The organism is Aurantibacter sp. UH7, from assembly GCF_056839165.1.
This window is the reverse complement of record NZ_CM166388.1, coordinates 115343-346028: the sequence shown is the minus strand read 5'-3', so window position 1 is coordinate 346028 and position 230686 is coordinate 115343. Positions and strand designations below refer to the sequence as shown.

Here is a 230686-nt window from a genome sequence, read left to right as displayed (position 1 = left end):
ATGGGCTGCGTCTAAAATAATACCAGAAAAATCATCTACACTTACCGCAGAATCTTGACCAATTTTAAATAATTCAAATTTATTGTTATCTTTTTTTCTGGACGATATAAATAACAACCCATCTTTACATAATGCAGCTCCGAAATCAGATGCAGCACTATTAAAAGGTAAATTGGTAATAGTATATTTTTCACTTTTTCTTCTCTGACTGTTTAAATGTTTTTTCTGAGTAAGTATTGAATTTAATTCTTCTTTATTCTCGTAAAAATTAATTAATATTTCGTCTGCTTTTCTTATTTGTCTATTTGATTTTAAACATTCAACTAATTTAATAATGTAATTTTCTTTAAGATTACCTTGTTGTAAATCGTATAATTTTAAGTACCAAATTCCTGCTTCAGAATAATTGCTAATATTAAAATAACTATCTGCTAAATTCTGTATTACATGTATTGAAGGTTCACTATTAGTCTGTAGTAATTCTGCGTACAGTTCAATAGCTTTTTCAAAATGAAAATTATTGAATTCTAAATCAGCTTCATTTAATAAGTCTTTAACAGATGTTGAATAAATGTCTGTATATATTTCGTTTTCAAGGTTCGAATTAGTTGAAATGCTGTTATTTGCATATATAGCGCTTACCGTAAGCAGGTTAAAAAAAAGCAGAATACGAAAATCAAAAAAAATGGGAAACTTCATTATTTCGGTATTACAAGATTGAGTTTTACATTAACAAATATAGTCTGGTTTTTATTTGAAAGGACGGTTTATGTATTCGATGAAATGCTCTTTTAGCTCGTTGTATTACAAATCGTTTTTTTATATGCCGATGAACTGCAACTTTTGAACTTGATATTTTGATACTTGATTCTTAAATTTTGATTCATGTTGAGTTGTATGTGAATGTAAAACTATAATTTTATGAAGAACAAGAGATATGAAAAACATATTATATATTATTAGTGTCTTAATCCTAATTTCCTGTAAAGAATCAAAAAAGGAATCAGTTGCAATTAAGCAAGAACAGAAACAGCCTAATGTTATTTATATTCTTGCAGATGATTTGGGGTATGGAGATTTGGGTTGTTATGGTCAGCAAATGATTAAGACACCAAATATTGATAGGATGGCTGCAGAAGGCATGTTATTTACGAATCATTATGCAGGGAATACAGTTTGCTCCCCATCTAGGGTTTCTCTATTAACTGGTTTACATCAGGGTCATGCTTCTGTAAGGGGGAATTATAAAAATGAATTGACCGCGTCGGATTTCACTATTGCTGAAATGTTTAAGAATGCTGGTTATGAAACTAATTTAATTGGAAAATGGGGTTTAGGAATGGTTGGGACAGCTGGTGAGCCCGATAAACAAGGCATTGATAGCTATTTTGGGTATTTGAATCAAACTAGAGCGCACAATTATTATCCGGATTACCTTATATATAATGGTGAAAAACTTCAGTTAACGAATGAAGTTATTTATCTGGATAACGAAAAATCAAAAGGTATTAAAAGCTCAGCAACAAAGAAGAATGATTATTCCCATTCCATTTTTATTGACTCAGCGCTTACTTATTTAAGTAAACCAAAAACAAAACCATTCTTTTTATTTCTTCCTTTAACCATACCACATGCAAATAATGAGGGTAAATTAACGGCCGAACATGGTATGGAAGTTCCTAATTTGGGAATATATGCTGCTGAAGATTGGCCGGAGGCCGAAAAAGCTAAAGCGGCTATGATTAGTTTGCTTGATGCTGATGTTGGCCGAATACTTGCCAAATTAAAGGCTATTGGAATTGAAGAAAATACATTAGTCATATTTACGAGTGATAATGGTCCGCATCAAGAGGGTGGGGTAGATGCTGATTTTTTCGATAGTAACGGACCGCTTCGAGGTAAAAAGCGCGATTTATATGAAGGTGGTATTCGTGTACCTTTTATAGCTAGATGGCCCGGAAAAATAAAAATGAATACTAAATCTGATTTGCCTTCAGTTTTTTACGATATGATGCCAACTTTTGCTGAAATTTCGAATGATACAACTTCTATTGCATCAGATGGTCTTTCTTTTGTACCAACTCTTTTGGGTGATTCTGAAAATCAGAAAACTCATGATTATTTATATTGGGAGTTCTCAGAAGGTAAACATGATGCTCAAGCAGTTATAGCAGGTGATTGGAAATTAATTCATAAATATCACTCCAATACGTGGGAACTATATAATCTTTCTACTGATATAGGCGAACAATCAAACTTAGTTGCTGAACATCCAGAAACTGTTGAAAAACTGCAATTATATATCAATGAGGCCCATGTGTATGATGAAGACTATATATTAGAAGGTGAAGAAGCACCTTTCAATTAATTAAATCTATTGTTTTTCATAAATCAACGGGAAAAATTTTCCTTCCATTTTCTTGCCTTTAGCAATTTTCGGCACTTTTTGTAAAAGTTCATCATCGGTATTGCTAATAGTTCCGTCTGCAAAAACGTTTAATACAAAGGCTCTGCGACTCATTTTGGATGTATTCTCGTAAGAACCATGTACCATTAATGGGTGATGAAAAGTTCCGTATCCTTTTTTCATTTCAATAGCTACAGGTTTAAATTCAGCTTTTTGTTCAGCGGTTAAATAGTTCATTAATCCATTCATATCGCCTGCTAAAGAAGGGGCATCTAATAATCCCCATTTATGACTTTTAGGAATATAGTGTAAACATCCATTCTTAGTAGATGCATCATCAAGACCTGTCCAGCATGTTAAATGCTGCATTGCTATAGTACGTGTCCAATACGAGTAATCTTGGTGCCAAGCCACGACACCACCATGTTTGGCAGGTTTGCAGAATAATTGGTCGTGCCAAAAACGAACTGATTTATCTTCAAGTAATTGATGTGCGGCCATTGCAAAAGCAGGATTCCAAATTACATCATGAAACCCTGGAGTTATACGCCAATGTCCTAATGAATGAAATAAAACGGTATTTGGGTCTTCTGACTCATTACTATGAAATTCATAAAATAAATGATGTCCAGGATGTTTTGGGTCATTTATTTCGTCTAGTTCTTTGCGCAAAATATCAACCTGCGCATCATTTAATAATTTGATACCAGAAACATATCCCATTTCATGAAAATGTGAAATTTGTTCTTCAGTCAAACGATATTGATCCCATTCTGCTTTGGATTTAGGCCAATTAAACATCTTTGAAATTAAGGTATGCTTATCGGCTAAATCTGTTACAGTTTTCATTGTTCTTATTTTTAATGAGTTCTCTACTCAAAAATATACTTCAAAATCGTATTTTTAGCTACTTAATTCAAAATAATTACAACCTTAAAAAAAAATGGTGTGATTTACTTGGATTATAATTTATATAAAATGATAATTTTTTAAGAAGTATGGCAACGAAATTTATACAGATTCACCCTAAAGACAATGTTTTAGCGGCGCTCACTGATTTATCAGCAGGAACAAATATTGAACATGAGGGAAGTGCGTTAACGTTAACGACTGATACTCAGGCGAAACATAAATTTACTATTAATGACCTTAAGGTTGGTGATGATATTACTATGTATGGTACTTTGGTTGGCAAAGCCACTAAGCCAATTGCTAAAGGTGAAACAATTACTACTGATAATGTTGTACATGCTTCATTAGAATACGGAGTAGGAGGAGTAAAAGAAGATTGGCTAGCCCCTGATGTTTCACGATGGAAGGATAAAACATTTAACGGCTACCATAGAGCAGATGGAAAAGTTGGTACAGCCAACTACTGGCTCGTAATACCTATGGTTTTTTGTGAGAATAGAAATGTTGAGGTGATGAAATCTGCTTTGTTGAAATCTTTGGGTTACCATATGACAACGGATTTTATTGTTGATACAGAAACGCTTGTTGAAAACTATAAAAATGGAGCATCAGCAGATGAACTGGTCAATGTAGATATTATCAAAACTCCAGAAGATATAAAGCAAAACCGTACATTTCCTAATGTTGATGGAATTAAATTTTTAACGCATGAAGGCGGTTGCGGTGGTTTTCGTTTAGATTCAGAAACACTTTGTAATTTATTTGCTGGCTATATTACGAATCCGAATGTTGCTGGAGCAACGATCTTAAGTTTAGGGTGCCAAAATGCTGAGGTTAGGATAGTTGAAGAAAGAATTAAAAAACTTGATCCTAATTTCTCGAAACCACTATATATATTAGAACAACAGAAAAGTATAAGTGAACGACACTTTATTGAAGATGCCGTTAAAAAAACATTTTTGGGCCTTATTGAAGCTAATAAAACAGAACGCAAACCAGCTCCTTTAAGTAAATTGGTTTTAGGTCTTGAATGCGGTGGATCCGATGGGTTCTCTGGTATTTCTGCAAATCCAGCTTTGGGTCATGCGTCAGATTTGTTAGTTGCACTTGGTGCAACAACTGTATTATCTGAATTTCCTGAATTAAACGGTGTTGAGCAAGAATTAATAAATAGATGTGAAACAGAAGCTGGTGCTAAAAAGTTTACGGCTTTAATGGATACCTATTCTGCTAGGGCGGTCGCATTAGGCTCCGCATTTGCTGATAACCCTTCTCCTGGGAATATTAAAGACGGACTTATTACCGATGCAATTAAATCTGCTGGTGCTGCTAAAAAAGGTGGAACTTCACCTGTTACTGATGTATTGGATTATACAGAGCCCGTGAATAAAAAGGGACTGAATTTACTATGTACTCCTGGTAACGATGTTGAAAGTACGACAGGTCTTGCAGGATCGGGTTGTAATGTTATTGCTTTTACAACTGGTTTAGGTACCCCTACAGGTAACCCAATTACACCAGTGATAAAAATGTCTAGTAACGATGCACTTGCAAAACGTATGAAAGATATTATAGATTTTAATACCGGAGGGGTAATTACAGGAGAAGCTACGATAGAATCAAAAGGGGAAGAGCTTTTGGATTATATTATTGAAGTGGCTAGTGGAGAAAAAGCTCCGGCAGCTGTTAGATTAGGACAAGAAGATTTTATTCCTTGGAAAAGAGGTTTATCATTATAGAAAAACTTTCTTTTAGAAGGTGATATTTAAAATATAACATGCAAAAATTAAATAGAAATACAGTTCAAGGGCTAAGTCCATTACCCATAAAAATAATGCAATTTGGCGGGGGTAATTTTTTACGTGCCTTTGTCGACTGGATGGTACAAGTCTTAAATAAGGAAACTGAATTTAATGCAGGGGTTGTTGTTGTAAAACCTACTGAAAGAGGTGATTACAGCGAATTAAAATCTCAAGACGGATTGTTCACAGTGGTGTTAGACGGAATTAAGAATGGTGAATTAGTTGCTGAAAAAACAATTGTTGATTGTGTGCAGAATGTGGTACATTCCTATAACGAATGGGATGCTTATTTAGCCTTGGCTGAAAATTCCGATTTGCGTTTTGTAGTATCGAATACTACCGAAGCGGGAATTAAATTTAATAGTGATGATCAGTTTGATGCTAATCCGCCACAAGAATTTCCAGCAAAATTAACCCGTTGGTTGTACCATCGATTTCAATATTTTAAAGGAGACTCTTCAAAAGGATGTATTTTATTACCCTGTGAATTGATCGAAAATAATGGTGTAGAATTAAGAAGAGTTGTGCTACAATATGCTGATCATTGGAATTTAGATTCAGATTTTAAAGCATGGATCAATACTTCAAATTATTTCTGTAGTACATTGGTAGACAGAATAGTATCTGGTTTTCCTAAAGAACGCGCTGATGAAATTTTGGCTGAAACAAATTATGAAGATGAACTTTTAGTCGCTGGCGAATATTATCATAGTTGGGTAATAGCTGGGGATCAGATTGTTCAGGATGAAATGCCGTTCGCTCAGACAGATTTGAATGTTGAATTTGTAGATGACCTTGGTCCTTATCGTGAAATGAAAGTGCGTATACTTAATGGTGCACATACTTCAATGGTCCCTGTTGGGTATTTGGCAGGAATACGTTTTGTGAAAGAGGCAATGGATGATGATATCGTTTCCAATTTTGTGGAATCCCTGTTAAAGGAGGAGTCTGCAAAGACCTTAGACTTTCCACTGGAAGTAAAGCAAAAGTTTATTGCCGCAGTTTTAGATCGATTTAGAAACCCATTATTAAAACATCAGTTAATCAGTATTTCTTTAAATAGTACTTCGAAATTCGTAGCACGTTTGTTGCCGACATTAAAAGATTACTATGCTAGTGAAGGTGTGCTTCCCAAAAGAATTGTATTTGGACTTTCAGCTTTAATTCGTTTTTATAAAGGTGAATTCGATGGCGAGCAAATTGATTTAAACGATGACCAAATAGCTTTAGATTTTTTTAACTCCGTTTATTCTAAATTGGATACTGATGAAATTTCATTGTCTAATGCAGTTGATACTATTTTGAGTAATTCAAGTATTTGGGGTGAAGATTTAACCTTGCTAAATGGATTAGCAGAAGCAGTATTACATAATATTCGAAATATTGAAAGTAAAGGAGTAAGAGATTCAATTCAACTTTTATAAATAATAAACATGGTAGTAGATTCACATCAGCATTTTTGGAAGTATGAACCCACAAAACATTCGTGGATTGATGATGATATGGCGAATATTCGACGTGACTTTTTACCTGAAGATTTAAAGGGAGTATTTGCGAAAAATGGTGTTGATGCATGTGTTGCAGTACAGGCAGATCAGACCTTAGCAGAAACAGATTTTTTATTAGAATTAGCAAATGCTAATGGTTTTATTAAAGGTGTAGTAGGGTGGGTAGACCTTCGTTCTGAGAAAATAGATGTTGATTTAGAAAAGTATCATTCCGAAAAAAAGATTAAAGGATGGCGACATATTGTACAAGGTGAAACAGATCATAACTTTTTAATTCGTAAAGATTTTTTAAGAGGAATTTCGTTTTTAGAGAAGTACGATTACGTTTATGATATTTTAATTTTTCCGCATCAGTTAGGAGCTACCTTAGAATTTGTAAAACAATTTCCGCATCAAAAATTTATTATTGACCATATTGCTAAGCCGTATATAAAAGATGGATTTTACGATGGTTGGGCTGCACTTATGAAAGAAGTCGCAAAGCATGAAAATGTACATTGTAAATTATCGGGAATGATTACAGAAGCAGATTACAAATCATGGACACCTTCTCAAATTGAACCATATATGAATTTGGTGTTAGAAGCTTTTGGACCTGAAAGAATCATGTTTGGTTCTGATTGGCCAGTATGTTTAGTTGCCGGTGAATACAGTGATGCTAAAGGTTTGGTTACAAACTTTATTTCAAATTTAACCGATTCTGAACAGCACGCTATTATGGGGGGTAATGCTATGAAGTTTTATAGTTTATAAAAACTTAAGTCAATAAATCTTTTACCACATGCCCATGTACATCCGTCAATCGATACCTACGACCTTGATGTTTAAAAGTTAAACGTTCATGATCCACGCCAAATAAGTGCATTAGTGTCGCATGAAAATCGTGCACGTGTACTGGGTCTTTTACCACGTTGTAACTAAAATCATCCGTTTCTCCATGAGTGTACCCCGATTTTACCCCTGCGCCGGCCATCCACATTGTAAATGCTTTTGGATGATGGTCACGACCATAATTTTCTGGAGTTAACTGACCTTGCGAATAAACTGTTCTTCCGAATTCTCCGCCCCATACGACTAAGGTGTCTTCTAACATTCCTCGTTGTTTTAAATCTTTAATTAGCGCAGCATTTGCTTGATCAGTTCGTTTACATTGTGCTTTTACGCCTCCCGGACAACCAATATGTTGGTCCCAACCTTGGTGATATAATTGAACAAATTTCACATCTTTTTCTAATAACTTTCTAGCCATTAAACAGTTTGCTGCATAAGTGCCGGGATCTCTACTGTCTTCGCCATACATTTCAAAAATGTAATCAGGCTCATCAGACATGTCGGTAACCTCGGGCACCGAAGTCTGCATCCGAAATGCCATTTCATATTGCGCCATACGCGCTTTTATTTCTGGATCACCATAGGCATCATTTTGCACGTCATTTAGTTTTCCTAAATAATCTAACATTTGTCTGCGATCTTGACCATCATAATTTTCAGGATTACTTAAATATAAAACTGGGTCTTTACCAGATCTAAATTGTACGCCTTGATGTTCAGTAGGTAAAAACCCATTTCCCCAAAGTCTTGAGTACAGCGGTTGTCCACCCATATTTTTTGTAATCAAAGTAATAAATGTGGGTAGGTTTTCATTGTCTGAACCTAGTCCATAACTTAACCAGGAACCGATTGAAGGCCTTCCTGCAAGTTGATTTCCAGTTTGCATAAAAGTAATGGCAGGATCATGATTTATTTGATCGGTCTGCATCGATTTAATAAAACATAATTCATCTACAACTTCCGAGGTGTAGGGTAGCAGTTCACTTGCCCAAGCTCTTGAATTACCATGCTGTTTAAAATCGAAAATGGAGGGTGCCATCGGAAAGGTGGTTTGTTCAGCACTCATAGCAGTAAGTCGTTGTCCTTGTCGAACAGAATCAGGCAAGTCTTGGCCATACATGTTTTTTAATTTTGGCTTGTAATCCCACATATCTAATTGTGAAGGTCCGCCACTTTGAAAAAGATATACGATGCGTTTTGCCTTAGGTAAATGATGCGGTAAGCCAAGCCTATTTTTATTATAAGACTTTAGCAGTGCATCGGCGCTGGTTGCATCTAAATTACTTCCCTTAACGGAAGCCCAAGCTTTATCTGCATTTAAAAGAGATCCTAATGCAATAGCTCCCAAACCCATTGAAGTCTTTGTTAAAAAGTTTCTTCTATTTAATTGATCTTCAACTTTTTGAAGGTCTTTGTTGTTTGATCTTACAATATCATGATTATTACACATAAGCTTGCTTGTATTTTATCTTTTTGTTATTGCTGCATCAGAATTCATAATGGTACTTGCTACTACTGCATTCGCTGCTACCATTGCCTCATCGTTTTTATTAGAAATACGAAACGCTCCAGTATTTAACCAACCATTGGTTTTTGACTTTTCTGATTTAAACTTTTCATATTCCACCTGTTGTAAATCGGCTAATAATTTTAGTTCGTTTTCGGTAGCACTTCTACCAGTAAGTTTTTTGTAAACATCACTTAGTCCTTCTTTAATATTTGAATAGGAAAGCATGCTATATCCTAAAACTCTAGAAGCTTCAACGTATGTTGGGTCATTCATTAAGACCAAAGCTTGCAAAGGAGTATTTGTTTCTTGACGTCTAACGGTACAGAAAGCTCTTTCGGGTGCATCAAAAGTTGCAATAGTAGGATTAGGTACCGATCTTTTCCAAATGGTGTACATACTTCTGCGGTATAATTTTTCACCAGTATCTTCTTCATATGCTGCTCCATTTATTTTCCACAATCCTTTTGGTTGATATGGATTTACACTTGGTCCGCCAACTGCATAGTTTAATAATCCAGAAGCAACCAATGCATTGTTTCTCATCATTTCGCCAGTTAGTCTTATTGATGGACCTCGGGCTAGTAATCGATTTGGTTTGTCTACCGCAAGTACTTCTGCACTTGCTTTTGAAGACTGACGGTAAGTATTTGACATTACTATTAACTTGTGTAAGTTCTTAACATCCCAACCAGATTCCATAAATTCAATTGCTAACCAATCGAGTAGGGCAGGGTGACTAGGTAATTCTCCTTGATTGCCAAAATCTTCAACTGTTCTTACTATGCCAGTGCCGAAGATATTTTTCCAATACCGATTTACGGCAACCCTGGCAGTTAAAGGATTTTTCTTACTCGTAACCCATTTTGCTAATCCTAGTCTGTTTTTTTCTAAACTGTCTGGAAAGGCAAATATTTTTTCAGGTGTGTTTGGGAAAACTTGGTCTCCATACACGTCATATTGACCACGCTCTAAAACAAAAGTTTCTCGAGGTGTTTCCATTTCCTTCATTACCATTATTTCTTGAACACGTTCTGCACTGTCATTTTGAATCTTTCGTGTAGAAGCTAAATCGTTAATTGATTGTTTATACGATTTGGAATTGTTGTTTAGATAATAAGTTTTTAGGTTCTTTTTGTTGGCATCTGTTAATTCAGCATATGATTTTGATAGAATTATTTGTAGCGCGTCATTATTGCTAATTTGATTAACTTCTAAAGCGTTCAATTCTTTTGAAAAAACTAAAATATTATCTACAGCAGCCCCACCTATTCCTTTTCCGCGCCAACGAGCACCAATTTGTAAGCCAGGCTCTATTGGGTGTTTGTAAATGAAATCTTCATAGGCGTTGAAAATAATATCCTTATATAAATTGTCAACACTAATTTCTGTCTTAAGCTCTTCGCCATTCATAAATATTTTAAGACCATTTGCCTTGCTGGATCCGTCATACGTCATCGTTAATTGAATCCATTCATTTTTAGGAATTTCTTTTGTACTGAGCTCAACAATTGCATTATCTGGCCATACATGAGCTAACATTATTTCTAACTTATTTTCTTTCAATGCTAAATGATAACCGCGATAACTATGAAGTCGCGTACCGTAGTTCTTATGAAATATTACACCATTATTTAAGCTCTCCGGTACTTTAATGTTGATGCCTATACTAAATGGTTCGCTTCTTCGAAAAACACCAATTTTTCCAAGATCTAACCATGCATCCCCGTCTAGTTCTAAACCTTGATTAGTAAAACCTTCAACTATTTTAGCTGTTTGTTTTGGTGAATATTGTCGATTCATTTTTCCTTTTTGAGAAGGATTTAATGTGTTGTTAAGATTTCCGTTTTTGAAATCTACTTTGGCAATAAGATTAGTGGGTGAACTATTTTTATTAATTTTTTTATAGCCCTCAGATGCAATCCATTGTTCAGCTTTGCTTTCTTCAGAGGTAACAATTTGTTCAATGTTTTTTTCTTTTTCAACCAACAGATTATCTATATAAGCTAGAAATTTTTCTTGCTCATCCGTGGGAAGTAAAATATTCGGAACAGGCATAGACCAATCCCATGGTATTTGACCAGATTCATTTACATTATTAAAAAAACTATACATTTCGTAATAGTTTTTTTGAGAAATAGGGTCATACTTGTGATCATGGCATTTTGCGCATGCCATTGTTAGGCCTAAGAACCCTTCACTAACTACATTGGTTCTGTCGGAAACATACTCAGATCGAAATTCCTCATCAACTATACCACCTTCTAAATTTTGCGGATGTAAGCGATTAAATGTAGTTGCCAAAAGTTGTTCTTTGGTAGGATTCTTCATCATATCACCTGCCAGTTGCCAACTTAGAAACTTGTCATATGGCATATTCTCATCAAAAGACTTTATTACCCAATCACGATATGGAGAAACGTCTCTATACCGGTCAACAGTATAACCATGTGTATCTGCATAACGGGCTAAATCCATCCAATCTAAAGTCAATTGTTCCGCAAATTGTTTGGAAGCGAGTAACCGATCTACTTGTTTTTCATAAGCATTTGTAGCGGTATCACTGATAAAATTATTTATTTCTTCAAGGGTAGGCGGTAAGCCTGTTAAATCAAAACTTAACCTTCTAAGAATAGTTTCTTTGTCCGCTAATTCATTGGGTTGCAATTTTTCTCTTTCTAATTTGGCTAATACAAAATTGTCAATTGGATTTATGACATTTTTTTTTAGCTTTACATTAGGAGGATTCTGTTTTGTGGGAGAAATAAATGCCCAATGATCTTTATACTCCGCCCCATCTTCTATCCAACGAACCAATACAGCCTTTTCATAATCGGTTAGTGTTAAATATGATTCTGGAACAGGCATTATTAATTCTGGATCACTTGATAAAATTCGCTTTACAAGGTCGCTCTTACTCGCATTTCCTGGAACGATTGCATGGTTGCCAGGATTGTTCTTTGATTCTTTATAAGCTAAATCTGGAAGGTGTAATTGTAACCCAGCCGATATTTTAGCTTCATCAGGACCATGACATAAATAGCATTTATCTGAAAGTATTGGTTTTACATGTTGATTAAAATCAATTTGATTAGGGAGTTTGTCATATGCAAGAGCAACTTTTTCAGGTAATTCAGGTCCACCACATGATGCGAATAATACGATGATGAATATTGGTAGAATTATGCTGATTTTTGACATGGAATTGTATTCTATTGATCTAATCCAAATCTAGTGTATTTTAATGCTAAAATTCTTGTATAAATCAGGCTATGAATTGTACATTTCCGATGTTTTAATGCAGTAGTGTAAAGCCAAAGTTATTTTATTTTTTATAAATTACTCGTATCACTGTTGTTTTATGAATGTTAATTTTAGTTTCAACTTTTATTAGTATGGTATTAATCCGATAAGATTTTTTGAATAATGAATAAGATTCTACAGTCGTTAAAACTTGATTTACTGCACACGGGACATGTGCAGTTGGACAGTACATGGGACTATGATAATGTAATAAGTCCATTTTCAAGAATGTATTTAATCACAGATGGTAACGCTAAAATTTTTCATAGTTATGAAGAAGTAAACTTAAAAGCGGGCTTTATTTATTTAGTACCAAGCTTTACATATAGTCGTTATAAGTGCAATTCATTTTTGGATCAATATTACATTCATTTTTTAGAAGAAATAGGAGATGGTTTATCCGTTTACGACATTAAGGATTTTATTTATGAATTGAAGGCTACTGATTTTGATGTACAATGCTTTAAGCGGCTTTTGGAATTACAACCAAGTAGAAGCCTTAAGATTATTGACGTTAAAAAGTATGACAATCAAGATGCCATAGAATTCATAAAAAAGAATAATAAAATGCAACCTGCGTCCAAATTACTGGAAACCCAAGGTTTGTTAAGATTACTTTGTTCTCGTTTTATTAAAAATGAAAAAGTTAATAAGACACTTGTAAAACCTGGATTTTCTGATGTGTTAAATTATATTAAGGAACATTTACATGAAGAATTGTCAATAGCAGAATTAGCAAAAAACTATAATTTGAGTTCAGATCATTTTTCTCGTGTTTTTCAACAAAAATTTGGAATTCGACCAAGTAAATATATACAATCGGTACGAATAGAACGTTCGGAAACATTGTTGATTACAACGAATAAGACCTTGGTTGAAATAGCGGAGTTAACAGGTTGGAATACAGTTTCTTATTATACCCGGATGTTCAAAAAAGTTAATGGTAAAACACCCGGGCAATTTCGAAGAGAAAGATTAAGTAATTAAAACTTTCTGTATTTTCTTTTCTTCATTTTATTAGCTTCTTTATCACCAATAAATTTCTCTTTCTTAGTATCCCAATCTAAAGGTCTACCTAATTGATATGCTATATTACATATATTACCTACTGTAGCAGAACGGTGTCCAATTTCTACATCACATAAGGGTTGACTTCTATTTTTTATGGCATCAATCCAATTTTGAAAATGATTACCTCTAGAACCATCTAGGACTGTCTTAGAAGTTTCTAGTTCTGCAGTTAAAATTGTTGGTGGATCAGTTTCTAAATAGCTTCTGCTAATATCTAAATTTCCTTCGCTCCCAATAAACCGAACGCCCCAACCACGACCAAAATCTTCATGATACATTTCAATACCGTTTTCATAAATCATTTTCATTCCACGTACAGCATTTTTATCGGTAGGAGGCTCGAATCGAACAGGACCAGAACGGTCCATACCTAGTGCCCATTGAGCAATATCAAACATATGTGCCCCCCAATCGGTTAGAATGCCACCACCCGTTTCTCTAAATTTTCGCCAATCAGGAAAGAATGCATCACTAGTTGGTGGTGAAAGTCGATAATTATAAGGTAAAAGTGGAGCAGGGCCACACCAAGCATTCCAGTCTACTTCTTTTGGAGTTGGTTCGGATTTCATATTAAAAGGAATTGCAGGGTCACCAACATTAACCAAAACTTTAGAGACTTCGCCAATATATCCTTTACTAACTAATTCAACCGCTTTTTGAAATTTCTGCCATGATCGTTGCATGCTGCCAACTTGTAAAATGGCACCCGTTTTTTTTGTTGTAGAAACCATGTCAATTCCTTCTTTAATGGTCAAAGTCATGGGTTTTTCGCAATACACATCTTTGCCAGCTTTCATAGCGGCTATCGCCTGTATTGCATGCCAATGATCAGGTGTTGCTATAATTACCGCATCAACATCTGGGCGAGCTAATAGCGCTTTATAATCACCTGTTGTCGATACACCTTTATAGTTACTCTGATTTCTTTTTTCGGCATATAATTTTTCTACATGACCTTTAAACCATTCATTTTTTGTTGTCCAGACATCGGATCCAGCTACAATTTGCACATTTGTTTTTTCAGCAAAATCTTTAGCTAGACTACCTCCTTTTTTACCTAATCCAATAATTCCCAAATTTATTTTATCGCTTGGTGGTACAAAACCTTTACCAAGAACAAACCGAGGTACTATTGTAATCGCACTAGCTGTAAGTGCCGTTCTTTTAATAAATTTTCTTCGAGTTAAATCACTTTTTGTTTTTTTTGAATGTTTCATGTTCTTAGGTTTTGGTCGCGTGGATTACTATTAAATTTTGGTTAGAACTGAAGAAATATCTAGGGGGTCATTCATATCTTTTTGTAATACTAAAAGCTCATTGAACATACATGTCACCCTTTCTTTGTTTTCGGGGAGCCCTGCCAAATCATTAATTTCTTCCGGATCGTTTTTCATGTCGAATAAAAGAACTTTATCAATTTTAGGGTAAACGATTAGCTTATATCCATCTTTTCTAATCATGCGTTGGTAGTTCATATAACCATTATAAATGGCATCATAATGGCTCGTAGTTCTACTGCCATCAACAAGATCAAGAATACTATTAAAAAATACGTAATCAGGTTTTTTAATTCTTGCTAGTTCTAAACTAGTTGCCATGGCGTCTTGTAAATAAATATCAGCATCTATTTTTTTATCAGCAGGTACATCGGGTCCAACTATAATAAATGGTGCACGAATACTATGATCAAATAATGTTTGTTTCCCTAATAAACCATGGCGCCCCATAGATATACCATGATCCGCGGTGAAAATAATATAGGTGTTATCCATTTTTCCTGTGGCTTTTAGCCCCGCTATAATTCCACCAATTTGTTCATCTAAGTGCGTAATTAACGCATAGTATTCTTTCGTATGCGTTTTAACTGCAAATTCTGTTCTTGGAAACGGTGCGAGTGCTTCGTCTCGTAATCCTGGGTCGTTTCCAATACTATCTTTATAAGGGTACATCGGTAAAAAACTTTCAGGTACGCTAATATCATCAATACTGTACATGTCTACAAACTCTTGTGGTGCTTGTCGCGGATCATGTGGTGCATTAAATGCGAGGTACATAAAAAAAGGATTGTCACTTTTCTTTGTTTGTTCAATAAAACCTAATGCATCGTCTTTTACAACTTCACTCCAATGTTTTCCACCTTCCCAGAAACCACCAAAATCTTTATTTGTTGGATTCCATAGGGTATCATTTTCATGTAGAGGACGGTTATATCCAAATGCTCTAATATCTTCTTTAGATTTTCCATCTGCTATCATTTTATTAATGTGCGGAATAGTTCCTTGATCACTCCATGAATCGCGAGGCATGCCCGGTCTAATATGAACAACATTTTGAAAAACGGAATCGGCCGGCGCATCCACATGCCATTTCCCAGTCATATAGGTTTCATAACCGGCACCTTCCATAAGCTTACCCCATGTTTTATCAAAGTTTTTATTCTCTTTCCAGTCCTGTCTAAAATTATTAACATCCCAAACGCTACGACCAGAAATAATCATAGCTCTAGATGCTGCACATACGGCACCATTCCATGCGCCCATATTATATGTATGTGTAAATGTAGTTCCTTGGTTTACTAGCTTATCTAAATTTGGAGTTTTTACTTCAGCATTTCCTAATGCATGAATTCCAGTGTATGTAAGGTCATCTGCAAATACAAATACAATATTGGGTTTTTGAGTAGTTTCTTTAGATTCTTCCTTACAAGAAAAAAATATTAGACTCGTAAAAAGTAGTGCACTCAGTTTAAAAAATGAATAATTCATTGCTGTTATGTAGTTATTAGTTGGTTGTCTTCTTCAAATATAAAAAAGGGAAAGGAGAAAAGGGTGGACTTTAACAACTTCCACATAAAATCTAAAAGCTGTGTATTTAATTAACAATTATGGTAGTTTTGAAATCATGAAGAAAAATGTTTTTCTCTTGCTTTTTGTCTTTCATATGTGCTCGTGTGTGAGAGTTAAGAAATACAATGCTGAAATTTCTTCGGTACATTCAGTTTCGGAGTTATCTAAGGATATAGATTTAGCATATTCCCAATTAAAAAAATTTCATCCTAAGCTTTATCAATACATTTCAAAAAAGGAACTCGATTCATTATTTGTTTCACTTAAAAATGAATTAGATGGTCCAATGAAAAGTAATGAGTTTTATGAGCAATTGGCACTAGTTATTAAAGAAATAAGACAGGGCCATTTAATGATTCGACCACCTAGTCAAAAATTTACAAAAACTCAACTTAAAGAATTGCGAAAGTTAAAGTTTGAGTTTAACGAAATAGATTTTGAATTACTTGATGATAGGCTTTGGGTTAAGGGAACAAGAGGAGCAGACTCAACTATTGTTGGTGATGAAGTAATCGCGGTTGAAAGAGATGTTGCACTAAAACTTGTTCATAAATATAAATCATTAATAACTTCTGATGGTTTTAATTCAACTTATTACAATCGATTTGTAGCTCGTAATTTTTCAAATTTTTATTATTCTGATAAGGGGTATAGAGATAGTTTAAATATAATACTAAAGAAAGGAGATTCTATTTATTTTAAAACCTTCAAATGGATTAAGAAAGGGCAAATTATTGCCAAACCTTCAGACTCTTTGGTTGCGCCTAGAAAGTTAACTAAAGATGAAAAGTTAGCTATTAAAGAAAAGCAAAAGGCGAAGAGAAAAAAAGGAAGAGCACGTGGCTATGTACCACAACGAGACTACTTTTTACGAAATTTTGAACTCATAGGAAAGGAAAACTCGGTGGCTTACCTTAAGATTAGAAGCTTTGGAAAAGGTAATCAAAGAAAATTTTACAGAGAAACTTTTGCTGAAATAGAACGACGTAAAATCGATAATCTAATAATTGATTTACGTGATAATGGTGGCGGAAGTATTGCGGAGATTAAGAACCTTTATTCTTATTTGGCATTAAAGCCATTTAAACTGGTTAATAAGGCTGCGATAAAAACAAAAATACCTGCAACGAAATCTGTAATTTCTTCAAGTTACAATGGTTTTTTTGATGGTACCCTACGATTGTTGGCAGTTCCGGGTTTAATAATTTATGATTTATTTCATATTAAAACCATTGAAGGAAATCACTTCTATAATTTAAGTGAATCGAAATTAAAAAAACCAAAAAAGAATAATTTTAAAGGGAATATATATGTGCTTATCAACGGTTATTCTTTTTCTGCTTCTTCAATTTTAGCTACTAATTTACAGGCTACGCAGAGAGCAATTTTTGTGGGTGAAGAAACCGGTGGTGCTTATAATGGAACCGTAGCAGGACAGTATAAATATGTGACATTGTCCAATTCTTTGGTGCGTATGAAAATTGGACTTATGCAAATAGAATCGCCTTTTAAAGCAGAACCAATTGGGTATGGTATTAAACCTGATATTGAAATCATACCAACTCAAAATGATCGTATAGCTGGCAAAGACCCAGAATTAGAATGGGTGCTAAAAACTATAAAAACAAACTAAATTTATTCGATTACTTTCAAAATAAGTTTGCCTAATTTTTCACCGGAAAAAAGCCGTAAAAAAGTTTCGTGAAAATTTTCAATGCCCTCGTAGATATCTTCTTTGCTTTTTAATTTTCCATCTTGTAGCCAGATAGAAAATTGTTTAATCGCCTCTGAGTATTCCGTTACATAATCAAAAACCATTAGCCCTTTCATAGTACCTCGGTTTACTAAAAGTGACATGTAGTTACTGGGACCATAAATTTTTCCTGTAGAATTATATTGTGAAATAGCACCACAAATAACTACTCTAGCATACATAGCTAAATTCGCTAAAGCAGCATCTAATATTTCACCACCTACATTATCGAAATAAACATCAATACCTTCTGGACATCTTTCTGCAATGGCTTCGTAAATATTTTCACTTTTATAATCGATAGCGCCATCAAAATTAAGTTCATTAAGTAAATAATCACATTTGGCTTTTCCACCGGCGATACCAATTACCTTGCAGTTTTTTATCTTTGCTATTTGCCCTGCAACACTACCAACAGCACCTGCGGCACCAGAAATTAGAACTGTTTCACCTTCCTTTAATTCACCTATTTTGAATAATCCAAAATAGGCTGTCATTCCGGGCATTCCCATAAGACTGATATATTTAGGTAATTCGGCTAATGTTGGATCTACTTTAAAATAATTATCACCATTAGAAATGGAGTATTGTTGTACGCCACCCCAGCCAGAAACATAATCACCAACCTTGAATTTGGTGCTACTACTTTTTATTACCTCTCCAACCGTACCAGCACGCATAACATCACCTAAACCAACGGGTTCTATATAAGATTTGCGATCTTTTAGCCAACCTCGCATTGCAGGATCTAAAGAAATATAATGTTGTTGAATAAGAATTTCGCCTTCTTTAGGTTCAGGTATTTCAGTGGAAACTATTTTCCAAGTCGATGAATCTGGTAAACCCTCCGGACGTTTTGCTAAAAGTATTTGCTTGTTCATATCGTATTTTTGTTAAAAGGGAAGTTTTTTTAAATCTACATTTCCTCCAGAGATAATAATACCAATTTTTTGATTGTGTATTTTATCTTGGGATTTGATTACTGCAGCCAAAGCAACAGCACTAGAAGGTTCAATAACTATCTTCATGCGTTCCCAAATTAATCGCATTGCCATAATTATTTCTTGTTCAGACACTTTAATTATTAGATTAATATGCTTTTGAATAATAGGAAAATTAATAGAGCCTAAAGTAGTTCGTAATCCATCGGCAATTGTATTAGCATTTTTATTTAGTTCTATTTTACCACTTAATAATGATCGATATGCATCATCAGCTTCAGAAGGTTCGGCTCCAATTACATGACAGTTTTTACTAAAATGATAGTTGGCAAGAGCAGTACCAGCTATTAAGCCACCCCCACCAATTGGCGCAAAAATATAATCTAAATCGGGTTGTTCTTCTAATAATTCTATAGTGGCAGTAGCATTCCCAAGTATAATATCCATATCATTTGAAGGGTGAATAAATGTGGCACCTTTTTCATCTACTATCTTATTAGCTGCATTTTCACGTGCTTCTAATGTAGGTTCGCAAAATGTTATAGTACCACTATAACCTCTTACTGCATTTTGTTTTACTTCGGGTGCATTGGTCGGCATAACAATATCAGCAGAAATACCTATACTTTTTGCTGCTAAAGAAACTGCTTGTGCAAAATTGCCTGAAGAATGTGTAACCACACCCTTTTGTTTTTGAGCTTCACTCAATTGTAAAATTGCATTGGTTGCTCCGCGCATTTTAAAAGCACCCATGCGTTGAAAATTTTCACATTTGAAATATAATTGTGCACCTACTAATGTATTAAGAGCTTGTGATTTTAAAACGGGTGTTTTATGTATATATGGAGCTATACGTTTATGGCATTCTAAAAGACTTATTTTTTCGGGCATGTTTAAATTGAATCTGGATGGGGATGTACCCAAGGTCCGCGATAATTTCGTGCTAATAATTTTGTTGCTTCAGGATCATCTTTTACGAGCATGTTTTTAGGGTCATAGACTAGAGGACGCCCTAGTTTCATTGACATATTAGCAAGTATACAACTGGCCGCTGAAATATGTCCTTGTTCAATATCTGCAACTGGTGTCGTACTATTTTCTATAGCCTCTAAAAAATTAATCATGTGAGCTCTAGTTGCTGGTGCAACATGAAGTTCCATGCCTTTTTCAGTTAAATCTTCAGGGAACTCTTCACGTTCATAAACAACATCTTTATGTATTTTTTCACCTTCTCCTTGTGGTATAAAATCAAACTTCTGAACACTTCCTAATAAAGTTCCCTTATCTCCATAAATTTTAAAGGCCCAAGGATATTCTGGGTCAGCTGGAGAACCCCAAGAGCGGTGCTCCCAAATACAATTGAGTTCTTCATATTCAAAAATTGCAGTTTGCGTGTCTGAAATATTTGCTTTGGCTTCTTTCTGTACATAAATGCCTCCGTATGAACTAACTTTTTTTGGCCAACCTAAATCTAACATCCAACGAACTGTGTCAAACATATGCACGCACATATCGCCAACAATACCATTGCCATATTCCATAAAGGCGCGCCACCTTCTATGGGGTATGCCATCAAACTCTCTTAAAGGTGCTGGGCCGGTCCATAAATCATAATCGAAATTTTCAGGTACTTCTATAATTGGTCGATTTCCTTTGTCGCGCATATGGTAATAACAACATATTTCTATGTGAGAAATTTTACCTAAAAGTCCGGCATCAACAATGTTCTTTTTGGCGTCAATTAAATGTGGTGTGCTTCGGCGTTGCATGCCTACCTGAATTACTTTATTGTATTTCTTCGCGGCGGCAACTAAAGCTTCGCCTTCAATTACATCAACACTTATAGGTTTTTGTAAATATACATGAGCACCCGATTTCATGGCTTCAATTCCTTGCAATGCGTGCCAATGATCGGGTGAGCCAATTAAAACAATATCTAAGTTGTTCTTAGCTAACATATCGCGATAATCTTTAAAAGTTTTAGGCTTTTTCTTTGTTCGCTGCCTTTGCTTTACTAAATCAGCTGCTTCACTCAACATATCTTTATCGGGATCGCAAAGCGAAATCACATCTACATTGGCTACTTGAATTAACCGAAATAAATCGCTTTTGCCATACCAACCACAACCAATTAAACCAACTCGCCAGGGTTTGTCTTTGGGGCCATACTCAAAAGCGTAAGTGCTAAATGAGCTTAATGCTAACGCAGCTGTAGTGCCTTTTATAAAGTTTCGTCGATTATTATTGCTTTTCATAATACTAGAGGTATTTCGGTAATGTTTTACAGTTTAACAAATTACAATTTTTCATTATAATTATAAATTTTATAATTATAATCGAGTCTTAAATTTTTAATCCATTGCTGTGTTACGTGTACAAAGTGCTATTTTAGTGATTCCATATAATTAATGTTTTGATTTTGATAAAGAAAGTAGGTTTAGTATTTCCTTGTTTATTTTTATTTCTTTTTGCCACTTGTCAAGAAAAGGCATCAAATAATAATGCAAATGAATCGCATAAGTTTACCAATGCCTTGGTTAATGAAACTAGTCCGTATTTATTGCAACACGCTCATAATCCTGTTAATTGGAGGTCGTGGAGTCCTGAAGCTTTAAAAGAAGCTGAAGAGAAAAATAAACTAGTATTGGTAAGTATTGGTTATTCCAGTTGCCATTGGTGTCATGTAATGGAAGAAGAAACTTTTGAAGACGAAGAAGTTGCTAAGGTGATGAATGAAAATTTCATCAATATTAAAGTGGATCGTGAGGAACGACCAGATGTAGATCAGGTATACATGACCGCAGTACAATTAATTAATGGTAATGGTGGCTGGCCATTAAATGTCATTACTTTGCCTAATGGTAAACCATTGTATGGCGGTACTTATCACACAAAAGAGCAATGGACTCAAGTACTCACTGAAATTAGTGATATGTACAATAAAGACCCTAAAAAGGCTGCTGAGTATTCGGATATGGTAGCTGAAGGAATTGCCGAAGTAAATTTAATTAAGCCTTCTAATGATTTTGAATCGCTAACAACTGACGTGGTTAAATCTAGTGTTGCTAAATGGAAATTAGAATGGGATTCTGAATTTGGTGGTGACTTAGGTAGGCAAAAATTTATGTTGCCTTCCAATCTTAATTTTCTTTTGGATTATGCAGAGTTAACTGGTGATCAAGAAGCTAAAACACATGTAGAGAATACATTAGATAAGATTTTACTCGGAGGTATATACGATCATATTGCAGGTGGCTTTTTTAGATATAGTACAGACAATAAATGGAAGGTACCTCATTTTGAAAAAATGCTTTATGATAATGCGCAGGCAATTGAGCTATATTCAAAAGCTTATAAGGTTTTTAAAAAACCAGCCTATAAGAATGCTGTTATGCAAACAATTTCTTTTTTACAACGAGAAATGAAAGATGCTAATGGAGGTTATCATGCTGCAATAGATGCTGATAGTGAAGGTGAAGAAGGTAAATTTTATGTTTGGAAGGTGGATGAATTAAAAGCGATTTTAAAAAAAGAATTTGAGCTTTTTGCTAATTATTATAATATAAATGCAACTGCAGAATGGGAAGAAGGTAATTATGTGTTACATAAATCAGAAGTTGACCTAGAATTTATTAAGACGAATAATTTATCTGTAAAGAAATTAGATAATTTAAAAAATAGCTGGAATGAACTATTATTAGCAGCTCGAGAAGAGCGAGTTAGACCCAGAAGCGATGATAAAATTATTACTTCATGGAATGCTCTTTTAATAAATGGACTTATAAATGCTTATGAAGCATTTGGCGAGAAAGAACATTTAATAATGGCTTCTTCAATATTAGAATTTATTAAAAAAAATAGTTTTGCTGATGGTGATTTGGTACACACTTTTAAAAAAGGTAGTCAGCGTAAAGAAGGATTTTTAGAAGATTATGCTTTTTTGGTGGACGCAACTTTAAGTTTGTATAGGGCAACCATGAATACAGAATATTTAGAACTGGCACAAAAATTAAATACCACTGCTGTTGAAAAATATGCTGATGAAACAACTGGATTGTTTAAGTATAACGAAGGCGAAGAATTAATAGCAAAAATCATAAAAACAGATGATGGGGTTATGCCTTCACCGAATGCAGAAATGGCACATAATTTCTTTAAACTTGGACATTTAGTCTATGATACCGAAATGATGAAAAAGTCGAAAAGTATGCTTTCATCAATGTTACCATCAATTACAGAAAGTGCTCCTAGTTATTCTAAATGGAATTCATTATTGTTAAATAACGCATATTCATTTTACGAGATAGCTGTGGTGGGTGAAGATGCTGAAGTGTTATTACAAAAATTACAAGCTAAAAATATTCCTAATATTCTACTTGTTGGGAGTACAGTAAAAAGTAATCTTCCACTTTTTGAAGGTAGATTCTCGAAAGAGGACACCTCAATTTACGTCTGTCAAAATACTACTTGTAAACTCCCAGTTGCTACGGTAGATGAAGCTTTAGAGCAATTGGCAAATTTTTAAGGCAGCCAATATCAAATATAATATGTATTACTCGTTATTAAATAGAATGATATTTTGCTTTTGTTTTTTAATAGAAAAAAGTAACTTATCCCATTAAACAAACTACCAAAAAGAAATCAAATATTAAATTATGCAAATAAAAGAATCCGCAGAGGTTTATGATGTAATTATTGTAGGCTCAGGAGCAGGAGGTGGTATGGCCACCAAGCAATTGGCAGATGCCGGTTTGAATATTGCAATAGTAGAAGCAGGACCATTTTTTGACCCTGCAGATCCAGTAACACAAACGCAATTAAAATGGGCCTATGAGTCGCCAAGAAGATTCGCAGGTACAGACCGTGCTTTTGGTGGACATGATATGTCTTGGGGAGATTGGGAAGTAGAAGGTGAGCCATATACCCATGCAGAAGGTACTGAATTTAAATGGTGGCGATCTAGAATGTTAGGTGGTCGAACAAACCATTGGGGACGAATTTCTTTACGTTTCGGACCTAAAGATTTTAAAGGTAAAACTCGCGATGGCCATGGTGACGATTGGCCAATTGGCTATGATGATGTAAAACCATATTATGATAAACTAGACAAATTAGTTGGTGTCTTTGGTACTAATGAAGGACGTGAAAATGATCCAGATGGTTTTTTTCTACCTCCTCCAAAACCGAGATTACACGAACTTTTTTACATAGATGGTGCTAAAAAATCGGGTATTCCTGTAATTCCAGGAAGACTTTCAATGTTAACCAAGAAAATTAACGAAGACCGTGGTGTTTGTTTTTATTGTGGACAATGTGGACGTTCTTGTTCTGTTTATGCTGATTTTTCAGCAGGTAGCTGTCTAATTTTTCCAGCACAAAAAAGTGGAGGGAAAGTAAAAATTTTCGTGAACTCTATGGTACGTGAAGTTACAACTAATGCGGAAGGAAAAGCCACTGGTGTATCGTACATAAGTAAGGACGATAGAAAAGAATATAAATTGAAAGCTAAAGTTGTTGTTTTGGCCGCTTCAGCCTGTAGTACAGCGCGTATTCTTTTAAATTCAAAAAGTAAGCAACATCCTAACGGTTTGGGGAATAGTAGTAATGTTATTGGTAAATATTTGCATGATTCTACAGGTGCTAGTGCGTCTGGATTAGTACCTGGATTAATGAATAGAAAAACCTCATATAACGAAGATGGTGTAGGAGGTATGCACGTATATTCTCCATGGTGGGGCGACAATTCCAAATTGAACTTCCCGCGTGGTTACCATATTGAGGTTTGGGGTGGTATGAGTCAACCGACCTATGGATTTAGTTATGATACTAATGGTTTAAATAAATATCTAGGATTAAAGCCTGGTGGTTATGGTGATAGTTTAAGAGACGATGTTAAGAAATATTATGGTTCAGTAGTCGGTTTCGGTGGTAGAGGTGAAGGTTTGGCAGATATAAATAACTATTGCGAAATTGATCCAACAACTGTAGATCAATTTGGTATTCCAGTTTTGAAATTTAATTATCATTGGTCTGATTATGAAAGAGCGCAAGCAAAACATATGCATGAGACTTTTGAAGAAATTATTCATAATATGGGTGGAGTTCCATTAAGTGAAAAACCAGGTAAGGATCAAGATTATGGTCTTCATAAACCAGGTGAGATTATTCACGAAGTCGGTACTACAAGAATGGGTGATGATCCAAAAACTTCGGTTACAAATAAGTTTAATCAATTGCACGATGTAGATAATGTTTTCATAGTAGATGCGGGAGTATTTGTTTCACAAGCTGATAAGAACTGTACGTGGACAATTATGGCACTTTCTTGGAGAGCATCAGATTATATTATTGAACAATTAAAAGCACAAAACATATAAGTTATGGATAGAAGAAAAAGTATACAGACTTTAATTTTAGGTGCTGGAGCTGCCACTTCTGGCATCGCATTAAGCAGTTGTAAAAATGAAAGTGAAGTTGCTGTTGATGAGGCTATTTCTGCAAGTAGTGAAAAATACTTTGGAAGAACGCCAGCAGAACTTAAGCGAATTGAATTGCTGAATGCACAGCAATTGTTTAATGAACACGAGATGGAAACGATCGCTGCTTTAAGTGTAGTGATATTACCTCCTAAAGAACCGCATGGAGGACCTATTGAAGCTGGCGTACCAGAGCTTGTTGAATTTATGGGTAAAGATATTCCATCCATGGGACCAACATTACTCGGGGGACTAATGTGGTTGGATCATAAAAGTAATACGGATTATGGAGTAGAATTTAAATCAGCCAGTCTTGAACAGAAAAAAGAAATCTGTGATCAAATCTGCTGGCACGATACTGAAAAATCACTCGATGACCAGGCATTGGAAATTCAATTTTTCTATATGATGCGTGGTTTAACAGTAACGGGTTATTATACGTCTAAAGTTGGTATTGCAGATTTGGGCTATAAAGGTAATTCACCTAATGTTTGGGATGGTGTGCCGCAAGATGTTTTAGATCAGCACGGAGTTGCATATGATCCAGAATGGATTGCAAAATGTATAGACCAAAGTACACGTGGTACAATTGCTACTTGGGATGATGAAGGTAATTTGCTTACCTAAATTATTTAATGAAAATTTAAACACCCCTCAAGGACTGAATTCTTTTCAGAAATGGAGGGGTGTTTTTTAGTTTTACGATTTAGCGTATAAACTATATATTTAAGAACACTAATTAAAATACACACAATGAAAAAAACTACAACGCTTGTACTACTTATTGCTTTCTCAGTTTCTTTGAGTGCACAAGAAATTGGATTGCAATTGTACAGCTTACGAAATCAATTTAAAAAAGACTTGCCAAGTACCTTACAACAAATTCAAGATTGGGGTATTAACAAAATTGAAGGTGGTGGAACATATGGTCTAGAAATGGATGCCTACAAGCAAATGCTTGAAGACTATAATCTGCATATGGTTAGTATTGGGGCGGGTTTTGAAGATTTAGAAAATAATCCAGAAAAAGTTATTGCAGAAGCAAAGGCTTTTGGTGCGAAGTATGTTATGTGTGCTTGGGTGCCTCATAAAGGAAATGAGTGGGCATTAAAAGAAACAAAGCATGCTACAAAAGTTTTTAACACAGCTGGAAAATTGTTGAAAGAGAATGGAATTACCTTAGCCTACCATCCACATGGGTATGAATTTAGACCTTATAAAAAGGGTACTTTATTTGATTATATGGCGCAAAATGCTACTGATTTTACATTCGAATTGGATGTGTTCTGGGCGCATCATGGTGGTGCAGATCCTTTGGCTTTGATGAAAAAATACCCAACAAAATTTACTTTAATGCACCTAAAAGATATGGAACATGGTATTGAAGGAAATAATACGGGCAGTGAAGATGATGATTCTAATGTAGTACTAGGAACTGGTCAGGTAGATATTGCAGGAACTGTAGCTGAAGCCAAAGCATTGGGTATTGAGTATCTTTTTATAGAAGATGAGTCTACAGATGTCGTAAATCAAATACCACAAAGTCTTACCTATTTAAACGGATTAAAAGAACCACAGTTGGGTTTGCAATTGTATAGTTTGCGAAATGAATTTCCAAAAGATGTTCCGGGCACTTTTGCTAAAATTAAAGAATGGGGTATTCATAATTTAGAAGATGGAAATGATGGCACCTATAATTATTCCATGGAGGAATATAAAGCAATGCTAGCTGAAAATGATCTTAATATGGTAAGTGTTAGTGGCTCTTTTGATGATTTTAGAGATGCACCTGAAACTATTTTAGCTAGGGCTAAGGAATACGGTGCAAAGTATGCAGTGTGTTTTTGGATACCACATAATGGGAATGAATTTACCCTTGCAGATACAGAAAATGCAATTGCAGTATTTAATAAGGCGGGTAAAATGTTTGCAAAAGAAGGAGTTACTTTAGCCTACCATCCACACGGATATGAATTTAGACCTTACAAAAATGAGTTTTTGATAGACCATATGATAAAAAATTCAACTTATTTTGATTTTGAGATGGACGTGTATTGGTTTGCTCATCCCGGTCAAGATCCTATAGAATGGTTGCGAAAATATCCAAAAGAATTTAAATTGATGCACCTTAAAGATTGTAAAAAAGGTACGCCTGGAAATCAAAATGGAAGTGGTGATGTAGAAACAAATGTAGTTTTAGGTACAGGACAAATAGATATAGCTGCCATTGTAGCAGAGGCTAAAAAAATGAATATTGATTATCTATTTATTGAAGATGAATCCTCTCGCGTTAAAGAACAAGCTCCAAAAAGTGTTGAGTTTGTTAAAGGATTAGAGTAACGGATTGTGATATTTTCACCGTTTTAACATTATAATTTTATCAAATATTTTTGCATTAAAGGGCTTCAAAAATTTATTTTAGAAGCCCTTACTGCTTGCTATCTAATTTTGTATTTTAGGGGTATTACCAAACCACTTTTTATGAGATTAAGTATTCTATTTATTATCATACTATTAGTAAGCTGTGCAGAGCCAAAAAATAATGAGGTCGAAGAAATACATAAACCGCCAAATATTGTTTGGTTGGTAGCAGAAGATCAATCTCCCGATTGGTTTCCAATGTATGGCGATACTACTATTTCATTGCCAAATTTGGAATCATTGGCAAATGATGGCGTAAAATTCACAAATGCTGTAGCGCCAGTTCCTGTATGCGCGCCAGCGCGTAGTTCTTTAATCACAGGCATGTATCCTTCAACATTGGGGACGCATAATATGCGTACGCATGCTCCTTGGAGAGGAGTTGGTGAACGACCCTATCCTAATCTCGATATCCCAAGTTATTCCCCAGTTGTTCCTGAAGGAGTAAAAATGTTTACGGAGCACTTACGTAAGAAAGGATACTATACAGCCAACGGACCAAAAGAAGATTATAATTTCGAAAAGACAGATGCAGCTTGGGACGAAAGTAGTGATAACACCCATTGGAGAAAACGAAAAGGGAATCAACCTTTTTTTACTGTATTTAATTATAGTGTTTGTCATGAATCTCAAATTTGGAAACGTGGAAAAGATTCATTGTTTGTTAATCCAAAAGATGTTCCTGTACCACCATATTTTCCTGATACTGATAGTGTACGTCATGATCTAGCTGTTAACTATAGTAACCTCAAAAGACTAGATGATCAAATAGGGGAAGTAATAGCAGATTTAAAGGAAGATGGACTCTATGAAAATACAATTATCTTTTTTTATGGAGATCACGGTGGGCCATTTCCAAGACATAAGCGCGCCCTTTATGATTCAGGAGTTCTGGTGCCATTGGTAATAAAGTTTCCTAAAAATAAAAATGCAGGTACTTCAGATGATAGACTAATTAGCTTTATAGATTATGCGTCTACGGTACTTTCTTTGGCGGGAATTGAACCGCCCAAGGTGATGCAAGGTAAAGCTCAATTTGGTGAATTTATAGCAAAAGAAAAACCAAAATATACATTCCATACTTCGGATCGTTTTGATGGTATTTATGATCGTTTACGAGCGGTAAGATCTAAACGGTATAAATATATTAAAAGTTATAATGTTAAATTATCACATGCATTACCAGTTGCCTATCGCGAACAAATGCCTATGATGCGAGAATTGCGAAAAATGTATAAAGAGAAAACATTGAATAAGCAACAGGCATTGTGGTTAAGAAGTCCAAAGCCAGCAGAAGAATTATATGATTTAAAAAGCGACCCTTTTGAATTACATAATCTTGCCGAATTACCGGAGCTAAAAGATACTTTAGTTCTTTTTAGAAATGTTTTGGATAAATGGATCATTGATTCACATGATCTTGGTGAGTATCCTGAAAAACAGTTGATTGACAAGTGGCTTCCCAAAGGGAAACAACCGGTATTGAAACACTTGCAAATTGAAAAAACGAGTGAGGGAATAGCTATTATTCCACCTAAAAAAGATGCAACAATTGTTTGGAAACAACCAAATGATTCAATTTGGAAAGTTTATGATAAACCACTATCAAAAGATATTCCTTTTGTTGCAAAGGCTGAACGCATTGGATACACGGATAGTGACCTTTTAGAATATTCGGTTGAGTAATTTACTCTAATCTTTTGAACATTAATAGGCGAACATCTATTCCGCCATCTCCTTTTATTTTGTTGGCTTTTAGCGTAAGCATGTTTCTACCTTTTTTAAGGTCGATGGAACCAAGAATTTGAGGTTTAAAATCTTTTATATAGGATTCCATTCTAGGGTCACGATCATGTTCCATTCCAGTTAATGGTGGGTCATGTGATTCTGTAATTTTTGATATCAATTTACTTTCACCTTGGGATAGATTTAATTCAATTCCTGAATTTTCAGGTTTCATGGTATAATAAAGTTCGACATCAAATGTACCATTGGCTAATACTTCAACATCCCAGGATATAGAATCATTTACGCTTTTCCAATTTGTAAAAAAAGTATTATTGGGGTACTTGTTGCTACGCTCTATATTCCCATAAGCATTTCCATCTCTTGCGGGAATTTGCGTGTATTTAAAGTTGGGGTGGCCTAATGTAATTGCTCTATCATCTGATTGGTCTGTTAATTGATTTGTACTTGCTAGCCAATCGGATTTTATTCGGATTAGCGAGTCTACAAGTTTTTTATTCTCTTCTGAGATATCTCTAGATTGGCCATGATCATTTACCATATTATATAAATGGTTTTCGTAATCTAAGCGATAATTTTGCGTTCTGATGCTCGTTTTGCCACTCCAATTATTTATAAGAAATCGCTCTTTCCAGTTTCGATTTTCTTCAAAGAGTAAAGGTGATAAATCTTTCCCGTCTAACGCTTTTTTACTTACAAACTCCGTGTTGGTTAAGTTTACTAATGTAGGTAGTAAATCTATGGCCCCAGCAATCTCATTTATTTTTTTACCAGCAGGAATTGAATTAGTCCATTGCATAAAAAATGGAGTACGCACTCCACCTTCATCAGTGGATCCTTTTTTACCTTTCATTCCACCATTCCAACGATATCCGTTTGGTCCATTGTCTGAAAGGTAAATTATAATCGTATTTTCTACTAAGTTTAGTTCTTTCAATTTATGAGAAACTCTACCTACATTGTAATCTATGTTCTCTACCATTGCTAATGCTGCTCGTGTGAAATTCTCACTCTCTTTCTCATCATCATGGTATTTCTTGCTCAGGATTTTATTTTTAAAAGAATCCCAGTATTTGTCCGGTACTTGCATAGGGCTATGAGGAGTATTATAAGGCAAGTATAAAAAGAAAGGCTTTTCTCTATTTTTTTCAATAAAATCTAAGCCATGGTTGGTTAAGTCATCCACTAAAAAACCTTCTCCTTTTACTATTTTACCATTATGTTCTAACATAGGACTGAAGTAATTACCCCAATGCCCTGAAGTAAAACCATAATAATCATCAAAACCCCTAGCATTCGGATGGTATGGTGGTTGCATTCCATTATGCCATTTACCATAGGCAGCGGTTTCATAACCTGCTTGTTTTAAGATTTCGGCTATTGTAGTCTCATCAAGATTCATTCGTTCACCACCTGCGGAAGTACGATGTACTCCTAAACGTGCAGCATATCTACCAGTTAATAATTCTGCTCGTGTTGGAGAACATACGGGTTGTACAAAAAAGTTCTCAAACGATACTCCATTTATTGCTAAAGCATCAATGTTTGGTGTTTCTAAATTGCTATTACCGCTAATACTTAAATCACCCCAACCTTGATCGTCACTCATTATTAAAATGATATTTGGTTTTTTAGGCACTGTGCTTTTTATGGATTGTAACTTTTCTTTACAAGAAGAAACAAGAATTAATAATGCGAAGGCGAAAGAAAATATTTTCATCAATGGATGGTTATTTTTAAGTGTATTGAAAATAAACGTTTTCGATATTAAATCATAATACATTTACAATTTCTAATCAAAATCTATATTTATTGAGATAAAAAATATAGCTATCTTCATGGGCTGTAGGAAAAATATATAATGATAATTGGAGAATGAAAAAGTTGATTTTTGTAAGTATTATACTTGTGTTTTTTAGTTCTTGTAAAGATAATTCAGAAAAGAAAACAGAAAATAGTCCAGATTCTAAAACTAATGAAATACAAGAAGAAAAGACTGAGATAAAAAAGGTGGTGAAAAAATCTTTTCGAACTTTTGAAAACCTTGCGGATACCACTTTTGTTCGCTTAGCAGATTTTAGTGATGGTTTCGCTTTTGATATGCGCTATGCAACGGATAATAATTTTTTAAAAGAAAAGGTTTATGATTGCGCGGAATGCTATACCCGAGTAAAAACCGTAAAGGCCTTATTAAAAGCAAATGCAGCGTTTAAAGATTCTGGTGTTAAAATAAAGTTTTATGATTGTTATAGACCTAATTCTGTGCAATATAAAATGTGGGCAATAGTACCCAATCCTCAGTATGTGGCGAATCCAAAGAAAGGTTCTATCCATAATAAAGGTGGGGCGGTAGACATAACTCTTGTTACGTTAGATGGTGAAGAATTAGATATGGGTACCGATTTTGATTACTTCGGTAAAAGGGCTTACCTCGATAATTTTGACCTTCCAAAGGAAATTTTAGACAATAGAAAATTATTGAAAGAAACTATGGAAAAACATGGTTTTTGGTCTACACGAACCGAATGGTGGCACTATAATCTACAAGGGTCTCATAAAGATAAAATTGCTAATTTTAAGTGGAATTGTAATTAATAAAAACCAACAAAAAATGAAATATGTATTACCAGTTTTATGTGCCTTTATGATGATGACAATAACGGTAAATTCGCAAGACACAATTATGCCATTATGGCCAAAAGATAAAACTCCAAACCGAATAGCATCTGATGAAAAAGAAGAACATGTATATAAAGATATTCTTAGAATCGCTAAAGTTCAAGAACCAACGATAGAAGTTTATTTACCTTCAAAGAAAACTGCAACCGGACAAGCTATGTTGATTTTTCCAGGAGGGGGTTATCGTATTTTGGCCTACGATTGGGAAGGTACTGATATTGCTAAATTTTTGAATAGTAAGGGCATTGCCGGTATCGTTGTTAAAAATCGATTACCATCTTCAAAATCACAAAAAGAAAAACACAATGTGCCTTTAATTGATGCACAAAGAGCAATTAGAATGGTACGGAGTAATGCAGCTAAATATAATATTAACCCCAACAAAATTGGAATAATGGGTTTTTCAGCTGGCGGACATTTGGCATCAACTCTAGGTACACATTATAATGAAAAAGTATACAAGCCAATTGATGCAATTGATCAGCAAGATGCACGACCAGATTTTATGGCTTTAATTTATCCAGTTATTACCTTCACTCAAACAACAAAACATTCAGGGTCTGAGAAAAACTTATTGGGGGATAACATTGATCCAGAGTTAGAAAAACATTTTTCTAATGAGTTACAAGTTACCGAAGATACGCCTACAACTTTATTGATTCATGCAGCAGATGATACTTCGGTGCCTGTAGCAAACAGTATTTTGTTTTTTAATGCTGCTCAAGAAAATGGTGTTGAAACAACAATGCATATTTATCCTAAAGGTGGTCATGGATTTGGCTTGGCGCGAAGTGATGTTTATTTAAGAGGATGGACCGAACGACTTTTTGATTGGATGGAGAATTTAGAATAAACTTAATTATTGATTTCATTAATAATGCAGATTACCTATTAAATTACAACTAGCAAAAATGAAAAGCATTTACCCAATACTGTTTGCAATTTTCATGATAACTTTAAAGGCGACTTCGCAAAGTACTATTATCCCTTTATGGCCAAAGGACAATATGCCAAATCACATTGTATCTAATGAAAAGGAAGTTCGCACAAAGAGGGATGTATTAAGGATAGAAACTATTCAAAAACCTACAATTGAAGTTTATTTACCTTCAAAAAAAATTGCTACGGGACAAGCCATGTTGATTTTTCCAGGTGGTGGATATCATCATTTGTCCTATGAATCGGAGGGTACTGATATTGCCAAATTCTTAAACAGCATGGGTATTGCAGGTATTGTAGTTAAGCATCGATTACCATCTTCAAAATCACAAAAAGAAAAATACAATGTGCCTTTAATTGATGCACAAAGAGCAATTAGAGTGTTACGGAGTAATGCAGCTAAATATAATATTAACCCAAACAAAATTGGAATAATGGGTTTTTCAGCTGGCGGACATTTGGCATCAACTCTAGGTACACATTATAATGAAAAAGTATACAAGCCAATTGATGCAATTGATCAGCAAGATGCACGACCAGATTTTATGGCTTTAATTTATCCAGTTATTACCTTCACTCAAACAACAAAACATTCAGGGTCTGAGAAAAACTTATTGGGGGATAACATTGATCCAGAGTTAGAAAAACATTTTTCTAATGAGTTACAAGTTACCGAAGATACGCCTACAACTTTATTGATTCATGCAGCAGATGATACTTCGGTGCCTGTAGCAAACAGTATTTTGTTTTTTAATGCTGCTCAAGAAAATGGTGTTGAAACAACAATGCATATTTATCCTAAAGGTGGTCATGGATTTGGCTTGGCGCGAAGAGATGTTTATTTAAGAGGATGGACCGAACGACTTTTTGATTGGATGGAGAATTTAGATAAATAACATATTATTTATATCAAGCCTAAAGCGTTTTAAAAATACATCTGTCAAATTGTTGGTAGCTGTATTTTGCTATGAAATATAAAGATGATAACTTGTTAGGCTTTGTTTTCTGAAAAGAAATCACATAATTTAATATTGACCAACTAAACAACCAACTACCATGATTTCAATTTTACTGCTTATTTTAAGCGTTTTAATAATTATTGTACTTACTGCAAAGTATAATGTACACCCATTTTTAGCCTTACTTGGGGCTGCAATATTTTTTGCGCTATTTTCTGAAATGTCATTGGCAACATTGGTAGAATCTATTAATGATGGTTTTGGAGTTACTTTAGGAAAAATTGGAATCGTAATTATTCTTGGAGTAATCATAGGGGCATTTCTTGAACAAACAGGTGGCGCTTTTAAATTAGCAGAAGTTGTTTTAAAAATCATCGGAAAAAAGCGTGTTCATGAAGCAATGGGAATTGTTGGATTTATAGTATCTATTCCAGTGTTTGCTGATAGTGGATTTATTATTCTTAACCCACTTAATAAAAGTTTGACAAAAAAAGCTGGCCTGTCAATTGTAGGTACTGCAACTGCTCTGTTACTGGGATTAATGATTACCCATGTGCTAGTGCCGCCTACACCTGGCCCGATAGCAGCTGCAGGAATAATAGGCGCTGATATTGGATTGGTGATGTTAATTGGCCTAATAATCGGTTTACTCTCTTTAGTGGTGGCAATTATCTATTGTAAAAAAATGGGTCAAAAAAAATACATTGATCCAAACCCTGCTTTGTCAGATGAGGAAATAGAAGAGAAAGTAAAACAAGCACCAAGTGCTTTCAAATCATTCTTACCCATATTAATTCCTATTTTATTAATTGTTGGTAAGTCACTAATGGATTTTAATATTACTGAAGCTGACCAAGAATTAGGTTGGGTGAAATTTATTTCATTCATTGGTTCTCCCATTGTTGCTTTAATTATAGGAATGTTTTTCGCTTTTTTATTGCCTAAAAAGTTTGATAAAGAAATGTTATCTACTACCGGATGGGTAGGTAAAGCACTCATGGATGCCTCCAATATTATTTTAATTACCGGTGCAGGGGGTATTTTTGGAACGATACTTCAAAAAAGTGGTATAGCCACTGTTATGGCTGATGCATTATCTGGTGCTAATTTGGGTATTTGGTTGCCTTTCTTATTATGTGCAGCAATCAAAACTGCCCAAGGTTCTTCAACAGTTGCTTTAATTACTACTGCATCTATCGTCGCTCCTATTTTGGGCACACTAGGTTTTGTAACCGAAATTGATAAAGCTTTAGTGGTTGCTGCTATTGGGGCAGGGGCAATGGTTGTTTCGCATGCCAACGATAGTGGTTTTTGGCTACTAACACAGTTCTCTGGTATCGATGTTAAGACAGGTTATCGTGTGTATACACTTGGTACTTTGGTTGTCGGCTGCTCAGCTGCATTAATGATTTTTGCCGCAAGTTTTATTTTCTAAGTGGGTAGAAAACTGAGTATAGTTTCTTTAAGAAAGTACTAATGTGCATCAATTGTTTAATAAACACTATTGTTATTGGTGTTCACTGTTTTGTCTAGTTTGTGTCTAGGTTTAAATATCCTAGGAACAATGAACATTAATTATATTTAAGGAGACTCTAGAAAGTACGCGCTACCTAATAAATATAATAGTACCGAAAATGAAGAACAGAAGAGATTTCCTAAGTCAAACAATTTTGCCTGGAGCTGCATTGATAGCTTCGCCTTCATTTGTAATTATAATAAACTTAAACCAAACCTATGAAGTCAAATTTTAATATAATCAATCTAATATTTATTAGTTTGATTTTATTTTCATGTAAAGAAGAAGATAAATCCGAAGTGAAAAAACCTAATATCATCTACATTATGGCAGATGATCACACTACCCAAGGTTTCGGAATTTATGGGAGTCGGTTAGCAGCATTAAATCCCACGCCAAATTTGGATAAGTTAGCGGGCGAAGGAATAATTTTCGACAATGCATTTGTTAATAATGCAATTTGTGTTCCGAGTAGAGCGGCAATTATTACTGGACAAAGAGCTCAGATGAATGGTGTAATTGATTTAGAAGGGTCAATAGCTCCTGAAAAACAATTCCTTCCAAAGGAAATGAAAAAATTAGGGTATCAAACTGCTATTGTTGGTAAATGGCATTTACATCGCGAACCTGCCGCCTTTGATTATTATCAGGTATTGCCAGGACAAGGGAAATATTACGATCCCGAGTTCAGAGTACAAGGAGAAAAACCTTGGCCTGAAAATATTGTTCGCACCAAAGGACATTCATCAGATATGATTACTGATGCTACATTAGATTACTTAAAGAATAAGCGAGATCCTAACAAACCATTTTTCTTAATGCATCATTTTAAGGCACCACATGATGATTTTGAATATGCACCACGTTATGAAGATTATCTAGCCGACACTTTTATCCCAGAACCCGAAAGTTTGTATGAAATAGGGAACCATGGTTCGGAAGCGATACGAGGAAAAAATGATTCACTAACAAGAATAATTGGATCTTCTGTATCTCATCGTAATGTGATTAGAAATCAAGCGATGAATATTTATTGGAATGATACTACTATTTATAAGCAATATAGAAATGCGAGCGAAATTGGACAGGAAGAAATGGTACAATGGAAAATGGACCCTTCAGAAAAAGAATATACAAGTAAAGTGTATCAAGATTATTTAAAAAAATATTTAAGGTGTGTTAAAGGAGTTGATGATAATATTAAACGATTATTAGACTACTTAGAAGAAGAAAAGTTATTGGATAACACTATCATTGTATATACTGGTGATCAAGGTTTTATGCTAGGTGAGCATGATTATATTGATAAACGTTGGATGTATGATGAGTCTATGCGAATGCCCTTTTTTGTAAGATATCCTGAAAAAATAAAAGCAGGAATTAGAACAGATGCGATTATAAATAATACTGATTTCGCGCCTACAATAATTGAATTGGCCGGAGGTACTTCTCCTGATTATATGCAAGGAAAAAGTTTTAAAACAATTTTAGAAACAGGAAAAGAACCTGAGGATTGGCAAAAAGCAACGTACTATAGATATTGGATGCATTTAGCGCATAGACATCAAAATCCTGCGCATTTTGGAATACGGACAAAAGATTATAAACTAATTTTTTACTATGGAAAATATTGGGTTGATACTAATGACCCAAAGGCCGAATGGAACAAAGCTAGTTGGGGTAATGATTTCACACAGCACACACCACCAGCATGGGAGTTTTATGATTTAAAAGAAGACCCTAAAGAAATGAATAATGTTTATACAGATGATAAATACAAAGAAACTATAGCAGATTTAAAAAATCAACTTATAACGATGCGGGAAGACTTAAATGAAACGGATGCAAATTATCCGCATATTCAAAAAGTAATTGATGAACATTGGAATGATTAAAAACAGATGAAGAAATTATATACTTTAGTAGTTCTATTTTTTGTGGTTGTTTTTCAAACAGTAATTGCACAGGAAATATTAATAGAAGCAGAAAGTTTTGATAACCCAGGTGGTTGGGTGATTGATCCACAGTTTGAACAACAAATGGGTTCTCCATATTTATTGGCTCATGGTATTGGAAAACCTGTAAAAAATGCCGCTACCAAAGTGAATTTTGAGTCAAATGGTGAATATCATGTTTGGGTCAGAACAAAAAATTGGGTGCCAGGCGAATGGGATGCTCCTGGTCGATTTAAATTAAAAGTTAATAATCAACTTTTGGATAAAACATTGGGCTTGCGTTCCGGTTGGGGTTGGGAATATGTCGATAAAATTACAGTAACTAATACTGAAATAAACTTAGAGCTCGTTGACTTAACTGGTTTTGATGGTCGAGTAGATGCTGTATATTTCTCTACTAGAAATGAAGCACCTCCTTCTTCTCTTAAAAAGTTAGCCGAATGGCGAAAAAAAGTAAAATCAGAATCAAATGCGCCGCCAATTACAAAAACATATGACCTTGTAGTCGTTGGTGGAGGGCTAGCCGGTTGTGCCGCTTCTATAGCAGCTGCAGAACAAGGACTTAAAGTTGCATTAATACACGATCGACCTGTTCTTGGTGGAAATGCAAGTGAAGAAATTCGAGTACACACATTGGGTATCTATGGAAACTTTGAACGTATTCTTAAAAAAATTGATACAGAACATTATCCAAACGGCAGTATCGATGCTAAACAAGATCAAAAAAAACGTGATGATAATGTTAAGAGTTATGAGAACATTGATTTGTTTTTAAATCATAGAGCCTATGATGCAAATGCAGTAAATAACATAATTGATTATGTTGATGCTAGGCAAACTGCAACAGGTAAACGGATTCGTTTTAAAGCCCCTCGTTTTGTTGATTCTACGGGAGACGGATGGATTGGATTTTGGGCAGGAGCTGAGTTTTCATATGGTCGTGAAAGTGTTGATACTTATGGTGAAAAATGGGATGAACATGGAGAATTATGGACCCCTCAACAACCTGATGATGCTGTTATGGGATCTTCAGTTTTATGGGGCTCAAAAGAAGAAGAATCAAAACAATACTTTCCAGAAGTACCTTGGGCAATGCCAGTTGCAAGAGATTATGCGCGAGTTGCTGGTGAATGGCAATGGGAATTTAGCAATCCTGATTATAATCAAATTGATGATGCGGAGGAAATTCGTGATCACATGCTAAGGGCAATTTATGGTTCATTTTCTAATGCTAAAAAAGATACTGTAAATGCAAAAGTAAAACTGGAATGGGTTTCTTCTTTAGTTGGTAAACGTGAATCTAGAAGGTTAGTAGGTGATCATATTTTTACATTTAATGATGCAAAAGAAGGACGAAAATTTCCTGATGGTGTTGTTATGGAAACGCGCGATGTAGACATTCATTATCAAACGGTTTTAGAGGATGAAAAAAATCCTGATTTTATTTCAGAAGCGCTGTTTTATAAAACACCCCAATATTATATTCCATACAGAAGCTTGTATTCTAAAAATATTTCAAACCTATTTATGGCCGGCCGAAATTTCAGTTGCTCGCATGCAGGGCTAGGAGGACCGAGAGTTATGCGAACCACCGGACAAATGGGTGCAGCCGTTGGAATTGCAGCTGCCCTTTGTGAAAAATACGATGTTAATCCAAGAGAAATTTATACTGGTTATCTAGAAGAGTATCTCGCGCTTATTGAAGGGCAGAAATTTGAGAAAATACCTGAAACCAAGAAATGAGAATTGTTTTCACATTATTTATCATCGTGCTCCTTTTTTTTAAAAAGGGTAGTATAGATACTGAGTATTCTGCAGGAAGTAACACTTCAATTGAAGTATTAGATAGTCCCCCTGAATTTTATATTTTAGATTGGAAAGAGGGGACTGAACTTTTCCCGCACAAAACAGATTTTTATATTGAGATAGATTCGATTGGGAGACAAGAAGTTTTGGTGCTGGTAAATGAAAATAGGACTCCTGTTTTATATACTTCTGAAATAGCGACACCAGTATGTGCAGATGGTGAATGTAAATTGATGCATATAAAATTCTATTGGACTTTGTTGGGAGAATATGCAGGTTTCGATCGAAACATAGAATTACCCTTAACAAAATATGATCACGACGAATTTCAGCAATCGGATTATCAGAAATTGCATGAGTTGTTATTAGATGACAAAAGTGTTATTGGTAGAAGAACCATTGACCAATTAGTGGATAAGCCTAAAATGCGCAATGTTAATGGTGTGGATGCTATTTCTGGAGCAACTGTTGCTAGAGTAAAAGAGGCAGTAGTACCCGGTGCATTATATTCATGCTATACGGCTTGGCATATTGTATATGGTGATATACAAGAAAAAATAAAAGCCAAAACATTAGCTGCACTAAATGAGAGCATGACTATTGAAATGCTCTATAGTCACAATCAAGAATATCAAATTTTTGCACTACAAAAAATCAATGAAAATGATTATCAAAATCACTCTGAACAGATTGCTGAAATATTTAAAACAAGTACACCTTTAGTTCGGAGTATTGTTGCTAAAAACTTTATTCAACGATTGAATAAAACACCAGAATTGCAAAAACCTTTTTGGAATGCTTTTGATGATATAGATAACGGTAGTAGAAGTATTTTGATTAATTATTTAGATGAAGGTCCAGATTATGTAGCCGTATTGCTTTCGACCAAATTGAAAAAGATGAGTAAAAATCAATTAAATCATTATTTAGAATTTTTATCTGAGAAGGAGAAATTAAATTCCAAAATACTTGAAAGCCTTAATGAATTTATCAAATCAGGAAATTATACATATTCCTATTTAGTTGTAAACTTTCTGGAAGAAAATAAGTGGGAACACTAAAAAGAACCAATCATGATTAACAACCTTAAAATATCAATATTTATTCTTATGAGTATAGTATCTACAAGTATTTTTAGTCAAAGTTCTAAGAACGATTTTGGCGATGACCTTAAGTTTTTGGAAAAACATCAAGAAGTAGTTTTATTAAAATCAAATGATGACAAAAGCCAGTTAATTGTACTACCCAAATTACAAGGTAGGGTGATGACGAGTACTTCAAATGGCCTAAAAGGAAATAGTTATGGTTGGATGAATTATGAATTATTGGCATCAGGGAAATTTGAAAAACATATTAATCCTTTTGGAGGAGAAGATCGTTTTTGGATGGGACCGGAGGGAGGTCAATATTCTATTTTTTTTAAAAAGAATACTGAGTTTGTTTTTGATAATTGGTTTACTCCTAAAGAACTAGATACCGAAATTTTTGAAATAGTTAATCAAACTGCTACATCCGTCTCTTTTCGAAAAGAAATTCAGATAAATAATTATTCTGGTTACCAGTTTAATTTGGATGTAAATCGTACAATTAACATTTTTAATCAGGACGAAATTATAGAAGAATTAGGCGTTGACCTTGCTAATGTTAAATCTGTAGGTTTTGAATCTACCAATCAAATTGTAAATACAGGAGTAACAAAATGGTCTAAAGAAACTGGGTTGCTTTCCATATGGATTTTAGGAATGTTTAATCCTTCAGAAAATACAACGGTAATACTTCCTTATAAAGATTCTCTTGCCCTGAATACTTCTTACTTCGGAGCTATTCCTCCAGAAAGATTAACTATAACAGATAACCATGTTTTATTTAAAGGTAATGGTACAAAGCGATTTAAAATGGGACTTCCTCCACAAAATGTAATGCCCTATATAGGTAGTTACGATTCTGACAAACAAGTGTTAACCGTGGTGAGTTATACATTCGAAAATGATGCAGATTACGTTAATTCAGAATGGAAAATACAAGATAAACCTTATGCCGGTGATGTAATCAATTCGTATAACGATGGCCCACTTGAAAATGGTGACCAGTTGGGACCATTTTACGAATTAGAATCATCGTCTGGGGCTCGAGAACTAAGTCCAAATGAAAGTATTAAACACATTCATAAAACCTTTCATTTTGAAGGTGATAAAGTAGATTTAAACACGGTTTCGAAAAAATTATTGCACCTTGATTTAGATGATTTGAGTAAATAAAATGACAACTAAAATTCAATGGATTAATTAGTACCTCATTAATGAAAACAATTTTGAAAGTATATATATTAACAGCACTTTTAATGTTCCAATATCAGCTTGTGGCTCAAGATCAAGTATTGATTCCGAAACAAGCGAATGAATATGTTCGAATCTATGAAGCTGATGGAGATTATTTTTGTGGACCAGATACACCTGAATTGAAAGAAGGTAAATGGTATCATGAATGGGTGCCCAACGACCACACCTTTGTAAAAGACGAAGCAGGTAAATGGCATATTTTCGGAATTACGCATCCTTTAGTTGAAACTAATCCTTTGAAAAAAGGGATTCATGAAGGCGAGTATGCCTCTTTCCATGCAGTTTCTTATGCTACAACTTTTAATGAGACCCTAAAAGAAAATCATTATAACGACCTTTCTAAAATTCTAACACCAAAAGACCGCCCCGGTGAAATTTTGGCAAATCATGCTCCATATATTGTGAAAAAAGATGGGCTATATCAGATGGTTTATGGTCATAGTCCAATGCGATTTGCTGTGTCCTCAAATCTATATGATTGGATTCCTAAAGGAGAACTCTTTTCGGATAAAGATGGTGCACGCGATCCGAATTTATTACTTCACGAAGGTACTTACTACCTTACATATTGTTCTATCAAAAGTGTTCGTATGGTAAGTTCTACCGATTTAATTAATTGGAGTGAACCTAAAACAATTCTACAGACAAATAAATTTGACCCCGAATCACCCACATTACTTTTTTATAATAATACCTTTTACTTGTTTGTATGTGCTTGGGAAGATGATTGGGATCAGAAAGATATTCAAGGTGCATATACAAATAAAGCCTATGTGTATAACTCTGATGATCTTACTGATTTTGGCATTGATGCGGAAAAGGAAATTACAGTATTAAATTCTCATGCTCCAGAAATTTTTCAAGGAGAAAATGGTCAATGGTATATATCAAGTGTTGAATGGCCGAAAAGAGGTGTTAACATCGACAGGCTTTTTTGGGATAAAAAACATTAGTAAATAGGATTTAGTTATATAAAACTGAAATTTATTATGAACTATAAAAAGTACGATAATCGAATAAAAGTGATTCTTAATTTATTCGTTTTATTCTCATTATTACCAATATGGGCACAAGTTGACTATAAGCCCAACGTACTTGTTATTTATACCGATGACCATAGATATAGTGGTGTTCATACATTGGGAGATCAAGCTGTAAAAACACCAAACATTGATAACCTAGCAAAAACTGGAATTGCATTTACGAATGCTTATTTACAAGGGTCTTTTACTGGAGCTACTTGTGTGCCCAGCAGAGCTATGTTGCTTACCGGTAGAAATCTGTTTCAATTAAAAGGAAGAGGTTTTGATATTCCAAATGACCACATGACAATGGGTGAGGTCTTTATGTCCGCTGGTTACCATTCGCATCATGTTGGTAAATGGCATCAAGAATTTGATGACTTGGCCAGATCATTCCATAATGGGGACAAGGTTTGCGGTAAACCAACCTATTTAACAGATCAATTTAGAATGCCATACAGTGATTGGGATGCTACTGGAGAATATAAAATGGAAGATGTGTATTTATTGGAGTATGATGCAAATGGAAAAGTAAAACGTAGACCAATAACAAAAGACGATAAGCGCGGGCCGACAGCTACTGAAAAAGTAGGACCTCATGTATCGGAAGTTTTGGCCGATGCAAGTGTCAAGTTTATTTCTGAATATGACAAGAAAAAACCATTTTTCCATTATTTGGCGTTTCCAACACCACACGATCCGCGTCAAGCGCCAAAGAAATATAAAGACATGTATCCCGAAGATAAAATAGCATTGTTACCTTCCTACATGCCACAGCACCCATTTGATAATGGCCACATTGTTTTGCGCGATGAGTTATTGGCCGAATGGCCACGAAGCAAGAATATCGCAAAAAAGCATTTGTCAGACTACTATGCCATTATAACTCATTTAGATGCTCAAATCGGTCGTGTGATTACTGCTTTGAAGGAAAAAGGATTGTATGAAAATACCATTATAATTATGGCAGGCGATAGCGGTTTAGCCGTTGGAAATCATGGTTTACTAGGCAAACAAAACATTTATGATGAAGACGGGGTCCATATTCCACTTATAATTTCTGGAGGATTAATAGAAGAAACTAATCGAGGAAGACGTGAATACGCTTTCTGTTATAACTACGATATTCTGCCGACAGTTTGTGATATGACTGGAATTAAAATACCTGCGACGGTAACAGGTAAGAGCTTAGTGCCTATCATTAAAAATGAGAAAGATGGCGTAAGAGATTATACGTATCACGCTTACCGACAACATCAAAGAGCTTATAGAAAAGGAGATTATAAATTGATAGAATATGTTAGAGCACCTGATAAGGATAGAAATAAAGGAGATATAGTTACAGGTTCTCGGGTAACACAACTATTTAATTTTTCGAAAGATCCTTGGGAAACATTTAATCTTGCAGACTTCCCAGAATATGCGGAAATTATCTCAACAATGCGAGAAGAAATGAAGAAGAAAGCTATCGAATTAGGGGATAAGTCACATGATGAACTTGTTAATGTAGAATTTTGGGATTATTGGAAATTGAATTAAAGATGAAAACAATGCGAATCATTTTAATTTTGACTTTGGTTATGGGTTTTTTCAATGCCCATTCTCAAGTCGAAAAGAAAAGTCCAACTCGACCAAATGTAATCCTTGTTTTAACCGATGATCAAGGAATTGGTGAAATCGGTGCTCACGGAAACCCATGGATTCAAACACCGAATATCGATAAATTTTATAAGCAATCCGTTCGGCTGACCGATTTTCATGTGAATCCAGTTTGTACGCCTACCCGAGCCGCAATAATGACTGGTCGTTACCCCATAAATAATGGTGCTTGGGCAACGTATAAGGGGCGAGATGCATTGTCTGATGGAGCTTTTACAATGGCGCAATTGTTTCAACAAAACGGTTATAAAACAGGGATTTTTGGTAAGTGGCATTTGGGTGATAATTACCCTGTACGGCCAACAGATTTGGGCTTTGATGTTGCCATTCATCATAAAGCAGGTGGAGTGGGTGAGTTATCAGATTACTGGGGCAATAATTATTTCAACGATACCTACTATGTAAATAACGTACCGAAACAATTTGAAGGCTATTGTACTGATGTTTGGTTTGAAGAAGCAATGAAGTTTATCGCCGCTAATCAAGAAAAACCTTTCTTTATTTATTTACCAACCAATGCGCCTCACAGTCCGTTTTACGTAGACGAAAAATATGCAGAACCCTACCAACATTTAAAAGGGAAAGAAGTGTTTAATCCTGAGTTTTACGGGATGATTACAAATATTGATGAGAATTTTGGCAAGCTAGAAAAGTTTCTTAAAAAGAATAAACTCGCGGATAACACCATACTTATTTTTATGACTGATAATGGAACTTCTGATGGTATTAGTCCAGATGGCAGAATTGGTTATAATATGGGCTTTCGCGGTAAGAAAAATGACAGAACTGATGGTGGACATCGCGTACCTTTTTTTATTCGATGGAAAGATGGAAAAATAAATGGCGGTTTGGATATTAATGCGGTAACCGCCCATGTTGATTTGCTTCCTACATTGGCAAGTTTGTGCAATTTGAATATTCCTGAAAAGACTAGATTAGATGGTCTTGACGTATCTCCTTTACTTCTAAAAGAATCTGTAAGCCAAATTGATCGGGCTGTTTTTGTGCATAGTAGGCAAGATTGGCGAACTCCATTTGATGTTGAGAATACGGCTATTGTAAAAGAACATTGGCGACTCGTAAATGGTAATGAGTTGTACGATATCGAAAAAGATAGAATGCAACTGAATAATGTTGCAGAGCAGCACGCGGCGATTGTAAAACTACTTTTAAATAGTAATCGAGAATTCCTGAAAAAGACAAAAATAAATCTAGAGTACAATGAATTTCCGACAACAATCATTGGTAACCCTAATCAAGAAGAAATTAAATTGACCATTCAACACGCAATCGGTGATGACTTACCCATATGGAAAAGTGAACAAGTTGCCGAAGGTAAAATCAATAAAAACAATACACATGCAGTTCAAGTTGAGAAAGATGGTTTATATAAAATAGTATGCCGACGTTGGCCTAAAGAAAACTCGGGACCAATTCTAGGCATTCCCGATAAAAACCCTAAAAATTGGTTTACATATAAAGCAATCTCCCCTTCAAAAGTACGTATTCAAATAGCGAATCAGATACAAGAAAAAGAAATTTCACCTAACGATGAAGAAGTCACATTTGAAGTTTTCTTAAATAGAGGCAAGACTTTTTTGGTCAACGATTTCATCCAAGAAGAGACCTCATATGGAGTGTATTATACTTATATATCTGCTCTAAATAAGTAACTACACTAGCTGTAATATTGCTTTAAAAATGAATTATTCTAGCTTTTGGGTTAAAATATAGCTAGTACACGATAAATTTTGCAGATGAACACGAATCTGTTCAACCTAATTTTGAAAACATAGAAACAAAAATGAAGAATCTAATATTTTTAGTGTTTACTTTTTATTTGCCATTGGGGTGCGTTGCGCAACAACAATCTACATCAACAGACCTAAAACAGCCTAATATCATTTTGCTATTTGCTGATGACGCGGGTTATGCAGATTTTGGTTTTCAAGGAAGTAAAGAAATGATTACTCCCAATTTAGATAAATTGGCAAGTGAGGGAGTTCGATTTACGCAGGCGTATGTTACACACCCAACATGTGGACCATCGCGTGCTGGACTAATAACTGGAAAATCACAATACCGTTTTGGTTATGAAGAAAACAATGTGCCAACATATATGAGTGAAGTTTCTGCTGCTGATGGAACCGAAATGGGTTTGCCAGTAGACGAAGTTACAATGGCTGATTATCTGAAGCAACAAGGCTATGCAACGGCGATATATGGTAAATGGCATTTAGGAGGAGCAGATAGGTTTCACCCGACAAAAAGAGGTTTTGATGAGTTCTACGGCTTTCGAGGTGGAGCAAGAAGTTATTTTGAGTATACCAAAGAGCCCAATGAACCAATGAATAAAATGGAACGCGGTTTTGGTCAATTTGAAGAACACGAAGGATACCTTACTGATGCCTTAGCTGATGAATCACTTGTTTTTATTGAAAAGAATGTAAAAGCAAATAAACCGTTTTTTGCTTTCGTATCGTTCAATGCTGTGCACACACCAATGGATGCGAACCCAGATGACCTCGCGAAATTTCCAAATTTAACTGGTATGCGGAAAATCGTTGCAGCGATGGGGTTAGCTTTAGATAGAGCAGCAGGTAAAGTGTTAGACAAGCTAAAAGAATTAGGTGTTGATGATAATACAATCGTAGTTTTTACCAACGATAATGGCGGACCAACAGATGCTAATGCATCGAGTAACCTTCCTTTAAGCGGTATTAAAGCTACACATTTAGAAGGTGGAATTCGCGTTCCTTTTGTAATGAAATGGCCGGGAAAATTAAGACCGAATACGGTATTTAAAAATCCGATAAGCACTTTTGATTTGTTACCCACTTTTTTCTCGGCTGCGGGTGGTGATGTTCAAAACCTCAAAGATGTTGATGGGGTTGATTTGGTTCCGCATATCAATGGGCAAATTAAAGAGCGCCCACATGAGACCCTTTTTTGGAAACGTGATGCGCGAGCAACCATCCGTAAAGGAGATTGGAAATTAATGCGTTTTCCTGACCGGCCTGCTGAGCTCTTTTACCTTCCTGATGATGAAAAAGAATTGAACAATTTGGCAACTTCTGAACAAGAACGATATCTCGAAATGTATAAAGAACTTTTTGCATGGGAAGCTACTTTAGAGCGCCCCCGATGGTTACTCAAAAAAGAATATGAATGGCGTGATGTCATTCGTATGGACAAGTATTGGCCAAAAAACTAGGTTATTAATTCCTATTAAGAACAAGCAAAAATGAAAAAAAGTAGTACACTTTTACGGAGTTATATCATTATAGTAGCCCTTTTAATGACTCAAACCTTTTATGGTTTTAATACCATTGATATTTCAATTGAAAAGGAACCGGAGCCAAAGATGCTTAAGATTGAAAACGATGCAGTAAAAGTTTCTGTCAATGATATAACAGGATGTTTTACGGTTCTTGAAAAAAAATCTGGTCACGTTTGGGGTTCTGATCCTTGGGAGAATGCTGCAGGGTTATTAACACTTAAAACCGACAAAGGAACGGAAACGGTTAACCTTTCAAAAAGTAAATCTGTCAGCATTGTTAAAAAGGATGGAAACACCATTTCAATATCGTTTTCAGAACCAGTTCTTGAAGATGGTTCTGTTGCTTCCGGAGTGCGTATTTCAACCGAACTACGCTTAGATAAAACTGCGCCTAAATTAGAAGTCCAAATTCTGAAACAAGAATCAGGAAACTTTAAACTTTCAGATTTACGATATCCAGCAAGACAGTTTGGCTTAAAAACTGATGAAGATAAAGGAGCAGGGGTAATACCGCAGAAGCAGGGCATTATTTGTCCTTCATATATTTTTCCAATGAACGGAGGTCGTTTTTGTAAATGGGATGATGCAACGTATAACAGTAAATCAATTGGAACTTTGCAGTTGTTTAATAATGGAACTGGTTTAACGATGCCATGGTGGGGTACTCATAATGAAAAGTCTGCAGTTATGGGAATTGTTGATGAAGCTTCAAGACCTGAACTATTTTACAACATCAATAACAATGGTCAATATTTATTTAATGCGGAAGGCAAAATGTCTACATATCAAAGAGTATTGTTTTTAGACCCTGTTTGGAAATTAGACACTGAAGAAAGTAAACGTCAAATTACTTATCATTTTATTCCTGAAGGAAATTATGTCGACATGGCAAAGGAATACAAAAAGGAAGCTATTAAACGAGGTCATTTTGTGACTTTAAAAGAGAAGCTTGCTCGAAACCCGAATGTCAATAAACTGCCAGGGGCTATTTATTTTGGCGTATATGGTGGTTATCCACATTATGTAAATATGCCAGGAATGGCTTTTACTTTTGACGACTTGAAAAACATAATTCAGACCGTTCATGATGACTTAAAAGTTGATAATGCATTCATTCACGCTTGGGGAACGTTTTCGAATTTCGTACCTCATAATTTTCCGATTAGTGAAGAATTAGGCGGACCAGAAAAATTAAAGACTGCGGTAGATTTAGCAAAGTCGTTCGGATATTTATATTCTTCATACCACGCCTATTCGCCTATGCTTGAAAATGATCCTGATTTTACCGAAGACCTAATGGGGCGTGATGCAGCTGGTAAATTGAAGGCAACCGGTAGCCGTTGGGCGCGTGTTAATCCAAAGTTTCAAAAGGGCTTGGCTAAGAAAAATTTAGAAAACGAAATTTCATATCTCGGTCTAGAAGCTGATATCTCTGACATCACTTTTGCCGCCTACCGTGAAGATGGCAAAGCAGGCAGAATTGAGCTTGCTAAATATATTGATAGTTTAAATCTAGTTAATGGAACCGAGCATGGTCAAGAACAATGGATTCCATATTTCGATATGTTTGAAGGAATGACTTATTTAGAAAATCGACCTTTAGGGCAGCTTTCACACCATGCGCCATTATTCAATTTAGTGTATCACGAAGCCATTGCTAATTTCGGAAAGATTCAAGACCCTGATAATGAGGTTACCGAAAATGGCGATTTTCGAATCAAAGCGCTTCGAAGTATGCTTTTCGGTAGAGGTACTACCATTTTTTTTGCTCCTTATGAATTTGAAGGTATGGCGCCTATGATTCAAATGGCAAGAGATTTAGTGAGTCCTGTTCATAAAGAAACATTCTATTCTGAGTTGTTGAGTCATGAATACCTAAGTGCAGATTTTAAAGTGCAAAGAAGTCGATTTTCAACAGGAACTGAGGTTGTTGCAAATCTGGGACCGGTAACACAAAAAATTGAAGGAGGTATTTCGATTCCCGGATATGGTTATCGCATTACAGACAAAAATGGAAAACTAAAAACCGGACATTTTACAGTCGGACTTCAACAAGATTAAAAACAAAGCACAGCAGTATCAAATGATTAAAGAAAACGCTAGAGGAATTATAAATAATACCCAAAGTCCGCATGTAAAGCTGAAAAGTATTGACATAGGCGATTGCCAATGGACCGATGGTTTTTGGGGTGATAAATGGCGACAGGCTGAAAGAGTAATGGTGCCTTACATGGGCAGTTTACTCAAGGGTGATACTGGCCATGGATTAAATAACTTTAAAATTGCGGCGGGTTTAAAAGAAGGAAAGCACCAAGGAGAATGGTGGCACGATGGTGATTTCTACAAATGGATGGAAGCCAGCGTATACATTTATGCTGTCAATAAAGATGAAACAATTCTAAGCGATTTAGATGAGATTATTGCCATTATTTCCAAGGCGCAACGTGATAATGGGTATTTATCTACTCCGGCTATTATTGATGAAAGCATCAAACCATTTTCCAATAGAAGGTATCATGAATTATACAATAGCGGACATTTATTAACGAGCGCATGTATTCATCATAGAGTAACGGGTAAAACCAATTTTTTAGACATTGCTGTTAAACATGCCGATTATCTACACGAACTTTTCATACCAATTACCGATAAGCTAAAACGTTTTGGATTCAATCAAACTCAAATTATGGGCTTGGTAGAATTGTATAGAACCGTTGGAGATAGACGATACTTAGTACTAGCCGAGCAATTTATCAATTTACGGGGTTCGTATGATATTGTAGAAGATGAGACTACTGAAGGTTATCCTATCGGAGATATGGTGCAAGAACGCATTCCACTTCGTGAAGAAACTGAAGCGGTTGGCCACGCTGTTTTAGCATTGTATTATTATGCGGGTGCGGCTGACGTCTATGCTGAAACAGGCGAAAAAGCTTTAATCGATGCACTTGATATTCTTTGCGCAAATGTGACCGAAAAGAAAATGTATGTGACTGGAGCAGTAGGTCAAACTCATTACGGAAGATCATCCCGTTTAGATAAAATCGAAGAGGGTTTTATCGATATATATATGATGCCAAATATGACTGCATACAATGAAACTTGTGCGAATATTTGTAATGCCATGTTCAATTATAGAATGTTGACCTTGACAGGAGAATCGCATCATGGCGATATTATGGAATTGGTAATGCATAATAGCGGACTTTCAGGTATTGGTATCGATGGAAAAGATTACTACTATTCAAATCCACTACGGAAAATTGATGGGGCTTTGGATTATGACAAAATGAATGTCGAATTCCCAGAAAGACAACCGTATTTACATTGTTTCTGTTGTCCGCCAAATTTGGTGCGAACCGTTGCTAAATCTCCAGCGTGGGCGTATAGTAAATCTGAAAACGGAATTGCGGTTAATCTCTACGGAGGAAATACATTAGAAACCACTTTGTTAGACGGTTCTGCAATCAAGTTATCGCAAAACACGAATTACCCTTGGGATGGTGTCGTGGAAATTACTATTGAAGAATGTAAATCGGAATCCTTTGAATTCTTATTACGAATTCCGGCTTGGGCAAAAGGAAGCAGCATTAAAGTTAATAGCGAAAATATCGATAATGTTACCCCAGGAAGTTTTGCCAAAATCGATAGAAAATGGTCAGCAGGAGATGTGATTTCTTTAAATATTCCTATGGATACCAAATTTATTGAGGGGCATCCTAGAATTGAAGAAGTTAGAAATCAAGTTGCTGTCAAAAGAGGCCCGGTAGTTTATACAATTGAAACAGCTGACCTTCCTGAAGGAACAGCAATTACTGATGCGTATATTTCAAGTAGCAAAGCTTTGAAACCTGTACATAAACCAGACTTATTCGGGGGAGTAACGACCATAGAAACCGATTTACTAATTCGTAAAGATGAATTAAAAGGAATGTACAATGAGGTAACAAAACCAAAAATGGAAAGCTATTCCACCCAATTGATTCCCTATTACACATGGAGTAATCGTGGACAAGGAGAAATGACCGTTTTCATGCCCATTATTTGGGATTAATTTAAAACCAACCAAACAATACACTTATGGCCAACTTCAGAAAAAATGCTTATACCTACGCAACAATTGTTGCCATGGGTGGTTTCGTCTTTGGCTTAGATGCCGCATTGATTTCAGGAACAATCAATTACCTTGTTGAAGAATTTTCCTTAAGTGAATTAGAGTTAGGTATAGCAGTTGGCGGACCCGCCTGGGGCGTTTTACTAGCATTGTTATTCGTTGGTTATGCTGTTGATAAAATCGGGAGAAAAAGAGCTTTACAAATATCAGCCGCAATTTATTTGATTTCAGCTATTGGTTCAGCCTTAGCACCAAATTACTGGACCTTTGTGACTGCGAGATTTTTAGGTGGATTAGCATTTAGTTCTATTTCGATGGCTTCGATGTACATCGGTGAAATCGCTCCACCTAAATGGCGCGGAAAACTGGTTTCGATGATTCAAGTTAATATAGTTGTTGGATTATCGGCCGCTTATTTTATAAACTATTTGATTCAAGGTGTAGCTAATTCAGATGCGGAATGGGTTAGGTCAATTGGTCTTGATACGAATACATGGCGATGGATGATAGGTTCCGAGATGATATTTGCTTTAATATGGTTTGCACTTTTAAGTTTTGTTCCTAGAAGCCCTGCTTGGTTAATGCTTAAAGGGCGTGTTGAAGAAGCAAAAGATACGTTACGCAAAGTGATTCCGGAGAATGAAGTAATCGCGCAGATCACGCAAACGGAAGAAATTATGAATGCGGGAAAATCAGACCATTCTATAGTGTCACAATTGAAAGAGATTTTTAGTAAGCCCATGCGTATTACATTTATTATTGCAATAACCTTGGCTATTGTACAACAATCGACAGGTATTAATGCAATATTATTTTATGCACCTACGGTTTTTGAGCAGCTTGGTATGGGTGCCGACGCTGCATTCGCCCAGGCCATATGGATTGGATTAATTAGTGTCGTTTTTACCATTCTAGGTTTAATGGTAATCGATAGAATTGGTCGACGGCCAATGATAATTGGGGGAATGATTTGGATAATTATTAGTCTGAGTATTTGTTTTTATGGATTCAAAACAGCGACTTATTCGTTAAGTCAAGAACAGGTAACTGAGCTGACCGAATTACCAAATAAGGATAGATTAAATGTTTTGGTTGGTAACTCGTACGAAAGTGATATTGATTTTAAAAAAGCTATTGCTGAAACTTTAGGGGAAGAAGATTCAAAAGTACATGTCGACTCCTTATTGAAAAAAGCTGTAAGCATTAATGGACTCTTGATTCTTATCGGAATTTTGAGTTTTGTAGCCGCCTTTCAATCTACGCTGGGTCCTGTAATGTGGGTGTTGTTTTCTGAAATATTTCCAATATCAAATAGAGGAATAGCCATTCCTTTTTTTACGTTTATAACCAGTATCACCAGTTCTTTTGTGCAAACGTTTTTCCCCTGGCAATTAGAGAATTTGGGCATAAGTTCAACACTTTTATTCTATGCCAGTACCGTAACGATTGGGCTTGTTATACTTTTTATCTATTTAAAGGAAACAAAAAATATGACTATAGAAGAAGTGCAATTGGCTTTAGCACCTAAAAAGAAATAATATGAAACAGCTGATTTTTACATTCTTATGTATACTATTGGCCATAAATTTATATGGACAGTCAAATGATTTTTACCCTGCTTCTGACCCTAATAACGAAGGGGGTTGGGTTTTGAATGAAGAAATTAGTGATGAGTTTGAAGGTAAAGAATTAGACCGTAATAAATGGTTTATTGAAGGTGAAAACGGAGATTATTATATTTGGAAAGGGCGTGCTCCTTCTCAATTTGTTCCACATAATGTGCGTGTACATAAAGGAAAATTGAAACTTCGAACCGCTTGGGAACCAAAGTATGATTTCATTCAAGAATCATACACTGATGGGGCTATGGGTGCAGCGAAATATGGGGAGTATAAAGACAAACCTATGCCTGTTACTACGGCAGGAGTCATAACCAAAAAACGTTTTTTGAATGGGTATATGGAAGTCAAATCAAAAACAGGTAATGCAGCCATTACAGCTGCTTTTTGGGGAATAGGATACGAACAAGAGTTGGATGTTTTTGAACAAATGGGAAACCCTAAAAAGGGAGAGAAAATTACAGCTACAAGTTCTTTAGCAACAGCTCATGATTGGAGTCCGCCAGCCCAAAGACCTACAAATGTTTTTCAACATATAGAGCGTTTGCCATATCGCACAGCGGATGAATTTCATGTTTACGGGGCTGATTGGGGCGAAGATTATTTGAGTTTATACATCGATGGGAAATTAGTGCATCATTTTACGCAAGACGATGTAGGTTTAGATTGGGTATTGAACAACCCTATGGAAGTCTGGCTCGATTCAGAAATTTTCTTTTGGTTGGGAATGCCAGATAAAAAAGAATTGCCTGTTGATTTTGAAATTGAATATTTGCGTGTTTGGCAAAAACCTACGAAAAATCTTTTAGCACGTCAATTTTATGGTTTTGAAGGACCTATTTTGTTTGAGGATGTTCCAAGACCTTTGAAAATGGTTCCTGAAAGTTCGGTTCCGAATGAGTATCAGAAGTTTTGGGAAATTGATAGCTTGTCAGCGAAGTACTTTAAAATTAATGAGGGCGATTATTATTCAGGAGTAAACAGTCTTGAATTCTCAGGTTTTGGGAAGAATGAAAAATTGGAAACTGAAAATGTGGTTGCCCTATCTCCTGAGGGAGCTGTAAATATTCCCGAAGGTGAATATAATTTATCCTTAAAAGTCTGGCTAGACCAAGGTCGAGCTGTGGAGAAATTATATCTGTCATTTGAAAATCCTAAAATGGAAATCCCCATTGATTTAACAGAATTAGAACGACGTCAATGGGTAAGCATTGAAAAGAAAATTTCGAAAACGGAAGCTTCAAGTATAAGTGACCAGTTTAAAATTGAAGTCCGAAAAGAAGATGTTCCTGAGAAAAAAGCTTCACGTTTTTTTATTGATGAAATTGAGATTACTCCCTTTAATTAAATACGAAAAGCATGAGGTTTCATTTGGTTGCATTTATTCTATTTGTTTTAATCACTGGGTGTAAGGGAGAAAAAGAAAAAACTTCCGAAGTAGTAACCAAGAAAAAACCCAACATTCTTTTTATAGCCATCGATGACCTTCGTCCTGAACTCGGCGCCTATGGTTCTGAAATCGCAATCACACCAAATTTAGATAAACTGGCAAGCCAAGGCTTATTATTTAATAAGGCCTATTGTCAAGAGGCTATTTGTAGTCCATCTAGAGCGAGTTTAATGACAGGTGCTCGACCAGAAACTATTAATGTCATAGAGAATTTCACGTATTTCAGAGAAGCAAATCCTGATATTGTAACCCTTCCGCAACACTTTAAGAATAATGGATACGAAACCGTACATACGGGTAAAATTTATCACAAACCTGCCTTTGCTGATTTAGGTATATCGTGGAGTAGAACTCCGGCAGTAGATAAAATGACAATTGAGAAAAGTAACACTCCGGGTGGTTTTGCGAAGGTTGAAAGTCAGGAAATGTTCAAAAAGAATAGAGCAGAAATGATTGCTAAATACGGCCCTGATGCACCAAGAAATGGTTTAGGTAAAGGTCCAGCATACGAAAATGCCGATGTTGCCGACACATTTTATGAAGACGGCTACAATGCCGAGTTAGCAGTTGTGACGCTTAAAGATATGCTTGAGAAGAATCCTGATAAATCTTTCTTCTTAGGGATGGGAATGAAAAAACCACATCTTGATTGGTTGGCACCAAAGAAGTATTGGGATTTGTATAATCCTGACGAAATTCAATTAGCAACACAAACTACGGGGCCTGAAAATGGAGCGACAATGGGTTTACATCCATCTTTTGAATTACGTGCGCGATATGGAATTCCAAAAAAAGGACCCATAGATGTTGAATTGGCCAAAACTTTAAAGCATGCCTATTTAGCTTGTGTGAGTTATGTCGACACACAGATTGGGAAAATGATTTCTGCCTTGGATGAAGCAGGAGTAAGAGATAACACCATAATTATCGTATGGAGTGACCATGGATGGCATTTAGGTGAAATGGGTATATGGGGAAAAGCCACCAACTATGAAATTGGTACACGTGTACCGTTGATGATTTGGACTCCTGATATGCCAAAAGGAAGTCGTGGAAAAACAACAGATGCTTTGGTAGAATTAGTGGATATGTACCCAACTCTTTGTGATTTGGCAGGTATTCAGCTGCCTAAACATTTAGAAGGGCAAAGTTTCAAACCCCTGATTTCAAACCCGGAAACAGAATGGAAAACGGCTGCTTTTAGTCAATTCCCTTCTCCTGCTTTACGAGAATGGGCTGCGAATCCTCTTTCACAGGGTATGCGTGAAACCTATTTCGGACCACTTATTCTGGAAGTTGAAGAACGAATTAAAAAGCAACAAAAAGAGAAATGGAATAGAGATTTGTTTGAGAATCGCCTGATGGGTTATTCGATGCGAACAGAAACATACCGATTTATAGTTTGGAAAGACTATACTAAATCCGAAGCTGAACCCCTATTTTTTGAACTCTATGACCACCATAAAGACCCAATGGAAACAGTAAATATTGCTGAGAAAAACCCAGAGTTGGTCAAAGAATTATTCGCTCAATTCAATAAAGGTTGGAAAGGTAATTTGGCAAAAAAAACTTTATAACAAAGAATTTACTACTATGAGAATAAATTCTAAGTACACTAGGTTATACATATCTGCAGTCTTGATAATACTATCAAATATCAGTTATGCACAAGAAAAACGTCCCAATATTCTAGTTATTCTCTGTGATGACCTTGGGTATGCTGATGTAGGTTTTAATGGTTCTACAGATATTCTGACTCCGGAATTAGATGCACTTGCTAATGAGTCTATTATTTGCACATCGGCTTATGTTGCACATCCTTTTTGTGGTCCTAGTAGGGCAGCCTTGTTGACAGGTAGGTATCCTCATAAATTAGGAACACCTTTTAATTTACCACATAATAGTAGTGAGCTTGATGCTGATGAAATGGGAGTCCCTGTAAACGCTACTTACATGAGTAAGGTTTTACAGGAAGCTGGTTATTATACAGGAATTGTTGGTAAATGGCATCTTGGTTCAGCACCCAAGTTCCATCCAAATAAAAGAGGTTTTGATGATTTTTATGGATTTTTAGGCGGAGGACATGATTATTTTCCAGAAAAATATAGTGCTATGTATCAAAAACAACTTAAGGAGGGGAAAAAGGACATCCGTGATTATATTTTTCCGTTAGAACATAATGGAAAAGAAGTAAAAGAAACGGAATACTTAACAGATGCTTTTTCGAGAGAAGCCACTCGGTTTTTTGAAGATGCCAAGGCGAAGAATAAACCATTCTTTATGTACTTATCATATAACGCACCTCATGTTCCGTTGCAAGCAAAAGCAGAAGACCTTACTAAATTCAACACTATTGAAGATAAGGATAGAAAAACCTATGCGGCAATGGTATATGCCGTAGACCGTGGTGTGGGCGAAATCGTAAAATCTCTAAAAGCTAATGGACAATATGAAAACACAGTCATTGTGTTTTTAAGTGATAATGGTGGAAATACAGATCATGGTGCTAACAACTTTCCCTTGAAAGGAAGAAAAGGCGATACTTGGGAAGGTGGTTATCGAGTACCCATGTTTGTACATTGGCCGAAGAATATATCAGCTGGCAAAAGTTATGATTACCCAGTATCATCACTTGATTTGTACCCTACGTTTTTAGGTCTAGCAAAAAGCGATGCTGCAATTGGAAAGAATTTGGATGGAAGAGATATTATGGAAAACATACTCGCTGGAACCGATGTTGACAAAGAACGACTGATTTATACCTTACGTCATCGACATGGGTATAATGATGTTGGTGTTCGCCAAGGTGATTGGAAAATTACCAGAATGGGCAACGAACCTTGGCGACTACATAATATCAAAACAGATTTCGAAGAAAAGAAAAATTTGGGTGGTAGGTATCCTAAACGTCTTCAAAAAATGGTGACAGAAACTCAAGAATGGACCAATGGTTTTGTTCGTCCATTATGGTTTTATTCATTGAAAGACCAAGAATTATGGAACAGTCATAAAATGCCCGCATACAATGAAACTTTTGAAATTTCAAAATTGGTGCAATCGCCTAAAATATATTAGTAGATTTTATAAACTAATCTCTAAAACATGTGCAAATTCACCAGATTTATCACCCAAATCAGAAACAGTTAATCCGTTAGCTAAATGATTAAAATTTACTTTGGCATCACTACCCAATAATCGAATAGCCTTCACATTTAAGTCCTTACCGAATTCTGAGTTTTTACCAAGTGATTTGATAGAAACTTTTCCGTCTTCAGGCCATGCCATCATAATTGCGTAAAGCTTGTCACCTTTATGTGTAAAGCGAATATCTTGGCCTGTAAAACCTTTGTTTTGACCTTCTGAATGATGTCCTTTTTTAACTTCCGTTGGTCCTTCTCCAAAAGTCTTCCAGTATTTGGTATCATAAATGGCTTCTCCATTAGTGCTTAGCCAATCTCCCATTTGCATGAGTATTTTTTGCTGGTCTTCAGGAATTGTGCCATCTGCTTTAGGTCCAACATTTAGTAATAAGTTTCCGTTTTTTGAAACGATATCTACTAAGTCATCTATCAAACTATTTGCAGTTTTAGATTCCCAATTGGTTACATAGCACCACGAGTTCTTACCAATTGAAGTATCTGTTTGCCAAGGTAATTTTCGTATACCAGGTAACTTTCCGCGCTCTAAATCATAGATTACTGTACCCTCTGGAAAGGCCTCATGACTAAAGTTCTTATCTTGTAAAACAACCTCTTTGTTCCACTCAATTCCTTTATTGTAATAGTATGCAGCAAGTTTGGGTCTATAATCAGCATAATCTGGAATATCTAAATAGAAATCAAACCAAAGAATATCTGGCTGATAATTATCAATTAAATCTTTCGTTCTTGCCCACCATTTTTCTTTAAATTCTTCTGATACCGGTTCGTTTAAATCTTGACCTTTAGGCGAATATAAATCGGCATATTGCGGATCTGAAGTATCAAAATGATCTTTCTTATTGTAGAAGGACCAGTTAAATGCATAATGCGAAGAGGCCCCCATTATCATTCCTTGTTTTCTTCCTTCCTTAAATAACTCTCCTAATACATCTCGTTTTGGTCCCATGTCAACAGCATTCCACCTTGTGGTATTTGATTTATACATGGCAAATCCATCGTGATGATCTGCAACTGGCACTACATATTTTGCACCTGATTTTTTGAATAGTGTAATCCATTCTTCGGGGTTAAATTTCTCGGCTTTAAACATGGGGATAAAATCTTTGTAACCAAACTCCTTTTGATTACCATAAGTTTTCTTATGATACAGAAAAGTTTCGTTAGGACCATCATGTTGATGTTTCAGTTGGGCGGTAAAAGTAGCAGTGTCCATATACATTCTTCTGGGGTACCATTCGGATCCATGTGCAGGAACAGCATAAGCACCCCAATGTATAAATACGCCAAACTTCTTTTGATTAAACCATTCAGGATCTTTGTAGTTCTTTTTAATGGATTCCCAGTTGGCTTCATAGTGCACTATAGAATCATTTGTTTCCCTATTTTTTGTTTTTTCTTCATTTTTAGAACCACAGGAGGTAATTACTAAAGTAAACAATATTAAAATCAGGCTTTTTTTGAAGTACGACATTTTGAAACTGTGTTTTTAAAATGATTGAAATATGAATGTTTCACTTAGTTTTAGTTTGCAACGGTAAAATATAGTTGCTAATAGTGTGAGATGTAATTTAAAGTTAATAGTAGAAAGGCCAAATTTAAATCACTAGACAAATACTGAACAATGATAAAAGTAGGCTTAAATATTTATCAGCAAATTTATTTTTTAAATTTTTTCTGGTAGCTTAATGGTGTACTACCTATAAATTTATTAAACTGTTTATGATAAAAAGTTAGGGACTCATATCCACAGGCATAACCAATTTGAGATACGGACATTTGAGTATCTAATAACATACGTACGGAAACATTAATTCGATATTCATTTAGGAACGTAAAAAATGAACGCCCCATCATTTTTGTAAAGAATCGAGAGAAAGATTGCTCAGACATTTTAACGGCATCTGCAATTTCTTTTAGATAAATTTTTCTGTTATAGTGCTTCGAAACAAAATCATGTACAATTAACATGCGGCTTCCATATTCTGTAGGTAAATCATCTAAAAATTGTGTTTTAGATAATGTTTGATATGGGCAGCTTGCAAGCTTTGTTAATAATTGTAACAACTGAATATATAATTCATGGTCCTCAAGATTTGGTAAGTTTTGTATTAAAGGGAATAATAATTTTGTTTTGTGTTTATCAAAAAGTATACCTCTCGAAGCAGTACGTAACAAGTTGAAAACAATTTCTAATTCTGGAACTTTTGGAAAAACCCCTTTGTTCCATTGTACTACAATAGACTTAGATAGTGTGTTTTTTTGAGCAACATTTTTCCAACAATGTGGAAGCTTAGATCGAAGTAATACTAATTCACCCGGTTCGTATGGTCCAACAAAATCTCCAATTAATTTTGTACCCGTACTTTCTACAATATAAGTTAACTCATGCTGAGGATGAAAATGCCATGGAGTTTCGAAATTGGGTGCTTCATACGAAAACCCTTGTATGGTATTCTTTTCACCTAAAACAATTGGTTCTAATACTGCTTTCATATTCTATTATATTGAAATAAATGTAAACTATTATATCAATACGACATAATAGTTTACTTAATTGATATAATACATTACTTCGGGAGGTTTTATTTTTATAATTTTTGCATGTATATCAATTCAAAGACAACTAAATATAAGATTGTAATGCAAAAAAGTGAATTACCAGATCCATTTGAGAAGGCCCGATTAGAAAAAGGTATTGGAAAGATGGATGATCAGAATGACCCTGTAACGATGTTGTTACGTCATAAAGATGTTAGAAAAACGGCACACAATTATAAAACATTTCAGTCAGCAGCAAAACCTGGCAGAATAGTAATTCCGTCTGAAGTAAATATTCGAGAGACTCGACAAATACCTTTTGAATTAGACCCTCCAATTCACGGGCTTTATCGCAAAATAGTTGAACCTTGGTTTAAGCGTCCAATGCAAGAAGAATATTCTGCAAAATTGGAAGCCCAAATTGGTTCGTTGGTTGATGAAGTAATTGCTACAGGAACAATAAATATTATTGAAGAATTTGCATTGGTTTTGCAATCAAGAGCATTAACTCTTTTGTTAAATACACCGTATGACGAGGCGGATACATGGATTTCATGGGGAACACATGTTTTCCGAAGTGAAGATTCTGATTTAGATGCAGACAAGGCAAACATTCTTTATGATTACATTGACGAGCAAATTGAAAAATCAATTCAGAACCCTAAAGATGACTTGTATTCTGTTTTATTAGCATCTGAAGTTGATGGAAAAAAATTAACTAAAGAAGAAGTGAAAGGAGTAATGGTCTTAACCTTTGCAGGTGGCAGGGATACTGTAATTAATGCTATAACAAATGCAATTTCATATTTGTCAGAACATCAAGAATCATTAGAACGTTTTAGAACCGAGCCAGAGATTATTAATAATGCGGTTGAAGAAATGATTCGTTATTTCTCGCCATTAACACAAATGGGACGTGTTATGACAGAAAATACTCATGTTTGCGAGCATGCGGTAAAAGCAGATACACGAGTTTCGCTTTGTTGGGCATCTGCAAATAGAGATGCTACAGTTTTCGAAAATGCAAACGAGATTGTTATAGATAGAAAAATTAATCCGCATGTTGGTTTTGGGTTTAGTCATCATAACTGTTTAGGGGCAACTCATGCACGACAAATAATGCGGGTACTCTTAAAAACATTAGCAGAAAAAGTAGCAAGTATAGAAGTATATGATTATAAAGAAAATATTGAGGAGCTCGGTGAATTTAAAAGAAAAGTGGGCTATGATTATTTAAATGCAAAATTTAACTCATTAACTAAATAAATAACATGGCAAAAATTACATTTATTACAAGTGATAACGAAACAATTGTATTGGAAGGAACTTCAGGCTCAGTAATGGCATTGGCTGTAGAACATAATGTAAAAGGTATCGATGGGGATTGTGGAGGTGTATGCTCTTGTGCTACCTGTCATGTTCACGTAAAACCGGAAGATATGGTTAAAACAGGACAAGCTAGTGAAATCGAAACAGACATGTTAGAATTAGATGATAATGCAGATGAATACAGTCGCCTATGTTGCCAACTTGAAATAAGCGATGATTTAGATGGTGTGGAGCTAACTGTAGCAAAATAATAGATGGATACTTTTAAGCAAAATAAAAAAGTATGCATTATTGTTGGTGCCAGTCATGCAGGTGTGAATTGCGGATTTGCTTTACGGAAAGAAGGTTGGGATGGTGAAATTATTCTTTTTGATGCGGATCCAGAATTACCGTATCATCGTCCTCCGCTGTCGAAAACGTATTTGACAAATGAGGCAGGTTTGGCAACAGCTCCATTGAAATCTGCAGAAAGCTATGCGCGTGATGATATCCAATTGAATTTGGGTGTTAAAATTGCTTCGATAAGCGCAGAGGAAAAAAAGGTGGTTTTAGATAATGGCTCAGTTCAAAGTTATAATAAATTGGTACTAGCTACGGGAGCCCGTCCATTAATACCTCTAATTCCAGGACTTAATGCTGCTAATAATGTATTTCCCTTAAGAACAACTGCTGATGTAGAAGGTATACGAAGCGCATTAGGTGATAAACCGAATCAAAAAGTCGTGGTAATTGGTGGTGGATATATTGGTTTAGAAATAGCAGCTTCTTTAAAAAAAGCAGGTGCTGGAGTAACTGTATTAGAAAGAGAAGAACGAATTTTAGCGCGAGTAACGACTTCTGAAATGTCAGACTTTTTTCATAAACTTCATCAAGAAAATGGGGTGGAGGTAATGACTGGTAAAAACGTAACAGTAATAGAAAATGAGCGTGATAGTTCAATTGTTCTTTGTTCAGACGGCTCAACTTACCTAGCTGATATCATAATAGTTGGCGTAGGAATTCGTGTGAATATTGAATTGGCGCAACAAGCCGGGCTCACCATTGAAAATGGAATAAAGGTAGATGCCTCGGCACGAACAAGTAATGAGCATATATATGCAATTGGCGATTGTACTTTTCATTACAATCCGCATTATGATACATTCGTCCGATTAGAATCGGTTCAAAATGCAGTTGACCAAGCTAAAGTTGCAGCAGCTTCAATTAGTGGAAAAGACGTGGTTTATAATTCTATTCCTTGGTTCTGGTCTAATCAGTATGACGTGAAATTACAAATTGTTGGACTTTCTAACGGATATGATAATATTGTTATTCGAAAGGAGGAAAAAGAACAACCTTGTTTTTCTATTTGGTATTTTAGAGGAAACACTTTACTGGCTGTTGATGCCATTAATAATGCGAAGGCCTATGTGGTAGGAACGAAGTTTATTAAGTCGAATCAACTTGTTAATAAAGAAAAATTGGCAGATTCAACTGTTGAATTTAAGCCAGTAAATTTTATAGAACCTGAATCAAAAAAAAGTGAAACTCGAATTGTATGAAAAGAATTTCTAAAAGTGCAATAGCAAAAGGTGATGGTACATTTATTATTGATACCGTTAGTGTTGCCGAACCAAAAGCAGATGAGGTTTTAGTAAAGATAAAAGCTGCTGGTTTATGTCATACAGACCATGATTCACTTACTTGGGGTAAACCAATTGTGATGGGACATGAAGGTTCTGGTGTTGTAGAAGCTATTGGTTCAAATGTGAAAAATGTTGTAATAGGAGATTCTATAATCTTAAATTGGGCCACACCTTGCAGGAATTGTTTTCAATGTAAGTTAGGAAACGAACATATTTGTGAAAATAATTCTCCTGTTGTTGCTGGTGCAAATGGGTATACCGACGGCCATGCCCATTTAGAAGGTACTACCTATAATGGACAGCCTATTGAGCGATCTTTTAATATTGGCACTTTATCAGAATACACTTTGGTTAAAGCTTCGGCAGTGGTAAAAAACCCGAATGAGAATATGTCGTTTCCGGCAGCTAGTATTATTAGTTGTGGGGTGATGACGGGTTTTGGTTCTGTAGTAAATTCGGCTAAAGTAACAGAAGGTAGTTCCGTGGTCGTTTTAGGAACAGGTGGCGTAGGACTTAGTGTTATTCAAGGCGCTAAAGTGAGTAAGGCAGCAAAAATTATCGCTATAGATATTAATGCTGGCCGTTTGGAAATGGCTAAAAATTTTGGAGCTACCCAAACGGTATTAGCAGATAAAAATGATAAAGGCTTGCTTCAGGCAGCGGAGCAGGTTAAAGAATTGACGGATAATCGTGGAGCTGATTATGCTTTTGAGTGTACCGCCGTGCCTGAGTTGGGTATGGCACCTTTGGCAATGGTTCGAAACGCGGGTACAGCGGTTCAGGTTAGTGGAATTGAACAAGAAATTCCCGTGGATATGAATTTATTTGAATGGGATAAAGTGTATATTAATCCATTATACGGAGGATGTAACCCTGATAAAGACTTTCCTAAAATCGTAGAACATTATAATTCAGGCTCCATTAAATTGGAAGAAATGATAACGCAAACCTATGGATTAGATGATTTAGAAAAAGCCTTTGAAGATATGCTTTCAGGAAAAAATGCTAAAGGCGTAATTGTATTTGATTAATGGAAGAACTTTTTAGAACTACAGAGATATCAGACCCGAAATTTGAAAGTGATAACCTTCGATTTATTACAGTCAAAACCAAAAATTTAAAGGGTAGGGGCGATATATGTGTTTTTGTGCCACCAGTTGAAAATGCTGAAAACCTACCTTTAATAATTTTACTACACGGGGTTTATGGCAGTGCTTGGGTCTGGTCAGGAAAAGCTGGAGTACATCGAACTGCTTTGCAAATGATACAGGATAAGGAAATTTCACCGATGGTAATCGCTATGCCTTCTGATGGATTGTGGGGTGACGGATCAGGTTATTTAAGGCACAACCAAAGAGACTTTGAAAAATGGGTTGTTGAAGATGTACCAAATGCTGTAAGAGAGAATATTTCGTCGGTAAGTAGCAAAAGTAATTTATTTATTTCAGGATTATCTATGGGTGGATTTGGAGCACTTAGATTAGGAATAAAATATGGAAATAAATTTAAAGCTATTTCTGCACATTCTTCAATAACAGATATTGCTCAAATGAAAGACTTTGTGGAAGAAGATTTAGAAAATTACCAGCAAGAAGACAAGTCTGAGAATTCAGTTATAGGAGTAGTCAAAAAATATGGTAATACTATTCCAAAAATTCGTTTTGATTGCGGAACAGAAGATGATTTAATTGACTATAATCGTGACTTACATTCCTCATTAATGGCGGCTAATATTGAACATGTATATGAGGAGTTTTCAGGTGCTCATGAATGGATCTATTGGGAGAAGTATGTGAAAAAAACATTATTGTTTTTTGATAAAGTAGTATAGTATGAATTTGCTTAAGTTCAATTTTTTCTTTAACTTTTATTTATGAAATTGCATTTCAAATCTTCCGAACAAGACTCTTTGAGTTCTATTTATGCCAAAAGATTGCATCGCCCTCACATGGGGGGTGATTGGCATTTTCATAAAGAATTTGAGCTTATTTATTTTTTAAAAGGTCAAGGAATGCGAATAGTGGGAGACCATATTTCAAATTTTCAAAAAGGTGAATTAGTATTGGTTGGTCAATGGTTACCACACTTATGGCGTAATGATGAAGATAATATTACAGGGGAAAACACCGATTTTATAGTAATTAAGTTTACAAGAATGTTTGGTGAAGTAAATCTCTTTTTAATGCCAGAGCTTTTACATATAAAGGCACTTTTAAAAGAGGCTAGTAGCGGGATATTATTTTCTAAAAAAGTTCGTAAATCTGTTCATGATGAATTATTACAATTAACCCAAGCCGAGGCTTCAGAAAAACTTATACTGTTATTAAGTATACTACGTAAATTGGTTAGAAGTAAAAATCACCAAAAATTATCGGGTCCTAATTTTACAATACCTAAAGAACTTTCTGGTGAAAATCGATTGCAGAAAGTTATAAATTATATATCAACTAATTACTCAAGTAGTATTGGCTTAGATGATATTTCAAAAATTGCAGCGATGACACCTCCTGCTTTCTGTAGGTTTTTTAAAACACGAACGAACAAAACTTTTTCTTTGTTTTTAAATGAAGTCCGTATTAGTAAAGCATGTCAATTATTAATAAATGGTGAGGCACCAATAAAGCAGATTTGTTATGATGTTGGCTTCTCCTCATTAACCAATTTTAATAGAACTTTTAAAAGTTTTAAAGAAGTATCACCCAGTATTTATCGTGATAGTTACAGTAATTTTAGACAACATAATCTTCAAGAGGTTTCTTAAAACCTGTTTGTCTTACTATACAATAACCTAAAAATTAATTAATTTAATAATTTGGGTTAAAATAGGGTTAGTCCTAGATAAATACCACCATAAACATTTCTTCAGTCTTTATTAATTTTATCTTTCAAAATACCGACCGTTAATGTAATAGTTATGAAGATTACCAAAGTAGAGACTTTTGTACTGTCGAATAAATTGAAAGAAACTTTTTTCTTTTCGCAATGGGCGTATAGTGAACGCAGAATATGCATTGTAAAAATCACTACTGATCAAGGAATATGTGGTTGGGGAGAGGGTTATGGTCCCGCAGATGTTATTAAATCTGGAATCAATTTAGTTACTCCTATTTTAATTGGTGAAAACCCTTTGGAAAATGAAACGCTTTGGTTTAAAATGTATCGGAAGACTTTAGATTTTGCTAGGCGTGGTGTCTTAGTAGCATCAATAAGTGCTATTGATGTTGCTTTATGGGATTTAAAAGGAAAAATTTTAAATCAACCTGTTAGTGTTCTTATGGGGGGGCAACATCGTAAAAAAGTAGTTCCGTATGCAACAGGTTTATATTTTTCTGAAAGTGATAATCTTGTTTCAAAATTGGTTGCTGAAGCTAAAACTTATGTGAATCAGGGCTTTAAGGCAATAAAGATGAAAGTTGGGCTTTCAGTTGCTAAAGATATTACTTTGGTTAAATCGGTAAGGGAAGCAATAGGAAATGAAATTAATTTAATGATAGATGCCAACCATGCATACTCATTAAGGGAAGCGACTAAATTATCAAGAGCATTAGAGCAATATAATATTGATTGGTTTGAAGAGCCAGTTTCACCAGAATATTATCACCATTATAAAGAATTGAGATCAAAAACAACTATCCCAATTGCAGGTGGTGAATGTGAATATTTACGTTATGGGTTTCAAACATTATTAGATAATGAAAGTATTGATATTCTTCAAGTAGATATATGTGGAGCAGGCGGTTTAAGTGAAGCAAAAAGAATTTCAACATTAGCAAATACAAAAGGCATTGAAATAATTCCACATGTTTGGGGAACTGGAATTGCTTTTCATGCAGCATTACACTTTATTGCAAATCTCGAACCAATTCCTGGACGATTATACACTCCTGAAATGTTTATTGAATATGACCGTACTGAGAATGATATTCGAGAATCACTTACTACACCATCATTAAAGATGAAAAATGGATATCTAGATATTCCTCAATTACCAGGTTTAGGTATTGAAGTGGATGAAAAAATGGTCCGTCATTTTTCATCTGAAATTCTTATTTAATTTAACGATTAGCATTATGACTTTTGGATACCATAAATTATACATTGGAGGTGAATTAGTAGATTCTGTTTCTAATAAAAAACATACAGTTATTTGTCCCGCTGACGATGAGTCCATTGGTGAAATTGCATGGGCGGGAGCAGAAGATGCGGAATTGGCATTAAAGGCCGCGGAAAAAGGATTTCAATTTTGGTCCAAGCTGTCATTAGCAGAACGTACAGTTTGGATGACAAAATTGCGTTCGGCTGTATTAGAAAATGAGCATGAATTGCGTGCGGCGATGGTGTATGAAATGGGTAAAACATATGCCGGAGCTTGGGAGGATATAGAGGCTGTAATTAATGGTTTAGAATGGTACCCTGCTGCTATGAAGAATATGCGCGATGAACAAATTCCGGATTACGAAAATACACATACCCATAAAATGGTTCATCAACCAGCAGGGGTAGCTGTAGCTTATTTAGCTTGGAATTTTCCATTATTAAACGTCGGTTTTAAATTGGGGCCTGCACTTGCTAGTGGCTGTTCTATAATTATTAAACCTTCGGCAGCATCCCCATTATCTGCGTATTTAATTGGAAAAATTTTAAAAGAAATTAATTTCCCTGCGGGTGTCGTAAATATACTTTGTGGACCAAGTAGTGAAGTTGCGCATACGTTAACTACAAGTAAAATTCCAGCTGTTTTAACAATGATAGGTTCAACAGAGACAGGTCAAAAAGTAATTGCTGATAGTACTACATCAATAAAAAAATTAGGAATGGAATTGGGTGGGAATGCTCCTTTTATAGTATTCGAAGATGCTGATTTTGAAAAAGCATTGGACTTAGCAATTGGATTAAAATTTGGTAACACAGGTCAGATATGTGTAGCTGCCAATCGAATTTTTGTACATAAGAGTATTTATGATAAGTTCTTGAAAGCTTACATCAAAAGAGCCTCTGAATTAAAGTTAGGTCATGGAGTAGATTCTGATGTAGATATGGGACCAATGGTCTCAAGACGAGATAGAGACCGTATGTTTGAATTAATAAAAGACGCGACCAGTAAAGGTGCAATATTAGAATACGGTGGAAACATTCCTAAAGGAAAAGAGAAAGGAAATTGGTTAGAACCAACTGTTCTTTCAGGAATGACCACTGATATGGATGTCTTTAAAAAAGAGACTTTTGGTCCAATAGGTTCATTAATGCGTTTTGAAACTGATGATGAAGTCTTGGCTTTAGCAAACGATACTGAATACGGATTAGCTTCTTATATTTTCTCGAATAACCACAAAAGAATTGAAAGATTTTCTAGAGACCTTGAATTTGGAGAAATTCAAATCAATGGAGTAAAATATTCTATTTATCTTCCGCACGGCGGAATTAAGAATAGTGGTATTGGTCATGATTGTTCACATTTAGCTTTAGATGATTATCTTGTAAAAAAGCGAATATCAATGGCTATTTAATTACTAACTTTAATCTCCATTTTTAAACTTTATTATTAGGGAATATAAGGCAATTGTAATGTCTTAGTATTATTTTAGGTTATGAGAAATAAGATTGTTGGTTATGGTGAATTGCTTTTGCGCCTTACACCTCAGGATCATGGAAGACTCTTAGAACAAACAGATATTTTGCAAATGGCCTTTGCAGGAGCAGAAGCTAATATAATTGCAGACTTAGCAGTGTTAGGTCACCCAACTGAGTTTGTATCAGCTTTGCCGAAGAACCCTTTAGGACAATCTGCAAATCGTTTTTTAAATCAATTCGGTATAGCTACAGACGCAATTGTTTGGGATGATGGTCGGCTTGGTACGTATTATATTGAACATGGAACTTCGCTTCGTGGTTCAAAAGTAACCTACGACCGACAGCATGCATCAGTAACAAAAACAAAGTTCTCGCAAAAACATTGGGAATCCATTTTTGAAAACGCCAATTATTTTGTTTTAACGGGAATAACACCTGCACTATCGGAGACTTGTCGTGACAATATCACTTTAGCATTAAAAGTTGCTAAGAATAATAAAGTAAACGTAATTTTTGATTTAAATTATAGAAGAACCCTTTGGGAAAAAGAAGAGGCTAAACGTTCATTTTCATCTATTCTGCCTTATGTGGATATTCTTATCGGTAATATTGGTTCGGCCCTAGATGTTTTCGATATTCGAACTGAGGAGATAAGCGATTTTGAAAGTTTGATTTCTGCTACTAGGACAGCAACACAGGGTTTGGAAAATTTAGGTGATTTTGATGTTATTGCCATGACGCTGCGCTTACAACAAAATGCGAATGAAAATATACTTGGAGGAATGGTCAAGAAGGACGATGAATATTATTTTGGTAATAGACTGACTACGGAAATTACCGATCGCCTAGGTGGTGGAGATGCATTTACTGCTGCTTTACTTCACGGAATAATAAAAGACTGGGAACCTGATACAATTGTTAATTTTTCAACTGCAGCTTTTGCAATTACGCAAACTTTAAAAGGTGATATTAACTATAGCTCAGAACAAGAATTGATGGAGATAGCCTCTGGAAATATTAAAGGGCATGTTAGAAGATGATAAATTCTAAAATCTTGATATTCATAAAGTGACTAATATATAAGTGAGGGTGCTAAAGCCACTGAAAATTACTAGATGACCAAAGAAGATATTTTAATTGAACTGAAGAAAACCGTAGTAGTAGCTATTATACGCTTGGATAAGGCAGAAGATGTGTATCCAACAGCCATGGCCTTATTTGAAGGAGGAATTACGGCTATTGAAGTAACCGTCGGAACACCTAATGCCCTTGCTGAAATAAATAAAATAGCACAGCATGAGGGGATTTTAGCAGGTGTTGGATCTGTAGTAGATGCTCAAACTGCAAAGTTAGCCATTGAAGCAGGTGCGGAATTTATTGTGACGCCCGCAAGTAAGAAAGAGGTTATAGATATGGCCCATAAGTATGGAAAACCTGTATTATCTGGCGCATTCTCACCAACTGAAGTTTTACAGGCTTATGATTGGGGTGCAGATATAATTAAGTTATTTCCAGCTGGTGCTTTAGGTATAAACTATTATAAAGCTATAAAAGCACCAATGCCTTATATACCAATAATGCCTACTGGAGGAGTTACTGAACTAAATGCTATAGAATGGTTAGAACAAGGTGCTCCTTGTTTGGGCGTAGGAAGTGAATTAACGAATGCAAACCTAATTCGAAATAGAGATTTTAAAGGTATAACTGAGCTGGCAAAGAGGTTTAGAAAGACAGTGAATAATTTTAGATAATCGCTAACTTATTTACAACGTAATGATGATTGCTAGTGATGAAATTAACGATAGATGTCTACTAATTTCTCAACGCAGACACATTTTGTATGCACAAGTACATAATTTATCTGATTACTACTACATTTAAAATCACGTTAAAAATTGAGAATATTTCTATGATAAATCGGAATAAATTGAATGTAGTTTACAGTTTGACTATTTGTTTTATATTACTTTTCTCAGCTTGTAAACAAGAAACAAAAGAAATACAATTAGAAGAAAGGCCTCCAAATATTATCTGGCTCATGGCAGAAGATATTAGTCTTGATTTGGCATGTTACGGAATGAAAGCAGTAAAAACTCCGAACTTAGATCAAATGGCATTGGATGGCATAAAGTATAACAATGCTTATGTGACAAATCCAATTTGTTCACCAAGTCGTTCTGCAATGATGGTCGGTGTTCATCAAATTAAAACTAATACACATAACCATCGAAGTAACCGAGATGTCCCTTTATCAAAACCTTATCTACCGTTTACTAAACTTTTGAGAGATGCAGGGTATACTACAATTTTGGGGCATCATAATGTACGTGGTAAAGGTAGAAAGACAGATGTGAATTTTAAGCATCAACCTATTGGGGAATGGAATGGAAAAGATAAATTCGGACTTTTTGATAAGTTCGATACTATTAATCCAGCTGACACTCCTTTTTTCGCCCAAATTCAATTGAATGTAACACATAGGGGCGATTGGTGGAATGAAATTCGTTCACAATCCAAACACCCAGTTAATCCTGATGATGTTGAATTACCACCATATTACGCTGAGCACCCTACTGTTCGATTAGACTGGGCCAAGTATTTAGATACTATGGAATACATGGATGATGAGGTGGGCATGTTATTTCAAGAGTTAGAAGAAAAAGGCTTGTCTGAAAATACGGTAGTAATTTTTATTGGTGATAATGGTAGATGTAATATTAAAGGCAAAGGATATTTACATGACCCAGGATTACGTATTCCCTTTTTAATGAAATGGCCAAAAGGAATTAAGCCTAATCAAGTTAAGAATCAAGTGGTAAGTTCTACTGACATTACCGCAACTATTTTAGACTTAGCAGGTGTTGAGATTCCAGAGTACATGACAGGAATGTCCATTTTAAATGATAATTTTAACAGAGAAGAAGTTTATGCGGCACGTGATTTATGGGATGAGATAGAAGAAAAATCTAGGGCAATTACCAATGGTAAATGGAAGTATATTCGAAATGATAAGCCTGAAATTCCTTGGGAAGCAGGTCAAGCATATTTAGAATTTTATCGTCCTGCTATTCATATAATGCGCACTTTAAAGAAAGAAGGTAAACTGAATGCTGAGCAAAAACAATTTTTCTCAGATTCAAAGCCAAAAGAAGAATTATATAATATTCAAGAGGATCCTTTTGAATTAGAAAACCTAGCTGAAAATATTGAACACCTTGCTGTTTTAGAAGCAATGAGAAGTAAAACTTTAAGTTATGACTCAGAAATGAAACCAGTAAGTGATACTTATAATCCGGTGCACGCTAGTGCTGTTGATTTGTTGGAGTGGGTAAAAATTGAAAAGCCCGATTTGTATCAAGAGATGCTGAATGGAGTGGAAATAGGTTTTCAAACCTTAACTAAAGAACAAAAACAACGAAATAAAACCAATTAAATATGAGAAGTAGTATTCACCATTTTGCAATTTGTTGCCTACTTATTTTAGCATCTTGTAAAGAAGAGAAAAAGGCTATTGAAAAAGTTGAAGAAAGTACTAAACCGAATATCGTAATTATCTATGCCGATGATTTAGGATATGGTGAAATGGGAGCTTATGGTGCTACCGAAATAAATACACCAAATCTTGACAAACTTGCCAATGGTGGAATGCGTTTTACAAATGGTTATGCGTCTTCGGCAACTTGTACACCAAGTAGATATGCATTGTTGACAGGGGTTTACCCATGGCGTAATGAAAGTGCTAAAATTCTGCCAGGAACGGCGCCGCTTATTATTGATGTAGCGCAACCTACTATTCCAAAAATGCTTCAAAAGCAGGGTTATCATACAGGTATAGTTGGAAAATGGCACTTAGGTTTAGGTAGTGGTAATGTAAATTGGAATGAGAAAATTGCTCCTGGTCCAAATGAAGTGGGTTTTGATTATAGTCATATTTTGGCGGCTACTCAAGATCGCGTTCCTACGGTATATATTGAAAATGGCAATGTTGTAAACCTTGATCCTAATGATCCAATTGAAGTAAATTATAAAGAAAATTTTGAAGGAGAACCAACAGGTTTAGATAACCCAGAATTGTTAAAAATGAAATGGCATCATGGGCACAATAATAGTATCGTAAATGGAATTCCCCGTATTGGTTTCATGAAAGGTGGTGAAGCTGCAAAATGGGTTGATGAAGATATGGCAGATTATTTTTTAGCCGATGCGCAAGAATATGTTAAGAAACATAAATCAGAACCATTTTTCCTATACTATGCCTTACAACAGCCGCATGTTCCAAGAACTCCAAATGCTCGATTTGTTGGCTCATCAGGTATGGGACCAAGAGGTGATGTAATCGTAGAAGCGGATTGGATGGTTGGTGAATTCATAAAAACTTTAGAGACTGAAGAATTATTAGAGAATACACTTATTGTTTTCTCTAGTGATAATGGACCAGTTGTAAATGACGGTTATTATGATGATTCAGAAGAAAAATTAGGTAATCATAAACCTGCTGGTGCTTTGCGTGGTGGAAAATATAGTCTTTTTGAGGCAGGAACGCGCGTACCATTTTTCACCTATTGGAAAGGTGAAATTAGGCCAGGTGTGTCAGATGCAATGGTTTCTCAAATAGATTTGTTTGCTTCTCTTGCAGCATTGACAGGTAGTGATGAGAGCACAAATGACAGTGAAGAGCTTTTAGATTTATTTTTAGGTAAAAGTTCAAAAGGTCGTGAAGAAATGGTTATCGAAGCTACTTCAAGAACAGCGTTTAGAAAAGGTGATTGGGCTATGATTCCTCCTTATAAAGGGCCAGCTATTAATAAACAAGTAAATATAGAATTAGCAAATGCTTCGGACTACCAATTGTATAATTTGAAAGAGGATATTGAGCAACAACATAATTTAGCGAATAGTAACCCAGAAAAACTTCAAAAATTAATTGGGGCATATGAGGCGATTCGTGGAACTGAAAATAAAGAAATTCAACAGCTTGAGTTAAAATAGAATCCGAATGACAGGACTCATTGTTTTAATCGGATGTATTGTATTGCTGATTGTTGCAATTACAGTTTTGAAAGTTCATCCGATTCCAGCATTATTGATTGCCGGTTTAATTTTAGGTTTGGCATCTGGAAGTTCAGTAGAAGTTGTAACAGAAAGCCTTTTAAGCGGATTTGGGAATACTCTAAAATGGATTGGTCTTGTCATTCTCTTTGGAACCTTACTCGGAGAGATACTTGCGGTTACTGGTGGCGCAGATGTCATAGCTGATAGTGTCATTAAAGTCTTTGGAATTAAACGACTACCCTTAGCATTGGCAGTAATAGGGTTTTTAGTAGGGATACCAGTTTTTGTAGATGTTGCTTATCTAACATTACTGCCGACAATAATTGCATTATCTAAAAAATCTGGACATTCAGTGTTGGTATTAGGACTTTCGCTTGCAAGTAGTTTGACGGTGGCGCACGCATTAATTCCTCCCACTCCTGGGCCCTTAGCAGTTGCAGCTATTTTGGAAACTGATATTGGCGGAATGATTCCCATAAATGTGACGGTAGGTTTATTTGCGGTTATTGGCGGCTTAATTTGGATAAAATTCAATAAAAAGAACTTGCAAATTCCGTTACCGAAAGAAGTTATAATTGTTGGGGGAGAGAAAAATTCTATTAAAGGTTTAAAACGAGTTTTACCTTTTGTAGCCTTGTTGATTCCATTGTTTTTAATGGGAATTGGAAATATTATTTCTGATGATAATCCGATAATAGCCTTTATTAAAAATCCAATCTGGGCATTATTAATTGGGGTGGTTTTCGCTTTGCCATTATTGGAACGTAAAGACTTTTCGAAAAAACTAAACGATTATTTTCAAACTTCTGGGGAGAAATCGGCCACTGTAATTTTAAAAACAGGTACCGGGGGTGCTTTTGGTCAAGTTATCAAAGACACGGAAATTGTAAATTCATTATTACCAGATGCTGGCGGTCTCGTTGCATTCAGCATAATAATCCCTTTTCTATTGGCATTTATGTTCACTACCGTTACAGGTTCAATTACTGTTTCACTAATCACGACAGCATCAATAATGGCACCTTTGGTTACCAACGGAAGTCTTCCTCCCGAATTGACAGCAGCTGCTATTGGTGCTGGTTCTTTGGGAATTATTCATGTTAACAGTAGTTTCTTTTGGCTTTTCAAAGAAGTACATGAAATAGAAACTTCTAAACTATTAAAAACTTTTAGTTTGCTTTCGGCAATTGTTGCAATCTCAGGATGCGTTGTCGTAATTTTTCTCTATAGTTTCAACTGAATATTTGTGCTTATAATATGAAAAAGCATTCTATTCTTAAATAGTAATTCTTCTAAAAATTCATTTCTTAATGTTTAAAAGTTAGTTTTCCATAAACTCATATTCAAATTGTTTGATAGCATTTGAAAAATACTATCAACTTAAAATTTATGGTTTGAAATGAAAAATGGTAAAGTAATACACTGTGAAATAATTAAAGTGCTCTCCTTCAAATTGTTATTTGTTCTCTGTCTAGTATAAACTGAAAAAAATCCCTGACAACTATCAATTGATTAAATAACGACCTTTTTCTAACTATTAAGTCAATATAGTGCCAGTTATTGATAAATGGCGATAATTGAAAGGCACTTTCTCCATGTAATTTTATGATTGACTTAAATTATCAACTTATAAAATAACTATCCCAATATTTTTCTTGTCTAGTTTATGTCTAGTGCCCAGTTTAGGTCTGATAATGCGATTTATGTATTTTTCGAATGAAATTATTGTATAATTCATATTTATTTTAAAATTAATTATAAATATGATTTTTCGTGAAAAGGTGTATTAGTGAAGATTTGTGTCATTTCTATTATACATTTTTTCGTTTATCGAACAACAAATGCTCAATGTTGAATTTAAATAACTAATCAATCTAGTAGGTAAAAATTAAACTTAATTAACTCAATAAACCAATGATTATGAAAAAACGATTTTTCGAATTTTTAAAAAAAGGTTTCCTAACGGGGCTGTTCCTTGCATTAATGGGCATGCAATATGCTCATGCTCAGCAAACCATTTCAGGAAACGTAGTAGATGAAAATGGGGATCCCGTTCCCGGAGCTAATATTGTAGTAAAAGGGACAACTAATGGTACGCAATCAGATTTTGATGGAAATTATACTATTGATGCCTCACCTGAAGATGTAATTGCCATATCATATATAGGATATACTACTCAGAATATTACAATTGGAACGCAAACTACAATTAATACGCAATTAGTACTTGATCAGCAACAATTAGATGAGGTTGTAGTTATTGGTTATGGTACAGTAAAAAAATCTGATGTTACTGGCTCGGTAACAAGGGTAGACGCGAAGTCTTTTGAAAGCCAACCATTGACTAGAGTAGAGGAAGCCTTACAAGGTAGAGCTGCGGGCGTAACTGTTGCAAAAGCCAACGGTGCGCCAGGCGCTAATATAAAAGTGCGTATTAGAGGTGTTAATTCTATTACAGGAAATAATGATCCGTTGGTGGTAATTGATGGTATTTTAGGTGGAGATTTGAGTACTGTTAATCCAAATGATATTGCAGCAATGGATGTGTTGAAAGATGCTTCAGCAACTGCAATTTATGGTGTACGTGGATCTAATGGTGTAATTATTATTACAACTAAAAAAGGTTCGGGTAAAGGAAAGATTAATTTAGACTTTTTTACAACATTTTCTAAAGTCCCTGAACTTCTACCAACTTTAGCCGATTCTCCTGGTGATTTTGCCAGGATTGAAAATGGAAGAAGAGTTAATACTGGTGGTAGTCCAGTATTTACAGATAGTGAAATTGCCGATTTAGAGGCCAACGGTGGCACTAATTATCAAGACGAGATACTTAGAAGTGGTATAAGTAAAAACCTTCAGTTATCAGCAAGTGGATCTGAGGGAAGTCTGAGATACTTTATTTCTGGTAATTATAGAGATGAAGAGGGTATTGTAATTAATACAGGTTATCAACAACTATCATTGCGTTCGAATTTAGAAGCGAAAATATCGGATAGGTTTACAACAAGCCTTAATATATATGGTAGTCGTGGTGAAATTGGCAACAATTTTCAAACTTTTGGAAGCGGTCAAGGTAGTTTAATGTATAAGGCAAATACTTGGGACCCATCAACACCTGTTTTTGATGCTGATGGAAATTATAATAAACGCTCAATAAAAGGTATAGGTTCATTGAATCAAAATCCTGTTCTTACATTAAATGAAAGTGATTTTAGTGATGTTGAAGAAAAATTAAATTCAGCACTTAATTTACGATATAGTATAACTGATAATCTTAGTTTTTCTACGGTTATTGGAACGCAATTAAGTAATTATAATGTTCAGAGATACGCTATCGAAGGGAATAATGAAATCCCGGATGCCTCATTCAGTAATAACAAAATCACTTCTTATCAAGTAAGTAATATTTTAACTTGGCAAAAAGAGTTCGGCAAACATGATATCAAATTAACAGGGGTTCAAGAATATCAGAATACTAAAAATGTTTTTAATCAATATACTGCAAACGATTTGGCATTGCCAAACGGTTTTTATTTTGCAGAATTAGCTCCTAATGCTGGTCAAACGGTTGGTAACAACTTTGGAGAAAGAGAATTATCTTCATGGATGTTAAGAGCTGAATACATTTTAAACGATAATTTGTTCTTAACGGCTACTGGTCGTTATGATGGTACATCTGTGTTTCGACCTGGAAAAAAATGGGGTTTTTTCCCATCTGTTGCATTGGCATATAACTTTAATAGTATAGTAGAAAATTCTGAATTTCTTAGTGCTTTAAAATTTAGAGCCGGTTGGGGGCAAGTAGGTAATCAAGGTATTGCTACTTATGGTACTTTTGCGAGTCTAGGTGTTAACAGTTATGCACCTAACGGTAGTGCGGCAGGACCAGGAACTTTTATAAATAGTTTCGCAAATGAAGAACTTACATGGGAGACTACCACACAAACCAATGTAGGAATTGATTTTGGTTTTTCTAATGGTCGCGGTAATCTTAGTATAGACGGATATACAAAATTAACTACAGACCTATTACTTGAAGTACCAGTGCCAACAACTAATGGTGGTGGGGTAACCATTGAAAATGTTGGAGAAGTTAAAAACTACGGATATGACATTACTTTAGGCTATGATATAGTTTCTACAGAAGATTTTAATTGGTCTTCAAATGTATCATTGTCTTATACTAGAAATGAAGTTACAAGTTTATTCGATGGTCTCGAGGAAATAGAAGGCCAATTTGCAGTGCCAGGAGGTCAGGCTAGAAGAGCTAACTTAATTCAATTAGGAGAACCTTTAGGGCAATTTAATGGTGCTAAGTTTTTGGGTACATGGAAAACCGCAGAGGCAGCTCAAGCAGCAGCTTTCGATAAAGCTCCAGGAGATCCAAAATATTTAAGGGATGAAAATGGTGAAATATGGTTTGGGGCTATTGGTAATGGTACTCCAACTACTTTTTATGGCTGGAATAATACACTTACTTATAAGAACTTAGATTTGAACTTTTTCGTTCAAGGCGCAGGGGGCTTCGAAGTATATAATTTAATGCAAGCAGGAATTACCGGTGGTGCCGGAGATTCAAGAAGTTTTATGGCTGCAGATCAAATTAATCAATGGACGCCTACAAATGAAACTGACATTCCTTCAACTGTTCAACTATTTAATTCTTCTCGTTATGTTGAAAAGGGTGATTTTATTCGATTAGCAAACCTAACATTGGGTTATACTATTAAAGATGTTATCGGACTTGATTCTATCAAGTTGTACGCAGGTGGTCAGAATTTATTTTTGATAACAGATTATTCAGGTTATGATCCAGAATCAACTTCTAGAAGAACGAATCAAGGGAACGAAGATGTTGCAGCTGGTGTTCAAGTAGGCTCATATCCTAATCCGAGAACATATACTTTAGGAGTTAAAGTAGGGTTTTAAAAAAAAATGTTAATAGAAATAAACTAAAAATATGAAAACAATAAAAATTTTTAAATCAGTAAAAGCAGTTTATGCAATCATTTGCATGATAGCTTTTGCTTCAATTTTTAATAGCTGCGAGCAATTAGATTTGGATGAAAATCCTGCTGCATCTCAATTAGCTGTGGTTCCATTTACAACTACGGAACAAATGGCATTGGGTGTAGAAGGTATCTATGGAAAATTAAATAAAGCTGCCTGGATGACCACATTTTATGTAAATGGTTGGTCTGGTGATGATATGACTACTCATAGAGCAAGTAATAAAGCAGATTTCAGAGAATATGATCAAAGGGCGATTACTTCAGATAATTCTAGAACAGCTACAAACTGGGCAGGAGTTTATGAGATGATTCGAGCTGCGAATACAGTGATAGAAAGTATAGAAGGTCAAACCTTACCGGATGCCACAGCACAGGATAGATTGTTAGGAGAGACTTTTTTCTTAAGAGGTTTAATGTTTTATCATTTAGCAAGAATACATGGTAAAATTCCATTGCCATTAGAAGTTGATCCCTACGCGAGACCTTCATTGTCATCTGAGGTAGATGTTTATACGCAAATTGAAAGTGATATGTTAATGGCAGAATCATTATTGCCTCAAACTTCGGCAGTCGGAGCTGTAAAGCCAAATAAAGGATCTGCCAGAGGCATACTCGCCAGATTATATCTAGACTGGGCGGGTTATCCTGTAAAAGATCAATCTAAATATGCCCAAGCAGCTGCCAGCGCTAAACAAGTTATAGAAGGTGGTCATGGTTTTTCTTTAGTACCTAATATGGGAGATCTTTATACGCTTGAAGGTAGGTTTAGTCCTGAATCGATGTTCACAATTGCATATTGCGCGGACTGCGGACTTCCAAATCGTAAGACAGGAAAGCTTGGTTTGCCGGGTACCGCTCCAACCAATGGTTGGCAAGAAACATTTGCTGAAATTAGATTTTACGAAGACATGCCAGAAGGGGTAAGAAAAGATGCAACATATCATCATGTAATGCCTTTAGGTGAAGATGGTAATATAATTAGTGATGATGCAACACCAATTGTAGATGAATTGCCTTGGACCGAATTTGCCGATCAACAAAATCCAGTTTTCAGAAAAGTTGTTGGCCCTTTTGAAGATGGAATTTGGACCGGTTTCCAAAGTGATCGTAATGATATGTTTATGAGGTATGCAGAATTACTATTAATTTATGCCGAAGCCTCTGGTGAAGCTGGTACCGATGGTGCTGATGCTTGGGAAGCCTTAAATATGGTACGACGACGAGCTGCTGGTTTACCTGTCGATCAGCCAGTACTTACAGAGGTTGATTTGGTAGATGAGGATGACGTGCCAAATGGCTTAACTTATGTAGATGCTACTACTGCCGATGGAGCAATACAGGATTTGGCTTATGAAGAGCGTAAATGGGAATTGGCAGGTGAATATTTAAGATGGAGCGATCTGGTACGAAAAGAACAAGTACAAGCTGCATTAGGTGGTACCGCACGTGACCCGCGTGTTTCTATAGGTACGTTGTATGATGGTGATGGAAATGGGACGCCAATTCCATTAACCTCTCCTTCTAATCCAATTTTGGGATCTACAGGAACAGATAACTATTTTGCACCCATTCCGGCTGCAGAAATTGAAAAAAACCCTAATCTCGGGGGATAATATGTTGAGTTAGTTTATTTTAAGCAAGGCGGCGAAATTTGAAAATAATTTTGCTGCTTTGCTTTTTGACAATATTTTTTTCTCATGCTAAAGACTCCAAAAAACTTCGTAAATTATAGAATGAAATTAAAAATTATGAAATACAAATGGTTAGATATCCTTATTCGGCCAACTATATTTCTTTTGTTTGGCTTTTTAACCGTATTAGCTTGTGAAGATGCTAAAGAAAAAGACTCAAATAAAACTGAATTGAATTCTATTAGATTATTTACATCTGTAAATTCTGATGAGACTGGAATCAATTTTGTAAATGAATTAGAAGAAACATTAGAATCCAATTATTATCAATATATGTACACTTATATAGGAGGAGGAGTCGCTGTTGGTGATATTAATGACGATGGCTATTTAGATTTGTATTTTACTTCTAATTCTTCAAAAGACAAACTTTATCTAAATCAAGGTGGATTAAATTTTATAGACATAACAGAAAAAGCTGGTATTAATATAAATGATGGTTTTAATACAGGAGTAACCATGGTAGATATTAATAACGATGGTTTACAAGATATCTATGTTTCACGAGGAGGTTGGAAAGATGATAATAACAAGTTTGCAAACCTACTATATGTAAATAATGGTGACTTAACCTTTACAGAACAAGCTGAAGTTTATGGCCTTGCTGATAAAAACCGAACGATTCAAGCTGTTTTTTTTGATTATGATCGCGATAATGATGTAGATGTTTATATATCAAATACTCCTGATATTACAAGTAGGGCAGAAGTGTTAGATTTAGATAAAATTCAAAAAGACCCGAATACCTTAAAGCTGAAGGGCAGTGATCGACTTTATAATAATGATGGTAATGGGCATTTTACCGATGTTTCAAAAAAAGCTGGATTACAGTATGATATCGGATTCGGACTTAACCCACAGGTAGGCGATTTAAATAATGATGGGTGGCTTGATATCTATGTGTCAAATGATTTTAATGTTCCTGACCTAGCATATATTAATAATGGAAATGGAACTTTTACGGAGTCACGCGATAAAATGTTTAAGCACATGTCATTTAATAGCATGGGGAGCGATATGGCAGATGTAAATAATGATGGCCTAATGGACCTTATGACTTTAGATATGAACCCTGAAGATTATGTTCGTTCTAAAACTACTATGGCCATGACTTCAATATCAAAATTTGAATTGATGGTCGAAAAAGGGTATCATCATCAATACATGCACAATATGTTACAGATGAATAATGGTAATGGTACTTTTAGTGAAATTGGTAAAATGGCAGGTATGGCTAATACTGATTGGAGTTGGTCATTATTATCTGCGGATTTTGATTTGGATGGATTGAATGATATGTTTATTACAAATGGTGTTTATCGTGATGTAATCGACCAAGATAAAAACAATGAAATTTTAGGAATATTAAAAGAGAATTCTAGAAAACCCACCGCTGAGGATTTTCTGAAATTCACTAAAATGTTACCACAACAGAAGTTGAATAATTTTTTCTTCAAGAATAATGGTGATCATACATTTACTGATTTATCGGGAAGTTGGTCTGAAAATAAACCGACATTTTCAAATGGGGCATTATATGCCGATTTAGATAATGATGGCGACTTAGATATTGTAGTAAATAATATAAATGACAAGGCTACCGTATTAAAAAATAATTCTGAAATACTAGGTAGAAAGTATCAGTTAAAAGTCCAATTTATTGGCCCAAAAAAGAATTTATCAGGAATAGGTACCACTGTTAAATTACATTTGGCTGATGGGTCATTACAGGTTAGACAACTAATCAATACAAGAGGATTTTTATCTGCGGTATCTAATGTATTGTACTTTGGTATGGGTGAGAATCTATCAGCTACAAAGATGGAGGTAATTTGGCCCGATGGTAAAGTTCAAATTCTAGATGATGTTCATGCAAATCAGCATCTTCATATTGATTATGATTACGCCGTTGACCCTGAAATGAAATCGGAAAAGCAAGAGTCAAATTTATTTAGTAAAATGGCGAGTAAATATGAACATTTAGACCCTTATTTTAATGATTTCGATTTGCAAATTTTACTCCCACATAAATTGTCGCAAACTGGGCCTGGTATAGCCAAAGCAGATATTAATAATGACGGTATTGATGATCTTTACCTTGGTGGTGGTAGGGGGCAAGCTGGTCAATTACTTTTGGGTGCACCTGATAAAAAATTCACTATAAAACCAGTCTCAGCTTTTGGAATAGACAAAGCCTCTGAAGATGTTGGAGCTACTTTTTTTGATGCTGATAATGACGGTGACCAAGATTTATATGTAGTAAGTGGAAGTTACGAGTTTAGAGAAAACCCAAGACTGCTTGTAGATAGATTATATAAAAACGATGGTTCCGGTAATTACAAAAAAGCTGAAGATGCCTTGCCTTTAGTAGGTATTGCAGGTTCAATTGTAATTCCTAGTGATTACGACAACGATGGTGATATAGATTTGTTTGTTGGAGGCAGATTAATAACTGGTAGATATCCTTATCCGGCGAGTAGTGCCTTGCTTATAAATGATAATGGTCAATTTACAATGGGAGCAGATAAATTTGCCCCTGATTTGGGTGGCTTAGGAATGGTGACCGATGCGGTCTGGACCGATTTTAATAGTGATGGAAAAACCGATTTAATCGTTACTGGAGAATGGATGGGTATTCAAGTATTTCTTAATGAGAATAATAGACTTGTGAAAAGCGGAAATTATAAGAACCTGTCAGAAGCTGTAGGATGGTGGAATAGAATTTTAATTGATGATATAGATAATGATGGCGATAAAGATATTGTAGCTGGAAATCTAGGATTGAATTATAAATTTCATGCTTCAAAAGAAAGACCATTTGAAATTTATACGTCCGACTTCGATTTAAATGGAACTGAAGATGTAATTCTTGCGAAGGAATATGGTGGAAAACAAGTTCCGGTACGAGGTAAAACATGTATGACACAACAGTTGCCACAATTAGCGCAGAAAATACCGTCGTATAATGATTTCGCTAGCAAAGATTTAAAAAGTATCGTTGGCAATGGATTAGAAACTGCATTGCATTATAAGGCAACTGAATTTAGGTCGGGAGTTTTTATTAATAATGGTACTAAAGGATTTGCTTTTGAGGCTTTTGAAAATAGCGTACAGCAGTCACCAATAAATAGTATACTTTTTGTAGATTTCGATACGGATGGAAAAAAAGACTTGCTTTTGGCAGGCAATAATTATCAATCGGAAGTAGAAACTACTAGGGCAGATGCAGGAATCGGTTGTTTTTTAAAAGGAAATGGTAATGGTAGTTTTGAGTTAATTAATAATTTAAAAACTGGTTTTTTTGTTGATAAAGATGTACGAAATATGTTGTTGTTAAATCCTGGCAGTGATGAATTAGTTGTAATTGCAAATAACAATAGTTTTTATGAATTTTTTGATGTTAAAAAATAATGGCAATACTTAATGAGCTATACACTTAAAAAATTAACTACAATACTTTTATTCTTCTGCATTATTTGCTCAGTTGATAATGTTGTAGCACAAGATTCTCCCAATAATTACGAGAACCTAAACTCGGAAGCGTTATTTGAAAAAGGTTTAGAGCTTAGGTTTCAACAACCCAATCAATCAATCACTTTATTGGAGCGTGCACACAAAAACTTTTTAAAGGAAGGTGATACTTTAAAAGCGATTAAGACGCTATTAGAAATGCCCTATCAATATGGACAAAAAGTAGATTATGCCAAAACGTATGACGGGCTATGGCTCGCACTTTTTTTGGCAGATGATATAGATGATCAAGCAATTAAAGCAGCTATTTATACGCGTTTAGGTAGGCTTTACAGTTTTTATAAAAAGGAGGAAAAATCTCTTGAGTATTTAAATACAGCGCTGAAAATAAATAAAGAATTAATATCAAAAAAGGAGGTTGATAAATCTGTTTTAGTACAGAACTATTATTTGTTCTGCGCTACTTATAGAGAACTTGATAAACCCAAACTGGCAAAGAAATATTTAGATAGTTGTTTTTTAAATTATGAAGATTCGAATAAAATAATATTTAAACCGTATTTGAAGTTTGAAAAATCTTTCATTTTATCTAAAGAGAAAAAATTTAATGAGGCGCTTCAAATAATGAATGAGATAGAGCCTTGGTTTTTGGAAAATCGACCTTCTTATTTAGTCTTGGTATATACGTATTGGGGTGACATTTATCAAAATGAAAATAATTTAAAACAAAGTGAATTTTATTATCAGAAAGCAATAGAAACATCGGCTAAATATAATAGCCATTTAGATTTTTCTATTTTGGTTCATGAGAGATTGACTAATTTATATGTAGCCAAAGGCAATTATGAACAGGCTTTTGCCAGCCAAACGAGAGCAAAAGAATTGGATGCCCGGTTTTTTGATAGTAGGAGTGCTGTGAATAGACCTTTATTAGAAATTAAAGATGAGTTTAGATTAGAAAAGGAAAGACAAGAAAAGTTAATTCAAAAGCAACGTGTAGAACAATTGGAACAAGAAGATAAAATTTCGTTCCTACAACGAATTATTTTACTCGGGGCATTGGTTTTTACTTTAATTATTGCATTTGTTTATGTGTCGCATATTCGTGCGAAGCATAAAATTGAAAAAGCACTTATAAGACGAAACAAAGAATTGGAAATTCAAAAATCCAAAGAACTTTTGGAACTTAAAAATAAAGAACTGGCTGCCTCTGCACTTCAACTCGTAGAAAAAGATGAATTTCTTAAAGATATTAAAAGCAAGCTAAAAGGTGAAAACGGTAACATTCAAACTGCTGAAATAAATAGAGTATTAAAATCTATATCACATAGTAACCAAAATAATTGGGACGAATTTAAATTGCGATTTACGCAAGTGAATGAAGATTTTTATAATCAAGTAACTACTAAATATCCAAAACTGAGTCAAGCTGATCAAAAAATATGTGCATTAATTAAACTTAATTTCTCTAGTAAGGAGATGGCTAGGCTTCTTGGAATTTCAGTGGAATCTGTTCATACTACACGATATAGATTACGAAAAAAAATGGGATTGGATAGAAGCGTTAATCTTGAGGATTTTATTGCTAATATTTAACAAACTTAGTTATTACTAACGGGCTTAAAAATTCGTATCCAATCTATTTTAAAAGTGTGATTATCTGTATTTGTTAATTCAGTATCTGTAGGGGTATAGGTATCTTGCTGCTCTCCTGATTCTGGACTTGAACGCCAGGTTTGATCTTCTGTGTTAATAATAATATCCATCTCTTTATTAAGGCCCGTTCGAGTATCTTCTAATGTATTTCCTGGATTAATTGAATTTGTATAATAAAGTGGGTCTATAACGTCTTTGCCAGAAACTGTACGCACCAATATACCATCAATATAGTATTCCAAATGCCAAGGGTCTTTCCAGTAGACTCCAAACCTATGGAAATCTTTATTCCAAATTGTACCGTTATGATACCATGAACCATCGTCTTTAGGTTGATAATCACTAAATGGGTCGCGAATAAATACATGGTGACTTAGATGTATACGTTCAGCAAACCAGATATGATTTCTATTTGCACTTTCGGAAAATTCAGCGCCGTATGCCTCAACAATATCAATTTCTTGGGTGTCATCAGGACTAAGTAGCCAAACATCAGAGGCAAGTGTTGAATTCATTATTTTTGCTTTAGCTTCTATATAAACTGGATAGATAAGTGTATTTTTTGAGGTAATACATCCCATATTTATTCTGTTAGTACCTGCTTTTCGAGAAGATGTTAGCTGCAAGTTTCCATTTGAAACTTTCGAATGATTTCTTTGCCATTCAGTTCGTCCGGGGCCAGTCCATGGGTTATGATAAAAATCATCCCATTTTAATAAAAAAGTATCTCCTTTAGATTCGGCAAGTGCTTCGTACTCAAAATTATCAGAGAGCTCTTGAAATTCCCAATGCATATTCGCTCCTGCGTTAGCAGGTACAGGTATAGTTTTCCAAGTTACTTCTTGTTCAGTTTCATTGTCATCATTTTTTTTTGGTGTAATAGAAGTATTAGTTTCTTGTTCAAAGGTGATATTCTCGTTATTCGAACAGTTTATAATTAATAGTGAGTATAAAATAAATAATAAATTAAAGCTTTTCATAGTTACTTTTTAATTCTGGTTTTCAAAAAGAAGCAATGCTAAAAAAGGTTATTAAAAATGATAAGGGTGACGTTTAGATTAATCCAAAGGTCACCCTATTTCAAACTAACTCAACAAAACATTCTAAATATTGTTATGGTCTTAATTCTACTTCTTTAAATGAAATATTATCTAAATAGAATTTTAAGGTTTGATCGGTACCTTCGCTATAACCTCTAATTAACATTCCTATATCCGTTGTCGCAGGAGCTGTAAAGAAACCAGATCTATAAACCCATTCTCCAATTGGAAATTCTTCATCAAATGTTACTGGAATAACTTCAAATGTAAAATCCGTTGGAAACATTCTAATATCAGATAAGAAAACATCTGAAGTTAATGGATATGGAGTGCTTACAAATGGCTCGGTTACATATACCCAAAAACCAACCTCATAACCTTGATCTTGTTTCAATGACACCAAAGCTGGGCCTGTTCCATCTTCATGCCCAACAATCATTCCACCTTGGGGTCTAAATTCTATGTAGGCAGATTTGTTTCCTCCTTCATCTGGAAGAGGTCTTTCGGAATTTATTGCCAAATCATATTCTCCATAGATTCCTCCCCACCATTGGTAAGGCCAACTAGTTTCCAATCTGTTTTCAAAACTATAATCGAAGCTTGTGTCTTCTAAAATATTTTTAGAATCATGATACGCTGCAATTTGGTCCGTAAAAGCTGTAGCAATAACTAAATCAGAAGTTCTTAATTCCCCTTGAGCATAAGAAACACTGGCAACATCATTGGCGTAAACTGTTTCATTTAAATCTAGTATAATAATGTTTTCCTCTTCAACCTTTAGAGTTGCTGATACTATCTCAGTAGGGATACTATTTTCACCATTTGTTAAATTCACTTCAAAGGTAGAATTGTCAAAAGAATCTGGATCCATATCTCTACTAAAGACTAATTCTATTTTTCCTTCATTTTCATTTACTGCTTCAAGAACAACGGGCTCAGTAGATGGAATTACCTTAATGAAATTAGGAATTGACAATTCCTCGCCGCCTTCTGGTCTACTTCGATTTGCTTCAAATGCAAAATCGTAGGTGCCAACCTTTTTATATTTGAAATCAAATTCATCAACAAAAGTGTCTTCAGTTACTGCAGAACCACCCTCTAAGTTCCAGATATAGTTGTCTGGATCACCAGTAGTTGTTACTACATAACGAACAGAAGAACCTGCCAGAACCTCGTTGGTCGTTTTAGTTAATTCCTTACCCGTAGAGCCATCATTGTTTACTGAAAAAGCCTTAAGAGAAGTGATGTTTACTTCATCTAAAACTGTTACAACAATAGTAGTATCTAACTCTTTTCCTGCCGGGCTGGTACTGTCATCATTTGGGTATGCATTACCTTTAAATACCTGATGTAGCGTTACATTATGTTCGCCTACCTTATTGAAAAAGCCTTTTACTATATCTTTATTAGAGGTATTTCCTGTTTCACTAGCTAATGTTGACCCTTCAGGAAAAGTCCACGTTCGAGAAACTACCCCTCTTGAAATATCACCAAAATCTATATGGTCACCTGGATTTATTTTGTTTTGAAAATCCATTTCGGAAGTTACAATCGCCCTATGATTAGGTTCAATTAGCGTTACACTTTCATCATCTGAACACGCGGTAAAAATGATAGTCAGAAAGAAGACGAATTTTAGAATTTTTATATTTTTCATATGTCTTTTATTTAGTTTGAAATGTTCTCATTTGTTTGCAATTCTTGACTTGGAATCGGGAAATAATCAAGTGCCGCACTATAATTTTCAGCAGCTAACACAAAATCGGGTCGTATTCTTTCAACAATAAATAATGGAGCCACACCACCATCATTAACTTTTAATATGGTTTCTTTATTAGATTCTCTCCATATTTCGTCTGCTCTTAATTCGTCGAATACTTCTTGAACAATACCCCAACGAACCAGATCTTTCCATCGATGACCTTCAAAACAAAGTTCAACTGCACGCTCTACTCTTTGCAAATGGGTTAGCACAGTTTCTTTACTTGGTGATACCATTGGTTGCGTACCATGTACTTGTTTACTCACATGTAATTGAGGAAACATACCGCCATTATTTGCTACATATTGTTCTAATGTTATAACACCTGCTCGTGAGCGAACCATGTCTATATATTCCATTGCTGTGGTAAAGTTCCCATCTGCTTCTAATAAAGTTTCTGCATACATTAATAATATATCAGCATAACGAATATGTCTAAAGTTAATTCCAGATCTTTTGTTCGCAGGTTCTGCTTCTAAATGATACCAATTAGAGTGTTTCTTAACATAAGCACTTTGACCAAAGCCAAAACCACGAACATCTGCTGCTTCAAACCCATAATATAGGCCTTCCATATTTCGAACGGCTATAGAAGAATTCATTCTTCTAGATTCTACATTACCATTGTTTATAGGATTACTTGGGTCTACTTCATCATTTACTAACATTTCATGAAGATTATATGAAGGTATAACCGTATTAAATGCTCCATAATTTAATTGTCCTACTGCTTGTGAAAGACCAGTTGATTCTGCTCCAGTACTATTTGGAGTATCATCCACATTTTCACCATTTACCCCTGCTGCAAGGGTAAAAGAATAGTTTACTTCAAAAATTGATTCTGAATTAAATTCGTTCTCATGCCAAAAATTATCACTAATATCTGTGGTGAGACTATAAACTTTAGAATCAATAACTTCTTTAAATAAATCCCTAGCTGTAGGGTAATCCTTATCATATAAATAAACTTTACCTAAAAGAGAAGTAGCGGCACCCCATGTTGCTCTTCCAAGATTTTTATCATCCCAAGTTTGTGGTAAATTGCTCTTTGCAAATAATAAATCTGGAATTATTATTTGAGAATTTATTTCGGCTATTGATGAAAAAGGTTTTGATAATTCTTCTTTAGTATCTGCAATACCATTATGTATTATCCCCCCGCCATAGCTGTGTGCTAATTGAAAGTAGAAAAATGCTCTTAAAAATCGGGCTTGAGCCTCAATTTCTGCTTTAGAATCATCTGAAAATATGCTTGTATCTGCCTCTTGTATGTATTGAATTACTTGGTTAGCTCTAAAAATACCAACATACAGTTCATTCCATTTATCCGTAATATGGTAAATGCCATCATTAAAGGTTAAATTTCTAAAGGCAAGTGGTCTATACCAACTTTCTGTACCCGCTATATCTCCTAAAACAAATTCGTATTCAAGTTTCTCTCCGCTTATGCTTTGAAATTGTAGCGCACCGTAAACGGTAGCTAAAGCGCTATTAAATTGTTTTTCTGTTTCCCAAAAGGTTGCTGTTGTAGTTGCATTTGGATTTAATTCTTCTAAAAAGGTATCTTCATTACAGCTGAAAAAAACTAGAGCTGAAATATAAACTAGTATTGAAGTTTTATTATATATAAATTTCATCATTTTGTTTTTTTGATATTAAAAGCTTAATTGAACACCCAATAAAAATTGTCGAGTAACAGGATAATTTCCTCTATCAACCCCTCTGGTAAATATTCCGTCTCCACCGACTTCTGGATCGTAGCCATCATATTTTGTAAAGGTTAATGGGTTAGTTGAGCTAAGATAAATTCTTGCCTTTTCTATACCAGAGGATTCAATTCCAGGAATTGTATATCCCAGTGTTAATGCTCTAATTCTTAGGTAAGAACCGTCTTCCAAGAAATAGTCCGATCCGGCTCGTATATTACTATGATAAGCATTTTGCCTGAAAGTAGGAATATTAGAAGTTGGGTTTTGGGGGCTCCACATACTTAAAAGATCAGTATGTCTACCGCCGGTATAAGCATAAAGTTTGGCTCCATTGTAAATTTCCGCACCATGTGAGTAGAAACTTTGCACATTAAAATCAAAGCCTTTATAATCCATATTTAAACTTAACCCTGCTTCAAATTCCGCTTGTCCAGAACCAGAATAAACTCGGTCATTATCGTCAATTTTACCATCGTTATTAGCATCCTTATAGCGCATGTCTCCTAACTGTGGAGTGCTTAATGAGCTAATATCTAATTGGTTATTTGCATCTAATTCTTCTTGTGATTTTATAACCCCATCATGTTGATATAGAAAAAATGCTCCTGCTTCATATCCTTTAGCTAAAAAAGTAGTATACTCAATATTATCACCACGAGAAACAATTGGTCTACCATTGGCATAACCTCTTTCAATACCATTTAAATCTGTTATCTCATTAGTGTTCTTAGTAAAAGTTCCGGCAAGACTAAAATTAAAATCTTCGCCAATATTATCATTGTAATTTATGGCTAACTCAATTCCTTTATTAACCATATTTCCCGCATTTACAACCTTAACATCGTAAATACCCAATGCACCAGTATGATACGTACCTGAAGAAGCAGGAAGACGTTCTTGTAATAACATATCATTTTTATCATTTTGATAAAGATCGGCGACGATGTTTACTTTGTTATTAAATAAGCCTAAATCTATACCTATGTTCTTAGAAATTGTAGTTTCCCATTTAATGTTTGGATCTACATATCGTCTTTGGATTGCTCCGTAATTTAGTTCTTCATTTGGTCCAAATGGATAATTAATACCTGATTCTATAATAGGAGTGAAAGAATATGGAGCTATTGCTTGGTTACCGACTTCAGCCCAACTTCCTCTAATTTTTAGAGAATTTATTATGTCTATATTAAACCAGTTTTCTTCAGATACATTCCATCCTGCAGAAAATCCATAAAAATTACCATATCTATTATCATTGGAAAATTTAGAAGAACCGTCTCTTCTATAGCTAGCGGAGAGAAGATATCTTTCGTCATAATTATATTGAACTCTACCAAGTTTACCGCTTAACGTAGTTGTTTGATTGTAAGTGGTAGGTTTTATAGCTTCACTTCCGGCACCTAATGTTTGTATATCATTACTAGCTTCTTCACTATAAATTACGCCTAAGCCTAGGTTTCTTTGTTTAAATTTTTCATAGGAAAGTACTCCTAGTAAATTAATATTGTGCTTTCCAAAATTGGTTGAATAATTAATTATATTCTCTATAGATTCTCTATTAGAGAAAACATAATCTTCGTTTAATAATGCTTGAGGGTTGGATGCCGTTGCATTATATTCACCAGTTCGAGAATATGCTAAATATTGAGGTCTAAAAAATTTTCTAAAGTAATTGTATTCATTTCGGCCTAAGTTTATTTTATACTTTAATCCGTCTAAAATTTCATATTCTAGATTAAGAGCTATGTTATTAGATTTTGTTTCTCTTTCATCAATATTATTTAATTGACTAGATAAATAACTATATTGAATTTCATTTCCTACATCAAGTGTTACACCATTGTCTCCAACGGCAGGGATATCTCCTAGTGGTCTACTCCAAGGTGCTTGAGCGATACCATACTCATATAAAGCCCATGGTTCTTGTTCGCGGTTTTCAATTGTATAACCAACTGTGGCAAATGCTTTAAACTTTCCTTTACTAAATTGACCGGTTAACCTACTGGATAACCTATTGAATCCAGAATTAATTAAAACACCCTCTTGTTTAAAATAATTGGTTGCAAAGTTTAGGGTTAAATTCTCTACACCACCAGAAATATTTAGGTTGGCACTTTGAATTATAGCATTGTCATTTTGTACTTCACTAACAAAATCGGAATCATAATCTAATGCATTGGGCTCAAAAAAGAATGTTAGTGGTTCATTACCTAATTGCTCTGTAGTAACCTCTAAGTTATACAATTGTTCATTTGTATTCATTAAAGGTGTACCAGAGGTTATATTTTGAATACCTGTGTAGGTTGAAATATCTATTTTCAAACTTCCCACACTACCTTTTTTAGTAGTAATAAGAATTACGCCATTAGATGCTCTAGTTCCATAAACTGATGCAGCAGCACCATCTTTAAGAATATCTATAGTTTCTATTTGTTCAGGTGCGATGTTTGGGTTTCCTTCGTAAGGTATTCCATCAACAACATACAAAGGACCTAAAGCACCTGTGCTTATTGAACCAAGTCCTCTAATTTGTACATTTGCTGCTTCACCAGGTCGACCACTTGCAGCCTGAATATTTACACCAGCTACTTTGCCCTGGATTGCTGCTCCTAAGTCTGAAACGGCAGTTTTTATAATTTCAGAACCATCCACTTTGGCTACTGCACCGGTAACTTCTTTTTTCCTTTGAGTGCCATAACCTACTACAATAACTTCTTCAAGTTGTTCAGTATCTTCTTCTAGAACTACGTTAATAGTGGTCGTTGTCGAGTCCACTGTAAAATTTGCCGTTTTAAAACCTAGATATGAAAACGTTAATACATCGCCTTCATTAGTTTTTATTTCGTAAAAACCATCTATATCTGTAATAACTCCGTTGGTGGTGCCATCAACAAAAACAGTTACACCTGGTAGTGGTATTCCTAGATTATCTTTTACTTCACCAGAAGTTGTACTCTGGGCAGATAACCTAATCACCCCTAATAAGAGTATGACAATTAATAGGGGGAACTTCTTTCCCTTAATTTTTTTTGATTTTTCCATAAAGTTAATTTGAGTTATTAGTTAAAGTTGTTCGTCTTTTTGAAAAATTATCAAACTGATAATATATGAGCTATCATTTTGACTTTTCTAAAATTTTTACAGGATAAAATTAAGTTTTATGTAATGATGTAGTGGTTAAATTAACTTGATTAAAACTTAACAACATCGTTTTTTAAGGCAAATAAACCCCTTAAAATAGGCGAAAACATAAAAATGGAATGAAATAGAACTTGACATTGAAAAAAGAATGTAGAAAATAAATGTTCAATTATTGAATAAGCCGAAAGTAGTGGGAACTCGTTTTTAAGCTAGTGAGTTTAGCTTAAAAATAGTCTAATTAATGTGATAATAGAGTTTAATGATTTATTTAAAAGATGATTTTGACACGGCAAATTAATTTACAATGACGCAATAAATTCTGTTAAATTTTGTGATCTTTCTAGTTTTAGTTTCTTTCTTAATCGATGTCTTGAGGTGTGCACACTTTCAATGGATATACCTAAAAGCGAAGACATTTCTTTACTTGAAAAATTCAGCTTTATTAGGGCGCAAATTTTTAAATCGGTTTGTCCTAAATTTCCATAGTTTTCTTTAATTTTTTTATAAAAACTTTGGTTGATGGTAGTAAATCGAGCTTCAAACTGTTTCCAATTACTACCTGGTGTACCTTGAATTGTCCTAAGCATTCTATGAATGGTTTTTACATCAACGGTATTATTCCCAGAAATACTTGTTTTAAGTTTTTCAATAAATTGATCTTTTTCAATTAATTGCAAAGCTGAGGAGGTTAATTCTTTATTTTTAAGCTCTAATATTTCATTAGCTTTCTGACGTTCTATTTTTCTTTTTTCGGCAATTGCTAACTTTTCTCTTTTATGTTTGCGTCGTACGTTTCTTATCAACAAATAAGCTGAAATTAATACAGAAGCAATACCTATTATCATAAGCGCAAACCTAAGATTTAAGACTTTTTTCTCATTTTCTAAATTTACGATACGCTGTTCACGAATTAGTTTTGTTTCTTTTTCTTTTTGTACTCTAAACTGATCTTTAATTTCGAATAGATGCTCGTTATTTTTACTTTTCCTTCCAAATATTTTTTCATTTAAGTCGAAGGCTTCATTTGAATGTTTATAGGCGTTTTTGAAATCTCCTAATTTAAAGTAAGCTTTAGAAAGAGCTTCTTGAGCTAATAGTTGATAATCTGAATGGCTCCTGTATTCTTTCGAACGAGCCAACGAATTTTTATAAAAACCAATACTTTTTGTTATTTCCCCTTTCAAAGTATATGAAGCGCCAATTAGATAATTGATGATTACTAAATAAGGTGGATTCTCAGTTGTGAAAAATTCTCTAGAATCAAATAATTTTTTGAAAGCCAAATCATAATTCTTATCTACTGCATGTAAAAAACCTTCTTCGGCTTTTAAATATGCGTTTTTACTATTTCCACGTTTCTTCTGTAATATTTTGCAGCTATCTAAATAAACTCGAGATTTCTCGATATCTCCATTTACTCTGAAAAGATTTACCATGGAAAAATAGTCACTGATAACATATCCATCCGAAATTTGATTAGTTTCATATAAGTGTTTTTTTATCTCTAAGGAAAGTGTAAAGTACTTTATGGCTTCATCAGTTCTACTATAAAAAGAATATAACCAACCTAGTTCTTGATAAATTTGTGATTTAAAAAAATCATCCTTTGAAGCTTCTGCAAGAAAAAGTGCTTTCCAATAACCATCATATGCGTTCCCATAATCAACATTATGTGCATAAAGAGAGGAAAGCTGTAATAGGCTTTTCATAATGTTTGTAGTGTCTTTTGTCTTTCTATAGTATATAATACCCTTTTTATAATGGTGAATAGCACTGTCTCTTTGATGGTATCTTAGCTTTTCAGCTTTTATAAAGTCACTATTTTCTTGGCTAAAAAGAGAACTAAGGCTTAAAATGAATAATAAGTATAAAAAGGCTTGATGGCGCACCTTTAATATATGATGTGACTTCTTCAAATTTATATTCTTCTCCAAATTTAAAAATAACATGGTGTTCTGTTTTTAATTATAATGTAGGTACTATAGGTAACATGTATTCTATTATGGTAATGATGAACTTGTTCATGACTAAAATACAAATTGTTCAGTTTTATTTTTATGTATTTATAGTGTTGTTCAGTTTTTGTCGAGTGTGTAATTAACTATTGAAAGCTTAAAATCTGCATATTTACGTGCTTGAAAACAATTCGTAATTTTTTAGTGGTTTTCATGAATTCTATAATAATATTCTTTCAGAAATAAGAATAATGAACTTTGGGATAGCGCTAATTAGTTATTCTTAAAATTTGAATAGAATTATATAAAGGAAGTTCGTGTTTAAGTAATTAATAATGAGTCCGATTGAATTAATATTATAAAATTGGTCTTGTAAAGTCAAAATTTCGGAAATAGTAAGTTGGATTGACCTATAAAGTTAGTGGGGAATTCAGTTTTTGAAGTCTAGAATTTAACTTATATATTTTTAAAACTCTTTGATTAAAGTATTAATCAAAATAATAATGTTGAAGAATTTATACTATATACTGCTATTGTTTTGTGTTTATAATTGCGCTGAGAAACCAGAACAATTAGAAATTGTTGATATAGTTGATTTTAATTTTGATTGGCGTTTTCAATTAAAATCCCAAGTAGATACGAATCAACCTACTTTTTCAGAATGGCGAAACGTTAATTTACCGCATGATTGGAGTATTGAATATTCAGCTGATAAAGAGTTAGAAGGTTGTACAGCATATTTGCCAGGTGGAATAGGATACTATGAAAAGGAATTTTCCTTAGGTTTAGATGAAAATCAAACCGCCTATTTAGTATTTGATGGAATTTATAATAATTCAAAGATATTTTTAAATGAACAACATTTAGAATCGCACCCCTATGGTTATGCTCCCTTTTTTTTAGATATATCAGAGGCAGTTTTAGCTGACACAAAGAATGTATTGAGTGTAGAAGTTGATAGAACGAGATACGCAGATAGCAGATGGTATACTGGTTCTGGTATTTATAGGAATGTTGACTTAGTGGTTAAAAATAAATTACACATTCCAATATGGGGTATATATATTACCACTCCTGTTGTTAGTGCCAAAATAACACAAGTAGCTTTAGAAATCACCTTGAAAAATGATTTTAAAAAAGGTCAAAATGCCACTATTACCACTAATATAGTTGATGCGAATGGTGTTAGTTTAACTTCTATAAATTCAGAAGAGATTGTAGCGCCTAAATCAAAAGAAGTAATAAAACAATTAGTAGAATTAGATTCACCAATATTATGGGATATTGAAAACCCATATTTATATACTGCTAAAACCATAATTGAATTAAATGGTAAAATCGTAGATCAGGTTGAAACAAAATTTGGTGTAAGAAGTATCAATTTTGAACCAGATACTGGCTTTTATTTGAATGGAAAAAATCGAAAGATAAAAGGAGTTTGTCTACATCATGATGCTGGCTTAGTTGGTGCTGCTGTTCCTAAAGGTGTTTGGCGTAGAAGATTAGAAAAACTGAAGGAAGCCGGTTGTAATGCTATTCGAGTCTCTCATAATCCTGCTTCTCAGGAATTTCTTAATTTATGTGATGAGATGGGGTTTCTAGTACAAGATGAATTTTTTGACGAATGGGACAATCCAAAGGATAAGCGCCTAAATATGAATGAACAAAGTGTTGATTACATAACTAGAGGGTATACCGAACATTTTCAAGAATGGGCTGAAATAGATTTGAAAAATACCGTGATTGCACATCGAAATCATCCGTCTATAATACAATGGAGTATTGGCAATGAAATTGAATGGACATATCCACGAAATGGAGATGCAACTGGTTTTTTTAATAATATGAATTGGAGTGGTAATTATTTTTGGTCACAACCACCGAATGCTCCTCACCAAATAAAAGAACAACTTAAAACTTTACCAAAAGGAAAATATGATATTGGCGAAACTGCTTTGAAATTAGCCAACTGGACCAGTGAAGTTGACACCACCCGATACATTATAGCAAATAGCATTCTGCCCAGTTCAAGTCATGAATCTGGTTTTGCAGATGCTATTGATATGATTGGCTATAGTTATCGTCGCGTAATGTATGATTATGGGCGTAAAAACTACCCAGAAATACCAATTATGGGTACTGAAAACCTTGTGCAATTTCATGAGTGGAAGGCAGTGATGGAAAGGCCATTTATTGCTGGCACTTATCTATGGACTGGGATTGATTATCTTGGAGAATCACATGATTCTTGGCCTAAAAAAGGAACTAATAGTGGATTGTTAGATTTGGCGGCTTTCGAAAAACCTTCATATCATATGTTTAAATCACTTTGGACTGATGAACCTTATGCAGCAATTGTAACTCAAACTGAAGCGAAATCTATATACAAATTGAATGTGTTCGGGAATCCAATAGAAAGAAATGAAGGAGCATGGGAAAAAGCGCTATGGTCTTGGCATAAGGTTAATGAACATTGGAATTATGATGCACAAGAAAAAACAATAGTTGAGATTTATTCAAATTGTGAAGAAATAGAATTGTTTTTGAACCAAAAATCTTTAGGAAAAAAGAAATTGTCCAACTTTAAAGATAATATTTATAAATGGGGAGTTTCTTTTGAATCAGGAACCTTATTAGCTGTTGGATCAAAAAATGGAAAGACGATAAAAACGACTTTGAAAACTGCGGCAGAACCTAAATTTATTCAACTAACCACCGATAGGTCGGAGCTTAATGCTGATGGCTATGACGTTGCACATATTATTGCACAATTAGTTGATGAGAAAGGTAATGTAGTAAAGACAGAGAATACTGAGATTAAATTTGATGTCGATGGAGAAGTAAAGGTTTTAGGAGTGGATACTGGATCGCCTAGTAATGTGCAAGACTATCAAGCGGATAGTATTTTTACAGATCAAGGTCGTTGTTTACTAATTGTACAGGCAACAAGAAATAATTCAAAAGTTAAAATATCAGCTTCGGCAGAAGGATTGTCGAGCAAGCCTATTTTTATAGATATATATAATCGCTAAAGCCATATTTATGAGTAATTTAAAGTTAATTTTTATATTCACTATGACCGTGCTTTTTGTCGGGTGCGAAAATACCTTTGAAAAGAAAATAACAAAAGAAATGAAAGAAGAAACTATTATACCTACAGCGGATCAAATTGATTATTTGGGTATAACAAATCCCGATTACATAAGTGCCGCATCAAAAAGAGCATTAAAATGGCCTACTGATTTAGGAAACGAATGGTTCATTCAATTCGGACCTTTAAAGCCTTTAAAAGGTGATTTGGCTTATGAAGAAGGTGTTGTACGGCGTGATCCTAGCGCAATAATTAAAGAGGATGGAAAGTATTACGTTTGGTACACAAAGAGCACAGGACCTACTCAAGGTTTTGGGGGCGACATAGAAACAGAAAAAGTTTTCCCATGGGATCGATGTGATATTTGGTATGCCACTTCAGTAGATGGTTGGACATGGAAAGAAGAAGGAATGGCTGTGTCACGTGGAGATAAAGGCGCTTATGACGATCGTTCTGTTTTTACAGTGGAAATAATGAAATGGGAAGACAAATATTACTTAAGTTATCAAGCTGTAAAATCGCCGTATAATGTACGTGTAAAAAATACAGTTGGTTTAGCGTGGTCCGATTCTCCTAATGGTCCGTGGACAAAAAGCAAAGAACCAATATTGGTTCCTGCTGATAATGGTATTTGGAAAGGTGATACTCAAAATAGATTTTTGGTTGAGAAAAAAGGCGATTTCGATAGCCATAAAGTTCATGACCCATGCATCCTTCCATATAAAGGTAAATTCTACCTATATTATAAAGGGGAACAAATGGGTGAAGCTATTACTTTTGGTGGAAGACAAATTCGTCATGGAGTTGCGATTGCTGACAAACCTGAAGGTCCGTATGTGAAATCACCTTACAACCCAATAAGTAATAGTGGTCATGAAATTTGTGTTTGGCCGTATTCTGGCGGTATCGCTTCTTTGATTACTACTGATGGTCCTGAAAAAAATACAATTCAATGGGCACCAGATGGAATTAACTTTGAAATAATGTCAGTAATTCCTGGTGTAAATGCACATGCTATAGGATTGAATAGAACTGCAGACAATGAAAAAGAACCTACAGAAATTTTAAGATGGGGTTTAACTCATGTGTATAATAATGGTGATTATCAAAGTATCATGCGTTTTTCTTCAGAACGGAAAACAACGCATGTTGCAAAAGGGGAAACAAAGTAAAAATCATAATTAAAAATAATGAAAGCAACAGTTTACGAAGGCAATAAGACCTTCTCAGTTATAGATAAGAAAATTGTAAATCCGCAAGCTGGTGAAGTTAGGATTAAAGTCGCGTATTCAGGGGTTTGTGGTACTGACGTTCATATTTATCATGGTATGATGGATAAACGTGTTAGCATTCCGGTTACAATTGGACATGAAATGTCGGGTACTATTGATGCTGTCGCAGATGATGTTTCAGATTTCGAAGTTGGCGAAAAAGTAGTGGTACGACCATTAGATGATCGTGGCGTAAAAGCATCTGATAAGGGATTTAATCATATTTGTGAAGATTTGAAATTCATCGGAATAGACAGTCCGGGTTCTATGCAACAATATTGGAATGTACCCGCATTTACTTTACATAAATTAAAAGCCGAAACTGATTTAAAATTAGCTGCACTTATTGAGCCGCTTTCAGTTGCGGTACACGATGTTCGCTTGAGCGAATTGAAGGCTGATGAAACTGCAGTTGTTTTAGGCGGTGGACCAATCGGACTTTTAGTAGCCATGGTTGCTAAAGAAACTGGTGCTAATGTTATCGTTTCAGAAGTGAATGAAAATCGAATTGCAAAAGCCAAAGAATTAGGGCTGAATGCAGTAAACCCCATGAAAATTGATTTGGTAGAATATGTAAAAGAGCAAACTGAAGGGCGACGTGCTGATGTTGTTTTTGAAGTTGCGGGTGTACAACCTGCTTTAGATGTAATGACTGAAGTTGCAGGAATTCGTGGAAGAATTTTAATGGTTGCCATTCATGGACAGAAAAAGGAAATCGACCTTTTTAAATTCTTTTGGAAAGAGCTTAAATTAATTGGTGCTCGCGTTTATGAAAAAGAAGATTACGAAAGAGCTATCGACCTTATCACGAAAAACGAACTTCCTTTTGAAGATATGATAACCGATGTTCAACCATTGAGTAATATTCAGCAAGTGTTCGAAAATATCGACAATAATCCTGATGGCATGAAAGTTTTAATGGATTGCCAATCATAAGGAAAACTGAAAATGAAAAAAACACCTCTGCTACTAGCTGTTATTTTTTGCCTTACAATCTCGTGTAACACAACATCCAAAGAAAAAACAATGGATTTGGAAAAGGATGCTGAAGTTTCAGAAGAGCTCGTAAAAAAGATGGGCATAACGAATAAGGATAGTCTTAGTGCAGCATCTAAACGTGCCATTGAAATGGGATATGATGCTGGACCAGAATGGTGGACATATTTTAAACAATATGATTTGAAAGGTGTGTTCGAATTTGAACCAGGGGTTTATCGACGTGACCCTAGTGCGATAATCGAGGTAGATAATACCTACTATGTGTATTATTCAAAGAGTGATGGAAAATCGTACGGATTTCATACCGGTGACCCTGAAAAGAAAGTTTTTCCGTGGGATAAATCAGAAGTATGGTGCGCTAGTTCTAAAGATGGCTTAATATGGAAAGATGAGGGCTTAGCTGTCGGACGAGGTTTAAAAGGTGCTTATGATGATCGCTCAGTTTTTACTCCCGAAGTTTTAGCGCATGAAGGAAAATATTACCTCGTTTACCAAACAGTAAAAGCGCCGTATGTTAATCGTGTGAAGAATCAAGTGGGAATGGCAATAGCAGATTCGCCCCTTGGACCTTGGGAAAAGTTGGAGGCTCCAATTTTATCCCCTGCTGATAATGGAAAATGGCTTGGCGAAGAAGACAGCAGATTTAAAGTTTCTGAAAAAGGTGATTTTGATAGTCAAAAAGTACATGACCCATGCTTGATGTTTTATAATAATAAATTCTACCTCTACTATAAAGGTGAGCGAATGGGCGAAGAACATTATTTGGGTGGTAGAGAAATTAAATGGGGCGTAGCAATAGCAGATAAAATTGAAGGTCCATACCATAAATCTGCTTACAATCCTATTTCAAATAGCGGACATGAAATTTGTGTATGGCCTTATCAAGGCGGAATGGCTGCTATGTTGACCTCTGATGGACCGGAGAACAATACGATCCAATGGTCACCAGATGGAATCAATTTTGAGATTAAATCTCATATCGGTGGAAGAACTAAGCCTCCGCATGCGGCAGGTATCGTTCGCTCGATAGATTCAGATAAAAGTCCATTAGCAGCATTGGAATGGGGAATTTGCTTTGATGCGAAAGAGGGTTGGAATTATATTACGGGATTTAAAACCTATGTACAAAAAGCAGAATAATAAGAATATCAAACTAGTAAATAAAAGTAGTAATGAGCATATTAAATAATTTTAGTCTTAAAGGAAAAACAGCTTTAGTAACAGGCTGTAAACGTGGAATTGGTAAAGCCATGGCTATTGGTTTAGCTGAAGCTGGTGCAGATATTATTGGAGTTAGCGCAACTTTGGAAGAATACGGTAGTATGGTTGAACAAGAAGTTGAAGGATTAGGACGAAAATTCAAAGCGTATACCTGTGACTTTAGTAATCGTGAATCGCTTTATGAGTTTATAAAAAAAGTAAAAGATGATTTTCCTAAAATAGATATCCTTGTGAATAACGCTGGTACAATTTTACGTGCGCCTGCTGTAGAACATTCCGATGAATATTGGGACAAGGTTATTGAAGTAAATCAAACTGCTCAATTTGTTTTGACTCGTGAAATCGGAAAAGAAATGGTGGCTAGAGGAGAAGGTAAAATTGTTTTTACCGCGTCACTTTTAACTTTTCAAGGTGGCATAACAGTACCTGGTTATGCGGCAAGTAAAGGGGCAATAGGTCAGATGACCATGGCTTTTGCAAATGAGTGGGCAGGAAAAGGGGTAAATGTAAATGCTATTGCTCCAGGTTATATTAGTACAGATAATACTGAAGCACTACGTAACAATCCTGAACGTTCAGAATCAATTTTGGCTCGTATTCCAGCAGGTCGCTGGGGACAACCTGAGGATTTTAAAGGACCTATAGTTTTCCTTTGTTCTGAAGCTTCAGGGTACATGAACGGTGGAACAATGCTTGTTGATGGTGGATGGATGGGAAGATAATTTCTTCTTATAAAAACTTCAAGTTTTGACGATTGTTAATATTAAAAAAGAATCAACTTCATAATTAGAACATTATGGCTGAAATAAAAGAGTATAAATTATTTATCAATGGAGAATGGGTGAAATCTACTTCAGGAGAAACTATTGATATTGTTAGTCCTTCTACAGAAGAAATTGTGGCTAGAGTTCAAAATGGAACGGCCGAAGAGGCTATACAAACCTTAGAAGCAGCTGATAAAGCACAGAAGGAATGGAAAAAATTACCGGCAAGATCACGTGCAGATTTATTGTATAAGTTAGCTGATGAAATTGATGCCAATAACGAACAGTTAGCACAGCTTTTAGTAAGAGAACAGGGTAAACTTTTAAAGGTAGCACGTTTTGAAGTAGCAGTTGGTGCTTCATTTATACGATATGCTTGTGAAGGAGCAAGAAGAATTGAAGGGGATATAATTCCCTCAGATAATCCCAATGAACAAATTTGGATTCAAAAAGTACCGCGAGGAGTGGTTGTGGCTATAACTGCATGGAACTTTCCTTTTGCACTAGCTGGCCGTAAACTTGGACCAGCACTGGTTGCTGGTAATACTATCGTTATTAAGCCGACATCAGAAACTCCATTGGCAACATTAGAACTAGGAAATTTAGCTCAAAAAGTAGGCATCCCGGCTGGAGTTATAAATATTTTAACTGGCCCGGGAAGAGCTATGGGTAATGCTTTAGTAGAAAGTCCGATTTGTAAAATGGTCACCATGACTGGCTCTACACCAGTAGGGCAACAGATAGCTCGAAATGCAGCACAAAATTTAACGCATGTTCAGTTGGAATTGGGAGGAAAAGCACCTTTTATTGTTTTTGAAGATGCAGATATTGATGCGGCTGTGGAGGCAGCCTTGCATTCTCGTTTTGATAACTGTGGACAAGTATGTACCTGTAATGAACGTATGTATGTTCATGAGGGAATTTATGATACATTCATGGAAAAATTCCTAGTAAAAGTTGCCCAAATAAAGGTAGGTGACCCCATGTTAGAAGAAACCGATATGGGACCAAAAGTGAACGGTTCTGAACTAAAACATATGGAGCACTTAGTAGCAGTTTCTGTAAAGGAAGGCGCTACAATTGCTGCGGGTGGTAATCGTCCTAAAGGCGAGCAATTTGAAAAAGGATTTTGGTTTGAGCCAACAGTCCTAACAAATGTTACGCAAGACATGACTATTGTTCATGAAGAATCGTTTGGACCAATTCTACCAGTATTAAAATTCAAAACTTTTGATGAGGTTATTGGTTATGCCAATGATTGTGAATATGGTTTGGCCGCAATGGTTTTTACGAATGATATGAACACTATTATGAAATGTAATGATGAATTGGAATATGGTGAGATTTATGTAAATCGTGGTCATGGAGAACAACATCAAGGTTTTCATAATGGTTATAAACTATCGGGTAGTGGTGGAGAAGATGGTAAATACGGTTTTGAACAGTATATGGAAAAGAAGACTTTTTACATTAGACATAAAGCATAAATGAATACACGAATAAAGACCATTGACTGCAGTCTGTTCAGAGTGCCATTACCTGAAGTAATGAATGATGCTAAACATGGTGATCATACTCATTTTGAGTTGATTACGACAACTATTGTTTTAGATGATGGTACTCAAGGAACGGGTTATACCTATACCGGAGGAAAAGGAGGACATGCTATAAAGGCAATGGTTGATTATGATATTGCACCTGCTTTGTTAGGTAAAGATGGAAGTGATATTGATGCGATTTATGACTTTATGGAATGGCATATGCATTATGTAGGTCGTGGAGGAATAGTTTCATTTGCTGTTTCGACAATAGATATTGCGCTATGGGATATTAAGTGTAAAAAGGCGGAGCAACCACTTTGGAAAATGGCAGGTGGTGCTGGTAATTCATGTAAAGCCTATTGCGGAGGAATTGATTTGCAATTTCCAATTCCGAAGTTGTTGAAAAATATGGAAGGTTATTTAGCAGCAGGATTTAACGCGGTAAAAATAAAGATTGGTCGAGAAAATTTAGATGAAGATATTGAACGCATAAAAGCCGTAAGAGAATTTATTGGTCCGGATGTTACCTTCATGGTAGATGCCAATTATTCTATGACTGTTGATAAAGCTATTGAAGCTATTGAAAAGTTTAGACAATACGATATCACTTGGTTCGAAGAGCCGATTATTCCGGATAATTATAAAGGCTTTGCGGAAATTTCAGAAGTTACTGACTTTCCCTTAGCTATGGGTGAAAATTTGCATACGATTCATGAATTTGAATATGCTATGGAACAAGCAAAACTTTCATTTGTACAACCTGATGCCTCTAACTGTGGAGGAATTACAGGTTGGTTAAAAGCTGCTCGACTAGCAAATGAATATAACATTCCTGCATGTTCCCATGGGATGCAAGAGTTGCATGTAAGTTTAGTAGCTGCTCAACCGAATTCAGGATGGTTAGAGGTGCATAGTTTTCCAATAGACCAATATACTACAAGACCTTTGGTAGTTGAAAACCATCGTGCTGTGGCTCCAGATACACCTGGTGTTGGTGTAGAATTCGATTGGAAAAAATTGAGTCCTTATAAACAAGAATAGAAATTATGACAACCGTTGAATCAGATTTTGGAGAATTAGAAGGTAATGCAGTTAAATTGTATACGCTACAAAATGATAACGGAATTACAGTGAAAATATCAAATTATGGGGCTACAATAACATCTGTAACCGTGCCTCAAAAGAATGGAGTTGTAGAAGAGGTCGTTTGTGGGTTTGATGCTTTTCAAAGTTATTTTTCTGACGCTTATAATGCTAATGCTCCATATTTTGGAGGAACCGTTGGACGTTATTGTTCTCAAATAAAGGATGCTAAGTTTACTTTAAATGGAGAAGAATTTGAGTTAGCGAAAATAGTAGGGGATAATAATTTGCACGGAGGTAAGATTGGTTTTGATAAGAAAATATGGAAGGTGAAATCATTGTCAAGTGATATAGCAAAACTTGAAATGGAATTGGAAAGTAAAGCCTTTGAAGAAGGATTTCCGGGCAATGTAACGGTTCAAGTTAGTTTTTTGTTAACTAATGACAATGAAATTAGAATAGATTATCACGCTATTACAGATGCCGATACACCTTTTACTATAACCAATCATAGTTATTTTAACCTCTCCGGTTTTAAAGAGAATATTGAAAGCCATAGCGTTCAAGTTTTATCGGATAAAAAACAACTATGGGATGCAACTGGTGCTGCTACTGGTAAGAATGCCTCAATAGAAAACCAAGTTGATGATTTAAGAGAAGTAAAAACTATTGGAAATGTACATCGTGCAATGGACGATGGTTTTGAACACTATTATCTTTTTAAGAATAAAGGTTTTAAGCTTGAAAAAGTAGCCGAAATAAACGAACCAAATAGTGGACGATCTCTAATAGTTTCAACAACTGAACCGGGTATGCTTTTTTATACAGGAAAATATACTTCAGATGAATTGCAAAGAGAGTCGGGAGAAAAGTATGGAAAGTATCGCGGATTTTGTTGCGAAACACATCGGTATCCAAACGGACCAAATATTCCCGATTCCCCAAAAAGTATACTTAAAAAGGGAGAAACATATGACAGTACTACCATCTTTAAGTTCGAATGGTAGTATTTGATATAAAGGTAATTACACTAGAAGTATTTATATAATCAACCAACTAAATATAACATTATGACTGAAGGAGTTTTATGGGCAATTTTTGCCGGATTAATGTTAGGGCTTTATGCACTACCTGAAAAATTCACTAAAGGCTTTAAATACGAAAATACCTGGAGTCTATTTTTTTTGCTAACCATGTTTGTAGTACCACTTATTGCTTCTGTATTGTTAATACAGGGCTTTGGCGAAATATTCGGAGATATGCCTACTGATATTTGGGTGAAAATGGGACTTTCCAGTTTTCTATGGGGAATTGGTGTAATGATGTGGAGTAAGGCTATAAACCACATTGGACTTTCTCTTGGTTTTTCAATATTTATTGGGACCATTATTTTAGTGGGTTCTTTATTACCATTTATCGTTGATGGTCTTCCGCCAACAAATGTTTTAACTTATGTATTGGTAGGTATCCTAGTTGTACTCTTAGGTGTGATATTGAATGGAAAAGCTGGACTTACTCGCGAAAAAGATGAAGCCAAATTAAATACAGCGGAAAGTACTAATTCAGAAAAAGGCTCCATGACTACGGGTATTTTAATTGCTGTAATTGGTGGGTTGTTGGCTACTGGTTTTAGTTATGCCAATGCAGTTGGTAGACCCTATTTAAGTGAAGTTGTAAAACAACATGGCAATGCAGATTGGATTACTGCAGTTGCCGTAATGTTTCCAATTTTTATTAGTGGTGGAATAGTTATGACAGCTTATTTTCTTTGGCAATTAAATGCCAAAAAAGCATGGAGCGATTTTAAAACTTCATCATTCGGAAAGAACTTTTTGTTAATTTTAATAATGGCAATATTCCACTATGCGGCATCAGCACTTTTTGCTTTTGCAGCATCAAAATTGGGAGCTGCTGGTAATACTGTTGGCTATGCAATTTTTAACACAGCATCTGTTGCTACAGCTATTGTAAGTGGTATTGCAACTGCGGAATGGGTTAGAGCTTCTCCTAAAGCACGTAAATTTTTATATATGGGACTGGCCTGTATGGTAATTGGAATCATAATTATTGCATATGGTAACGGACAGGTATAATTTAAATTATGAATAAGAACTTTACACCTCTTACGGTATTAGTTACTGGGGCTAACAGGGGTATGGGCTTAGAATATGTTAGGCATTATCTCAATGAAGGAAATATAGTTATTGCTACATATAAAGATGTTGAGAAGAATAAAGAACTAAATGATCTTCAAAACAAGTTTGTTGATTTTTTGCATATAATTGAAATGAATATTGCTTCAGAGCAAGCAATACTAGAAATGGGTAAATGGTTGAAAGCTGAAAAAATAAAGTTATCTCTTGTAATTAATAATGCAGGGATTTCCCAAAATGAAGATTTTGGAAATTGGACGAGTTATACTTTTTTAAAACATTTTAAAGTAAATACTGTTGGTCCCGCATTAGTTTCACAAATGGTTATTCCTTTTATGAATGAAAATTCTAAAATCATTCAAATTACTTCAGGCATGGGATCTTTAATCCGGAATATAAATGCCATTAATGGATTAGATGCGTACGCTGCTAGTAAATGTGCATTGCACAGTATTACAGTACGATTAGCAGAAAAATTAAAGAATAAAAATATTGGGGTTTTTCTAATTAATCCAGGTTGGGTAAAAACAGATATGGGTGGAGAAGAAGCAACTTATTCTATTTCTGAAGCTGTTACGAAAATTACCGATATCATTGATAATCTAACTATTGAACAAACTGGAAATTTTTTGTCGGAAAACGGTGAATCAATTCCGTGGTAACTGAGATTTATAGAATATAAATCTTAAAGATAGACTTTTAATGCTTTATTAATTTGCAAGGATTTTAAAGAAAAGTTGTAAATTCTTAATCTAAAATCAACTAAAAAATGAACCGACTTAAATTTACTTTTTTACTAGTATTTTTTTTCTCACTTAAAATTGTAATTGCCCAAAAAATAGAAGGAGAATTAAAGCAATGGCATAAGGTTACCTTAAAATTTGAAGGCCCAGATACTTCAGAAAAAGCTGAAGATAATCCATTTTTAAATTACAGATTAAATGTAACTTTTACACACACTAAAACACAAGAAAAATGGGAGATACCTGGTTATTATGCCGCTGATGGAAATGCTGCAAATACTGGTGGAGATACAGGGAATATATGGAAAGTTCATATAGCACCTCACGAAACCGGGGAGTGGACTTTTGAAGTAGAATTTAAAAAAGGAAAATGGGCATCTGTGCGTACATCTCAAAAAATTAAAAGTGGTGGATTTATGGATGGGAAAAAAGGCAAATTTGTAATTACCGAAACTGATAAGACCGGTAGAGATTTTAGAAGTAAAGGGATGTTGCAGTATACTGGAAAACGTTATTTGCAGTTTACGAATGGAGAATATTTTTTAAAATGTGGTTCGGATGCTCCAGAGAATTTTCTGGCCTATGATAAATTTGATGGTACTTTTCAAAATGACGGTCACAAAGATGATTTAGTAAAAAGTTGGTCTGCGCATTTACAAGATTGGAAAGAAGGTGATCCGACTTGGAGAGACGGTAAAGGAAAAGCGATTATTGGTGCAATCAATTATTTAGCATCCAAAGGAATGAACGCATTTTCATTCTTGACAATGAATATTGCCGGCGATGATCAAAATGTTTTCCCCTATGTTGATTATGATACTTATGATCGTTTTGACACCTCTAAATTAGATCAGTGGGAAATTCTGTTTGAACATGCTGATAAGCTGGGCATGTTTCTTCATTTTAAAGCATTGGAATTTGAGAATCAAGGTTTGTTAGATAATGGAGGTACTGGTTTGTATACAAAGTTGTATTTCCGTGAATTAGTCGCACGTTTTGGCCATCATTTGGCGCTGAATTGGAATCTTGCAGAAGAAACAGGGGACTGGACTGAAACTCCACCTACTTTTCCATTAGATGGGGCCGAAAGAATTCGTTTAGCAGAATATATTTCATCAATTGATGTTTACAATCACCACCTAGTTATACATAATGGTGACTGGTATACACCAATTTATGGGCCAAAAACAAAATTTACGGGAGCATCGTTACAAACGAATAAAACCGATTTCAGCCGCGTGCATTCACAAACTTTAAAGGTTTTAAATGAAGCAAAAGAGGCAGGAAAAGTTTGGGCAGTGGCGGTAGATGAACCTGGTGATGCACAACATTCACTAATAACAGATAAAGAAGATCCAGAGCATAATGATGCTCGTAAAAATGGACTTTGGGGAGCAATGATGGCAGGTGCGTGGGGCACGGAGTGGTATTTTGGTTATAAACATCCACACTCCGATTTGAGTTGCCAAGATTATCGATCACGAGATTTATTTTGGGATCAAGGAAAAATTTGTCTTGACTTTTTTAATGAAAATAAAATACCTGTTTGGGAAATGGAATCTAAAGATGCACTTATTTCAACCGAAGGTGATTATGTATTAGCTAAGGAAGGCGAAGTTTACGTTGTATTTCTAAAAAATGGAGGGGAGACTATGTTGGATGTAGGTAATACAAATGCCGAATTTAATGTTTCTTGGTATAACCCACGAAAAGGAGGTGAACTTCAAAAGGGTAAAATAAAATCTATCTCAGGTTCTGGTAAACAATCTTTGGGTGTACCTCCTGTACGAAAAGAACGAGAATTGGATTGGGTAGTTCTACTTATTAAAAAATAGAATGAACTCCACTAACTCAAAAAAGCGTTACAACATACTCGCGATGATATTTGTTACGGTAGTAATAAACTACTTAGACCGTACAAATATATCAATAGCGGCGTCTGCACTAAAAGAAGAATTGGGTATCGATGCCATACAAATGGGTTATATTTTTTCTGCTTTTGGATGGACCTATTCCTTGCTTCAAATACCAGGTGGAATTGTTGCTGATAAGGTGAAATCTAGAATATTATATCCAGTTATAATGGCACTATGGTCAATCGCAACTTTGATTCAAGGAATGGTGAATTCCTTTACTACGCTTTTGGGACTCCGTGCAAGTATTGGAATGTTCGAAGCACCTTCATACCCGACCAACAACTTGATTGTAACAAGATGGTTTCCTGAAAATGAAAGAGCATCTGCTATTGCAACTTATACTTCTGGACAGTTTTTAGGTATGGCACTTTTGCTTCCCATTCTCACTTTAATTCAAGATGCTTTAGGTTGGCGTGGGCTTTTTATTGTTTCAGGAATTATTGGTTTAGTTTGGGCTGCCGTTTGGTATATGTTTTATCGCGATCCACAAAATCACAAAAAGGTGAGTGATTCTGAGCTAAAATTGATTACTGATGGCGGTGGACTGGTTGGTAAGAAAGGTCAAAATTCCATTCCAAAAAAATTCGAATGGTCGGACCTATCACAAGCATTTCGCTACCGTAAATTGTGGGGCTTATATATAGGTCAATTTTGTTTGGGTGCAACCACGATTTTCTTTTTGACTTGGTTTCCTACATACCTAGTAGATTTTCGGGGATTGGATTTTATTAAATCCGGATTTTATGCATCCATTCCATATTTGGCAGCATTCTTAGGTGTTTTGTTAGCAGGTTTTACGTCAGATTATTTAGTAAAAAAAGGATATTCCCCAGAGGTTTCGCGAAAAGCTCCTATTGTCACTGGAATGTTGTTATCCATTGCCATTATAGGTGCAAATTATACAGAGGATACCACTTTGATAATCGTTTTTTTATCAATAGCTTTCTTTGGAAATGGACTGGCAAGTATTGCTTGGATTTTTATTTCACTTATTGCACCAAAAAATAACATTGGACTTATTGGAGGCACATTTAATTTTATAGGTGGATTATCTGCAGTTATCGTTCCTATCGTAATTGGGTATTTGGTTCAAGATGGAGATTTTAGTCCAGCATTATTTTTTATTGGAGCGTTGGCATTATTAGGTTTAGTTAGTTACACATTAATTGTTGGCAAAGTAGAACGTATTAATCCTGAAAAGTAAAAACTGAAATACTATGAAAATTACTGATATTAAAACGTATCCCATAAATATTAAAGGAGGTGGTGTACAGTTGGTTATTAAAGTAGAAACCGATTCAGAATTATATGGATGGGGATGTTCTGGCCTTTCTGGTAGAGAGCTTGCAGTTGTGGGTCTTATTAAACATTTTAAAAGTATTTTAATAGGAAAAGATCCTGGACAGATTGGGGCCATTTGGCAATTGCTTTATCGGGGTCAGTACTTTGAAGGTGGTCGGGTGTTTACTGCGGCAATTTCAGGGATTGATATTGCGTTACACGACATTAAAGGTAAAGCATTGGGAGTACCAGTATACGAATTGTTAGGGGGGAAGCAACGCGATTTTGTAGAGTGTTTTGCCTCTGTGCGATTTACAACCAAAGAAGAACTATTAGCGTATTCAAGAATCTGTATTAAAGAAGGTTGGAAAGTATTAAGACTAGCACCAGCAGAATTTGAAACTCAGGATGATAAAAGTAATTTTGAACCACGAGTATCTATTGCTATACTAGCAGAATGGATTACAGCTTTACGAAAAGAAGTTGGACCTGAAATTACTATTGGTGTGGATTATCATACGCGATTAAATGTTGCAGAAACTTATTCGTTTATAAAGCGAATGCCAGTAGGCACAATTGATTTTCTTGAAGAGCCAATACGTGATCAAAATCCAGGGACCTATCAAGAGCTTAGAAGAATGATTGATGTACCTTTTGCTCTAGGAGAAGAGTTTTCTAGTAAGTGGGATTTTATGCCTTTCATAGAAAATAATATTACACAATACGCTCGCGTTGATGTTTGTAATGTTGGTGGATTAACAGAAGCCATGAAAGTGGCTGCCATGGCAGAAACGCATTATATTGATTTAATGCCTCATAATCCTTTAGGTCCAATATGTACTGCAGCTTCAATACATATGGCAGCGGCATGTTCTAACTTTAGCTATTTGGAAGAAGTTAATACCCCAGCACAATATATGGGAACTGATGCGCCTGATTTTTATCCGGTACAACACAAATTGGAAGGGCCACGTTATCAAGTAAACGACACACCTGGGTTGGGTGTAGATTTTAATGAAACGTTGGCGGAAAGTCAAGAATTTAAATTGGTTGACATTCCAAGACTTCATAGAAATGATGGGTCACTAACAAACTGGTAAATTTTTAATTTTTCATTCAACAAATTGAACTAAACCGAACCGATTTGCCTGATGCACGTTTTTCGAAATATCATAAATAGGGAAAATAGTAGACGTTGACCTTCGAATACCTTCTGTATCATTTCTATCTTGGCGCACCGCTAAAAAAGCCCATCGGTTTCCAGCTTTTATTGGAACTACTTCTCCAAGTTTCCCAAAATTAGAAATTGGGATAGCTAACTCTAATGTCCAACCAACATCAATATCACTATCGTCATTGATAGTACCGTTATGGGTTACTTCAACCTTAAAATCTGGGTTGTACGCTTTAAAGGCGATACTTTTTTTATCATAAAAATCATTGAAATAAATAAAATCGTTTGAGGCCTTATTCAAATTTAGTTCATAACCGAAATGTGTATCTAAACTATCAGGTGCAGTTATAAAAAATATCTCGGCACAGTCATCCAAATAAGGTTCCCCATCTCGTTTTGTTTCTCGTGCTGTTAGATAATGATCTTGCATTTCATAAAATAGATAGATGTTATCATCATCCCATAACATTCTTAACGTGGTCTGCTGTTGGTCGTTAGTATTATCAACATTATAAAAATAATCAAGAGTTCTAGCTTCTGTTTTTTGCCAAATAACTTCATTCAATTTTCCGTCTATTTGAATTTTTTCAGCAGCTTTTAAAGCTTTAAAAAGTGGTTGTTCACCCAGCGATAGTTGTACATCCGATTGCGCTATACCAATTATAGAATTTATAATGGTGAAAAATATGAATACTCCTTTTTTTTGCTGTATCATTTAATTCGTCGCCATTACTTTGGCCCATAGATTATTTTTATATTCTTTAAGTGCAGTTTGAAATAATGTCTCCGCCTTCACCTTATTACCTATGCCTAAATTGCCTAGAGCTTCTAAATAGTATGATTTTGAAACTGCCTTTTTGTTTGTTGCTGTTGCCTCTTCAACAGCAATTAAAGTATTATTACTGCCATCATTTCTTTGCTCTTGCGCCTGATTGATTAAGTCCGTATACATTTTTTTTGCTATAGCTATATTACCTAGGATTTCATTTGATTTAGCTTGGTAATATAATAGGTCATACATACCACGACCATTTTGGGCAGCGGCACTTTTTAGAAAGCTTTCTTTTGCATTCTTCTTGTTTCCCATTTTTGAAAATGCTTCTCCCATGTAATAATATATCATTGCATTTTTTTCATCGTGTGTAGGTTTACCGACTTCTAAATTTTCAGGGTACAAAAGTGCTTTCTCTAAATGTGAAATGGCATCTTGATATTTATTTGCAGCCAACAATTCTTTAGCTTTTAATGTATGTGCATCTACGTAATGCCAATACGTCTCACGACCACCTTCCCATGTTCTAAAATGGTGTTCATTAAGAAACTTTATGGCTTCATCATATTCTCCATTTAAATTTAAAAGTGAAACGTATGTTTTAGGTGCAGCTACATCTTCTTTTACAATCTCTAAATTGTTTTTTAAGATTTCCAGGTTTTGCTTGTAATCGGTATCTGATTCATCATAGTATTTAGATAATTCTGAGTACCACAGCGGGTTTGAATTATCTAAACTAATTGCTTTTGTGAGATACTTAATTGCCTGCTCTGGATTCTTTTTATTGTAGAAAGCTCCAAATGCTAGATTTCGCCAAACCATGGGAATGCTATTATCTATTGCACCAGCTTTTTGCCATGCTTTCATTCCATCTATAGGTCTTTTATCATATAAAAGATTACCTAAGAGATAATTTGCGGTTGCATTCTCTGCATTCAGTGCTATTGCTTTTTCTAAAACAGTTTCTGTTTCTGATCGATATGGAAATGCATAATCTAGAGAAATGCTTTTAGCAGCTGTTAATACCTCATTAGCTTTTTCTACGTTGCCCATCATGGAAAGAAAATAGGCTTTGTAATATGGATTTAGAATATTATCTGAGTTTTTTAATGTGTTTAACAATGATAGACCATCTTCAAAAAGACCCGCATTCAAATAATTAGTTGAAATTTCTAAATAATTGTTGGCTGGGTCTTGCATGTTTTTATGCCACGCCTTCATTGAAGTTCTATTTTCTAAAAGTTCTTTCTCGTATAAGGCAGAAAAGTCAAGTGGATCATATGCTATTTGTTTTTCTATAAATCCTTTTGCTTGAGATTCTTGTTTATTCTTTCTTAATAGTGCACTATAAAGAACAACAATACGACCATCACGATTATTAGTGGAGTATGCCTCCTTTATGTAATCTAAGGCCTTAGCGTAATTTCCTTTTGTACTTTCAATTTGTGCCAATTGAAAATTACCTGAAGCGTACCATTGGTAATACCAAGTAGATCTAGCTAAGTCTTTATATGCTTCTTCTTCATGCCCAAGTGCTTTGTGAGTTAAACCACGATAATAAAATAATTCACCCTCTTGCGGCTGGTGATATTTTACCTTTAATTTATCTGCAGCAGTTTCTAAAAATTGTAACGCTTCTAAATATTTTGTTTGATTAAACCTGCGAATACCTAGTGCTATATTAGTGCGATAATCTGTCGGCGATTGTTTTAAAGCAGCTAAATAATAATCATCAGGTTCTAAACCAGGTCTTCTAAATTGCTCAACAAACCTACCTGTCAAGAAAAGATCTTCTACTGTTTTTAATTCTTCAGGTTTTTTAATTCTTTCTTGTACTTCTGGTAATTCAGGTTTTTTAAGTTCTTTTGGTGCATATGAAATTAGTTCATTCGATTCGCTATCTAAAAGCGTCACTTTTATTTCGTATTCATTTAATGGTTTACGACTTTTAAATGTTGAAGTAAAAGGATTGGCAGGATCTATAGAAATTGTTTTTTCTTCTAATACGGTATCACCTTTTGATAAAATTACTTTTGCATTTTTAAATGATCTAGTAGCATTAAAACCATAGAAAACTGATTTTGTACTTTTCATTTGAAGCGTAACAGAAGCATCAATATTCGAATTTTTAACTACTTCTATATCGCGAATTGGATACCAATAGTTTTTTGCATCTTTTACAGAATGCGGCAGTATCCAACTATAATCGGGTTGATTATTAGAGAAAGTTCCTGTCATAAGCTCTACATAGGCTTTTCCGTCATCCGTTAATTTTCTTCTAGCATTTTGTCCTTGTAATCCCGGTCCAAATTGCCATAGTTTAGATGCATTATTCTCAAAAGGATTTCCCACATGTACTGTGCCAGCATTTTTCCCATAGTCATATCCTCCAATAAACCCTTCTTTAATATCCCACATAAAAAATGATACTGGGTTTGGATGATTTTTCCACCATGTTAAATCAACACCCTCTTTATAACTTGTTCTTCCGTAATCATCTGTAGCATTGGAATAGGGCCATTGTATAAAACTACTGTTATTATGAAATACTCCAATCTCTTGACTAGGGGGCCAAAATGTTCTAAAATCCTCATTTGCCGTAATAGCAACGTTAGCCCAAAATAAAAATGTTGTTGTTACATCACTAGTATTATTTATTCTGTAATCTACTTCTATAAATGACCTTCCGGGTCGTAATGTCATACCTACAACACCCCGCATATCTCTAGTTTTTTCAGTTTCACCAATCCAGACTGTTGCACTGCCATCTTCATTTTTAACCAAGCGATAATCACTTTTTATCATGGTTGTTGTTCTATGGTGGTGCGGAAAACACCACTCTATACCACCAGAGACCCAAGCACCTAGGGTGCCGATTAAATCAGGCTTTATAACACTATTGGTATGAAAAAGTTCATGACCATTTGTTTTGTCTATCGCCGAGAATAATCTCCCTCCAAATTGAGGAAGAACTTTTACTTTGATATATTCATTTTCGAGATATACCATATCATAAGTTACATCACTTAAAGTGCTACTTAATTTTGTTTGTGAAGGGTAGGGGTAGACTTTACCTTGAGCACCTTGCACACCTCTGCCCGTATAAAAAATGGGACTTACTTCATCAGCACCTTTTTGATAAGTTGGAATTACTTCAGTTCCCTCAAACACTTTTACTTGAGCAAAAGAATATGTGATTGTAGAAATATAAAAAAGTGATAATAAAAATAATTTGTTGAAGTGATAAATCTTCATTTTCGTGTTGTTTTTTAATTAGAAGTTGTTTGGTCAAAATCTTATTAAAAATAACAGAAAATAGAATCTTAAACTAAAAAGGGATTGATTAAGACTAGCACTATTTTAACCAACTTCTTTTTCTTAAAACAAAAGAAGTTAAGGATGTCACATTCACTAATATTAGAATGCACAAAATTCAAATATTAGAAATGTATATTAATCTTGTATAAGCTATAAGGAGTATTAGAAAAACCTAGGAGACTTAATTTTAGTGAGTCGCGGAATTAAATTGAATTTAATAAATAGCTCATGACTACCATTGTTATAATTGGTAAGATTGGTAGTGCTATAATCAAAAGAATACCCAATATGTAGTCTAGGGGAAATGTAAAATCCTAAAATAGCACTTATAGAATCGTCCCATCGGTAGCTTAATCCTAAATGCAATTTTTCGTTAATTAAAAAGTTACCTGATACATCAAATATTAAAGGTGCACCATTTACATACTTTATAAAAGTAGACGGCTTAAATTTTAAAGAACTATTTAAATCAAAAACATATCCAGCAATTAAATATAAGTGCATTCTATCTGAAGCTACTGCTTCTTGAATGGCATCATAATGCTCGTTTTTTAGAATATTAGGAGTAGCAAGTCCTAAATACGCATTATCTGTATAGTAATAAACTCCAGCACCGACTGAAGGTAAAAATCTACCTTTTATATTTTCTTGAAATGCAACATCTGGATCTTTAAAAGTTCCCTTAGACCAATCTACAGATAAATATTTTCCACCTCCTTTAAGACCAAAAGCAAGCCGGTGACCATATCTATTTAGAACTATGCTATGTGAATAGTTTGCATCGAAATACGTTTCATCTGCTGGACCTAATTCATCTTTTACAATGGATAAACCTAAACCACTAAACAATTTAAATGGTGTATCTACACCAAGACTTATTGTTCTGGGCGAACCTTGAATATTCACCCACTGGTCACGATATAGTGCAATAACCGAAGCATAACCTTGTGATCCGGCATAACCCGGATTTACGGTCATAGTATTATATTGGTATTGGGTATATTGTGGTTCTTGTTGTGCATTGCAGAAAAGACCAACACCAAAGAATGCCAATAAAAAATATATAGTTTTGATATGTATAGATTTCAATTTCATAGCGAATTATCGAGTAATGTATAACCAGCCAGAAGTTGGTTGTGTTTTGTTATCGCCTAAATCCAAAATATAATAATATGTTCCTACCGGAAGTTTCTCTCCTCTATTCACAGTTGATCTGCCTTCTGAAGTACCATCCCAATCGTTAGTGTAGCCCATTGTTTCAAAAACCTTATTTCCCCACCTGTTAAATACTTCGAGGTGGTTATTTGGGTAATTCTCAATGCAGTCAATATGGAAATACTGATTGCTTTGATCACCGTTTGGTGAAAACTCATTGTAAATTTTTATACAATCGTTATCTACAAGTTGTATTGACGCCTCGTCACGATCATTACCTTCATTCTCATCAATCTGATCCATAGAAATTAATTCCGCAATATTGGTATAGTCATTGCCATCTTGTACGATTGCCTCTATATTTAATAGTGCTGATTGATTGGGTGAAAGTAAATTGATAATCCATAACCCTGTAGATTCTTCATATGTGCCTATGTCTGCCGTTGCGGATACAAATGAATACCCATTTGGTAACTCATCTACGATATTGATATTAGTTAATTCAATATCGCCAAGGTTATTTGCAGTAATAGTGAATACTACTGTATCACCTATTTCTGCTGAACTAGGATCAACGGTTTTCGTGATTCCCAAATCAATCATTGTTAAAGACGAAATGGTTACGCTGTCTTCATCATCTTCAGATTGATCCCCATCATCATTATTTGGAGTTGAATCTGGATCTATTTGATCCGCAGCTGTTATTTGTGCAATATTTCTATATTCGTCAGTAGCACCTGTTGGAGCATTCATTGTGACTGTATATGACAATACAATTGACGTATTATTTAAACTAGCAATATTCCAATTAATAGTAGATCCATTTAATATGCCACCATCAGAAATTGTTGCGGTATCAACTGTAAAACCTACAGGAATAATATCTTCTAATGCTATATTAGTTGCCATAGCATCAGCAGTTACTTCAATTTCAAAATTTATTTCATCACCCACGGATGGGTTGCTGTTGCTGCCACTTGCTAAACTTTTGTCAATACTTAAATCGGTTAAATCAGTTGCCGGATAACTAGAAATAAGTATGTCAAGGGGATTGCAAAAACAATTTGTTGCCGTTGGCATAAATTCAACAATCATATTACTATTAGCACCACAAAATGTTGAACTATTAAATGCAATTGATTCTTCTATCGAACTTCCAGTAGGTATGCCTTGTAAGAGGGAACCACTATAAATTGAAGATCCAATTTTAACTCCAAGGCCGTCAGCACAGAATACTTCATACGATATCCCTGCTGCTAAATCTTCAGTTCCATTATTTTCTAACCCAATAGAAAGTGAATAATTTGTGTTTGTGCCATTTTGAGCGTATAGTGCTGTAGCGGCATAAGAAGATGCAATTAAATTCCCTTTGGTTACAGTGGCAGAAGTACTTGCAGTACCAGTATTTACTTCTGTTGTTCCACAAGATACACCAGAACAAGACAAACCAGTAACAGTAACAAATGTACTTAAGTCTATGTCATAAGTTCCTTCGCAAACATTACCCGTTCCCTGAACACCAATTGTATATGCAAGTAGATCTGAACTATCTGCACCAACTGGTAAGGCGATTATAATCTCTTCATGGTTTGCCACAATATCTCTAGAAACAAATGTTACAGGTTGCGTTCCTATGGATGTTAGTGAACCATCTACATATGTTAAACCATCTGGTAAAACTATTCTTGAGAAATCATTAGATGCTGTAACGCCATTTTCGATATAAGTTTCAACTGAAATTGTTTCTGTAGCACAACCCGTAAAAGTAGGGGAATCAAGAACTATAGTATTTGTGCTATAAGGAGGTTCTGCACCAGTAATGATAATAGGATTAGCAGAAATTCTACTACCATTTCCTGTAGCATCTGTTCCTGAAGGATTATTACCAGTCATAGTATAAGCAGTACCAGTATTGGATAAGTAGTTACATTGTGGACTTAAATTCAAATTAACTATAGCAATTTGACTTGCTAAAGTTGCGGCGCTTAATGAACCTAGTAGACCATTATTTGCAGCAATACCTGAATGATCTAATAAGTTAATTGTAATGGTGTTTCCAGTAACTGTTGGAGTTACGGATTCTGTAATTCCTGAGCCCATTGGATACTCGATACTAATATTATTAATTAACATTGAAGTAATATCTCCAGGGATATCAAAGCTAATCATTGGCGAAATTAAGTCGGCCTCACCGGCATTTCTGGCCTCTAATTGTATGTCGAAATCTGTACAGGTAGAGACGCTTGATGTAGGTTGTTGTAAAATTAGTAGTTGAATTGCAGCATCTACAGGGTCTAGCGTAAGTGATATTTCATTAAAATATGGTGCACTCGAAAAATTGCTAGGGTATGCCATACAATCATAATTATGAGACACCCTTATGTCTTGTGTTGTATCTTGTGTATAAGTACCTTCAAAGCGTATTTTTCGACAAACCCAACTACCACTTTCCATTGTGCCGATTTCTATGAAAGTAAGGTCACTATCGGTTGTGAAATTTAATGCGGTTTCAGTACCACCATCAACTAAGTAAGCATTGGTAATTGTATAACCACTTCCGGTATCAACACGCAACCAATTATTATCTATTTGATCGAAATTATCTTTGCAAAGGTCAACTGTAAATCCTTCGATTTGTGAATTGCCAATCTCTGTTGGGACATCTGAACTTAAAAAATATTGTGGTATGCTATATTTAAAATCTTTGGTAGCATTCTCTGTTATGGTTTCTGGGCTATCGGAATATGCATACTCCTGATAAGTAACAGAAACTGAATGTGTACTTATACTAGGTGTTGCACTTGTAGGAGTAACAGATATGCCTATACTAGGATAATTATTACCTCCTTGATCTAATTGCGTAAACCGAGAGCCTGGGGTTATCGTAACTATATTACCTGATACCGAAAAGTTTAGTCCATTATTTGTGCTAGATGGAGCTTCATTTTCTGGCTGTAAATATGGATAACCATTGCTTATTACAATACCGTTAAATATTGTTCCGGTTGGAATTTCAATACTAGTTGATTCCCAAATTGCAGGTGGCCTATACTCATCTGGAAATTTATCGTCTAAACCAGAGGCTTGCGTTAATCCTACACTCACCCACATATCTTCACAACCAACGGTACTATCATCAAAATGTTCATTTAACTCAACAACATCTTGAAAAAAGTAAGCACGGTCATTATAGGTGTCACAAGATAATTCATTGCTTGAGCTATCTAAACTATAGAAACGACCTTGAAATGAGTAAAACTGATAAAAATTAGATGTTTGCGGGAAATTATCTTTGAATTGGAAATGTAATTCGACTGATATTTCGTCTTCTTCAGAACCTTCACCATATAAATAGGAGCCAGAGATTAATGATTGATAACTCGATAAATCTAATGTGAAAAAATTATCATTGGTGCTTTGGGTTGTCACAACCGGAGTATTGGTAATCGGAAACGTCTGTGGGCTACCTGATGAAATGTCATTTATGGTAATAGTACCGTTAGTAAACGTAATGATATCATCCATGCTTATACCATTATCAGTTACATAGCGCATTTCGAAAAGTAGATTGTCTTGCGAACCATTCTGCATAAATGCACCACTAGTTACTACCATTTCATCCTTTGGCATATAAACTTTTGTTGCATGTGTTGTTGGGTCGAGAATTACTTTGGTCGACATTGTTTCATCGGTCCATCCCTCGGTTACCCTGTACGCATCAAAACTGGTTGTATTTGGTCCTATACATGAATTAGCACAATGCGTGGTAATATCAAACTGGCCACAATGTAAATCTGTATTATAACATGAACTTTCATACGAAGTTGCATAATCTAGTTGCAATTCAGCAGGACCAGCATACGTACTACAGTCTATATTTAAAGGGAAATTTATTGGTATTCTTAAAATGTATCCATTATATTCAAAATCACCTAAGTTGGTTTCAGTAAATATTATTTGATTTCCAACTTGTGTATATCTAGGATCTGCACTTGAGTCTAGTGTTATACCAGCTGGAACATCCATAACCGCAATATATCGCGTGCTTAAATCATTAGTAAACATTGCTGTAGTACCACAATGGGGAGCATCACTTGATGCGACAAAGTTGCCTATAAAATTTAAATTAAACACTGAACCATCTTCGGCATCTAAATCATAAACTTCAGGGTATTCCCAATTAAAAAGAGCATCACGTTGTACGTAATGTCTATTTACTTCTTCTCTATCTCTTCTATTGTAATTACCGCAAGTATTTACATTCCAAATGTCAATATTTAAACTTTCACTTGAAACAAACTCAGCATTGTATGGATCACAAGTTGGAGTTTCTGGATCCATAGTCATATTGAAACTAATTTCAGTAGAAGCACCAGGTAGTAAGTCGTCATAAAAACCATCACCATCTAAATCGTCGAATCCGCCAGCGCCATCAGGGTCAGAGGCAAAAAAATCTTGAGGTATAAGAAATGAACCCAAACCAGATCCACCAGTTGTTGAAGGCCATCTTTGAGGCGTTATAGTAGAACCGCCGGTGAATTCAAAACTAGATAGAATTCTATTAGTATCTTCATCGCCACGCATAGGATTATAACCTGGTCTAGAGCGACTGCCCGTCCAAGTAAATCCAATATTGATATTTACATCATATGCATTCTCAGCACCGTTGTCATTTTCAATAGCATAAGTATAAGTTACCGGTGCATCCCACCTAGGGTTTGGTTCATTTACCGTAATAATGGAAATATCGCCAAATTCTTGCTCAAAATTTACAGCACCTGGTATTGGTGCTCCTATTTGGCAATAGGTTCCTACTACACAGCCCCACCGAGGACTATGTGTAATTTGTACATCGTTATTACAACTTTCTAAAACGATTCTTTCACTTAATGTTATAGACTCGTTTTCAAATTGAGTATCTGAATCGCCAACGTTGCCTAGAAAAGGAACATTATTTAAATTGATTTCGTAAGTATATAAACTACCTGATATGCTTGGTGTTAAAACGATTCCATTAAATGATAATTGATAAGCTGTTTGTAAACCTATCGGAACATTTACTACATGAGTGAATGATTGAATGCTGCCATTCCCAGAATTAGTAATTATTACATCTCTATTATAAGTCTGGCCTACATAAGCGTCTTGTACTGCAATATCTTCTACGGCCAAATAAGCTTTTAAAAGGGAATATGCGTTAACAGTGTTATCATTATCTGTATTTGTACGTGAATTGCCATTATCTATATAAGTAATAGTATGAACATCTTTAAATAGACCACCATTATATGAGTGTTGAACTGCCTCACATTCGGCAGATTTTTCAAAAGTAAATTCTATCGAATCATTGGTTTGCCAGTTTGCGTTGCCAGGTCTTTCAATTTGGAATATTGGAGCATTTAGATCAGTAACATTAAATTCTGAAATTACTAAATCACCCGAACCATTTTGTGAATTAACAATTATGCTACCCAGTTCGTAGCTTATTCCATCGGGTAGGTTGAAGGCAATTTTAAATGTATTTTGAGTTGATTTTTTAGCAGTAATGTTCAATGTGCTAAATCCATTATTGGCGCCACCACAAGGTCTCATATTAGTTGAGGTTAAAGCAACTTCATATGATCCATTATTTATTTGCCCAGACATTGTGTTTAGTGCAAATAACAGGAATAGTACAGCAGCTAAATTTTTAAAATTTAACTTGCTAATATTTGTGGGAAACAATTTTGTTTGCAAATGTTTAATAATCATAGCATATGTAGGGTCCAACTACAAAATTATGATGTGTATGCTCATTTAAGAACTTTTTGTTGTCAACCTGCATTAAATCGTTATGGGAGACCAGAAATTTGTAGTAAGAGTAAAATGAGGGTTAACTCTTGTGAGTATTTTCTTTATTTGTTTGAAAAAAAGCGTAACAATTTAATAGAAAATAGTTGTATTTGTCAGTAAATACTACTGTTTTATCACCTTAAAGAAGTATATGATATTTAAAAGAAATGAACTATTCAAAATTAATATGTCTACTCATATTTTCTTCAATAGACATAAATGATTCTATACCTTTTATACCGTTAATAGTCAGTATTGAATCTTGATATATTTGGCGATAATGTAGGCTGTCTTTGGCATGCATTTTTACAAAAACATCATACTTGCCAGTGCTGTGATGAATTTTTACCACTTCATTTACATCGCCTAATTGTTTTATTACCTGCTTGTATAGCATAGTTTCTCGTAAATAGATGCCTAGGAAAATGGTCATTTTCCAGCCTATTTTACTATAATCTAAATTTAAGGTTGCACCTTTTATAACACCTAAATTCTTCATTTTATTTATGCGCGCATGCACTGTGCCAGGTGAAATCACCAATCTCTTAGCTACTTCTGTATATGGCATTTGAGCATTATCAGAAAGTAATCCTAATATTTTATTATCAATCTCATCTATCTTATTCTTCATATCCTTCTTTGCTTAATGAGTTCTACTTAATTAATACATGTATGAAATAGTTAATTGTGATATAATCAGTAATTATCATGTTATTGAATCATTTGGTAAATTTAATTTAACAAATACGGATAATCGTAAATTTTATGACAATAAAAATTTAAATCTATTGAATATATCATATTTTTTTTCTGAATGATTTTAGAATATCATAAAAGTGACTTTTTTAATGATTTTAATCATATCAATAGCTTATTAAATTTCACAATAAATAAACTGACATATCACCAATTTTTATATTAAAAACTGGTGATATGTGAATTAACAGTCTATTAACGCCAATAAATACGGGGGTTTGCGGGGTGTGCTAATTTTCGTTTTTCTAATTGAATCCCTAACATTGCAGAAATAACTAACAACATAAAATTGTTTTTTTTGAATAGTTAAGTCTCCGGAGCTTTTCTTTTTCATGTGCGACGAACCATCATCCAAGTTCTATTTGGTAGCGTTCTCAACTTATGCGCATGGAGTATTATTTAGTTTAACATAAACTAGTTCTGATGAAGAATTCTCTCCTATTTATCCTAGTATTATTTAGTTCCCTAGGCCTCTTGCGAGCGCAAGAAATTGAAGTAACAGGTAAAACAACCGACTTAAGTGGTGAAATACTACCCGGAGTCAATTTATTAATAAAAGGCACCAATAAAGGTGCGGTTTCAGATTTTGATGGTAATTATACCATAGAGGTGCCAGCCGATGGTGTCTTAATTTTTTCTTATTTAGGTTATGCCGATTTAGAAGTAACCATTAATAGTAGAACTTCAATAGATATAGCACTTGAAGAAGCAGCAGAAATGCTAACCGAGACTATAGTTATAGGTTCACGTGGTGCTTCGAGAACTAAGTTGAATACACCTGTACCAGTAGATGTAATTAACATTAAAGAAGAGGCAATTAACATGCCACAACAAGATTTGTCGCAAATGTTAGCGGCATCAGCACCTTCTTTTACGGCTTTTACTAGCGGCGGGGGTGATTTATCATCTTTCGTAAGTCCGCCAAGTCTACGTGGGTTAGCGCCAAATCAAATGCTTGTATTAGTAAATGGTAAAAGAAGACATACTTCGGCAATATTAGCGGGTTCGCAAACGGGTACGCCGTCAAATGCAGTGGATATGAAATTTATGCCATCAATCGGAATTGATAGAATTGAAATTCTTCGAGATGGAGCCTCTGCTCAATATGGATCCGACGCTATTGCAGGTGTTGTAAACGTAGTTTTAAAGAAAGGTACTGGTGAATTTACAGGTACTTTAACTGCCGGTGCTTATCCTAATGCTTCACCTGATTTTGGTGATTCTGATTTAACAGATGCAGAAAAAGCACTAAACAGATCTTCAGGAGATTGGGATGGTCATAATTTTCAATTTGATGGGAATTACGGCATCGCTTTTGAAAATGGTGGATATTTTAATGCATCTGCTATTGTAGCACAATCGAAAAGAACGATAAGACCTACTGTTCTAGAAGTTGACAGAGCTCCTTTATATAGTAGTCAATACTTAAATAATGAGACCACAACAGTAAACGGTTTGCCCATTATAACTAATCCAGAACTTGTTGCAGCACAGGCTAGTGGAGATGCTGGTTTAATAGGTTCTTTAACAACGGTTGAAGGTTTAATGGCAGCTCGTAATATAGAACAGGTAGATGTTTCTACATATTCTGGATTGCCAGCTAAAACATTAATGGGTTTTGGTTTTAATTTGGAAACACCTTTAAGTGAAACATCAGATTTTTATGCATTTGGTGATTTTGGTTATCAATATTCTGATGCCTATAGTTGTTTTTATAGAAGAGCAGCACAAGCTGATCGTACAAGTTATGATCTTTATCCAAATGGATTTCGTCCTCAAATTTATACAGATCAATTTAATACCGCTCTTGCTATGGGCATAACAGGTGAATTGGGTGATTTTGATTTTGATTTGAGTAATAGTTTTGGAGCAAACTCAGCGAAGTACGGAATGTTTAATACATGGAATGCTAGTATAGGTACTGGATCACCAACAGAAATGAATTTGGGTACACACAGTTTTCTTCAAAATACTGTAAACCTTGATTTTAACAACTATTATGAAGATATTTTATCGGGTCTTAATGTTGCCTTTGGAGGTGAACTACGTGTAGAAAATTATAGTATAGTAGCTGGTCAAGAAGAAAGTTGGACCGCTGGTGATGCCGGTGTAATTACTGCAACAGTAGATAATCAAGCGTTAATAGGTCCGGATGGTTTTCCTTTAGAAGATTTAAATGCGAATCCTATTGTAGATGACGCTGGGAATCCAGTTGTTTTACCTTATGCAGGAGCTAGCCAAGAGTTGGTTAAAAATTATGCTTTAAACTGCCAATGTTTTAGAGGTTTTGCACCAGAGAATGAAAGTAATACATGGCGTTCTGTAATGGGTGCTTATGCCGATTTAGAATTAGACGTAACAGAAGACTTCTTAATATCAGGAGCATTACGTTTAGAAAACTATTCAGATTTTGGTAACGTGGTAACTGGTAAGGTTGCAGGTAGATATTCGATAGGTGATAATTTTGCAATTAGAGGTTCATTTAGTAGTGGCTTTAGAGCTCCTTCCTTACAAGAACTTAACTATTCTCATAGTTATACATTTTTTGTTGATTTAGTTCCTTTTGATGGTACGCTTTATCAAAACAGTAGTTCAGCAGCTAGTGCTATCGGCATAGGTCAATTACAAGAAGAAAGATCAAGAAACCTCAGTATTGGTTTTACTACTAAAATTGGCAAACTTGACTTTACACTGGATGCTTATAAGATTGACATCTTTGATAGAATATTTGAAACTGGAGAATTTAATGCTGGTACAACACCTTCTTTAGCTCCAATTATCGGTAGTGGTTTAGCTAGTTTTAGAATTAACGGAGGTGATATAAGTACGAAAGGTATCGAAGCCGTTTTAAACTACAAAACGCAATTAGGTGATGGTACTTTTGGAGCAATTTTAGCCGGTACTTTCAGAGAAAACAAATTCGAAGGAGTTAACCTACCTGATTTAAATACTGATTTATCTGACGAACAATTAGCAGACAACTATGTTAGTAGAGGTCTTATTGGTCAGTTTGAAACTGGCACCCCTAGTAGTAAAATAATAGGGACGTTAAACTACGCAAAAGGTAAATTTTCAACTATGTTGAGAGGAACTCGTTTTGGTTCTGTGCAAACTCGTGATAGTAGAGAAAGAACTTTATTAGATGGTACCACTGGTTATGCTGATCAATTCTTTACTCCAGAATTTACTATGGATATTGGGGTAACCTATAAAGTGTCTGATAAACTTAGTTTAACAGTTGGTGGTAATAATATCTTCAACGAATATCCAGAAATTATTCGGTACGAATTAAGAACATTTAATCTGTATTCTAACTACCAACAAGGTTCAACTGGTTCTTACTATTTCGGAAGATTAACATTTACACTTTAATGAATCCTAATTACAAAAATACAATTATGAAAAATTATAAAAACTTTATAGTCCTCTTTGTAGTAGTAATAGGATTATTATCCTGCGAACAGGAAAGATTAGACCCAATATTAACTACCGCCGAAGGTGGTGGTACTTTAAGTGAATTTATTGCTTACACAATAGATTCGGAAGACCCTGGTGATACAAATATCTACGGTAGAGTTGTGTTTTATAAAACTACTCTTGATCAAACTTTGGTACAGATATCACTTTATAATACCGATGAGACTTTATCATACCCTGCACTCGTTTTGGAAGGTGCTACTGGTATGGAAGCTACTACATCTATGACCTTAGATAATATTGATGGGGCATCAGGAGAATTTACAGAAAGTAAATTTTATATCATTACAGATACCTCTTATTATGACTCTATTATGGAAATAGATGCTCATGTAAATATTTATTTGAGTGCTGATGATAGTATAGTTGCTGCAGGTAATATTGGTATTAATGCAGAACCTATTGAATCTAATTAAAACTTAAACTTAAAAACAGAATATTATGAAAACTTTAAACAGAAGAGACTGGCTTAAAAGAGGTACACTAACAGCTGCAAGCGTTGTTGCGGCACCGTATCTAAGTTTCGGCTCAAATCCTAATCAGACAATTACTATAGATGCTCAAGGTAATGTGCCTTACACTCCGTTTTTTAAAGAGTATTTACCATATGAGATAGACAAGCCTGTAGAACTTTTGGCAAAACTAAACGCAAATGAAAATCCTTATGGTCCTTCAACAATGGCGATTGAAGCGATTGCTAAGAATGGTGTAAAAGGTAATAGATATGCATGGAGAGAGCTTTTTGATCTCATGGATAAAGTAGCATTGAGTGAAGGTGAAGGCATCACAAAAGAAAATATAATGATGGGGCCTGGGTCTTCAGATTTATTAGAGAAAACCGCAATGGTATTCTTTCAAAAAGGAGGGAATATTGTTTCTGCTGATCCAGCATATATGTCTTTAATAAAAGTTGCTGAAGCATCGGGTGCCACATGGAAGCCTATTCCATTAAAAAAAGATTGGTCACACGATTTAGCAGCAATGGAAGCCGCTATCGATTCTGAAACAAAGTTGGTTTATATCTGTAATCCTAATAACCCAACAGGAAGTATGACGGATCATGCTGAGCTATTGGATTTTTGTTCTAGAGTGTCTGAGAAAGTTCCAATTTTTGTTGATGAAGCTTATTTGGGTTTCTTAGAAGATGCAGATAAAAAAAGTATGGTGTCTTTAGTGAAGGAAGGAAAGAATATTATCATCGCTCGCACTTTTTCTAAAATTCATGGTATGGCTGGCCTAAGAGTTGGTTATGTTGTTGCTAAGCCAGAAACATTAGGTATTATTTCGAAAATAACTAGAGGTGGTATGGGAATTTCTTTTCCATCAATATATGCTGCTATAGCAAGTATGGATGATGTTGAATTCCAAAACAAATCCAGAACGCTTAATAAAGCATGTCGCGAATATGTTTATGAAAGTTTAGACAAGATGGGCTTTGAATATATTCCATCTTCTACAAGTTTTATAATATTCCCAATAGAAATGGAAGGCAAAGCATTTTTAGAAAAAATGACAGCACAAAAAGTTGGAGTTCGTGCTTTCGATATTATGGGTAAAAATTGGTGTCGTGTTAGTATGGGTACAATGGATGAGATGAAGTTATTTACCGCTGCCTTAGAAAAGGTTTTAGTTTAATTGTTGACCCTAGAGTTGGGTGTGTTTAAGTCATTAGGTTCGCAAAACACCCAACTCGGTTAGGGTTAAATCTTTTTATAATAACTGAATATTAATCCCTCAAAGTAATAATCAAATGAATTTTGCACTTCAAAAAACCCTAGAATTAGCATTGATAATTGGTTTAGGACTTTTATTGCAAAAAAAAGTTGCTAAACAAGATTTAAAAGGATTAAAAACTTTAATACTCAGTGTTGCATTGCCAGCAACAATCTTTGTAGCACTTTTAAAAATAGAGCTTAAAAGTTCACTATTAATTTTTCCAATCTTGGCACTTGCCTTTAATTTTATTATGGCATTTGCAACAAAATATATTTTGAATTCTACATTGCCAGCCAATGAAGAATCCAAAAAAAGAACGCTAATGATGTTACTTCCATCATTAGCTCCGGGTCTTTCATGTTTCCCTTTTATTATTGTTTATTTAAGTGATGAATATTTAGCCTTAGCTGCCCTAGCCGATGTAGGTAATAAAATATTCGTTCTTATATTATTATACATGTTGGCTATGCAATGGTATCATGCGAGATCAATACATAAGGTAAAAGTTACGATGTCTGGTAAAATAAAAAACTTGCTTATTTCTATGCTCAATGAACCAATTAATTTGGTGATAATTATAGCATTAATCTTATTAGGATTTGGACTAACACTTAGCTCATTTCCAGGATTTTTGGAAAACACAATTACCAAGATGAGTTTAATTATGACACCGCTAGTTTTATTATTTATAGGAATGGCTGTTCGAATTAAGTCGAAGGAATTTGGTATGATTTTATCACTTTTAGTTAGACGCGCAGGAATTACTTTTCTATTGTCTACTATTTTTGTTTTTATATTTCCAGCATTAGGTGCTTCAATGATTTTACTATTAATCGTTTTTCCACAAAGTGCATGTAGTTTTTGGCCATTTGCACATATGAGTGCAGTTACAGCAATGGAAGAAAAAGATGAGCAAGCTGAACCTAGTTTTGATGTAGATTTCGGCGTTAATGTCTTGGCTTGTTCTTTACCATTTTCTACCGTATTAATTATGGCCATTTTCTCTTTCAGCGAATTTATTATAAACCCCTATGTTTTATTAATTGTTGGTATGAGCTTTATTTTATTGTCATTTATACCTTATTTGTTAAAAAGAATAAAGGGATTAAAAGAAGCCAAAGAATCTTTAAATTATAATCATTATGCTGGTTTAAATACCAATTCACAATTATCAGACGAGCAATAAATTCTCTAAAAATATTTTAGAATAGTACATGTGAGTCGAACAAGTAAATACTGTTAATTCATATTAATTTAATTCAAGATTAAATGATAATTGGTATACCTAAAGAAATTAAAAATAATGAAAGTAGAGTAGGGATGACCCCTGCGGGCGTGTTTGAGCTGGTTAAGAATAAACATAAAGTTTATGTGCAATCTAATGCAGGAGAAAGTAGCGGATTTGTAGACGATGATTATAAAGAAGTAGGTGCTCATATATTGGATAAAATTGGACAGGTATACGCTATCTGTGAGATGATTGTAAAAGTTAAGGAGCCCATAGAAGCGGAATATGGTTTAATACAGCCTAATCAAATTATATTCGCTTATTTTCATTTTGCCTCAAGTGAAGCTTTAACGAAGGCAATGATAGCTAGTAATGCAATTTGTATTGCTTACGAAACGGTTGAAGATAGTGATGGAACCTTGCCACTTTTAACTCCAATGTCTGAGGTAGCTGGTAGAATGGCTATTCAACAAGGAGCAAAATATTTAGAAAGGCCAGCTAAAGGTAGAGGAGTGTTATTGGGTGGTGTGCCAGGTGTAGCTCCAGGTAAAGTACTTGTTCTTGGAGCCGGAGTTGTAGGTATTCAAGCAGCAAAGATGGCAGCTGGTTTAGGTGCTCATGTTACTATTTTAGATATTAATATGAAACGGTTACGATATGTAAATGATGTTATGCCACCGCATGTGATAACCGAATTTTCTAGCGAGTTTAATATTAGAAAACATATAAAAACCCACGATTTAATAATTGGTGGTGTTTTGATAAAAGGAGCGAAAGCACCGAATTTAATAACCCGGCAAATGTTGAAATTAATGAAACCGGGAACTGTAATTGTCGATGTTGCTGTGGATCAGGGCGGATGTGTAGAAACAACTCGACCAACTACACATGAGGATCCAATTTATATAATTGATGATGTATTGCATTATTCTGTAGCAAATATGCCAGGTGCTGTGCCACATACATCAACAGTTGCATTAACGAATGTTACTTTACCTTATACGATAAGATTGGCAAACTTAGGTTGGAAAAGGGCTACAGATAAAGATGAATCTCTGAAGAAAGGTTTAAATATTATTAATGGAAAAGTTGTGTACAGCGAAATTATTGAAGCTTTTGATTGGAGCTCTAAACATGTAAATTAACTTGCTGATTGCTTATAACAAAAAAAGATTCTAAACATAGTTTAGAATCTTTTGCGCTAATCGAAATATTATAGTACTATTATTTTCTCACTTCTAGTGGAATACGATAAACAATTCCTTTTTCGTAAGTTCCATTCGTAAGTTTTTGAAAGTCTATATTAGACTTAATAAACTTTTTTAAAGCTTCATTTTCAGTTTCGATTGAAAGTATACGTAGAAAATTTCCACGATCTACAGCTACTCTTACTTCTGCTTTAGAGCCTCTAATTTCCGCTGGAATCACAGTTGCGCCCAACATATTATAAATTTGTGTTACTATAGCTTTTACCGGTTTTGGTTCTATGGCCTCAGGAGTAGAAGCTAACATGTTTACAACGCTAAAACACATTGCCATCATGATTAATATTGCTTTTTTCATAACTAAAATGATATTGATGTTAAACTATAGATTAAAGATACTGTAATTATAAGCGTGTATTTTAATAATTTAATAATTATTAACACTCTAAAATAGGAATAGTTAATATTCAGCAAAAAAGCTGAGGAATCGTCAGTATTTCACACCCCGATCTAGAAAAATAGCTCGCCTTTTCTAGGTTGTTCTAAACGAACTAGAAATCAAAGTTTAGGTAGTTTTATTAGTTGAAAGGAATATTTCAGTCCACAATTATATGCTTTCAAACCTTTTTTAAATTTATGCGTAAGTTTTTATTTCATAGTGCGTACTAATTTAAAGTTCGCGATTAGATTGTACTTTTGAAAAATTTTAGGGCCCATTAAAATTCATGAAGACTAACCAAAAGGATACTGCATTACTCGTTTTTTCCCTTTCTGCGGAACAGGAAATTCGTAGGAAAACAGTTTTTGGCAAGCCCTATAAAAAAGAGAATTCAGCTTTTTTTAATGTTCTAATTGAACAGACTAAAAAACTTGCAACTCAAAGTGGTGTTGATGTTTTTTGGGTAGATGAACATCAACAAAAAGGTGCCGATTTTTCTACAAGGTTTAGCAACGCTTTTCAAAATGTTTTTGATGCAGGGTATAAAAATGTTGTTTCCATTGGAAATGACTGTCCAGAACTTTCAGTTGAATTGCTCCACGATGCTATTCGAAAACTTGAAAAAAATAAATTAGTAGTTGGTCCTTCTAAAGATGGTGGTGTTTACCTTTTGGGCTTAAACAAAACCGTTTTCGATAAGTATCAATTACAAAAACTACCTTGGCAAACTTCTAAACTATTAAGTAGTCTTTTAAGATATGCTAATACTCAGAACATTAGTTTTGATACACTACAGACGTTTGCTGATTTAGATACCGCAGATGATGTACAGCAGTATTCTAAATTTAACCCATCGACCATCATAAGTCGATTTTACAAGGCAATTATTATTTCCTTAAAAAGAACTATTAATAGTTTTTTAAATTTTACGCCCTCTTCTGTAAAATTCACATTTGTTGGCCTTCGCGCTCCACCAACAGTTTAATTATAGAACGTAGCGATTTCCGCTAACCTAAAGGATTGACAAATCCAATCTTTTGGTATTTATATAATTAAACAAAACATATTATGAAATTAATGCTAATCGCTGTATTTCAGCTATTTGTAGCTGCAATATTTTCCCAAGATAACAGCTATAGTTCTACGTTAATAACCCAAAATGGAGAACCAATACCGTATGCCGCTGTTAGCGAATTAGGTACTCAAAATTATACCACTTCCGATGAAAACGGATATTTTAAAATTGAAACCAATTCGTTGAATTTCACACTTCAAATTTCCTCAATTGGGTATGAAATTTTGAATGTACAGATAGCCGATGGACAATTACCATTAGAATTACTTATGAAGTCTTCTGAAGAGCAATTGAATGAGGTTGTAGTAACAGCTTTAGGAATAGCAAGGGAAAAACAATCACTAGTGGCAGCTGTATCAACAGTTAAACCTGCACAATTAACAAACGTTTCTCAAGTCAATTTGGTGAATTCTTTAGCGGGCCAAGTTGCTGGTGTACAAATAACGAATGGTTCTAGTGGTGTGGGTTCTTCTTCCCGCATAATAATTAGAGGTGAAAATTCTTTAAGTGGTAATAATCAACCCCTCTTTGTTGTGGACGGTGTGCCTATTAGTAATGAGCAAATCACCAGTGATTTAGTAAATAATGGAGCGCTACAAGAAGTCGATTTTGGTAACGGAAGTTCTGAGTTTAGCCCAGATGATGTTGCATCTATTTCTATTTTAAAAGGTGCTGGTTCAGCAGCGCTTTATGGAGCAAGAGCTGCGAATGGAGTAGTGGTAATCACAACCAAACGTGGTAATCGTGCTAAAGGTTTCGGAGTTAGTATTAATAGTAATTTCACTGTAGAAACATTACTTACGCTTCCTGATTATCAAAATGTTTACGGAGGCGGGTCTAATGGAGAATATGCTTTTCAAAATGGGATAGGGGCAGGAATAAATGATGGTGGTATTAGTAGTTATGGGCCTCGACTTGATGCAGGTTTGGTAATACCCCAGTTTGATAGTCCATCAGTAGATATAAATGGAAACTCAGTAAGAGGTGGCGATGTTATTTCACGGACTTTTCCTGATGGTTCATTTACTCCAATCACAGCAACACCATGGGTAGCACAACCAGATAATGTCAGCGACTTTTTTAATACCGGTATAACTTACCAAAACAATATTGCGATAAGCAATACTGGCGATTCTGGTAGTAGCCGAATATCGTATAGTAATTTAAGAAATGAAGGTATTTTGCCAAATACTGGTTTAAAACGCGATGGAATTGCGCTTAGCCTTGATCAAAATTTAAATGAAAAGTTACGCGTAAATACCTTCATCAATTATATAAATACTAGAAGTGGTAACCGACCTAATTTAGGTTACGGATACGAAAATGTGCTTTACGGTTTTAATTGGACAGGGCGTCAGACCAATATTGAATCATTAAAAAATTACTGGCAGGCAGGACAAGATGGTAGGCAACATTATGATGTAAATTATTTATGGCTATCTAATCCGTATCTCACGCTTTTTGAAAACACGAATAGTTTTGAGAAAAATAGAATTCTAGGAAATGTTTCTGCGACATATGATTTTTCTGAAAACCTTAGTCTAAAAGTAAGAACCGGATTAGACCGCTATAATGAAGATAGAGCGTTTAGGCGAGCGGTAAGCACCAATCAAAATCCTTTCGGATCTTTTAGAGAAGATAATATTCGATTTACAGAAATGAATACTGATTTTCTGCTTTCGTATAAAAATAACTTAACTGATAGTTGGAAATATAATATTTCTGCAGGTGCCAATCGCTTCAATCAAAAAATTCACTATTCGTATTCAGAAGCTTCACAATTAGCTTTGCCAGAAATTTATACTTTGGCCAATTCTCGTTCGCCTTTAATAGGAAATAGTGAAAACTTCAACAAAAGAATAAATAGTATTTATGGCACAGCTAATTTTAGTTATGAAAATGAATTTTATGTTGATGTTACGTATCGCAATGATTGGAGTAGCACATTACCAGAAGACAATAATTCGTTTGGTTATTATTCTGCTGGCCTTGCCTATGTCGCTTCAAATAGTTTTGAATTACCGGATGCTATTTCTTATTTAAAACTGAGGTTAAGTGCGGCCTCAGTTGGTAATGATACCGATCCTTTTCAGAACACACAAACTTTTCAGTTTAATGGAAACTACGGTTCAAATTTTAGAGTGACTAATGAAACGGTGCTCAAAAATACAAACTTAAGACCTGAACGACTAGATGCTTATGAAGGCGGATTAGAAGCATGGTTTGTAGACGGTCGAATTCAATTTGATGCATCGATATATCAGAATGTAAGTAAAGATCAAATCATTTCAAGACCTATTTCTAATTCCAGTGGATTTTCTAGTTTTAACGAAAACGGCGGTAAAATTCAAACGCGTGGTATCGAGTTGATGTTAAGTGCATCACCATTGAAATTCACAGATTTCAAATGGAATTCTTCAGTTAACTTTAGTTCATTTAGGAGTATTGTAACCGAGCTGCCAAAAGGCGTAGATCAATTTGTTACGGCAACTGCAAGTGTTTTTAGCGGTGGTGGGGGTTCTAATACTGTTTTTTATATTGCACGTGAAGGTGGTCGTGTTGGCGATATGTATGGCACTGGTTTTGTTCAAATAGATGGCAAAGATTTATATGGGACAAATGGCCTACCTGTACAAGATGGAAACTTACGATTATTAGGTAACTATAATCCAGATTTTTCAATGGGTTTCAGTAATCACTTTGCTTACAAAAATTTTGATCTTACAATTTTATTCGACTGGCGACAAGGGGGTACTATTGTTTCAAGAATCAAAGCTTTGGGTAGTACATCTGGAGTTTTAAATGAAACCCTTGTTGGTAGAGAAAATGGAGTAATTGGTGATGGAGTTGTTAATGTAGGAACAGCAGAAAATCCGAAATATGCGCCAAATACAACAGCGGTACCAGCTGGTCAATTTTACAACAATTACTTTGATCGCGGCAATGAAGCAAGTGCACTTTATGATGCATCTTATGTAAAACTAAGGCAAGTAAGTTTGTATTATACTTTCCCAGAAACCATAAGCAAAAAGTTGGGTGTAGAGAACCTTAAAATAGGTTTAACTGGCAATAACCTTTTACTCTTTACAGAAAATCCACATTTCGATCCGGAACTAAATGCGCTGCAAGAACGCAATATTGTTTATGGGGTAGATGATTTCTCTTATCCTTCAACACGCAGTTTTGGTGTTAGTCTGAAAACTAATTTTTAAGAAAATGAAAAATATACAATTCCTAATAATTACTATCGTAGGTCTCTTTTTTATAGGCTGTACTGATGATTTTGAAACGATTAATGAAAACCCGAATTCACCAGAATCGGTGAGTCCAGAGTTTTTATTGAGCAATGTTATTGTTGCTGAACTTAATGAAAACACATACAACCAAGGCCTTAGGCTTAATAATTATATGTCGCAATTTGTAGCGAGCGTTGAATTTGAACGTATTGATAGATATGAATTGGGTGGAAATAGTGGCTACTGGAATTTAATATACGGCCTGTTAGCTGACCTAGAATCAATGAAAAGTTTAGATGGTTATAATGATGCTTATGATGGTGTAGCTATAATACTGCGAAGCTATTTATATTCACAATTAACAGATCTCTGGGGTGATATTCCATATTCGGAGGCCGTGAAGTTTGGTGCGCTTAATTTCACTCCTGTTTATGATACACAAGAAAGTATTTATACAGCTGCAGAAACTGGTATTTTGGCACAATTGGAGTTAGCAGCATCAAAATTACAAAACACATCTGAAAGCATTCGTGGTGATGTCATGTTCAATAACGACCTTGTTAAATGGGTCCGATTTGCAAATTCTTTACAAGTTAGATATCGCTTGCGAATAGCCAAACGAACTGCAGATTTTAGTAAATTACAGGCACTTGCAGATTCAGATTTGTTAATGCAATCTAATGAAGATAATGCGGTATTACCTTATCTACCATCTGCTCCCAACCAGTTTCCACTTTTTAGTGCTGCATTAGGAATATACCAAGAATTACGAATGACTACCACCGTAGAAACAATTCTTAAAGCATGGGATGATCCTCGAATTGCAGTGTTTTACAAACCCACTAGCGCAAGTGTTAGTGCTGGAACCCCTGAATACAAAGGACTTCAAAATGGACAAAGTAGAGAGACTATTAGTTTAAATGACATTAACCTAAATGATGTTTCATTGATGTCGGATAGATTTCGGACTATTGCCGATGGGGTAGATGCGCAAATTATGATTTATTCAGAAGTCCAATTTGCATTAGCTGAAGCGGTTATACGAGGATATATTACTGGTGATGCAGAACTGTATTATCAGAACGGAATTCAATCGCATTATGAATATTATAACATCGAAGTGCCGGCTGATTATTTTACTAGAGCGGCTATCGTTCTTGACGGTGCAACTGATGAAAATTTAGAAAAGATTTTAACTCAAAAATGGTTGAGTCTTTTTATGATTGGTCATGAGGCTTGGTTTAATATTCGTCGCACGGGAATACCCGCATTAACTGCTGGTCCAGATAATTTAAATAATGACCAGTATCCTTCCCGTTATTTGTATCCAGAATCTGAACAAGCTGCAAACAAAGAAAATTATGAAGCCGCCGTTGCTCGTATTGGCGGTGATCATATAAACGTAAAAAGTTGGTGGGAAAAGTGATTCTTGAATGATTAAGAGGTAGCCTTTTAAATTTTGTGTTGAGATTTATATAAAATACCTTTATGTATCTTTAGAGAATTGGACTAGGGCTTTTCATAGGACACAATGTTACCCACTGGCTTTATCCGAGCTCTTTGCAGTTTATTCCTTCAATTTCAAGGTTAAAACATACTATTTCAACAATATCTATTTTGCTCTCAATCCGTAAGATTTTGTCGCAGTCTTCCAAGTCAAAATTCCATCTGCTCTGAGGAATAATAGAACGAAGTATAGAGTTCACAAACCTAACGTCATTCTGGTTGATTGAAGTCTTAAAAACATAAACATTCATTGACCGAGTTTTTTGTGCAAGGGTTTAAGAATCTTACTATCAATGTAAAATGTTCCAAACGGAATAATACAAGCTAATAGAACTTTCCAAGTCCTCTGTTTGAATTTCCAATTTTGCTCCGTTCCTACACTTATCGTGTTCATAAGGAACAAGAGGAAAAGAATTCCGTGAACTGGTCCTAAAATAGAGGATAGTGTTGTAATTCCGTAAAACCGTTTTAGAGGAACTGAAACAAAGACTAAAATGAGTAGCGAAATTCCTTCTATAATTGCCAACAAACGCAATCTTCCGATATTTGAATTTAGAAATGTCTTCATCTAAAATATTCTTATATATGGTCTATTTGCCAAGGGTGAAAATGGCCAAGGAATGGCTATGAATATGATAATAAGTGCAATTGTAAACCACAAAAGGATTGTCTTAAATTTTCCCAAATCAGTGGCTTTTCGTTTTGCTTTTGCAGAACCAATTGTGATAAGCACAATAGCAACAACCATTAAGGCAAAGTGGAAAAGCCCAAAAAAGGTCAAATACCGATTAGAAATGGAAGTTTTGAAGTTGGCAAAGTAGTATTGAACAAGAGGACTTTTCATATAAACGAGAATGCCCAAAATAAGTTGAATGTGTGCAATGGTCGCAGTCCAATGACGAACTTTGTTATCCCAAAACGAAAAACTGCCTTTTGTAAAATAACCTCTACCTGCCCGAAATATGGCATAAACCAATGAGAGTAGAACAAGCCATCTGAAAATAGAATGAAGAATTAGTACAGTTGAATACATACGCCATGAATTTGTTAAGGCAAAGGTCTATATTCAGTTCATCTTCAATTAGAAATTTTTATGCTTTGATTAGGAGTTTTCAATCATTTCTCGAAATTCCGTTGGAGATACATATTCTCTTTTTTTGAAAAACCTTGTGAAATATGAAGGGTCTAAATAACCCATTTCATAGGAAATCTCACTTATCGATAGGTTTGATTGGTACAATAAATACTTAATTTCAATGAGTTTGATTTCGTCAATAATTTTAGACGCTGATTTTGCGGTAATTGACTTCACAGATTTATTCAAGTGGTTTGGACTTACGTTCATAATACGTGCAAAGTCTGCTACTTTTAGGTTTTCTTTTACCTTGGCGTTAACCAAGGTTCTAAATTGAGTGGTAATCTGATATGAAGCTCCTTGTTTTACTACATTGCTTTCATCAACAAGTATCTTCAATTCCGATAGCAATGTGTACAGATAAGCATGAATAATATTTGGGTTAGTATCATTTTCAAATTCAGTAGCTAACCTTTTGAAGATATTCAAAATCGCAGACTTTGAACTTTCTTTTATGTCAATAATTGGGTAGTTTCCTGCGTTAAGAAACTCAAAATCTGAAATAAGAGAACGATTGCCAAATTTTCCGATAAGTGTGTTTGGGTGAAAGTGGCAAGTAAAGCCTTTTACATTTTTGATTATCTGTTCAACAGAAAAAACTACACCTGCTTGAATCGTTAAAACTTGATTTGGCTTTATTTCATATTCCTTAAATCCAATTTTCGTTTTGTATGAACCTTCGGTTACAAAAATAAACGTGTGACTTTCTTCTTTTGAAGGCAAAATAGGTTTAAGCACTCCTGAAATTAAGTCTTCAATTCGTAGACAAAAGAAATCAATTATGCTTTTCTTAAACAGTTCGTCAAGTCTCGAATTGTCGTTGAAGTATTCTTTTCTGAATCCCTCCGAATCGTATGTTTTGATTTTGGTCTTCATTTTATAGCATGGACGAATTGTTTTTTAGCTTGTGGGTAACGCAGCGCTATGGGTAGTTCGTCGTTTTTTTATGGAAATATAGTAAAATCCAACAACGATGTAACGGGAAAATTACTAATTATGAATTTGGATCCCGATTTCATCATTTATCAAGTAGCCCCGTTTTTTTTACGGGGCGTGACTTGTGGATTTTGAGGTATTGAGAATAAAAAAACGACAACCGTCCCGAAGCTTCGGGAGCGAATAGCGACTTGATATGTTAGTGCCTCCGACTAGCTTAGCGAGAGGAAGGCAAAAAAAGCCGTAGCGGCGTACTTGGCAAATAAGCACTTATTTTAGATTAGGCTAGCAAGCCGCTCCCGAAGCTTCGGGACTGCGATGATGTAGCATTTCCAAAAGACCTAGCGACAGCTGCGTGCGCAGTGTGCGAGTAGGAGCGGGGGCAAAACGAGATGAAGGGATTTTGGTCGACGCAGGCGTCACGAGTGAAGCGAACATATGAATACTTTTAAAAACAATAAAAATGATATGAATAATGCTACATCATCGTGTTTGCGTATGATTTCGTTGCGCGTTTCAGCAAATACAAACCGAATAGAAAATCCGTGAGGATTTTGGTAAGTAGGCGAGTACTAGCAATAAACTATACACTGTGTTCGCAACTGGCTATATCGTAAATGCTATTCTATGTTATTAAACTTAACTCTAAATAGGTCTAGATTTGGTGCTTTTTTTTCTTACAATGAAATATGCAACAACGATATTTGGAACCCAACATAACCAAGCAACTATACTGTATGCACCAGTGATTTCACCCATTATACTTGTTAGTATAGGAAGCCAAACCCTTAAAGTTACTGCAGCAAAGCAAGCAGCAAAACTAAAAACCATAATTTTTTCGTGTAATTCAACATTACCTTTTTTAATTGCTTTGAAACCTAATATAGTTGTGCTTAACCAGATTACTCCTAAAGAGAAAAAGCCAAGTGCACTAATAATTCCGCCAGTTGCGTATAATGCAATAAAAAGACCACAAATTCCACTAATTAAAACAGAAACTACATATGTTTTTCCAATTGTTCTATGTAATTTAATATTCTTTCTTCTCAGCTTGTGACTAAACTGTAACCATCCAATTAATAAAGCAATTCCACCGAGAATTATATGTCCATAAAATCCGATATTCCATAAATTATCACTTAATAGTTCAGTTGACTTTGATGACAATAGCCCAAATTTTCTGTCAATTAAAAAGTATATAATTGGATACAGCCCAATAAGTGTGGACAAAATTCCTACTGTTATCCAAGAAACTTTTTTCATATTTTTAATAGTTACTCTTAAATGTCAAGTTTGTTGCCAACTGGCATTGTTTAATAAATTGCAAATAATGTACCGATGATAAAACTAATAATGGCTTCTTTTATTGATAATTTTTTAGAGCTAAAAGTATCAGTATATGCAATATATATTGCAGTTAATCCAAATATTAGAAAGATTATCATTAGATATTTATTATGTTGATTATTAGATATTCCTAACCAATTGAAAAGGATTTCTTCAATTACAGAGTGACCAAATAAAGCCAATGCTAGATTCGCTTTAGCAGGATTTATAAAGAGAAGAACACCAGCAATTAAAAGAATTATAGAAATAATAACTGGCGAGAAGCTCATTAAATATTCAATATCAAAATAACTTTCAAGTTTATAAGTCAGTTTTGAGTTAACAATAAAATTAGTCGAATAAACTATCGAAAATATTGAAAATATTACTCCTATGATTTTATTAAATTTCATTTGAAAAAAATAGTTTTGTTCTTCAGCTTATTGCCAACAATTGGCTATGCGTACCTTGGTACGCATATTTTTTTTAGTTATACTAATCTAGGGGATTTTTAATCAAATTAAAAGTATTTAGGTCTACATGGCTAGCCATAATAAAATTTACTGGTTATCAATATCTTTTATCGTGATTTACAGAATCCTAATATACCCTCGTTGCAAATAGTAAAATGAAGGTTAACACCTTCTCATTTTTTGTTTCCAATCGCTAACATCAGTATGGAAAAGGATTTACAGAATCTTAATGAACTCTCCTTGCAAATAGTAAAATGAAGGTTAACACCTTCTCATTTTTTGTTTCCAATCGCTAACATGAGTGGGGAAAAGGATTTGTAGAATCCTAATAAACCCTCGTTGCAAATAGTAAAATGAAGGTTAACACCTTCTCATTTTTTGTTTCCAATCGCTAACATAAACCTTGTTTATGACGCTTTTGAAAACAAAAAATGAACTGCTTTCACAGTTCATTTTCGTATTCAGTCGGGATGACAGGATTTGAACCTGCGACCACTCGACCCCCAGCCGAGTGCGCTACCGGACTGCGCTACATCCCGAAAATTTATTTTTGTACTAATTCTTATAAACGCTCAAATTTGGATTGCAAAAATAGAAAAGTCAAGTAGAAATTTTACTTTTTTAGTAAATTAAATATTCAAGAATATATACCTTAAATTCTAGCTTTGTTTATAACCTAATAAAAAGAAGCATGACTACGTATTAAGTCAATATTGTTATTCAGATTATTTCTTTAGACTACTTTTTGGTTGGTAGCGAGCCTACTACCTAAGGTCTGTTTGCAAGTCATATAAATGTATCTTGATAAAAGCGTATTGCTTGATTGCGAATAATAGTTATATCACCTTAAAGTATTATTCATTCTTTACATTTTATCGTATATTCATGCCTCTTTACTAGATTTTATTAAAATACATAGAAAACCTTATACGATGAATGACCAAAACTCCAACAGCCCTAAAGGGACTAATTCAAGACGAACTTTTGTGAAAAATTCAGCCCTTTTATCAGGTGCTGTTATAATGCCTTCAATGCAGTTTAACTCTATTTTTAATACTGCGAATAATAAAAAATTAAAAATTGCTCTTGTAGGCTGTGGCGGTAGGGGTACTGGTGCTGCAATACAAGCTTTAACTGCAGATGATAATGTAGAATTGGTGGCAATGGCCGATGCTTTTGAAGATCGTTTACGAAGTAGCCTTGCGAATATCACCAAAGAAATGGGAGAAAGCAAGAAAGTTAATGTGCCGAAGAAAAATCAATTTGTTGGTTTTGATGCCGCGCAAAAAGCGATGGATTTAGGAGATGTGGTACTATTGGCAACACCTCCAGGTTTTCGCCCTCAACATTTCGAATATGCTGTGAATAATGGAAAACATGTATTTATGGAAAAACCAGTTGCAACTGATGTTCCTGGGGTTAGAAAAGTACTTGCAGCGGCAAAAAAAGCAAAAGAAAATAAATTGAATGTTGTTGTTGGTTTACAACGTCATTATCAAGATAGTTATTTAGCAGCCATAGATCAACTTAAACAAGATAAGATTGGAAAGATAGTTTCTGGTCAGGTGTATTGGAACAGTGCCGGCGTATGGGTTAGAGAAAGACAACCAGGTCAATCGGAGCTTGAATATCAAATGCGTAACTGGTACTATTTCAATTGGTTATGTGGTGACCATATTTTGGAACAACACATACATAATATAGATGTAGCAAACTGGTTTGTTGGTGAATACCCAATATCAGCGCAAGGTATGGGCGGTAGACAAGTTCGTACGGGTAAGGATACAGGAGAAATTTTTGATCATCACTTTGTAGAGTATACATACCCAAGTGGTGCTGTAATTGCGAGTCAATGTAGACATCAGCCAGATACTATGCGTCGTGTTTCAGAATTTTTTCAAGGAACTAAAGGAACCGTTTCTACAGCTGGTGATAGAGCGGAATTGAAAGACTGGAGTGGTAATACAATTTTTGAACACCGTGGTAAAGATGATCCAAATCCATATCAAGTTGAACATGTAAAATTGTTTGAGTCCATTAGAAATGGTGGGGTAATCGCCAATGCAGAAAATGGTGCTAAGAGTACTATGAGTGCAATTATAGGTAGAATGGCAACATATTCTGGGAAAGTAATTAATTGGGAAGAGGCGATGCAATCTGAGTTGAAATTAGTACCTGATGCATTAACTTGGGAGTCTCCCGCGCCAGTTACACCAAACGCTGATGGCACCTATATAATACCTACGCCAGGTAAATCTATTGTAATGTAAATTTTATTTATAAATGAATATTACGAAATCAATTTTGTCCCTGCTTTTGGCGGGGACATTTCTTTTAGGTTGTAAAGAAAGTTCAAAAAATACCCCAGTAGTAGCTGAAATACAAAAACCAAATATCATCTATATTTTGGCTGATGATTTGGGTTATGCCGAGATTGGTGCGTATGGCCAAGAAAAAATAGAAACACCAAATATTGATGCACTTGCTAAAACGGGAATGCTTTTTACACAGCATTATACAAGTGCTCCGGTTTGTGCCCCAGCCAGGCATATGCTTTTAACTGGAAAGCATGCAGGACATGCCTATATTAGAAGTAATTCTGAATGGAAAGAACGCGGCGATGTGTGGAATTATGTTGCTATGGCAAAAGATTCTACCCTTGAAGGCCAAGGTCCAATGCCCGAATCAACTATAACAATCGCAGATCGTTTAAAAGAAGTTGGGTATACAACTGGTATAGTAGGTAAATGGGGATTAGGTGCTCCACAAACGCATTCGGTGCCGAACGATATGGGTTTTGATTTTTTCTATGGATATAATTGCCAAAGACAGGCACATACATACTATCCGCTGCATTTGTATAAAAATAGAAATCGCGTTCATTTAGCAAATGATACGGTTGCGCCACATTCTGTATTGCCAAAGGGTGCAGATCCTTATGACATAAATAACTATTCGGATTTTACATTAACTGATTATACGCCAGATTTAATGTTTAAAGAAATAACGCAGTTTGTTGATACAAATAAAGCTAAACCATTTTTTATGTACTGGGCAACACCAATACCACATGTAGCCTTGCAAGCTCCACAACGTTGGGTAGATTATTACATTAAAAAATTTGGAGATGAGGAACCATATCTTGCAGATAATGGATATTTACCTCATAGAAATCCACATGCTGCTTATGCTGCCATGGTTTCTTATTTAGACGAGAATATTGGTAAGTTGGTTCAGCAACTAAAAGATGAAGGTATTTATGATAATACATTAATTGTTTTTACTTCGGATAATGGTCCAAGTTATGCAGGTGGTGCAGATCCCGTTTATTTTGAAAGTGCAAAACCTTTTGAAGGACAATATGGTAGGGGTAAAGGATTTTTATATGAAGGGGGAATTAGAGTGCCTATGATTGCCTCTTGGCCTGCTAAAATTCAACCAGAATCTATTAGTGATAAAATTTCAGTGCATTATGATATGCTGGCTACATTTACTGATATAGCAGGTTATACAAATTCTTTTGAAACCGATGGAATAAGCCTATTGCCAACATTTTTATCCGAAGAAAAACAGAACGAGCATGAATTTTTATATTGGGAGTTTCCAAGTTATGGAGGTCAAGTTGCTATGCGTATGGGAGATTGGAAGGTTGTTCGCCAAAACTTAAAATCTAAAGAAAAACCAACTATTGAATTATATAATTTAAATGAGGATCCTTTAGAACAACGTAATGTAGCAACTCAACATCCAGAAATATTGAAAAAGGCATCAGAAATATTTTTAAAAGAAAGAGATAAACCCGAATTAGATAGTTTTGCAATTCCATTAATAGACAATGGATTATTGAACGAATGAATTCGAAAATCTTAAGTATATTTTCTAAAGTATTAAGTAAATTGCTGCCACAATTAAAAGGATAAAAAAAGAATGCGACTTTATAAATATATAATAGTAATTGTTTTAGTAGGATTAGCTTTTCAATGCAAAGATGTTAAGAAATCTGAAGCAGCAAAACTTGAAAATACAGAAACGAAAAAGATATCAGAAGCGCCAAAAGTTCCAGTAGAACCAATTAAGGAACTTCCAAAAGATACAAAGGTTCCTGAAGGAATGGTATGGATAGCTGGAGCAAATTTTTCACAAGGAGCCGTTGCTAAAGATAAAATGGCAATGGGCCACGAAAGTCCAAATTTCAAAGTAGCCGTAGATGGATTCTTTATCGATGTTACGGAAGTAACTAATGCACAATTTTCCAAATTTGTGAAGGAAACTGGCTATTTGACAGTGGCTGAGCGTGAACTGGATTGGGAAGAAATGAAAAAACAATTACCTGCAGGTACGCCAAAACCTCATGATAGTATTATGCAACCTGGATCACTAACTTTTAAAAAAGCCAAAAGTTCAGTTGCTAACTTATATGATTTCTCACAATGGTGGAATTGGACGATAGGTGCAAATTGGAAACATCCGAATGGACCAGATAGTTCTATAAAAGGATTGGATAATAATCCGGTGGTTCATATTGCTTATGAAGATGCAATGGCTTATTGTGAGTGGATAGGACATAGGCTGCCAACGGAAGCTGAATGGGAACTTGCTGCAAGGGGCAATAATCCTGATAGAATATTTACCTGGGGCGATGATACTTCGATATTAGCAAAACAAGCAAATTCTTGGGAAGGTGAATTTCCGGTTTCGAATACAAAGTCAGACGGATTTGAAGCTAGATCACCAGTGAAAACATATCCGCCAAATGATAACGGTTTATATGATATGGCTGGTAATGTATGGGAGTGGACAAGCGATTGGTATAACACTAACTATTATAATGAGGTTGCTAAACAAGGCAGCGAAATTTATAATCCTCAAGGAGCTGCTAGTGCTTTTAATGATCGTGACCCCTATGCTAAAGAAAAAGTGATGAAAGGTGGGTCATTTTTATGCAACGCTTCATACTGTGCTAGTTATCGAATTTCTGCTCGTATGGCTACAAGTCTTGATTCGTCACTAGAACATTTGGGTTTCAGAACAGTGACAACCCCAGCTATGATTGCAAATAAAAAGAAAAACTAGTCTATGGAATTCCTAAATAATTTCAAATCAGAATTAACTGTTGAATCTCCTGGTCGTATTAATTTAATTGGTGAGCATACGGATTATAACATGGGTTTTGTGCTTCCTACTGCAATCGAAAAAAAAATTATTTTTCAATTTAGTAAGAATGGTTCCCCAAATAAATGTCAAGTATATAGTACCACTTTTGATACTGGTTTTGAGTTAGATTTAAATGCAATTGAAAAGAGTACAATTGAATGGGAGAATTACATCCTAGGTGTACTGAATGAAATTTCAAAACGAACAAATAAATTAGAAGGTTTTAATTGCACTATTGAAAGTAATTTACCTACCGGTTCTGGTTTAAGTTCTTCAGCTGCTCTTGAATGTGGATTAGTTTTTGGTCTGAATGATCTTTTTGACTTAGGACTTACGAAAATGGAAATGGTGAAATTATCTCAAATTGCAGAACATACGTATGCTGGTACTCAATGTGGAATTATGGATCAGTTTGCATCTGTAATGAGTGAAGAAGGACATATGTTATTATTGGATTGTCGTTCGTTAGAATACCAACCTATTCCTATCAATCTTAATCCGTATAAAATAATTTTACTAAACACAAAGGTTTCACACAACTTGGCGACAAGCGAGTATAATACTCGAAAGAATGAGTGTGAAGAAGGTGTTGCTATTTTAAAAGAAGACTATTCTGAAGTTAATGCACTTCGCGATGTTACCATTGAAATGCTAAATAGCGTAAAAGACAGAATTTCTGAAACTGTTTATAATCGTTGTTCATTTATAATCGCCGAAAATGAGCGGGTTCATAAAATGGCAAAAGCCTTAGCGGAAAATAATTTAGAAATGGTTGGCCAAATACTTTATGAAGCCCATGAAGGTATTAGTAAACTTTATGAAGTAAGTTGTCCAGAATCTGACTTTCTAGTAGACTTTTCAAAAGCAAATGATTTTGTTCTAGGGGCGAGACAAACAGGTGGTGGCTTTGGTGGTTGTACACTTAATATTGTACATGAAAATGCCGTTGATGATTTTGTAATAACAGCAACAAAAGCGTATAAAGATAAGTTTAGTATAGCATTAGATGCTTTTGAAGTTAAACCAAGTTCAGGAACAATTAGTTATAGGAATTAACTAAGTTAAGCTGCGCCTAATGCTTCTTTAAGTTCAGATTTTCTTTTTCTACTTAAAGGTAATCTTTCACCACAAAGCTCTACCGAGTTACTGTTGAATTTGTCAACCTTATGTAGGTTTACAATATAAGATTTGTGTATTCTTAGGAAATCGTCTTCTGGTAATTTTTGAGAAAATGATTTCATAGAAGATAACACTAATATGCTAGAATCATTAAGGTTAAGACGTACATAATCGCCTAAAGCTTCTACCCATTTTATTTCAGTAAGTTTGACTTTGATTTTTTGAAGACTACTTTTTACAAAAATATGCCGGTCATCTTCCTCAGGCTTAACTTTATTTGCAGAAGCATTAAGGGTTTTTTTGACCGCAATATTAAATCGAGCAGAATCAATAGGTTTAAGTAAGTAATCAGTTACATTAAAATCAAAAGCCCTTAATGCGTAGCTAGGATCAGAACTTATTAAAACTACTTGTGGGGTGTGTTCCATTGAGCTTAATAAATCAAACCCATTTACGAGAGGCATTTCAACATCAAGAAAGATAACATCAATCTCATTGCTTTTTACATTCTTTAATACTTCAACACCATTTCGGTATTCAGCAACTAACTCAAGATTCGGATGATTGTTTATAAGTTTGGCAACAATGGTTCGCTGTATCTCGGAATCATCTACGACTATACTCCTCAATTTTCTATCAGTCATGATTGGCTATGTTCGTTAATTTTTTCGTTTTCGTCTGTTAGAATATCTTTTTCAAAAATCCTGCCAAACCTATTAAAACTTTAAAATTGGGGGAACAACTTTATATTAATCCAAAAATTTATTGAAACTTAATATTTAGTATAGTTCGATTTAAATTCAGATTTAACTTCCAAACAACATCAAGTCCTACAACTTATGTAATCCGAACTATGAACAAATGTACCGAAAACTTTTGATAATTAAAATGTAAGGTTTTTTGCAAATCACCTACTTTTGTATTAGCATTAAATTAAACAACATGTCAGATAATATAGAAAGAGTAAAATGTTTGATTATCGGTTCGGGCCCTGCAGGTTATACTGCCGCAATTTACGCTGCCCGAGCTAATATGTCTCCAGTACTGTACCAGGGTACACAACCTGGCGGGCAATTGACGACTACAAATGAAGTTGAGAATTATCCAGGTTATCCTGATGGGATTACGGGACCAGAAATGATGATGGAGTTTCAGAAGCAAGCGGAGCGCTTTAATACAGATGTTCGCGATGGCTGGGTGACCAAAGTTGATTTCTCAGGACCTATTCACAAAGTATGGGTAAATGAGACAAAAGAGATTCATTGCGATACTGTAATTATCTCTACAGGTGCAACTGCAAAATATCTAGGATTACCTTCTGAGCAAAAATATTTAAACTTAGGGGGTGGAGTTTCTGCTTGTGCCGTTTGTGATGGTTTCTTTTATAAAAATCAAGATGTGGTTTTAGTAGGGGCAGGTGATTCTGCAGCCGAAGAAGCACATTATCTTTCTAAGCTTTGTAACAAGGTAACAATGTTGGTTCGCCGTGATGCTTTTAGAGCATCTAAAATTATGGAAGCTAGAGTACGTAATACAGAAAACATCGAAATTTTATTCAATACTGAAACGGATGAGGTTTTGGGAGATGGACAAGTAGTTACTGGTGTGCGTGCTAAAAATAAAGTTACAGGCGAGAAAATAGATATTCCAGCAACTGGATTTTTTGTTGCTATTGGTCATAAGCCAAATACAGATATTTTTAAGGATTATCTGGATTTAGACGAAACCGGTTATATTATAAAAACACCAGGCACAGCTAAAACCAATGTAGAAGGCGTTTTTGTTTCTGGTGATGCTGCAGATCATGTATATCGTCAGGCAATTACGGCGGCGGGTACAGGTTGTATGGCAGCTTTAGATGCTGAGCGCTATTTGGCTTCTAAAGAAGTTCCTGAAGAAAAGGTTGTTTAAACTTCAATTTATATTATAAAAAAAGCCCTGTTGTTTAACAGGGCTTTTTTGTTTGAAAGAATTTTAATTCAGCCTTTTATAATTTTCAGAATTGATTCTATTACCTTCTTCATCGGTGAATATTTGACTAAAACTATTATTTTTCAAATCTAGTTCCATTGTCCAAATCATATCTTTATTAGCTACTTTTCGCATTGATGCGGACATATATTCTAATTTTTCAAGTAATTGATTATCCTCAACTTGATAAGAACCATAACCAAACCATTCCACCGAATCGTTCGGGACATATCTCGTCCACATAACTTTGCCGTCATAAAACATTTTAATTTGTCGATAGCCTTTTGTTGCTGGCAAAGTATCAGAAACATTTTCGCCATCTACATAATTATAAAAACTTACTAATTCCCAAGTTCCTTCTATTGAAGGGTGCAATGCGGGTTTTGTAGATGCCATTTCCGTAGCGGAAATGAGGAATAGCATCAAAAAAACCAATCCGAGTAATTTTTTCATGGTCGTATCCTTTAAAGTTATTAATGAGTGTATTTTAAAAAGTTACGACAAAATTTAATAAAAATGTAATTTATTGTTAAAAATATCACGAATGTGATATTTAAATATGAGATGTTTTGTTCGTTGTGTTAGAAGTGCTCCGCAATGCAATTGGTTAATTTTTCAATATCACTTGCTTTGTGATGTGCACTTATCACTATTCGTTGAACCAATTCGTCGTTATCCATTGGGTAATAGAAATGAGTAACAATGATTTTGTTTTTTTCGAAATGCGCGTTTAATTCTTTATTTTCAAAAGCAAAACATGGGTATTCTGGCAGAAAATTAAATTGACTTATTTGCGCAGTATTCGCAATGAAATATTCAATGTTTTTTAGTAAAAGACTTCTTTTTGTTTTTACAATTTCTTGGGATTCAAGTAATGTCGCCATTGAAGCTGGTGAAGCCGGACTAGCAGCTGCGTACATTTCTAAAGTTCTTAATTGATTAATGGTTAAAGTATTGCCTGCTATAAAACCTGCCTGAATTCCAAACCCTTTGCCTAGCGATCCGCAAACTAAAAGCTCTTTAGGATTCATTTTAACTAATGATTCATATACGCCATTTCCGTTTTTACCAACAATACCAAAACCATGCGAATCATCAACAACTAGCGTAACTCGTTCGAGATTAATATTTTGTAACCATTCAAACTTAGGATAGTTATTTCCCCTAAGAAGAATTGAATCTAGAAAGAGAACAGGATTTTCATTTGGATTCTTTAGTGCAGCTTCTAAATTGGTCAATAAATCCTGAAGATTTTGTTGATTCTCTGTATTTAATAAATGCAAAGCTTCATGAGTGGCAGGGGCATACAAACAAATTCGATTTTTTGAATGAAAATATTTTGCTAGTATTTGCCCAGTTAAAAAGCCTGATGACATTGTAAAGCAATCTTCACTTCCTATAAAGTCAGCCAAATACTTTTCAGCCTTATCATACACATCTAATCGAATATTGGCATTTCTTGAAGCACCATAATTGGTCCCGTATTTTTGTATGTTTTTAATAAATATTTCTTGAAAATCTTTATCGGTCTGTAATCCTAAATAAGCAGTACCGCCGAAATACAAAAACTTCTCGTTTTTAATGGTGATTTCTCTACCAGGAAAACTATTTACTTTATAAGCCATTACAATAAGGTTATTCCACTTCCGGCTAATTCAGGAAATACAACTTCTGCATTGCTTTTAATTTGTACACCTTTAGCTATATCGGAACTTAAAAGCATTGCTCCATCCATATCTACATAATCAAGTTGTGGTAAAAGCTGAGCGATAGCCGAAATGCCCACGGTGGACTCTGTCATGCAACCTACCATAACTTTTAAGCCTAATTCTTTTCCTTTTTTTATCATACGTAGAGCAGGAGTGAGGCCGCCACATTTAGTTAGCTTTATATTAATCCCCGTAAAATGCAATCCACATTTTTCTACATCAGATTCTACAATACAACTTTCATCAGCAATAACAGGTAAAACACTGTGGTGCATTACTTTTTCCATGCCTTCCCAATCATCTGCTTTTAATGGTTGTTCTAAAAACTCAACTCCTAAATCTTTTAAAATAGGTGCATTAAATATCGTTTCTTTAGCCGACCACGCACAATTTGCATCAATTCTGAAAATGGCGTCAGAATTTTTTCTAAGTTCTTTTACAATGGCAACATCATTATCTGTTCCCAACTTAATCTTATAAATAGGCCATGGAGTTTCCTTCATTTTAGCAACCATTTTTTCAATAGTGTCAAGACCTATGGTGTAATTTGTTTTGGGGTATTTTTCTTTTGTCGTACCCCATATTTCAATTAACGACTTTCCTCTTATTTTTCCGAATAGATCATGTGCCGCAAGATCTAAGGCACATATTGCAAAATTGCTTAACTGTTTACGTACTAGAAAGGCATGAAATATTTCTGGTGTCGTAAAATCAAAACCTTCGATTTCATTTTTAATAGCAGTTATTTCAGACATCATACTTTCAACCGTAATTTTGTAATATGGATTGGAAGTTGCTTCGCCATAACCAGTTTTTCCATCCAAAGAAAGCACAACAATTAAGGTGTTTTGAAAATCGTGAGATTCTCTAGAAATACTAAATGTGTGCTTTAGCGGAAGTATGAATTTTTTTAGTTCTAATTGCATGAAAAAAGTTTGTACTAATATATACAAACCGCTGATTAAAAAATAAATCTAATCTAGATTTCAATCGTCCTGTTGTAAAAATTTATAATCTTTAGATTTAAAGTTGAAATCAAATAATGATGACTTTTAGTGGTGCAGAATTTAAAATCCTACTTTTGAAATAATTAAATAGTTAATTGGCTAAAAGTGCAATCAAAAGTATAAATACCTTCAATGGTCTGACTATCATGTAGATGAAGCTTAAATTAGGTGTCTTTATCGATAATTATTTTAGATAATATCTAGAAATTGTACATTTTCAGTTGGTTAAAAAATACTAGAAAGAGTTCATGATGAAAAAAGTAGTTATCCTAAGTTTTTTGTTCGTAGAACTTTTTGCATTTTCTACTATTAAACCGTCCACATTCATTGGGAAGGATGAGCGTATTGAAGAATCAAAAGAGTTAAAGTGGGCTTCTGACTATAACCTGTTAACCACAAATTCTCCTGCTGAAAATACTGTGGCTTTACGGAAAATATTTCGTGAAAATGAATCTGGTAATCTAAATCTTATTTGCATTGAAAAAGGAACTTATAATCTGGATGATTCTGTACTTCCGAATGGAGTTCGCGATTTTAAAATAATAGCAGATAAAGGAGTTGTGTTAAATATAACTACAGACCAACCCATTATAGATTCTAGATTAAATACAGGTGGAATCTCAAATTTATATATCGAAAATTTAACCTTCAGTTCTTCCTATAAAGGGGTTACAAATGAGAATGAAAATCCTGCTTTATTTTTTGTAGGTGCTACACCAGTTAAGAATATAACTTTTAAAGATGTAAATTGGACGGCACCTGGTGGTACCATAAATGGTTTTAAATCTGCAAATGAATCCAACTTTAAAACTGAATCAATTCACTTTATTAATAATAATTGGTTTGATATTAGCCGAATGGCTATTGAGTTTATTAACCATGTAGATCACGCGGTTTCTAGGTATAATGACATTCGAGTACTTGGAGGTACCGTAAATAATATCGGACTTTGTGGAACAAATGGAATCGCCATAAGTTTTTCAGGAAGAGGTGATGATAACATAATTGAAAAGGTGACTTTTAACAATGTGCCAATAACAGCAATTGAAAATGTAGGTTCTTGGAATACTATTTATAATAGTAATGTTTTTAAGACTAATGTGGAAAGACCAATACTAATTACAAACACATATCTAAAAGAGAATATAAAAATTACCAACAATATAGATGCTGAACAAACTGCGGATGCCAATGGTATGGAATTTACAAACATTAATGGTTTAATAATGACCGGAAATACTTTTCGTGCAGGTATCTATTTTAATAATGTACGTAATGTAAAAGTTACTAATGACATATGGATTTCAGATGTATATGGCACTTTATATATTGATGGTAATTCGGGGGAATTTGATTTTGAAAATGTTACTATTGAAAATACATCAGAATTTAATCCAGCTATTATTACTAATAATGATGCAATTGGCAGTGTAGATTTTAAAGACGGTTTCATAAAATTTAATGGACCTAAATCTACTCATACAGGTGCCGGAAGCAGTACGTTAAAAATTGAGAATACGAGAATTAAAGAAGGGTCAAAAGCAGAAATTGTTGAAAATCCAAAATAAGAAAAAGCCACTGAAAATAATTATTCTCAATGGCTGGTGTTTAAGTATTACAATTGGTTGCTTTGAATATAGATTATGAATTGATTATCTTAAAATAAAGCACTATTTAATTAGTACTTATGTACGCTGCCTGAAGCAGATTTATTCTTTTTAACAGAAGGGTCACCTTGGTAAGCTATGTTGCCACCACTAGTTGCATCGGCAGTTAACCTATCAGAAACATTTACGGAAATATTAGAACCGCTACTGGCATCAGCATCACATATTTTAGATTGTAGATTTTTGGTGTTTATGTTGGCACCGCTACTTCCATCAACGTTTAACATATGTGTTTTACCTGAAATTGTTATGTTGGCACCGCTACTAGCATCAATATCAATATCACTTACTGCAATTTCAATATCTATACCTGAACCGCTACTAGAGTTAATCTCTAATTTATCAGATTTAATTAATCCTCTAGCATTTAAGCGCGCTCCACTAGAACTATTAAGTGCTTCTATTTCGGGTAACGAAACATGAACCTTTTTGGTAGCTCTGCCAATGTTTTCTTTGGCATGAATACGAAGTTTGCCATTTTTAATATCGGTACCAATTAAATTGATAATATTCGAATCTCCTTCTACTTCAATTTTGAAATCGTTGGCTTGGGTTACATAAACTTCAATTCCTTCTGAAGCCGAAATTTCATCAAAATTTTCAGTTATTCTTCTGTTTTCTGTTACTACCTCACCGTTACCTCTTTCACCGGAACCGAAATCACCGATGTTAATATCCATTCCACAAGATGTGGCTAAAAATGCTAAGATGAATCCGATTGCGATTCTTGATAATGTTGTCATGATTGTTGTTTTATTGATTGATGTAAATTTGATATTTCTATTGGTACTTTTTAAATTCTATTTTCTGAACTGTTGATATTATATGATGAATTGTAATTTTAGTCTTCGTCGGTGTTTATTTTAACGCCGTCGCTATTAATATTGATGTCTACATTATCGCTATTATCTTTAGCTTTAATATTAACACCGTCTTGGTTCACTTTCATTTTAAATGCTTCTCCATTATCATTAATATTAATATCAATGCCGTCTTCATTTATTCTAATGTGATTATTGTCATAATCCTCGTCATTCTCTTCTTCCGGACATTCTTGACATTTTAATTCATTATCAGCACCCATTTTCCAGATATAATCTTCTAGGTCGCCAGAATTACGATCTGTATCCGCACTCATAATCCAGTTGCGATCACTGTCAGAATGGTACTTTAATACCGTGCCTACCGGTACAAATAAATTAACTCGAACTTCTTGGTCTTTAAATTTACTCTCACTATTCGTAGTTAAATAATCGTTTAGAATTAATCGATTGCCAACTATGTCGTAACTGTAGTTTATTTTCTCTGCTACCGATCTAGCTTCCACAACAGAAGGGCCGTTGGCTTCTCTTTTTACTTCAATTCTAATTACAGTGTCATTAGATCTCTTTAAACGGAAACGTACATCATCTGAAAGTAAAATAGGTTCTCCATCGTCATCATATGTCATTACCATATCATCCATACGCACATTAGAACGGTTATCCCATAAATCTGTTCGTACCAATTCAATGTTTAAGGTGTCTGATGTTTTATCTAAATATAGTTCTCGTTCTGTGGTAATTCCTCCACTGTAAGCATGTGCAGCAGCTTCTTTTATTCCCATAACAATTAGGCAGATGATAGAAATTATCCAAAGTCCAAGTAGTGAGAATTTTGCAATACTACCAATCGATTTTAGATTGTTAACCAATATTTTTAATCCTAAATACAATAGAAAGAAAAACGGAATTCCAACTGCAAAGAAAATTAGTAATGACCAAACCCAAACCGATGTTCCTGTAATATTATCAAGAACGTTTTCTAAGCCCGGTACATGAATCCAATCTAAGGTACCAACAGTTAACATGCCGATGAACATACCAATAATTGTAGCGGCGCCAATAACGATTAATATGATACCAATAAATTTGCCGAAAATTTTGAATAAGAACATGATGATATCACCTACAGTGTCAAAAAAAGTTTTCCCGCTATTTTTAACTTTACTGTAGTCGGCATTTTTTACTTTATCTGCAACATCATCAAATCCTTCCTTTACTTTTCGCTCGATATTACTTATGTTAATGGCTTCACCACGCATATCTAATTTTTGAGAGGTGGTAGTAGCCTCAGGTATTAATATCCAAAGCAATCCATAAATTAAAATGAACCCTCCTGTAGAACCGATGGTTAAAACAATCCATAGTAAACGAATCCATAAAGGATCAATATTAAAATAATGAGCCAAACCAGCTGATACCCCTGCAACATATTTGTGTTCAGTATCTCTATAGAATTTCTTGGCTCGCTTTCCAGAAGATTTCGCTTTTGATGAGATAGGTTCGTCTTCGAAAATATCTTCATCGACCATATAATCTTCAGGTTGCCCCATTATTGCGATTACTTCATCAACTTCTTTTACGGTAATAACTTGTCTTTCATTCTCTAATTTGTCATGAAAAAGTTCAGCAATTCGCGCTTCGATGTCCGCTATGATTTCATCGCTACCTGCAGTATTTGCAAAGGAGCGTTTTACCGATTCTAGGTAGCGTCGCATTTTGTTGTACGCCTCTTCATCTATATGAAAGAGTACGTTTGCTAGATTTATATTTACTGTCTTGTTCATCGTTAGCTGTTTTTTGTATTGGTAACCAAGTTTGTGGCGCTTCTTAATTCGTCCCAAGTGGTATCTAATTCTTTTAGGAAAAGTTTTCCTGTTTCGGTTAAAGTATAGTATTTACGTGGTGGTCCTGAGGTAGATTCTTCCCAGCGATAATTGAGAAGGCCTGCATTTTTTAACCGAGTTAATAGGGGATAAATAGTACCCTCTACCACCAGCATCTTAGCATCTTTAAGAGTGCCTAGAATTTCAGATGCATATTTGTCTTTTCCATTGAGAATGGAGAGAATGCAATATTCTAGAACCCCTTTGCGCATTTGCGCTTTTGTATTTTCTACGTTCATAATGTCTTTTTGCTTTTTATGCTTTGCATGTCCGCTTCCTGGCGGTCCTTTTTGTGTGGTGCTTGTCTGCATAGATTAACTGTTCGTTTTTGTTGAACTTTATTCTGCAATGGCTGAAAATTGTTCATGTTAAATTGATTGATGATAAACTCCGTTTAATTAACTATTACAGGGTGTGATTAAGACCCTGGTACTTTACTTTATAAAATTTATGGTAATAGGATATTCAAATTCTTCTCCTTCGTTTGTTTTTATTGTTGCTAAAATAGTATACACGATATTCACTACAAATAATGCTCCCTGTGCTAATCCTGCAATTCCAATTGGGAATAACCATTTTCCAAATCTAAAATCGTCCCTATCAAAACTAATATTCAGATTGTTGAAATTATTAAGTCCATTTAATCCAAAATCAAAAATATCAGGTAAGATTCCTATAAAAAATGGAACAGTAATTATTCCTAAAATAATAGAGTAGAGGAGTATGCTTATTTGAAAATTTAAAGCTTGCTTACCATTATGATCTACAAAACTGTATTCATTTTTATTAGCTGTCCAAAGTACTAATGGAATTATGAAATTTCCGAAAGGGAAAAAGAACTTAGAAAAAGTCGAAGCATGTATTAATGCCGATAAGTTTTTTTCGTGTTTGGTTAATGCGCTTTCCATGGTCTATTTGTATTACTTTTTACTTCAATTATATTGATAACCTAATAACTTCCTATGCAAATATATGTCTAAAAAAAGGTACTATGCAAAACAAAGTACTAAAATTTAAGATAAGTTTAACAATTAAATGTTTCGATTATTTTCAATACTTTTACGTAAAACATAATAATAATGGGCGCTTCAGCTAGCAATTTCAATAAATTCACTTTTTTTAAATTACCTGCCGCTTGGTGGACAGGAGTTCGTGTAAAATCGATAAATGAACAGAAATGTGTGGTAACGGTTAAACATAGTTGGCGAAATCAGAACCCATTTAGGTCAATGTTTTGGGCTGTACAGGGTATGGCCGCAGAACTGAGTACGGGTGCTATGGTAATTAACCAGATTCAAGAAAGTGGTAAAAAAATTTCAATGTTAGTTCAAAATAATAATGCCAACTTCTCAAAAAAAGCAACGGGAGTAATAACATTTACTTGTGAAGACGGACACCTAATAGAGGAGGCTATAAAAAGAACTATTACCACGGGCGAAGGTGAAACTTTTTGGATGAAGTCTGTTGGAGTTAATGAAGATGGAGTAGTGGTGTCTACTTTTAATTTTGAATGGACGGTGCGACTGAAGAAATAATATTATGACTAGAGTTCATTAATTGACAGCAGACAGAAGTGAAATTTTGAACGCCCGATATTGAGTTTGAAGATTTTTACCATATTATGTAACAAAATTATAAGAACCGACAACTAACAACCATCAATTAAAAACGAAATAAAATGAATGCACACGAAATAGACTATCAAATATTTGGAGAAGAAATGCAATACGTCGAAATAGAACTCGACCCGCAAGAAGCTGTTGTAGCGGAAGCTGGTAGTTTTATGATGATGGATTCGGATATTAAAATGGATACCATCTTTGGAGATGGTTCTAATCAAGAAAAAGGTATTCTTGGAAAAATGTTTTCAGCTGGTAAACGAATGCTCACAGGAGAAAGTCTTTTTATGACTGCTTTTTTAAATGTTGGACAAGGGAAAAAGCAAGTGAGTTTTGCATCGCCCTATCCTGGTAAGATTCTGCCGATAGATCTATCAGAAAAAGATGGAAAATTTATATGTCAGAAAGACGCTTTCTTATGCGCTGCTCAGGGTGTTTCAATAGGAATTGAATTTTCGAAAAAATTAGGCCGAGGCCTTTTTGGTGGAGAAGGATTTATTATGCAAAAGTTAGAAGGCGACGGAATGGCTTTTGTACATGCCGGTGGTACTATAGCTAAAAAAGAATTGGCTGCAGGTGAAGTTTTAAAAGTAGATACCGGTTGTATTGTTGGCTTTTCGCAAACTGTAGATTACGATATCGAATTTGTTGGTGGTATAAAAAATACAGTATTCGGTGGCGAAGGACTTTTCTTTGCTACGCTTCGCGGACCCGGTACGGTTTATATTCAGTCGTTACCATTTAGCCGTTTGGCTGGTCGTGTTCTGGCATCTATTCCTCGTGGTGGCAAAGATAAAGGTGAAGGTAGCCTTCTTGGAACTATTGGTGATATAGTTGGTGGTGATAATCGGTTTTAAATGTATCCTATATCTTAATCTCCTTCCCGAAGGAAGAGGGGAGTTTTTCTAAAGTATATACCCTGCAAATGGATTTCAAAAATCAAATTGACTTTCTTAAAGAACTTCAAAAAAATAATAATAAAGAATGGATGGATGTAAACCGTAAATGGTATAAAGAAGTCCGTAATGATTTTATTGGCTGGCTTGATAGTATGAATACTAGACTATCTGCTTTTGATGATGAATATTATGATACTCCCGGTAAAAAAGGCATAAATAGAATTAATAATAATTTAATGTTCCATCCAAATAAACCAATCTATAAAGATCATTTTGGGGCTGGATTAGATAAGCGTCCAAACACTGGAGATTTCTATATAGAGATTGGAATCGAACGTTGCATTTTTGCTGGCGGACTCTGGCGACCAGATCCGAAACGATTGCGAAGTATTAGAGATGCAATAGATTATGATGGGGAGGAACTAAAAAAAATATTAAATAAAAAATCATTTAAGCAAACCTTTGGTGGACTTTATGAAGATGTAAAATTAACAAATGCTCCCAAAGGTTTTTCAAACGACCATACGCATATAGATTTGTTGCGAAATAAAACTTTTGCCGTAGCAACCGAATTTTCTACCCAAGAAATTTTTAAACCAGATTTTGAGAAAAAAGTAATTAAAGTTTATAAAGAAATGCTTCCTTTCAGGAGGTATCTGAATAAAGCAGTTTCAGTTTAATAAACTATTTTATCGATTACTAATCGACATTCCTTTGGTTGTAAAAGAAACGCCTTGTTGCCCTTGTGTTGAAATCATTACCCCTTGAAATATTGGTTTTACAACGTCACTTTTAGCACTCCAATTAACAATAAAATTAGCGCCGGCACCTCCGCTCGTGTCACTTTCGTCAATAACATATTCAGCTGTCTGTAACGGTTTTAGGGCTATCGGTGAGCTTAAAAAGCTTTTTGTTTTCTCCCCAAAAGAATTATAATAATCTACCTCACTAACATAAATAGTATGTTTTAAACTCGTATTGCGAAGACTTAAGGTAGCTGTTAGGTTGAAACGTATATTTTTTGTTTTAATATAAATCTCTGAATAAATAGGGACATAAGTGGTGTCGTTATGCACAATTCCATCCGGTACTTTTTCTATTTGAAGTCCCTTAAAATGTTCTTCATGTAATTTATTTTGCGCATTTTCTGAACACGATGTAATTGCTAGCATGGCCAGTAGTAAAAATGTTGTTTTCAATATGTTTTTTGTCATTAGTGTTTTTTTAATTTAGTTTATTAGAAGCCCGCATTAGTCTTGCGCTCAAATCGGGATTTTTCATATTAGCATCCAAAGGAAACATAGGGCGTTTTATGTTTTTATAACCCAAACGTTCTAAATCCTGATCTACACCACCTGGCGTTAAAGCCATAACCCATCCTTTCCGCATATTATATAATTCAGGTACTAGATATCCAATTTTCACAACTACAATTTCAGATTGCTTTGGGTTCAATCCTAAATTAGTAAAATCACTTTCGTTATGATATGGCTTTCTTTTTTTTGTTACAATTACGTGAACACTTCCTACTTTTACAACCACCTCAATTTCTGCGTCTCTATCGCCTTCTTTAGTGGCTTCAATGATTCCTGTTAACTTTATAGGAGGTGCAAAACGATTGTCGACGGCTGCCCCTGCAGTAGCACTTATTTTTCCGCCAACACCAATTTTCACGGCTTCTTTAACAAATTCTGGCCCTGGTATTGAAGCGTAAATTAATGATGGTCCGTTTGCCTTTTTAAACTCCGGGTGTTTCAATATTTCAGTAAGCGTCCATGTTACATCGCCAGCACCACCGGCGGTTGGATTGTCACCCATATCACTTATCATAAAAGGGTGTTCTTTGCTATTTAGAGCCATATCTATACTTTCTTCGAGCGTTGCGACAGGTGCTACAAATTCAAATTCGTTTCGTACATCCCAAAAGGCATTCGCCAATTTTTCAGCACTAGCAGTAACCTTAACTTTATCGTCACCTGTTACCATAACCACAGCATGATTTCTTGGCTCATCGGCCCATGCATAGCCAATCCAAATAGCAGCATCTAATACACCTTCTTGTGCTGTTATATCAGGAATCTTAGCATATAAACTTTTACCTGGTTCAATACGCGTGCTCGTTTTTTCACCGGGTAATAAAATAGGAACAGGTATCCATGCTTTAAATTTCGGCCTCCCTTTTCCGTTTTCTAGACGGTCAAGCAAGTTTGTAATTGCACGCTCTTTAGATTCTAAAGCATCTTCATGGGGAGCCATTCGGTAGCAAGTAATCAAATCAGAATGTTCTGCTAATGTTTCCGAAACATTACCATGTAAATCCATAGAGGTAGAAATCAGGACATCTGGACCAATGACTTTTCGAACGCGTTTAATAAAATCACCTTCGGCATCTGTAATTCCAACGACGCTCATCGCTCCATGTAAATCGAAAAAGAGTCCGTCATAAGGCCCGTTTTCTTTTAACATTTTTAAAGTTTTGCCAACCATTGATTCGTAAGCTTCTCGGGTAACTATACCACCAGGGATTGATTTTCCTAAAAAAGTGGGAATCCATTCAGCACGTTTTCGAACAGTAGTTCCCTCTGCAAAAAATGGATACCTACCAAAAATAGAATCACCTATACGCGCATGAAATGCTTCCTCGTTAGATTGAGCAGGGGAAAAGGTGCTGGATTCTATACCTATGCCTGCAATGGCAATTCGAGGTAAATCTTTTTTGGATTCTTGGTTTTCAACTTTTGGTTTACAGCTAAAATTAAAAATCAAGAAAAGTGCGAGAACAAAAAGTAATTTTTTCATAATTAAGGCGTGTCAATATTTGAAAGCGCTTTTGCTACAGTAGCATGTGTTTTATAATAACACGTTTTTAAAAGTGTTTTGGCATCCATGGTGTCCCAATAACCTTTATTAAAAAGTTCCACCGAAAAACCTCCCCGAAAACCTGCATTGTATAATTTTGGGATTACTTCATCAAACGGACAAATACCATCACCAGGAAAAATTCGGTCCGAATCTTTTAATTTCTCAAAAGATGGTTCTGCTGGATAATCATTAATATGCATTACAGGCATGCGTTTTCCATTAAGTACATCTATAGTATCCCAATCATTTCCTCCACGATACACATGATAGAAATCTAAAAGCATGGTCGCTTTTGGATGTCCCGTTGCTATTGCGATTTGAGCACAATCTGCAATTTTGTTTAAAGCACCCATACCCCAAAGTTCTAGTATTGGGGTGACTCCTGTTTCATGACCTAACTCTAATATAGCCTTATAACGCTGTGCATAATCATCATATTTATTTCTGTCCAATGCTGTAATACCTTGAACAGGGGCGGCAATAAATCTACCACCTATTGCTGCTATAATTTTCATTTCATCACGTAACTGATTCATTGCTGCTGCTCGTTCATCAGCATCATCGCTACACCACTTCGAAAAACCTATAATGTTTTCAAGGGTTAGTTCGTGCTTTATTAATTTGTTTTTTAGGGTTGTTGTAGTACCACCATTATCAATATACTTCTGAATATCTCGCATCCAAAGTTCTATACCGTCGAAACCTGCTTCTGCAACCATATCAATTTGTACGTCTACTGGTAACTTGTAATGAATTAGGGTAGATGTATTCAAACTAATTCTTACTGGGAGTTTTTCATTTTTCACCTTTTTAATAGATGGAGAAAACGCATCATTATTAGATGTAAAGGCATAACCGCTTAATGTGGCGAGTGATATTTTAAGACTATTTGCAATGGCTTTCCTTCGCGTTATTCTGTTTTTCATTCAATCATTTTTTATACCGATTAAAGATAACACCAATTTCTTTTCGATGGAAGTTTCATTTTGTGGAACGGCGTCTAAATTCTTACCTTCGAGGACCAACAATTATTTTTATATGGCCAATTATAATATAGATGCAAAGAAAGAGGTAACCTATGATGCAATTGTCATTGGTTCTGGTATTAGTGGTGGATGGGCTGCAAAAGAACTTTGTGAAAAAGGACTTAAAACTTTGGTTCTTGAACGTGGGCCGATTGTAGAGCATGTTGTGGATTATCCAACAATGAACTTAGACCCTTGGGATACGGAACTTAGAGGCGGACTAACCCCAGATCAAAAGGAAAAACATTATAAAGCTATTCGCTCTGGCTGGATTGGCACTGATACCGAGCACTTTTGGGCAGATGATAAGGCAAATCCATATACTGAGGAGAAGCCATTTTTATGGTTACGTGGTCATCAAATGGGCGGTAAGTCTTTATTATGGGGAAAGCAAACCTATAGATGGAGCGATTTAGATTTCGAAGCAAATGCAAAAGACGGTCATGGTGTAGATTGGCCAATTCGATATAAAGATATTGAACCTTGGTATACCTATGTTGAAAAGTTTGCAGGTATTAGTGGTGAGGCCTTAGGTTTACCACAATTGCCAGATAGTCATTTCTTGCCACCAATGGAATTAAACTGTGTTGAGAAGCATGTAAAAGCAAGAATAGAAAAAGATTTCCCTGGTAGAAATATGACAATCGGACGTTGTGCACATTTAACTGTGCCACATAATGGTAGGGGCCAATGTCAGAATAGAAATAGATGTAGTAGAGGTTGTCCATTTGGTGCCTACTTTAGCTCTAATGCAGTGACATTGCCGCCAGCAAATGCAACAGGCAACTTAACGATAAGACCTTTTTCGATTGTACAATCACTTATTTACAATGATGAAAAAGGAAAAGCTACAGGTGTTCGAATTATTGATGCCGAAACCAATGAGGCTATCGAATATTCGTCTAAAATTATTTTTGTTAATGCATCTGCATTAAGTTCTACACACATATTATTGAATTCTACTTCTAGTCGTTTTGAAAATGGTTTAGGAAATGATAGCGGTGAATTGGGGCATAATCTAATGGATCATACCTATAGAGTAGGAGCGATGGGCAGTGTAGAAGGTTTTGATGATAAATATTATAAAGGAAGAAGACCGAATGGAATCTATATTCCGCGGTATTGGAACATTGATGAGAAATCTAAAAATGATAAATTTTTAAGAGGATTCGGGTATCAAGGCGGAGGTTATCGCGGTGGAAATGCTGCCAATATTGAAGATTTTGGTGCTGATTTTAAGGATAGTATTTTAAAACCAGGACCATGGGAATTCTTTATAACAGGTTTTGCAGAATGTCTGCCTTATCATGATAACAAAATAAGTTTAAATACAGAAGTGCTTGACAAATGGGGACAACCAACATTAACGATCGATGCTGAATTTAAAGCAAATGAGAAAGCTGCTAACAAACAGATTCAAGAAGATGCTGTAGAAATGCTAGAAAAAGCTGGACTGAAAGATGTATTAGGTTTTGATAAAGAACACCCACCTGGGTATGGTGTTCATGAAATGGGTACCGCTAGAATGGGGCGCGATCCAAAAACTTCTGTGCTGAATGAATTTAATCAAGTTCATGCGGCTAAAAATGTTTTTGTAACTGATGGTGCTTGTATGACATCTTCATCTTGTGTAAATCCTTCATTAACGTATATGGCATTAACAGCTAGAGCCGTGAATCATGCAGTTTCAGAATTAAAAAAACAAAACTTGAGCTAGTAATAACTGGTTTGCAACGATACAAATTATGGATAGAAGAAAAGCGCTTAAAAGAACAGGCTTATTTGCAGGAGCAGTTATTGCTTCGCCTTCAATATTTTCATTATTACAGTCTTGTAAAGATGAGCCGCGATTAAGTTGGCAACCGCTCTTTTTTACCGAAACTGAGGCACATACAATTTCAACTTTAGTTGATATGATTCTTCCGAAGACCGAAACCCCTGGAGCCTTGGATATGAAGGTCGATATATTTATTGATACGGTTGTTGCTAAAGGTTACGATGAAGCTGGGCAACAAAAAATGCGCGATAATATTGCAATGTTTAATGAAGCTTGTAAAGCTGATTATGGTGATATTTTCCCTAATTTAACTGAAGCAGACCGAATTAAAGTATTAAAAAATTCAGAGGCTACTTCGGGTAAATTTAACCGAGGCGTTTGGGGAAAAACTGTGGGTGAACAAGGGCCTATTGGTTTTTATAGATCTCTTAAGGCAATGGCCATAGGCGCGTATTTTACATCAGAAGAAATTGGAAAAAATGTATTGAGTTATGATCCTGTCCCTGGTAAGTACGAACCTTGCAAACCTGTTTCTGAAGTGGGAAATAAATGGAGCTTAGGTTAATAATTATTACTCTTCTTTCGTGTATACGATATCACCGTTAAAAATAGTCATGGCTACTTCAGTTTTTAAAAATTCATCTTCTGGAATGGTCATTATATCCTGATTGTAAATAGTAAAGTCAGCTAATTTTCCTGGGCTAATTGAACCTTTAATATTTTCTTCAAAGGCACCATAAGCGGCATCTATGGTATAAGACCTCAAGGCTTGTTCTCTGGTCATTTTTTGTTCAGGCTCATAGCCGCCTTCGGGAGTGCCATTTAAAGTTTTACGACTAATACTAGCATATAAACTTGCAATCGGATTTAATGGTTCAACAGGTACGTCTGTGCCATTAATAATCGGAATGCCACTTTTTAATAATGTCTGCCACATATAAGCACCTTCTTTAATTCGTTTTTCTCCCAAACGGTCTATGGCCCATGGTCTATCTGAAGACATATGCACCGCTTGCATGGCTGGTATTACACCAAGTTCTGCAAAACGTGGAATGTCATCCGGATGCAAATGTTGCGCGTGTTCTATACGAAAACGATGGTCTATAGATGCTTCAGGTAGATCTTTAAATGCCGATTCGTAACGATCTAGTATTTCGCGATTTGCGCGATCGCCAATGGCATGAGAGCAAACTTGAAATCCATTTTTCAATCCTTTTAAAGCTGTTTCTTTTACAACTTCCATGGGTAGTGTTTCATGACCAAAGTGACCATGTTGGTCCGTATACTCTTCTAATAACCATGCACCTCGTGAACCCAAGGCCCCATCGCAATTTAATTTTATCGAACGTATGGTTAACAGATTGTCAGGATCTATGAATGGTCCCTTATCAAGCCATTCATCAACAAAATCCATATCTCCTCCGGTAAGCATAGCATACATGCGAACGGTCATTTTACCAGCTGATTTCATAGCTTCATAAAATTCGATATTTTCTTTGCCAATTCCAGCATCATGAAAACCAACGATTCCATTTTTATGGCATGCTGCAATGGCAAGCTCAAAAGCTTCCGTTATTTTTTCAGGGGTGTACATATCTGTAGGAACATGTTTCCAAATTAAATCTGTGGCTGTCTCATTAAAAATACCCGTAGGTCTCCCTAATGCATCTCTTATTATTTCACCGCCTTCAACTGCAGATTTGTCGATACCTTCTTTTGTCAAAACTTGAATTCCTGCAATATCCATGGCCGCAGCGTTTGCAAAACCCGCATGTCCACTTACGTGACTTAAAAAAACAGGGTTGTTAGGTGAAACCGCACTTAATAAATCATGAGTGGGAAAGCCTTTTACCATTATCTCCGGTTTTACATTCCATTTGCTTTGGTGCCAACCTGCACCTATTATCCATTGTCCAGGCGCAGTTGTTTTTACTTTTTCAGCCACAGCAGCAACAATTTCTTCATAGCTATTGGTGGCCGTTAAATCTAGTTCTAGGGCACTAAAACCTAAGCCCATAAAGTGACCATGGCCTTCGATTAAACCAGGTGTCATGGTTTTGCCTTTTAAATCTAGTACTTGTGTTTGTTCGTTTTTATACTTTTCAGCTTCTTCTAGACTACCTGAAAAAAGTATAATACTATCTTTTGCAACCACGGCTTCTACTTTAGCTTGTGTTGAATCTACGGTGTAAATAGGTCCACCATAAATAAGTAGTGTTCCCGTTTCTTGCGCGGGATTCGAACATGAAATAAACATTAGTAGAATTAAAACGAAACAACTGGAAAGAGATTTTGGTATGTACATTTGGAAGGTTTAGATATTATGAATTTACAATATTTTATTATATGATTTTAGAGAGTAATCCAAAAATTTTGTAAACGAAAACGGTTTAGTGTTCAATGCTAAAAGTGCAGTTTGTAACTTGGTATTATGAAAAACAATAGAATACGAAATATTAAAAAGGAGTTGCTTTCAGACAATTGGTATACGCTAAATAAATTCAGTTTTGAATATAAAAAAGATGATGGCTCTTGGGAGGAACAGCATCGAGAGGCTTATGATCGTGGGAATGGAGCAGCAATCCTGCTATATAATAAGAAAAAAGGTACCGTAATCCTTACGCGGCAATTTCGAATGCCGACCTATGTAAACGGCAATGAAGACGGTATGATGATTGAAGCATGTGCTGGTCTTTTAGATGGTGATAATCCTGAAGATTGTATCAGAAAAGAAACCGAAGAAGAAACTGGTTATAGAATTGATAATGTTGAAAAGGTAATCGAGACGTATATGAGTCCAGGTTCGGTGACCGAGATTTTGTATCTTTTTATTGGTGCATATGAAGACCGCATGAAAGTAGGTGAGGGTGGAGGTGCCGAAGATGAAACGGAGAATATTGAAGTTTTAGAGTACACTTTTGAAAAAGCTATGGGAATGATTTCTTCCGGAGAAATTAAGGATGCAAAAACAATAATGTTGTTGCAGTATGCAGCTATTCATAAATTGGTCGGAAACTAGAGGTGCCTAGTAGTTGTCTCTGATTTCTTCAAATATTCGTTGCATTCTATTTTTAATTTCTAACGAAGATTGTCTGAAATGGTTATTCATAAAACTAAATATTAATATTTTACCAGATTTGGTGATCAAATACCCACTTAAACAATGATTGTTGCTTAAACTACCGGTTTTGGCAATAATATAAGGTTTATCAATACTGGGGTACCAATCTTCTAATGTCCCAGAGACTCCTCCTTTAGGAAAAAAGTCGAAAAGCCGCTCACTAGGAACTTCCGTGTACATTTTTTGTAATACGTGTACCATAGATTCTGGTGTAAATAAATTGTATCTGGAAAGCCCGGAACCATCTACCCAACGTGGTTCTTGTTTTAAATCATTTAGAAGCTCTTTTAAAACATGTTCTTTGGTGGTTTCACTGTTTAGTGTATCTGATAGCGTTGAAGACCCCAAAATCAATAATTGTTCAGCAATAAAATTGTCGCTTTCATGCATCATTCTCTTTAATACGGTATCTGTTGGAACACTATAAACTATACTTTTTTCACCCATTGGCATATTATCTGCTATCTCAATATCTTTTCCAATAGCTTGTTCTAATAGGCTTTGTGTTAATGTGGAACTCGTTCTATAGGGAATTTCAAGGGTGTCTTTTCGTTGCCCGGAATAGTAAAATAAATTCTGTTCTAATTCCCTGTTTTTATCCGTATTAATAACAATGATGCTATCTGTAAAATACTTCGGTACTATTGTTTTTTCAGGCTCATTAAAAACTGTTACTACATTGCCATACATTGGAAAACTGCCTCTTTCTGGTTGATAGTAATATTGATAATCGCCCCACGACCAACCTGGACCTAATTTTGAATCATCAAAATTATTGAGGTATAACGCAATGTTTTCTTTATCCTTTAGAAAATCTAAGACATTAGCATTGTCAAAATATGTGTGAAATAAAGTAGGATCCCCAGTGCCTTCTATGTATGTTTTATTATTCTCTTTGATGTATTTTAAAGCAGGGATTTCCTTAGGCAGTAACTTTAACGCGGCATAGAGCGTAAAGATTTTAGTATTACTTGCTGGGGTGAAAAACTTTGTTGCGTTTTGTTTGTAAATTGTATCGTTATTTTCTGGATCTACTACTAAAATACCGGCAAAATAATTGGCCGTTTGCTCATTTTGCATGGAATTCAAAATGTTTTTCGAGAGTACTTTCTTAGTGCTACTACAACTAATTAAAAAGAAAAGCAGAAATGCAGTTGTTATTATAAATTTAAATCTGAAATGTGTTTCTCTTAAACTTCTTAAAAGTGCTGATTTCATTGATGTTAACATGAATTTACATTAAATTTAACGTATAAGGAGCAATATAATTAGGACGAATGTAGTTAAATTTGATAGACAACTAATTTTAATCTTTTTCATATGGCTAGAGCAATGCTTGAGTACACAAAAACAGTACTCAAAAAAGTTAGTTTCGATGCTAGTTTGTTTAGCAAAGAACTAAAGAAAGCGATTTCAAGATTACTCCCCCAAGAAATTGAAGAATTAAAGCAGTGGTTAGAAGGTTTTATTAATGATAAGCCTGAACTGCACGAAAGTTTACTTTATTTGAAATCTTAATATTAAAAACCCACAGCAATGTGGGTTTTTTATTTACTACCTAAAGGACTAATTATTTTTACGTCTTGAAAGGCTATAGCGCCTCTAACTACCCCAGATATTACATCTATTAATGCATTGGTAATTTGCATTTTAAGCTCTTTTTTATGATAAATAAGACTTACCTCACGGGCTGGTGGTGGTTCATTAAAATAACGTAATTGCTTCTTTTTAGTGTCATCTAAATCAATGGTATTTAAATACGGTAGTAACGTCATACCAAGACCCTCATTGGCTAAATTTACTAAAGTTTCAAAACTACCGCTCTGTAACTGAAAATGTTCATTTACATTTTTGCCAGCAGTTCTGCACAAATTAATTACACCTTCTCTAAAGCAATGACCATCTTGTAAGAGTAAAATATCGCTTATGTCTAAATCTTCAGGATTTATCTTAGTTGAACCAAATAGTCTGTGCCCGTTGGGAACATAGCCTACAAATGGTTCGTAATATAAAGGGCGCTCTTTTAAAAACTCTACTTCTAGTGGTGTTGCGGCAATAGCAGCATCTAAATGTCCATCGGTTAGATTCTTAATAAGTGTTTCGGTAGGTTGTTCTTTTATAATAAGATTTACTCTTGGATATTTCTTTATAAAGTTCTTTAAGAACATCGGTAAAAGTGTCGGCATAATAGTTGGAATTATGCCTAATGTAAATTCACCTCCAATAAAGCCTTTATCCTGATCTACAATATCTTGAATACGGTTTGCTTCAGCGACAATATTCTTTGCTTGAGAAACTATTTTCTTGCCAACTTCTGTCACGCCAATAGGTTTCTTTCCACGGTCAAATATTTGTATATCTAACTCATCTTCAAGTTTTTGTACTTGCATGCTTAATGTGGGCTGCGTAACAAAACTGTGTTTCGCTGCCACCGTAAAATTTTGATATTCAGCAACAGCTAAAATGTATCTTAATTGTGTAATTGTCATAGTCAATAGTTGATGTCGATAAAGGTATAAAATCCATCGATAAAACTTATTGTTTTAAGTTGAAATCATGTTGTAAATTTATGATGAAATTAAAACAATTAAAGTCATGAAAACTAATAGTATTGGCTTAAATGCCGAAAAATCACAAGAATTAAGTAACGATTTAAATTCACTTTTGGCCAATTTTCAAACCTACTACCAAAACCTAAGAGGTATACATTGGAATATTAAGGGAAAGCGTTTTTTCGAATTGCACCCGAAATTTGAAGAATTATATAATGATGCGAATATAAAGGTTGACGAAATTGCCGAAAGAATACTGACGTTAGGAGGCGTTCCTGAGCATACTTTTCAAGATTATCTCGAGAACTCGCAAGTTCCGGTGGGTAAGAATATAACCAAAGATGATGAAGCTATTCGGTTAATAGTGGATTCGCTTTCTGTACTCTTAAGTATTGAAAGAAGAATTTTAGACGCTTCTGATGAGGCCTCTGATGAAGGTACAAATAGTATGATGAGTGATTTTATAACCGAACAAGAAAAAACTGTTTGGATGATGAAGGCATGGTTAGCTGAAGAAATTTGAAAAAGAGAATTTTATGTAATAAAAAGGGCTTGCCATTGGCAAGCCCTTTTTTTGTTGATTGATTGATGAATGTACTACTTCGGTAATTTGATAAAATTAGAACCTAAGTTTGATCTCTTGATTTTCTGTACTCACATCAAATTTTGAACTATCGAATACAGGTGGGCCATATAAGTTCATTTCTCCAGAATTTGTATAGCTTTCTTGTGGCATTCCGTTTAGCATATCCATTTGCTTGTTGTCATTGGCATCGTGCATTACCATTACAGCATAGGTGCCAGGTGCAATATTATCGAAAGTTAAGGTTACTTTTCCTTTTTTGGCCTGCTTACTTGCGCTGGTAACTCCAGGAGCTTTCAAAAAAGTATCTTCCGTATGTAAAGCTGCGATAATAGTTCCATCGTCTGAGAGTACATTTTCTATGATAACTGAAATTGTAGATCCAGAAGTGTCTTGTGCTGTAATTGTAAATGTGATTAGGAAGAGTACGAGTGCTGCTAATTTTTTCATGGTGTATTGTTTTTCGTTATTTAACTTGAGTCAAATCTCCACCATTTACAGCGTTACTGGAAAAACAGATTACCCAATTGTAAAATTTCGGGTATGAGTTGTATTTCGAGCCTGACTTATGAATATTTCTGATAGTCTTAAGCGATAATATTTTTTTCGGAACGATTTTTGGTTCTTCATTTTTATGATTTTTCAGAGACTATTAATAAAGTTTTGTATGCTTCTTTTGGGAGGGATATTTTTTATTGGCTGTAGTACTGATAATTTAGATGATGATCAACCTGTAAATTCTGAAAATGTGAATACTACAAACCCTGATAGCAAAGAACCAGTAAAGATTCCTAGAGTAGTTAGTAAAGCCGATATTCTGGCTTATTTTGATTCCTTAATTGAAAATAATCAAATAATAGTTGGTCAGCAATGTGGGGACGCACCAAATACAACAGCTGATTATTATACTACTTATGTGGATCGATTGGCCGATATGTCCGGACAATATGTTGGATTAATTGGTGCAGATTTCGGTTGGTATGCTGGTGATAAATATCCGGTGCAGACCTTAATTAAGCATTGGGATAACGGCGGATTAGTTACCGCTAGTTGGCATGCTGATAATCCTTTCTCAGAAGGGGTAGACGTGTATATGAATACCGTTGAGAATAAAGATAAAATAAACTTAAGGGCTTTGTTGAGAGATGCAGCGCCAAGCGATGCAAAAACGAGTTATCGCAATGAACTCGATAAAGTAGCAGGTGCCTTACAAGAACTGCGCGATGCAAATGTTACTGTTATATGGCGACCGTTTCATGAAATGAATGGTAATTTCTTCTGGTGGGGTATTAATGATTATGCGAATAAGCAAACGAATGAATCTGATTTTAAAGCACTATGGATTGATATGTATAACACGTTAAAGTGGGATTATGGTTTGGATAATTTAATCTGGACCTACGCCGTAGTGCCTAGTGAAACATGGTATGCAAATGTAACTGCCTTTTATCCAGGATCAGATTATGTAGATTTAGTGGGAATGGATTATTACGGGTTACAGCCAGATTTTCCGCATTACGAAGAATTAAAATCTTTAGGGAAAACCATAGTAATGTCTGAAATAGGACCACGTGAAGAAAGTTATGGCACTTGGAACATGATGGATGTTGTTGATAAGCTAAAAGGTAAAGCAGCGTATTTTATGCAGTGGCATAGTTGGAATGGGGCAGGAGTGGCTATTATTGATAATACGAATAGTTCAGACATGATGAATAGTGAAGCTGCGATTACACTTGAAGAAGTATTGCCTATTTCTTTTTAGAAGCACGCTTTTTACTTTTCTTGGCAAATGGGTTAAAATCTAAACACATTTGTAACCAAAATTCTAAGTCTTTCTCGCTGTCAATTCCGTCAGCAGTTACAAATACATAACCTTTCATTGTACGGCCTGTAAAATTCATCTCGGTGCAATGTGGTCTAGCAAGAGCTTCCTCGTACTTGTCTATTCCAATCCTAGCCATTAATAATGAGCTATCTGTGTTTTTATCGATATGCATACCAAAACACATTTTTTCATCGACCATAAAACAGAGACCACCAATCATTTTTTTCTCTTCAAAATAAACGGGCTTTTGTTTTAAAAACCGTCGTGCTCTGTCCGCTAAGAATTCGTCGTATGCCATAATTTTATGTTATGGATTTGTATTTTTTATAATGCTATTGATCCTAAAGTCAGTAAAATACTACTGTTTAATTCACCTAAAAGTCAAGATCGAAATAATGAAGTTAATCTAGAAAATTTCGGTCAAATGAGAAGGGTTTTTCATTATTTGGATTTACTGAAATTTGCACTGCATTTGCACCACCTTCAATTTGAAGTCTAAGAATATTAGTTTCTTCATAAGGTCTGTTTAAGAACCAAAAATGACCGTCACCTTGAACATATAATATAGGTTTTTCAAAATCGATGGCAACTTCTTTTAATACATCGGTAAAAGGTTTAAACTTATCTGGACCAGCTTCCACCATATTTGCGTGTCCAAATATTACAAGCACTTCTAAATCAGTAGCATTGGCATCGACGTAGTCCTTTAAAAATTTTCCATTATCGGCTAACCTTGCATCCCACTCTTCTTGATCGTGAACAGAACTTCCTACTAGGTTAAGTCCCATAAACATTATTTTACTCTGAGTCCATGCAAAATTCTCAGCTCTATTTTCTTGAAAAGTCAGCAATTGGTCGAAAGTCCAGTTATCCTGAAAATTTAAAAAATATTCGTTCCATAATTGAAGAGCAGAAATAGGATCTTCACAGTCGTTATATTCATTGTCACCCAATAGCATGAATGTAGGTATGTCGAACTCTTTAAGGATCTCATTTACATCTTTATAAACCGGTTCAAGACAAGGATCAGCTCCAGGTTTTATATCCCCAACATGAACTACGAATTCTGATACAGCTTTTGTGTTATGGGCGGCTATCATTGCTATTAATCCGGTGCGTTGTTCATCATCATAAGGCACATCACCAATGGCTGTAAAAACTACGCTGTCTAATAGAATTGGTTGCGGTGTAGTGATCACTGAATCAATAGGATCAGTGGGGTCATCGGAATCTTTAGGTGGATCGCTTTTGGAATTGCATGAACTGGCTATTACAAATAAAAAGCCAATAAAAAGCGATAAAATTTTGATGGAATATTTCATTACAAAAAAATATAATCTAGTAGTTTGCTAAAATCTACTAGGTATGATTTACGATACTAATTTAGTGAATTACAGTTTGATGGCCGTTTCTCGTCTTATTTGCTGATTAAGTTGGGAGTTATTAAAATTCAAAAGAAGCCAATATCGGTAAATGGTCTGAAATGTGTTTGTTGTTTTCCATACGGTCATCAATGTGAATGTATGTAGAGAATTCGAGGTTTTTACCAAATATATAATCGATTCTATGGTCTAGTTTCCTATCGTGATTAAATCCGCTAAAAGTACCTGAAGGACCATAAAATTCTTTAATAGTATGATTTTTACCATCGACTAATTTGCTTTGTAAAAACTGAATTGGTGCTGATTCTGGTGGTAGGTTTAAATCGCCCATTAATATAACAGGTATTTGCTTTTTATTTACCTCAGTTATTTTTTGATAAATGAGCTCGGCAGATTTTACACGAGCTTCTTTTCCACGGTGATCAAAATGTGTGTTAAATACATATAGCTTTTGACCAGTCTCGATGCTTTCAAATAAGCCGTATGTACAAATGCGTTCTAAAGAAGCATCCCAACCCTTTGATATTTTATCTGGAGTTTTAGAAAGCCAAAAAGTTTTGTCTTCTAGTACCTTATATTTTGAAGTGTTATACAGAATAGGGGAGTATTCGCCTTTTGTTTTTCCATCATCACGACCCACGCCTATATAGGTGTAATTTGTTAGCGAGCTGTCGAGATATGTCAACTGTCGGTGCAAAACTTCCTGCATACCAATAAAAGAGGCCTCGTAATGTTTAACTAGACTTACCATTGTTTCTTTACGGTCGTTCCAATTATTAACGGTATCCTTTTCATTGTCATATTTTATATTGTACGACATTACTTTTACTTCTTGACAGAATCCTGAAAAGGTGATTGCTAACAGTACTAATAAGGTATATGTTTTTTTCATTTTGGTTTGTTAATTGCGAATAGCCAATTTAAGAAATAACGGTAACATTGATCTCATAAGAATCAAGGATATCAATAAAAAAACATATTCTTAGTTTTTAATTTACTTAAATATAATGCACTTAAATCGGTATTTAATAATTCTGTTTTAAGTTCGATAAATAGGAAGTTAAAGTCGAGTGTAAAAAGAGTTCCTTTTACTAAATTTGGCAGCTTAGATTAATAATTATGAAAAATATATTCCTTACTTTTTTACTACTAACAACTTTTTTGGCGGTTGCGCAAGATTCTAAAGTTCCTGTGTATGCATGGATGGGAGGTCCTGGAAAGGCAACAGATCAAGAACTTGAAAAACAGTTTACAGATTTAAAAGAAAAAGGAATCGATGGTTTAATGTATAGCGGTGGTCATGATCCAGCGACTTATAAAAGAGTTGGCAAGTTTGTAAAAGCTGCAGGAATGGAATTTCATACTTGGATACCGACAATGATCCAAAGTGATCCTAAATTAAAACCAGAATGGTACGGCGTTAGTGGTAAAGGTGAGTCTGCATTCGATATTCAACCTTACGCTCCTTATTACAAATTTTTGTGTCCGAATAAAAAAGGCGTTCGCAAGTATTTAAAAGACATGTATTCTAGTGTAGCTGAAGTAGAAGAAGTAGACGGAATTCACTTAGATTATATTCGATATCCAGATGTGATTTTAGCACGTGGCCTTTGGGAGAAATACGATTTAATTCAAAATCGGGAATATCCTGAATACGATTTTTGCTATTGCGATACTTGTACTGCAGATTTTAAAAAGAAAAGCGGAATTGATATTAAAGTTGCTGCAGATCCTACTACTGTTCAAGAATGGAAACAATATCGTTACGATGTAATTACTGAGTTGGTAGGTGAATTAAGTGAAGCTGTACGAAAAAAAGGAAAGAAGGTAAATGCAGCGGTTTTTCCAGGGCCAACAATTTCTAAGGCCTTGGTACGGCAAGAATGGAATAAGTGGAATTTGGATGCTTATTTTCCTATGAATTACAATGATTTTTATATGGCTAACCCTTTATGGGTTGGTAGTATGGTTAAAGAGGAAGCGAAAGCTGCTGGCGATACACCGGTTTATAGCGGATTGTTTATTTGCCCAAGACCATGGAATAAGGCAAATGAAGAAGACCCTGAAGGCAGTGGTTTGTTGCCAGAAGAATTAGGCGATGCTATTAGAGAATCTATGGAAAATGGAGCAGCAGGTATTTGTCTTTTTACACCAGGTAGAATGACCGATGCACATTGGGCTGCTTTTGAAGTAGCTATACATAAAGAATACGAAACAAAAAGTGAATAAGTCGCTTGTCTGTTTTTAGTATAAGTATAGTTCGTTGCTTTTTGTTCTTATTTCTATGTAAGAACTAATCAGGACGATACCTTTTCTAATAATCGATTTTCAAATACCAGTTAATCTGAGTTCCATAAAGAAGTCAGACGATAGCGGTATGTAAAATTTTAAAACTCAGCTCAACTTTCTACTTAATCACTCATTTAATATCATTGGTCAAATTCTTTGACTATTTAATTTATTTAAAATTTATTTAAAATTTGTTTATGAAAAAATTGAACTTCCCCTTTCTATTATTTTTTGTCTTTTTTATTTTTCAAAATGTAACTGCACAAGAAAGATATGAGCTAAATAAAGATTGGTATTGTACACCAATTGCAAATACGAAATCTGATGGTTATGAATTGTCTAAAACGTCGTATGAATTAAAAGAATGGATGCCAGCAACTGTTCCAGGAACAGTTTTAACTACCTTATTAAATAATGGTAAAGTTCCGGATCCATTTTACGGAATGAACAATGAAAAGATAAAAGATATTTACGATACCGGGCGTGATTTTTACACCTATTGGTTTGTGAATGATTTTGAAGAAGTTGCTAAAAAAGGAGAAAAGGTATGGCTGTCTTTTCGCGGCATTAATTACAGTGTTGATATCTTTCTTAATGGAGAAAAAGTAAACGAATCACCGTATAAGGGGATGTTTCTGCGTAAATCTTTCGACATAACGAAATTTCTAAATAAAAATGGCAAGAATAGATTAGCCGTAATTGTATACCCCGTAGATGTTGTTGGAAATCCAAATGGTGGCCAAGGCGGAGATGGAATGATTGCAAAAAACGTTTCATCGCAATATGTTGCGGGTTGGGATTGGATTCAACCTATTCGTGATAGAAATACAGGAATTTGGGATAAAGTTTTTATTGAAAAAACAGGAGTTGTAAACTTAAAAAACCCGCATGTTGTTACCCTTGTGCCTGAGGTAAGAATGCCTGGTGAAATACAAGAACCTGCAACCTTAAAAGTTTCGACAGAGTTAGAAAATACCACTAATAAAGCTATTTCAGGAACATTGCAATATGAAATAGATGGTGTGAAAATAACCAAAGATGTTACCCTAAATGCCAATACCATAACCGAAGTTAGTTTGCCCGACCATAGTATTGAAAGCCCTAAATTATGGTGGCCGAATGGATATGGTGCGCAAAATATGTATGCAATTAACATTGCGTTCACAGCTAAAAATAAAATAATAGATGCTGAAAAAGTTGATTTCGGTATTCGTGAAATTCAAACGGAATGGAACGAACGTACCCGTAGTAAACAGATATCAGTTAACGGACAAAAAATATTTATAAAAGGCGCTAACTGGATTATGTCCGATGCCATGTTGCGTTTATCTGAAAAACGATACGATGCTGAAATTCGTTTCCATAGGGATATGAATTTAAATCTTATACGAATTTGGGGTGGTTCATTAACAGAAAGACCTGAATTTTATGAAGCATGTAATAAGTACGGGTTGCTTGTGATTCAAGATTTTTGGATAAGTGGCGATGGTAATGGACGTTGGTTGGATCCTAAGAAAAAAGAAGATCAATGGACAAGAAGGCAATACCCAGATGATCATGAATTGTTTATTGAGTCGGCGAAAGATGTGGTGAAAATGATTCGTAATCATCCGTCTTTAGCGATGTGGTGTGGTGGAAATGAAATTACACCTCCCGAAGATATTATGCACGCCTTAAAAGAAGAAATTCTACCAAAATTAGATGGCACTCGTTGGTTTATAGATTACTCCAACTCTGATGAAATGTCATATAATTTTAAAGGAGGTAATGGTGATGGACCGTATAACATACAAGATATTCGTGTATTCTGGGAAGAGCGTACATGGCCATTTAATTCTGAAGTTGGTTCGGTTGGTACCGGTGACGCAGTTTCGTTAAAAAGATTTCTTCCAGAAGAGAATCAAGTAGTGCCGCAAAAAATAGTGAATGGAAAAAAGGTTACGGACAAAGGATGGAGTTATCATAAATACATTGGCTATAACAAAAGTATGGATGTTTATGGCGCACCTACCGACATGGAAGATTTTGCCAATAAAGCACAGTTGGTGAATTATAATCAATATCGTGGTTTAATGGAAGGTTTTAGTGCGCATATGTGGGATTGGTATACAGGTACTATTATTTGGAAAACACAAAATCCATGGACATCATTGCGTGGTCAGATGTACGATTATTACTTAGACCCTAACGCTTGTTTATATGGAACACGAATTGGGAGTGAGCCTTTTCACGGAATTTATAATTCCATAAAAGGCGATATAATGATTGTAAATAATACTTTCGAACCGAAACATGATGTTATGTTGAAGGTCAGCTCCTTTGATATGGATGGAAATCAAAAAATATTGGAGCAAGTATTTTGTAGTATTGAGGAAACGAGTGTGCGTTTAATTGGGAACCTTCAGAAAAAAATAGATGCGGTAGCCAATGAAAAAGGAGCATTCTTATCAGTGCAATTGCTAAATAAAGAACAAAAAATACTAAGTGATAACTTTTACTGGATTCCAGATAGTACAGGGGTTTACTCCGGATTAAAAACTTTAAAAAAGGTAAAATTAGATGCGAAAGCAAAAAAGGTAAATGATACTACCGTTACACTTACGCTAAAGAACAATGAAGATAATACAGTTGCCTTTTTTAACCGGATATCTTTAGTCGATGGCGAAACTAGCAAACGCGTCATGCCTACTTTTTATAGCGACAACTATGTGTCCCTAGTACCCGGAGAATCGAAAGAAATATCTTTGGAATACGAGGAGCTTAGCCAAATAAAACCGGTAATAGAAATTAGTGGTTGGAACGCTGCAAAATCAAATATTAAGGTAGAGTAGCATTAGGATTATTTCAATTACAATAAACCAAAAGGCCATTGAAGTTTAATTTCAATGGCCTTTTTGATTATAAATGTAACACTAGGTACCCTAGAGAATTCTATGTGTTATTCTTTTAATTTTGGTGATGCTTTTTTGTACAGTTCTATTGCTTTTACATAATTTGTTGCGCCCTTCATAGTTAGGTCATAAATAAATCCATCTAATTCCCGATGGTTTATTTTAATCCATGCAACAAGAGCATCTACTTTAGTTTTCCAAATAACCCAATCCACTTCTGAACAATCTAAACTAATAATCTTGTTAATTTTTCCTGATTCAAAATAAAATTGATAGCTACAGGTCATCGGATTATTTTTTAAAAACTCAAATTTTGAAGAGCTTACAGCAACATTAGCAATAACGTGTTCACCTTTGTTTTCTATAGAAATTAATTTGTAATCAGGATTAAAAACAGAATCCCATTTAAACTTTTCGTAATAACTTTCTGGGGTAAATGGCATGGTGAAATCACCTTCAATAGTAGTTAAACTATCGGCTATCGTTTTTCTTATTAGGGAGTAATCGGATTTTTTATAGCCTTTATAATACATTGTAACCTGTTCTGATGGTGTGGTTGTATTTTCAGAACAACTAGCTATTAAGAAAAACGAAAAAAGTATCAGAATATATTTCATAAGTAAAATATCACCATGTTATAATTATCATTTATTTAGATTTTTAGATAAGACATGTAAACTGCTAATGGCTTTTTCCGAATCTTTTTTATCAACAAAAATGTGATCATGAAAATATCCAGCAATTACATTACAGCTAATTTCTTGATCTGCGAGTGCTTTTGAAAATGCAGCTGTTAATCCAATCGCCTCAAGAGCGGAGTGAATCGTTAACGTAATCCAAGCTGCGACATAATCATATTCTACATTTAATTTGTCAGCTTTCCATTTTTCAAGCACAACAGTTGCTCCTTCCTTTTCTTTAAATTCAAAAATAGTCTCATTCCTATCAATTTCATTTAAATTCTTTACAGTAGCGAATATATATTCACCTGGGTTTAGAAAGGGAGTCATTCCTTTTAATAGTTTCGAAATATCAGTTTCTCCTGCCATTAAATATTGGTTTTATTGTCTAATTTACTTTGTACAACCAATGAGTCCGTTTTTCGTATCGTTCCTAATTTTGTAGGCACTAAATAAATTCCAAAGTTAGCTTGTGAATCAGTTCTCAATGTTTTGGCTAGTGTTCGTAGTGGTTCTTGCTTTTTGCTCTTTTCTCCCGTTTCAGGATTTATCGTAATTAAAGTACATCTTTTGGTTTTCGAAACTATATTAAACTCACATTCACCAATTGTTACAGCTGTCCAGTTCTCTTCTTCAAACGCATCAATTCCTGAAACAATGATGTTTGGTCTAAAACGATTTAACTCCACTGAATGCTCTAATTTTTTGTTTAAGAATTCGACCGAATCTTTTGATATTAAATGAATAGGGTAGCAGTCATTAAATGATATTTCAGCAGTATTCGTTTTTCGAAGTTCACTAAAATTGATTTTAACAAGCTTGCTTTCTGTTTTTAATATTTCTGTAAACCAATCGTTTATTTCTTGATTTAGAATTTTACCAGTAGCTTTTTGCTTAAATAATAAAAGTTTGATATCCTTATTTTCTTCTATTAAAGAAATTGATTTAGACTGATCTTTATAAGAAATTGTAAGGGTTGAAATGTTTATTTCAGTTTTAAATTGGAGTAGTTGCGGATTTTCTCGAGCTGTTATAATTTCATTTTTAGAATTTGCTATTCCGAAATATCTATCATTTTCAAATCCAATAGTATTCACATTAATTTTATGCAAGCTTATGCCTTTGGTTGACTTAATTGGATAAATATATAAATCTTCTATTTTCAAATTCGAATACTTATTAATTGACGTGAATAACTAAATCCATAAGATTTAGCGACTTCATAAATATACACAGACCTTTCGGTTTTGCCCTAAAGTCCGCATTACGTTTAGGCTTTGTTAGGCAAAGTGTATTTTTTTTATTTTTTCGTCAAATTGTTCGGATTTAAAAAAGATTAATTTTTTTCCAATTAATTTGCTTTTCAAATAACCGATTGCTTCTAAATTCAACAAATCTGTTCTTGCTGTTTGGTATGATGTTCCAAACTTACCTTGAATTTCATTAATGTTTAATATTATATCAGGTTCATTGATTATAGATTTTACTGTTTCTGCTTGACGCTCATTTATGTTTTCATTTTTCAGTATACTATATAATTTTTTCTTTTCATTAATTTTTCTTTCGATGTATTCTTTTAAGCTATTTAACGCAAGTTCCATTGATTTTAAATTGAAATCAATAAAATATGTTAAATCATTTTCATCGTATTCAGTATATAAATATGCTCTAGCATATTGACTAGGTGATTTGATAATTATTCTAGAGATGGACAAAAACTCAACAAGCCAATATCCTTGAGATATTAGGTACCAATAAAAAATTGCTCTTGCAGTTCTCCCATTACCATCGACAAAAGGATGGATATAACCAATAAGGAAATGCAATATTATTCCTCTAACTATAGGATGCATAAAATTCTTGTCGTTTTTCGCATTTGCGAATTTGCAAAAAGCTTCTATTAATTTAGGCAACTCGTTATGTGACGGCGGTTCGTAAAATATTTCTCCATTTACATCAACTACTTTTACTTCATTATTTGTTCTAAATTCTCCTTCATTGTCTTTTTTATCAAGCGTGTCTTTAGTCATTAAGCAATGAATGCGTTTAATGATTTCAGGTGTTAATTGCTCCTTTTGAATCGATATAATTTCTTTTATTGTGAGATAATTATTTAGAATCATCTTTTCAGAATGATTCTTTGGTTTTCTCTTTGTTCTTAGCATTGATTTCGCGACTTCTCTAGTGGTGACAGCACCTTCCAATTGACTAGAAGCTATTGCTTCTTCCATTAGTGAGCTAATCAAGAAGCGTTCTTTTTCTCGTTCGGGAACAATTGAGCCACCTTCTAGAATACCACCAAGGTTTAAATCAAATTGATGTAATCGTTTTAATGTATTTCCTGATACATTGTACTTGAAATTAAACCCATTTACATCGCAGAGTTTTATTTTTGAAATATTTCTTGTTCTTTGAAGTTTAATAAATTTCCAAAGTAGTTGAGGATTGCTTTTAAATCCTTTTGTTTTATGTTTGAATTTTTCCCAATACGGATAGTCTTTTTCAACTTCAAACACCTTGTCTATTAGTTCTTTGTCCGCTAATAGTGCTATAAGTTCGGTGGTTTCGTCTGTACTTAGTTCTGGATTCGGTGGTAATTCAGGTTTTTTCATGTCAAAATCTACTAATTATGTCAAATTTAGTAGATTTCAGTTTGTAATCCTAATTTTATCTACTAATTATATCATTATTAGTAGATTTTTTAGATTGTTGTTCTAACTTTATCTACTAATTACATTATGATTAGTAGATTTTTTTAGTTTGTTATTCTAATTTTATCTACTAATTATAAGTAAATCAGTAGGTTTTTACATTTTGCCTAACGGTCTTGTATATGAAAAGAAGCGAGTTTTAAGCACTAACTTTTCGGATTATAACTGACCTTTAATTTATTCATTTTCTTTCGATTAAGCTATTAAATCGCTATTTTTTATATACCGTGTTGCCAGTAGTTTTTATTCTTTACTTTTCCTTATAAATTCGACTGGCTCTGATTGTAGATTTATTGTCAGTGATGAAATTTCGCCATTGTTATTAGTTCTAAAACTGACAGCAAATTCTGGATTGAATAAATCTGAAATATTTTTTAATGGCTTCATAATAAAAACATTATAATGTAAATGTTCCAAAAAGAACTTATAAGACGGGTAAATAGCATATAGATTACCGTCCTTAAGTTCTATTTCAATTGTCCCATAACCTTTATTTTCATATATGCCTATGAATGATGATAAGTTTTGTGTTGGCTTCTTTATAGAGTTTAATTCTTGCTTTATTTCACTTGGGACGTAAATATCATTTACAATTACAGGATAATCTTTTAAATCAGTCTTTGGTAAATCCAGCATTCTATTTTTTATAATGTCTCCTATAATGTATGGCAGAATTGAATTAGTCTGATTTGTTAAAATAGTAATACCTAACTTTTCGAAAGGATAGGTTAAGACTAAAGAGCTAAATCCAGATGTGTTTCCTCCGTGGTAAACTTTATAATTTCCGCCTTGTGATTCCATTCGCCACCCAAAACCATCTCCAAAGAGAAAAACCTCCTTTTCGTTTTTATTAGGTCTTATATTATGCATAGTAGTCGCATTGCTAACAAAATCTTTTGGCAAAACTTGCTCTTCTTTAAATTTCCCATCGTTTAACCAAGCTATCATCCAATTTGCCAAATCTTTTGCGGAACTTCTTATTCCACCAGCAGGTTTATAATTTTGGTATTCTTCGTATAGTACTTTTTCGACTTTACCTTTTACCAAACCATAACCGTATGAAAAGTTATTAGTCATTTTCATGTTATTTAAATCTGTATAAGAATTTGACATCTCTAGTGGGTTAAAGATATTTTTCTTCAAATTATCTTCCCAAGATTCACCTGTTACTTCTTCAACAATTGTACCTGCAATAGTGTATCCCATATTACTGTAAATCCAACTATCCTTCGGTTTGCCTTCTGGTTTTATGTATTTTAGTTTTTTGATGATTTCGAGTTTGCTTCGTTCAGGAAAAAGAACAAGTGTCCCATTGATTTCTCCAAGTCCACTTTTATGTGAAAGTAAATCTTCAATGGTAATTAAATTGTCCATATCAGAATTATAAAATTCAAGTTTTGGAATATGTAAACTGGGTTTGTCTTTCAAAGAAATTTTGCCTTCAAAATCTAATAGTCCTAATAAGGAAGCCGTAAAAGCTTTAGAACTAGATGCAATTGTGAAAATTGTATTTTCGTTTACAGGTAGATTATTTTCTAAATCTCTATATCCGAATCCTTTAGAATATACTATCTGATTGTTTTTAACAACGGAAATTGACAAACCAACGGCTTTATATGAATTTAGTAAAGTTTCTATATCTTGGTCAATTCCGTTTAAGCGATTTTCATTTTCTTGTCCAAAAGTTAGTTTTGTGATTAGGAAAAGGAAAAGTATTAAAGTTGATTTTTTCATTAATTTCTTTGATTGTTCGGTGTTTCTTTAAATTACTGGCAACGTATGGCTAAACAAACTTGTTTGTTTATATCCATTTTGTGAATACTTCTAATCTAAGGGATTTTTGATTGTTTTAAAAGTATTTGTGGCTACATGTGTATAAATTTCGGTTGTTTTGCTTGAGCCATGACCCAAAAGCACTTGTATTTGTCTCAAGTCAGTTCCTGATTCCAGTAGGTGAGTGGCAAAACTATGCCGTAAAACATGAGGGGTCACAATTTGTTTTATTTTAGCTTTTCGTGCTGCTCTTTTTACCACTTGAAGTACGCTTTCACCGCCATATTTACCTCCTTTTCGCCCTTCAAATAAGTACTCTCGTGGTTTCCATTCCTTAAAATATACACGAAGGTTTTCAAGAACTGTTTTAGATAATAAGGTCTGCCTGTCTTTATTGCCTTTTGACCCTCGTATCATCACCAACATTCGCTTACTGTCTATATCGGTCGGTTTTAAGTTGAGCAGTTCACTTCGGCGTAGGCCTGAACTATACAATAATTCTACAATACATCTGTGCTTTATATTATTGGTGTTTTCAATAATAGCAAGTATATCTTCCTTTGAAATTACAATAGGTAATCTTGCCTCCTTTCGAGGTCGCTCTATTTCGTAAAAGCGATTAGGCATACCCAAAACTACCTCATAATAAAATTTTATTGCATTTATTGCTTGGTTGATATATGAATTAGAAACTTTTTTTTGAATAAGTTTTTGAAGAAAAGCCCTAATGTCAGTTTCATTGATGGTATCTAATTCCTTGTTTTTGTGGAAGTTTATAAACATCTCAAAGAAGTGTACATAGGTGCGAACAGTATTATTAGCGTATCTTTTTAATTCTAATTTTAGTAAGTATTCTTCTGGACAGAGGCGATATTCGGGTATTGGTTTTCTTTTTCTAAACCAATCAACATCAACAATTTCGTTACCTGTTTTGATAGGCTTGTTGGTTAAGAATCGATTGTAATTTATCCAAGCATTGCCTTTGAAAGTATTGAAGATAATCCCAAGGTTATTCTTCGTATTGGATATATAGGCCATGTTATACTTTGTGCTCCATTTAGGATTTGGAAGTCCTTTAATCAAGTTCTGTATTAACCTATCGGGTTTAAACTTTATTCCAATCATCTTTTGATTATTAATCATCAAATGATACAACGTAATTGACCTTATTGAATTCATGTGACAATAGTAATTAGGTTTTTGATTATAAGCAGTATATTATACGTATAATATGCATTTACAAATGGATAAAGATAAAAAGTGTTCAGTTTGCGAATCAAAAATAAAAGGAAGAGCAGATAAGCTTTTCTGTTCAACAAAATGTAAATCAATACACCAATATGAAAATCGTCAAGAAAAGGAGAAGTTCTTTCTAAGGGTAGATAAAAAATTGAAAGTTAACAGAAAAGTCTTGAAGAGATACAACAAGTCGGGTTTTACCACGGTTAGAATACTAGAATTGTTGAACGAGGGGTTCAATCCCAATTTCTTTACCCACTATTGGAAAAACAAAAAAGGTGATGTTTACCTATTTGTTTACGAATATGGATTTTTGGAAACGAAACATAAGGAAAAGGAAAAATATGTTTTGGTTACTTGGCAAGATTATATGGCAAAGACTCTAAAAAATATACCTACTGTTTAATAATACTCGGATTACGATGTAATGGCCGCAATATTTATCCTAGCTTAAAAAGACTAAGAAATCACCGTACCCTTTATTAGCTCTTCAATAATTTTTCCATCTTTTTCATACACATAATACGATTGGTTTTCATCATTTAAAGTAACTGATGTATGTACTTCTTCATTTATAAAATGAATGGCAGAACGATCATCGCAAGCATAACCCTCACTTAACTTTCCCGATAGTATATTGTTATGATACAATGGCCTACGCGACTGCTCCGAATTGTAATGTGGACAATGGCTTTTGTCTATAAATTTCATCCCATTAACTATACTCAATGCTCCCGGCCTAGAGTCTGTGGTACCTGAATTAAACCAACACAATGAGCCAGCGCTACCACCACCCATCACAACACCATTGTCATATGCATCTTGTAAGGCAGTATCTATTCCTTGTGCTTTCCAAATAGCTAACATGTTTAGCGTATTTCCACCGCCTACCACTATGGCATCCATTTTTTGGATGATTTCTTCAAACGACTCTTTTTGGTCGTACGAGTTTATCCAAACGCTTAATACATGGGGTACTACATTTATTTGTGAACACACCTCGTAAAAAGAATCGATATAATTTTGGTCCTCGCCACTTGCTGTCGGAATAAAGCAAAAGTTAGGTTTTTCTTTCCCCGTAGCTTTCGCCATATAGTTTAAAAAGGGAACAGTATGCCGCCCACTACCATAAATAAATAATTGTCTTTTCATAAGTAGGACAAATATAAAAGCTTTTAAAAAAATAAAACCCGATAGCAATTATCGGGTCTTAAAAATTTCGGTAGGTGTTGATATTTAATAAATCGTTACGATCTATTCTCACTCCCTTTATTGCCAGAACGTCTTCTAGAATTGCGATTATTAGAATTCGCTGGTCGGTTAGTATTTCGGTTAGTATTTCGGTTACGATTTCGATTGCGATTGTTGTTTCTAGATTGATTTGGATTTTTAGGTCCTCTCGGTTGTTGTACCGTTTCTGGCTCATCATCATCACCATCTACAAACTGATGTTCGGGCATTCTTGGAACTTCCTGTTTTATCAATTTTTCGATATCACGCAGGTAAGCTCTTTCTTCCTTATCACAAAAAGATAAAGCAATACCGCTAGCACTAGCACGCCCCGTTCTACCAATACGGTGTACATAAGTTTCTGAAACATTGGGCAAGTCAAAATTGATTACTAGCGCCAACTCTTCAACGTCAATTCCTCTGGCGGCAATATCTGTAGCTACTAATACCTTTAGCTTTCCTTCTTTAAATGCGCCTAAAGCTTTTTGCCGAGCCGTTTGAGATTTATTACCATGAATAGCAGCAGCTTTTATACCTGCCTGATCTAATTTCTTTACTATTTTGTTAGCGCCATGTTTCGTTCGCGAGAATACTAAAACAGAATCGGAAGATCGCTCTTGTAGTAAATGCACTAAAAGTTTCGGTTTGTTCTTTTTGCTCACAAAATAAACACCTTGTTCTACCTTTTCAGCAGTTGCTTGCTCAGGTTTAATAGTTACCCGCTCAAAATCTCCTAATATTTTTCGCGAAAGAACCACAATGTCTTTTGGCATGGTAGCCGAAAAGAAAAGGGATTGTCGTTTCGATGGTAGTTTTGCAATAATTTTCTTGATATCGTGAATGAATCCCATATCAAGCATTTGGTCGGCTTCATCAAGAACAGCAAATTCTATATCTCTAAAAGTTATAAAACCTTGATTCATTAAATCTAAAAGTCGACCCGGAGTTGCAACAAGAATATCCACTCCATTTCTAAGTGTATTTACTTGTTTGCCCTGCTTTACGCCACCGAAAATAACCGTATTTCGTATGCCTGTATATTTGCCATAGTCTGTTAAACTATCACCAATCTGTATTGCTAACTCCCGCGTTGGGGTAACAATTAAGGCTCTAATTTTTCTTTTACCTTGCTGTTGGTTTTTAGAATTATAAAGGTGATGTAAAATTGGAATACCAAAGGCTGCGGTTTTTCCGGTACCTGTTTGTGCAACGCCCAATAAATCTTTTCCCTTTAATAAAATAGGAATAGCTTGTTGTTGAATGGGAGTGGGGGTTTTATATCCTAACCCTTCTAGGGCATCTAATATTGGCTCTGCGAGGCCTAATTCTTTGAATGTCATATAAATAAATAAGCGGCGAAGGTAAGTTTAAAATGGCAGTTTACTACTTAAATTCTTAGGTTCTAATCGATTTAAATAAAAATTAAATTTTATAATTCTGCTATGGCCGCTTCTGCACAACGTTCACCATCCATAGCTGCTGAAACAATTCCGCCGGCGTATCCACCACCTTCGCCACATGGGAATAAACCCTTTATCTGCGGGTGTTCTAATTTTTCGTTCCTCGGAATGGTTACGGGTGATGAGGTTCTAGATTCTACACCAATAATATTTGCCTGTGCTGTGTAATAACCTTTCATCTTTTTGCCAAATTCAGCAAAGCCATCACGCAAACGACTACCTATTAATTTTGGAAGTAAAGAATGTAATGGTGCCGATTTCAATCCCGGTTGGTAGGAGGTAGGGTTGAGGTCTGCCGATAAATTCCCTTCAACAAAATCTGTTAATCGCTGTGCGGGTGCTGTTTGTGTTCTTCCGCCTGAAGTAAATGCCAAACGCTCTAAGTTCTTTTGATATTCTAAACCTCTTAATTCACCGAACTTTTCATATTTGTATAAATCAGTATCCACATCTATTTCTACAACAATCCCCGAATTTGCATATAAATTGTTTCTTTTTGAAGGTGACATTCCATTTACAACTACTTCACCTGGTGCTGTGGCAGCAGGTACAACAAAGCCACCCGGACACATGCAAAATGAATATACACCGCGACCTTTAGATTGGTGTACTAAACTATAGGCTGCTGCAGGAAGTAATTCGTTGCGTTTGCCATGACAGTGGTATTGAATGGAATCGATAATTTCTTGCGGATGTTCTACACGAACGCCCATAGCAAATGACTTTGCCTTCAGCGCAATTTCTTTTTTATCCAATAGATAGAATATATCGCGTGCGGAATGTCCGGTAGCTAGTATTACACTATTCACAGCTACCTCCTCAGTATCATTAATAACGATTGATTTCAATTTGTTATTCTCAATCTTAAAATCGGATACTTTTGATTCGAAATGAACTTCGCCACCAAGTCTGATAATTGTTTCGCGTATGTTTTGAACAATTTTAGGTAGTTTGTTAGTGCCTATATGTGGATGAGCGTCCACTAAAATTTCTTCTGTTGCACCATGAAATACGAGACTTTCAAAAACGCGACGTACATCGCCACGTTTTAAACTTCTAGTATATAATTTACCATCTGAATAAGTGCCTGCACCGCCTTCTCCAAAACAGTAATTAGAATCTTTATTTACCTCATGGTCTTGATTAATTGCTTTTAAGTCGCGCCGTCGGTCTTGTACATTTTTACCGCGTTCGAGTACTATGGGTTTGTAGCCCAATTCCAAACATCTAAGGGCTGCCCACATTCCTGCAGGACCAAAACCGATAATGTGAACGGCTTTAGCTTTAGAAACATCTTTATAGTCAAAGGAATATGGGTTAACGGTTGGTATGGGTTCGTTAATGTAAACCTCTAATTTATAGTTGAAATAAATGCTTGGTTTACGGGCATCAATTGACTTTCGGAGTACTTTAACTTCGATATCACTTTCCGAAACACTTAAGTATTTAGCAGTTTTAGCTTTTAACCCTAACTGGGCTTCCTCCTTTAAGCTTACTCGTAATTGGATGTTTCTAACCATAATGCAAAGCTAGGTGAAATTTGAAAAAGAGCTTTTAAAATGTTTGGCGGCTATAGTAATTAGCTTATTGTCTGTAGTTAGGCTTATCTGGTAGAAATTCTGATTTATTTTTGGTTTCAAAGCCTCCAAGAATGCCCAGTTCTTCAATAAATTCATTAAGATTGGTAATTCTAGCCCAGGCTGTTTTGTCAATGTTTAAAGAGTTGTAGAGTTTTTGGCTTTCGAAAAAATTAAAAATCCGTTGCTTTCCAAATAAACTGTCATCATTAATTGAATAACCTATTTTTAAATCAGAAAATTGTATTGTTTTAGATAGTTCATTGCCTTTATATTTGTCAATAGATTTCAATCGTATCTCTTGCTTTTGGTTATCTATTACAATATCATAAATATCAGAGAGCTTAAATTTTCTTAGAAAATGTCTAAGATATAGGAACAATGTAAGTAGTATGCCTATACCTAAGAATAGTTCAAAACTTAATTCAGAACCACTTAGATATATACTAATTACTATTAATACACCAAAAAAGGTAGCAATAGCTAAAACAATATATTTGGCTATTGTGGTTATTATTGAGTTTTTATAGAACTCTGGTTTTTCTATGCTAAAATGACAAGTTTTTATCATGTGTTTATAAAGACTATAATAGAACGTTTGTGATTTAAGCAAAGTATATTGGTTTGTATTACATAAAATTTTCTTTGGTTTACATTCCATCATTCAATATTGACAACTCGGTATTTATTTATTTAAGATTACTAACTTGTATTCCATATTTGCTTAAAACTTATGTATATGAAAAATATATTCGCAATGCTATTGATTTTGGGTAGTACAATTGGCATCACTGGCCAAGACACTAATGGTACTAAAATAGAAGTCGTTATTAATGATATTGATAATGATAAGGGGCAGATTAGAATAGGTCTGTACAATGCTGAAGAAAAATGGCTAAAGGAAATAGACCAGGGATTGAATGGGCACATTAAAGAGGGCAAAAGTTTAGTAACCTTCGAAAACGTGCCAAACGGAACGTACGCTATATCATCTTACCATGATGAAAACGACAATAGTAAATTGGATACAAACATGTTAGGTATACCAAAAGAAGATGTAGGCTCGTCCAATAATGCTCCAGCAAAATTTGGTCCACCAAAATGGAAGGTAGCAAAATTTGAAGTTAATGGTGAGCCTATTAAACTTTCAATTGACTATTAGAATACTAAAAATTACTGGATATAAGTAATATGCAAAGATTTGTAAAAGACATACTAAACGCTTTAATAATCGGTACGGTTATATTTTTTGTTGTACTCGTTATTCTATATGCCACTGGCGCTATTAATGGTGGGTATACGCCTGCAGAAGCTTGGGAAGAATATTATCAGAATTTGATAATGTCTACGCTAATCTATCTGGCAAATATTTATGCATGGCGTTTTTTTAGAAAGAAATATGGTAGCCTTATAAGTTCCTTTAAGAATTTAGGATTAGGTTTTGTAATGAATATGCTGGCATCGTTTGCTGCCATATTCGTCTCAAGATTAATTTTACAAGTTATAATCGCTGGGGATTCTTTCGATGAATTTGTAGCAAGTCAGAGTCCTGATTCGTATTGGATTCCGATGTTTATTGCCATAATTATTACGCTTGCTTTTTATGCATTTCATTTTTATAAACACTGGCAAGAAAATAAAGTTAAAGAACAGAAGATTATTGCTGGTACGGCATCAGCTAAATTCGATGCCTTAAAGAACCAACTAGATCCCCATTTTCTCTTCAATAGTTTAAATGTTTTAACTAGTCTTATTGAAGAAGATCCGCACCAAGCTCAAAAGTTTACAACCTCATTGTCAAAGGTTTATAGGTATGTTCTTGAACAAAAAAATAAAGATTTAATTTCTGTTGATGAAGAATTGCAGTTTGCAAGAACCTATGTGCGATTATTAAAAATGAGATTCGAAGATAGTATCGTTTTTGAAATCCCAGATAAGAGTACAGACCCCGATGCTAAAATAATTCCACTGTCTCTACAATTGCTCTTAGAAAATGCTGTAAAACATAATGTAGTTACGTCTGACCGACCCTTACATATAAAAGTATTTGAAAAAGACAACATGTTGGTGGTAAGTAATAACCTGCAAGGAAAACAAGTGGTACGTAAAAGCAGTGGTGTTGGCTTACAAAATATTAAACAACGCTATCAAATACTGACGGATAGAAAAGTTTTAATACAAAAAGACACAACAGACTTTAGTGTAGAATTGCCAATGCTCACAAAACAAGTTTCTGCAATAGAAACCCAGCGTGTGTATATAGATGATAAATACTATAAAAAAGCAAAGGAAAAAGTAGAGCGAATAAAAAAGTTTTATGGAAACCTACTTTCCTATTGTATTGTAATTCCATTTCTGGTAATTCTTAACTATCAAACAAGTAGTTTTCTTTGGGTCTTATTTCCGATAGTAGGCTGGGGTATAGGTGTTATTGCTCATGGAATGGAAGCCTATGGCTATAACCCGCTTTGGGGTAAAGGATGGGAAGAACGAAGAATTAAAAAGTATATGGATGATGATAAGTTTTAAACCGTAATAGGCAGATTTTATCTTCCGAATTAGAGTGTATTACAATCCATCCATAGAAAACAACAATTCGGAAATGTATATTTAGTAATAATCTAGTATTATCGGAGATTTGAATAAATAATAAAAGTAAAATGGAACATTCAGATAAAGAAAGCAAGTATTTAAGAGCTCAAGAAAGAGTGGAAGAATTAAAGAAATTTTATACCAACATAATCTCCTATGTGTTTGTAATTGCAATGCTAGCAGCTATTAACTATTATACCGATAAATGGAATTATCCTTGGTTTTTATGGGCAGCATTTGGTTGGGGAATAGGAATTATTTTTAATGCAATTAAAGTGTTTGGATTTAATCCTTTCCTTGGTAGCGGATGGGAAGAGCGTAAGATAAAGGAATTAATGAACGAAGATAAAGATCAAAACAGATGGAAATAGAAACAAGAGCAGATCGTAAAAAAATGCATAGAGCTAAAAAACGAATTGCAGAACTAAAAGGTTTTTACTGGCATTTAGCTTCGTATTTAGGCGTAAATTTATTTATAAGTGTTTCTAAGATTATTCAGAACCTGGCATCAGGTGAAAGTTTTTCAGAAGCTTTTTTCGATTTCGGCACCTTTGCAATATGGATTTTCTGGGGAATAGGTCTCGCAGCACATGCTATAAAAGTATTCTCGTTAGTTTCAATTTTTGGTAAAGATTGGGAAGAGAAACAAATACAGAAATACATTCAACAAGAAAAAGAACGCGTAGAAAGATTTAGATAATGAATACGAACGATAACAATAAAGAAGTACGCGCAAAATATAAGTTAGAAGAGATAAAAAAGTTCCATTCGTTTTTGGCCTCTTCAATAATTGCATCCGTTTTTATGATTGGTATGGCCGTATTAATTTTTGCTGGCGATGCTCCATATGCTAAAGTGCCTATCTTAATTTTCTTATCAACACCAATAGTATTCACAGTAATTGTTTTTATTGAATACGTACGAGTATATGAAAAAGGATTGTTTTTTGATAGGCAATGGGAAGAACAGCAGATTATAAAATACATTGCAGAACAAAAGAAAACAACAACTAAATATATCTAAGTACAATTAACGTGCAGTTAAACGCATGTTTAAAATCAGAATAAAATGGACCACCTAGCAAAACTAAAACGAGCAGAACGCAGAGTGAAACAATTAAAAAAGTTCTATAAACACCTTAGAATTTTCATTATAGCTAATATTCTACTGTTGATTTTTAAATTTAGAGCCTTTGACTTTTTTGCGGAACAAGGTATCACAGATGAAGGATTTTTTCAGTGGTTAGATTGGAATATTATTGGTACGCCCGTTATTTGGGGCATAGTACTAGGAGTACATGCCTTTCATGTTTTTGTGCTGAAGTCTAAACCGCTTAAAGAATTAACACCTAAGTTTTTTAAAAATTGGGAAGAGCGACAGATTGAGAAATATATGAATGAGGAGGAAAATATTCAGAACTAACTAAAAGGACTACCTGTATATGAAAGTGATTATTATAGAAGATGAAAAACCAGCTGCACGTAGACTGTCAAGACTTTTAGCAGAATTGAATGTGAATGTATCTGTGATGTTACATTCTGTGGAAGAATCTATTTTATGGTTTGAAAACAATGAACATCCAGATTTAATTTTTTTAGATATTCAATTGTCAGACGGACTCTCTTTTGAAATTTTTGATGCTGTTGAAGTTAAAAGCTCAATTATTTTTACAACTGCGTATGACGAGTATGCCCTGCAGGCATTTAAATTAAATAGTATAGACTATTTATTAAAGCCAATTGATGATGAAGATCTAGAAAATGCCGTAAAAAAATATAAAGAATTACGGCCTAAAGCTACCAAGTTAAGCCTAGATTTTGAGGACATAAAAAAACTGCTTGTAAACCCAATTGAACGAGAATATAAAAAACGATTTACGGCAAGAGTAGGGCAGCACCTTAAGATTATAAATGCCGATGAGGTAGAATGTTTCTACAGCGAGAATAAGGGAACTTATGCTGCAACAATTGAGAATAGAAATTATTTGATGGATACTACGTTAGAAAATCTTGAAAATGAATTGTCACCAAAAAAATTCTTTAGAGTTAGTCGTAAATTTTATGTGAACGTCGACCATATAAAAGACATCATAACATACTCAAATTCAAGGCTTAAAATCAAATTAAATCACTTCGATGATCAGGAAATTATTGTAAGTAGAGAACGCGTAAGAGACTTTAAGCTTTGGTTGGAGTAAAGTTATTTAAAGTGTTGGATTACAAATTGTTGAATGCCACCATAGATTTTTCTTATAGTGCTTAAGATCAACCAATTACTTGGTTTTATCTACTCTATTGTCATCAAAAGCTGAGGGTAATAATTTCGGAATTAATTTAATGAAAATTGGTAATAAAACTGCACCCCCAGGTAAAAGAAATATCGCTAACGAAGGTATGCTTTTAAATATATCTATCAACTGATTTTGCACCTTTTTTTTCTCTTCTTCGTTTAAATCTTTAACAGTAGATTTAGTTAAAAGCGCAACTAGTTCTTTGCTATCTAACAGTTCTTTTTTAAGTCGTTTACTATTCCGAGAAATAAGTTTGTCAACAACCTTAGCCATACTTTCATAAAACTGTACTGCTAAATTATTGTCTTTTAGAAAGGGAATAATATCTGCATTCTTTGCAAAAAAATCGGTAATTTCTTCGAGGGCTCTTTTAATTGAATCTTCCGCAATTTTTAAATCTCGGCCAATACCATGAATAAACTCAGATTCTTTGTATTCAAACGTTTGATCTTCCCATACGGTGAGACAGGCAATATCTAGGAAATAACGATTTTCCCATTCAGAATTATTTGCAACTAATTTTTCGCGATAGGTACCATCAAAAGCTTGTTTTTCAAAATCAACGAATGTTAGTGATGCCTCAAAAAGATGTGCCAGCCGTTCGTCACTCTTATTTATTTCTTTCGAATTCAGAGCATGAAAGGTGGTGTTTATGGTTAAGAACTCCAATAGCTGTGCATGCTCTCTTATGCCTGTTTCATGTGTTAAATGAAACTTATAGGTTAATACATCTATAAATAATAATGAATTGGTGATAATGCTGTTGAAGGTTTTACTTAACATATTATCTTCAAGATATACCCTAGAATCAATAAGCTTCTCCAACTTGGTAGAAGTTTTGTTCCCCGTAAATAGCATACTTAAAAAAGAGAGTCCGCTTACTTCAAGCATGTCATAGAACCTTAAAACACTTTCTAAAAACGAATTGAAATCTGAATTCTCAGTTTCAATTTTATACGTAAAAAATAAAGCGGTGAGTAGATTAATTTTGGCTATCTCATCTTCAGATAATGTGTGCTCCGGTTTAATAAAGCTGGGCACCTTAACATTAATTCCATAAACAAACCCTGTTTTCTTAAGATCGCCATAGAGGTCCTTTAGGTTGGTATATGTTTCTAGGTTGTCTTTGACTAAGTGTCCGTACTTGTCAATCCATCCTGAGGCTGAAGGGTTCATGCGTACATAATTAAAAAGTGCAAGATAAAGTAATTTGAGCCAGTTTAAGGTTTAATTGGCAGTATAATGGTGTCGTTAAATCATTTTTTTATAGTGTACTTTTGTTGCTAAATATTAATAAGTATGAGAATAACATCAGATTAATAATAAGTAGTATACTGCCACTTTATTTTACAATAATTTTCGCATTAAAACCGGTAATAGTAAAAGGTCTAAAATTAGTGCTGTTAATAGGGTGACACTAATTAATAAACCGATAGTAAAACTAGGCGTGTGCACAGAAAGCAACAATACCAAGAAGCCAAAAAAGAGAATTAATGTGGTAATCACCAACGCTCGTCCTGTTTCAGTAAAAGTTATTTGTAATGCTTCTTCTTTAGTCAACCCTTTTGAAATACACACTTTATAGCGACCAAGAAAATGTATGGTATCGTCAACAGCTATACCAAAAACAATAGCAAAAACTACAGATATAGTTGCCTCTAACGGAATTTCTAGAAATCCTAAGAGTGCTGCTGCAAAAAGTAAGGGTAACATATTTGGTAATAATGATATGAGCAGTAATTTGAGGTTTTTAAAAAGTAAAGCCATAATTATGGCTACGAGTAGTAAGCCTAATAATAGGCCTTGCAGTAAACTATCCTTAACGTAATATGCATTTTTATCTAGTAAGATTCCCGTTCCGGTTAATTTAAAATCGACCATAGTAGTATCTGTATTCTTTGCGGTAAAATCGTAAAATTTATTGTAAACCGTATTTAGTGTGTCGAGACCAACATCTAAAACCTTAGCCGCAATTCTTGATTTTGTTTCATCTTTATTTACAAATTTGGCAAAAGGCTTTCGTGCTAATTTTTTTACTTCACTTTTATATTTCTCAAAAGTTTCTTCTTTTTCCGGAAGCACGAAAAACTCAGATTTGTTTAAATTATTAGCTTTGTGTAACCCTTTGTAAAAAGCATTTACAGATTGTACATTGCGTACCGGTCCTAATGATTTTAAATACTGTTCTACTTTTTCAATTTCATTAGTTACCGCAAAGTCGGTGATTTTATTTTGATTTTTAGTAATTACCGCTACTTCCAAGGGTCTAAAGCCACCATAGTTGTTTTGGAAGAAATCGAAATCGTTAGCAATCGGACTACCTGATGGCAAACTTTCTTTTATCTGGTAGTTCGTATTAACTTTTGTAGTTCCTAAAATGCAGATTGCAGTAAAGGCAATACTCAGTATTAAAATTCGCTTTGGATATCGCTTTGTAAAACTGTTTACTTCGCTTAAGCCTTTTATCCATTTGGAAGAAACACCATTTTTCGGCAATACTTTTTCTTTTTTAACTAGAAGTAAAAGCGTACAAGTAAAGCAAATAATAGTAATAAAAGCAACTAATACGCCAATAGCGGAATTAATTCCAAAGCCACTTACTACACTAGATTTTGAGGTTAATAACGAAGCAAATCCGATGGCCGTGGTAACAGAAGTAAGTAATGTAGAAATACCAACTTCTTTAAGTGTGCGAAGCATAGCTTCATTTTTCTCGAGTCCTTCACGCAATTTTCCGAGATAATCATCTAAAATATGAATGACATCAGATGTGCCAACTATTAAGATTAGTATGGGGTAAAAAGAGGCTAATGTGGTTAATTCTTTACCCAATAGCGATAATAAGCCTAAAAATAATAGTAAGGCAAGTAATATAGATGACATAGTTATTGCCACTACTATAAAGCGACGGTAAACAAGAAAAAGTATGAATACTATTAATAAAGAAGCGGCAATTGAAGTTTTTTTTAATTCCTCTTTTTGCATTGCTATTAATGCCTCGTAAAAATAGGCCCGCCCTAGAATATGATAGTTTTCGAAACCATGTTCATTTAGTAGTAGTCGTAGCGCTGTTAATAGTTCTATACTTTGTGCATAATCAATTTTATCCTCGGTCTCTAAGGAAAGGACTAATGATGTGGCATCTTTATCGATGAGTGTATTTACAAATAATCCGTCTTGTTGGATTTTTTTCCAATCTGTTGCATATTTTGTGGAATCTGCTCTTCTAATAATGGGTAATTTGGTGTAGCCGAAACTTGTTTTTAGAGGATAAAATAAACTTGTTAACGATTGATTTTCAATAATATATGGAATTTCTTTTGAAGCTCGAGTTAGATCATTGAAACGGTTGATAAAATCTTCATCAAACACGGTGCTTTTGCTTTCCACCGCAACCAAAAGAAAGCTATCATCGACGCCAAATTCTTTTATAAATTCTTGATAAAAAACAAGGTCTTCATCGCCTTCTGGGAAAAATTGACTAAAATCAAAGGAGAATTTTAAGTTGGGTAAAAGTAAACCAGCAATAATAGTTAACACTAAAAAGAAGCCTAATACATACCTCTTTAGTGCTACTATTTTTTGCATACAATAGGGGTTACTTTATAAATGGTAATTAGTTTTTACAAAGATAATACCAAGCGATTTAACAAAGCCTAAATATTTAATTATCTGGTCAACTTATTTTACGCCATTATTAAAGTTTAATCCAGTTATCTAAATCTAATGTCCAATCATAATTTTTATAGGTAATATCGACATCTGTAGTTGGAATAATTTCGTTCTCCTTTAGAATTTCCTTAATTCCACTTTTCCCCCCGAAATCTCCTCGAAACCAACTAAATAATGAGGTGACGGAAACTTCTTTGTTTTCTTTATTAAATGTCGAGGTTTTTTTTAAATAATTTTCAGTGCCTTTTTTTAGTTGCTCATTTAAAAGTTTCGCTTCATAAATAGCTACTGGCGGACAATCTTTGGCGCCACAATTTAAAGCAAAATGTATTCTATAATCACGGTTGTCGACTCTTAATTTTCGTTCTAGTTTATTAGGGAACCATTTTCTAATTTTTCCTAAACCGAGTGCCCATTGCGATTTTCTTATGATACCATGTTCTATTTTGGCAAATGAAATAAGTCTTCCGGCAATCGGAATCTGTTCTGTTTTAAAAAATTCTCTTCTATCTTTATATTTCTCGGGATTTTCAGAAAGAATTACCTGTATATATGCATTGTAAATGTTAATCCAAAAGGCTAGTTTTTTCGAATCTGTTTCCAATCCATTTTCTAAATCGGCTAAAGAAAGGACTGATAATTTTGACTGTATGTCATCAGTAGGTTTACTGTTTTTAATATTGGTGAGAAACTCTTCTGACACTGCGTTTAAATCAATATTTTGTGCATCTAAAATTCCTATATTAAGTATAGAAATCAGGATAATTAGAAAAGTATTAGATAAAAATGATTTCATTTTTGTTGAATTAGAATCGTATTATTGTTATATACGAAAGAAGTAGCAACTGGTTTGTCGTTATTAGGATAAAACCTTTCTTAAAAATCTACGTACGTATATCGAAACTAGTTTTGATGCTCAAGATTAGTAAAGCCCAAGTACCGTTTAGATGATATCAATAATTATTCCCGTCCATAACGAATTTAAAAATTTAAAACTTTTATTACCGATTTTAATTGATATGTCGACTAAAAAAGAAGTCGAGATAATTGTAGCACTATCTAATGAGAACTCGGATGATTCTCAATTGATATTAGATCATGAGAAAATCCAGTTTTTAAAATGCATAGACCAGGGCCGGGCAAGGCAAATGAATTATGCAGCAGAAATTTCTAAAGGAGATATTTTAGTTTTTTTACACGCAGATGTTACCCCTCCAAAGACATTTCTTAGTGATATTCGTACTGCAATTAATACTAAGTATGATGCTGGATTTTTTTCTTATTGCTTTGATAGAGAAAGCTTTTGGTTACGTATTAACGCATCTTTTACTGGTAAAAAAGGATTTTTTACCGGTGGTGGAGATCAATGCTTATTTATAAAGAAAAATACATTTTTTGGTCTGGGTGGTTTTGACGGAAATCAAGTTTTAATGGAGGATTTTGAGTTTTTTGAACGAATGAAAGAGAACGACATTAACTACACTATTATCAATAATGACTTAATAGTTTCTTCCAGAAAATATGAATACAATTCTTACTTAAGAGTAAACCTCTCTAATCTATTATTGGTTATTTTGTTTAAATTGGGATATCCTGCCATCAAGTTAAAAACAATACACAATAGATTAATACGTAGTCCGTATCAAAATGCTTAGTTGAGCAATAGAAAAGAGCTAGGATTTTTTAATTTTTGCTGATGCCGCTAAAAGAATTTGGCAATTCAAAAATTTCCAAATCAAAATAGGGTAGGGCTGCTAAAAGGTGATCAAAAATATCGGCCATCACAAATTCATAATTTTCCCATCTTTTATCACTACTAAAAGCATAAACTTCTATGGGTATGCCTTGTGGAGTAGGTTCTAACTGCCGAACCATAAGTGTCATACCTTTATTAATTGCAGAATGTTTTTGTAAATAATCAGTAACATACTTTCTAAAAACACCAATATTAGTAAGGTTTCTTCCGTTTATTGGAAGGTCTTTATTAATCTCATTCGTAACATTATAATTGGAAATTTGTTCACTCTTTGTAGTTAGATATGGAGCTATTAGCTCTATTTTTTTAAACGATTCAACATCTTCATTTGATAAGAATCTAATGCTTTTTTGACTGATAATTAATGCGCGTTTTATACGCCGGCCTCCCGAATCTTGCATACCTCTCCAATTTTTGAAGGATTCTGAAATTAATGCGTATGTCGGAATTGTTGTTATCGTCTTATCAAAATTTTGAACTTTTACAGTAGCAAGTGCAATTTCGATTACATCGCCATCTGCACCATATTTCTCAAAAGTAATCCAGTCGCCAATACGTAGCATGTCATTTATACTAACCTGTATGCTTGCAACAAGACCAAGAATAGAATCTTTGAATATTAAAAGTATTACTGCAGAACCTGCACCAAGTGCGGTAAAGAAATTCCAAATATGAACATTGGTAATTATTGCAAAAATGGTTAGTATTCCGACAACCCAGGCAAATATCATAAATACCTGAATGTAACTATCCATGGGCTTATCACGAAACCTTGGTTTGGTTTTTAGATAATCATTGGTGCTTCTAAAAATGCTTTTTACAATAAAAAGCGTTAAGATTACAATAAGTATTCGTAGTATTTTTAAAGCAATATTCCCGCCATATTCAAAGCCGATAAAAGCAAAAGGAACAAATTCGAAGAGTACCATTAAAGGAACAATATGGGCAGTATATCGCGGAACTCTATTGGTTATGAGAAAATTATCAAATTTTGTCTTTGATTTTTTGGCTAGTCGTAAGGAAACAATGCGTAAAGATTTCCAGATAACTAAATCTAAAAACCAAGCCAATACTATAGAACCGACTAAAAGAATAATTAAATTTAAATAGGACGAGAGATTTTCACTCAAGCCCAGTTTTAAAAGGTAGTCGTATAATAATCGAGATAATCCCTCTTTCATCTTAGATTGTATTTGCCAGTGCAAAATTACATCTTGAAAAAGGAATTATAGATGAATTGATAGCGTTATATCATAAAGTTTTCTAAAATAATAACTTAGCTATTCGTGTAATGCTAAAACCGGCACATCTTTAAAAAATCCCAAACGTTCTAGGTTTCTTTTTTTAAACCCAAAGGCTTTCCAAAAAGATGGTTTTTTGTTGATGTAACTTATCATGTTACTATGCTTAAGAGCAACAAAACAACTTAATGCTGTTGCTAAGTTTACATTTTGTAGCGTATTGAATTCATGCTCAATTCCTTGAAGATGCTTCTGTAAAAACAATTTATTCTTTTGTTGGTTTTTTGTTAGATTTTTGTTTTTTACCAAGCTTAAAATTTGAACCTTCGCATTAGATATTCTTGCTATTTCGGCCAAAGACCTTACTTTGTTTTCGCTAAAATTCACCTTAAAATTAGTGGTAAAAACAATTTCTTTTAAACCATCTAGACTTACGTTTTTTGGGACAATTATTATCGGACATTTTCTATTATCTTCAATTACTGCCAAAGTGTTTTTACCATATTTACCTTTTTTGCTCGACATGCCTTTAGCCCCCATAACAATCATGTCAACATGAAGTTCTTCTACAATAGTTTTTATGGCGTTTACCAAAATGTTTGGCCTAGACAATACATGAAAACGATGGTTTTTTTGCGTTTCTAGCAAAGACAAACGTGTTAGAATGTCACCAAGACCTTCTTTAGAAGTGTTTTCTGCTATTTTGTTAAACCCTTCATCGGGATCTAAAATTGCGTTGTTATTGCTGCCATACGAATCTTTTAAATAAGTGTTTAAAATGTAGAAATCACATTCGTATTTCTCGAAAAGATTAATTGCATATTGCATGGCATGCCATGAACTTATTGAAAAATCTGTAGGTAATAATATCTTCTTTCCCATAATGTTGTTTTTAAGACATAAAACGGGAGACTTTTTAGGAATTAGAATTATGTCATTAGTAAATTATTTTTTTGCATGTAATAATATATTTGAAAGTACTTTGGATTTAATGTTTCTATATTTTTTTAAATGTTCTAAATATGCATTACGATTCTTTTCATGATTGCTTAAATAATAGGTGTCGCAATGAGCAGAGTCGTCATCGATAGAATTTCTAAGTACACCTTCGTATCTATATAAGGATCCTAGCCTCAATGTATTCTCCCGTCTTATTGAATGTAATTGTTGATACAAATTATAATTGTTTAATAGCTCATCTTCGATATCTAACAAATATTCCAACTCTTCATTCACATACTCTAAATCCTCCGCCCAATAATTAATTTCAGCTTTATCTTTTTTCATAATTGCCTTACTGTCAATTTCTTGTAGATGTAATGATCTTGCTATACTCATAATACCATATTTAGGTTAATATGTTCATTTTCTTGTGCTACCTTCTGTATTGTTAGTTTTTGATTGCCGGCAGGAAATTCCCATAATAAGGTGTCACCTTCACTGTAGCCTATTACTGCAGCACCCATAGGAGTAAGAATCGAAATCTTATTGTTTTTTACATCACTATCAGTTGGCATTACTAATTTAAATGTCTTATTCCACCCATTTTCTGATGCTATGGTAACCGTTGAATTAAATCGAATAACATCTTTCGGCATATCTTCTTCATCTTGAATAAGTGCTAGCTCCATCTCTCCGACTAATTTTTTAACTGAATTACGAAGCGTAGCGTCTTTATAATATCCCGATAGATTCATTAATCTTTTTAAAAGTACATACTCCTTTTTTTCTATTACAATATTTCCGTATTTCATTTTTAGCGCTTTTTTAAGTGATTTACTATATGGCTTAATTATAGTTTAAAAGAAAATCCACCTAACCTATATCATTTATTTGAACGAACTAATAGTGATAGAACGCTAAGTGGATAACCAAAAAAAGCCAAATATCTATTTCGCTCGTAATTCCCCCGAATTAACGGCTGCATAGATATCCGCTTCAACAATTTTATGGCTTCCGAAAAAGCGGTTTCCATCTTTAAGTTTTATTTTAACAGCAGTAGTACCATCTGCTTTTTCTTCTACTGAAGTTATCTCAACTAAATTTCCTTTTATTCGGTTATAACTAGCAATTCCACCACGTTTAATAATGAAATTAGCTCTAGGAAAATCGATATGTTTGTAGGTGTTATTTTCAGGATTTCCAATTGTATAAACATCCCCAACACTTACATTAAGATTTTGGTCTGTTGTGCTTTGCGCATTAATTGTACTAACTGAAAATAAAAGAGCAATTACATATTTAACCATAAGTTATTTTTTAGAGGTTTATATTTTCTCTGAAAAAGCAAATGGTATGCCCATTAAATGAGATTAAAATATCATCATCATAACATACACGTTGTCAGATTGTTAAATAAAATTAAAATTTTAGAGATTATTTCTTGGCGGTGAATATTTCCTCGGTTGGGTAATTATTCCTCAGTCTTTTATTTTAGTTTTTCGCGTAGTGTCTTCCGGTCAATTTGAAGTATTTCGGCAGCTTTGGTCTTGTTGCCTTTGGTGTGCGATAGCACTTTCTGGGCATATTCTTTTTCCATTTCCTTAAGCGAAATAAAACCTTTTTCAGGAAATTCTATTTGAAATTTTAGATGCTCTGGAAGGTCATTTACAGTTACCCTTCCATCACACATAATTACTGCGCGTTGCATTATGTTTTCTAGTTCTCTAATGTTACCGGGCCAATTATATTTGTTTAAGATTTGTAGTGCATCAGTAGCGATTCCCAAAAGTCGGTCTTTATATTCAATACCATATTTTCGTAAAAATTTTTCAACTAAAAGCGGAATATCTGACTTTCGTTCTCGTAGTGGTGGAACATCAATTTCTACCACAGTTAGCCGATAATATAAGTCTTCTCTAAATTTTTTGTTTTTAATATCTTCTAGTAAATTAGAATTGGTTGCTGCTATAATTCTAATATCAACTTTTTCAACTTTTCGCGAACCAACTTTACTAATTTCCTTTTCTTGTAAGGCTCTCAACATTTTGGTTTGTACTGCCAAAGATGCGTTGCCAATTTCATCTAAAAACAAAGTACCACCTTCCGCAGCTTGAAAAAATCCATTTCTATTTTCATCTGCTCCTGTAAATGCTCCTTTTAGGTAGCCAAAAAGTTCGGCCTCCTGTAAGTTTTCAGGAATTGCCCCACAATTTACAGTGATGAAAGGAGCTCGAGAATATTTGCCAGAATAATGAATAGCTCTAGCCACTAATTCTTTCCCAGTACCGCTCTCACCTATTATAAATACTGTTGCTTTATTGTTTTTTACGCGTTCAATAATATTTGTCACTTTATGAAAGGCTGCAGAGGCACCTACCATATCGGCATATAAATTGTTATTTGCATCCGATACTTTTGGTTTATGAATAGCTTTTATACCTCCATGCGCAAGTGCTTTTTCTACTGCAAGTCTTAATTCTTCTTTAGTGAAAGGTTTGGTTAAATAATCTGTAGCGCCCGATTTAATTACCTTTAAAGCGCCATCTACAGATGGATAACCTGTAACAACTAGCTTGTGCATATCGGGATAATGTTCCTCGGAATATTTTAATAATTGAAGTCCATCTACTTCGGGCATTTGAATATCAGTAATTAATAAGTCGATAACCGTATCTTTTAAAATACTGATAGCCTCTTTAACTGAAACTGCTTTAAAAGTATGGTATTCCATGGCCTGCAAATGCCTTTGTAGTAGCTCTAAAATATCGATATCATCATCAACTAATAATATGTTCTCTTTTCGTAATGCCATAGTTACAATTTAGGAAAATCAACTGTGAAAATAGTCCCTTTTGGAGTATTGGGCTTATGCGTTATAGAGCCTTTATGACTATTTAAAATGCCATGGACTACACTTAAACCTAAACCCGAACCTTCACCAATAGGTTTGGTGGTGAAAAAAGGTTCGAAAACTTTATCTTCATTTTTAGAAGGAATTCCTATGCCTTCATCCGCAATATTAATTTGAATGTTCTTAGGCTTCTCAATTACATTAAGTTCTATACGACCATTTTTTGGTGAATAGAAAACCGCATTCATAATTAGGTTAAACAAAACTTGCGTAAGCTGAACGGTATCTGACCTTAATTCAATATTTTCTTTATTAAAGGATTTTATGATTTTTATCCGTTTTTCATGTAGCGAAGGTTGCAATAGTTTTAGGACATTTTCTACAATTGGAATTAACTGGATTGTTTTCATTTCTTGTGGCATTTCACAAGCGAAAAACATTAATTTTTTCACGATTTCGCGACTGAATATTGTATTGTCTATTATTTTTTCTAAATCGCGAACAGCTTGTTTGTCAGCTATTCTATCTTTTAATAATTCTGTAAAACCTAGAATGTTTGCTAGGGGTGTATTAAGCTCGTGTGCTATTCCCGCAGTAATTTCTCCAAGAATATACAGTCGGTCTGTGCGCTCCATTTGTCGCTTTACAGCAATTTCGCTATCACGAATCTGCTTTCTTTCTAATAGATTGCCGACGGCTAAACTTACATTATCTAGTAATGTTTGCTCTTCGGGTAAAAAATCTAAAATGGTGTATTTATCAATTGGGTAGCCAACCTTTATATGACCATCAATTTTGTTGAATACTTTAATCTCCGATTTTAAAAAAACCATTTCGGTATCGAAGTTTTGGGTCATTACAGAATGATTGCCGCTATTTAATAAAACTGCCGTGTCTTTTTCAAATTGCCACGCCTTTTTTAAACAATATATTATAGCGTCTAATGAAGCTTCTAATTGATCATAGTCTGAGTTTACAATAATGGAGGTAACATCATACAAACATGTAAGTTCTTTTATACGTTCTTTTAGTTTTGCTTCAGTCGTTGTCATCGATAAGAGTTATCTCTTCCAAATATCAATAATATATGAATAGCCAAAAACCCAATTTGTGTTAAATAATTCTAAATCAATTAAATAGAATTTTATAGTGGTTTTACACCAAGTTATTGAATTTTATTTAAAAAATAATGGCTGCCAATTGGCAGCCATTTTATATTTTGTTAACTATCCCATTATAGGAGATTTCAAATACTAATCTTTTTGCAATAAAACTTCTGCTTGTACAGCAACATCGCTCCAAGTTTTACTAACACCATCTTTACCAGTATGTAAAGCTTCACAAGCTTTGTTTATAGAAGCTACGGCTGCTAATGCATCCCAGTTTTCAAGTTCCATAACTCCCTTAAAAGTGTAACGGTCGTCTGCTGTTTTTTCTACTTCTAATGGAATATTTCCAGTTTTACCATTTAAAGTAACATCAATAGAACATTTTTCATCAGCTCCAACTTTAAATACACCCGAAATAAGTGAAGTATTTTCCATCACTCCGAAAAAGAATTCAAGAAGTTTTGGATCTCTCGTTCCTGTTGCATCATTCGTAAATAAACTGCTAACTGGAATAGAAAATTCTGTTCCATCAAGTGCTTCTAAGGCAGTAGCACCTGAACTACTATTGGAGATATTGATTTCAGTGAATTTACCACCAACCGGTAATTTCTCCGAAGTTTTATAAGCTGTAAAGCTTACTATAGTTGAATCTTGAACCAAACTAAATTGTTCTGCAGCACCAGCTTCTACCGCTTCCAAATCTTCTTTGGCTTCTTTTTTAGTTTCTTTACAGTTGTATGAGGCTATCAGAACTAGTCCGAGTAGAGCCATTTTAATTGTTTTCATACTTATTTTGTTTTTTTACGGACGATACGTTCGCAATATTATTAATAATAAAGAATCAAAGTTAAGTATTATAAAAAAGCATTTCAAGGTTCAACTAAAATGATTTTAGTAAATCGGGATTATTGCGAATACCTTTTTTTAAGTTCTCACATATTAAAAGTGACTTGTCTATTCTAGTTTGCGAATTTTTGTAGCTTAATATGGCATAAATTAGTCCACGTTTTTTTCCGGCCGTAAAGGATTCAAAAATCTCATTTGCATCAAAATCACTTACCAAAACAGCTTCTAATTCTTCTGGCATTTCAACACCATACTTAGAATTGTCTTCGAAAAGTTGTAATTGAAAGATGTCATTTAGTAAAACACCCAATTCTTGTTGGTATCGTTTTCCAAACATCATGTAGAAGTTGTTGTTTCTTTTTTGGATGGCTGCATGAAATGTTATTTCATTCTCTTTAAAGCGTGCTACAGCTTTTACCCGATTTAATTTTTTCGCTATAAATGGTAGCACAACTTCTTCTGGAAGTTGTAATGCAAAATATTTACCGGTTATTGTAATTTCAAAAACCTTACTTTTCATTACTATATTAAATTAGTAATTACCTGAGTAGCGCTATGCAATGTTTTATGAACCGGACATTTGTCTGCAATCTGTAGTATTCTGTTTTTTTGTTTTTCATCAAGATTCCCTGTCAATTTAATTTCTCTATTGAAAGTGTCAATTTTAGCGCTATCAGATTCGCAATTTTCACAATCTTCTGCATGCGATTTACTATACGATGTATGAACTTCAATATTTTGTAAATCCCATCCTTTTCGTTTAACATACATTTGCACAGTCATTGCGGTACATGCTGAAAGTCCCGCAGAGACAAGCTCATAGGGTGATGGTCCATAATCATTGCCGCCAAACGACTCTGGTTCATCAGCGATCATATTGTGTTTACCTACTTTCATGCTAGTAGTAAATCCATCTTTTTCATCAAGACTTGCAACTACTTGATGTTTAGTTTGTAGTTGATTATTATCTTCAGGGATTTCAACATATCTTTTGGCCCATCCGGCAATTACTTCCCCAGCGTATATAGAATCTTTTTTATTCATCAATAAATGGTCGGCACCATCTAATGAGACAAAACTCTTTGGATGTCTGGCTGCTTGATAGATTTCCTCAGCATTAATTATTCCAACTGTATTGTCTTGCGGAGAATGCATAATTAAAAGTGCCTTTCGTAAATTTTTGGCTACTTCTGGTAAGGAATTTGATTCTAAATCATTTAAAAACTGCTTTTTAATGGTAAAATCTCGTCCGCTTAAATTAACCTTTGCTAGCCCTGTAGTATTTATTTCTGCAAGGTCACTTTTAAATAAATGTTTTACATGAATCGGATTAGAAGGAGCACCTAAAGTTGCAACTGCTTTAATAGATTTAATTTTCTCGGCAGCAAATATTACCGCAGCACCGCCTAGAGAATGACCGACCAATAGGGTAGGAGCTTGATAATTTGTTGAAAGAAAATTGGCTGCAGCAATAAGGTCTTCTATATTTCCGGAGAAATTAGTATCCTCAAAATCTCCTTCACTTTCACCCAGTCCCGTAAAATCGAATCGCAATACTCCAAAACCATTTGCCGTTAATGCCCTGCTAATATTTTTTACTGCAGAAAGATTTTTATTGCATGTAAAGCAATGTGCAAAAATCGCAAAATTATGTGGTTGTTGGTCTAAAGGTAATTCTAACCGACCTTTTAATACTTGGCCTTCTGCATTTTTAAATTTAATTTTCTGAAGATTCATTTGCTTTATTTTTGTTGCTTTTACTTAAGTCGGTATTTATAAAGACACCTATCTGTAAGCGATCAAAATGAGCAGATTTAAAATGATTCTTTAAATATCCAACCTGTAGTGAAACATCTTTATATACATTAAAACCTAATGCTCCGTACAATCTGTTTTGAGAAAATACTTCGTCTTGAAGATTCAAAAATATTTCATCATAGAAATTTAAAAACATAATCTTCGATAATGGTACTGTCACTTGAAGTCTGTATCTAGCCCTATGCTGTGTGTCGTTTCTATCACCAAAATCTAGAAAACGTTGTTCTAATCGGTAGCGATGTTCGAAAGCAACATTAGAAATTTTATTCTTCAATATTAATTGTTCAAATATGCGATGTTCTTTAGAATTTATTTCATCAGGAAATTCCTCAAAAGTACCATCGGTAGTAATATAACCATAACCTCCTGTTGCAATTGCTGTTGGACTTATGTGATAATTTAAACCTGTTCGTAATAGTAATTGATTAAAGTTTTTGCCTTGTTCAAAATAGCGTAGTTGGGCTTCCGTATGAATACTTAATTTATCTGCAATTTTTGTTGTACCAAAATACATATGCCATGAACCTAATTTGTTCTCGCCATTTTCTTGGGCAATTATTTTTGAGCAAAACACTAGGGCAACTATTAAAAAAAAATGTTTCATATAAATGATTAAAAATTAGAATGTGTAATTGATAGTATAGTTTATATTGATGTATTTATGCCTGTATATGCATACATATTAGTCAATGTAATATTAATCTGCGCGTTTCCAAACTTCATTCCAAGTATTGTCTAATCCTATTTGGGTAAGAGTGTTGTCTTCGACTTTCATAGTAAAAGTATAGGTGTTACCAACCATATTAAAGGTGTTTGGATTAGCGTATGTTGTTGTGGTAATAACTTCACCGTCGCTTATTAGATAAGTACCACCATGGTGAAAAATAACTTTTCCAGTCTTAGGATCTGACTGATTTATTTGCCAATGTTTTCCTGTAAAGGATTTGATTCGGTTACCTGTTGCTGAATTAATATCTTCACCACTCAAATTTTCTTGATAAACCCATGTGCCAATCAGTGCCTTAGAAAGATCTTTGTCAGTTGTACTGTCTTGAGCTAAAATAGTAGCACTCATGGTAAGCGATAAAAGCGCAATAAAACAAATTAAAGAACATTTTGAACGGATGTGTAGCATAGCTTTGTTTTATATTATTAAAATATTTTTATTTCTTTAATTCAGAAATTCTTATTTTTTTATCAATCGATTTAAAGATATCAAAAACTTTAAGTTCTATAAAATATAGTTCTCAATATTGGTTTTGCTTACATTTTATACCCACTTATTTTAATTATTTTTATCACTTATGAAACAAAAAGTCAGTTGGTATTATCTTGTTTTACTAATCTTAGCTGGCGAAGCAGTTTTTATTCTTCCTTTTGTTTTGCCGAGAATATTTAGACCTACCGTATTAGAAGTATTTCAGTTGGACAATGTTCAACTAGGATTCTGCTTTTTTGTTTATGGTATTGTTGCTGTTGTATCTTATTTATTTGGTGGACCACTAGCTGATCGTTATCCGCCTCGAAAATTAATGGCAATCGCATTATGGATGACCGCCTTAGGAGGTTTACTTTTCGCAACATTTCCTTCTTATAAAATTCTTAGAATCTTATATGGTTATTGGGGCTTCACTACAATATTCTTGTTTTGGGCACCTATGATAAAAGCAACTAGAGTTTGGGGTGGTTCAGATTCTCAGGGTAGAGCATTCGGGTTTTTAGATGGGGGAAGGGGATTAACAGGTGCTTTGTTTGGCTTATTAGGGGTTTTTGTTTTTTCGTCTTTTATATTAGAAAATGTTGAAGTAGCTACATTAGCTAGTAGACAAATAGCATTTAAAAATGTTATTTATTATTCTTCTGGTATAATAACCATTATAGGTGTTCTGACCTGGTTTTTTATGAAATCAGGAATTGAAGCGAAACAGATACAAATTGAAAAAATCACTACTGAACAAATCGGTATTGTTTTTAAACTACCAGCTGTAAAATTATTGATGGTGATAATTTTATGTGCCTATGTGGGTTATAAGATTACAGATATTCTATCTCAATACGCAAACGAAGTAATGCATTATGATCAAGTGAAATCTGGTCAACTGGGCACCTTTCTTCAATTTCTACGACCGGCAATAGGAATTATAGTAGGTTTAATAATCGACCGCTTTAGAATTTCGCTTAGTTTGGTTTATAGTTTTTCCATCGCTGTTTTAGGAGGTTTGCTATTTGCATCCGGACTAATTGAACCTACAAGCACGGCTTTATTTATGTTATCCGTTATTATTATAGCCATTGGTGTTTATGCCGTACGTGCTTTATATTTTGCGGTAATGGAAGAAGGACAAATTCCTTTAATTTATACAGGAACCGCAGTGGGGTTAATTTCGGTAGTTGGATTTACACCAGATATTTTTGCCGGGTTGGCTTATGGATATTTGTTGGATAAGTATCCGGGTGAGTTGGGTTTTCAATACGTCTTTTTAATGTTAGTTAGTTTTGCGATTATAGGAGGGCTTGCATCAATGAGATATTATAGAATTTATAAAAATTAATAATTGCTTACCTATTGATTAATTTCCGTAACGAAATGAAAACAAAAATTAGAACTGTTATTCCTATAAAAAAAGGAACAATATATTGTTTTAGACCTAGTGCCAACATTACGCCTATAATTAATAATTGGAAACCCAATCCATATATAGAAACTAAGGTCATAAACCAATTTGGTAGCTTTTTACCTTTCGCCGCATTGCTGTCTAACCAATAAATGATACTATCAAATATTCCATATAACAGTTGATATGCTTTATATAAAGTATCCACATTTTTTTGTTTTTCCCCTTTCATTGCAACGGGTACACCTTTTTCAAATATTCTACTTGTGGTATCTCCATTATGCTTGATTCTTAATATAACATGATAATAATTGTATAAAGTTCCTTGCAGTTGTATCCCAAAAAAAGCTAGTAAAGCATAAATAAGGTTACCATTGGTGATATGCCATATACTTAAAATGATTAACAGGTTAAGAATGATATCTGAAATAGAATCTAAATACCTTCCGGTGTAACTCGGTGTGTTTTTTACTCTAGCTAATTCTCCGTCTGCGGCATCTAGAATAGATTTTAAAATCAGAAAGAAAAGTGTAGCCCAGAAACAATGGTTCAAAATACAGACTATTGCAGTGATACCTGCAATAATAAATGATATGGTAACATGTATAGGGGTGAAAGAGGTATCTTTTAAGGCTGTAGCAATGCTTCTTGCAAAGGGTCTGCCATAATCTGATAAATCAATAAATTGTTGTTCTTTAGGTAATTTAGACATGAAGATAGCCAAGAATAGAAAAATCGAAAACGAAAACACGCTGGCCCGATACACTTTTCAAAAGCTCGGCTAAATATAAGGTTAAAAATACGTTTTCATCAAATGAAAAACTTTACCAAATGTCTCTTGACTTTATGTTGTTCGCACAAAGCCGAATAATTTCTTCGATTCGCTTTTCTTTTGTAGCATCGCGTTTAGCCTGATTTAGCCAATATAAATAACCTTTACGCTGGCTATGTGAAAAATTATTAAAGTTTGAAAATGCAGTTGGGTTCTTATCGAAGGCAATTTGTAGGCCTAAAGGAATTACTCCGTTTTCAACATCATCTAAAGCTTTCCACGAGCCGTTGTCTTTTGCAATCTTTATAGAATTTAAGCCACTTTTGTGCATTAACTTCTTAGTAGTAAGTTCTTTAATGTGGTCCTTATTGACTTTGCTCCAAACGCTTTTAGATTTTCTTTGACAGAAATATTGTCGGCGTTTTCCGTCGCCAAGGCTTTTTACTGTACTGTCTATCCAACCATAACAAAGTGCTACCCGTACTGCCTCTTCCCAACGCATACTTTCCATCTTGTGTGCAACCTTGTAAAAAATCAGAAAAATACCCTCTGTCTGCGTATGATTATCATGGAGCCATGTTCTAAATTCTGATTGGTCCTTAAAATAATATTCTTGAGAATCTTTCATTTTTATCAAAATTGTCTATAAAAATACTACTTATAACAGTGCTAATTTGGTAAAAAGGGTCTAGATGCCTTACATTTAGAAATTCAACAAAAACAACTTAATTATATAATATGCGAAAGATACTTTTAGCCATCACATTAGTATTTGGTTTTCTAATTACTTCATGTGGTAATAAGCGTGAGGGAAAACCCAAAGTTTTGGTTTTTTCTAAAACAATGGGTTATAAACATGCCTCCATTCCAACAGGTATTGCGGCAATTCAAAAATTAGGATCGGAAAATGGTTTTGAAGTTGATACAACTAAAAATGCAGAGCTATTTAATGAAGACAATCTAAAGCAATATTCGGCCATTGTTTTTTTAAGTACAACCATGAATGTTTTAGACCATAAGCAAGAAGCAGCATTTGAGCGCTATATTCAGGCTGGTGGTGGTTATGTTGGTGTTCATGCTGCTACAGATACAGAATACGATTGGGGCTGGTACACTAAACTTGTTGGTGCTCAATTTTTGAGTCACCCAGCCGGAACTCCAGAAGCAGATTTTATTATAAAGGATAAGAATTTTATCGCTACAAGACATTTTACTGAAGATGTCTGGCATCGTGCAGACGAGATTTATAATTACAAAAACATTAATCCTGATGTAAATGTTTTAATGACCGTGGATGAATCTACTTATGAAGGAGGAAAAAACGGCGATAACCATCCTTTTGCTTGGTATCACGAATATGATGGTGGTAGAGCATTTTATACCGGTGCTGGTCATACAGATGAGACGTATAGTGAAGACGCTTTTTTAAAGCATTTGTTAGGTGGAATACAGTATGCAATTGGTGAAAATCTTCCTTTAGACTACAGCAAGGCTACAACTCAAATACCACCAGATGTGGATCGTTTCTCAAAAATAACTTTGGCTGAAGGTGTGTTTTTTGAACCTACTGAAATGACGATTTTGTCTAATAATGATGTGATTATTGGACAGAGACGTGGTGAAATTTTAAGATATAACGCTGAAACAGAAGAGGTTACTGAAATTGCAAAACTTGATGTTTATAATAAAACATTAAATACCCCGGGGGTAAATGCTGAAGAAGGATTAATGGGTTTGCAGAAAGATCCTAATTTTGAAACTAATAACTGGATTTATGTTTACTACGCACCATCTGGTGATTTGTCGGTTAATAGGTTATCTAGGTTTCAATATGTAGAAGGAAAGTTTGATGTAGACTCTGAACAAAAAATATTGGATGTGCATTCAGATCGCGAAATTTGTTGTCATACCGGAGGTTCTATAGCTTTTGGTGGAGACGGTTTATTGTATTTGTCGACTGGAGATAATGCAACTCCTTTTAATGAAAAAGGAGAGAAATATGTGAATAATGGATATGCACCATTGAATGACAATCCTGGTCATGAGCAATATGATGCACGAAGATCTTCAGGTAATACCAATGATTTAAGAGGGAAAATACTTCGTATAAAAATGAAGGAAGACGGTAGTTATGATATTCCTGCGGACAATCTTTTTCCTGTTGGAACTGAAAAAACAAGACCAGAAATTTATACCATGGGGCATAGAAACCCATATCGTATTTCTGTAGACCCTAAGAATAATCATTTATTTTGGGGAGAAGTTGGGCCTGATGCCCGTGGAGATTCTCTTGAAACTAGAGGCCCTAGAGGTTACGATGAAATGAATCTTGCCTTAAAAGCAGGTAATTTTGGATGGCCGCTGTTTATTGGAGATAACTTCCCGTATCACGCCTATAATTATGAAACTGGTGAATTTGGTGAAGTTTACGACCCTTTAAAACCCATTAATGATTCTAAGAATAATACAGGTTTGCGAGAATTGCCTCCAACAACTCCAGCATATATTTATTATCCATATGCAGAAACTTCATTATTTCCGCAAGTGGGTACAGGAGGTAGAAATGCCATGGCCGGGCCAACATATTATTCAGATTTGTATCCTAACGGTGGTGAGTTACCTTCCTATTACGACGGTAAAACAATAATTTACGAATGGATGCGAGGTTGGATGATGGCCGTAACATTATTTGAAGATGGTAGTTTTAATAAAATGGAACCTTTTGCATCTGATATTAAGGTTAATAATTTAATTGATGTAGAAATGTCGCCTAGTGGTCGTATGTATTTATTAGAATATGGAAGTGGGTGGTTTTCTGCAAACGAAAATGCGGCTTTAAGTTATATTGAATTTAATGGTGGCAACCGACCTCCAGTTATTGATAAATTGATTGTGGATCATACTTCAGGGAAATTACCATTAACCATTAATGCTAATGTAGCGGCAATGGATCGCGAAGGTGATGCTTTAAGTTATGTGTGGAATTTAGGAAATGGAGAGACCAAAGAAACTTCTGAACCAATGACTTCTCATACCTATGCTGAAGCTGGCGATTACAAAGTTTCCGTAGAAGTTAAAGATAATCAAGGGGAGTCGGCAAGGAGTTCTATTACTACTATTGTAGCTGGAAATTCTAGACCCGTTTTAAACATCGATATAAAGGGTGGAAATTCATCTTTTTACGTGCCAGGACAGTCTGTTAATTACGAGGTCTCTGTTACCGATGCAGAAGGAGAGGAAATAAATCAAGACAATATTTTTGTTTCCGTAGACTATTTAGAAGGTATGGACGAAGTGGCGATGTCTTTAGGTCATCAACAAGTTTCAGCAACAGTTACGGGTAAAGCACTTACGCTTGCCATGGATTGTAAAACTTGTCATAAAGAAGCTGAAGCTTCTATTGGTCCTAATTACAAGGCAGTGGCTAATAAGTACAAAGACGATAAGAAGGCGATGGCTTATTTGCAAAGGAAAATGGCTGAAGGAGGAACAGGTGTTTGGGGTGAAGTTACAATGCCTGCACATCCAAATATTACGTCTGATGAAACCCGTCAGATTGCAACTTATATTTTGTCTTTAAGTGGAGCTGCAAATACAAAAGCCTCATTGCCATCTAAAGGAACTATAAAAGCAGAGAATAGTAAATCTGGTGATTTGATGGTATTAACTGCTAGTTATACTGATAATGGCGCTGAAGGTGCTATACCACTTACAGGTTCTAAATCAATAGTATTAAAGAAGAAGAAATAAACCACTGTTCGGTTTAAAGTCTTGTAGAATCTGTAATAAATTAAAAGAGCATTCGTCTATGGCGGATGCTTTTTTATTTTTAATTAAAATATTACTTTTTAATGTTTTCTATTTTAATATGCTTAGAATCATCTAAATCGTTCATTGCATTTATAAGTTGAAATCCGATATACCGAGGTAAGTCTTCCGTACTAATATCAATTTCTTGAATTCTTTTTTCTGATAAAAGCCGTGAACGACAAGTTCCTTTTAAAAGAGGAGTAGTAGGGGTAAACCATTTTTTGCCATCCGTAAAAACGATGTTAGCGTACGATGCGTCAGTGACCATTCCGTTTTTTATTATAAGAATTTCATCACATTCTTCTTTGCGAGCAACAAGACTATTTAAGTTAGAGCGATTAGCATATTTTAAGTGGTAGTCAAGACTGTCATCAATAACCAGCTTAAGTGTTGTTATTTGCCTAGCCGAATATTTTTCAAACTCATATTTTTTATTTATTTCATTATAGGATACACGTAATTTACAGCTGCCAGACATAAACTGTTCCGGAATAATTAAATCGAAGGCCAATTTTGTTTTAGTCTTTTTGGAATACATTTCTTCATATGAGCGCTCATATCTTTTTTGATGCCATTCAAGATTCTGTATGGTCCCATCTAAAATGCAAATTGTTTCAATTAGTGGGTACATATATTTTTTTTAAGAGTTCTTGGTATTCTTCTTCAGCATTACTTAGCGATGTAATACCACCACCGCTGCGATACCACAGTTTATCCTTATCCTTTTCAATAAATCGAATACTTACGGCACTGTCAATGTTTTGCCCATCATAAATGCCAAAGACGCCGGTGTAATAGCCGCGTTCTTTAATTTCAACTTTAGTAATAATTTCTAAAGTTTTCTTTTTAGGAGCCCCGCTAATAGAACCAGCAGGCAGTAATTTTAAAAATAATTCACTGAAATTGTTACCCCAGTTATCAGGAAGCTTTCCTCTAATTTCTGAACTTGTTTGTAGAATTTCATTTTGCCCAGATTTTATTTTTTCTATATATCTAAACTTTGTTACAGTTACTTCTGAAGCAATCATAGAAAGGTCATTTCGTATTAAATCTACAATTGTATTGTGCTCTCTAATTTCTTTCTGATTATTTAATAAGGTGTTTTCCGCATCTGGTAAATTCGCATCTATAGTACCTTTCATTGGATACGAATAAATAAAACCATCTTTTATTTTCACAAAACATTCTGGTGAGTATACAACAAAATTGTTTTTTGAATATAATTTATATGGCGCTTTTGCCGCATGAAAAATTTCTTCTAAAGTTGCTTCGGTTTCAACAATAGAAGGAAAAGTTAAATTCAATAAAAATGAATTCCCTTTATTAATATTCGTTTGAACTTCATTGAAAGCTTTGGAATATGTGTCTTGCGATAATGGATTGATCTTTAGTTTGATCACTTCCGAAGCTATGGGATTTTTTAAACTATTTGTTTTCCCTTTTATATCATATAAAAAACCTTTTTCTTCAAGTTCTTCTAATGTGAAGGCCAAAGGGTTTTGCATTTTAAAATCAATGATAAATAGAAAAGGAATGCCAGACGACATAAAGTCGTTTACCTTTTTTTCAAATGCAATTAGACGAGTATTAAGAGTATTAATAGTGCGAACTTTTATTTTACCAATTTCGATTCAATATAGAAATTTGGGTCGATTTGGATGTTTGATAAATCGCCTTTTATTTCTTGAGAGCTCCATACTGTGGTCGGTTTAATCCATTCAAATTTACCATCAACACTTAACTTTACCGGCATATTAAACCCATCTACAACATTTGCGTATTTGTACTGTAAGGTATTACCATCAATTTTATATTCTAACAACGGCACTTTGTTCGTTCTTAAATATTGGTCGAAGAACTTTGATAAATCCATTCCCGATTTTTGACTCACATAATTTTCAATTTGCTCCGTAGTTACAGTTTGATGATAAAAATCTTCATTCATATCACGTAATAATTGACGCCACTTTTCATCGTCGTTTATCAATTGACGAATAGTGTGAATCATATTCGCACCTTTCGGATACATGTCTCCGCTACCTCTAGAATTTACATCGTATTTTCCAACAATAGGTTTGTCATTTTTTATGTTTTTTCGAATTCCAATTACATATTCTTCTGCTGCCTTTTTTCCAAAATGATAATCAACATAAAGGTTTTCTGAATACGTAGTAAAACTTTCATGAATCCACATATCGGCGATATCTTTATAGGTTATATTGTTTGCAAACCATTCGTGACCCGCCTCGTGTATAAGTATATAATCGAATTCTAATCCCCAACCAGAACCTGATAAATCACGTCCTAAATAACCATTATTGTACTTATTGCCGTACGTTACTGAGCTTTGATGTTCCATGCCTAAATATGGGACTTCAACTAGTTTAAAACTATCTTCATAAAAAGGGTAGGGGCCAAACCAATGTTCAAAAGCTTGCATCATCATTGGCGACTGTTTAAACTGTTTCTTGGCTTTTTCTAAGTTGTCGCGAAGGACATAATAATCCATATCTAATATGCCTTTTTCTCCGTAAAATTGTTCGCCAAAATGAACATAATCTCCAATATTAACATTAACACCGTAGTTGTTAATAGGACTATCAACAAACCAATGGTAAGTTTTAGTACTGCCATTATCATCAACTCCTCTTAAACGACCATTCGAAACATCCATTAAGTTTTTAGGAACAGCAACGCTTATTAACATACTATCGACTTCGTCGTACATATGGTCTTTATTTGGCCACCAAACACTTGCTCCAAGACCTTGACAAGAAGTAGCGACAAAATGTTTTCCATTATCATCTTTTTTCCAAGAAAAACCACCATCCCATGGAGCACGCACTGCTTCTTTAGGTTTACCTGAATAGTGAACAATGACTTCATTAAATTCGCCTTTTACCTGTTTCTTTTTTAGATGAACGATATGTGCATTACCATTAGAGGTTACCTTAAGCACTTTGCCATCTTGTGTAACTTTCTCAATTTTTAATGGTGGTTGTAAATCTACTTGAAGTAGCTTTTTTTTATTTTCTAAAACCTTATAACGAATTGTATTTGATCCAGATATAAATTTCTCATCGGGCTTTACCTCAATATCTAAATGATAATAATTTAAATCCCACCAAGCTCGCTCTGGTGTTATGCTGCCACGTAAGGTGTCTTGCTTTGTAAACTCTTGCGCATGTAAATTATTCACTACAAGAACTATAAGTATTAAATATAAAATGCTTTTTCTCATCTGCTTAGAATGTATTTTCACTTTTTATTCTTTGGTCTTTAAATTAGACTATTGCTTTATTCTATATTGTTTGGCTTGTGTTTGAAAAATAGCATACTTTAAAATAATACAAGTAAATACATTATATTTTGCAAGAACAATGCCAGTTATTAGCTTTTTATACTAGGTATTGCTACTATTTCATTTGTATCCGACTTATAATCAATATCATCAAAATTAAACCCAAAAAGGTTGAAAAATTCTGTTCGATATCCTTCTAAATCTCCAATTGAAGAAAGTGTTTCTGTTGTTGCTTGTTCCCATAATTTAGAAACTTGCTCTTGAATATCTTCGCGCATTTCCCAATCATCTACACGAATTCTTCCTTCAGCATCTGTTGGTGTTTGATCAACAAATAATCGTTCAGAATATAACCTATGAATTTGTTCTATACACCCTTCTTGTACTCCATTCGCTTTCATAACCTTATATAGTAAAGAAATATAAAGTGGAATAACAGGTATGGCTGAACTTGATTGTGTTACAAGTGCTTTGTTTACAGACACATAGGCTTTTCCATTTAGATCTTTTAGCGAATCGGTAATCGTAAATGCCGTCTTTTCTAAATGATCTTTAGCTTTTCCTATGGTTCCTTTTCTGTATACGGGTTCAGTTAATTTTGGGCCTATATAGGAATATGCAATAGTCTTAAAATTTGGAGAAAGTAAATTTTCTTGTTGTAATGCTTTTATCCATAATTCCCAATCCTCACCACCCATTACGGCAACTGTATTTTTAATATCATCTTCTGTACAAGGTTCAATACTAATCTCCTTGACTTCACCTGTGTGAAAATCCACGGTTTTATTTGTGTACTTTTCACCAATTGGTTTTAATGTTGATTTATAGCGAACACCCGTATCAGGATGCGTTTTTACAGGTGAAGCTAAACTATAGACTAACATGTCTATTTCACCAAGATCTTCTTTAATTAATGCAATTGTTTCATTTTTTATGGCATGAGAAAATGCATCCCCATTTATACTTTTGGCATATATTCCTTCTTTATTGGCCTCTTTTTCAAAAGCAGCAGTATTGTACCAACCTGAAGAAGCTGTTCTTCCTTCAGAGGGCGGCTTTTCAAAAAAAACTCCAATGGTTGATGCATTTGAACCAAAAGCACTCGCTATTCTTGATGCCAAGCCAAAGCCAGTTGAAGCTCCAATTACAAGGACTTTTTTTGCGCCTTCAATTTTTCCCTTAGATTTTATATAGTCTATTTGATTTGATACACTCTTAGCACAGCCATCTGGATGTGAAGTTATGCAGATAAATCCGCGAGTTCTTGGTTCTATGATCATTTAGTGTTATAATTTTTTAATTATTTGCCAAAGCTAAAAGTTTAATTGGATGTATCATGCTTTTATAAAAGCTTTTAATAAGGTTCGTACTTTATTAGTATCTTCTACAAAATATTTAGCAGATGTTTTTTGTCTGCCTACCTTTACAGTCACTGTATCTCCTGGAAGTTCTTGAAACATAAATTCATCGGTCCAGTCATCTCCAATGGCAAAAACGAAGTCGTATTGTCCTTCACCCAACATGCGCATGGAGGCTCTGCCTTTGTTTACATTGCTACTTTTTACTTCCATTACTTTATTGCCATTTAGAACACTTAGGTCATCAGTACCAATTAAACTTGTAAGAACCGTTGACAGTTCTGTTGCTCTTAAACTGCCAAAGTCGGGATCTGTTTTGCGGTAATGCCAAGCTAACGAATAATTTTTTTCTTCAATAAAACTTCCTGGTGTACGGTCTACAAAAGATTCCAATACGGGTCGTATTTTTTCCATCCAATCATTTTTGACGTTTTCTAAGAGCTTAAACTTTTCGCCACCTTTAGAAATCCATACACCGTGCTCAACAATCATGTTATATTCTTTATGAACAAACCACTTGGTAAATGTATCCTTATCTCTACCGCTTATTAAAAATAGTTCGGTACCTTCTTGGTTGTGAAGCGTATCTAATAAATCGTACAATTCTTCATCCGGGCCAGCTTTTTGTGGATCATTATGAAAGCCTGCCAATGTACCATCATAATCTAAGAATAATAAACGCTTTTTAGCTTTTGAATAATCTTCTACAATTGAAGCTAATCGTACATCAGTAATTCGAGTTGAAACATTTGCAGCTTCTCGGTCCCGTTGTTCTTTTAATGAGGTCATAAAATCATTGGCCCATCGTTCTACATTATAACGTTCTAAACGTTGCTGTAATAGTCCGTTTCTTTCTTGCTGTTCTTCAATAGGCATATTTATAGCCTCATTAATCGCATCTGCAATTTGTTCGAAATTATTCGGATTAATCAGGAGTGATTCGTTCATCTCATTAGCAGATCCGGCCATTTCACTTAAAATCAACACTCCAGTTTTGTCGGTTCTGGTTGCTATATATTCTTTTGCGACCAAATTCATGCCATCGCGTAGTGGTGTTAACCATGCAATATCACTAGAAGTGTAAAGGTCAATTAAATTATCAAACGGCATTGAGCGATAAAAATACCAAATGGGTGTCCAACTAACTGTCGAAAATTCACCATTTATACGCCCAACTAACTCATCAATTTCTTTTTTTAATAATTGATATTGTGGAACATTCGATCGTGATGGAACGGCCAAAATTATCAATCGTACTTTTTCTTTATACTGTGGATATTTATTTAAAAAATATTCAAAAGCATTTAATCGTTTTGCGATTCCTTTCGAATAATCTAATCGATCTATGGAGAGTAAAAACTTATTGTCAGGATCAGATACTTTATGTGAATTAAGTCTTTTTTGTAATTCTGAAACTTCATTTGGACCTCGTTTGGCATGCTCTTCGGCGGCACCTCTAAACTTTTTGTAGTCTATTCCCATCGGAAAGGAATCAACTTTTATTATTCGATTTCCTAAATAGATATCATTAAAACTTACTTCTAGTCCGAGTAATCTACGTACCGAACTTAAAAAATGTCTTTCGTAATCATAGATGTGAAAACCAATTAAATCGGATCCTAATAAGCCACGTAAAACTTCTTCACGCCACGGCATAGTTCTAAAAATTTCAAAAGAAGGAAACGGAATATGTAAAAAGAATCCGATAGAAATATTTGGGCGTTTTTCACGCACCATTTGCGGAACTAACATTAATTGATAATCATGTACCCATATGGTATCGTCATCTCCAGCTTTTTCTAAAATAGCATCGGCGAATTTCTGATTTACTGCTTTATAGGTGTTCCAACTATCAAGTTCAAATTCTGAATATTCTAAGAAATAGTGAAACAAAGGCCAAATAGTTCTATTACTAAAACCGTAATAAAAGCCGTCAACTTCATCGGCAGTTAGTCTTACTTTAGAAGAGCCATGTTTCGCCAAGGCTTCGTCAATTTCATCGGAAAGCTCATCAGGAATTTCTTCATCAGTCAATCCACTCCAGCCAATCCATAGACTATCGCCGCTAGAATGTACAGATTTCATTCCTGTGGCTAAACCACCAACACTTGGCACTGCAGTTATGCCCCCATTGCTAATTTGTAATTGAACTGGTAGTCTATTTGAGATTATGATAGTTTTACTCATATTTTGTAAGTTTTTGACCGCTATTAAATTCTTTGTCTTTAAATTTCGACAAATTGAAGCGCAAAACCAATTGTTAAACAGATTGAATAGATATTTTTATTGAATGGATAATTTAGACTACGGAATAATAGGAAATTGTAGAAGTGCAGCATTAGTTTCAAAAACAGGAAGTATTGATTGGTGTTGTTTGCCAGAATTTGATTCTTCTTCTGTTTTGGCAAAACTGCTAGATGAAGAAATAGGAGGTAGTTTTGAAATTGTGGTAGACAATAGTTATACAATTACGCAACGGTATAAAAAACATACAGCTTTATTAATTACTAAATTCTCTGATGGTGAAAATATATTTGAGATACGTGATTTTATGCCGCGTTATCATAAAGAAGATGGAAGTTATCATTCTCCTCCAGAACTAGTAAGATATGTACGTCATATATCTGGAAGGCCTAAGTTTAGTGTTAAATATGATCCTAAATTGGAATATGCAGCTGGTAAGACAGAAACTTTTGTTAAGCATAATTTTGTCGCAAGTTTAACGCATGGCGATAAGTTTGATACTGTATTTCTATATACTTCATTCAATAAGAATGCTGTAGTAGAAGGTAGAGAAATTGAAGTAAAAAAAGATGGATACTTCTTAATGGGTTACAATGAGAAGATTCTTCTGCCCAATACTAAGAGCATATATCTTGAATTAGAGCGTACAAAAGTGTATTGGTTAAATTGGAGCTCCACGACACCTACGTATAGAAAATATAACGCGGAAATTAGTCGTAGTGCAATTACTTTAAAACTGTTGAGCTATGATAAAACAGGAGCTGTATTGGCCGCAGCCACTACTTCACTTCCAGAAACGATTGGAGAAGTAAGAAATTGGGACTACCGTTTTTGCTGGATTCGCGATGCGTCTATGGTGGTAAGAGTTATTTCTGAATTAGGACATAAGAATGTAGCTCGTAGATATTTGCAGTTTATTATTGATTTAATTCCTGATAAGGATGAGAAATTGCAAATAATGTACGGCATTAATAAGGAGAAAAAACTAACCGAAGAAACGCTTGAACATTTGGCAGGTTATAAAGGATCAAAACCTGTGAGAGTAGGAAATGCCGCTTATGCACAAAAGCAAAATGATATCTATGGCATATTAATGGATGTTATTTACACCCAATTAGTAAAGTTTAATATAGATATAGAAAATGGAGAGGAACTTTGGAGTATTACAAAAGGTATCGTTTGGATTGTATCTAAGCATTGGCAAGAACCTGATAAAGGTATTTGGGAGTTTAGAGCAGAAGACCGCCATTTTACGTTCTCAAAGGTTTTGTGTTGGGTTGCTATAGATAGAGCGATAAAAGTTGCACGAATCTTTAAAAAGACACGAAAAGTAGAAAAGTGGCAGGAACTTGAGCAGCAAATAAGAGAAGATATTCATGCAAATGCCTGGAATCCTAAAGTAAAATCATTTGTACAATCATATGGTTCTGATGATTTAGATGCGTCTGTTTTGTTAATGGAATCGTACGGTTTTATTCCTGCAAGAGATCCAAAATTTGTAAGTACGGTTAAAGCAATTGAAAAAGATTTAAATAATGACGGACTGCTTTATCGTTATAAAAATGAAGATGATTTTGGGTTACCCTCATCATCTTTTACCATTTGTACATTTTGGTTTATAAATAGCTTGTATAAAATAGGTGAGGAGGAAAAAGCAATGAAGTATTTTGATCAACTCTTAAGTTACAGTAATCATTTGGGTCTTTTTAGTGAAGATGTAGATTTTAAAACTAAAAGATTATTGGGGAATTTCCCTCAGGCGTATTCACATTTAGCTCTTATAGAATGTGCTATTTTATTTTCTAATAAAAATTCTGATGAATCGATATTAGAATCGATACGTGAGTAATAAATTATTACATTCCTTATAAGAATTGCAATTGAACTGCATAAAAAAGCCGACCATAAACTGGTCGGCTTTTTATTTATTCAAATAAATTAATAATTTGAATTAGTCAAAGGTGTACCCATTGTCTGCAGCTACTTTATCAGCAATTTGAGTGCGTAAAGCTACTACATTAGGGTTGTTAGTGTATTTTGTGAAACGTTTTAAACCCATTAACATCATGCGTTGTTCATCGCCTTCTGCAAAAGAAATAATAGCTTCCTTACCTTTCTGAATAATTGTTTCAGTTGCATTGTACAAATACAATTTAGACATTGCAATTTGCGTAGTTTGAGCTTCTTCGCCAAAACGTTTTGCATTTTTCTCCGTCCGCAAAATTGTACTTTCCGCCATATACACTTCAATGAGAATGTCTGAAGCTGCCAACATTAACTGTTGGTGATTCTCTAAATCAGGCCCATATTTTTGTACTGCACTACCGGCTACCATCAAGAATACTTTTTTCAAACGTGCCAATAAATCTTTCTCTTCGGCAAATAGTTCTGAAAAGTCAAGTGTGTCAAAAGAAGGGATACCCATTAATTCTTCGCCAACCGCTGTAGCTGGTCCAAGTAAATCAACATGGCCTTTCATGGCTTTCTTAACTAACATGCCAACCGAAAGCATTCTGTTAATTTCATTAGTACCCTCATAGATTCTGGCTATCCTAGCATCTCTCCATGCTTTTTCCATTGGAGTGTCTGCACTAAAGCCCATTCCTCCAAAAATTTGAACACCTTCATCAGTTGTATTTTGAACATCTTCTGAAACTGCAACCTTTAAAATAGAGCATTCAATTGCATATTCTTCGACACCTTTTAGTTCTGCTTCTTGGTGTGTATTTCCTGCAGCTTCACGCAAAGCAATTCGATCCTCAATATTTTTAGCAGCTCTATAACTTGCAGAATCGCCAGCATAAGCATTTGTTGTCATTGTAGCAATCTTGGCTTTAATTGCGCCAAAATTCATTATCGGAGTTTTAAACTGTATACGCTCATTGGCATAATTAACTGCTTCATTAATTACGCGTCTTTGGGCATCTAAACAAGCAGCAGCTAATTTAATGCGACCAATATTTAAGGCATTCATCGCTATTTTAAATCCATTCCCACGCTCCGAAAGCATATTTTCTACTGGTACTTTTGTGTCACTAAAAAATACCTGACGGGTAGAAGAGGAGTGAATTCCTAATTTCTTTTCTTCATCGCCTAAAGTAATACCATTTTCAGGATTGTTTTCAACAATAAAACCAGTGATATTTTTATCATCTTCTATTCGAGCGAAAACGATAAACATGCTGCAAAAGCCAGCATTAGAAATCCACATTTTTTGACCTGAAATACTATAGTGTTTTCCATCTTCAGATAATACAGCTTTTGTTTTACCCGAATTTGCATCTGAACCTGCACCAGGTTCAGTTAGGCAATAAGCGCCAAACCATTCTCCTGAAGCTAATTTTGGAACGTATTTTTGTTTTTGTTCTTCTGTACCATAAAGGGTAATTGGCATAGTTCCAATACCTGTATGTGCACCAAAGGCAGTACTAAAAGAACCAGTAGCACCAGAAATATAATCACAAACTAACATCGTAGAAACAAAGCCCATGCCCATTCCACCGTATGACTCAGGAACGGCTACACTTAAAAGTCCAAGTTCCCCTGCTTTGCGCATACATTCTTCTGTATATGCATAATCTTTTTGCTCAAAACGTTCCCAATGTGCCCAAAGTTCTCTGTCAACGAATTCTTTGGTACTATCACGCATCATTTTTTGTTCTTCAGATAAATCTTCTAATGTAAAGATATCTTCACATTTAGTTTCTTTAACGAGGAATTGACCTCCACGAAGTAAGTTATCTTTGTTTGCTGTTTCCATACTTTAATCCCTTCTTACTCCCTAAAAGGAAGAATTGTTACGGGGTGATTTTAATTAGACAATTATTTTTTTTCGTTTTTTAATTTAGGAATTCATATATGCCACAAGCTCCTTGTCCTGTTCCAACACACATAGTAACTGCGCCATATTTTCCTTGCATATTTCGTTTACGCATTTCATCAAAAAGTTGAACAGAAAGTTTGCCACCCGTACAACCTAATGGATGGCCTAGGGCTATCGCACCACCATTTACATTAATGATATCAGGATTTAAATCTAATTCTCGAATTACGGCAAGTGATTGCGAAGCAAAAGCTTCATTCAATTCAATTAATTCTAAATCACTTTGTTTTAAACCAGCTTGTTTTAATGCTTTTGGTATTGCAGCTACTGGACCTATACCCATAATTCTCGGAGGAACCCCTGCAGCGGCATAGTTCACTAAACGAGCAATTGGTTCTAGATTAAGCTCTTTCACCATTTCTTCGCTCATTATCATAACAAATGCAGCACCATCACTCATTTGAGATGAATTACCGGCAGTTACACTTCCGCCTGCAGCAAATACCGGGCGTAATTTATTTAGTACCTCAAGAGAAGTTCCTTTTCTAGGACCTTCGTCTTTTGTAACAGTATATTTTTTAGTTGCCTTTTTGCCGTTCGCATCAATATAAGTTTGTTCGACTTCAATAGGAACTATTTGATCTTGAAAACGGTCTTCTGCTTGCGCTTTAAGTGCTTTCATGTGCGAATTGTAAGCAAATTCATCTTGGTCTTTTCGAGACACATTAAATTCATTCGCTACAGCTTCTGCTGTATTTCCCATTCCCCAATAATAGTCTTCATGACCTTCGGCTACTAAATCGTAATTTAATTCAGTTTTATAACCGGTCATTGGTACTGAACTCATGCTTTCGGCTCCACCGGCAATAATACAATCTGCCATACCCGATTGAATTTTAGCAGTTGCAATTCCAATGGTTTCTATTCCAGAAGAGCAAAAACGATTTACCGTTACACCCGGTACATCAACAATATCTAATCCCATTAATGAAATAAGTCTTGCCATATTTAAGCCCTGTGAACCTTCTGGCATTGCGTTACCCACAATTACATCATCAATTCGTTTTTTGTCAAAATCTGGCAACTCCTTCATCATGTATGCGATGGTTTCCGCTGCCAATTCATCAGTACGTTTAAATCGGAAAACACCTTTAGGTGCTTTGCCTACAGCAGTTCTATATGCTTTAACTATATATGCAGTTTTCATTGTTTTAGTTTCTAAGTGGTTTACCTGTTTTCAACATATGCTGAATACGTTCTAATGTTTTCTTTTCTGTACAGAGCGATAAAAACGCTTCACGTTCGAGGTCTAATAAATATTGTTCATTTACAAGAGTAGGTTCTGATAGATCACCTCCAGCCATAACGTATGCTAGTTTATTTGCGATTTTCTTATCATGCTCACTGATATAATGACTTGCTTCCATAGAATCGGTACCAACTAAAAACATACCTAATGCTTGCTTACCAAGCACTTTAATGTCTTTTCGCTTGGGAGGCATTGTGTAACCAGCTTCCGCCATTAATTTTGCATGAGCCTTCGCAGTTGCAATTTGTCGGTCTTTATTTACTACAACAATATCTTTTCCTGGTTGAAGGATGCCTAAATCATATGCTTCATAAGCAGAGGTAGATACTTTTGCCATACCTATGGTTAAAAAGTACTCTTGCAATACATTTAGTTCAACATCATTTTTTTTGAAGGTATCTTGAGCGCGCACAGCAAATTCTTTCGAACCACCACCACCAGGGATAACGCCAACACCAAATTCTACCAGACCAATGTATGTTTCTGCAGCGGCTACAACTTTATCGGCGTGTAATGAAAGTTCACAACCACCTCCAAGGCACATTCCGTGCGGTGCAGATACTGTTGGAATTGATGAATAACGCATACGCATCATTGTGTCTTGGAACATTTTAATAGCTGCATTAAGCTCATCATATTCTTGCTCAACTGCCATCATGAAAATCATTCCGATGTTGGCGCCAACAGAAAAATTAGCAGCTTGATTTCCAATTACAAGTCCTTGAAAGTTCTTTTCTGCTAAATCAACAGCCTTATTTAAACCAGCTAAAACATCACCGCCAATAGTGTTCATTTTAGACTGAAATTCAACATTTAAAATTCCATCACCCAAATCTTCAATTACGACACCACTATTTTTAAATACCTCTTTAGATTTTCTAATATTATCTAAAATGATAAAAGCATCCTGACCTGGAATTTTATCCATCGCCTTTTTAGGAATATCATATGCATAAGATGCCCCATCTTTAACACTATAGAAAGAAGTGTTTCCGGCTGATTTCATTTCGGTGACCCAAGAGGCAGCTTCTTGCCCTTCAGCTTTAATTAGATCTAATCCTTTTTCTAAACCAATTGCATCCCAAATTTGAAATGGGCCGTGTTCCCAGCCA

General features: G+C 34.6%; 177 protein-coding genes and 1 tRNA gene (2 of these 178 cut by a window edge). 96 read left to right on the top strand and 82 right to left on the bottom strand.

Annotation, left to right across the window (positions count from 1 at the left end; all coding sequences use genetic code 11):
• Positions 1-699 carry the 5' portion of an OmpA family protein gene (locus UH7x_RS01425; RefSeq protein ID WP_482361944.1) on the bottom strand. Its footprint begins 924 nt before the window's first position, so 699 of the gene's 1623 nt are visible here — the first part of the coding sequence; it begins with the start codon at positions 697-699; the stop codon falls past the left edge of the window.
• Positions 700-937: 238 nt separating this feature from the next.
• Between UH7x_RS01425 and UH7x_RS01420 the strand changes: the two genes are divergently transcribed.
• Positions 938-2368, top strand: a complete 1431-nt coding sequence (locus UH7x_RS01420) for an arylsulfatase (protein WP_482361943.1) — start codon at positions 938-940, stop codon at positions 2366-2368.
• A 6-nt stretch (positions 2369-2374) separates the two neighbouring features.
• Here UH7x_RS01420 and UH7x_RS01415 read toward each other — a convergent pair whose 3' ends face one another.
• The gene (locus UH7x_RS01415) at positions 2375-3256 is read right to left on the bottom strand and encodes a phytanoyl-CoA dioxygenase family protein (RefSeq protein ID WP_482361942.1); all 882 of its coding nucleotides are present in this window, start codon (positions 3254-3256) and stop codon (positions 2375-2377) included.
• A gap of 149 nt (positions 3257-3405) precedes the next feature.
• Between UH7x_RS01415 and UH7x_RS01410 the strand changes: the two genes are divergently transcribed.
• The 3 genes from UH7x_RS01410 to UH7x_RS01400 are packed head-to-tail and all read left to right on the top strand — an operon-like array spanning position 3406 to position 7382.
• Positions 3406-5058, top strand: a complete 1653-nt coding sequence (locus UH7x_RS01410; protein WP_482361941.1) for a UxaA family hydrolase — start codon at positions 3406-3408, stop codon at positions 5056-5058.
• Between the two features lie 38 nt (positions 5059-5096).
• Complete coding sequence (locus UH7x_RS01405) at positions 5097-6545, top strand: tagaturonate reductase (RefSeq protein WP_482361940.1); 1449 nt, start codon at positions 5097-5099, stop codon at positions 6543-6545.
• Positions 6546-6554: 9 nt separating this feature from the next.
• Complete coding sequence (locus UH7x_RS01400; RefSeq protein WP_482361939.1) at positions 6555-7382, top strand: amidohydrolase family protein; 828 nt, start codon at positions 6555-6557, stop codon at positions 7380-7382.
• 4 nt (positions 7383-7386) lie between these two features.
• Here the strand turns inward: UH7x_RS01400 and UH7x_RS01395 are convergent, their stop codons facing one another.
• Both UH7x_RS01395 and UH7x_RS01390 read right to left on the bottom strand, forming a co-directional pair.
• Positions 7387-8910, bottom strand: coding sequence for a DUF1501 domain-containing protein (locus UH7x_RS01395; RefSeq protein WP_482361938.1), 1524 nt, complete (start codon positions 8908-8910; stop codon positions 7387-7389).
• 15 nt (positions 8911-8925) lie between these two features.
• Complete coding sequence (locus UH7x_RS01390) at positions 8926-12168, bottom strand: DUF1553 domain-containing protein (protein WP_482361937.1); 3243 nt, start codon at positions 12166-12168, stop codon at positions 8926-8928.
• A gap of 225 nt (positions 12169-12393) precedes the next feature.
• Here UH7x_RS01390 and UH7x_RS01385 point away from each other — a divergent pair, with 225 nt between their 5' ends.
• The gene (locus UH7x_RS01385; protein ID WP_482361936.1) at positions 12394-13257 is read left to right on the top strand and encodes a helix-turn-helix domain-containing protein; all 864 of its coding nucleotides are present in this window, start codon (positions 12394-12396) and stop codon (positions 13255-13257) included.
• On the opposite strand, the gene UH7x_RS01380 is transcribed toward UH7x_RS01385, so the two are convergent.
• On the bottom strand, positions 13254-14558 hold the full coding sequence (locus UH7x_RS01380; RefSeq protein WP_482361935.1) for a Gfo/Idh/MocA family protein: 1305 nt from the start codon (positions 14556-14558) through the stop codon (positions 13254-13256). The two genes, UH7x_RS01385 and UH7x_RS01380, sit on opposite strands and share 4 nt — an antisense overlap.
• 30 nt (positions 14559-14588) lie before the next feature.
• Positions 14589-16106, bottom strand: a complete 1518-nt coding sequence (locus UH7x_RS01375) for a sulfatase family protein (protein WP_482361934.1) — start codon at positions 16104-16106, stop codon at positions 14589-14591.
• A gap of 100 nt (positions 16107-16206) precedes the next feature.
• On the opposite strand from UH7x_RS01375, the gene UH7x_RS01370 reads away from it, so the two are divergent.
• A complete protein-coding gene (locus tag UH7x_RS01370) occupies positions 16207-17820 on the top strand; it encodes a S41 family peptidase (RefSeq protein ID WP_482361933.1) in 1614 nt (537 codons plus the stop codon).
• Between the two features lie 2 nt (positions 17821-17822).
• Here UH7x_RS01370 and UH7x_RS01365 read toward each other — a convergent pair whose 3' ends face one another.
• Genes UH7x_RS01365 through UH7x_RS01355 form a run of 3 tightly spaced genes read right to left on the bottom strand, consistent with a single transcriptional unit; the run spans position 17823 to position 21136 of the window.
• Entirely contained in the window at positions 17823-18821 is a 999-nt protein-coding gene (locus tag UH7x_RS01365) for an NADP-dependent oxidoreductase (RefSeq protein ID WP_482361932.1), read from the bottom strand.
• A gap of 12 nt (positions 18822-18833) precedes the next feature.
• Positions 18834-19772 carry a pyridoxal-phosphate dependent enzyme gene (locus tag UH7x_RS01360; RefSeq protein ID WP_482361931.1) on the bottom strand — a complete coding sequence of 313 codons (939 nt, stop codon included), beginning with the start codon at positions 19770-19772 and terminating at the stop codon, positions 18834-18836.
• Between the two features lie 2 nt (positions 19773-19774).
• The gene (locus tag UH7x_RS01355) at positions 19775-21136 is read right to left on the bottom strand and encodes a Gfo/Idh/MocA family protein (RefSeq protein WP_482361930.1); all 1362 of its coding nucleotides are present in this window, start codon (positions 21134-21136) and stop codon (positions 19775-19777) included.
• Between the two features lie 164 nt (positions 21137-21300).
• Here UH7x_RS01355 and UH7x_RS01350 point away from each other — a divergent pair, with 164 nt between their 5' ends.
• The 5 genes from UH7x_RS01350 to UH7x_RS01330 all read left to right on the top strand — a co-directional run bounded on the left by UH7x_RS01350 (position 21301) and on the right by UH7x_RS01330 (position 29464).
• Entirely contained in the window at positions 21301-23406 is a 2106-nt protein-coding gene (locus tag UH7x_RS01350) for a thioredoxin domain-containing protein (protein ID WP_482361929.1), read from the top strand.
• Positions 23407-23536: 130 nt separating this feature from the next.
• Positions 23537-25258: a GMC family oxidoreductase gene (locus UH7x_RS01345; protein WP_482361928.1), complete on the top strand. Its 1722-nt coding sequence runs from the start codon at positions 23537-23539 to the stop codon at positions 25256-25258.
• A gap of 3 nt (positions 25259-25261) precedes the next feature.
• Positions 25262-25984, top strand: a complete 723-nt coding sequence (locus UH7x_RS01340) for a gluconate 2-dehydrogenase subunit 3 family protein (RefSeq protein WP_482361927.1) — start codon at positions 25262-25264, stop codon at positions 25982-25984.
• A 126-nt stretch (positions 25985-26110) separates the two neighbouring features.
• Positions 26111-27697, top strand: coding sequence for a sugar phosphate isomerase/epimerase family protein (locus tag UH7x_RS01335; RefSeq protein WP_482361926.1), 1587 nt, complete (start codon positions 26111-26113; stop codon positions 27695-27697).
• 141 nt (positions 27698-27838) lie between these two features.
• The gene (locus UH7x_RS01330) at positions 27839-29464 is read left to right on the top strand and encodes a sulfatase family protein (RefSeq protein ID WP_482361925.1); all 1626 of its coding nucleotides are present in this window, start codon (positions 27839-27841) and stop codon (positions 29462-29464) included.
• 1 nt (position 29465) lies between these two features.
• On the opposite strand, the gene UH7x_RS01325 is transcribed toward UH7x_RS01330, so the two are convergent.
• Positions 29466-31244 (bottom strand): arylsulfatase, encoded by a 1779-nt coding sequence (locus UH7x_RS01325; RefSeq protein WP_482361924.1) that lies wholly within the window; start codon positions 31242-31244, stop codon positions 29466-29468.
• 155 nt (positions 31245-31399) lie between these two features.
• Between UH7x_RS01325 and UH7x_RS01320 the strand changes: the two genes are divergently transcribed.
• The 18 genes from UH7x_RS01320 to UH7x_RS01235 all read left to right on the top strand — a co-directional run bounded on the left by UH7x_RS01320 (position 31400) and on the right by UH7x_RS01235 (position 57936).
• Positions 31400-32119: a M15 family metallopeptidase gene (locus UH7x_RS01320; RefSeq protein ID WP_482361923.1), complete on the top strand. Its 720-nt coding sequence runs from the start codon at positions 31400-31402 to the stop codon at positions 32117-32119.
• A 16-nt stretch (positions 32120-32135) separates the two neighbouring features.
• Positions 32136-33056 carry an alpha/beta hydrolase gene (locus UH7x_RS01315; protein WP_482361922.1) on the top strand — a complete coding sequence of 307 codons (921 nt, stop codon included), beginning with the start codon at positions 32136-32138 and terminating at the stop codon, positions 33054-33056.
• 58 nt (positions 33057-33114) lie between these two features.
• The gene (locus UH7x_RS01310) at positions 33115-34038 is read left to right on the top strand and encodes an alpha/beta hydrolase (protein WP_482361921.1); all 924 of its coding nucleotides are present in this window, start codon (positions 33115-33117) and stop codon (positions 34036-34038) included.
• A gap of 160 nt (positions 34039-34198) precedes the next feature.
• Positions 34199-35536, top strand: a complete 1338-nt coding sequence (locus UH7x_RS01305) for a GntP family permease (protein ID WP_482361920.1) — start codon at positions 34199-34201, stop codon at positions 35534-35536.
• A 299-nt stretch (positions 35537-35835) separates the two neighbouring features.
• A complete protein-coding gene (locus UH7x_RS01300) occupies positions 35836-37512 on the top strand; it encodes a sulfatase family protein (protein WP_482361919.1) in 1677 nt (558 codons plus the stop codon).
• A gap of 6 nt (positions 37513-37518) precedes the next feature.
• Positions 37519-39315 carry an FAD-dependent oxidoreductase gene (locus UH7x_RS01295; protein WP_482361918.1) on the top strand — a complete coding sequence of 599 codons (1797 nt, stop codon included), beginning with the start codon at positions 37519-37521 and terminating at the stop codon, positions 39313-39315.
• A complete protein-coding gene (locus UH7x_RS01290) occupies positions 39312-40439 on the top strand; it encodes a hypothetical protein (RefSeq protein ID WP_482361917.1) in 1128 nt (375 codons plus the stop codon). The genes UH7x_RS01295 and UH7x_RS01290 overlap by 4 nt, the downstream gene beginning before the upstream one ends.
• A gap of 48 nt (positions 40440-40487) precedes the next feature.
• Positions 40488-41636, top strand: a complete 1149-nt coding sequence (locus UH7x_RS01285; RefSeq protein WP_482361916.1) for a DUF6786 family protein — start codon at positions 40488-40490, stop codon at positions 41634-41636.
• A gap of 41 nt (positions 41637-41677) precedes the next feature.
• Positions 41678-42670: a family 43 glycosylhydrolase gene (locus UH7x_RS01280; protein ID WP_482361915.1), complete on the top strand. Its 993-nt coding sequence runs from the start codon at positions 41678-41680 to the stop codon at positions 42668-42670.
• Between the two features lie 36 nt (positions 42671-42706).
• Positions 42707-44278, top strand: coding sequence for a sulfatase family protein (locus tag UH7x_RS01275; protein ID WP_482361914.1), 1572 nt, complete (start codon positions 42707-42709; stop codon positions 44276-44278).
• Between the two features lie 11 nt (positions 44279-44289).
• Entirely contained in the window at positions 44290-46071 is a 1782-nt protein-coding gene (locus UH7x_RS01270; RefSeq protein ID WP_482361913.1) for an arylsulfatase, read from the top strand.
• Positions 46072-46202: 131 nt separating this feature from the next.
• A complete protein-coding gene (locus tag UH7x_RS01265) occupies positions 46203-47612 on the top strand; it encodes a sulfatase-like hydrolase/transferase (RefSeq protein WP_482361912.1) in 1410 nt (469 codons plus the stop codon).
• Between the two features lie 30 nt (positions 47613-47642).
• Positions 47643-49739 (top strand): DUF5696 domain-containing protein, encoded by a 2097-nt coding sequence (locus UH7x_RS01260; RefSeq protein ID WP_482361911.1) that lies wholly within the window; start codon positions 47643-47645, stop codon positions 49737-49739.
• 22 nt (positions 49740-49761) lie between these two features.
• Complete coding sequence (locus UH7x_RS01255; protein WP_482361910.1) at positions 49762-51732, top strand: glycoside hydrolase family 127 protein; 1971 nt, start codon at positions 49762-49764, stop codon at positions 51730-51732.
• Between the two features lie 26 nt (positions 51733-51758).
• Complete coding sequence (locus tag UH7x_RS01250; RefSeq protein WP_482361909.1) at positions 51759-53330, top strand: MFS transporter; 1572 nt, start codon at positions 51759-51761, stop codon at positions 53328-53330.
• Position 53331: 1 nt separating this feature from the next.
• Positions 53332-54759, top strand: coding sequence for a family 16 glycosylhydrolase (locus UH7x_RS01245; protein WP_482361908.1), 1428 nt, complete (start codon positions 53332-53334; stop codon positions 54757-54759).
• Positions 54760-54770: 11 nt separating this feature from the next.
• On the top strand, positions 54771-56438 hold the full coding sequence (locus UH7x_RS01240) for a sulfatase (protein ID WP_482361907.1): 1668 nt from the start codon (positions 54771-54773) through the stop codon (positions 56436-56438).
• A 16-nt stretch (positions 56439-56454) separates the two neighbouring features.
• Complete coding sequence (locus tag UH7x_RS01235; protein WP_482361906.1) at positions 56455-57936, top strand: sulfatase-like hydrolase/transferase; 1482 nt, start codon at positions 56455-56457, stop codon at positions 57934-57936.
• Positions 57937-57942: 6 nt separating this feature from the next.
• Here the strand turns inward: UH7x_RS01235 and UH7x_RS01230 are convergent, their stop codons facing one another.
• A complete protein-coding gene (locus UH7x_RS01230) occupies positions 57943-59493 on the bottom strand; it encodes an alpha-L-fucosidase (RefSeq protein ID WP_482361905.1) in 1551 nt (516 codons plus the stop codon).
• Positions 59494-59678: 185 nt separating this feature from the next.
• Positions 59679-60515 (bottom strand): AraC family transcriptional regulator, encoded by an 837-nt coding sequence (locus tag UH7x_RS01225; RefSeq protein WP_482361904.1) that lies wholly within the window; start codon positions 60513-60515, stop codon positions 59679-59681.
• 147 nt (positions 60516-60662) lie between these two features.
• Between UH7x_RS01225 and UH7x_RS01220 the strand changes: the two genes are divergently transcribed.
• The 17 genes from UH7x_RS01220 (at position 60663) to UH7x_RS01140 (ending at position 85907) form a co-directional block, all read left to right on the top strand.
• Entirely contained in the window at positions 60663-61826 is a 1164-nt protein-coding gene (locus tag UH7x_RS01220) for a cytochrome P450 (protein WP_482361903.1), read from the top strand.
• A gap of 5 nt (positions 61827-61831) precedes the next feature.
• Positions 61832-62140: a 2Fe-2S iron-sulfur cluster-binding protein gene (locus UH7x_RS01215; protein WP_482361902.1), complete on the top strand. Its 309-nt coding sequence runs from the start codon at positions 61832-61834 to the stop codon at positions 62138-62140.
• Positions 62141-62143: 3 nt separating this feature from the next.
• Positions 62144-63430 carry an NAD(P)/FAD-dependent oxidoreductase gene (locus UH7x_RS01210; RefSeq protein ID WP_482361901.1) on the top strand — a complete coding sequence of 429 codons (1287 nt, stop codon included), beginning with the start codon at positions 62144-62146 and terminating at the stop codon, positions 63428-63430.
• Positions 63427-64545, top strand: a complete 1119-nt coding sequence (locus UH7x_RS01205; protein ID WP_482361900.1) for an alcohol dehydrogenase catalytic domain-containing protein — start codon at positions 63427-63429, stop codon at positions 64543-64545. The genes UH7x_RS01210 and UH7x_RS01205 overlap by 4 nt, the downstream gene beginning before the upstream one ends.
• Entirely contained in the window at positions 64545-65345 is an 801-nt protein-coding gene (locus UH7x_RS01200) for an alpha/beta hydrolase (protein WP_482361899.1), read from the top strand. Before UH7x_RS01205 ends, UH7x_RS01200 begins: the two co-directional genes overlap by 1 nt.
• Before the next feature lie 42 nt (positions 65346-65387).
• The gene (locus tag UH7x_RS01195) at positions 65388-66275 is read left to right on the top strand and encodes an AraC family transcriptional regulator (protein ID WP_482361898.1); all 888 of its coding nucleotides are present in this window, start codon (positions 65388-65390) and stop codon (positions 66273-66275) included.
• A gap of 153 nt (positions 66276-66428) precedes the next feature.
• Complete coding sequence (locus tag UH7x_RS01190; protein ID WP_482361897.1) at positions 66429-67568, top strand: mandelate racemase/muconate lactonizing enzyme family protein; 1140 nt, start codon at positions 66429-66431, stop codon at positions 67566-67568.
• Between the two features lie 16 nt (positions 67569-67584).
• Positions 67585-69021, top strand: a complete 1437-nt coding sequence (locus tag UH7x_RS01185; RefSeq protein WP_482361896.1) for an NAD-dependent succinate-semialdehyde dehydrogenase — start codon at positions 67585-67587, stop codon at positions 69019-69021.
• 81 nt (positions 69022-69102) lie between these two features.
• Positions 69103-70125 (top strand): sugar kinase, encoded by a 1023-nt coding sequence (locus tag UH7x_RS01180; RefSeq protein ID WP_482361895.1) that lies wholly within the window; start codon positions 69103-69105, stop codon positions 70123-70125.
• A gap of 75 nt (positions 70126-70200) precedes the next feature.
• On the top strand, positions 70201-70836 hold the full coding sequence (locus UH7x_RS01175) for a bifunctional 4-hydroxy-2-oxoglutarate aldolase/2-dehydro-3-deoxy-phosphogluconate aldolase (RefSeq protein ID WP_482361894.1): 636 nt from the start codon (positions 70201-70203) through the stop codon (positions 70834-70836).
• Between the two features lie 89 nt (positions 70837-70925).
• Positions 70926-72518 (top strand): sulfatase family protein, encoded by a 1593-nt coding sequence (locus tag UH7x_RS01170; RefSeq protein ID WP_482361893.1) that lies wholly within the window; start codon positions 70926-70928, stop codon positions 72516-72518.
• Between the two features lie 2 nt (positions 72519-72520).
• Positions 72521-74074 (top strand): sulfatase family protein, encoded by a 1554-nt coding sequence (locus tag UH7x_RS01165; protein WP_482361892.1) that lies wholly within the window; start codon positions 72521-72523, stop codon positions 74072-74074.
• 7 nt (positions 74075-74081) lie between these two features.
• Positions 74082-75377 carry a GntP family permease gene (locus tag UH7x_RS01160; protein ID WP_482361891.1) on the top strand — a complete coding sequence of 432 codons (1296 nt, stop codon included), beginning with the start codon at positions 74082-74084 and terminating at the stop codon, positions 75375-75377.
• Between the two features lie 680 nt (positions 75378-76057).
• Entirely contained in the window at positions 76058-79066 is a 3009-nt protein-coding gene (locus UH7x_RS01155) for a SusC/RagA family TonB-linked outer membrane protein (RefSeq protein WP_482361890.1), read from the top strand.
• A 31-nt stretch (positions 79067-79097) separates the two neighbouring features.
• Positions 79098-80762, top strand: a complete 1665-nt coding sequence (locus UH7x_RS01150; RefSeq protein ID WP_482361889.1) for a RagB/SusD family nutrient uptake outer membrane protein — start codon at positions 79098-79100, stop codon at positions 80760-80762.
• Between the two features lie 135 nt (positions 80763-80897).
• A complete protein-coding gene (locus tag UH7x_RS01145) occupies positions 80898-84251 on the top strand; it encodes a VCBS repeat-containing protein (RefSeq protein ID WP_482361888.1) in 3354 nt (1117 codons plus the stop codon).
• Between the two features lie 12 nt (positions 84252-84263).
• The gene (locus tag UH7x_RS01140) at positions 84264-85907 is read left to right on the top strand and encodes a hypothetical protein (protein ID WP_482361887.1); all 1644 of its coding nucleotides are present in this window, start codon (positions 84264-84266) and stop codon (positions 85905-85907) included.
• A 5-nt stretch (positions 85908-85912) separates the two neighbouring features.
• Here UH7x_RS01140 and UH7x_RS01135 read toward each other — a convergent pair whose 3' ends face one another.
• From UH7x_RS01135 to UH7x_RS01115, 5 genes are all read right to left on the bottom strand, one after another.
• On the bottom strand, positions 85913-86947 hold the full coding sequence (locus UH7x_RS01135; protein ID WP_482361886.1) for a beta-agarase: 1035 nt from the start codon (positions 86945-86947) through the stop codon (positions 85913-85915).
• A 133-nt stretch (positions 86948-87080) separates the two neighbouring features.
• The gene (locus tag UH7x_RS01130) at positions 87081-88664 is read right to left on the bottom strand and encodes a hypothetical protein (protein WP_482361885.1); all 1584 of its coding nucleotides are present in this window, start codon (positions 88662-88664) and stop codon (positions 87081-87083) included.
• An 11-nt stretch (positions 88665-88675) separates the two neighbouring features.
• The gene (locus UH7x_RS01125) at positions 88676-90409 is read right to left on the bottom strand and encodes a RagB/SusD family nutrient uptake outer membrane protein (protein WP_482361884.1); all 1734 of its coding nucleotides are present in this window, start codon (positions 90407-90409) and stop codon (positions 88676-88678) included.
• Positions 90410-90424: 15 nt separating this feature from the next.
• Positions 90425-93520, bottom strand: coding sequence for a SusC/RagA family TonB-linked outer membrane protein (locus tag UH7x_RS01120; RefSeq protein WP_482361883.1), 3096 nt, complete (start codon positions 93518-93520; stop codon positions 90425-90427).
• A 398-nt stretch (positions 93521-93918) separates the two neighbouring features.
• Positions 93919-95328, bottom strand: a complete 1410-nt coding sequence (locus tag UH7x_RS01115; RefSeq protein ID WP_482361882.1) for a tetratricopeptide repeat protein — start codon at positions 95326-95328, stop codon at positions 93919-93921.
• Positions 95329-96077: 749 nt separating this feature from the next.
• Here UH7x_RS01115 and UH7x_RS01110 point away from each other — a divergent pair.
• The 13 genes from UH7x_RS01110 (at position 96078) to UH7x_RS01050 (ending at position 112737) form a co-directional block, all read left to right on the top strand.
• On the top strand, positions 96078-98606 hold the full coding sequence (locus UH7x_RS01110) for a glycoside hydrolase family 2 TIM barrel-domain containing protein (protein ID WP_482361881.1): 2529 nt from the start codon (positions 96078-96080) through the stop codon (positions 98604-98606).
• Between the two features lie 100 nt (positions 98607-98706).
• Positions 98707-99837 (top strand): glycoside hydrolase family 117 protein, encoded by a 1131-nt coding sequence (locus UH7x_RS01105; RefSeq protein ID WP_482363564.1) that lies wholly within the window; start codon positions 98707-98709, stop codon positions 99835-99837.
• A gap of 18 nt (positions 99838-99855) precedes the next feature.
• Complete coding sequence (locus tag UH7x_RS01100) at positions 99856-100872, top strand: zinc-dependent alcohol dehydrogenase (RefSeq protein WP_482361880.1); 1017 nt, start codon at positions 99856-99858, stop codon at positions 100870-100872.
• 90 nt (positions 100873-100962) lie between these two features.
• Entirely contained in the window at positions 100963-102075 is a 1113-nt protein-coding gene (locus UH7x_RS01095) for a glycoside hydrolase family 117 protein (RefSeq protein ID WP_482361879.1), read from the top strand.
• 38 nt (positions 102076-102113) lie between these two features.
• On the top strand, positions 102114-102878 hold the full coding sequence (locus UH7x_RS01090; protein WP_482363563.1) for an SDR family NAD(P)-dependent oxidoreductase: 765 nt from the start codon (positions 102114-102116) through the stop codon (positions 102876-102878).
• Between the two features lie 74 nt (positions 102879-102952).
• Positions 102953-104407 (top strand): aldehyde dehydrogenase, encoded by a 1455-nt coding sequence (gene aldA / locus UH7x_RS01085; protein ID WP_482361878.1) that lies wholly within the window; start codon positions 102953-102955, stop codon positions 104405-104407.
• Positions 104408-105502: a mandelate racemase/muconate lactonizing enzyme family protein gene (locus UH7x_RS01080; protein ID WP_482361877.1), complete on the top strand. Its 1095-nt coding sequence runs from the start codon at positions 104408-104410 to the stop codon at positions 105500-105502. It begins immediately after the preceding gene.
• A 5-nt stretch (positions 105503-105507) separates the two neighbouring features.
• The gene (locus UH7x_RS01075) at positions 105508-106551 is read left to right on the top strand and encodes an aldose epimerase family protein (RefSeq protein ID WP_482361876.1); all 1044 of its coding nucleotides are present in this window, start codon (positions 105508-105510) and stop codon (positions 106549-106551) included.
• 63 nt (positions 106552-106614) lie between these two features.
• Positions 106615-107637: an L-rhamnose/proton symporter RhaT gene (locus UH7x_RS01070; protein WP_482361875.1), complete on the top strand. Its 1023-nt coding sequence runs from the start codon at positions 106615-106617 to the stop codon at positions 107635-107637.
• 8 nt (positions 107638-107645) lie between these two features.
• Positions 107646-108359, top strand: a complete 714-nt coding sequence (locus UH7x_RS01065) for an SDR family oxidoreductase (protein ID WP_482361874.1) — start codon at positions 107646-107648, stop codon at positions 108357-108359.
• A 107-nt stretch (positions 108360-108466) separates the two neighbouring features.
• Positions 108467-110275: a DUF5060 domain-containing protein gene (locus UH7x_RS01060; protein ID WP_482361873.1), complete on the top strand. Its 1809-nt coding sequence runs from the start codon at positions 108467-108469 to the stop codon at positions 110273-110275.
• A 1-nt stretch (position 110276) separates the two neighbouring features.
• On the top strand, positions 110277-111560 hold the full coding sequence (locus UH7x_RS01055; RefSeq protein ID WP_482361872.1) for an MFS transporter: 1284 nt from the start codon (positions 110277-110279) through the stop codon (positions 111558-111560).
• Between the two features lie 13 nt (positions 111561-111573).
• Positions 111574-112737, top strand: a complete 1164-nt coding sequence (locus UH7x_RS01050; protein ID WP_482361871.1) for a mandelate racemase/muconate lactonizing enzyme family protein — start codon at positions 111574-111576, stop codon at positions 112735-112737.
• 12 nt (positions 112738-112749) lie between these two features.
• Here UH7x_RS01050 and UH7x_RS01045 read toward each other — a convergent pair whose 3' ends face one another.
• The 5 genes from UH7x_RS01045 to UH7x_RS01025 form a co-directional block, all read right to left on the bottom strand.
• Positions 112750-113526 carry a carbohydrate-binding family 9-like protein gene (locus UH7x_RS01045; RefSeq protein ID WP_482361870.1) on the bottom strand — a complete coding sequence of 259 codons (777 nt, stop codon included), beginning with the start codon at positions 113524-113526 and terminating at the stop codon, positions 112750-112752.
• Positions 113527-116838: a DUF5107 domain-containing protein gene (locus UH7x_RS01040; RefSeq protein ID WP_482361869.1), complete on the bottom strand. Its 3312-nt coding sequence runs from the start codon at positions 116836-116838 to the stop codon at positions 113527-113529. It abuts the gene before it with no gap.
• A 225-nt stretch (positions 116839-117063) separates the two neighbouring features.
• The gene (locus UH7x_RS01035) at positions 117064-117996 is read right to left on the bottom strand and encodes a PorP/SprF family type IX secretion system membrane protein (RefSeq protein WP_482361868.1); all 933 of its coding nucleotides are present in this window, start codon (positions 117994-117996) and stop codon (positions 117064-117066) included.
• Between the two features lie 6 nt (positions 117997-118002).
• Positions 118003-123702 carry a T9SS type B sorting domain-containing protein gene (locus UH7x_RS01030; RefSeq protein ID WP_482361867.1) on the bottom strand — a complete coding sequence of 1900 codons (5700 nt, stop codon included), beginning with the start codon at positions 123700-123702 and terminating at the stop codon, positions 118003-118005.
• 358 nt (positions 123703-124060) lie between these two features.
• Complete coding sequence (locus tag UH7x_RS01025) at positions 124061-124519, bottom strand: Lrp/AsnC family transcriptional regulator (protein WP_482361866.1); 459 nt, start codon at positions 124517-124519, stop codon at positions 124061-124063.
• Between the two features lie 548 nt (positions 124520-125067).
• Here UH7x_RS01025 and UH7x_RS01020 point away from each other — a divergent pair.
• From UH7x_RS01020 to ald, 5 genes are all read left to right on the top strand, one after another.
• Complete coding sequence (locus tag UH7x_RS01020; RefSeq protein WP_482361865.1) at positions 125068-128016, top strand: TonB-dependent receptor; 2949 nt, start codon at positions 125068-125070, stop codon at positions 128014-128016.
• Between the two features lie 26 nt (positions 128017-128042).
• Positions 128043-128537 (top strand): hypothetical protein, encoded by a 495-nt coding sequence (locus UH7x_RS01015; protein ID WP_482361864.1) that lies wholly within the window; start codon positions 128043-128045, stop codon positions 128535-128537.
• Between the two features lie 25 nt (positions 128538-128562).
• Positions 128563-129756 (top strand): pyridoxal phosphate-dependent aminotransferase, encoded by a 1194-nt coding sequence (locus UH7x_RS01010; RefSeq protein WP_482361863.1) that lies wholly within the window; start codon positions 128563-128565, stop codon positions 129754-129756.
• A gap of 115 nt (positions 129757-129871) precedes the next feature.
• Positions 129872-131023: an AEC family transporter gene (locus UH7x_RS01005; RefSeq protein WP_482361862.1), complete on the top strand. Its 1152-nt coding sequence runs from the start codon at positions 129872-129874 to the stop codon at positions 131021-131023.
• A gap of 83 nt (positions 131024-131106) precedes the next feature.
• Positions 131107-132210, top strand: a complete 1104-nt coding sequence (gene ald, locus UH7x_RS01000; protein ID WP_482361861.1) for an alanine dehydrogenase — start codon at positions 131107-131109, stop codon at positions 132208-132210.
• A gap of 79 nt (positions 132211-132289) precedes the next feature.
• Here ald and UH7x_RS00995 read toward each other — a convergent pair whose 3' ends face one another.
• Positions 132290-132628 carry a hypothetical protein gene (locus UH7x_RS00995; RefSeq protein ID WP_482361860.1) on the bottom strand — a complete coding sequence of 113 codons (339 nt, stop codon included), beginning with the start codon at positions 132626-132628 and terminating at the stop codon, positions 132290-132292.
• A gap of 367 nt (positions 132629-132995) precedes the next feature.
• Between UH7x_RS00995 and UH7x_RS00990 the strand changes: the two genes are divergently transcribed.
• The 3 genes from UH7x_RS00990 (at position 132996) to UH7x_RS00980 (ending at position 138446) form a co-directional block, all read left to right on the top strand.
• Positions 132996-133694 carry a TIGR04282 family arsenosugar biosynthesis glycosyltransferase gene (locus UH7x_RS00990; protein WP_482361859.1) on the top strand — a complete coding sequence of 233 codons (699 nt, stop codon included), beginning with the start codon at positions 132996-132998 and terminating at the stop codon, positions 133692-133694.
• Positions 133695-133777: 83 nt separating this feature from the next.
• A complete protein-coding gene (locus UH7x_RS00985) occupies positions 133778-136996 on the top strand; it encodes a SusC/RagA family TonB-linked outer membrane protein (protein ID WP_482361858.1) in 3219 nt (1072 codons plus the stop codon).
• 4 nt (positions 136997-137000) lie between these two features.
• A complete protein-coding gene (locus tag UH7x_RS00980) occupies positions 137001-138446 on the top strand; it encodes a SusD/RagB family nutrient-binding outer membrane lipoprotein (protein ID WP_482361857.1) in 1446 nt (481 codons plus the stop codon).
• Positions 138447-138773: 327 nt separating this feature from the next.
• Here the strand turns inward: UH7x_RS00980 and UH7x_RS00975 are convergent, their stop codons facing one another.
• The 6 genes from UH7x_RS00975 to UH7x_RS00950 form a co-directional block, all read right to left on the bottom strand.
• A complete protein-coding gene (locus UH7x_RS00975; RefSeq protein ID WP_482361856.1) occupies positions 138774-139094 on the bottom strand; it encodes a DUF3817 domain-containing protein in 321 nt (106 codons plus the stop codon).
• Positions 139095-139559 (bottom strand): hypothetical protein, encoded by a 465-nt coding sequence (locus UH7x_RS00970; RefSeq protein WP_482361855.1) that lies wholly within the window; start codon positions 139557-139559, stop codon positions 139095-139097.
• Between the two features lie 69 nt (positions 139560-139628).
• A complete protein-coding gene (locus tag UH7x_RS00965) occupies positions 139629-140537 on the bottom strand; it encodes a helix-turn-helix domain-containing protein (protein ID WP_482361854.1) in 909 nt (302 codons plus the stop codon).
• Positions 140538-141242: 705 nt separating this feature from the next.
• Positions 141243-141860, bottom strand: a complete 618-nt coding sequence (locus UH7x_RS00960) for a DUF2306 domain-containing protein (RefSeq protein WP_482361853.1) — start codon at positions 141858-141860, stop codon at positions 141243-141245.
• Positions 141861-141910: 50 nt separating this feature from the next.
• A complete protein-coding gene (locus UH7x_RS00955) occupies positions 141911-142336 on the bottom strand; it encodes a hypothetical protein (RefSeq protein ID WP_482361852.1) in 426 nt (141 codons plus the stop codon).
• A gap of 525 nt (positions 142337-142861) precedes the next feature.
• Positions 142862-142935, bottom strand: a tRNA-Pro gene (locus UH7x_RS00950).
• A 393-nt stretch (positions 142936-143328) separates the two neighbouring features.
• On the opposite strand from UH7x_RS00950, the gene UH7x_RS00945 reads away from it, so the two are divergent.
• From UH7x_RS00945 to galK, 4 genes are all read left to right on the top strand, one after another.
• Positions 143329-144666 (top strand): Gfo/Idh/MocA family protein, encoded by a 1338-nt coding sequence (locus UH7x_RS00945; protein WP_482361851.1) that lies wholly within the window; start codon positions 143329-143331, stop codon positions 144664-144666.
• A gap of 13 nt (positions 144667-144679) precedes the next feature.
• Positions 144680-146251, top strand: a complete 1572-nt coding sequence (locus tag UH7x_RS00940) for an arylsulfatase (protein WP_482361850.1) — start codon at positions 144680-144682, stop codon at positions 146249-146251.
• 72 nt (positions 146252-146323) lie between these two features.
• Positions 146324-147469, top strand: coding sequence for a formylglycine-generating enzyme family protein (locus UH7x_RS00935; RefSeq protein WP_482361849.1), 1146 nt, complete (start codon positions 146324-146326; stop codon positions 147467-147469).
• A 3-nt stretch (positions 147470-147472) separates the two neighbouring features.
• Positions 147473-148606 (top strand): galactokinase, encoded by a 1134-nt coding sequence (gene galK, locus UH7x_RS00930; RefSeq protein WP_482361848.1) that lies wholly within the window; start codon positions 147473-147475, stop codon positions 148604-148606.
• A 5-nt stretch (positions 148607-148611) separates the two neighbouring features.
• Here galK and UH7x_RS00925 read toward each other — a convergent pair whose 3' ends face one another.
• Complete coding sequence (locus tag UH7x_RS00925) at positions 148612-149313, bottom strand: LytR/AlgR family response regulator transcription factor (RefSeq protein ID WP_482361847.1); 702 nt, start codon at positions 149311-149313, stop codon at positions 148612-148614.
• A 298-nt stretch (positions 149314-149611) separates the two neighbouring features.
• Here UH7x_RS00925 and trxB point away from each other — a divergent pair, with 298 nt between their 5' ends.
• A complete protein-coding gene (gene trxB, locus UH7x_RS00920) occupies positions 149612-150580 on the top strand; it encodes a thioredoxin-disulfide reductase (protein ID WP_482361846.1) in 969 nt (322 codons plus the stop codon).
• A gap of 63 nt (positions 150581-150643) precedes the next feature.
• Here the strand turns inward: trxB and UH7x_RS00915 are convergent, their stop codons facing one another.
• From UH7x_RS00915 to UH7x_RS00905, 3 genes are all read right to left on the bottom strand, one after another.
• Positions 150644-151093 (bottom strand): hypothetical protein, encoded by a 450-nt coding sequence (locus tag UH7x_RS00915; RefSeq protein WP_482361845.1) that lies wholly within the window; start codon positions 151091-151093, stop codon positions 150644-150646.
• Positions 151094-151221: 128 nt separating this feature from the next.
• Positions 151222-152265: an aminotransferase class I/II-fold pyridoxal phosphate-dependent enzyme gene (locus UH7x_RS00910; protein WP_482361844.1), complete on the bottom strand. Its 1044-nt coding sequence runs from the start codon at positions 152263-152265 to the stop codon at positions 151222-151224.
• Positions 152265-153275: a dipeptide epimerase gene (locus tag UH7x_RS00905; protein WP_482361843.1), complete on the bottom strand. Its 1011-nt coding sequence runs from the start codon at positions 153273-153275 to the stop codon at positions 152265-152267. The genes UH7x_RS00910 and UH7x_RS00905 overlap by 1 nt, the downstream gene beginning before the upstream one ends.
• A gap of 329 nt (positions 153276-153604) precedes the next feature.
• Here UH7x_RS00905 and UH7x_RS00900 point away from each other — a divergent pair, with 329 nt between their 5' ends.
• Entirely contained in the window at positions 153605-154924 is a 1320-nt protein-coding gene (locus tag UH7x_RS00900) for a hypothetical protein (RefSeq protein WP_482361842.1), read from the top strand.
• Positions 154925-155034: 110 nt separating this feature from the next.
• On the opposite strand, the gene UH7x_RS00895 is transcribed toward UH7x_RS00900, so the two are convergent.
• From UH7x_RS00895 to UH7x_RS00880, 4 genes are all read right to left on the bottom strand, one after another.
• Positions 155035-155766, bottom strand: coding sequence for a head GIN domain-containing protein (locus tag UH7x_RS00895; RefSeq protein ID WP_482361841.1), 732 nt, complete (start codon positions 155764-155766; stop codon positions 155035-155037).
• A gap of 98 nt (positions 155767-155864) precedes the next feature.
• Positions 155865-157631 carry a PspC domain-containing protein gene (locus UH7x_RS00890; RefSeq protein WP_482361840.1) on the bottom strand — a complete coding sequence of 589 codons (1767 nt, stop codon included), beginning with the start codon at positions 157629-157631 and terminating at the stop codon, positions 155865-155867.
• Positions 157632-157633: 2 nt separating this feature from the next.
• Positions 157634-157969, bottom strand: a complete 336-nt coding sequence (locus UH7x_RS00885) for a PadR family transcriptional regulator (RefSeq protein WP_482363562.1) — start codon at positions 157967-157969, stop codon at positions 157634-157636.
• A 195-nt stretch (positions 157970-158164) separates the two neighbouring features.
• A complete protein-coding gene (locus UH7x_RS00880) occupies positions 158165-158638 on the bottom strand; it encodes a DUF4870 domain-containing protein (RefSeq protein ID WP_482361839.1) in 474 nt (157 codons plus the stop codon).
• Between the two features lie 171 nt (positions 158639-158809).
• Between UH7x_RS00880 and UH7x_RS00875 the strand changes: the two genes are divergently transcribed.
• The 3 genes from UH7x_RS00875 (at position 158810) to UH7x_RS00865 (ending at position 160928) form a co-directional block, all read left to right on the top strand.
• A complete protein-coding gene (locus UH7x_RS00875) occupies positions 158810-159265 on the top strand; it encodes a DUF4442 domain-containing protein (RefSeq protein WP_482361838.1) in 456 nt (151 codons plus the stop codon).
• 143 nt (positions 159266-159408) lie between these two features.
• The gene (locus UH7x_RS00870) at positions 159409-160206 is read left to right on the top strand and encodes a TIGR00266 family protein (RefSeq protein WP_482361837.1); all 798 of its coding nucleotides are present in this window, start codon (positions 159409-159411) and stop codon (positions 160204-160206) included.
• Between the two features lie 68 nt (positions 160207-160274).
• Entirely contained in the window at positions 160275-160928 is a 654-nt protein-coding gene (locus UH7x_RS00865) for a DUF2461 domain-containing protein (RefSeq protein WP_482361836.1), read from the top strand.
• Positions 160929-160937: 9 nt separating this feature from the next.
• On the opposite strand, the gene UH7x_RS00860 is transcribed toward UH7x_RS00865, so the two are convergent.
• The 3 genes from UH7x_RS00860 to UH7x_RS00850 are packed head-to-tail and all read right to left on the bottom strand — an operon-like array spanning position 160938 to position 164036.
• Entirely contained in the window at positions 160938-161462 is a 525-nt protein-coding gene (locus UH7x_RS00860; RefSeq protein ID WP_482361835.1) for a DUF3124 domain-containing protein, read from the bottom strand.
• Positions 161463-161472: 10 nt separating this feature from the next.
• Positions 161473-163047: a M81 family metallopeptidase gene (locus UH7x_RS00855; protein WP_482361834.1), complete on the bottom strand. Its 1575-nt coding sequence runs from the start codon at positions 163045-163047 to the stop codon at positions 161473-161475.
• A 2-nt stretch (positions 163048-163049) separates the two neighbouring features.
• Positions 163050-164036 carry a sugar phosphate isomerase/epimerase family protein gene (locus tag UH7x_RS00850; protein ID WP_482361833.1) on the bottom strand — a complete coding sequence of 329 codons (987 nt, stop codon included), beginning with the start codon at positions 164034-164036 and terminating at the stop codon, positions 163050-163052.
• Between the two features lie 112 nt (positions 164037-164148).
• On the opposite strand from UH7x_RS00850, the gene UH7x_RS00845 reads away from it, so the two are divergent.
• Together UH7x_RS00845 and UH7x_RS00840 are read left to right on the top strand one after the other, a co-directional pair.
• Entirely contained in the window at positions 164149-165852 is a 1704-nt protein-coding gene (locus UH7x_RS00845; protein WP_482361832.1) for a GMC oxidoreductase, read from the top strand.
• A gap of 28 nt (positions 165853-165880) precedes the next feature.
• Positions 165881-166477 (top strand): gluconate 2-dehydrogenase subunit 3 family protein, encoded by a 597-nt coding sequence (locus tag UH7x_RS00840; RefSeq protein WP_482361831.1) that lies wholly within the window; start codon positions 165881-165883, stop codon positions 166475-166477.
• 6 nt (positions 166478-166483) lie between these two features.
• Here the strand turns inward: UH7x_RS00840 and UH7x_RS00835 are convergent, their stop codons facing one another.
• The gene (locus UH7x_RS00835; RefSeq protein WP_482361830.1) at positions 166484-168217 is read right to left on the bottom strand and encodes an amidohydrolase; all 1734 of its coding nucleotides are present in this window, start codon (positions 168215-168217) and stop codon (positions 166484-166486) included.
• Positions 168218-168343: 126 nt separating this feature from the next.
• Between UH7x_RS00835 and nudK the strand changes: the two genes are divergently transcribed.
• Positions 168344-168931: a GDP-mannose pyrophosphatase NudK gene (gene nudK / locus UH7x_RS00830; protein WP_482361829.1), complete on the top strand. Its 588-nt coding sequence runs from the start codon at positions 168344-168346 to the stop codon at positions 168929-168931.
• A 6-nt stretch (positions 168932-168937) separates the two neighbouring features.
• On the opposite strand, the gene UH7x_RS00825 is transcribed toward nudK, so the two are convergent.
• Positions 168938-170251, bottom strand: coding sequence for a D-alanyl-D-alanine carboxypeptidase/D-alanyl-D-alanine-endopeptidase (locus UH7x_RS00825; RefSeq protein ID WP_482361828.1), 1314 nt, complete (start codon positions 170249-170251; stop codon positions 168938-168940).
• A gap of 102 nt (positions 170252-170353) precedes the next feature.
• On the opposite strand from UH7x_RS00825, the gene UH7x_RS00820 reads away from it, so the two are divergent.
• Positions 170354-170551, top strand: coding sequence for a hypothetical protein (locus UH7x_RS00820; protein WP_482361827.1), 198 nt, complete (start codon positions 170354-170356; stop codon positions 170549-170551).
• 29 nt (positions 170552-170580) lie between these two features.
• Here the strand turns inward: UH7x_RS00820 and UH7x_RS00815 are convergent, their stop codons facing one another.
• The gene (locus tag UH7x_RS00815) at positions 170581-171522 is read right to left on the bottom strand and encodes a LysR substrate-binding domain-containing protein (protein ID WP_482361826.1); all 942 of its coding nucleotides are present in this window, start codon (positions 171520-171522) and stop codon (positions 170581-170583) included.
• 106 nt (positions 171523-171628) lie between these two features.
• Between UH7x_RS00815 and UH7x_RS00810 the strand changes: the two genes are divergently transcribed.
• Positions 171629-172108 carry a Dps family protein gene (locus UH7x_RS00810; RefSeq protein WP_482361825.1) on the top strand — a complete coding sequence of 160 codons (480 nt, stop codon included), beginning with the start codon at positions 171629-171631 and terminating at the stop codon, positions 172106-172108.
• A 96-nt stretch (positions 172109-172204) separates the two neighbouring features.
• Here UH7x_RS00810 and UH7x_RS00805 read toward each other — a convergent pair whose 3' ends face one another.
• On the bottom strand, positions 172205-172618 hold the full coding sequence (locus UH7x_RS00805) for a DUF2141 domain-containing protein (RefSeq protein ID WP_482361824.1): 414 nt from the start codon (positions 172616-172618) through the stop codon (positions 172205-172207).
• Between the two features lie 217 nt (positions 172619-172835).
• On the opposite strand from UH7x_RS00805, the gene UH7x_RS00800 reads away from it, so the two are divergent.
• Positions 172836-173930: a glycosyl hydrolase gene (locus UH7x_RS00800; protein WP_482361823.1), complete on the top strand. Its 1095-nt coding sequence runs from the start codon at positions 172836-172838 to the stop codon at positions 173928-173930.
• Here UH7x_RS00800 and UH7x_RS00795 read toward each other — a convergent pair.
• The 3 genes from UH7x_RS00795 to UH7x_RS00785 form a co-directional block, all read right to left on the bottom strand.
• Positions 173917-174291 (bottom strand): TfoX/Sxy family protein, encoded by a 375-nt coding sequence (locus UH7x_RS00795; RefSeq protein WP_482361822.1) that lies wholly within the window; start codon positions 174289-174291, stop codon positions 173917-173919. The genes UH7x_RS00800 and UH7x_RS00795 overlap by 14 nt on opposite strands.
• Before the next feature lie 103 nt (positions 174292-174394).
• On the bottom strand, positions 174395-175315 hold the full coding sequence (locus UH7x_RS00790; RefSeq protein WP_482361821.1) for a hypothetical protein: 921 nt from the start codon (positions 175313-175315) through the stop codon (positions 174395-174397).
• Positions 175316-175436: 121 nt separating this feature from the next.
• Positions 175437-176267 carry an endonuclease/exonuclease/phosphatase family protein gene (locus UH7x_RS00785; RefSeq protein ID WP_482361820.1) on the bottom strand — a complete coding sequence of 277 codons (831 nt, stop codon included), beginning with the start codon at positions 176265-176267 and terminating at the stop codon, positions 175437-175439.
• A gap of 227 nt (positions 176268-176494) precedes the next feature.
• Between UH7x_RS00785 and UH7x_RS00780 the strand changes: the two genes are divergently transcribed.
• Complete coding sequence (locus UH7x_RS00780) at positions 176495-177604, top strand: glycoside hydrolase family protein (protein WP_482361819.1); 1110 nt, start codon at positions 176495-176497, stop codon at positions 177602-177604.
• 257 nt (positions 177605-177861) lie between these two features.
• Positions 177862-180495, top strand: coding sequence for a glycoside hydrolase family 2 protein (locus UH7x_RS00775; RefSeq protein WP_482361818.1), 2634 nt, complete (start codon positions 177862-177864; stop codon positions 180493-180495).
• 107 nt (positions 180496-180602) lie between these two features.
• Here UH7x_RS00775 and UH7x_RS00770 read toward each other — a convergent pair whose 3' ends face one another.
• From UH7x_RS00770 to xerA, 6 genes are all read right to left on the bottom strand, one after another.
• Complete coding sequence (locus UH7x_RS00770) at positions 180603-181172, bottom strand: hypothetical protein (protein ID WP_482361817.1); 570 nt, start codon at positions 181170-181172, stop codon at positions 180603-180605.
• 27 nt (positions 181173-181199) lie between these two features.
• On the bottom strand, positions 181200-181604 hold the full coding sequence (locus UH7x_RS00765; protein ID WP_482361816.1) for an ACT domain-containing protein: 405 nt from the start codon (positions 181602-181604) through the stop codon (positions 181200-181202).
• On the bottom strand, positions 181604-182401 hold the full coding sequence (locus UH7x_RS00760) for an MOSC domain-containing protein (RefSeq protein WP_482361815.1): 798 nt from the start codon (positions 182399-182401) through the stop codon (positions 181604-181606). The genes UH7x_RS00765 and UH7x_RS00760 overlap by 1 nt, the downstream gene beginning before the upstream one ends.
• A gap of 114 nt (positions 182402-182515) precedes the next feature.
• Positions 182516-183847, bottom strand: coding sequence for a Fic family protein (locus UH7x_RS00755; protein ID WP_482361814.1), 1332 nt, complete (start codon positions 183845-183847; stop codon positions 182516-182518).
• 342 nt (positions 183848-184189) lie between these two features.
• Positions 184190-185680, bottom strand: coding sequence for a serine hydrolase (locus tag UH7x_RS00750; protein ID WP_482361813.1), 1491 nt, complete (start codon positions 185678-185680; stop codon positions 184190-184192).
• Positions 185681-185770: 90 nt separating this feature from the next.
• Entirely contained in the window at positions 185771-186844 is a 1074-nt protein-coding gene (gene xerA, locus UH7x_RS00745) for a site-specific tyrosine recombinase/integron integrase (protein ID WP_482361812.1), read from the bottom strand.
• A 118-nt stretch (positions 186845-186962) separates the two neighbouring features.
• Between xerA and UH7x_RS00740 the strand changes: the two genes are divergently transcribed.
• Entirely contained in the window at positions 186963-187364 is a 402-nt protein-coding gene (locus UH7x_RS00740; RefSeq protein WP_482361811.1) for a hypothetical protein, read from the top strand.
• 53 nt (positions 187365-187417) lie between these two features.
• On the opposite strand, the gene UH7x_RS00735 is transcribed toward UH7x_RS00740, so the two are convergent.
• The 4 genes from UH7x_RS00735 to UH7x_RS00720 form a co-directional block, all read right to left on the bottom strand.
• The gene (locus UH7x_RS00735) at positions 187418-188110 is read right to left on the bottom strand and encodes a Type 1 glutamine amidotransferase-like domain-containing protein (protein WP_482361810.1); all 693 of its coding nucleotides are present in this window, start codon (positions 188108-188110) and stop codon (positions 187418-187420) included.
• Between the two features lie 95 nt (positions 188111-188205).
• Positions 188206-189528, bottom strand: coding sequence for a DEAD/DEAH box helicase (locus UH7x_RS00730; RefSeq protein WP_482361809.1), 1323 nt, complete (start codon positions 189526-189528; stop codon positions 188206-188208).
• Between the two features lie 89 nt (positions 189529-189617).
• Positions 189618-191168: an NAD(P)/FAD-dependent oxidoreductase gene (locus tag UH7x_RS00725; RefSeq protein WP_482361808.1), complete on the bottom strand. Its 1551-nt coding sequence runs from the start codon at positions 191166-191168 to the stop codon at positions 189618-189620.
• Positions 191169-191232: 64 nt separating this feature from the next.
• Positions 191233-191796 (bottom strand): hypothetical protein, encoded by a 564-nt coding sequence (locus tag UH7x_RS00720; protein ID WP_482361807.1) that lies wholly within the window; start codon positions 191794-191796, stop codon positions 191233-191235.
• A gap of 168 nt (positions 191797-191964) precedes the next feature.
• On the opposite strand from UH7x_RS00720, the gene UH7x_RS00715 reads away from it, so the two are divergent.
• The 7 genes from UH7x_RS00715 to UH7x_RS00685 all read left to right on the top strand — a co-directional run bounded on the left by UH7x_RS00715 (position 191965) and on the right by UH7x_RS00685 (position 196014).
• Positions 191965-192387 carry a DUF2141 domain-containing protein gene (locus UH7x_RS00715; protein WP_482361806.1) on the top strand — a complete coding sequence of 141 codons (423 nt, stop codon included), beginning with the start codon at positions 191965-191967 and terminating at the stop codon, positions 192385-192387.
• A gap of 29 nt (positions 192388-192416) precedes the next feature.
• Entirely contained in the window at positions 192417-193754 is a 1338-nt protein-coding gene (locus tag UH7x_RS00710; RefSeq protein WP_482361805.1) for a 2TM domain-containing protein, read from the top strand.
• 131 nt (positions 193755-193885) lie between these two features.
• Positions 193886-194188, top strand: coding sequence for a 2TM domain-containing protein (locus UH7x_RS00705; RefSeq protein WP_482361804.1), 303 nt, complete (start codon positions 193886-193888; stop codon positions 194186-194188).
• Entirely contained in the window at positions 194179-194517 is a 339-nt protein-coding gene (locus UH7x_RS00700) for a 2TM domain-containing protein (protein ID WP_482361803.1), read from the top strand. The genes UH7x_RS00705 and UH7x_RS00700 overlap by 10 nt, the downstream gene beginning before the upstream one ends.
• Entirely contained in the window at positions 194517-194840 is a 324-nt protein-coding gene (locus UH7x_RS00695; protein WP_482361802.1) for a 2TM domain-containing protein, read from the top strand. Before UH7x_RS00700 ends, UH7x_RS00695 begins: the two co-directional genes overlap by 1 nt.
• Positions 194841-194885: 45 nt before the next feature.
• Entirely contained in the window at positions 194886-195239 is a 354-nt protein-coding gene (locus UH7x_RS00690) for a 2TM domain-containing protein (RefSeq protein ID WP_482361801.1), read from the top strand.
• Between the two features lie 19 nt (positions 195240-195258).
• Complete coding sequence (locus tag UH7x_RS00685) at positions 195259-196014, top strand: LytR/AlgR family response regulator transcription factor (protein WP_482361800.1); 756 nt, start codon at positions 195259-195261, stop codon at positions 196012-196014.
• A gap of 75 nt (positions 196015-196089) precedes the next feature.
• Here the strand turns inward: UH7x_RS00685 and UH7x_RS00680 are convergent, their stop codons facing one another.
• The 3 genes from UH7x_RS00680 to UH7x_RS00670 form a co-directional block, all read right to left on the bottom strand.
• The gene (locus tag UH7x_RS00680; RefSeq protein ID WP_482361799.1) at positions 196090-197283 is read right to left on the bottom strand and encodes an LETM1-related biofilm-associated protein; all 1194 of its coding nucleotides are present in this window, start codon (positions 197281-197283) and stop codon (positions 196090-196092) included.
• A 171-nt stretch (positions 197284-197454) separates the two neighbouring features.
• Complete coding sequence (locus tag UH7x_RS00675) at positions 197455-199695, bottom strand: efflux RND transporter permease subunit (RefSeq protein ID WP_482361798.1); 2241 nt, start codon at positions 199693-199695, stop codon at positions 197455-197457.
• Between the two features lie 109 nt (positions 199696-199804).
• Positions 199805-200575, bottom strand: coding sequence for a DUF547 domain-containing protein (locus UH7x_RS00670; protein ID WP_482361797.1), 771 nt, complete (start codon positions 200573-200575; stop codon positions 199805-199807).
• A gap of 151 nt (positions 200576-200726) precedes the next feature.
• Between UH7x_RS00670 and UH7x_RS00665 the strand changes: the two genes are divergently transcribed.
• The gene (locus UH7x_RS00665) at positions 200727-201434 is read left to right on the top strand and encodes a glycosyltransferase (RefSeq protein WP_482361796.1); all 708 of its coding nucleotides are present in this window, start codon (positions 200727-200729) and stop codon (positions 201432-201434) included.
• A 28-nt stretch (positions 201435-201462) separates the two neighbouring features.
• Here the strand turns inward: UH7x_RS00665 and UH7x_RS00660 are convergent, their stop codons facing one another.
• The 12 genes from UH7x_RS00660 to UH7x_RS00605 form a co-directional block, all read right to left on the bottom strand.
• Positions 201463-202716, bottom strand: coding sequence for a mechanosensitive ion channel family protein (locus UH7x_RS00660; protein WP_482361795.1), 1254 nt, complete (start codon positions 202714-202716; stop codon positions 201463-201465).
• Positions 202717-202815: 99 nt separating this feature from the next.
• Complete coding sequence (locus tag UH7x_RS00655; RefSeq protein ID WP_482361794.1) at positions 202816-203658, bottom strand: universal stress protein; 843 nt, start codon at positions 203656-203658, stop codon at positions 202816-202818.
• 63 nt (positions 203659-203721) lie between these two features.
• Complete coding sequence (locus UH7x_RS00650) at positions 203722-204114, bottom strand: hypothetical protein (protein WP_482361793.1); 393 nt, start codon at positions 204112-204114, stop codon at positions 203722-203724.
• Entirely contained in the window at positions 204111-204530 is a 420-nt protein-coding gene (locus UH7x_RS00645) for a GreA/GreB family elongation factor (protein ID WP_482361792.1), read from the bottom strand. Before UH7x_RS00645 ends, UH7x_RS00650 begins: the two co-directional genes overlap by 4 nt.
• 135 nt (positions 204531-204665) lie before the next feature.
• Positions 204666-205025 (bottom strand): hypothetical protein, encoded by a 360-nt coding sequence (locus UH7x_RS00640; RefSeq protein WP_482361791.1) that lies wholly within the window; start codon positions 205023-205025, stop codon positions 204666-204668.
• A gap of 179 nt (positions 205026-205204) precedes the next feature.
• Positions 205205-206530, bottom strand: a complete 1326-nt coding sequence (locus tag UH7x_RS00635) for a sigma-54-dependent transcriptional regulator (RefSeq protein WP_482361790.1) — start codon at positions 206528-206530, stop codon at positions 205205-205207.
• Between the two features lie 2 nt (positions 206531-206532).
• Positions 206533-207621 carry a sensor histidine kinase gene (locus UH7x_RS00630; RefSeq protein ID WP_482361789.1) on the bottom strand — a complete coding sequence of 363 codons (1089 nt, stop codon included), beginning with the start codon at positions 207619-207621 and terminating at the stop codon, positions 206533-206535.
• Between the two features lie 201 nt (positions 207622-207822).
• A complete protein-coding gene (locus tag UH7x_RS00625) occupies positions 207823-208464 on the bottom strand; it encodes a hypothetical protein (protein ID WP_482361788.1) in 642 nt (213 codons plus the stop codon).
• A gap of 94 nt (positions 208465-208558) precedes the next feature.
• On the bottom strand, positions 208559-209044 hold the full coding sequence (locus tag UH7x_RS00620; RefSeq protein WP_482361787.1) for a YdeI/OmpD-associated family protein: 486 nt from the start codon (positions 209042-209044) through the stop codon (positions 208559-208561).
• 2 nt (positions 209045-209046) lie between these two features.
• Positions 209047-210261, bottom strand: coding sequence for a bifunctional alpha/beta hydrolase/OsmC family protein (locus UH7x_RS00615; RefSeq protein WP_482361786.1), 1215 nt, complete (start codon positions 210259-210261; stop codon positions 209047-209049).
• Positions 210242-210946 (bottom strand): DUF2490 domain-containing protein, encoded by a 705-nt coding sequence (locus UH7x_RS00610; protein WP_482361785.1) that lies wholly within the window; start codon positions 210944-210946, stop codon positions 210242-210244. Before UH7x_RS00610 ends, UH7x_RS00615 begins: the two co-directional genes overlap by 20 nt.
• Before the next feature lie 93 nt (positions 210947-211039).
• Positions 211040-211417, bottom strand: a complete 378-nt coding sequence (locus UH7x_RS00605) for a hypothetical protein (protein WP_482361784.1) — start codon at positions 211415-211417, stop codon at positions 211040-211042.
• A gap of 229 nt (positions 211418-211646) precedes the next feature.
• Here UH7x_RS00605 and UH7x_RS00600 point away from each other — a divergent pair, with 229 nt between their 5' ends.
• On the top strand, positions 211647-212894 hold the full coding sequence (locus tag UH7x_RS00600; RefSeq protein WP_482361783.1) for an MFS transporter: 1248 nt from the start codon (positions 211647-211649) through the stop codon (positions 212892-212894).
• Between the two features lie 7 nt (positions 212895-212901).
• Here the strand turns inward: UH7x_RS00600 and UH7x_RS00595 are convergent, their stop codons facing one another.
• Positions 212902-213669, bottom strand: a complete 768-nt coding sequence (locus UH7x_RS00595; RefSeq protein ID WP_482361782.1) for a CDP-alcohol phosphatidyltransferase family protein — start codon at positions 213667-213669, stop codon at positions 212902-212904.
• A gap of 112 nt (positions 213670-213781) precedes the next feature.
• Positions 213782-214357, bottom strand: coding sequence for a YdeI/OmpD-associated family protein (locus UH7x_RS00590; protein WP_482361781.1), 576 nt, complete (start codon positions 214355-214357; stop codon positions 213782-213784).
• Between the two features lie 110 nt (positions 214358-214467).
• Between UH7x_RS00590 and UH7x_RS00585 the strand changes: the two genes are divergently transcribed.
• The gene (locus tag UH7x_RS00585; RefSeq protein ID WP_482361780.1) at positions 214468-217479 is read left to right on the top strand and encodes a ThuA domain-containing protein; all 3012 of its coding nucleotides are present in this window, start codon (positions 214468-214470) and stop codon (positions 217477-217479) included.
• Between the two features lie 91 nt (positions 217480-217570).
• On the opposite strand, the gene UH7x_RS00580 is transcribed toward UH7x_RS00585, so the two are convergent.
• The 5 genes from UH7x_RS00580 to UH7x_RS00560 all read right to left on the bottom strand — a co-directional run bounded on the left by UH7x_RS00580 (position 217571) and on the right by UH7x_RS00560 (position 224385).
• Positions 217571-218170 (bottom strand): aminotransferase class IV, encoded by a 600-nt coding sequence (locus UH7x_RS00580; protein WP_482361779.1) that lies wholly within the window; start codon positions 218168-218170, stop codon positions 217571-217573.
• A complete protein-coding gene (locus UH7x_RS00575; RefSeq protein ID WP_482361778.1) occupies positions 218154-219086 on the bottom strand; it encodes an aminodeoxychorismate synthase component I in 933 nt (310 codons plus the stop codon). Before UH7x_RS00575 ends, UH7x_RS00580 begins: the two co-directional genes overlap by 17 nt.
• A 65-nt stretch (positions 219087-219151) precedes the next feature.
• Positions 219152-220780, bottom strand: coding sequence for a M1 family metallopeptidase (locus tag UH7x_RS00570; protein WP_482361777.1), 1629 nt, complete (start codon positions 220778-220780; stop codon positions 219152-219154).
• Between the two features lie 149 nt (positions 220781-220929).
• Complete coding sequence (fabV, locus tag UH7x_RS00565) at positions 220930-222120, bottom strand: enoyl-ACP reductase FabV (protein WP_482361776.1); 1191 nt, start codon at positions 222118-222120, stop codon at positions 220930-220932.
• A gap of 54 nt (positions 222121-222174) precedes the next feature.
• A complete protein-coding gene (locus UH7x_RS00560) occupies positions 222175-224385 on the bottom strand; it encodes a bifunctional alpha,alpha-trehalose-phosphate synthase (UDP-forming)/trehalose-phosphatase (protein ID WP_482361775.1) in 2211 nt (736 codons plus the stop codon).
• 103 nt (positions 224386-224488) lie between these two features.
• On the opposite strand from UH7x_RS00560, the gene UH7x_RS00555 reads away from it, so the two are divergent.
• On the top strand, positions 224489-226291 hold the full coding sequence (locus UH7x_RS00555; RefSeq protein WP_482361774.1) for a glycoside hydrolase family 15 protein: 1803 nt from the start codon (positions 224489-224491) through the stop codon (positions 226289-226291).
• A gap of 102 nt (positions 226292-226393) precedes the next feature.
• Here UH7x_RS00555 and UH7x_RS00550 read toward each other — a convergent pair whose 3' ends face one another.
• The 3 genes from UH7x_RS00550 to UH7x_RS00540 form a co-directional block, all read right to left on the bottom strand.
• Positions 226394-228202, bottom strand: a complete 1809-nt coding sequence (locus UH7x_RS00550; RefSeq protein ID WP_482361773.1) for an acyl-CoA dehydrogenase family protein — start codon at positions 228200-228202, stop codon at positions 226394-226396.
• 79 nt (positions 228203-228281) lie between these two features.
• On the bottom strand, positions 228282-229472 hold the full coding sequence (locus UH7x_RS00545; RefSeq protein WP_482361772.1) for an acetyl-CoA C-acyltransferase: 1191 nt from the start codon (positions 229470-229472) through the stop codon (positions 228282-228284).
• A 4-nt stretch (positions 229473-229476) separates the two neighbouring features.
• Positions 229477-230686, bottom strand: partial view of a 3-hydroxyacyl-CoA dehydrogenase/enoyl-CoA hydratase family protein gene (locus UH7x_RS00540; protein ID WP_482361771.1) — the 3' portion only. The gene runs 1196 nt beyond the window's last position; 1210 of the gene's 2406 nt are visible here — the last part of the coding sequence; its start codon lies off the right edge, out of view; it ends in the stop codon at positions 229477-229479.

What these genes read in the sequence shown, in the direction of transcription:
- UH7x_RS01405 (WP_482361940.1), top strand. Translation starts at nt 5,097, where the DNA reads ATGCAAAAATTAAATAGAAATACAGTTCAAGGGCTAAGTCCATTACCC.
- UH7x_RS00560 (WP_482361775.1), bottom strand. Translation starts at nt 224,385, where the DNA reads ATGAGTAAAACTATCATAATCTCAAATAGACTACCAGTTCAATTACAA.
- UH7x_RS00925 (WP_482361847.1), bottom strand. Translation starts at nt 149,313, where the DNA reads ATGACTGATAGAAAATTGAGGAGTATAGTCGTAGATGATTCCGAGATA.
- UH7x_RS01010 (WP_482361863.1), top strand. Translation starts at nt 128,563, where the DNA reads ATGAAAACTTTAAACAGAAGAGACTGGCTTAAAAGAGGTACACTAACA.
- UH7x_RS01375 (WP_482361934.1), bottom strand. Translation starts at nt 16,106, where the DNA reads ATGAATTATTCATTTTTTAAACTGAGTGCACTACTTTTTACGAGTCTA.
- UH7x_RS01365 (WP_482361932.1), bottom strand. Translation starts at nt 18,821, where the DNA reads ATGAACAAGCAAATACTTTTAGCAAAACGTCCGGAGGGTTTACCAGAT.
- UH7x_RS01320 (WP_482361923.1), top strand. Translation starts at nt 31,400, where the DNA reads ATGAAAAAGTTGATTTTTGTAAGTATTATACTTGTGTTTTTTAGTTCT.
- UH7x_RS01330 (WP_482361925.1), top strand. Translation starts at nt 27,839, where the DNA reads ATGAGATTAAGTATTCTATTTATTATCATACTATTAGTAAGCTGTGCA.
- UH7x_RS01395 (WP_482361938.1), bottom strand. Translation starts at nt 8,910, where the DNA reads ATGTGTAATAATCATGATATTGTAAGATCAAACAACAAAGACCTTCAA.
- UH7x_RS00645 (WP_482361792.1), bottom strand. Translation starts at nt 204,530, where the DNA reads ATGAAATACGGAAATATTGTAATAGAAAAAAAGGAGTATGTACTTTTA.
- UH7x_RS01115 (WP_482361882.1), bottom strand. Translation starts at nt 95,328, where the DNA reads ATGAAAAGCCTATTACAGCTTTCCTCTCTTTATGCACATAATGTTGAT.
- UH7x_RS01290 (WP_482361917.1), top strand. Translation starts at nt 39,312, where the DNA reads ATGAGAATTGTTTTCACATTATTTATCATCGTGCTCCTTTTTTTTAAA.
- UH7x_RS01225 (WP_482361904.1), bottom strand. Translation starts at nt 60,515, where the DNA reads ATGAAAGCAGTATTAGAACCAATTGTTTTAGGTGAAAAGAATACCATA.
- UH7x_RS00940 (WP_482361850.1), top strand. Translation starts at nt 144,680, where the DNA reads ATGAATATTACGAAATCAATTTTGTCCCTGCTTTTGGCGGGGACATTT.
- UH7x_RS01410 (WP_482361941.1), top strand. Translation starts at nt 3,406, where the DNA reads ATGGCAACGAAATTTATACAGATTCACCCTAAAGACAATGTTTTAGCG.
- UH7x_RS00905 (WP_482361843.1), bottom strand. Translation starts at nt 153,275, where the DNA reads ATGCAATTAGAACTAAAAAAATTCATACTTCCGCTAAAGCACACATTT.
- UH7x_RS00855 (WP_482361834.1), bottom strand. Translation starts at nt 163,047, where the DNA reads ATGAAAAAATTACTTTTTGTTCTCGCACTTTTCTTGATTTTTAATTTT.
- UH7x_RS00835 (WP_482361830.1), bottom strand. Translation starts at nt 168,217, where the DNA reads ATGTACATACCAAAATCTCTTTCCAGTTGTTTCGTTTTAATTCTACTA.
- UH7x_RS00805 (WP_482361824.1), bottom strand. Translation starts at nt 172,618, where the DNA reads ATGAAAAAATTAGCAGCACTCGTACTCTTCCTAATCACATTTACAATT.
- UH7x_RS00895 (WP_482361841.1), bottom strand. Translation starts at nt 155,766, where the DNA reads ATGACAACATTATCAAGAATCGCAATCGGATTCATCTTAGCATTTTTA.
- UH7x_RS00860 (WP_482361835.1), bottom strand. Translation starts at nt 161,462, where the DNA reads ATGACAAAAAACATATTGAAAACAACATTTTTACTACTGGCCATGCTA.
- UH7x_RS01240 (WP_482361907.1), top strand. Translation starts at nt 54,771, where the DNA reads ATGAGGTTTCATTTGGTTGCATTTATTCTATTTGTTTTAATCACTGGG.
- nudK (WP_482361829.1), top strand. Translation starts at nt 168,344, where the DNA reads ATGAAAAACAATAGAATACGAAATATTAAAAAGGAGTTGCTTTCAGAC.
- UH7x_RS00850 (WP_482361833.1), bottom strand. Translation starts at nt 164,036, where the DNA reads ATGAAAAACAGAATAACGCGAAGGAAAGCCATTGCAAATAGTCTTAAA.
- UH7x_RS01160 (WP_482361891.1), top strand. Translation starts at nt 74,082, where the DNA reads ATGACAGGACTCATTGTTTTAATCGGATGTATTGTATTGCTGATTGTT.
- UH7x_RS00555 (WP_482361774.1), top strand. Translation starts at nt 224,489, where the DNA reads ATGGATAATTTAGACTACGGAATAATAGGAAATTGTAGAAGTGCAGCA.
- UH7x_RS00690 (WP_482361801.1), top strand. Translation starts at nt 194,886, where the DNA reads ATGGACCACCTAGCAAAACTAAAACGAGCAGAACGCAGAGTGAAACAA.
- UH7x_RS01100 (WP_482361880.1), top strand. Translation starts at nt 99,856, where the DNA reads ATGAAAGCAACAGTTTACGAAGGCAATAAGACCTTCTCAGTTATAGAT.
- UH7x_RS01040 (WP_482361869.1), bottom strand. Translation starts at nt 116,838, where the DNA reads ATGAAGATTTATCACTTCAACAAATTATTTTTATTATCACTTTTTTAT.
- UH7x_RS01420 (WP_482361943.1), top strand. Translation starts at nt 938, where the DNA reads ATGAAAAACATATTATATATTATTAGTGTCTTAATCCTAATTTCCTGT.
- UH7x_RS00620 (WP_482361787.1), bottom strand. Translation starts at nt 209,044, where the DNA reads ATGAAAAGTAAGGTTTTTGAAATTACAATAACCGGTAAATATTTTGCA.
- UH7x_RS01025 (WP_482361866.1), bottom strand. Translation starts at nt 124,519, where the DNA reads ATGAAGAATAAGATAGATGAGATTGATAATAAAATATTAGGATTACTT.
- UH7x_RS00735 (WP_482361810.1), bottom strand. Translation starts at nt 188,110, where the DNA reads ATGAAAAGACAATTATTTATTTATGGTAGTGGGCGGCATACTGTTCCC.
- UH7x_RS00990 (WP_482361859.1), top strand. Translation starts at nt 132,996, where the DNA reads ATGAAGACTAACCAAAAGGATACTGCATTACTCGTTTTTTCCCTTTCT.
- UH7x_RS00605 (WP_482361784.1), bottom strand. Translation starts at nt 211,417, where the DNA reads ATGAGTGCTACTATTTTAGCTCAAGACAGTACAACTGACAAAGATCTT.
- UH7x_RS01230 (WP_482361905.1), bottom strand. Translation starts at nt 59,493, where the DNA reads ATGTCGTACTTCAAAAAAAGCCTGATTTTAATATTGTTTACTTTAGTA.
- UH7x_RS01060 (WP_482361873.1), top strand. Translation starts at nt 108,467, where the DNA reads ATGAACCGACTTAAATTTACTTTTTTACTAGTATTTTTTTTCTCACTT.
- UH7x_RS00590 (WP_482361781.1), bottom strand. Translation starts at nt 214,357, where the DNA reads ATGAAAGATTCTCAAGAATATTATTTTAAGGACCAATCAGAATTTAGA.
- xerA (WP_482361812.1), bottom strand. Translation starts at nt 186,844, where the DNA reads ATGATTGGAATAAAGTTTAAACCCGATAGGTTAATACAGAACTTGATT.
- UH7x_RS01215 (WP_482361902.1), top strand. Translation starts at nt 61,832, where the DNA reads ATGGCAAAAATTACATTTATTACAAGTGATAACGAAACAATTGTATTG.
- UH7x_RS01050 (WP_482361871.1), top strand. Translation starts at nt 111,574, where the DNA reads ATGAAAATTACTGATATTAAAACGTATCCCATAAATATTAAAGGAGGT.
- UH7x_RS00840 (WP_482361831.1), top strand. Translation starts at nt 165,881, where the DNA reads ATGGATAGAAGAAAAGCGCTTAAAAGAACAGGCTTATTTGCAGGAGCA.
- UH7x_RS01305 (WP_482361920.1), top strand. Translation starts at nt 34,199, where the DNA reads ATGATTTCAATTTTACTGCTTATTTTAAGCGTTTTAATAATTATTGTA.
- UH7x_RS00610 (WP_482361785.1), bottom strand. Translation starts at nt 210,946, where the DNA reads ATGAAACATTTTTTTTTAATAGTTGCCCTAGTGTTTTGCTCAAAAATA.
- ald (WP_482361861.1), top strand. Translation starts at nt 131,107, where the DNA reads ATGATAATTGGTATACCTAAAGAAATTAAAAATAATGAAAGTAGAGTA.
- UH7x_RS00575 (WP_482361778.1), bottom strand. Translation starts at nt 219,086, where the DNA reads ATGTCGTCTGGCATTCCTTTTCTATTTATCATTGATTTTAAAATGCAA.
- UH7x_RS01045 (WP_482361870.1), bottom strand. Translation starts at nt 113,526, where the DNA reads ATGATACAGCAAAAAAAAGGAGTATTCATATTTTTCACCATTATAAAT.
- UH7x_RS01175 (WP_482361894.1), top strand. Translation starts at nt 70,201, where the DNA reads ATGACCAAAGAAGATATTTTAATTGAACTGAAGAAAACCGTAGTAGTA.
- UH7x_RS00985 (WP_482361858.1), top strand. Translation starts at nt 133,778, where the DNA reads ATGAAATTAATGCTAATCGCTGTATTTCAGCTATTTGTAGCTGCAATA.
- UH7x_RS01015 (WP_482361864.1), top strand. Translation starts at nt 128,043, where the DNA reads ATGAAAAATTATAAAAACTTTATAGTCCTCTTTGTAGTAGTAATAGGA.
- UH7x_RS01095 (WP_482361879.1), top strand. Translation starts at nt 100,963, where the DNA reads ATGGATTTGGAAAAGGATGCTGAAGTTTCAGAAGAGCTCGTAAAAAAG.
- UH7x_RS00740 (WP_482361811.1), top strand. Translation starts at nt 186,963, where the DNA reads ATGGATAAAGATAAAAAGTGTTCAGTTTGCGAATCAAAAATAAAAGGA.
- UH7x_RS00775 (WP_482361818.1), top strand. Translation starts at nt 177,862, where the DNA reads ATGAAAAAATTGAACTTCCCCTTTCTATTATTTTTTGTCTTTTTTATT.
- galK (WP_482361848.1), top strand. Translation starts at nt 147,473, where the DNA reads ATGGAATTCCTAAATAATTTCAAATCAGAATTAACTGTTGAATCTCCT.
- UH7x_RS01245 (WP_482361908.1), top strand. Translation starts at nt 53,332, where the DNA reads ATGAAACAGCTGATTTTTACATTCTTATGTATACTATTGGCCATAAAT.
- UH7x_RS01055 (WP_482361872.1), top strand. Translation starts at nt 110,277, where the DNA reads ATGAACTCCACTAACTCAAAAAAGCGTTACAACATACTCGCGATGATA.
- UH7x_RS00810 (WP_482361825.1), top strand. Translation starts at nt 171,629, where the DNA reads ATGAAAACTAATAGTATTGGCTTAAATGCCGAAAAATCACAAGAATTA.
- UH7x_RS01265 (WP_482361912.1), top strand. Translation starts at nt 46,203, where the DNA reads ATGAAGAATCTAATATTTTTAGTGTTTACTTTTTATTTGCCATTGGGG.
- UH7x_RS00795 (WP_482361822.1), bottom strand. Translation starts at nt 174,291, where the DNA reads ATGGCATACGACGAATTCTTAGCGGACAGAGCACGACGGTTTTTAAAA.
- UH7x_RS01070 (WP_482361875.1), top strand. Translation starts at nt 106,615, where the DNA reads ATGACTGAAGGAGTTTTATGGGCAATTTTTGCCGGATTAATGTTAGGG.
- UH7x_RS01035 (WP_482361868.1), bottom strand. Translation starts at nt 117,996, where the DNA reads ATGAAATTGAAATCTATACATATCAAAACTATATATTTTTTATTGGCA.
- UH7x_RS00695 (WP_482361802.1), top strand. Translation starts at nt 194,517, where the DNA reads ATGAATACGAACGATAACAATAAAGAAGTACGCGCAAAATATAAGTTA.
- UH7x_RS01390 (WP_482361937.1), bottom strand. Translation starts at nt 12,168, where the DNA reads ATGTCAAAAATCAGCATAATTCTACCAATATTCATCATCGTATTATTC.
- UH7x_RS00820 (WP_482361827.1), top strand. Translation starts at nt 170,354, where the DNA reads ATGGCTAGAGCAATGCTTGAGTACACAAAAACAGTACTCAAAAAAGTT.
- UH7x_RS00570 (WP_482361777.1), bottom strand. Translation starts at nt 220,780, where the DNA reads ATGAGAAAAAGCATTTTATATTTAATACTTATAGTTCTTGTAGTGAAT.
- aldA (WP_482361878.1), top strand. Translation starts at nt 102,953, where the DNA reads ATGGCTGAAATAAAAGAGTATAAATTATTTATCAATGGAGAATGGGTG.
- UH7x_RS00730 (WP_482361809.1), bottom strand. Translation starts at nt 189,528, where the DNA reads ATGACATTCAAAGAATTAGGCCTCGCAGAGCCAATATTAGATGCCCTA.
- UH7x_RS00790 (WP_482361821.1), bottom strand. Translation starts at nt 175,315, where the DNA reads ATGAAATATTCCATCAAAATTTTATCGCTTTTTATTGGCTTTTTATTT.
- UH7x_RS00580 (WP_482361779.1), bottom strand. Translation starts at nt 218,170, where the DNA reads ATGTACCCACTAATTGAAACAATTTGCATTTTAGATGGGACCATACAG.
- UH7x_RS01150 (WP_482361889.1), top strand. Translation starts at nt 79,098, where the DNA reads ATGAAAACAATAAAAATTTTTAAATCAGTAAAAGCAGTTTATGCAATC.
- UH7x_RS01065 (WP_482361874.1), top strand. Translation starts at nt 107,646, where the DNA reads ATGAATAAGAACTTTACACCTCTTACGGTATTAGTTACTGGGGCTAAC.
- UH7x_RS00815 (WP_482361826.1), bottom strand. Translation starts at nt 171,522, where the DNA reads ATGACAATTACACAATTAAGATACATTTTAGCTGTTGCTGAATATCAA.
- UH7x_RS00585 (WP_482361780.1), top strand. Translation starts at nt 214,468, where the DNA reads ATGCGAAAGATACTTTTAGCCATCACATTAGTATTTGGTTTTCTAATT.
- UH7x_RS01030 (WP_482361867.1), bottom strand. Translation starts at nt 123,702, where the DNA reads ATGTCTGGGCAAATAAATAATGGATCATATGAAGTTGCTTTAACCTCA.
- UH7x_RS00910 (WP_482361844.1), bottom strand. Translation starts at nt 152,265, where the DNA reads ATGGCTTATAAAGTAAATAGTTTTCCTGGTAGAGAAATCACCATTAAA.
- UH7x_RS00685 (WP_482361800.1), top strand. Translation starts at nt 195,259, where the DNA reads ATGAAAGTGATTATTATAGAAGATGAAAAACCAGCTGCACGTAGACTG.
- UH7x_RS00765 (WP_482361816.1), bottom strand. Translation starts at nt 181,604, where the DNA reads ATGGCAGGAGAAACTGATATTTCGAAACTATTAAAAGGAATGACTCCC.
- UH7x_RS01205 (WP_482361900.1), top strand. Translation starts at nt 63,427, where the DNA reads ATGAAAAGAATTTCTAAAAGTGCAATAGCAAAAGGTGATGGTACATTT.
- UH7x_RS01400 (WP_482361939.1), top strand. Translation starts at nt 6,555, where the DNA reads ATGGTAGTAGATTCACATCAGCATTTTTGGAAGTATGAACCCACAAAA.
- UH7x_RS00960 (WP_482361853.1), bottom strand. Translation starts at nt 141,860, where the DNA reads ATGAAAAAAGTTTCTTGGATAACAGTAGGAATTTTGTCCACACTTATT.
- UH7x_RS01190 (WP_482361897.1), top strand. Translation starts at nt 66,429, where the DNA reads ATGAAGATTACCAAAGTAGAGACTTTTGTACTGTCGAATAAATTGAAA.
- UH7x_RS00630 (WP_482361789.1), bottom strand. Translation starts at nt 207,621, where the DNA reads ATGACAACGACTGAAGCAAAACTAAAAGAACGTATAAAAGAACTTACA.
- UH7x_RS01380 (WP_482361935.1), bottom strand. Translation starts at nt 14,558, where the DNA reads ATGAAACATTCAAAAAAAACAAAAAGTGATTTAACTCGAAGAAAATTT.
- UH7x_RS00995 (WP_482361860.1), bottom strand. Translation starts at nt 132,628, where the DNA reads ATGAAAAAAGCAATATTAATCATGATGGCAATGTGTTTTAGCGTTGTA.
- UH7x_RS01360 (WP_482361931.1), bottom strand. Translation starts at nt 19,772, where the DNA reads ATGCCCGAAAAAATAAGTCTTTTAGAATGCCATAAACGTATAGCTCCA.
- UH7x_RS00780 (WP_482361819.1), top strand. Translation starts at nt 176,495, where the DNA reads ATGAAAAATATATTCCTTACTTTTTTACTACTAACAACTTTTTTGGCG.
- UH7x_RS01250 (WP_482361909.1), top strand. Translation starts at nt 51,759, where the DNA reads ATGGCCAACTTCAGAAAAAATGCTTATACCTACGCAACAATTGTTGCC.
- UH7x_RS01415 (WP_482361942.1), bottom strand. Translation starts at nt 3,256, where the DNA reads ATGAAAACTGTAACAGATTTAGCCGATAAGCATACCTTAATTTCAAAG.
- UH7x_RS00640 (WP_482361791.1), bottom strand. Translation starts at nt 205,025, where the DNA reads ATGGTTAAATATGTAATTGCTCTTTTATTTTCAGTTAGTACAATTAAT.
- UH7x_RS00650 (WP_482361793.1), bottom strand. Translation starts at nt 204,114, where the DNA reads ATGAGTATAGCAAGATCATTACATCTACAAGAAATTGACAGTAAGGCA.
- UH7x_RS00900 (WP_482361842.1), top strand. Translation starts at nt 153,605, where the DNA reads ATGATGAAAAAAGTAGTTATCCTAAGTTTTTTGTTCGTAGAACTTTTT.
- UH7x_RS00750 (WP_482361813.1), bottom strand. Translation starts at nt 185,680, where the DNA reads ATGAAAAAATCAACTTTAATACTTTTCCTTTTCCTAATCACAAAACTA.
- UH7x_RS01385 (WP_482361936.1), top strand. Translation starts at nt 12,394, where the DNA reads ATGAATAAGATTCTACAGTCGTTAAAACTTGATTTACTGCACACGGGA.
- UH7x_RS00965 (WP_482361854.1), bottom strand. Translation starts at nt 140,537, where the DNA reads ATGAAGACCAAAATCAAAACATACGATTCGGAGGGATTCAGAAAAGAA.
- UH7x_RS00680 (WP_482361799.1), bottom strand. Translation starts at nt 197,283, where the DNA reads ATGAACCCTTCAGCCTCAGGATGGATTGACAAGTACGGACACTTAGTC.
- UH7x_RS00715 (WP_482361806.1), top strand. Translation starts at nt 191,965, where the DNA reads ATGAAAAATATATTCGCAATGCTATTGATTTTGGGTAGTACAATTGGC.
- UH7x_RS01280 (WP_482361915.1), top strand. Translation starts at nt 41,678, where the DNA reads ATGAAAACAATTTTGAAAGTATATATATTAACAGCACTTTTAATGTTC.
- UH7x_RS01125 (WP_482361884.1), bottom strand. Translation starts at nt 90,409, where the DNA reads ATGATGAAATTTATATATAATAAAACTTCAATACTAGTTTATATTTCA.
- UH7x_RS01165 (WP_482361892.1), top strand. Translation starts at nt 72,521, where the DNA reads ATGAGAAGTAGTATTCACCATTTTGCAATTTGTTGCCTACTTATTTTA.
- UH7x_RS01255 (WP_482361910.1), top strand. Translation starts at nt 49,762, where the DNA reads ATGATTAAAGAAAACGCTAGAGGAATTATAAATAATACCCAAAGTCCG.
- UH7x_RS00710 (WP_482361805.1), top strand. Translation starts at nt 192,417, where the DNA reads ATGCAAAGATTTGTAAAAGACATACTAAACGCTTTAATAATCGGTACG.
- UH7x_RS00955 (WP_482361852.1), bottom strand. Translation starts at nt 142,336, where the DNA reads ATGAAATTTAATAAAATCATAGGAGTAATATTTTCAATATTTTCGATA.
- UH7x_RS00915 (WP_482361845.1), bottom strand. Translation starts at nt 151,093, where the DNA reads ATGAAAAAATTACTCGGATTGGTTTTTTTGATGCTATTCCTCATTTCC.
- UH7x_RS00800 (WP_482361823.1), top strand. Translation starts at nt 172,836, where the DNA reads ATGCTTCTTTTGGGAGGGATATTTTTTATTGGCTGTAGTACTGATAAT.
- UH7x_RS01220 (WP_482361903.1), top strand. Translation starts at nt 60,663, where the DNA reads ATGCAAAAAAGTGAATTACCAGATCCATTTGAGAAGGCCCGATTAGAA.
- UH7x_RS01130 (WP_482361885.1), bottom strand. Translation starts at nt 88,664, where the DNA reads ATGAAAAATATAAAAATTCTAAAATTCGTCTTCTTTCTGACTATCATT.
- UH7x_RS01145 (WP_482361888.1), top strand. Translation starts at nt 80,898, where the DNA reads ATGAAATACAAATGGTTAGATATCCTTATTCGGCCAACTATATTTCTT.
- UH7x_RS01170 (WP_482361893.1), top strand. Translation starts at nt 70,926, where the DNA reads ATGCACAAGTACATAATTTATCTGATTACTACTACATTTAAAATCACG.
- UH7x_RS00660 (WP_482361795.1), bottom strand. Translation starts at nt 202,716, where the DNA reads ATGAAAGAGGGATTATCTCGATTATTATACGACTACCTTTTAAAACTG.
- UH7x_RS00615 (WP_482361786.1), bottom strand. Translation starts at nt 210,261, where the DNA reads ATGAATCTTCAGAAAATTAAATTTAAAAATGCAGAAGGCCAAGTATTA.
- UH7x_RS01135 (WP_482361886.1), bottom strand. Translation starts at nt 86,947, where the DNA reads ATGAAAAGCTTTAATTTATTATTTATTTTATACTCACTATTAATTATA.
- UH7x_RS01185 (WP_482361896.1), top strand. Translation starts at nt 67,585, where the DNA reads ATGACTTTTGGATACCATAAATTATACATTGGAGGTGAATTAGTAGAT.
- UH7x_RS00700 (WP_482361803.1), top strand. Translation starts at nt 194,179, where the DNA reads ATGGAAATAGAAACAAGAGCAGATCGTAAAAAAATGCATAGAGCTAAA.
- UH7x_RS00770 (WP_482361817.1), bottom strand. Translation starts at nt 181,172, where the DNA reads ATGAAATATATTCTGATACTTTTTTCGTTTTTCTTAATAGCTAGTTGT.
- UH7x_RS00885 (WP_482363562.1), bottom strand. Translation starts at nt 157,969, where the DNA reads ATGAACGTAGAAAATACAAAAGCGCAAATGCGCAAAGGGGTTCTAGAA.
- UH7x_RS00935 (WP_482361849.1), top strand. Translation starts at nt 146,324, where the DNA reads ATGCGACTTTATAAATATATAATAGTAATTGTTTTAGTAGGATTAGCT.
- UH7x_RS01335 (WP_482361926.1), top strand. Translation starts at nt 26,111, where the DNA reads ATGAAAAAAACTACAACGCTTGTACTACTTATTGCTTTCTCAGTTTCT.
- UH7x_RS01155 (WP_482361890.1), top strand. Translation starts at nt 76,058, where the DNA reads ATGAAAAAACGATTTTTCGAATTTTTAAAAAAAGGTTTCCTAACGGGG.
- trxB (WP_482361846.1), top strand. Translation starts at nt 149,612, where the DNA reads ATGTCAGATAATATAGAAAGAGTAAAATGTTTGATTATCGGTTCGGGC.
- UH7x_RS01200 (WP_482361899.1), top strand. Translation starts at nt 64,545, where the DNA reads ATGGAAGAACTTTTTAGAACTACAGAGATATCAGACCCGAAATTTGAA.
- UH7x_RS00825 (WP_482361828.1), bottom strand. Translation starts at nt 170,251, where the DNA reads ATGAAATCAGCACTTTTAAGAAGTTTAAGAGAAACACATTTCAGATTT.
- fabV (WP_482361776.1), bottom strand. Translation starts at nt 222,120, where the DNA reads ATGATCATAGAACCAAGAACTCGCGGATTTATCTGCATAACTTCACAT.
- UH7x_RS01285 (WP_482361916.1), top strand. Translation starts at nt 40,488, where the DNA reads ATGAGTATAGTATCTACAAGTATTTTTAGTCAAAGTTCTAAGAACGAT.
- UH7x_RS00890 (WP_482361840.1), bottom strand. Translation starts at nt 157,631, where the DNA reads ATGAACAAGACAGTAAATATAAATCTAGCAAACGTACTCTTTCATATA.
- UH7x_RS01110 (WP_482361881.1), top strand. Translation starts at nt 96,078, where the DNA reads ATGTTGAAGAATTTATACTATATACTGCTATTGTTTTGTGTTTATAAT.
- UH7x_RS00670 (WP_482361797.1), bottom strand. Translation starts at nt 200,575, where the DNA reads ATGAAATCATTTTTATCTAATACTTTTCTAATTATCCTGATTTCTATA.
- UH7x_RS01355 (WP_482361930.1), bottom strand. Translation starts at nt 21,136, where the DNA reads ATGAAAAGCAATAATAATCGACGAAACTTTATAAAAGGCACTACAGCT.
- UH7x_RS00545 (WP_482361772.1), bottom strand. Translation starts at nt 229,472, where the DNA reads ATGAAAACTGCATATATAGTTAAAGCATATAGAACTGCTGTAGGCAAA.
- UH7x_RS00600 (WP_482361783.1), top strand. Translation starts at nt 211,647, where the DNA reads ATGAAACAAAAAGTCAGTTGGTATTATCTTGTTTTACTAATCTTAGCT.
- UH7x_RS00550 (WP_482361773.1), bottom strand. Translation starts at nt 228,202, where the DNA reads ATGGAAACAGCAAACAAAGATAACTTACTTCGTGGAGGTCAATTCCTC.
- UH7x_RS01195 (WP_482361898.1), top strand. Translation starts at nt 65,388, where the DNA reads ATGAAATTGCATTTCAAATCTTCCGAACAAGACTCTTTGAGTTCTATT.
- UH7x_RS01020 (WP_482361865.1), top strand. Translation starts at nt 125,068, where the DNA reads ATGAAGAATTCTCTCCTATTTATCCTAGTATTATTTAGTTCCCTAGGC.
- UH7x_RS00705 (WP_482361804.1), top strand. Translation starts at nt 193,886, where the DNA reads ATGGAACATTCAGATAAAGAAAGCAAGTATTTAAGAGCTCAAGAAAGA.
- UH7x_RS01120 (WP_482361883.1), bottom strand. Translation starts at nt 93,520, where the DNA reads ATGGAAAAATCAAAAAAAATTAAGGGAAAGAAGTTCCCCCTATTAATT.
- UH7x_RS01345 (WP_482361928.1), top strand. Translation starts at nt 23,537, where the DNA reads ATGCAAATAAAAGAATCCGCAGAGGTTTATGATGTAATTATTGTAGGC.
- UH7x_RS00845 (WP_482361832.1), top strand. Translation starts at nt 164,149, where the DNA reads ATGGCCAATTATAATATAGATGCAAAGAAAGAGGTAACCTATGATGCA.
- UH7x_RS00755 (WP_482361814.1), bottom strand. Translation starts at nt 183,847, where the DNA reads ATGAAAAAACCTGAATTACCACCGAATCCAGAACTAAGTACAGACGAA.
- UH7x_RS01295 (WP_482361918.1), top strand. Translation starts at nt 37,519, where the DNA reads ATGAAGAAATTATATACTTTAGTAGTTCTATTTTTTGTGGTTGTTTTT.
- UH7x_RS01180 (WP_482361895.1), top strand. Translation starts at nt 69,103, where the DNA reads ATGAGAAATAAGATTGTTGGTTATGGTGAATTGCTTTTGCGCCTTACA.
- UH7x_RS00870 (WP_482361837.1), top strand. Translation starts at nt 159,409, where the DNA reads ATGAATGCACACGAAATAGACTATCAAATATTTGGAGAAGAAATGCAA.
- UH7x_RS01005 (WP_482361862.1), top strand. Translation starts at nt 129,872, where the DNA reads ATGAATTTTGCACTTCAAAAAACCCTAGAATTAGCATTGATAATTGGT.
- UH7x_RS01260 (WP_482361911.1), top strand. Translation starts at nt 47,643, where the DNA reads ATGAAAAAAAGTAGTACACTTTTACGGAGTTATATCATTATAGTAGCC.
- UH7x_RS00625 (WP_482361788.1), bottom strand. Translation starts at nt 208,464, where the DNA reads ATGAAAACAATTAAAATGGCTCTACTCGGACTAGTTCTGATAGCCTCA.
- UH7x_RS00675 (WP_482361798.1), bottom strand. Translation starts at nt 199,695, where the DNA reads ATGCAAAAAATAGTAGCACTAAAGAGGTATGTATTAGGCTTCTTTTTA.
- UH7x_RS01210 (WP_482361901.1), top strand. Translation starts at nt 62,144, where the DNA reads ATGGATACTTTTAAGCAAAATAAAAAAGTATGCATTATTGTTGGTGCC.
- UH7x_RS00970 (WP_482361855.1), bottom strand. Translation starts at nt 139,559, where the DNA reads ATGTATTCAACTGTACTAATTCTTCATTCTATTTTCAGATGGCTTGTT.
- UH7x_RS00635 (WP_482361790.1), bottom strand. Translation starts at nt 206,530, where the DNA reads ATGGCATTACGAAAAGAGAACATATTATTAGTTGATGATGATATCGAT.
- UH7x_RS00655 (WP_482361794.1), bottom strand. Translation starts at nt 203,658, where the DNA reads ATGGGAAAGAAGATATTATTACCTACAGATTTTTCAATAAGTTCATGG.
- UH7x_RS00720 (WP_482361807.1), bottom strand. Translation starts at nt 191,796, where the DNA reads ATGATAAAAACTTGTCATTTTAGCATAGAAAAACCAGAGTTCTATAAA.
- UH7x_RS01300 (WP_482361919.1), top strand. Translation starts at nt 35,836, where the DNA reads ATGAAGTCAAATTTTAATATAATCAATCTAATATTTATTAGTTTGATT.
- UH7x_RS00865 (WP_482361836.1), top strand. Translation starts at nt 160,275, where the DNA reads ATGGATTTCAAAAATCAAATTGACTTTCTTAAAGAACTTCAAAAAAAT.
- UH7x_RS00975 (WP_482361856.1), bottom strand. Translation starts at nt 139,094, where the DNA reads ATGAAGACATTTCTAAATTCAAATATCGGAAGATTGCGTTTGTTGGCA.
- UH7x_RS00880 (WP_482361839.1), bottom strand. Translation starts at nt 158,638, where the DNA reads ATGGAAAGCGCATTAACCAAACACGAAAAAAACTTATCGGCATTAATA.
- UH7x_RS01270 (WP_482361913.1), top strand. Translation starts at nt 44,290, where the DNA reads ATGCGAATCATTTTAATTTTGACTTTGGTTATGGGTTTTTTCAATGCC.
- UH7x_RS01325 (WP_482361924.1), bottom strand. Translation starts at nt 31,244, where the DNA reads ATGAAAATATTTTCTTTCGCCTTCGCATTATTAATTCTTGTTTCTTCT.
- UH7x_RS01275 (WP_482361914.1), top strand. Translation starts at nt 42,707, where the DNA reads ATGAACTATAAAAAGTACGATAATCGAATAAAAGTGATTCTTAATTTA.
- UH7x_RS00980 (WP_482361857.1), top strand. Translation starts at nt 137,001, where the DNA reads ATGAAAAATATACAATTCCTAATAATTACTATCGTAGGTCTCTTTTTT.
- UH7x_RS01075 (WP_482361876.1), top strand. Translation starts at nt 105,508, where the DNA reads ATGACAACCGTTGAATCAGATTTTGGAGAATTAGAAGGTAATGCAGTT.
- UH7x_RS01105 (WP_482363564.1), top strand. Translation starts at nt 98,707, where the DNA reads ATGAAAGAAGAAACTATTATACCTACAGCGGATCAAATTGATTATTTG.
- UH7x_RS01315 (WP_482361922.1), top strand. Translation starts at nt 32,136, where the DNA reads ATGAAATATGTATTACCAGTTTTATGTGCCTTTATGATGATGACAATA.
- UH7x_RS01140 (WP_482361887.1), top strand. Translation starts at nt 84,264, where the DNA reads ATGAGCTATACACTTAAAAAATTAACTACAATACTTTTATTCTTCTGC.
- UH7x_RS00725 (WP_482361808.1), bottom strand. Translation starts at nt 191,168, where the DNA reads ATGGTTAGAAACATCCAATTACGAGTAAGCTTAAAGGAGGAAGCCCAG.
- UH7x_RS01235 (WP_482361906.1), top strand. Translation starts at nt 56,455, where the DNA reads ATGAGAATAAATTCTAAGTACACTAGGTTATACATATCTGCAGTCTTG.
- UH7x_RS01080 (WP_482361877.1), top strand. Translation starts at nt 104,408, where the DNA reads ATGAATACACGAATAAAGACCATTGACTGCAGTCTGTTCAGAGTGCCA.
- UH7x_RS00785 (WP_482361820.1), bottom strand. Translation starts at nt 176,267, where the DNA reads ATGAAAAAAACATATACCTTATTAGTACTGTTAGCAATCACCTTTTCA.
- UH7x_RS00665 (WP_482361796.1), top strand. Translation starts at nt 200,727, where the DNA reads ATGATATCAATAATTATTCCCGTCCATAACGAATTTAAAAATTTAAAA.
- UH7x_RS00945 (WP_482361851.1), top strand. Translation starts at nt 143,329, where the DNA reads ATGAATGACCAAAACTCCAACAGCCCTAAAGGGACTAATTCAAGACGA.
- UH7x_RS01340 (WP_482361927.1), top strand. Translation starts at nt 25,262, where the DNA reads ATGGATAGAAGAAAAAGTATACAGACTTTAATTTTAGGTGCTGGAGCT.
- UH7x_RS00875 (WP_482361838.1), top strand. Translation starts at nt 158,810, where the DNA reads ATGGGCGCTTCAGCTAGCAATTTCAATAAATTCACTTTTTTTAAATTA.
- UH7x_RS00595 (WP_482361782.1), bottom strand. Translation starts at nt 213,669, where the DNA reads ATGTCTAAATTACCTAAAGAACAACAATTTATTGATTTATCAGATTAT.
- UH7x_RS01310 (WP_482361921.1), top strand. Translation starts at nt 33,115, where the DNA reads ATGAAAAGCATTTACCCAATACTGTTTGCAATTTTCATGATAACTTTA.